At 71.9% G+C, this 226,042-nt stretch carries 209 protein-coding genes, 3 rRNA genes and 7 pseudogenes (2 of these 219 only partly in view); 83 read left to right on the top strand and 136 right to left on the bottom strand.

What is annotated here, in order from left to right; all coding sequences use genetic code 11:
* The 14 genes in view from nuoN to BJ961_RS02940 are tightly spaced (at most 12 nt apart) and all read right to left on the bottom strand, a layout consistent with a single transcriptional unit that may run on beyond the window.
* Positions 1-943 carry the 5' portion of an NADH-quinone oxidoreductase subunit NuoN gene (gene nuoN, locus BJ961_RS03005; protein ID WP_271319767.1) on the bottom strand. 716 nt of this gene lie to the left of the window's left edge, so the window shows 943 of its 1,659 coding nt (coding positions 1-943); it begins with the start codon at positions 941-943; the stop codon falls past the left edge of the window.
* Entirely contained in the window at positions 940-2,511 is a 1,572-nt protein-coding gene (locus BJ961_RS03000) for an NADH-quinone oxidoreductase subunit M (RefSeq protein WP_271319766.1), read from the bottom strand. The genes nuoN and BJ961_RS03000 overlap by 4 nt, the downstream gene beginning before the upstream one ends.
* Positions 2,512-2,516: 5 nt before the next feature.
* The gene (nuoL, locus tag BJ961_RS02995) at positions 2,517-4,481 is read right to left on the bottom strand and encodes an NADH-quinone oxidoreductase subunit L (protein WP_271319765.1); all 1,965 of its coding nucleotides are present in this window, start codon (positions 4,479-4,481) and stop codon (positions 2,517-2,519) included.
* 9 nt (positions 4,482-4,490) lie between these two features.
* A complete protein-coding gene (gene nuoK, locus BJ961_RS02990) occupies positions 4,491-4,790 on the bottom strand; it encodes an NADH-quinone oxidoreductase subunit NuoK (RefSeq protein WP_059299944.1) in 300 nt (99 codons plus the stop codon).
* On the bottom strand, positions 4,787-5,668 hold the full coding sequence (locus tag BJ961_RS02985; protein WP_271319764.1) for an NADH-quinone oxidoreductase subunit J: 882 nt from the start codon (positions 5,666-5,668) through the stop codon (positions 4,787-4,789). The genes nuoK and BJ961_RS02985 overlap by 4 nt, the downstream gene beginning before the upstream one ends.
* Entirely contained in the window at positions 5,665-6,306 is a 642-nt protein-coding gene (gene nuoI, locus BJ961_RS02980; RefSeq protein WP_271319763.1) for an NADH-quinone oxidoreductase subunit NuoI, read from the bottom strand. Before nuoI ends, BJ961_RS02985 begins: the two co-directional genes overlap by 4 nt.
* Positions 6,299-7,687 carry an NADH-quinone oxidoreductase subunit NuoH gene (gene nuoH / locus BJ961_RS02975; protein ID WP_271319762.1) on the bottom strand — a complete coding sequence of 463 codons (1,389 nt, stop codon included), beginning with the start codon at positions 7,685-7,687 and terminating at the stop codon, positions 6,299-6,301. Before nuoH ends, nuoI begins: the two co-directional genes overlap by 8 nt.
* On the bottom strand, positions 7,684-10,215 hold the full coding sequence (locus BJ961_RS02970; protein ID WP_271319761.1) for an NADH-quinone oxidoreductase subunit G: 2,532 nt from the start codon (positions 10,213-10,215) through the stop codon (positions 7,684-7,686). The genes nuoH and BJ961_RS02970 overlap by 4 nt, the downstream gene beginning before the upstream one ends.
* Entirely contained in the window at positions 10,212-11,561 is a 1,350-nt protein-coding gene (gene nuoF, locus BJ961_RS02965) for an NADH-quinone oxidoreductase subunit NuoF (RefSeq protein ID WP_271319760.1), read from the bottom strand. Before nuoF ends, BJ961_RS02970 begins: the two co-directional genes overlap by 4 nt.
* Positions 11,558-12,430: an NADH-quinone oxidoreductase subunit NuoE gene (gene nuoE, locus BJ961_RS02960; RefSeq protein ID WP_271319759.1), complete on the bottom strand. Its 873-nt coding sequence runs from the start codon at positions 12,428-12,430 to the stop codon at positions 11,558-11,560. The genes nuoF and nuoE overlap by 4 nt, the downstream gene beginning before the upstream one ends.
* A complete protein-coding gene (locus tag BJ961_RS02955; protein WP_271319758.1) occupies positions 12,427-13,749 on the bottom strand; it encodes an NADH-quinone oxidoreductase subunit D in 1,323 nt (440 codons plus the stop codon). The genes nuoE and BJ961_RS02955 overlap by 4 nt, the downstream gene beginning before the upstream one ends.
* A complete protein-coding gene (locus BJ961_RS02950; protein WP_271319757.1) occupies positions 13,746-14,501 on the bottom strand; it encodes an NADH-quinone oxidoreductase subunit C in 756 nt (251 codons plus the stop codon). Before BJ961_RS02950 ends, BJ961_RS02955 begins: the two co-directional genes overlap by 4 nt.
* On the bottom strand, positions 14,498-15,052 hold the full coding sequence (locus BJ961_RS02945; protein ID WP_007387566.1) for a NuoB/complex I 20 kDa subunit family protein: 555 nt from the start codon (positions 15,050-15,052) through the stop codon (positions 14,498-14,500). Before BJ961_RS02945 ends, BJ961_RS02950 begins: the two co-directional genes overlap by 4 nt.
* A 12-nt stretch (positions 15,053-15,064) precedes the next feature.
* On the bottom strand, positions 15,065-15,424 hold the full coding sequence (locus tag BJ961_RS02940) for an NADH-quinone oxidoreductase subunit A (protein WP_003974383.1): 360 nt from the start codon (positions 15,422-15,424) through the stop codon (positions 15,065-15,067).
* 815 nt (positions 15,425-16,239) lie between these two features.
* Here BJ961_RS02940 and BJ961_RS02935 point away from each other — a divergent pair.
* Positions 16,240-17,103, top strand: coding sequence for a C40 family peptidase (locus BJ961_RS02935; protein ID WP_271319756.1), 864 nt, complete (start codon positions 16,240-16,242; stop codon positions 17,101-17,103).
* Positions 17,104-17,236: 133 nt separating this feature from the next.
* On the top strand, positions 17,237-17,863 hold the full coding sequence (def, locus tag BJ961_RS02930; RefSeq protein ID WP_271319755.1) for a peptide deformylase: 627 nt from the start codon (positions 17,237-17,239) through the stop codon (positions 17,861-17,863).
* A 40-nt stretch (positions 17,864-17,903) separates the two neighbouring features.
* On the opposite strand, the gene BJ961_RS02925 is transcribed toward def, so the two are convergent.
* Complete coding sequence (locus BJ961_RS02925; protein WP_271319754.1) at positions 17,904-19,196, bottom strand: geranylgeranyl reductase family protein; 1,293 nt, start codon at positions 19,194-19,196, stop codon at positions 17,904-17,906.
* A gap of 97 nt (positions 19,197-19,293) precedes the next feature.
* On the opposite strand from BJ961_RS02925, the gene BJ961_RS02920 reads away from it, so the two are divergent.
* Both BJ961_RS02920 and BJ961_RS02915 read left to right on the top strand, forming a co-directional pair.
* The gene (locus BJ961_RS02920) at positions 19,294-19,857 is read left to right on the top strand and encodes a GNAT family N-acetyltransferase (RefSeq protein ID WP_271319753.1); all 564 of its coding nucleotides are present in this window, start codon (positions 19,294-19,296) and stop codon (positions 19,855-19,857) included.
* Positions 19,858-19,915: 58 nt separating this feature from the next.
* Positions 19,916-20,263 carry a PASTA domain-containing protein gene (locus BJ961_RS02915; RefSeq protein ID WP_271319752.1) on the top strand — a complete coding sequence of 116 codons (348 nt, stop codon included), beginning with the start codon at positions 19,916-19,918 and terminating at the stop codon, positions 20,261-20,263.
* 165 nt (positions 20,264-20,428) lie between these two features.
* Here BJ961_RS02915 and BJ961_RS02910 read toward each other — a convergent pair whose 3' ends face one another.
* The 7 genes from BJ961_RS02910 to BJ961_RS02880 form a co-directional block, all read right to left on the bottom strand.
* Positions 20,429-21,124 carry a demethylmenaquinone methyltransferase gene (locus tag BJ961_RS02910; RefSeq protein ID WP_271319751.1) on the bottom strand — a complete coding sequence of 232 codons (696 nt, stop codon included), beginning with the start codon at positions 21,122-21,124 and terminating at the stop codon, positions 20,429-20,431.
* 31 nt (positions 21,125-21,155) lie between these two features.
* Entirely contained in the window at positions 21,156-21,359 is a 204-nt protein-coding gene (locus tag BJ961_RS02905) for a DUF397 domain-containing protein (RefSeq protein ID WP_271319750.1), read from the bottom strand.
* Positions 21,319-22,167, bottom strand: a complete 849-nt coding sequence (locus BJ961_RS02900; protein ID WP_271319749.1) for a helix-turn-helix domain-containing protein — start codon at positions 22,165-22,167, stop codon at positions 21,319-21,321. Before BJ961_RS02900 ends, BJ961_RS02905 begins: the two co-directional genes overlap by 41 nt.
* A 77-nt stretch (positions 22,168-22,244) precedes the next feature.
* Positions 22,245-22,757 (bottom strand): imidazolonepropionase-like domain-containing protein, encoded by a 513-nt coding sequence (locus BJ961_RS02895; protein ID WP_271319748.1) that lies wholly within the window; start codon positions 22,755-22,757, stop codon positions 22,245-22,247.
* Between the two features lie 7 nt (positions 22,758-22,764).
* Positions 22,765-23,964: a cyclic dehypoxanthinyl futalosine synthase gene (mqnC, locus tag BJ961_RS02890; protein ID WP_271319747.1), complete on the bottom strand. Its 1,200-nt coding sequence runs from the start codon at positions 23,962-23,964 to the stop codon at positions 22,765-22,767.
* Between the two features lie 78 nt (positions 23,965-24,042).
* A complete protein-coding gene (locus BJ961_RS02885) occupies positions 24,043-24,801 on the bottom strand; it encodes a prepilin peptidase (RefSeq protein ID WP_271319746.1) in 759 nt (252 codons plus the stop codon).
* 532 nt (positions 24,802-25,333) lie between these two features.
* Positions 25,334-26,182 carry a menaquinone biosynthetic enzyme MqnA/MqnD family protein gene (locus BJ961_RS02880; RefSeq protein WP_271319745.1) on the bottom strand — a complete coding sequence of 283 codons (849 nt, stop codon included), beginning with the start codon at positions 26,180-26,182 and terminating at the stop codon, positions 25,334-25,336.
* Between the two features lie 291 nt (positions 26,183-26,473).
* On the opposite strand from BJ961_RS02880, the gene BJ961_RS02875 reads away from it, so the two are divergent.
* Both BJ961_RS02875 and BJ961_RS02870 read left to right on the top strand, forming a co-directional pair.
* Positions 26,474-26,677 carry a cold-shock protein gene (locus tag BJ961_RS02875; protein ID WP_003992177.1) on the top strand — a complete coding sequence of 68 codons (204 nt, stop codon included), beginning with the start codon at positions 26,474-26,476 and terminating at the stop codon, positions 26,675-26,677.
* Between the two features lie 95 nt (positions 26,678-26,772).
* A complete protein-coding gene (locus BJ961_RS02870) occupies positions 26,773-27,444 on the top strand; it encodes a class I SAM-dependent methyltransferase (RefSeq protein WP_271319744.1) in 672 nt (223 codons plus the stop codon).
* Between the two features lie 26 nt (positions 27,445-27,470).
* Here the strand turns inward: BJ961_RS02870 and BJ961_RS02865 are convergent, their stop codons facing one another.
* Both BJ961_RS02865 and BJ961_RS02860 read right to left on the bottom strand, forming a co-directional pair.
* Positions 27,471-29,399, bottom strand: a complete 1,929-nt coding sequence (locus tag BJ961_RS02865) for an AMP-dependent synthetase/ligase (RefSeq protein ID WP_271319743.1) — start codon at positions 29,397-29,399, stop codon at positions 27,471-27,473.
* A 223-nt stretch (positions 29,400-29,622) separates the two neighbouring features.
* Entirely contained in the window at positions 29,623-30,909 is a 1,287-nt protein-coding gene (locus tag BJ961_RS02860) for an acetyl-CoA C-acetyltransferase (RefSeq protein WP_271319742.1), read from the bottom strand.
* Positions 30,910-31,071: 162 nt separating this feature from the next.
* On the opposite strand from BJ961_RS02860, the gene BJ961_RS02855 reads away from it, so the two are divergent.
* Both BJ961_RS02855 and BJ961_RS02850 read left to right on the top strand, forming a co-directional pair.
* On the top strand, positions 31,072-32,364 hold the full coding sequence (locus BJ961_RS02855; RefSeq protein ID WP_271319741.1) for a 3-oxoacyl-ACP reductase: 1,293 nt from the start codon (positions 31,072-31,074) through the stop codon (positions 32,362-32,364).
* The gene (locus tag BJ961_RS02850; protein ID WP_271319740.1) at positions 32,364-33,257 is read left to right on the top strand and encodes a MaoC/PaaZ C-terminal domain-containing protein; all 894 of its coding nucleotides are present in this window, start codon (positions 32,364-32,366) and stop codon (positions 33,255-33,257) included. The genes BJ961_RS02855 and BJ961_RS02850 overlap by 1 nt, the downstream gene beginning before the upstream one ends.
* Here BJ961_RS02850 and BJ961_RS02845 read toward each other — a convergent pair.
* The 11 genes from BJ961_RS02845 to BJ961_RS02800 form a co-directional block, all read right to left on the bottom strand.
* Entirely contained in the window at positions 33,242-33,985 is a 744-nt protein-coding gene (locus BJ961_RS02845) for a TetR/AcrR family transcriptional regulator (RefSeq protein ID WP_271319739.1), read from the bottom strand. The two genes, BJ961_RS02850 and BJ961_RS02845, sit on opposite strands and share 16 nt — an antisense overlap.
* A 71-nt stretch (positions 33,986-34,056) precedes the next feature.
* The gene (locus BJ961_RS02840) at positions 34,057-35,388 is read right to left on the bottom strand and encodes a dicarboxylate/amino acid:cation symporter (RefSeq protein WP_271319738.1); all 1,332 of its coding nucleotides are present in this window, start codon (positions 35,386-35,388) and stop codon (positions 34,057-34,059) included.
* Between the two features lie 73 nt (positions 35,389-35,461).
* Entirely contained in the window at positions 35,462-35,563 is a 102-nt protein-coding gene (locus BJ961_RS35955) for a putative leader peptide (RefSeq protein WP_309546884.1), read from the bottom strand.
* Positions 35,564-35,703: 140 nt separating this feature from the next.
* Positions 35,704-36,012, bottom strand: coding sequence for a DUF4229 domain-containing protein (locus tag BJ961_RS02835; protein ID WP_271319737.1), 309 nt, complete (start codon positions 36,010-36,012; stop codon positions 35,704-35,706).
* 82 nt (positions 36,013-36,094) lie between these two features.
* Complete coding sequence (locus tag BJ961_RS02830) at positions 36,095-36,619, bottom strand: GNAT family N-acetyltransferase (RefSeq protein WP_271319736.1); 525 nt, start codon at positions 36,617-36,619, stop codon at positions 36,095-36,097.
* A gap of 16 nt (positions 36,620-36,635) precedes the next feature.
* Positions 36,636-37,277 carry a UdgX family uracil-DNA binding protein gene (locus tag BJ961_RS02825; protein ID WP_271319735.1) on the bottom strand — a complete coding sequence of 214 codons (642 nt, stop codon included), beginning with the start codon at positions 37,275-37,277 and terminating at the stop codon, positions 36,636-36,638.
* Positions 37,278-37,456: 179 nt separating this feature from the next.
* On the bottom strand, positions 37,457-38,620 hold the full coding sequence (gene mqnE, locus BJ961_RS02820; protein ID WP_271319734.1) for an aminofutalosine synthase MqnE: 1,164 nt from the start codon (positions 38,618-38,620) through the stop codon (positions 37,457-37,459).
* 44 nt (positions 38,621-38,664) lie between these two features.
* Positions 38,665-39,123, bottom strand: coding sequence for an Lrp/AsnC family transcriptional regulator (locus BJ961_RS02815; protein WP_007443788.1), 459 nt, complete (start codon positions 39,121-39,123; stop codon positions 38,665-38,667).
* 78 nt (positions 39,124-39,201) lie between these two features.
* Entirely contained in the window at positions 39,202-39,852 is a 651-nt protein-coding gene (locus tag BJ961_RS02810) for a UbiX family flavin prenyltransferase (protein ID WP_271416947.1), read from the bottom strand.
* A 55-nt stretch (positions 39,853-39,907) separates the two neighbouring features.
* Positions 39,908-40,813, bottom strand: coding sequence for a menaquinone biosynthesis prenyltransferase MqnP (mqnP, locus tag BJ961_RS02805; protein WP_271319733.1), 906 nt, complete (start codon positions 40,811-40,813; stop codon positions 39,908-39,910).
* Positions 40,810-42,267, bottom strand: a complete 1,458-nt coding sequence (locus BJ961_RS02800; RefSeq protein ID WP_271319732.1) for a menaquinone biosynthesis decarboxylase — start codon at positions 42,265-42,267, stop codon at positions 40,810-40,812. Before BJ961_RS02800 ends, mqnP begins: the two co-directional genes overlap by 4 nt.
* Before the next feature lie 87 nt (positions 42,268-42,354).
* Between BJ961_RS02800 and BJ961_RS02795 the strand changes: the two genes are divergently transcribed.
* Positions 42,355-42,681 carry a PLD nuclease N-terminal domain-containing protein gene (locus BJ961_RS02795; RefSeq protein ID WP_271416946.1) on the top strand — a complete coding sequence of 109 codons (327 nt, stop codon included), beginning with the start codon at positions 42,355-42,357 and terminating at the stop codon, positions 42,679-42,681.
* Between the two features lie 9 nt (positions 42,682-42,690).
* On the opposite strand, the gene BJ961_RS02790 is transcribed toward BJ961_RS02795, so the two are convergent.
* Entirely contained in the window at positions 42,691-43,098 is a 408-nt protein-coding gene (locus BJ961_RS02790; protein WP_271319731.1) for a VOC family protein, read from the bottom strand.
* Between the two features lie 92 nt (positions 43,099-43,190).
* Here BJ961_RS02790 and BJ961_RS02785 point away from each other — a divergent pair, with 92 nt between their 5' ends.
* Positions 43,191-44,186 carry a helix-turn-helix transcriptional regulator gene (locus BJ961_RS02785; RefSeq protein ID WP_271319730.1) on the top strand — a complete coding sequence of 332 codons (996 nt, stop codon included), beginning with the start codon at positions 43,191-43,193 and terminating at the stop codon, positions 44,184-44,186.
* A gap of 42 nt (positions 44,187-44,228) precedes the next feature.
* Here BJ961_RS02785 and BJ961_RS02780 read toward each other — a convergent pair whose 3' ends face one another.
* Both BJ961_RS02780 and BJ961_RS02775 read right to left on the bottom strand, forming a co-directional pair.
* Positions 44,229-44,591 carry a DoxX family protein gene (locus tag BJ961_RS02780; protein WP_271319729.1) on the bottom strand — a complete coding sequence of 121 codons (363 nt, stop codon included), beginning with the start codon at positions 44,589-44,591 and terminating at the stop codon, positions 44,229-44,231.
* Positions 44,588-45,103, bottom strand: coding sequence for a cupin domain-containing protein (locus tag BJ961_RS02775; protein WP_271319728.1), 516 nt, complete (start codon positions 45,101-45,103; stop codon positions 44,588-44,590). The genes BJ961_RS02780 and BJ961_RS02775 overlap by 4 nt, the downstream gene beginning before the upstream one ends.
* An 80-nt stretch (positions 45,104-45,183) precedes the next feature.
* Here BJ961_RS02775 and BJ961_RS02770 point away from each other — a divergent pair, with 80 nt between their 5' ends.
* Complete coding sequence (locus BJ961_RS02770) at positions 45,184-46,068, top strand: LysR family transcriptional regulator (RefSeq protein WP_271319727.1); 885 nt, start codon at positions 45,184-45,186, stop codon at positions 46,066-46,068.
* Here the strand turns inward: BJ961_RS02770 and BJ961_RS02765 are convergent.
* Complete coding sequence (locus BJ961_RS02765) at positions 46,065-48,008, bottom strand: serine/threonine-protein kinase (RefSeq protein ID WP_271319726.1); 1,944 nt, start codon at positions 48,006-48,008, stop codon at positions 46,065-46,067. The two genes, BJ961_RS02770 and BJ961_RS02765, sit on opposite strands and share 4 nt — an antisense overlap.
* Positions 48,009-48,205: 197 nt before the next feature.
* On the opposite strand from BJ961_RS02765, the gene BJ961_RS02760 reads away from it, so the two are divergent.
* Together BJ961_RS02760 and BJ961_RS02755 are read left to right on the top strand one after the other, a co-directional pair.
* Positions 48,206-48,808 carry a TetR/AcrR family transcriptional regulator gene (locus BJ961_RS02760; protein WP_271319725.1) on the top strand — a complete coding sequence of 201 codons (603 nt, stop codon included), beginning with the start codon at positions 48,206-48,208 and terminating at the stop codon, positions 48,806-48,808.
* Positions 48,809-48,984: 176 nt separating this feature from the next.
* The gene (locus BJ961_RS02755; RefSeq protein WP_271319724.1) at positions 48,985-49,890 is read left to right on the top strand and encodes an alpha/beta fold hydrolase; all 906 of its coding nucleotides are present in this window, start codon (positions 48,985-48,987) and stop codon (positions 49,888-49,890) included.
* On the opposite strand, the gene BJ961_RS02750 is transcribed toward BJ961_RS02755, so the two are convergent.
* A complete protein-coding gene (locus tag BJ961_RS02750) occupies positions 49,887-50,555 on the bottom strand; it encodes an O-methyltransferase (RefSeq protein ID WP_271319723.1) in 669 nt (222 codons plus the stop codon). The two genes, BJ961_RS02755 and BJ961_RS02750, sit on opposite strands and share 4 nt — an antisense overlap.
* A gap of 281 nt (positions 50,556-50,836) precedes the next feature.
* Between BJ961_RS02750 and BJ961_RS02745 the strand changes: the two genes are divergently transcribed.
* Positions 50,837-52,264 (top strand): condensation domain-containing protein, encoded by a 1,428-nt coding sequence (locus BJ961_RS02745; protein WP_271319722.1) that lies wholly within the window; start codon positions 50,837-50,839, stop codon positions 52,262-52,264.
* Between the two features lie 107 nt (positions 52,265-52,371).
* The gene (locus tag BJ961_RS02740) at positions 52,372-53,337 is read left to right on the top strand and encodes an SDR family NAD(P)-dependent oxidoreductase (RefSeq protein WP_271319721.1); all 966 of its coding nucleotides are present in this window, start codon (positions 52,372-52,374) and stop codon (positions 53,335-53,337) included.
* Between the two features lie 18 nt (positions 53,338-53,355).
* Here the strand turns inward: BJ961_RS02740 and ccsB are convergent, their stop codons facing one another.
* The 7 genes from ccsB to hemL form a co-directional block, all read right to left on the bottom strand.
* The gene (gene ccsB / locus BJ961_RS02735; RefSeq protein ID WP_271319720.1) at positions 53,356-54,492 is read right to left on the bottom strand and encodes a c-type cytochrome biogenesis protein CcsB; all 1,137 of its coding nucleotides are present in this window, start codon (positions 54,490-54,492) and stop codon (positions 53,356-53,358) included.
* Positions 54,489-56,246 (bottom strand): cytochrome c biogenesis protein ResB, encoded by a 1,758-nt coding sequence (gene resB / locus BJ961_RS02730; protein ID WP_271319719.1) that lies wholly within the window; start codon positions 56,244-56,246, stop codon positions 54,489-54,491. The genes ccsB and resB overlap by 4 nt, the downstream gene beginning before the upstream one ends.
* A 3-nt stretch (positions 56,247-56,249) precedes the next feature.
* Positions 56,250-57,023 (bottom strand): cytochrome c biogenesis CcdA family protein, encoded by a 774-nt coding sequence (locus BJ961_RS02725; RefSeq protein ID WP_271319718.1) that lies wholly within the window; start codon positions 57,021-57,023, stop codon positions 56,250-56,252.
* Position 57,024: 1 nt separating this feature from the next.
* The gene (locus BJ961_RS02720; protein WP_271319717.1) at positions 57,025-57,684 is read right to left on the bottom strand and encodes a TlpA family protein disulfide reductase; all 660 of its coding nucleotides are present in this window, start codon (positions 57,682-57,684) and stop codon (positions 57,025-57,027) included.
* A gap of 66 nt (positions 57,685-57,750) precedes the next feature.
* Entirely contained in the window at positions 57,751-59,070 is a 1,320-nt protein-coding gene (locus tag BJ961_RS02715; RefSeq protein WP_271319716.1) for a polysaccharide deacetylase family protein, read from the bottom strand.
* 195 nt (positions 59,071-59,265) lie between these two features.
* The gene (locus tag BJ961_RS02710; RefSeq protein ID WP_271319715.1) at positions 59,266-59,955 is read right to left on the bottom strand and encodes a histidine phosphatase family protein; all 690 of its coding nucleotides are present in this window, start codon (positions 59,953-59,955) and stop codon (positions 59,266-59,268) included.
* Positions 59,952-61,268, bottom strand: coding sequence for a glutamate-1-semialdehyde 2,1-aminomutase (gene hemL, locus BJ961_RS02705; protein ID WP_271319714.1), 1,317 nt, complete (start codon positions 61,266-61,268; stop codon positions 59,952-59,954). Before hemL ends, BJ961_RS02710 begins: the two co-directional genes overlap by 4 nt.
* A 541-nt stretch (positions 61,269-61,809) precedes the next feature.
* Here hemL and BJ961_RS02700 point away from each other — a divergent pair.
* Positions 61,810-62,247 (top strand): hypothetical protein, encoded by a 438-nt coding sequence (locus tag BJ961_RS02700; RefSeq protein ID WP_003974483.1) that lies wholly within the window; start codon positions 61,810-61,812, stop codon positions 62,245-62,247.
* A gap of 50 nt (positions 62,248-62,297) precedes the next feature.
* Positions 62,298-62,786, top strand: coding sequence for a hypothetical protein (locus BJ961_RS02695; RefSeq protein ID WP_271319713.1), 489 nt, complete (start codon positions 62,298-62,300; stop codon positions 62,784-62,786).
* Positions 62,787-62,860: 74 nt separating this feature from the next.
* Here the strand turns inward: BJ961_RS02695 and BJ961_RS02690 are convergent.
* The 3 genes and pseudogenes from BJ961_RS02690 to BJ961_RS02680 all read right to left on the bottom strand — a co-directional run.
* Positions 62,861-63,160, bottom strand: a pseudogene (locus BJ961_RS02690) (flavoprotein); the annotation flags it as partial.
* A 53-nt stretch (positions 63,161-63,213) separates the two neighbouring features.
* Complete coding sequence (locus BJ961_RS02685) at positions 63,214-63,444, bottom strand: DUF397 domain-containing protein (RefSeq protein WP_271319712.1); 231 nt, start codon at positions 63,442-63,444, stop codon at positions 63,214-63,216.
* Positions 63,441-64,322: a helix-turn-helix domain-containing protein gene (locus BJ961_RS02680; RefSeq protein WP_271319711.1), complete on the bottom strand. Its 882-nt coding sequence runs from the start codon at positions 64,320-64,322 to the stop codon at positions 63,441-63,443. The genes BJ961_RS02685 and BJ961_RS02680 overlap by 4 nt, the downstream gene beginning before the upstream one ends.
* Positions 64,323-64,505: 183 nt before the next feature.
* Between BJ961_RS02680 and BJ961_RS02675 the strand changes: the two genes are divergently transcribed.
* Together BJ961_RS02675 and BJ961_RS02670 are read left to right on the top strand one after the other, a co-directional pair.
* Entirely contained in the window at positions 64,506-65,828 is a 1,323-nt protein-coding gene (locus BJ961_RS02675; RefSeq protein ID WP_271319710.1) for a hypothetical protein, read from the top strand.
* A 19-nt stretch (positions 65,829-65,847) separates the two neighbouring features.
* A complete protein-coding gene (locus tag BJ961_RS02670) occupies positions 65,848-66,564 on the top strand; it encodes a 2'-5' RNA ligase family protein (RefSeq protein WP_271319709.1) in 717 nt (238 codons plus the stop codon).
* On the opposite strand, the gene BJ961_RS02665 is transcribed toward BJ961_RS02670, so the two are convergent.
* On the bottom strand, positions 66,542-66,982 hold the full coding sequence (locus tag BJ961_RS02665) for an ATP-binding protein (RefSeq protein ID WP_271319708.1): 441 nt from the start codon (positions 66,980-66,982) through the stop codon (positions 66,542-66,544). The genes BJ961_RS02670 and BJ961_RS02665 overlap by 23 nt on opposite strands.
* A 285-nt stretch (positions 66,983-67,267) precedes the next feature.
* On the opposite strand from BJ961_RS02665, the gene BJ961_RS02660 reads away from it, so the two are divergent.
* From BJ961_RS02660 to BJ961_RS02625, 8 genes and pseudogenes are all read left to right on the top strand, one after another.
* Positions 67,268-67,696, top strand: coding sequence for a DUF6415 family natural product biosynthesis protein (locus BJ961_RS02660; protein WP_271319707.1), 429 nt, complete (start codon positions 67,268-67,270; stop codon positions 67,694-67,696).
* Positions 67,693-68,397, top strand: a complete 705-nt coding sequence (locus BJ961_RS02655; RefSeq protein WP_271319706.1) for a hypothetical protein — start codon at positions 67,693-67,695, stop codon at positions 68,395-68,397. The genes BJ961_RS02660 and BJ961_RS02655 overlap by 4 nt, the downstream gene beginning before the upstream one ends.
* A gap of 143 nt (positions 68,398-68,540) precedes the next feature.
* On the top strand, positions 68,541-69,659 hold the full coding sequence (locus BJ961_RS02650) for a radical SAM protein (RefSeq protein ID WP_271319705.1): 1,119 nt from the start codon (positions 68,541-68,543) through the stop codon (positions 69,657-69,659).
* Positions 69,656-69,868 carry a hypothetical protein gene (locus BJ961_RS02645; RefSeq protein WP_271319704.1) on the top strand — a complete coding sequence of 71 codons (213 nt, stop codon included), beginning with the start codon at positions 69,656-69,658 and terminating at the stop codon, positions 69,866-69,868. The genes BJ961_RS02650 and BJ961_RS02645 overlap by 4 nt, the downstream gene beginning before the upstream one ends.
* Before the next feature lie 84 nt (positions 69,869-69,952).
* The gene (locus tag BJ961_RS02640) at positions 69,953-70,762 is read left to right on the top strand and encodes a protein kinase family protein (protein ID WP_271416945.1); all 810 of its coding nucleotides are present in this window, start codon (positions 69,953-69,955) and stop codon (positions 70,760-70,762) included.
* A 183-nt stretch (positions 70,763-70,945) separates the two neighbouring features.
* Positions 70,946-71,254: pseudogene (locus BJ961_RS02635) on the top strand (FAD-dependent oxidoreductase); the annotation flags it as partial.
* Positions 71,255-71,315: 61 nt separating this feature from the next.
* On the top strand, positions 71,316-72,128 hold the full coding sequence (locus tag BJ961_RS02630; RefSeq protein ID WP_271319703.1) for a hypothetical protein: 813 nt from the start codon (positions 71,316-71,318) through the stop codon (positions 72,126-72,128).
* Between the two features lie 104 nt (positions 72,129-72,232).
* The gene (locus BJ961_RS02625) at positions 72,233-73,252 is read left to right on the top strand and encodes a hypothetical protein (protein ID WP_271319702.1); all 1,020 of its coding nucleotides are present in this window, start codon (positions 72,233-72,235) and stop codon (positions 73,250-73,252) included.
* A gap of 317 nt (positions 73,253-73,569) precedes the next feature.
* Here the strand turns inward: BJ961_RS02625 and BJ961_RS02620 are convergent, their stop codons facing one another.
* Entirely contained in the window at positions 73,570-73,944 is a 375-nt protein-coding gene (locus BJ961_RS02620; protein WP_271319701.1) for a MerR family transcriptional regulator, read from the bottom strand.
* Positions 73,945-74,011: 67 nt separating this feature from the next.
* Here BJ961_RS02620 and BJ961_RS02615 point away from each other — a divergent pair, with 67 nt between their 5' ends.
* Positions 74,012-74,347 carry an EthD domain-containing protein gene (locus BJ961_RS02615; RefSeq protein ID WP_271319700.1) on the top strand — a complete coding sequence of 112 codons (336 nt, stop codon included), beginning with the start codon at positions 74,012-74,014 and terminating at the stop codon, positions 74,345-74,347.
* A 113-nt stretch (positions 74,348-74,460) separates the two neighbouring features.
* Here the strand turns inward: BJ961_RS02615 and BJ961_RS02610 are convergent, their stop codons facing one another.
* Positions 74,461-74,907 (bottom strand): DUF1772 domain-containing protein, encoded by a 447-nt coding sequence (locus tag BJ961_RS02610; RefSeq protein WP_271319699.1) that lies wholly within the window; start codon positions 74,905-74,907, stop codon positions 74,461-74,463.
* 96 nt (positions 74,908-75,003) lie between these two features.
* On the opposite strand from BJ961_RS02610, the gene BJ961_RS02605 reads away from it, so the two are divergent.
* Positions 75,004-75,582: a TetR/AcrR family transcriptional regulator gene (locus tag BJ961_RS02605; RefSeq protein WP_271319698.1), complete on the top strand. Its 579-nt coding sequence runs from the start codon at positions 75,004-75,006 to the stop codon at positions 75,580-75,582.
* A 255-nt stretch (positions 75,583-75,837) separates the two neighbouring features.
* Here BJ961_RS02605 and BJ961_RS02600 read toward each other — a convergent pair whose 3' ends face one another.
* From BJ961_RS02600 to BJ961_RS02565, 8 genes are all read right to left on the bottom strand, one after another.
* A complete protein-coding gene (locus BJ961_RS02600) occupies positions 75,838-76,152 on the bottom strand; it encodes a DMT family transporter (protein WP_271319697.1) in 315 nt (104 codons plus the stop codon).
* Positions 76,153-76,312: 160 nt separating this feature from the next.
* A complete protein-coding gene (locus BJ961_RS02595) occupies positions 76,313-77,734 on the bottom strand; it encodes an NADH-quinone oxidoreductase subunit N (RefSeq protein ID WP_271319696.1) in 1,422 nt (473 codons plus the stop codon).
* The gene (locus BJ961_RS02590) at positions 77,731-79,236 is read right to left on the bottom strand and encodes a complex I subunit 4 family protein (protein WP_271319695.1); all 1,506 of its coding nucleotides are present in this window, start codon (positions 79,234-79,236) and stop codon (positions 77,731-77,733) included. The genes BJ961_RS02595 and BJ961_RS02590 overlap by 4 nt, the downstream gene beginning before the upstream one ends.
* A 5-nt stretch (positions 79,237-79,241) precedes the next feature.
* Positions 79,242-81,113: an NADH-quinone oxidoreductase subunit 5 family protein gene (locus BJ961_RS02585; RefSeq protein WP_271319694.1), complete on the bottom strand. Its 1,872-nt coding sequence runs from the start codon at positions 81,111-81,113 to the stop codon at positions 79,242-79,244.
* A complete protein-coding gene (locus BJ961_RS02580) occupies positions 81,110-81,415 on the bottom strand; it encodes an NADH-quinone oxidoreductase subunit NuoK (protein ID WP_271319693.1) in 306 nt (101 codons plus the stop codon). The genes BJ961_RS02585 and BJ961_RS02580 overlap by 4 nt, the downstream gene beginning before the upstream one ends.
* Positions 81,412-81,981 (bottom strand): NADH-quinone oxidoreductase subunit J family protein, encoded by a 570-nt coding sequence (locus BJ961_RS02575; RefSeq protein WP_271319692.1) that lies wholly within the window; start codon positions 81,979-81,981, stop codon positions 81,412-81,414. Before BJ961_RS02575 ends, BJ961_RS02580 begins: the two co-directional genes overlap by 4 nt.
* A 14-nt stretch (positions 81,982-81,995) precedes the next feature.
* A complete protein-coding gene (locus tag BJ961_RS02570) occupies positions 81,996-82,925 on the bottom strand; it encodes an NADH-quinone oxidoreductase subunit H (RefSeq protein ID WP_271319691.1) in 930 nt (309 codons plus the stop codon).
* Positions 82,918-83,733, bottom strand: coding sequence for a hypothetical protein (locus BJ961_RS02565; RefSeq protein WP_271319690.1), 816 nt, complete (start codon positions 83,731-83,733; stop codon positions 82,918-82,920). Before BJ961_RS02565 ends, BJ961_RS02570 begins: the two co-directional genes overlap by 8 nt.
* A 6-nt stretch (positions 83,734-83,739) precedes the next feature.
* Between BJ961_RS02565 and BJ961_RS02560 the strand changes: the two genes are divergently transcribed.
* On the top strand, positions 83,740-84,552 hold the full coding sequence (locus BJ961_RS02560) for a hypothetical protein (protein WP_271319689.1): 813 nt from the start codon (positions 83,740-83,742) through the stop codon (positions 84,550-84,552).
* On the opposite strand, the gene BJ961_RS02555 is transcribed toward BJ961_RS02560, so the two are convergent.
* Positions 84,516-84,866, bottom strand: a complete 351-nt coding sequence (locus BJ961_RS02555; protein ID WP_271319688.1) for an NADH-quinone oxidoreductase subunit A — start codon at positions 84,864-84,866, stop codon at positions 84,516-84,518. The two genes, BJ961_RS02560 and BJ961_RS02555, sit on opposite strands and share 37 nt — an antisense overlap.
* Before the next feature lie 267 nt (positions 84,867-85,133).
* Here BJ961_RS02555 and BJ961_RS02550 point away from each other — a divergent pair, with 267 nt between their 5' ends.
* Together BJ961_RS02550 and BJ961_RS02545 are read left to right on the top strand one after the other, a co-directional pair.
* Entirely contained in the window at positions 85,134-85,535 is a 402-nt protein-coding gene (locus tag BJ961_RS02550) for a DUF6153 family protein (RefSeq protein WP_271319687.1), read from the top strand.
* A 118-nt stretch (positions 85,536-85,653) separates the two neighbouring features.
* Positions 85,654-86,325, top strand: a complete 672-nt coding sequence (locus tag BJ961_RS02545) for a DUF305 domain-containing protein (protein WP_271319686.1) — start codon at positions 85,654-85,656, stop codon at positions 86,323-86,325.
* Positions 86,326-86,400: 75 nt separating this feature from the next.
* Here the strand turns inward: BJ961_RS02545 and BJ961_RS02540 are convergent, their stop codons facing one another.
* A complete protein-coding gene (locus BJ961_RS02540) occupies positions 86,401-88,662 on the bottom strand; it encodes a heavy metal translocating P-type ATPase (protein ID WP_271319685.1) in 2,262 nt (753 codons plus the stop codon).
* Positions 88,663-88,767: 105 nt separating this feature from the next.
* Positions 88,768-89,052, bottom strand: a complete 285-nt coding sequence (locus tag BJ961_RS02535; RefSeq protein ID WP_271319684.1) for a heavy-metal-associated domain-containing protein — start codon at positions 89,050-89,052, stop codon at positions 88,768-88,770.
* Between the two features lie 250 nt (positions 89,053-89,302).
* On the opposite strand from BJ961_RS02535, the gene BJ961_RS02530 reads away from it, so the two are divergent.
* Entirely contained in the window at positions 89,303-90,130 is an 828-nt protein-coding gene (locus BJ961_RS02530) for an alpha/beta fold hydrolase (protein ID WP_271319683.1), read from the top strand.
* A gap of 82 nt (positions 90,131-90,212) precedes the next feature.
* Positions 90,213-90,875, top strand: a complete 663-nt coding sequence (locus BJ961_RS02525) for a precorrin-8X methylmutase (protein ID WP_271319682.1) — start codon at positions 90,213-90,215, stop codon at positions 90,873-90,875.
* Here the strand turns inward: BJ961_RS02525 and BJ961_RS02520 are convergent.
* The 4 genes from BJ961_RS02520 to BJ961_RS02505 form a co-directional block, all read right to left on the bottom strand.
* The gene (locus tag BJ961_RS02520; protein WP_271319681.1) at positions 90,847-91,650 is read right to left on the bottom strand and encodes a cobalt-precorrin-6A reductase; all 804 of its coding nucleotides are present in this window, start codon (positions 91,648-91,650) and stop codon (positions 90,847-90,849) included. The two genes, BJ961_RS02525 and BJ961_RS02520, sit on opposite strands and share 29 nt — an antisense overlap.
* Positions 91,651-91,756: 106 nt before the next feature.
* Positions 91,757-96,934 (bottom strand): DNA repair ATPase, encoded by a 5,178-nt coding sequence (locus BJ961_RS02515; protein ID WP_271319680.1) that lies wholly within the window; start codon positions 96,932-96,934, stop codon positions 91,757-91,759.
* 98 nt (positions 96,935-97,032) lie between these two features.
* The gene (locus BJ961_RS02510) at positions 97,033-99,066 is read right to left on the bottom strand and encodes an SPFH domain-containing protein (protein ID WP_271319679.1); all 2,034 of its coding nucleotides are present in this window, start codon (positions 99,064-99,066) and stop codon (positions 97,033-97,035) included.
* Between the two features lie 170 nt (positions 99,067-99,236).
* Positions 99,237-99,428: a hypothetical protein gene (locus BJ961_RS02505; RefSeq protein WP_271319678.1), complete on the bottom strand. Its 192-nt coding sequence runs from the start codon at positions 99,426-99,428 to the stop codon at positions 99,237-99,239.
* A gap of 356 nt (positions 99,429-99,784) precedes the next feature.
* Here BJ961_RS02505 and BJ961_RS02500 point away from each other — a divergent pair, with 356 nt between their 5' ends.
* From BJ961_RS02500 to BJ961_RS02485, 4 genes are all read left to right on the top strand, one after another.
* On the top strand, positions 99,785-100,513 hold the full coding sequence (locus BJ961_RS02500) for a hypothetical protein (protein ID WP_271319677.1): 729 nt from the start codon (positions 99,785-99,787) through the stop codon (positions 100,511-100,513).
* Positions 100,514-100,519: 6 nt separating this feature from the next.
* Positions 100,520-102,121: a hypothetical protein gene (locus tag BJ961_RS02495; protein WP_271319676.1), complete on the top strand. Its 1,602-nt coding sequence runs from the start codon at positions 100,520-100,522 to the stop codon at positions 102,119-102,121.
* Positions 102,118-102,858 carry a nucleotide-binding protein gene (locus BJ961_RS02490; RefSeq protein ID WP_271319675.1) on the top strand — a complete coding sequence of 247 codons (741 nt, stop codon included), beginning with the start codon at positions 102,118-102,120 and terminating at the stop codon, positions 102,856-102,858. Before BJ961_RS02495 ends, BJ961_RS02490 begins: the two co-directional genes overlap by 4 nt.
* 214 nt (positions 102,859-103,072) lie before the next feature.
* Positions 103,073-104,440, top strand: a complete 1,368-nt coding sequence (locus BJ961_RS02485) for a macro domain-containing protein (protein ID WP_271319674.1) — start codon at positions 103,073-103,075, stop codon at positions 104,438-104,440.
* Positions 104,441-104,450: 10 nt separating this feature from the next.
* Here BJ961_RS02485 and BJ961_RS02480 read toward each other — a convergent pair.
* From BJ961_RS02480 to BJ961_RS02455, 6 genes and pseudogenes are all read right to left on the bottom strand, one after another.
* Positions 104,451-105,002, bottom strand: a pseudogene (locus BJ961_RS02480) (GntR family transcriptional regulator); the annotation flags it as partial.
* A gap of 158 nt (positions 105,003-105,160) precedes the next feature.
* Positions 105,161-106,606 (bottom strand): sensor histidine kinase, encoded by a 1,446-nt coding sequence (locus tag BJ961_RS02475; protein ID WP_271319673.1) that lies wholly within the window; start codon positions 106,604-106,606, stop codon positions 105,161-105,163.
* A complete protein-coding gene (locus BJ961_RS02470; protein WP_271319672.1) occupies positions 106,607-107,341 on the bottom strand; it encodes a response regulator transcription factor in 735 nt (244 codons plus the stop codon).
* A 73-nt stretch (positions 107,342-107,414) separates the two neighbouring features.
* A complete protein-coding gene (locus BJ961_RS02465; protein WP_271319671.1) occupies positions 107,415-107,942 on the bottom strand; it encodes a hypothetical protein in 528 nt (175 codons plus the stop codon).
* Positions 107,943-108,030: 88 nt separating this feature from the next.
* A complete protein-coding gene (locus BJ961_RS02460; protein WP_271319670.1) occupies positions 108,031-108,687 on the bottom strand; it encodes a CE1759 family FMN reductase in 657 nt (218 codons plus the stop codon).
* A complete protein-coding gene (locus tag BJ961_RS02455) occupies positions 108,684-109,796 on the bottom strand; it encodes an LLM class flavin-dependent oxidoreductase (protein ID WP_271319669.1) in 1,113 nt (370 codons plus the stop codon). Before BJ961_RS02455 ends, BJ961_RS02460 begins: the two co-directional genes overlap by 4 nt.
* 154 nt (positions 109,797-109,950) lie before the next feature.
* Here BJ961_RS02455 and BJ961_RS02450 point away from each other — a divergent pair, with 154 nt between their 5' ends.
* The 3 genes from BJ961_RS02450 to BJ961_RS02440 all read left to right on the top strand — a co-directional run bounded on the left by BJ961_RS02450 (position 109,951) and on the right by BJ961_RS02440 (position 112,108).
* On the top strand, positions 109,951-110,289 hold the full coding sequence (locus BJ961_RS02450) for a YnfA family protein (RefSeq protein ID WP_271319668.1): 339 nt from the start codon (positions 109,951-109,953) through the stop codon (positions 110,287-110,289).
* A gap of 43 nt (positions 110,290-110,332) precedes the next feature.
* The gene (locus BJ961_RS02445; protein WP_271319667.1) at positions 110,333-111,115 is read left to right on the top strand and encodes an SDR family NAD(P)-dependent oxidoreductase; all 783 of its coding nucleotides are present in this window, start codon (positions 110,333-110,335) and stop codon (positions 111,113-111,115) included.
* A 159-nt stretch (positions 111,116-111,274) separates the two neighbouring features.
* Entirely contained in the window at positions 111,275-112,108 is an 834-nt protein-coding gene (locus tag BJ961_RS02440) for an LAGLIDADG family homing endonuclease (protein ID WP_271319666.1), read from the top strand.
* 40 nt (positions 112,109-112,148) lie between these two features.
* Here the strand turns inward: BJ961_RS02440 and BJ961_RS02435 are convergent, their stop codons facing one another.
* Positions 112,149-113,342 carry an RtcB family protein gene (locus BJ961_RS02435; RefSeq protein ID WP_271319665.1) on the bottom strand — a complete coding sequence of 398 codons (1,194 nt, stop codon included), beginning with the start codon at positions 113,340-113,342 and terminating at the stop codon, positions 112,149-112,151.
* 216 nt (positions 113,343-113,558) lie between these two features.
* Between BJ961_RS02435 and BJ961_RS02430 the strand changes: the two genes are divergently transcribed.
* The 3 genes from BJ961_RS02430 (at position 113,559) to BJ961_RS02420 (ending at position 116,871) form a co-directional block, all read left to right on the top strand.
* Positions 113,559-114,446, top strand: a complete 888-nt coding sequence (locus BJ961_RS02430; protein ID WP_271319664.1) for a DUF3558 domain-containing protein — start codon at positions 113,559-113,561, stop codon at positions 114,444-114,446.
* A gap of 131 nt (positions 114,447-114,577) precedes the next feature.
* A complete protein-coding gene (locus BJ961_RS02425; RefSeq protein ID WP_271319663.1) occupies positions 114,578-115,429 on the top strand; it encodes a DUF3558 family protein in 852 nt (283 codons plus the stop codon).
* A gap of 89 nt (positions 115,430-115,518) precedes the next feature.
* Complete coding sequence (locus BJ961_RS02420; RefSeq protein WP_271319662.1) at positions 115,519-116,871, top strand: DUF2637 domain-containing protein; 1,353 nt, start codon at positions 115,519-115,521, stop codon at positions 116,869-116,871.
* Positions 116,872-116,930: 59 nt separating this feature from the next.
* Here BJ961_RS02420 and lysS read toward each other — a convergent pair whose 3' ends face one another.
* Positions 116,931-118,667: a lysine--tRNA ligase gene (gene lysS, locus BJ961_RS02415; protein ID WP_271319661.1), complete on the bottom strand. Its 1,737-nt coding sequence runs from the start codon at positions 118,665-118,667 to the stop codon at positions 116,931-116,933.
* Positions 118,668-118,849: 182 nt separating this feature from the next.
* On the opposite strand from lysS, the gene argS reads away from it, so the two are divergent.
* Positions 118,850-120,613, top strand: a complete 1,764-nt coding sequence (argS, locus tag BJ961_RS02410; protein ID WP_271319660.1) for an arginine--tRNA ligase — start codon at positions 118,850-118,852, stop codon at positions 120,611-120,613.
* 31 nt (positions 120,614-120,644) lie between these two features.
* Here argS and BJ961_RS02405 read toward each other — a convergent pair whose 3' ends face one another.
* Entirely contained in the window at positions 120,645-121,880 is a 1,236-nt protein-coding gene (locus BJ961_RS02405) for an aminotransferase-like domain-containing protein (RefSeq protein WP_271319659.1), read from the bottom strand.
* Positions 121,881-121,965: 85 nt separating this feature from the next.
* Positions 121,966-123,414 carry a helix-turn-helix domain-containing protein gene (locus BJ961_RS02400; RefSeq protein WP_271319658.1) on the bottom strand — a complete coding sequence of 483 codons (1,449 nt, stop codon included), beginning with the start codon at positions 123,412-123,414 and terminating at the stop codon, positions 121,966-121,968.
* 211 nt (positions 123,415-123,625) lie between these two features.
* Here BJ961_RS02400 and BJ961_RS02395 point away from each other — a divergent pair, with 211 nt between their 5' ends.
* Positions 123,626-124,396, top strand: coding sequence for a DUF4232 domain-containing protein (locus tag BJ961_RS02395; protein WP_271319657.1), 771 nt, complete (start codon positions 123,626-123,628; stop codon positions 124,394-124,396).
* A 55-nt stretch (positions 124,397-124,451) separates the two neighbouring features.
* Here BJ961_RS02395 and hemB read toward each other — a convergent pair whose 3' ends face one another.
* Positions 124,452-125,444 (bottom strand): porphobilinogen synthase, encoded by a 993-nt coding sequence (gene hemB / locus BJ961_RS02390; RefSeq protein ID WP_271319656.1) that lies wholly within the window; start codon positions 125,442-125,444, stop codon positions 124,452-124,454.
* Positions 125,445-125,560: 116 nt separating this feature from the next.
* Here hemB and BJ961_RS02385 point away from each other — a divergent pair, with 116 nt between their 5' ends.
* Positions 125,561-126,028, top strand: coding sequence for a MarR family winged helix-turn-helix transcriptional regulator (locus BJ961_RS02385; RefSeq protein WP_271319655.1), 468 nt, complete (start codon positions 125,561-125,563; stop codon positions 126,026-126,028).
* Positions 126,029-126,109: 81 nt separating this feature from the next.
* Positions 126,110-126,520 (top strand): SRPBCC family protein, encoded by a 411-nt coding sequence (locus tag BJ961_RS02380; protein WP_271319654.1) that lies wholly within the window; start codon positions 126,110-126,112, stop codon positions 126,518-126,520.
* Here BJ961_RS02380 and BJ961_RS02375 read toward each other — a convergent pair.
* Together BJ961_RS02375 and BJ961_RS02370 are read right to left on the bottom strand one after the other, a co-directional pair.
* The gene (locus BJ961_RS02375) at positions 126,517-127,440 is read right to left on the bottom strand and encodes a nitroreductase/quinone reductase family protein (protein ID WP_271319653.1); all 924 of its coding nucleotides are present in this window, start codon (positions 127,438-127,440) and stop codon (positions 126,517-126,519) included. The genes BJ961_RS02380 and BJ961_RS02375 overlap by 4 nt on opposite strands.
* 296 nt (positions 127,441-127,736) lie before the next feature.
* Positions 127,737-128,693, bottom strand: coding sequence for an NAD(P)-dependent alcohol dehydrogenase (locus tag BJ961_RS02370; protein ID WP_271319652.1), 957 nt, complete (start codon positions 128,691-128,693; stop codon positions 127,737-127,739).
* Between the two features lie 116 nt (positions 128,694-128,809).
* Between BJ961_RS02370 and BJ961_RS02365 the strand changes: the two genes are divergently transcribed.
* A complete protein-coding gene (locus BJ961_RS02365; protein ID WP_271319651.1) occupies positions 128,810-129,517 on the top strand; it encodes a TetR/AcrR family transcriptional regulator in 708 nt (235 codons plus the stop codon).
* Between the two features lie 258 nt (positions 129,518-129,775).
* Here BJ961_RS02365 and BJ961_RS02360 read toward each other — a convergent pair whose 3' ends face one another.
* The 5 genes from BJ961_RS02360 to BJ961_RS02340 all read right to left on the bottom strand — a co-directional run bounded on the left by BJ961_RS02360 (position 129,776) and on the right by BJ961_RS02340 (position 135,503).
* A complete protein-coding gene (locus tag BJ961_RS02360) occupies positions 129,776-131,473 on the bottom strand; it encodes a bifunctional uroporphyrinogen-III C-methyltransferase/uroporphyrinogen-III synthase (protein ID WP_271319650.1) in 1,698 nt (565 codons plus the stop codon).
* Complete coding sequence (gene hemC / locus BJ961_RS02355; protein WP_271319649.1) at positions 131,470-132,429, bottom strand: hydroxymethylbilane synthase; 960 nt, start codon at positions 132,427-132,429, stop codon at positions 131,470-131,472. The genes BJ961_RS02360 and hemC overlap by 4 nt, the downstream gene beginning before the upstream one ends.
* Positions 132,426-134,150 carry a glutamyl-tRNA reductase gene (locus tag BJ961_RS02350; RefSeq protein WP_271319648.1) on the bottom strand — a complete coding sequence of 575 codons (1,725 nt, stop codon included), beginning with the start codon at positions 134,148-134,150 and terminating at the stop codon, positions 132,426-132,428. Before BJ961_RS02350 ends, hemC begins: the two co-directional genes overlap by 4 nt.
* Positions 134,147-134,926 carry a redox-sensing transcriptional repressor Rex gene (locus tag BJ961_RS02345; protein ID WP_271319647.1) on the bottom strand — a complete coding sequence of 260 codons (780 nt, stop codon included), beginning with the start codon at positions 134,924-134,926 and terminating at the stop codon, positions 134,147-134,149. The genes BJ961_RS02350 and BJ961_RS02345 overlap by 4 nt, the downstream gene beginning before the upstream one ends.
* A gap of 274 nt (positions 134,927-135,200) precedes the next feature.
* Positions 135,201-135,503, bottom strand: a complete 303-nt coding sequence (locus BJ961_RS02340) for a glutaredoxin family protein (protein WP_271319646.1) — start codon at positions 135,501-135,503, stop codon at positions 135,201-135,203.
* A 114-nt stretch (positions 135,504-135,617) separates the two neighbouring features.
* Between BJ961_RS02340 and BJ961_RS02335 the strand changes: the two genes are divergently transcribed.
* The 3 genes from BJ961_RS02335 (at position 135,618) to BJ961_RS02325 (ending at position 139,178) form a co-directional block, all read left to right on the top strand.
* Entirely contained in the window at positions 135,618-136,559 is a 942-nt protein-coding gene (locus BJ961_RS02335; RefSeq protein ID WP_271319645.1) for an HAD family hydrolase, read from the top strand.
* A gap of 312 nt (positions 136,560-136,871) precedes the next feature.
* Positions 136,872-137,666, top strand: coding sequence for an ECF subfamily RNA polymerase sigma factor, BldN family (locus tag BJ961_RS02330; RefSeq protein WP_271319644.1), 795 nt, complete (start codon positions 136,872-136,874; stop codon positions 137,664-137,666).
* Between the two features lie 264 nt (positions 137,667-137,930).
* Positions 137,931-139,178: a DUF5667 domain-containing protein gene (locus tag BJ961_RS02325; protein WP_271319643.1), complete on the top strand. Its 1,248-nt coding sequence runs from the start codon at positions 137,931-137,933 to the stop codon at positions 139,176-139,178.
* Positions 139,179-139,420: 242 nt separating this feature from the next.
* On the opposite strand, the gene BJ961_RS02320 is transcribed toward BJ961_RS02325, so the two are convergent.
* From BJ961_RS02320 to BJ961_RS02290, 7 genes are all read right to left on the bottom strand, one after another.
* Positions 139,421-140,482: a lysophospholipid acyltransferase family protein gene (locus BJ961_RS02320; protein WP_271319642.1), complete on the bottom strand. Its 1,062-nt coding sequence runs from the start codon at positions 140,480-140,482 to the stop codon at positions 139,421-139,423.
* A 14-nt stretch (positions 140,483-140,496) separates the two neighbouring features.
* Positions 140,497-141,558, bottom strand: a complete 1,062-nt coding sequence (locus BJ961_RS02315) for an NAD-dependent epimerase/dehydratase family protein (RefSeq protein ID WP_271319641.1) — start codon at positions 141,556-141,558, stop codon at positions 140,497-140,499.
* Positions 141,559-141,749: 191 nt separating this feature from the next.
* Positions 141,750-141,848 carry a 30S ribosomal protein bS22 gene (locus tag BJ961_RS02310; protein ID WP_003948845.1) on the bottom strand — a complete coding sequence of 33 codons (99 nt, stop codon included), beginning with the start codon at positions 141,846-141,848 and terminating at the stop codon, positions 141,750-141,752.
* A 109-nt stretch (positions 141,849-141,957) separates the two neighbouring features.
* Positions 141,958-142,170, bottom strand: coding sequence for a helix-turn-helix domain-containing protein (locus tag BJ961_RS02305; protein WP_004984898.1), 213 nt, complete (start codon positions 142,168-142,170; stop codon positions 141,958-141,960).
* Positions 142,171-142,299: 129 nt separating this feature from the next.
* Complete coding sequence (locus BJ961_RS02300; protein ID WP_271319640.1) at positions 142,300-143,115, bottom strand: phosphatase; 816 nt, start codon at positions 143,113-143,115, stop codon at positions 142,300-142,302.
* Between the two features lie 102 nt (positions 143,116-143,217).
* On the bottom strand, positions 143,218-144,390 hold the full coding sequence (locus BJ961_RS02295) for an acetoin utilization protein AcuC (RefSeq protein WP_271319639.1): 1,173 nt from the start codon (positions 144,388-144,390) through the stop codon (positions 143,218-143,220).
* On the bottom strand, positions 144,341-145,585 hold the full coding sequence (locus BJ961_RS02290; protein WP_271319638.1) for an MFS transporter: 1,245 nt from the start codon (positions 145,583-145,585) through the stop codon (positions 144,341-144,343). The genes BJ961_RS02295 and BJ961_RS02290 overlap by 50 nt, the downstream gene beginning before the upstream one ends.
* Before the next feature lie 84 nt (positions 145,586-145,669).
* Between BJ961_RS02290 and BJ961_RS35950 the strand changes: the two genes are divergently transcribed.
* Positions 145,670-145,822: a hypothetical protein gene (locus BJ961_RS35950; protein ID WP_328658727.1), complete on the top strand. Its 153-nt coding sequence runs from the start codon at positions 145,670-145,672 to the stop codon at positions 145,820-145,822.
* Here the strand turns inward: BJ961_RS35950 and BJ961_RS02280 are convergent.
* The 4 genes from BJ961_RS02280 to BJ961_RS02265 all read right to left on the bottom strand — a co-directional run bounded on the left by BJ961_RS02280 (position 145,812) and on the right by BJ961_RS02265 (position 151,666).
* Positions 145,812-146,459: an HAD family hydrolase gene (locus tag BJ961_RS02280; RefSeq protein WP_271319637.1), complete on the bottom strand. Its 648-nt coding sequence runs from the start codon at positions 146,457-146,459 to the stop codon at positions 145,812-145,814. The genes BJ961_RS35950 and BJ961_RS02280 overlap by 11 nt on opposite strands.
* Positions 146,460-146,522: 63 nt before the next feature.
* Positions 146,523-146,639 (bottom strand): 5S ribosomal RNA (rrf, locus tag BJ961_RS02275).
* A gap of 84 nt (positions 146,640-146,723) precedes the next feature.
* Positions 146,724-149,844: ribosomal RNA gene (locus BJ961_RS02270) — 23S ribosomal RNA — on the bottom strand.
* 295 nt (positions 149,845-150,139) lie between these two features.
* Positions 150,140-151,666: ribosomal RNA gene (locus BJ961_RS02265) — 16S ribosomal RNA — on the bottom strand.
* Together the 16S, 23S and 5S rRNA genes form the textbook arrangement of a ribosomal RNA operon.
* A gap of 833 nt (positions 151,667-152,499) precedes the next feature.
* Between BJ961_RS02265 and trpS the strand changes: the two genes are divergently transcribed.
* A complete protein-coding gene (gene trpS / locus BJ961_RS02260) occupies positions 152,500-153,510 on the top strand; it encodes a tryptophan--tRNA ligase (RefSeq protein ID WP_271319636.1) in 1,011 nt (336 codons plus the stop codon).
* On the opposite strand, the pseudogene BJ961_RS02255 reads toward trpS, so the two are convergent.
* From BJ961_RS02255 to BJ961_RS02220, 8 genes and pseudogenes are all read right to left on the bottom strand, one after another.
* A pseudogene (locus BJ961_RS02255) lies at positions 153,465-153,602 on the bottom strand (AraC family transcriptional regulator); the annotation flags it as partial. The gene trpS and the pseudogene BJ961_RS02255 sit on opposite strands and share 46 nt — an antisense overlap.
* 48 nt (positions 153,603-153,650) lie before the next feature.
* Positions 153,651-154,463 carry a pyrroline-5-carboxylate reductase gene (proC, locus tag BJ961_RS02250; RefSeq protein WP_271319635.1) on the bottom strand — a complete coding sequence of 271 codons (813 nt, stop codon included), beginning with the start codon at positions 154,461-154,463 and terminating at the stop codon, positions 153,651-153,653.
* A gap of 202 nt (positions 154,464-154,665) precedes the next feature.
* Positions 154,666-155,484: an ABC transporter permease gene (locus BJ961_RS02245; protein ID WP_271319634.1), complete on the bottom strand. Its 819-nt coding sequence runs from the start codon at positions 155,482-155,484 to the stop codon at positions 154,666-154,668.
* Complete coding sequence (locus BJ961_RS02240) at positions 155,481-156,311, bottom strand: ABC transporter ATP-binding protein (protein ID WP_271319633.1); 831 nt, start codon at positions 156,309-156,311, stop codon at positions 155,481-155,483. The genes BJ961_RS02245 and BJ961_RS02240 overlap by 4 nt, the downstream gene beginning before the upstream one ends.
* Positions 156,312-156,343: 32 nt before the next feature.
* A complete protein-coding gene (locus BJ961_RS02235; RefSeq protein WP_271319632.1) occupies positions 156,344-157,180 on the bottom strand; it encodes a class I SAM-dependent methyltransferase in 837 nt (278 codons plus the stop codon).
* Positions 157,181-157,882: 702 nt separating this feature from the next.
* Complete coding sequence (locus tag BJ961_RS02230) at positions 157,883-158,386, bottom strand: EamA/RhaT family transporter (RefSeq protein WP_271319631.1); 504 nt, start codon at positions 158,384-158,386, stop codon at positions 157,883-157,885.
* Positions 158,387-158,427: 41 nt separating this feature from the next.
* Positions 158,428-159,117: a DUF4232 domain-containing protein gene (locus BJ961_RS02225; RefSeq protein ID WP_271319630.1), complete on the bottom strand. Its 690-nt coding sequence runs from the start codon at positions 159,115-159,117 to the stop codon at positions 158,428-158,430.
* A 119-nt stretch (positions 159,118-159,236) separates the two neighbouring features.
* Positions 159,237-159,566, bottom strand: coding sequence for an SH3 domain-containing protein (locus tag BJ961_RS02220; protein WP_271319629.1), 330 nt, complete (start codon positions 159,564-159,566; stop codon positions 159,237-159,239).
* 183 nt (positions 159,567-159,749) lie between these two features.
* Here BJ961_RS02220 and BJ961_RS02215 point away from each other — a divergent pair, with 183 nt between their 5' ends.
* A complete protein-coding gene (locus BJ961_RS02215) occupies positions 159,750-161,912 on the top strand; it encodes a serine/threonine-protein kinase (protein ID WP_271319628.1) in 2,163 nt (720 codons plus the stop codon).
* A 28-nt stretch (positions 161,913-161,940) separates the two neighbouring features.
* Here the strand turns inward: BJ961_RS02215 and ilvD are convergent, their stop codons facing one another.
* The 4 genes from ilvD to BJ961_RS02195 form a co-directional block, all read right to left on the bottom strand.
* On the bottom strand, positions 161,941-163,794 hold the full coding sequence (gene ilvD / locus BJ961_RS02210; protein ID WP_271319627.1) for a dihydroxy-acid dehydratase: 1,854 nt from the start codon (positions 163,792-163,794) through the stop codon (positions 161,941-161,943).
* Between the two features lie 141 nt (positions 163,795-163,935).
* The gene (locus BJ961_RS02205; RefSeq protein ID WP_271319626.1) at positions 163,936-164,547 is read right to left on the bottom strand and encodes a TetR/AcrR family transcriptional regulator; all 612 of its coding nucleotides are present in this window, start codon (positions 164,545-164,547) and stop codon (positions 163,936-163,938) included.
* Positions 164,544-165,401 carry a sugar phosphate isomerase/epimerase family protein gene (locus BJ961_RS02200; RefSeq protein WP_271319625.1) on the bottom strand — a complete coding sequence of 286 codons (858 nt, stop codon included), beginning with the start codon at positions 165,399-165,401 and terminating at the stop codon, positions 164,544-164,546. Before BJ961_RS02200 ends, BJ961_RS02205 begins: the two co-directional genes overlap by 4 nt.
* Positions 165,402-165,530: 129 nt before the next feature.
* Positions 165,531-166,463, bottom strand: a complete 933-nt coding sequence (locus tag BJ961_RS02195; protein ID WP_271319624.1) for a Ppx/GppA phosphatase family protein — start codon at positions 166,461-166,463, stop codon at positions 165,531-165,533.
* 71 nt (positions 166,464-166,534) lie between these two features.
* Between BJ961_RS02195 and BJ961_RS02190 the strand changes: the two genes are divergently transcribed.
* Positions 166,535-167,347: a hypothetical protein gene (locus BJ961_RS02190; RefSeq protein WP_271319623.1), complete on the top strand. Its 813-nt coding sequence runs from the start codon at positions 166,535-166,537 to the stop codon at positions 167,345-167,347.
* Between the two features lie 30 nt (positions 167,348-167,377).
* Here the strand turns inward: BJ961_RS02190 and BJ961_RS02185 are convergent.
* A pseudogene (locus tag BJ961_RS02185) lies at positions 167,378-169,133 on the bottom strand (BACON domain-containing protein).
* A gap of 211 nt (positions 169,134-169,344) precedes the next feature.
* Here BJ961_RS02185 and radA point away from each other — a divergent pair.
* Together radA and disA are read left to right on the top strand one after the other, a co-directional pair.
* Entirely contained in the window at positions 169,345-170,754 is a 1,410-nt protein-coding gene (gene radA / locus BJ961_RS02180; protein WP_271319622.1) for a DNA repair protein RadA, read from the top strand.
* An 81-nt stretch (positions 170,755-170,835) separates the two neighbouring features.
* Positions 170,836-171,960: a DNA integrity scanning diadenylate cyclase DisA gene (gene disA, locus BJ961_RS02175; protein ID WP_271319621.1), complete on the top strand. Its 1,125-nt coding sequence runs from the start codon at positions 170,836-170,838 to the stop codon at positions 171,958-171,960.
* 75 nt (positions 171,961-172,035) lie between these two features.
* Here disA and BJ961_RS02170 read toward each other — a convergent pair whose 3' ends face one another.
* Positions 172,036-172,890 (bottom strand): hypothetical protein, encoded by an 855-nt coding sequence (locus BJ961_RS02170; RefSeq protein WP_271319620.1) that lies wholly within the window; start codon positions 172,888-172,890, stop codon positions 172,036-172,038.
* Between the two features lie 174 nt (positions 172,891-173,064).
* Between BJ961_RS02170 and BJ961_RS02165 the strand changes: the two genes are divergently transcribed.
* The gene (locus BJ961_RS02165) at positions 173,065-173,727 is read left to right on the top strand and encodes a phosphatase PAP2 family protein (RefSeq protein WP_271319619.1); all 663 of its coding nucleotides are present in this window, start codon (positions 173,065-173,067) and stop codon (positions 173,725-173,727) included.
* A gap of 99 nt (positions 173,728-173,826) precedes the next feature.
* Here the strand turns inward: BJ961_RS02165 and BJ961_RS02160 are convergent, their stop codons facing one another.
* Positions 173,827-174,498, bottom strand: a complete 672-nt coding sequence (locus tag BJ961_RS02160; protein WP_271319618.1) for a response regulator transcription factor — start codon at positions 174,496-174,498, stop codon at positions 173,827-173,829.
* The gene (locus BJ961_RS02155) at positions 174,495-176,111 is read right to left on the bottom strand and encodes a sensor histidine kinase (RefSeq protein ID WP_271319617.1); all 1,617 of its coding nucleotides are present in this window, start codon (positions 176,109-176,111) and stop codon (positions 174,495-174,497) included. Before BJ961_RS02155 ends, BJ961_RS02160 begins: the two co-directional genes overlap by 4 nt.
* Positions 176,112-176,651: 540 nt before the next feature.
* Here BJ961_RS02155 and BJ961_RS02150 point away from each other — a divergent pair.
* The 5 genes from BJ961_RS02150 (at position 176,652) to cseC (ending at position 181,463) form a co-directional block, all read left to right on the top strand.
* Positions 176,652-177,611 (top strand): HhH-GPD family protein, encoded by a 960-nt coding sequence (locus BJ961_RS02150; protein WP_271319616.1) that lies wholly within the window; start codon positions 176,652-176,654, stop codon positions 177,609-177,611.
* A gap of 284 nt (positions 177,612-177,895) precedes the next feature.
* A complete protein-coding gene (locus BJ961_RS02145) occupies positions 177,896-178,429 on the top strand; it encodes a SigE family RNA polymerase sigma factor (protein ID WP_271319615.1) in 534 nt (177 codons plus the stop codon).
* Entirely contained in the window at positions 178,417-179,094 is a 678-nt protein-coding gene (locus BJ961_RS02140; protein ID WP_271319614.1) for a hypothetical protein, read from the top strand. Before BJ961_RS02145 ends, BJ961_RS02140 begins: the two co-directional genes overlap by 13 nt.
* Before the next feature lie 118 nt (positions 179,095-179,212).
* Positions 179,213-179,917: a two-component system response regulator CseB gene (gene cseB, locus BJ961_RS02135; protein ID WP_271319613.1), complete on the top strand. Its 705-nt coding sequence runs from the start codon at positions 179,213-179,215 to the stop codon at positions 179,915-179,917.
* 16 nt (positions 179,918-179,933) lie between these two features.
* Positions 179,934-181,463, top strand: a complete 1,530-nt coding sequence (gene cseC, locus BJ961_RS02130; protein WP_271319612.1) for a two-component system sensor histidine kinase CseC — start codon at positions 179,934-179,936, stop codon at positions 181,461-181,463.
* 15 nt (positions 181,464-181,478) lie between these two features.
* Here the strand turns inward: cseC and BJ961_RS02125 are convergent, their stop codons facing one another.
* On the bottom strand, positions 181,479-182,174 hold the full coding sequence (locus BJ961_RS02125) for a maltokinase N-terminal cap-like domain-containing protein (RefSeq protein WP_271319611.1): 696 nt from the start codon (positions 182,172-182,174) through the stop codon (positions 181,479-181,481).
* 117 nt (positions 182,175-182,291) lie between these two features.
* Here BJ961_RS02125 and BJ961_RS02120 point away from each other — a divergent pair, with 117 nt between their 5' ends.
* Positions 182,292-182,750, top strand: a complete 459-nt coding sequence (locus BJ961_RS02120) for a hypothetical protein (protein ID WP_271319610.1) — start codon at positions 182,292-182,294, stop codon at positions 182,748-182,750.
* Positions 182,751-182,815: 65 nt separating this feature from the next.
* Here the strand turns inward: BJ961_RS02120 and BJ961_RS02115 are convergent, their stop codons facing one another.
* Positions 182,816-183,079 (bottom strand): DUF397 domain-containing protein, encoded by a 264-nt coding sequence (locus BJ961_RS02115; RefSeq protein WP_271319609.1) that lies wholly within the window; start codon positions 183,077-183,079, stop codon positions 182,816-182,818.
* A complete protein-coding gene (locus tag BJ961_RS02110) occupies positions 183,045-183,887 on the bottom strand; it encodes a helix-turn-helix domain-containing protein (RefSeq protein WP_271319608.1) in 843 nt (280 codons plus the stop codon). The genes BJ961_RS02115 and BJ961_RS02110 overlap by 35 nt, the downstream gene beginning before the upstream one ends.
* A gap of 176 nt (positions 183,888-184,063) precedes the next feature.
* On the opposite strand from BJ961_RS02110, the gene BJ961_RS02105 reads away from it, so the two are divergent.
* Positions 184,064-184,426, top strand: a complete 363-nt coding sequence (locus tag BJ961_RS02105) for an ATP-binding protein (RefSeq protein ID WP_271416944.1) — start codon at positions 184,064-184,066, stop codon at positions 184,424-184,426.
* A 94-nt stretch (positions 184,427-184,520) separates the two neighbouring features.
* Here BJ961_RS02105 and BJ961_RS02100 read toward each other — a convergent pair whose 3' ends face one another.
* Positions 184,521-186,119 (bottom strand): MDR family MFS transporter, encoded by a 1,599-nt coding sequence (locus tag BJ961_RS02100; RefSeq protein ID WP_271319607.1) that lies wholly within the window; start codon positions 186,117-186,119, stop codon positions 184,521-184,523.
* Between the two features lie 148 nt (positions 186,120-186,267).
* On the opposite strand from BJ961_RS02100, the gene BJ961_RS02095 reads away from it, so the two are divergent.
* Positions 186,268-186,867: a TetR/AcrR family transcriptional regulator gene (locus BJ961_RS02095; RefSeq protein ID WP_271319606.1), complete on the top strand. Its 600-nt coding sequence runs from the start codon at positions 186,268-186,270 to the stop codon at positions 186,865-186,867.
* Between the two features lie 49 nt (positions 186,868-186,916).
* Here BJ961_RS02095 and BJ961_RS02090 read toward each other — a convergent pair whose 3' ends face one another.
* Positions 186,917-187,585 carry a M23 family metallopeptidase gene (locus BJ961_RS02090; RefSeq protein WP_271319605.1) on the bottom strand — a complete coding sequence of 223 codons (669 nt, stop codon included), beginning with the start codon at positions 187,583-187,585 and terminating at the stop codon, positions 186,917-186,919.
* A 399-nt stretch (positions 187,586-187,984) separates the two neighbouring features.
* On the opposite strand from BJ961_RS02090, the gene BJ961_RS02085 reads away from it, so the two are divergent.
* The 3 genes from BJ961_RS02085 (at position 187,985) to BJ961_RS02075 (ending at position 193,977) form a co-directional block, all read left to right on the top strand.
* Positions 187,985-190,573 (top strand): NACHT domain-containing protein, encoded by a 2,589-nt coding sequence (locus tag BJ961_RS02085; protein ID WP_271319604.1) that lies wholly within the window; start codon positions 187,985-187,987, stop codon positions 190,571-190,573.
* A gap of 9 nt (positions 190,574-190,582) precedes the next feature.
* The gene (locus tag BJ961_RS02080; protein WP_271319603.1) at positions 190,583-193,162 is read left to right on the top strand and encodes an NACHT domain-containing protein; all 2,580 of its coding nucleotides are present in this window, start codon (positions 190,583-190,585) and stop codon (positions 193,160-193,162) included.
* A gap of 131 nt (positions 193,163-193,293) precedes the next feature.
* Positions 193,294-193,977 carry an HAD family acid phosphatase gene (locus tag BJ961_RS02075; protein WP_271319602.1) on the top strand — a complete coding sequence of 228 codons (684 nt, stop codon included), beginning with the start codon at positions 193,294-193,296 and terminating at the stop codon, positions 193,975-193,977.
* A 73-nt stretch (positions 193,978-194,050) separates the two neighbouring features.
* Here the strand turns inward: BJ961_RS02075 and BJ961_RS02070 are convergent, their stop codons facing one another.
* Complete coding sequence (locus BJ961_RS02070) at positions 194,051-196,579, bottom strand: ATP-dependent Clp protease ATP-binding subunit (protein WP_271319601.1); 2,529 nt, start codon at positions 196,577-196,579, stop codon at positions 194,051-194,053.
* Positions 196,580-197,020: 441 nt separating this feature from the next.
* Between BJ961_RS02070 and BJ961_RS02065 the strand changes: the two genes are divergently transcribed.
* Positions 197,021-197,848 (top strand): SCO3374 family protein, encoded by an 828-nt coding sequence (locus tag BJ961_RS02065; RefSeq protein WP_271319600.1) that lies wholly within the window; start codon positions 197,021-197,023, stop codon positions 197,846-197,848.
* Here the strand turns inward: BJ961_RS02065 and BJ961_RS02060 are convergent.
* The 5 genes and pseudogenes from BJ961_RS02060 to BJ961_RS02040 all read right to left on the bottom strand — a co-directional run bounded on the left by BJ961_RS02060 (position 197,787) and on the right by BJ961_RS02040 (position 200,306).
* Complete coding sequence (locus tag BJ961_RS02060) at positions 197,787-198,122, bottom strand: histone-like nucleoid-structuring protein Lsr2 (protein WP_271319599.1); 336 nt, start codon at positions 198,120-198,122, stop codon at positions 197,787-197,789. The two genes, BJ961_RS02065 and BJ961_RS02060, sit on opposite strands and share 62 nt — an antisense overlap.
* Before the next feature lie 266 nt (positions 198,123-198,388).
* Entirely contained in the window at positions 198,389-198,898 is a 510-nt protein-coding gene (locus BJ961_RS02055) for an amino-acid N-acetyltransferase (protein ID WP_271319598.1), read from the bottom strand.
* 9 nt (positions 198,899-198,907) lie between these two features.
* Positions 198,908-199,306: a BlaI/MecI/CopY family transcriptional regulator gene (locus BJ961_RS02050; RefSeq protein ID WP_271416943.1), complete on the bottom strand. Its 399-nt coding sequence runs from the start codon at positions 199,304-199,306 to the stop codon at positions 198,908-198,910.
* 174 nt (positions 199,307-199,480) lie between these two features.
* The gene (locus tag BJ961_RS02045; protein ID WP_271319597.1) at positions 199,481-199,660 is read right to left on the bottom strand and encodes a hypothetical protein; all 180 of its coding nucleotides are present in this window, start codon (positions 199,658-199,660) and stop codon (positions 199,481-199,483) included.
* 23 nt (positions 199,661-199,683) lie between these two features.
* Positions 199,684-200,306, bottom strand: a pseudogene (locus BJ961_RS02040) (hypothetical protein).
* 70 nt (positions 200,307-200,376) lie between these two features.
* Between BJ961_RS02040 and BJ961_RS02035 the strand changes: the two are divergent.
* Entirely contained in the window at positions 200,377-200,826 is a 450-nt protein-coding gene (locus tag BJ961_RS02035; RefSeq protein ID WP_271319596.1) for a hypothetical protein, read from the top strand.
* A gap of 221 nt (positions 200,827-201,047) precedes the next feature.
* Here BJ961_RS02035 and BJ961_RS02030 read toward each other — a convergent pair whose 3' ends face one another.
* The 5 genes from BJ961_RS02030 to BJ961_RS02010 are packed head-to-tail and all read right to left on the bottom strand — an operon-like array spanning position 201,048 to position 206,593.
* Complete coding sequence (locus BJ961_RS02030) at positions 201,048-201,845, bottom strand: type III pantothenate kinase (protein ID WP_271319595.1); 798 nt, start codon at positions 201,843-201,845, stop codon at positions 201,048-201,050.
* 5 nt (positions 201,846-201,850) lie between these two features.
* Positions 201,851-202,840, bottom strand: coding sequence for a carboxylating nicotinate-nucleotide diphosphorylase (gene nadC / locus BJ961_RS02025; RefSeq protein WP_271416942.1), 990 nt, complete (start codon positions 202,838-202,840; stop codon positions 201,851-201,853).
* A gap of 5 nt (positions 202,841-202,845) precedes the next feature.
* Positions 202,846-204,579: an L-aspartate oxidase gene (locus BJ961_RS02020; RefSeq protein WP_271319594.1), complete on the bottom strand. Its 1,734-nt coding sequence runs from the start codon at positions 204,577-204,579 to the stop codon at positions 202,846-202,848.
* Complete coding sequence (gene panC / locus BJ961_RS02015; protein WP_271319593.1) at positions 204,576-205,586, bottom strand: pantoate--beta-alanine ligase; 1,011 nt, start codon at positions 205,584-205,586, stop codon at positions 204,576-204,578. The genes BJ961_RS02020 and panC overlap by 4 nt, the downstream gene beginning before the upstream one ends.
* The gene (locus BJ961_RS02010) at positions 205,583-206,593 is read right to left on the bottom strand and encodes a Rossmann-like and DUF2520 domain-containing protein (protein ID WP_271319592.1); all 1,011 of its coding nucleotides are present in this window, start codon (positions 206,591-206,593) and stop codon (positions 205,583-205,585) included. The genes panC and BJ961_RS02010 overlap by 4 nt, the downstream gene beginning before the upstream one ends.
* A 196-nt stretch (positions 206,594-206,789) precedes the next feature.
* Between BJ961_RS02010 and BJ961_RS02005 the strand changes: the two genes are divergently transcribed.
* Entirely contained in the window at positions 206,790-208,037 is a 1,248-nt protein-coding gene (locus BJ961_RS02005) for a threonine aldolase family protein (protein ID WP_271319591.1), read from the top strand.
* 424 nt (positions 208,038-208,461) lie between these two features.
* A pseudogene (locus tag BJ961_RS02000) lies at positions 208,462-209,567 on the top strand (DUF5937 family protein).
* Between the two features lie 39 nt (positions 209,568-209,606).
* On the opposite strand, the gene BJ961_RS01995 reads toward BJ961_RS02000, so the two are convergent.
* Both BJ961_RS01995 and BJ961_RS01990 read right to left on the bottom strand, forming a co-directional pair.
* Complete coding sequence (locus BJ961_RS01995; protein WP_271319590.1) at positions 209,607-210,281, bottom strand: response regulator; 675 nt, start codon at positions 210,279-210,281, stop codon at positions 209,607-209,609.
* Between the two features lie 56 nt (positions 210,282-210,337).
* The gene (locus BJ961_RS01990; protein WP_271319589.1) at positions 210,338-211,543 is read right to left on the bottom strand and encodes a sensor histidine kinase; all 1,206 of its coding nucleotides are present in this window, start codon (positions 211,541-211,543) and stop codon (positions 210,338-210,340) included.
* Between the two features lie 118 nt (positions 211,544-211,661).
* Between BJ961_RS01990 and BJ961_RS01985 the strand changes: the two genes are divergently transcribed.
* The gene (locus BJ961_RS01985) at positions 211,662-213,029 is read left to right on the top strand and encodes an SAM-dependent methyltransferase (RefSeq protein ID WP_271319588.1); all 1,368 of its coding nucleotides are present in this window, start codon (positions 211,662-211,664) and stop codon (positions 213,027-213,029) included.
* Here BJ961_RS01985 and BJ961_RS01980 read toward each other — a convergent pair.
* Positions 212,994-214,145, bottom strand: a complete 1,152-nt coding sequence (locus BJ961_RS01980) for an NADH-quinone oxidoreductase subunit D (RefSeq protein WP_271319587.1) — start codon at positions 214,143-214,145, stop codon at positions 212,994-212,996. The genes BJ961_RS01985 and BJ961_RS01980 overlap by 36 nt on opposite strands.
* 31 nt (positions 214,146-214,176) lie before the next feature.
* Between BJ961_RS01980 and BJ961_RS01975 the strand changes: the two genes are divergently transcribed.
* A complete protein-coding gene (locus BJ961_RS01975; RefSeq protein ID WP_271319586.1) occupies positions 214,177-214,698 on the top strand; it encodes a PH domain-containing protein in 522 nt (173 codons plus the stop codon).
* Between the two features lie 418 nt (positions 214,699-215,116).
* A complete protein-coding gene (locus BJ961_RS01970; protein ID WP_271416941.1) occupies positions 215,117-216,391 on the top strand; it encodes a PH domain-containing protein in 1,275 nt (424 codons plus the stop codon).
* A gap of 50 nt (positions 216,392-216,441) precedes the next feature.
* Here BJ961_RS01970 and BJ961_RS01965 read toward each other — a convergent pair whose 3' ends face one another.
* Together BJ961_RS01965 and BJ961_RS01960 are read right to left on the bottom strand one after the other, a co-directional pair.
* On the bottom strand, positions 216,442-217,668 hold the full coding sequence (locus tag BJ961_RS01965) for a hypothetical protein (protein ID WP_271319585.1): 1,227 nt from the start codon (positions 217,666-217,668) through the stop codon (positions 216,442-216,444).
* 124 nt (positions 217,669-217,792) lie between these two features.
* Positions 217,793-218,923 (bottom strand): alpha/beta hydrolase, encoded by a 1,131-nt coding sequence (locus BJ961_RS01960; protein ID WP_271319584.1) that lies wholly within the window; start codon positions 218,921-218,923, stop codon positions 217,793-217,795.
* A 228-nt stretch (positions 218,924-219,151) separates the two neighbouring features.
* Here BJ961_RS01960 and BJ961_RS01955 point away from each other — a divergent pair, with 228 nt between their 5' ends.
* The 6 genes from BJ961_RS01955 (at position 219,152) to BJ961_RS01930 (ending at position 224,424) form a co-directional block, all read left to right on the top strand.
* Complete coding sequence (locus tag BJ961_RS01955; RefSeq protein ID WP_271319583.1) at positions 219,152-220,957, top strand: phosphatidylglycerol lysyltransferase domain-containing protein; 1,806 nt, start codon at positions 219,152-219,154, stop codon at positions 220,955-220,957.
* Between the two features lie 345 nt (positions 220,958-221,302).
* Complete coding sequence (gene folP, locus BJ961_RS01950) at positions 221,303-222,169, top strand: dihydropteroate synthase (protein ID WP_271319582.1); 867 nt, start codon at positions 221,303-221,305, stop codon at positions 222,167-222,169.
* Positions 222,166-222,669, top strand: a complete 504-nt coding sequence (locus BJ961_RS01945; protein WP_271319581.1) for a nuclear transport factor 2 family protein — start codon at positions 222,166-222,168, stop codon at positions 222,667-222,669. The genes folP and BJ961_RS01945 overlap by 4 nt, the downstream gene beginning before the upstream one ends.
* Before the next feature lie 237 nt (positions 222,670-222,906).
* Positions 222,907-223,266: a dihydroneopterin aldolase gene (gene folB, locus BJ961_RS01940; protein WP_271319580.1), complete on the top strand. Its 360-nt coding sequence runs from the start codon at positions 222,907-222,909 to the stop codon at positions 223,264-223,266.
* Entirely contained in the window at positions 223,263-223,874 is a 612-nt protein-coding gene (gene folK, locus BJ961_RS01935; protein ID WP_271319579.1) for a 2-amino-4-hydroxy-6-hydroxymethyldihydropteridine diphosphokinase, read from the top strand. Before folB ends, folK begins: the two co-directional genes overlap by 4 nt.
* A gap of 61 nt (positions 223,875-223,935) precedes the next feature.
* Positions 223,936-224,424, top strand: a complete 489-nt coding sequence (locus BJ961_RS01930; RefSeq protein ID WP_271319578.1) for a DUF3180 domain-containing protein — start codon at positions 223,936-223,938, stop codon at positions 224,422-224,424.
* A gap of 13 nt (positions 224,425-224,437) precedes the next feature.
* Here the strand turns inward: BJ961_RS01930 and folE are convergent, their stop codons facing one another.
* Entirely contained in the window at positions 224,438-225,043 is a 606-nt protein-coding gene (gene folE / locus BJ961_RS01925; RefSeq protein ID WP_271319577.1) for a GTP cyclohydrolase I FolE, read from the bottom strand.
* Positions 225,044-225,180: 137 nt separating this feature from the next.
* Positions 225,181-226,042, bottom strand: the end of a protein-coding gene (gene ftsH, locus BJ961_RS01920) for an ATP-dependent zinc metalloprotease FtsH (RefSeq protein ID WP_271319576.1). 1,178 nt of this gene lie beyond the right edge of the window; the window shows 862 of its 2,040 coding nt (coding positions 1,179-2,040); the start codon falls outside the window, past its right edge; the stop codon is at positions 225,181-225,183.

Here is a 226,042-nt window from a genome sequence, read left to right as displayed (position 1 = left end):
CCATGAAGCCGGTCACCGGCGTCGGCGCACCCTGGTACACGTCCGGCGTCCACATGTGGAACGGCACCGCGCCCACCTTGAACAGCAGGCCCATGACGATCAGCGCGGAGCCGACGAGCAGCAGGGCGTCGTTGCCCATGGTGTCGGCGAGCGCCGGGGTGATGTTCTGCACCGTGCCGTCGACGACCTGGGCGATCGTGCCGTACGACATCGAGCCCGCGTAGCCGTAGAGCAGGGCGATGCCGAACAGGGTGAACGCGGAGGCGAACGCGCCGAGCAGGAAGTACTTGACCGCCGCCTCCTGCGACATGAGCCGCTTGCGGCGGGCCAGCGCGCACAGCAGGTACAGCGGGAGGGAGAAGACCTCCAGGGCCACGAAGAGCGTCAGCAGGTCGTTGGCCGCCGGGAAGACCAGCATGCCGACGACGGCGAAGAGCAGGAGCGGGAACACCTCCGTGGTGGTGAAGCCCGCCTTGACCGCCTTCTGCTCGCTCTCGCTGCCGGGTACGGCGGCCGCCTGCGCGGCGAAGGAGTCGACGCGGTTGCCGTGCAGCTCCGGGTCGAGGCGCCGCTCGGCGAAGGTGAAGAGGCCGACCAGGCTGGTCAGCAGGATGGTGCCCTGCAGGAACAGGGCCGGTCCGTCGACGGCGACGGCGCCCATCGCCGTGATGCCGGCCTTGGTCGTGCCGTACCCGCGCGCCGCGAGCGCGACGACCGCCGCGAACGCCGCGATCAGGGCGACGACGGACACGAACATCTGGGCGTAGTAGCGGGACCGGCGCGGCACGAAGGCCTCGACCAGGATTCCGATGATCGCCGCGCCCATGACGATCAGGACGGGCGACAGCTGCCCGTACTCGATCTTCGGGGCGTCGATCTTGGCGATCGGGTCGGCCGCCGTCGCCGCCGTTGTCCACAGGCTGTGGACGGCTGTTGCGCTCACTTGGCCGCCTCCACCTCAGGCTGGGGGTCCGTCTTGTGTACGTCGGACATGGTCTGCTCCACCGCCGGGTTGACGATGTCCGTCACGGGCTTCGGGAAGACGCCCAGGAAGATCAGCAGCGCCACCAGCGGTGCCACGACCACCAGCTCGCGCACCCGCAGGTCGGGCATCCCGGTCACCTCGGCCTTCACCGGGCCCGTCATCGTCCGCTGGTAGAGGACGAGGGTGTAGAGCGCGGCGAGGACGATGCCGAGGGTGGCGATGATGCCGATCACCGGATAGCGCGTGAACGTGCCGACCAGGACCAGGAACTCGCTGACGAAGGGTGCGAGTCCCGGCAGGGACAGGGTCGCCAGGCCGCCGATCAGGAAGGTGCCGGCCAGGATCGGGGCGACCTTCTGCACACCGCCGAAGTCGGCGATGAGCCGCGAGCCGCGCCGCGAGATCAGGAACCCGGCGATCAGCATCAGCACGGCGGTCGAGATGCCGTGGTTGACCATGTACAGCGTGGCGCCGGACTGGCCCTGGCTGGTCATCGCGAAGATGCCCATGACGATGAAGCCGAAGTGCGAGATCGACGCGTAGGCGATCAGCCGCTTGATGTCGCGCTGGCCGACCGCGAGCAGCGCGCCGTAGATGATGCTGATGACCGCCAGGACCAGGATGACCGGCGTCGCCCACTTGCTGGCCTCCGGGAAGAGCTGGAGGCAGAAGCGGAGCATCGCGAAGGTGCCGACCTTGTCGACGACCGCCGTGATGAGCACGGCGACCGGCGCGGTCGACTCCCCCATGGCGTTGGGCAGCCAGGTGTGCAGCGGGAACAGCGGCGCCTTCACCGCGAAGGCGAAGAAGAAGCCGAGGAAGAGCCAGCGCTCGGTGCTGGTCGCCATGTCCAGCGAGCCGTTGGCCCGCGCCTCGGCGATCTCCGTGAGGGAGAAGTTCCCGGCGACCACGTAGAGGCCGATCACCGCGGCCAGCATGATCAGGCCGCCGGCCAGGTTGTAGAGGAGGAACTTCACGGCCGCGTACGACCGCTGCGTCGCCGCCGTCTTCTCGCCGTGCTCGTGGGCCCGGTCTCCGAAGCCGCCGATCAGGAAGTACAGCGGGATCAGCATGGCTTCGAAGAAGATGTAGAAGAGGAAGACGTCGGTGGCCTCGAACGAGATGATCACCATCGCCTCGACGGCCAGGATCAGGGCGAAGAAGCCCTGTGTCGGCCGCCACCGGCTGCTGCCGGTCTCCAGCGGGTCGGCGTCGTGCCAGCCCGCGAGGATGATGAACGGGATCAGCAGGGCGGTCAGCGCGATCAGCGCCACCGCGATGCCGTCCACGCCCAGTTCGTACCGGACACCGAAGTCCGCGATCCAGGAGTGGGACTCGGTGAGCTGGTAGCGGTCGCCGCCGGGGTCGAAGCGGACCAGCACCGTGATCGCCAGCGCGAGCGTGGCCAGCGAGACCAGCAGCGCCAGCCACTTGGCCGCGGTGCGTTTCGCGGCCGGCACGGCTGCCGTGGCGATCGCCCCGACGGCCGGGAGGGCCGCCGTGACTGTCAGCAGGGGAAAGGACATCGGTATCAGACCGCCCTCATCAGCAGGGTCGCGGCGACGAGGAGTGCCGCACCGCCGAACATCGAGACCGCGTACGAGCGCGCGAAGCCGTTCTGCAGCTTGCGCATCCGCCCGGACAGGCCGCCGACCGAGGCCGCCGTGCCGTTGACGACTCCGTCGACCAGGGTGTGGTCGACGTAGACCAGGGAGCGCGTGAGGTGCTCGCCGCCGCGGACCAGGACGACGTGGTTGAAGTCGTCCTGGAGCAGGTCGCGCCGCGCGGCCCGGGTGAGCAGCGACCCGCGCGGGGCGACGGCCGGCACCGGGCGGCGCCCGTACTGCGCCCAGGCGAGCGCGACGCCGACGACCATGCAGGCCACGGTCGCCCCGGTGACGACGCCGGCGCTGATCGGCGCGTCCCCGTGGTCGTGCCCCGTGATGGGCTCCAGCCAGTGCAGGAAGCGGTCGCCGATGCTGAAGAAGGCACCGCCCGCGACCGATCCGACGGCCAGCACGATCATCGGGATCGTCATGAGCCCCGGCGACTCGTGCGGGTGCGGCGGCTCGTACGTGCCGCGTGTCTCGGCGGCGGGCTCCACGTCCGGCTTCGCGGGCGACGGCGTCGGTGCGTTGCGCCAGCGCTCCTCGCCGAAGAACGTCATCAGCATCACGCGCGTCATGTAGTACGCGGTGATGGCCGCGCCCAGCAGGGCGCAGGCGCCGAGGATCCAGCCCTCGGTGCCGCCCTTGGCGAACGCAGCCTCGATGATCTTGTCCTTGGAGAAGAAGCCGGACAGCCCGGGGAAGCCGATGATGGCGAGGTAGCCGAGGCCGAAGGTGACGAAGGTGACCGGCATGTACTTGCGCAGTCCGCCGTAGCGGCGCATGTCGACCTCGTCGTTCATGCCGTGCATGACGGAGCCGGCGCCGAGGAACAGCCCGGCCTTGAAGAAGCCGTGGGTGACCAGGTGCATGATCGCGAAGACGTACCCGATCGGGCCGAGACCGGCCGCCAGCACCATGTAGCCGATCTGCGACATCGTCGAACCGGCCAGCGCCTTCTTGATGTCGTCCTTGGCGCAACCGACGATCGCACCGAAGAGCAGCGTGACCGCGCCGACGATGGTGACCACCAACTGCGCGTCGGGGGCGCCGTTGAAGATCGCTCCGGAACGGACGATCAGGTACACGCCCGCGGTCACCATGGTCGCGGCGTGGATGAGGGCCGAGACCGGGGTCGGGCCCTCCATCGCGTCACCGAGCCAGGACTGCAGCGGCACCTGGGCGGACTTGCCGCAGGCGGCGAGCAGCAGCATCAGGGCGATCGCGGTGAGCTTGCCCTCGTCCGCCCCGCTCGCGAGTCCGGCCTCCCCGTGGCCGCCGAGCACCGGCCCGAAGGCGAAGGTGCCGAACCACAGGAACATCAGCATGATGCCGATGGACAGGCCCATGTCGCCGACGCGGTTGACCAGGAAGGCCTTCTTCGCGGCGGTGGCGGCGCTGGGCTTGTGCTGCCAGAAGCCGATCAGCAGGTAGGAGGCGAGTCCGACGCCCTCCCAGCCGACGTACAGCAGCAGGTAGTTGTCGGCGAGGACGAGGATCAGCATCGCCGCGAGGAACAGGTTCAGGTAGCCGAAGAAGCGGCGGCGCCGCTCGTCGTGCTCCATGTACGCGACCGAGTACAGGTGGATGAGCGAGCCGACGCCGGTGATCAGCAGGACGAACGTCATCGAGAGCTGGTCGAGCCGGAAGGCGACGTCGGCCTGGAATCCCTCGACCGGGATCCAGCTGAACAGGTGCTGCGTCAGGGTGCGGTCCTCGGCGCCGCTGCCGAGCAGGTCGGCGAAGAGGACGACGCCGATCACGAAGGACACGGCGGCCAGCAGCGTGCCGATCCAGTGGCCGACGCGGTCCAGCCGGCGTCCGCCGCACAGCAGGACGACCGCTCCGAGCAGGGGCGCCGCCACCAGCAGCGCAATCAGGTTCTCCACTTCAGCCCCTCACAGCTTCATCAGGCTGGCGTCGTCGACCGAGGCCGAGTGGCGGGAACGGAACAGGGACACGATGATCGCGAGACCGACCACGACCTCCGCGGCGGCGACGACCATCGTGAAGAACGCGATGATCTGGCCGTCCAGGTTTCCGTGCATCCGGGAGAACGCGACGAACGCGAGGTTGCAGGCGTTGAGCATCAGCTCGATGCACATGAAGACCACGATCGCGTTGCGCCGGACCAGCACGCCGGTGGCGCCGATCGTGAACAGCAGGGCCGCGAGGTACAGGTAGTTGACCGGATTCACTTCGACGCCTCCTCGGACCGCCTGGAGTCGGACCGCTCGGAGTCCGCCGGACCGGCCGGACCGGACGGCCCGCGCTCCAGCCGCTCCCCGGCCCGCTGCTCCAGGGCCTTCAGGTCGCCCAGTGCCTCCATCGACACGTCGCGGATCTGGCCCCGCTCGCGCAGCGTCTTGCTGACGGTCAGCTCGGAGGGGGTGCCGTCGGGCAGCAGACCCGCGATGTCGACCGCGTTGTGCCGGGCGTACACGCCGGGCGCGGGCAACGGCGGCAGGTACTTGCCGTCGCGGACGCGCTGCTCGGACAGCTCGCGCTGGGTCCTGGCGCGCTCGGTGCGCTCGCGGTGGGTGAGCACCATGGCGCCCACGGCGGCCGTGATGAGCAGCGCGCCGGTGATCTCGAAGGCGAAGACGTACTTGGTGAAGATGAGGGACGCGATGCCCTCCACGTTGCCGTTCGCGTTGGCCTGGCCGAGGCCGGTGGACTCCGTGAGGGAGGCGTTGCCGATGCCGGCGATCAGCAGGATGCCGAAGCCGAGCCCGGACAGCAGGGCCAGCCAGCGCTGGCCCTTGATGGTCTCCTTCAGGGAGTCCGCCGCGGTGACGCCGACGAGCATCACCACGAACAGGAACAGCATCATGATCGCGCCGGTGTAGACGACGATCTGCACGATGCCGAGGAAGTAGGCGCCGTTGGCGAGGTAGAACACCGCCAGCACGATCATGGTCCCGGCGAGGCAGAGCGCGCTGTGCACGGCCCTTCTCATGAAGACGGTGCACAGGGCGCCGATCACCGCGACGGTGCCGAGGATCCAGAACTGGACGGCCTCCCCGGTGGAGGTGCCGGCGGCGAGGGTCGCTGCGGCGGCGAGCTGGGCGCTCATCGGCGGATCACCTCCTCCGACGCCGGCTCGGTCCCGCCGAAGGTCGAGTCGCCCTCCTGGACGACCTCCCCCTCGGAGTGGGTGGCCTGCTGGACCGTGCCGGGCGCGGCCTCGGTGACCAGGCCCCGGTAGTAGTCCTGCTCGTCCGTGCCCGGGTAGATGGCGTGGGGCGAGTCGACCATGCCCTCCTCCAGGCCGGCGAGCAGCTGGTCCTTGGTGAAGATGAGGTTGGCACGGCTGGAGTCGGCCAGCTCGAACTCGTTGGTCATCGTCAGCGCGCGCGTGGGGCACGCCTCGATGCACAGTCCGCACAGGATGCAGCGGGCGTAGTTGATCTGGTAGACGCGGCCGTACCGCTCGCCCGGCGAGTAGCGCTCCTCGTCGGTGTTGTCCGCGCCCTCCACGTAGATGGCGTCGGCGGGACAGGCCCAGGCGCACAACTCGCAGCCGACGCACTTCTCCAGGCCGTCCGGATGGCGGTTGAGCTGGTGCCGTCCGTGGAAGCGTGGAGCGGTGGTCTTCTGCTGCTCCGGGTACTGCTCGGTCAGCCGCTTCTTGAACATGGCCTTGAAGGTCACGCCGAAGCCGGCCACGGGGTTCATGAAACCGGGGTCGGTCCCCTTCGGTTCCTCAGCCATCGGACGCCTCCTTTCCATCCGTAGATCCGCCCGCAGGTCCGTCACTGTGAGTATCGGGCCCACCACTGACAATCAGCTCCCGCTCCCGGCGGGAACGGCGCCTGGGCACCGGCGGCACCTCCTGTCCGGGCATCGGCGGCACCGGGAAGCCGCCGGCCATCGGGTCGAAGGCGGCCCTGTCCTCGGCCGGCTCCTCGGCGTCCCGGTCGCCCTTGCCGCCCTTGTCGCGGTACATGTCCACGAGGAAGGACAGCAGCAGGAGGACGAGGACGCCGCCGCCGATGTAGAGGGCGATGTCGCTGAAGCCGTAGTTCTCGTTCCTGAGGGCCCGCACCGTCGCGACCAGCATCAGCCAGACCAGGGAGACCGGGATGAGGACCTTCCAGCCGAGCTTCATCAACTGGTCGTAGCGGACCCGGGGGAGGGTGCCGCGCAGCCAGATGAAGAAGAACAGCAGCAGTTGGACCTTGACCACGAACCAGAGCAGCGGCCACCAGCCGTGGTTGGCGCCCTCCCAGAAGGTGCTGATCGGCCAGGGGGCCCGCCAGCCGCCGAGGAACAGCGTGGTGGCGACCGCGGAGACCGTCACCATGTTCACGTACTCGGCGAGCATGAACATCGCGAACTTGATCGACGAGTACTCGGTGTTGAAGCCGCCCACCAGGTCGCCCTCGGACTCGGGCATGTCGAAGGGGGCGCGGTTGGTCTCGCCGACCATCGTGACGATGTAGAGGATGAAGGAGACCGGCAGCAGCACGATGTACCAGCGGTCGTTCTGCTGGGCGACGATCTCCGAGGTGGACATCGACCCGGAGTAGAGGAAGACCGAGGCGAACGCGGCGCCCATCGCGATCTCGTAGGAGATCATCTGCGCGCAGGAGCGCAGTCCGCCGAGCAGCGGGTACGTCGATCCGGAACTCCAGCCGGCGAGCACGATGCCGTAGATGCCGACCGAGGCGACGGCCAGGATGAACAGCATGGCGATCGGCAGGTCGGTCAGCTGCATGGCGGTGCGGTGGCCGAAGATCGAGACTTCGTTGCCGGCCGGCCCGAAGGGGATCACGGCGATCGCCATGAAGGCCGGGATGGCCGCCACGACCGGTGCGAGGACGTACACCGCCTTGTCGGCGCGCTTGACGATGACGTCTTCCTTGAGCATCAGCTTGATGCCGTCGGCGAGCGACTGGAGCATGCCCCAGGGGCCGTGCCGGTTCGGGCCGATGCGCAGCTGCATCCAGGCGACGACCTTGCGCTCCCACACGATGGAGAACAGCACGGTCACCATCAGGAAGGCGAAGCAGAACACCGCCTTGACGACGACCAGCCACCAGGGATCGGTGCCGAACATCGAGAGGTCTTCAGCGGCGAGGTACGGGCTCATGCCTCCACCTCCTTGGGGGCGACGCCCGCGGGCGTGGCCGGACCGATGCGGACGAGGGTTCCGGGCAGTACCCCGGCGTCGGAGGCGACGCCGGTGCCGGCGGAGTTCAGCGGGAGCCAGACCACCCGGTCGGGCATCTCGGTGACCCGCAGCGGGAGTTCGACGACTCCGGCGGGGCCGGTCACGGCGAGGAGGTCGCCGTCCTTGACGCCCGCCTCGGCGGCCGTGGCGGCCGACACGCGCGCGCGTGCGGCGTGCCGGGTGCCGGCGAGCGCCTCGTCGCCCTGCTGGAGCAGGCCCTGGTCGAGGAGCAGCCGGTGTCCGGCCAGTACGGCCTCTCCGGCGGCCGGGCGCGGCAGCGCGTTCGCCGTCTGCAGCGGCTCACCGGCCCGCGGCCCGTCCCAGGCGCCGAGCCGGTCGATCTCCGCGCGCGTGGTGCGCAGATCGGGCAGGCCGAGGTGGACGTCCATGGCGTCGGCCAGCATCTGCAGGACGCGCGCGTCGGCGGGCGCGAGGCGCCGGGTCATCTGGTCGGGCTTGAGCGCGGCCTCGAAGAAACGGAGCCTGCCTTCCCAGTTGAGGAAGGTGCCGGGCTTCTCGGCGACCGCGGCGACGGGCAGGACGACGTCGGCGCGTTCGGTGACCTCGCTGGGCCGCAGCTCCAGCGACACCACGAACCCGGCCTCGTCGAGTGCCGCACGCGCGCGCGTGGGGTCGGGCAGGTCGGCGACCTCCACGCCCGCCACGAGGAGCGCCTGGAGTTCGCCCCGGGCCGCGGCCTCGACGATCTCGCCGGTGTCGCGGCCGTAGCGGTGCGGAAGGTCGGCCAGGCCCCACAGGGCGGCGACCTCCTCACGTGCGCGCGGGTCGGTCGCCGGACGCCCGCCGGGCAGCAGCGACGGCAGCGCGCCCGCCTCGATCGCGCCGCGCTCCCCGGCCCGGCGCGGGATCCACACCAGCCGGGCGCCGGTCGCCGCCGAGGTCCGTACGGCGGAGGTGAGCCCGCCGGCCACGGACGCCAGCCGCTCGCCGACGACGATCACGGCGCCCTCGGCCCGCAACGCCTCGGCCGCCCGGCCACCGCCCTCCTCCAGGCCGACGCCGCTCGCGAGGGCGTCCAGCCACTCGGTCTCGGTGCCGGGAGCGGCGGGGAGCAGCGTGCCGCCCGCCTTCTCCAGACCCCGCGTGGCGTGCGTGGCCAGCGAGAAGACCTTCTGTCCGTGCCCCCGCCACGCCTTGCGCAGCCTGAGGAAGACGCCGGGGGCCTCCTCCTCGGCCTCGAAGCCGACCAGCAGCACGGCGGGCGCCTTCTCCAGCGCCGTGTACGTGACGCCGGAACCTCCCCCGGACTCCGTCCGGGCGGTGCCCCCGAGGTCATGGCCGCGTCCGGCGACGTGGGCGGCCAGGAAGTCGGCCTCCTCGGCGCTGTGCACGCGCGCGCGGAAGTCGATGTCGTTGGTGTCGAGCGCCACGCGCGCGAACTTGCTGTACGCGTAGGCGTCCTCGACGGTGAGCCGCCCGCCGGTCAGGACACCGGTGCGGCCCCGTGAGGCGAGCAGTCCCTGCGCGGCGATCTGCAGCGCCTCCGGCCAGGAGGCGGGCTCCAGGTCGCCCTCCGGGTTGCGCACCAGGGGCGTGGTGAGCCGGTCCCGCTGCTGCGCGTACCGGAACCCGAAGCGCCCCTTGTCACACATCCACTCCTCGTTGACCTCGGGCTCGTTGGCCGCGAGGCGCCGCATGACCTTGCCGCGCCGGTGGTCGGTGCGGGTCGCGCAGCCGCCGGAGCAGTGCTCGCACACGGACGGCGAGGAGATCAGGTCGAAGGGCCGGGAGCGGAACCGGTAGGCCGCCGAGGTGAGCGCGCCGACCGGGCAGATCTGGATGGTGTTGCCGGAGAAGTACGACTCGAAGGGGTCGCCCTCGCCGGTGCCGACCTGCTGGAGCGCGCCCCGTTCGATCAGCTCGATCATCGGGTCGCCCGCGACCTGGTTGGAGAACCGGGTGCAGCGGGCGCACAGCACGCAGCGCTCGCGGTCGAGCAGGACCTGCGTGGAGATCGGCACGGGCTTCTCGTAGGTCCGCTTCCTGCCGTCGAAGCGGGAGTCGGCCTGGCCGTGCGACATGGCCTGGTTCTGCAGGGGGCACTCGCCGCCCTTGTCGCAGACCGGGCAGTCCAGCGGGTGGTTGATGAGCAGCAGCTCCATCACACCGTGCTGGGCCTTCTCGGCGACGGGCGAGGTGAGCTGCGTCTTCACCACCATGCCGTCGGTGCAGGTGATGGTGCAGGACGCCATGGGCTTGCGCTGGCCCTCGACCTCGACGATGCACTGGCGGCAGGCGCCGGCCGGGTCGAGGAGGGGGTGGTCGCAGAACCGGGGGATCTCGATGCCGAGCTGTTCGGCGGCCCGGATGACCAGGGTGCCCTTGGGCACGCTGATCTCGGCGCCGTCGATCGTCAGCGTGACGAGATCCTCCGGCGGGACCGCCGCCGCTCCCCCTCCCGAGGGAGTATTGGTGGTCACGGTCATGCCTTCACCTCCGTGCGGTCGGCCCAGGCCGTCGACTTGGCCGGGTCGAAGGGGCAGCCGCGGCCCGTGATGTGCTCCTCGTACTCCTCGCGGAAGTACTTGAGCGAGGAGAAGATCGGCGAGGCGGCACCGTCGCCGAGGGCGCAGAAGGACTTGCCGTTGATGTTGTCGGCGATGTCGTTCAGCTTGTCGAGGTCGGACATCTGTCCCTTGCCGGCCTCGATGTCGCGCAGTAGCTGGACGAGCCAGTAGGTGCCCTCGCGGCAGGGTGTGCACTTGCCGCAGGACTCGTGGGCGTAGAACTCGGTCCAGCGGGTGACGGCGCGCACGACGCAGGTCGTCTCGTCGAAGCACTGGAGCGCCTTCGTGCCGAGCATGGAACCGGCGGCGCCCACTCCTTCGTAGTCGAGGGGGACGTCGAGGTGCTCGTCGGTGAACATCGGCGTCGAGGAGCCGCCGGGTGTCCAGAACTTGAGGCGGTGGCCGGGGCGCATGCCGCCGCTCATGTCGAGGAGCTGGCGCAGCGTGATGCCGAGCGGGGCCTCGTACTGGCCGGGGCCCGCGACGTGGCCGCTGAGCGAGTAGAGCGTGAAGCCCGGGGACTTCTCGCTGCCCATCGACCTGAACCAGTCCTTGCCCTTGTTCAGGATCGCGGGAACCGAAGCGATGGATTCGACGTTGTTCACCACAGTCGGGCACGCGTAGAGGCCCGCGACGGCGGGGAAGGGGGGACGGAGCCGCGGTTGACCCCGGCGGCCTTCGAGCGAGTCGAGCAGTGCGGTCTCCTCACCGCAGATGTACGCGCCCGCGCCCGCGTGCACGGTGAGGGTGAGGTCGAGTCCGCTGCCCAGGATGTTCTCGCCGAGGAAGCCGGCCGCGTGGGCCTCGCGCACGGCCTCATGCAACCGCCGCAGTACGGGGACGACTTCACCACGCAGGTAGATGAAGGCATGCGAAGACCTGATGGCGTAACACGCGATGACGATGCCCTCGATGAGGCTGTGCGGGTTCGCGAAGAGGAGCGGGATGTCCTTGCAGGTCCCCGGCTCCGACTCGTCGGCGTTGACAACCAGATAGTGAGGCTTGCCGTCCCCCTGGGGAATGAACTGCCACTTCATCCCCGTCGGGAAGCCGGCACCGCCGCGTCCCCGCAGACCGGACTCCTTGACGTACGCGATCAGGTCGTCCGGCGCCATCGCCAGCGCCTTGCGGAGCCCCTCGTACCCCTCGTGCCTCCGGTAGACGTCGAGAGTCCAGGACTCGTCCTCGTCCCAGAAGGCCGACAGCACGGGTGCGAGCAGCTTCTCCGGGCTGCTGCCCTTGATCTCGGCGGCCACGGTCATCACTCCCCCTCCTCGGCGGTGGGCCCTGCCGGGTTGGAAGGGTCGGATGCCGATGTGTCCTGCGGCGCGTCGTGCGAGCTGAGGTGTTCCGTCGGGGACGGGTCGTGCACGGTCCGGTCCTGCGGCGCGTCGTGCGGTCCGCCGTCCCGCGGGTGCACGACGCGCGCGGCGGACGCCTCGCCCTTGGCCAGCTTCAGCCCGGCCAGGGAGGCGGGACCCGCGCTGCCGCCGGCCGCGACGGCGCCGTCCCGCTCGTCGGGGAAGCCCGCCAGGATCCGGGCGGTCTCCTTGAAGGTGCACATCGGTGCCCCGCGCGTGGGTGTCACCGCGCGTCCCGCGCGCAGGTCGTCCACGAGGGCGCGGACGCTCGCCGGGGTCTGGTTGTCGAAGAACTCCCAGTTGACCATCACGACCGGTGCGAAGTCGCAGGCCGCGTTGCACTCGATGTGCTCCAGGGTGACCTTGCCGTCCTCGGTGGTCTCGCCGTTGCCGACGCCCAGGTGGTCCTGGAGGGACTCGAAGATGGCGTCGCCGCCCATGACCGCGCACAGCGTGTTGGTGCAGACGCCGACCTGGTAGTCGCCGCTCAGCCCGCGCCGGTACATGGTGTAGAAGGTGGCGACCGCGGTGACCTCGGCGGTGGTGAGGCCGAGGATGTCCGCGCAGAACCGCATCCCGGTGCGCGTGACGTGTCCCTCCTCCGACTGCACGAGGTGCAGCAGCGGCAGGAGGGCGGACCGGGAGTCCGGGTAGCGTGCGACGACCTCGCGCGCGTCGGTCTCCAGCCGGGCCCGGACGTCGTCCGGGTAGGCGGGCGCGGGCAGTTCCGGCATGCCCAGGCTGACGCCCCGCTCCGAAGAAGAGGTGGTCACCGGTCGACGCCTCCCATCACGGGGTCGATGGACGCCACGGCGACGATGACGTCGGCGACCTGGCCGCCCTCGCACATCGCCGCCATGGCCTGCAGGTTGGTGAAGGACGGGTCGCGGAAGTGGACCCGGAAGGGGCGGGTGCCGCCGTCGGAGACGACGTGCACCCCCAGCTCGCCCTTGGGCGACTCGACCGCCACGTAGGTCTGGCCCGGCGGTACCCGGAAGCCCTCGGTGACCAGCTTGAAGTGGTGGATCAGGGCCTCCATGGAGGTGCCCATGATCTTCTTGATGTGGTCGAGGGAGTTGCCCAGTCCGTCCGGTCCCAGGGCGAGCTGGGCGGGCCAGGCGATCTTCTTGTCGGCGACCATGACCGGGCCGGGCTCCAGCCGGTCCAGGCACTGCTCGACGATGCGCAGCGACTGGCGCATCTCCTCCAGCCGGATCAGGAAGCGGCCGTAGGAGTCGCAGGTCTCGGAGGTCGGGACGTCGAAGTCGTAGGTCTCGTATCCGCAGTACGGCTGGGTCTTGCGCAGGTCGTGCGGGAGACCGGTGGACCTGAGGATCGGGCCGGTGGCGCCGAGGGCCATGCAGCCGGCCAGGTCGAGGTAGCCGACGTCCTGCATGCGGGCCTTGAAGATGGGGTTCCCGGTGAAGAGCTTGTCGTACTCCGGGAGGTTCTTCTTCATCTTCTTCACGAGCTCGCGCATCTGGTCCACCGCGCCGGGCGGCAGGTCCTGGGCGAGTCCGCCCGGGCGCACGAACGCGTGGTTCATCCGCAGGCCGGTGATCAGCTCGAAGACGTCGAGAATCAGTTCACGATCGCGGAATCCGTAGATCATGACCGTGGTGGCGCCCAGCTCCATGCCGCCGGTGGCGACGCACACCAGGTGCGAGGAGAGCCGGTTCAGTTCCATCAGCAGGACCCGGATGACCGAGGCGCGGTCCGGGATCTGGTCCTCGATGCCGAGGAGCTTCTCGACGCCCAGGCAGTACGCCGTCTCGTTGAAGAACGGCGTCAGGTAGTCCATGCGCGTCACGAACGTGGTGCCCTGCGTCCAGTTCCGGTACTCGAGGTTCTTCTCGATGCCGGTGTGCAGGTAGCCGATGCCGCAGCGGGCCTCGGTGACCGTCTCGCCGTCGATCTCCAGGATGAGGCGCAGGACACCGTGGGTGGACGGGTGCTGGGGGCCCATGTTGACGACGATGCGCTCGTCGTCGGCGCGGGCCGCGGACTGGACGACCTCGTCCCAGTCACCGCCGGTGACCGTGTAGACGGTGCCTTCGGTGGTCTCCCTGGGGGAGGCGTGGGAAGTGCTCACGAGTACGACCTCCGCTGGTCCGGAGCCGGGATCTGGGCGCCCTTGTACTCGACGGGGATGCCGCCGAGGGGGTAGTCCTTGCGCTGCGGAAAGCCCTGCCAGTCGTCCGGCATCATGATCCGCGTCAGGGCCGGGTGACCGTCGAAGGCGATGCCGAAGAAGTCGTACGTCTCGCGCTCGTGCCAGTCGTTCGTCGGGTAGACGGGGACCAGCGACGGGATGTGCGGGTCGCCGTCGGGGGCGCTGACTTCGAGGCGGATCAGCCGGTTGTGGGTGATCGAGCGCAGGTGGTAGACCGCGTGCAGTTCACGGCCCTTGTCGTGCGGGTAGTGGACGCCGCTGACGCCGGTGCACAGCTCGAAGCGCAGGGCCGGGTCGTCGCGCAGGGTGCGGGCGACGCGGACCAGGTGTTCGCGTTCGATGTGGAAGGTCAGCTCGTCGCGGTCGACGACCGTCTTCCCGATGGCGTTGTCGGGCAGGAGCCCCTGCTCCTCCAGCGCGCCCTCGAGTTCGTCGGCGACCTCGTCGAACCACCCCCCGTAGGGCCGGCTCGCCGGTCCGGGGAGCCGGACGGAGCGGACCAGGCCGCCGTACCCGGAGGTGTCGCCGCCGTTGTTGGCGCCGAACATGCCCCGCTGGACGCGGATCTCCTCGCCGCCCTGGCCGCGCTGGCCCGGGAGGTTCTCCGCGGACAGGTCCTTCTCGGGGTTCACCCCGTTCGCGTCACCCGCGGTGTTGTTCGCGTCGCTCACCGCAGCAGCCCCTTCATCTCGATCGTGGGCAGGGCCTTGAGCGCCGCCTCCTCCGCCTCGCGGGCCGCTTCCTCGGCGTTCACCCCGAGCTTGGAGCTCTGGATCTTCTGGTGGAGCTTGAGGATGGCGTCCAGCAGCATCTCGGGCCGCGGCGGGCAGCCGGGGAGATAGATGTCGACCGGGACGACGTGGTCGACGCCCTGGACGATGGCGTAGTTGTTGAACATGCCGCCCGAGGAGGCGCAGACCCCCATGGAGATCACCCATTTCGGGTTGGGCATCTGGTCGTAGACCTGCCGCAGCACCGGCGCCATCTTCTGGCTGACCCGGCCCGCGACGATCATCAGGTCCGCCTGCCTCGGCGAGCCCCGGAAGACCTCCATGCCGAACCGCGCCATGTCGTAGCGGCCCGCGCCGGTGGTCATCATCTCGATGGCACAGCAGGCGAGGCCGAACGTGGCGGGGAAGACGGACGACTTGCGCACCCAGCCCGCGGCCTGCTCGACGGTGGTCAGCAGGAAGCCGCTCGGCAGTTTTTCTTCGAGTCCCATGTCAAAGGCCCCTCAGTCCCATTCCAGGCCGCCGCGCCGCCATACGTACGCGTACGCGACGAAGACGGTGAGCACGAAGAGCAGCATCTCCACGAGCCCGAAGATCCCCAGGGCGTCGAAGGTGACGGCCCAGGGGTAGAGGAAGACGATCTCGATATCGAAGATGATGAAGAGCATCGCCGTCAGGTAGTACTTGATGGGGAAGCGCCCGCCGCCGGCCGGCGTGGGGGTCGGCTCGATGCCGCACTCGTAGGCCTCGAGCTTCGCCCGGTTGTACCGCTTCGGACCGATCAGCGTGGCCATCACCACGGAGAAGATCGCAAAGCCTGCCCCGAGGGCTCCCAGTACGAGGATGGGCGCATACGCGTTCACCGCTCCTCGCTCCTCTCAGTCGGCACTGACTGCATGGGGGTCCCCCCTGGTCGAGCGGAGCCGAGACCTGGGGGAGGTTGCACTGGACTCACGGCCGCCCCAACAGCCCCACGAGCCACGCCCGTCCCGACGAAGATCGCGAACATGTGAAGCAGGTCACAAGCCCAACTGCCTCGCATCCTATGCCCGACGCTCTGTGATCTGCGACACGGGGTATTGCACAAGCTTTGTGATCTCCACCACCTGACGAACGATCATGAAGTCGGATGAGCGGTGATCTTCACACAGGAAGCGTTCACCTGATCACCAGAGGTGACATTTTCGCTCGTCGTCGCTGGCCAGAGGGCAGGAGGCAGGGGCGTCTCAATATCAAGATGCTTCCCTTGCATGCAAATTGGCCTTGGACGCGAACCCTTGATAGAGGACGCGTTCACACATCGGGGGGAGGGCCGCGGGGCGATGTGGACACGTGCGCGCGTTCACGAGCGCGGGCGGGCGGCCCCGCGGAGTCGGCGGTGCCGCCTCGCACGCGACGGACGCGACCGCCGGGGTAACCGTTCCGTGACCTGCGCCACATTCATGAGAGGCGTCTGAGAACCGGGCTTGGCCAAGTACTCCAACAAGTGGTAAGCGCGGGGCAATTCGGGCGTAACGATCAAAGACCGTGATCACAGGCCGGTTACGGCCCGCCCGCTATGTCCGTTACGGCGTCAATAAAGAGCGACACGCCCGGGATTCGGCGGCCTGATTGAACAACTGTGGCGCAGCACACGTTTCTTGAAGGTATGGAGGAGCTACTGATACCGGTTGTCCCTATGTCCCACACCGCTCACATACGCAGCCACCGGAAGCCCCGCCGCAGCGCGTCGACGATCGCGATGCGGGCCGGAGTTGCCGGTGGCGTCCTCAGCACCCTGGCAGTGGCCGGTGCGTCGGGGTCGGCCAACGCGGCCGAACCGGTGACGCAGACCCTTGAACTGCCCACCCTGACGGCTGACCTGGCCGCTCAGGTCGCCCAGTCCGCGGACGTCACGCAGCAGGCGGCCGCGAGCTACCAGTTGCAGGCCGAGCGCGACGCGGCGGCCGAGTCGGCCGCGAAGCAGGCCAAGACGGACCTCGCCGAGGCCAAGAAGAAGGCCGCGGAGGCCAAGAAGAAGGCCGAGGAGGCCGAGCGCAAGGAAGCCGCCGAGCGCGCCTCCCGCAGCGCCGAGCGCGTCACCCTGAGCGCCTCCTCGGACACCGGCTCCTCCACCGGCACGGGCACGAGCACCGGCACGGGCACGAGCACCGGCACGGGCACGAGCGTCGGCTCGTCCACGGCCACCGGTTCGGCCGCGGCCGTCGTCGCCTTCGCTCAGGCCCAGGTCGGCAAGGCGTACGTCTCCGGTGCCACCGGCCCGTCCGCCTACGACTGCTCCGGTCTGGTGCAGGCCGCCTTCAAGCAGGTCGGCATCAGCCTCCCGCGGGTCTCCCAGGCCCAGTCGACCGCCGGCACCCAGGTCGGGCTGGGCAACCTCCAGCCGGGCGACATCCTGTACTGGGGCGGCGCGGGCAGCGCCTACCACGTCGGTGTCTACGTGGGCGACGGCATGTTCGTCGGCGCGCAGAACTCCTCCACCGGCGTCGTCGAGAGGCCGCTGTCGTACGACCCGCCGAGCGGTGCGGTGCGCGTGCTGTAGACCGCACCCCACTCGTACGCGCGAAAGGGCCGCAGCCGCTCGGGGGCTGCGGCCCTTCGGCCTCTCCTGGCATGCTCGGCGCGGGCCGGTCCCCACCGGTCCGTCCACGAGTGGAAGAAGGAGAGAGAACGTCATGCCGAGTGTGTTCGTACAGGGGCGGCCCACCGCCTCCTACCCCCCGTTCGCGCCCGAGGCCGTGCGCGGAGCGGTACGGCGCGTCACCGAGGTCGGCGAGGAGGTGCTGCACCGGCCGTGCCGGGACGTCACCGAGTTCGGGCCCGATCTCGCCGCGCTCATCGACGACATGTTCCGCACGATGTACGTCGCGGAGGGGGCCGGGCTGGCGGCCAATCAGGTCGGTGTCGACCTGCGCCTGTTCGTCTACGACTGCCCCGACGACGAAGGTGTCCGACATGTCGGGCACGTCGTCAACCCGGTGCTGGACCCCCTCGACCCGGCCGCGCGCCGGCTGCTGGACGAGGGCGAGGGGTGTCTGTCGGTGCCGGGCGCGGTCATGGCCGTACCGCGGCCCGACCGGGCCGTCGTGCGGGGCCGGGACAAGGACGGCGCTCCGCTCGTCGTCGAGGGCACCGGCTACTTCGCGCGCTGCCTCGCCCACGAGACGGACCACGTGAACGGGCACGTGTACCTGGACCGGCTCTCGGGCCGGGAGCGGAAGGCGGCGCTGCGGCAGTCGGCGGACCGGCGCGAGGCGGTCTTCGCGCGCCGGGCCGCCAACGCGGCGGCCTTCACCGCCTGAACGGCCCCACGGCCCGGCCGCCGTCGGCCGGGCCGTGGGCTCAGGCCTTCGGCGCGACCTTGCTCAGTCCGTTGATGATGCGGTCCATCGCGTCGCCGCCCGTCGGGTCCGTCAGGTTGGCGAGCATCTTCAGGGTGAACTTCATCAGGATCGGGTGGGTGAGGCCGCGCTGGGTCGCGATCTGCATGACCTTCGGGTTGCCGATGAGCTTCACGAAGGCCCGGCCCAGCGTGTAGTAGCCGCCGTAGGTGTCCTTGAGGACGCGCGGGTAGCGGTGGAGGGCGATCTCGCGCTGGCTCGGCGTGGCCCGCGCGTGGGCCTGGACGATGACGTCGGCGGCGATCTGGCCGGACTCCATGGCGTAGGCGATGCCCTCGCCGTTGAAGGGGTTCACCAGGCCGCCGGCGTCGCCGACCAGCAGCAGGCCCTTGGTGTAGTGCGGCTGGCGGTTGAAGGCCATGGGCAGGGCGGCGCCGCGGATCGGGCCGGTCATGTTGTCGGGGGTGTAGCCCCAGTCCTCGGGCATGGACGCGCACCAGGCCTTGAGGATCTCGCGCCAGTCCAGCTCCTTGAAGGCGGCGGAGGTGTTGAGGACGCCGAGGCCGACGTTCGAGGTGCCGTCGCCCATGCCGAAGATCCAGCCGTAGCCGGGCAGCAGGCGGTCCTGGGCGCCGCGCCGGTCCCACAGTTCCAGCCAGGACTCGAGGTAGTCGTCGTCGTGGCGGGGCGAGGTGAAGTACGTGCGGACGGCGACGCCCATGGGGCGGTCCTCGCGGCGGTGCAGGCCCATCGCGAGGGACAGGCGGGTGGAGTTGCCGTCGGCGGCCACGACGAGCGGCGCGTGGAAGGCGACCTCGCGCTTGTCCTCGCCCAGCTTGGCCTTCACCCCGGTGATGCGGCCCGTGCGGTCGTCCACGATCGGGGCGCCGACGTTGCAGCGCTCGTACAGCCGGGCGCCGGCCTTCTGGGCCTGCCGGGCGAGCTGCTCGTCGAAGTCGTCGCGCTTGCGGACGAGTCCGTAGTCGGGGAAGGAGGCGAGGTCCGGCCAGTCCAGCTGGAGGCGGGAGCCGCCGCCGATGATGCGCAGGCCCTTGTTGCGCAGCCAGCCGGCCTCCTCGGAGATGTCGATGCCCATGGCGACGAGCTGTTTGACCGCACGCGGGGTGAGGCCGTCGCCGCAGACCTTCTCCCTGGGGAACGCGGTCTTCTCCAGAAGCAGGACGTCGAGTCCCGACTTGGCCAGGTGGTACGCGGTGGTGGAGCCGGCCGGCCCCGCGCCCACGACGATCACGTCGGCGGTGTTCCCGGTGAGCGGCTCGGTCTCGACGGTCACGGCGGGATCTCCCCAAGTTCGGAATCTGCGTGCCGACCGGCACTGGACATGGGCAGTCTATTCAGCGTCACCGACCACCCGGCTGAAGGGCTGCCCCGTGAAGCGACCTCTTCCCGTTGTACGGCTGCGCGTCCCCACCGACGAGGACGCCGTGGCCTGGCACCGGATCTTCGACGACCCGGAGGTCATGGAGTTCCACGGCGGGAGGTCGGCGGAGCTGTCCGTGTACGAGGAGCTGACCGCCCGCCAGCGCCGGCACGAGGCGGAGCGCGGCTTCTGCCTGTGGACCATGGTGGACGAGTCCGGGCGGGTCATCGGCTTCACCGGTGCCCAGCCGTGGCCCGGGGACTGGGGCCCCCGGGGCGAGATCGAGATCGGCTGGCGGCTCGGGCGGGGGTACTGGGGCAAGGGGTACGTCACCGCGGCGGCCCGGGAGACCCTCCGGCGGGTCCGGTCGGCCGGTGTGGCGGACGTGGTCGCGATGGTCGACGCGCGCAACGCCCGGTCCATCGCGGTCACCGGGCGGCTGGGCATGCGGCTCGCCGAGGTCTTCACGGTCCCGGGTTCCGAGCGGCAGGGGCACTGCTACCGCCTCGCCCTGCACCGGCCGCGAGGACACCGGATGACGCAGGGTGACCAAGTGTCACAGTCGGCTACTTGACGCTTCCGGGTGCTGTCCGGCGGCGCTACTGTGCCGGGTACCGCTGGGGGTGACGCCCGTGCGCCTGCCGTCCGAGGAACCCGATGTCCGCGTACCGCGACTGGTCGGCCTGATGGCCGTGGACGCATACGACGCCGCTCACGTGCGGGGCCTGTCCCTGCACGCGCCGGACCGGCCCGATCTCCGGGCCGCCGCCGTCGACCACGTCGTACGCCAGTATCCGCGGCCCGGCGCGCGGGTGCCGCGGGAGTCGACGGTGTACGTGTGGTTCGACTTCGGGGAGGGCGAGGGCGGCGGGGGCATCCGTGAGCCGCGCGTGCCGCGGCCGCCGTCGGGCGGGCTCCGCCGGGAGCTTCCGGAACCGGGCGAACCACCGCCCCGCCACGCCGTCCTCAGCCTGCCGTGACGTTCCCCGGGGGTGCCGCGCCGTGCCCGGCCGCGAGCCCTCGCGTGCGGCCGCGCCCGGCTCGCTCCGGAGGCAGCAGGCGGGGCCGCGCTCGGCCCGTCCCGGAGGCGGCCCCGGCGGGCGTCCCCGCTCAACCCGGCCGCGGGACCCCGCCCGCGGTCGTGCTCAGCTCGCCTTGAACCCGCGGTGCAGTGTCACCACGCCGCCCGTCAGGTTCCGCCACGCCACCCGCGACCAGCCGGCCCTGCCCAGCCGCTCGGCGAGCGCCGCCTGGTCGGGCCAGGCGCGGATGGACTCGGCGAGGTACACGTACGCGTCGGGGTTGGACGACACCGCACGGGCCACCGGCGGCAGCGCGCGCATCAGGTACTCGGTGTAGACGGTGCGGAACGGCGCCCAGGTCGGGTGCGAGAACTCGCAGATGACGACCCGCCCGCCGGGCCGCGTCACCCGGTGCATCTCGCGCAGCGCCGCGTCCGTGTCCTGGACGTTGCGCAGCCCGAAGGAGATGGTGACGGCGTCGAAGACGTCGTCCTTGAACGGCAGCCGCGTCGCGTCGCCCGCGGTGAACGGCAGCCAGGAGTGCCGTTCCTTGCCGACCTGGAGCATGCCCTGGGAGAAGTCGCACGGCACGACGTAGGCGCCGGTGCGGGCGAAGGGCAGCGAGGAGGTCGCCGTACCGGCCGCGAGGTCCAGGATCTTCTGCGCGGGACGGGCGTCGACGGCCCGGGCGACCGCCTTGCGCCACGCCCGGTCCTGGCCGAGCGAGAGCACGGCGTTGGTCAGGTCGTACCGTTCCGCGACGTGGTCGAACATCGAGGCGACTTCGTGCGGCTGCTTGTTCAGGGAAGCGCGGGTCACGGGCCCATTGTTGCAGCCGCCCGGGCGGGACCTACAGCTCGCCCCGCGCCGCCGCCCCGACGAACCGCGCGAACGCCTCCGGCGCGACGGAGAAGTGGCCTCCGGTGGGGTTCTTGCTGTCGCGCATCGCGACGTGGGCCGCGAGGTCGGCGTACTCGACGCAGTTCCCGCCGGTGTCACTGCTGTACGACGACTTACGCCAAAGCGAGTCCGCCGGGGTCGGCCTGGTGCCCATAACGCTCCTCCATCACTCTGGCGATCAGCTCGGCCGACTCCTCCACGGAGAGAGCGGCCGCCTGCATGAGAGCGTAACGGAGTGAACCCTCCTTGACTGCTTGAGGATTGGCCGTCATGTGGCCCTGGACGAAGTCCTCGGTGTAGACGATGTCCGGGTCACCGTCGAAGCGCAGCATCGTGTACGAGCCCGGCAGCCCCGCGTGGGCACCTGCTTCGAACGGCAGGATCTGCACGCGCAGCCACTCGCGGTCCCGCAACTCCAGCAGATGAGCCAGTTGCCCGCGCATGACGTCGCGGCCACCGACCTGCTGACGGAGTACCGCCTCCGACAGCACCACCCACATCAGGGGCGGATTCTCCTTGTCCAGGATGCGCTGGCGCTCCAGCCGGGCCGCGACCAGACCGTCGAGGTCGTTGTCCTCCCGCACCGCCAGCGCCGCGCGCGCGTACTCGGGCGTCTGCAGCAGCCCGTACACCACCTGCGCTTCGAACGCGGAGATGTAACTCGCCTTCGCCTCCATCTCCGCATACGGCTGGAACCAGGACGGCAACTGGCTGCGCAGGACCAGGCCGACCAGCCGCGAGAACACTCCGTCCGTGTTCAGCGCGGCGTCCACGCGGGCCGAGAAGTCGCGGGTCGGGACCTTGAGCGTCGTCTCGATCTGACCGACCAGGGAGCCGGTGCAGAAGACGATGCGCCCCAGGTCGGCCAGGCGGAGGCCGGCCGCCTCCCGCTGGCGGCGCAGCTCGGCGCCGTAGTAGTCCAAGGGCGACGCGCTGGGGTCGAGTTGCCTGATGTGAGCCATGGGCGGACACCCCTCTCTCCGTAGCCGAGAGTAAGCGCACCGTGTTCGTCCCGTACCGCCGACCGTGGAAGTCGTATTTATGCCCGGCGGTGCACCAGTCGCCCGCCCACCACCGTGGCCAGGCAGCTGCCGTCGGCGGCCAGGACGGCGAAGTCCGCGCGGGCGCCCGGGGAGAGGGTCGGGGCGGCGGTGTCGACCAGGACGCCGGACCGCCGCACGGCGGTCAGCACCGGGGGCCGGGTGAAGGGACCGGCGACCGCCGTGACGCCCCGGGCCAGCATCCGCTGGAGGCCGCGCCGGGCGCTGGCGCTCCACCGGGCGTCCGGCATCCCGGCAGGGCCCACGGGCAGGGGTTCGGTGCCCCACTCGTCGGCCTCGCGCGGGTCGGGCCAGTACAGGGTTTCCAGCAGCCGGACGGCGCCGGGCTCGTGCCGTCCGGTGGCGAGGGTCCCGCCCGCCCACTCGCGGACGCGGGCGTGGTCGTCGTGGGCGGCGCGCAGTGCGGCGTACGGGCCGAGGCCCGCGATGCGGGCGCCCTCGACGGCGACGCACCGGGAGTCGTCCGCCAGCGGCCGGTGGATCGTCAGCACGGCGGCGTCAGTTGGGCGCGAGCAGCTTCAGCTCGGGGTGGGCCGTGCCGCCCTCGATGGCCGTGGAGGAGATGTGCGAGACGACGCGCTCGTCGACCGGGTCGTTCGCCGGGTCGTCGTGGACGACGAGGTGCTCGTACGTCGTGGCCCGCTGGGCGGGGACCCGGCCCGCCTTGCGGATCAGGTCGATGATCTCCAGCCGGTTGGACCGGTGCTTGGCGCCCGCGGAGGAGACGACGTTCTCCTCCAGCATGATCGAGCCGAGGTCGTCGGCGCCGTAGTGCAGGGAGAGCTGGCCGACCTCCTTGCCGGTCGTCAGCCAGGAGCCCTGGATGTGGGCGACGTTGTCGAGGAACACGCGGGCGATGGCGATCATCCGCAGGTACTCGAAGAGCGTGGCCTGGGTGCGGCCCTTCAGGTGGTTGTTCTCGGGCTGGTAGGTGTACGGGATGAAGGCGCGGAAGCCGCCGGTGCGGTCCTGGACGTCCCGGATCATCCGCAGGTGCTCGATGCGTTCGGCGTTGGTCTCGCCGGTGCCCATGAGCATGGTGGACGTCGACTCGACGCCCAGCCCGTGTGCGATCTCCATGATCTCCAGCCAGCGCTCGCCGGACTCCTTCAGCGGAGCGATGGCCTTGCGCGGCCGCTCGGGCAGCAACTCGGCCCCGGCCCCGGCGAAGGAGTCGAGCCCGGCCGTGTGGATCCGCTGGATCGCCTCCTCCACCGAGACCTTCGAGATCCGGGCCATGTGCTCGACCTCGCTCGCCCCCAGGCTGTGGATGACGAGCTGCGGGAACTCCTTCTTGATGGCGGCGAAGTGCTCCTCGTAGTACTCGACGCCGTAGTCCGGGTGGTGGCCGCCCTGGAACATGATCTGGGTGCCGCCCAGCTCGACCGTCTCCGCGCAGCGGCGCAGGATGTCGTCGAGGTCACGGCTCCAGCCCTTCCTGGTGTCCTTGGGGGCCGCGTAGAAGGCGCAGAACTTGCACGCCGTGACGCACACGTTGGTGTAGTTGATGTTGCGCTCGATGATGTACGTGGCGATGTGCTCGGTGCCGGCGTACTTGCGCCTGCGTACGGCGTCGGCGGCGGCGCCCAGCGCGTGCAGCGGCGCGTCGCGGTACAGGTCGAGCGCCTCTTCGGGGGTGATCCGCCCACCGGCGGCGGCGCGGTCGAGGATGGGCTGAAGGTCGGCCTTCTCGGTCACCGGCGTCCCTTTCGCAAGGTTCGTAAGGGTTGTGGACAGACCTGCCCAGCGTACGCCAGGCGTTTTGCCCGCTCGTGCTCAGGCCGCGTACGCCCCGGCCAGGACGCCGAGAAGGGCGCCCGCGATCAGGAACGGCCCGAACGGGATGGCCGTCCTGCGGTCCGCGCGCCGGGCGACGAGGAGGGCTCCGCCGTAGAGCGCCCCCAGCAGGAAACCGGCGAAGGTGCCCAGCATCAGGGTGGGCCAGCCGTACCAGCCGAGGACGGCACCGGCGGTCAGGGCCAGCTTCACGTCGCCGAAGCCCATGCCGGCCGGGTTGATGAGGTACAGCGCGAGGTAGCCGGCGCCGAGGGCGAGGGCGCCCAGCAGGGCGGTGGTCCACTCCCCGGCGTGCTCGGGCACCAGCGCGGTGAGGCCGAGCAGGGCGAGCGCGGCGCCGGCGAGCGGGAGGGTGAGCGGGTCGGGCAGCCGCCGCACCCTCAGGTCGACGACGGCCAGCAGCACTCCGACCGGCGCGAGCAGCAGCCAGACGGCCAGCTCGGGCCGGGTCCCGGTGGCGGCGGCGAGGGCGGCGCAGACCAGCGCGGTGAGGGTGGCGAGCGCGGCGGCCCGGGGTCCGTAGAAGACCGCACCGGCCTCGTTCCCCTCGCCCGCCCCGCAGGGTGCGCATCGCGCGCGGCCGAGCCAGCCCCGGACGGGGTGCCCGCCGCCCGGACACCTCTCCCGCCACGCCTCTCCCGACGGGGCGGAGAACCGGTAGGCCGCGCGGGGCAGCAGGGTCCCCACCGCCGCGCCCCAGAACGCGGCGACGAGGACGACAAGGAGGTCGATGTCCATCAGGAGGTCCACCCGGCCGCCGGGATCAGCCCTGCCCTTCCCGGATCAAGTCCTCCTCGCGGCCTTCCTCGCGGACCTTCTCGGCCACCGGATTGGTGAAGAAGCAGCGGATCTCCGACATCGGTTCCCCTCCAGATCTCCTTGGCCCGGGGGCGTCCGGACACGATTCGACGAGCTGCCCGAACACCGCCGCACTCTCGGCGTCGGCGGTCCGCAGGGGGAAGCCGACGGCTCCAGTATGGCGGCGGCCCTGTCCCCCCGGTCCGCCGCACGGCGCCCGCCCGGCTGCCCGACCTTCGACAGCCGTGCCTCGGGGCGCCCGCCCGCTCGCTCCGCGAGGCCTAGTCGAGGTCGTCGCCGACCGGTGTGAACGTGCGCGACGCAGAGGGCGAGCCTGCCGGGCGAGGAGCCGGCGCCCCGCCCGGCACCCCTCTCGGCACCCCGCTCACCGAACCGCTCGGCGCCCGCTCGGGCGTCCCTCCCCCCGTACGCCGGCACCTGCCGGCAGGGTAGTGGGCCGCCGCCGTGCGGATCAGGGCTGGAGCAGTTCGACCTTCACGTCCGCGGGGAAGCCCGTGGTGGGGCCCACCCTGCGGGCGAACTCGGTGACCGCCTCCAGCTGCGGGCCGCCGAAGCGGAAGTCGAGGGTGGTGAAGTACTTCGCGAGGGTCTCCTCGTCGAAGGCCTCCCAGCGGGCCGCCTGCTCCGCGACCTTCTCCACCTCCTCCAGGGAGACGTCGCGGGAGGCGAGGAAGGCCTCGTGCACCTTGCGGGCGATGACCGGCTCGCGCTCCACGTAGTCCCGCCGCGCCGCCCACACCGCGAAGACGAACGGCAGGCCCGTCCACTCCTTCCACAGCGCGCCCAGGTCGTGCACCTGAAGGCCGTAGCGCGGGCCGTCGATCATGTTGGCGCGCAGGGCCGCGTCGCCGATCAGGACGGCCGCGTCGGCCTCCTGCATCATCAGGCTCAGGTCCGGCGGGCAGGTGTAGTAGTCCGGCTGGACCCCGAAGCGCTCCGCCAGGAGCAGCTGGGCGAGGCGTACGGAGGTGCGCGAGGTCGAGCCCAGCGCGACCCGGGCGCCGTCGAGCCGCTCCAGCGGAACCTGCGAGACGATCACGCAGGACATCACGGGGCCGTCGCAGCCGACGGCGATGTCGGGGAAGGCGACCAGGTCGTCGGCGTTCTTGAGGAATTCGACCAGGGTGACGGGACCGATGTCGAGATCGCCGCGCACCAGCTGCTCGCTGAGCTTCTCCGGGGTGTCCTTCGTCAGCTCGAAGTCGAGGAGCGTGCCTGTTCTCGCGAGCCCCCAGTAGAGGGGCAGGCAGTTCAGGAACTGGATGTGGCCGACGCGCGGCCGGGTGCGAGAATTGTCCACCTCGCGAGGCTAGCCCTCCCCCCGCATCCGCCCCTCGCCGACCCCCGGCGTCAGCCGAACGGCGCAGGTGTTCAAACGTCCGGGTGAAGTGATCTTGACCTCTGTTGCGCTCGGGGGCCTGCGTGCTAGGCTCACAGCAAGTTGCAGTTTGGTTTCCCTTGCAGTACAGAGCCTGCGGAGCATGTGACCGCGGGCTCTCGTCGTTCTCAGACATATGCAGTTGTGCAGAATTCCAGTCTTCACACTTGCTGGTTCTGGAGCAGGGCAACCCTTTGGGCCCAAGGAGGGCTTATGGCTACCGGAACCGTGAAGTGGTTCAACGCCGAAAAGGGCTTTGGATTCATCGCCCAGGAAGGCGGCGGCCCCGACGTCTTCGTCCACTACTCCGCGATCAACGCGAGCGGTTTCCGCTCCCTCGAGGAGAACCAGCAGGTGTCCTTCGACGTCACGCAGGGCCCCAAGGGCCCGCAGGCGGAGAATGTCACTCCTGTCTGATTGACAGCAGTACCCAAGGAGCCCCGCGCCGGTGTCGGCGACGGGGCTCCTGCCCTTTTCGGCCGACTGTCGGTGGCCGCCGCTAGGGTCCCGCCATGACTGACGCGCCCCGCACCGACGACACCCGCACCGATCCCGCCTTCGTGGCCACCACCCGGACCTTCTACGACGCCGTCGCCGAGGACTACCACGCCCGCTTCCGCACCGTGCTCGACGACGCCCCGCTGGACCGGGCGCTGATGGGCGCCTTCGCCGAGCTGGTGGGGCCCGAGGGGCAGGTGGCCGACCTCGGCTGCGGGCCCGGCCGGGTCACCGCGCACCTGGCCTCGCTGGGCCTGCGGGTCTTCGGCCTCGACCTCTCCGCGTCCATGCTCGCGATCGCGCGTCGCGAGAACCCGGGGCTGCGCTTCGAGCAGGGGTCCATGCTGGAGCTGGACCTGCCCGACGGCGCGCTCGCGGGGGCGGTCTCCTGGTACTCGTCGATCCACACGCCGTGGGAGCGGCTGCCGGACCTCTTCGGCGAGGTGCGGCGCGTACTGGCCCCGGGCGGGCACCTGCTGCTCGGGTTCCAGGTCGGTGACGAGCCCAACCACCACGACCGCCCGTGGGGCCACCCGGTCGCCCTGGACTTCGAACGGCGGCGCCCGGAGCCGATGGCGGAGCTGCTGGAGCACGCCGGGTTCACGGTGCTGTCCCGGACGGTGCGGATCACCGAGGGGACCACCGTCGCCCGGGTCCCGCAGGCGTTCCTCATCGCCCGCCGCTGAGCCGCCCCCGCGTCTCCCCGTACGCCCTACGTCTCGTACAGGCCCTCCACCGCCCCCGCGAAGTCCCGCATGATCACCTCGCGCCGCAGTTTCATCGAGGGGGTCAGATGGCCCTCCCACTCGGTGAAGTCCCTGGGCAGGACGGCGAAGCGGCGGATGGACTCCGGGCGGGAGACCAGCTTGTTGGCCTCGTCGACGGCGCGTTGGAGCACCGCGTGGACCTCCTCGTCGTCGGTCAGCAGCTCGGGGGGCACCGGGTGCTTGCCGTTCATGCGGCGCCAGTGGGTGAGGCCGTCGGCGTCGAGGGTGAAGAGGGCACAGACGTAGGGGCGGCGGTCGCCCAGGACGATGCACTGGGAGATCAGGGGGTGGGAGCGCAGCCAGTTCTCCAGCGGGGCCGGGGCGACGCTCTTGCCGCCCGCGGTGATCAGCAGCTCCTTCTTGCGGCCGGTGATCGTCAGGTAGCCCTCGTCGTCCAGGCTGCCGATGTCCCCGGTGGCGAACCAGCCCTCGGGGGCGGCCTGGACGACGCCGCCGGCCTGCGGGTCCCAGTAGCCGTGCAGGACCTGGTCGCCGGCGACGAGGACCTCGCCGTCGGCGGCGATCCGGATGCGGGTGCCGGGCAGCGGCCAGCCGACCGTGCCCAGGCGCGGCTTGAGCGGGGGCGTGACGGTGGCCGCGGCCGTGGTCTCGGTGAGGCCGTAGCCCTCGAAGATCTCGATGCCCGCTCCGGCGTAGAAGGCGGCCAGGCGGCGGCCGAGCGGGGAGCCGCCGCAGATGGCGTACTTGACCCGGCCGCCCATGGCGGCCCGGATCTTCCGGTAGACCAGCGGGTCGTAGAAGGAGCGGGCCGTCTTCAGGCCCCGGCCGGGGCCGCCGCCGGTGCCGGTCTGGCGGGCCTCCTTGGCCTCGCCGTAGCGCACCGCCACCGAGACGGCGCGGTCGAAGGCCGGGGCCCGGCCGCCGGACTCGGCCTTGGCGCGGGCGGTGTTGAAGACCTTCTCCAGCATGTACGGGATGGTCAGCAGGCAGGTCGGGCGGAAGGCGGCCAGGTCCGGGAGCAGGTCCTGGGGCTTCAGGCTCGGCGCGTGGCCGAGGCGGACCCTGGCGCGGACGCAGGCCACGGCGACCATGCGGCCGAAGACGTGCGACATGGGGAGGAAGAGCAGGATCGAGGGCTCCTCGCCGGTCTCCGCCTTGAAGACCGGGTAGAGCAGCTCGATCGCGTTGTCGACCTCGGCGAAGAAGTTGCCGTGGGTGAGCACGCAGCCCTTGGGGCGGCCGGTGGTGCCGGAGGTGTAGATCAGGGTGGCCAGGGTGCTCGGGCCGAGCATGCCGCGGCGCACCTCCACCTCCGCGTCGGGCACCCGCGCGCCCAGCTCGGCCAGCCGCTCCACGTGTCCCTTCTCCATGACCCACAGGTGGGCGAGGTCGGGTATGCGGTCCAGTTCGGGGCCGAGGGCGGCGGCCTGCGCGGTGGTCTCGGTGACCAGGGTGACGGCGCCGGAGTCCTGGAGGATCCAGCGGGTCTGGAAGAGCGATGAGGTGGGGTAGACCGGGACGGTGACCAGTCCCGCCGCCCACGCGGCGAAGTCCAGCAGCGTCCACTCGTACGTCGTCCGCGCCATGATCGCGATGCGGTCGCCCGGCAGCAGACCCTCGGCGATCATGCCCTTGGCCACCGCCCGCACCTGCCCGGCGAACTCGGCCGCCGTCACGTCGGACCAGTCTCCGTCCGGCGACCTGCGGCTGAGGACGACCTGGCCCGGGACCGCCGCCGCGTTGTCGAACGGCAGGTCGGCGAGCGAGCCGCGGCGCACCGGGGGCGCGAACGGCGGTACGTACGCCTCCCGTACGGTCCCGTCCAGCATCCGCGTCTCGGGCGCCACCAGGGTGGGGCCGGGCGAGTCGGCGTAGGCGGCGGACGCGGCGAAGGAGGGAAGGGGGGTGGACACGGGCGGCTCCTGGGACGTGCGGCAAAGACCCTGCGTCTGCTGTCGCTGCTCTGCTGCATGACGTACGTGCCTCGCGCGCCGAGGCGTTCATCGCCGGTTCCGCGGACAGGGGCTGCCGACGGTCAGTTCCGGGATCGTACGGCGCCCACGTGGGGGGTTGGTGCGTGTTCGGGGTCGGTCCCGCGCCGGAAGTGTGCAGTCCTGGGAGTTACCTGAAGGTACGTCACGTTCGTTCCAGTATCGCCGTGACGCCCTGCCCGCCCGCCGCGCAGACGGAGATCAGCCCGCGCCCCGGTCCCTCCCGCTCGGCGAGCAGCGTGGCCAGGGTCGCCACGATGCGGGCGCCGGTGGCGGCGAAGGGATGGCCGGTGGCGAGGGAGGAGCCTGCCACGTTCAGGCGGGACCGGTCCACCGGGGCCAGGCCGCGCTTCTCCCAGGCGGCCAGCGTGGCCAGGACCTGGGAGGCGAACGCCTCGTGGATCTCGACGAGGTCGAAGTCCCCGATCCCCAGCCCGGCCCGCTCCAGCATCCGCGGCACCGCGTACGCCGGGGCCATCAGCAGCCCGTCCTCGCCGCCGGCCACGTCCCCGCCGGCGAAGTCCACGGCCGCCGTCTCGTACGCCGTGAGGTACGCGAGGGGTTCGACGCCTCGCGCCCGGGCCCACTCCTCGCTCGCCAGCAGGACCGTCGCGGCGCCGTCCGTCAGGGGCGTGGAGTTGCCCGCCGTCATGGTGGGGCCGGGTGCGTCGAGGCCGAACACCGGCTTCAGCGCGGCGAGTTTCCCGACCGTCGAGCCGGGGCGCAGGTTCTGGTCGCGGTCCAGGCCCCTGAAGGGGACCACCAGGTCCCGGAAGAGGCCGCGTTCGTACGCCGCCGCCAGCCGCTGATGGCTCGTGGCGGCCAACGCGTCCTGTTCTTCGCGGGGGATGCCCCAGGCGCGTGCGGTCACCGCGGCGTGCTCGCCCATCGAGAGGCCGGTGCGCGGTTCGGCGTTGCGGGGGATGTCGGGGACGAGGTGCCCCGGGCGGATTCCGGCCAGGGCCTTCGCCCGTCCGCCGAGGCTCTTGGCCCGGCGGGCCTCCAGGAGGATGCGGCGCAGGCGGTCGTTGACGCCGAGCGGGGCGTCGCTCGCCGTGTCCGCGCCGCCCGCGACCGCCGACTCGGTCTGGCCGAGGGCGATCTTGTTGGCGGCGGCGATCACGGCCTGGAGTCCGGTGCCGCAGGCCTGCTGGACGTCGTAGGCGGGGGTGCGCGGGTCGAGGGCCGAGCCGAGGACCGTCTCGCGGGCGAGGTTGAAGTCACGGCTGTGCTTGAGCACCGCCCCGGCCACGAACTCGCCGACCGCGCCGGGCTCCTGGAGTCCGTACCGCTCGACCAGGCCGTCGAGGGCCGCGGTGAGCATCTCCTGGTTGGAGGCGGTGGCGTACGGCCCGTCGGAACGGGCGAAGGGGACGCGCGTGCCGCCGAGGACCGCTACGCGGCGCGTGGGCCGCGGTGCCAGAGGGCTCATCTCGACCTGCTCCTCACCCGTGACATAGGATTACCTCCGGTAACCTTACTCCAGAGTAAGCAGTTGTGGGCGTCGCGGGCACGACCGCCGGCCTCTGGACACTCCCCCACGCTCGAACACGCTCGCGCGGGGGGACCCCCATCAGCCGCCTGGGAGACAGACATGGCCGACCGCTATCTCAGCTTCACCGGCACCGCGCCCGGCCGTTTCCTCACCCGCCGGCTGGGCCTGCCGCAGCCCGCGGAACTCCGGCGCGACACCCTCGACGGGGGCCTGCTCCACCTCACCGCCGGCAAGACGGACCTCGGCCTCGCCCCCGTCCTGGCCCGCACGGGCCTCACCCGGGACGAGGACGGCCGCCCCGCCGCCGTCGTCCTCGACGCCACCGGCGTACGGGACGTCGACGCGCTCGCCGGGGTGCACGCCGCCCTGCACCCCGTCGTACGGTCCGTCGCGGCGAGCGGCCGCGTGGTCGTGCTCGGCGCCCCCCTCGACCCGGCCGACCACCACCAGGCCGCCGTCCAGCAGGCGTTGGAGGGCTTCACCCGCTCGCTGGGCAAGGAGATCGGACGCGGCAGGACCGTCAACCTCGTACGCCTCACCGACCCCTGCGCCGCCGAGTCCACCCTGCGCTTCCTCCTCTCCCCCGCCTCCGCCTACGTCAGCGGCCAGGTGATCGAGGTCGGGGCCGCGGGCGGCGGCACGGAACCCGACGACTGGGCGCTGCCCCTGGCCGGGCGCACCGCCCTGGTCACCGGCGCCGCACGGGGCATCGGCGCGGCGGTCGCCGAGACACTGGCCGGGCAGGGCGCCCAGGTCGTCGTCCTGGACGTACCGCAGGCCGAGGACGAGGCACGCCGGGCCGCCGAACGCCTCGGGGGCACCGCCCTCGCGCTCGACATCACGGCCCCGGACGCGGGTGAGCGCATCGCCGCCGCGCTGCCCGGCGGACTCGACGTCCTCATCCACAACGCGGGCGTCACCCGCGACCGGCGCCTGGTCAACATGCCCGCCGAACGCTGGAGTTCCGTGCTCGACGTCAACCTCGCGAGCGTCCTGCGCACCACCGACGCGCTGCTCGCGGCGGGCGCGGTCAACCGGGGCGGCCGGATCGTGGCGACCGCCTCCATCGCGGGGCTGGCGGGCAACGCGGGACAGACCAACTACGGTGCGAGCAAGGCGGGCATCGTCGGCCTGGTCCGTGCCCTCGCGCCCCGCGCGCGCGACGCGCACGGGGTGACGGTGAACGCGGTGGCGCCGGGCTTCATCGAGACGAAGATGACGGCGGCGGTCCCGCTGTTCATCCGTGAGGCCGGCCGCCGCATGAACTCCCTCGGCCAGGGCGGCCTGCCCGTCGACGTCGCCCGGACCACCGCCTGGCTCGCGCACCCGGCCTCCGGCGCCGTCAACGGCCAGGTCGTACGGGTCTGCGGCCAGAGCCTGCTGGGGGCGTGATGACCACGGCCCCGACGACCAGCACCCTGCCCGGCGTCCCCGCCCTCGCGCCGCTCCTCGTCCGCGGCGCACTGCTGTCGCCGCTCAGGCGCCCCCGCCCGGACGCGGACTTCCCCCGCACCCGGCTCGTCCTGCCCGGCCTGCGCGTCGACCTCGCGCGGCTGGCGGCGTACGAGCGGGTGTGCGGCTTCCCGACCGGCGCGGACGCGCTTCCGCCGACGTATCCGCACGTGCTGGGCTTCCCGATGGCCATGCGCCTGATGAGCGGCCGGGGCTTCCCGCTGCCGCTGCTCGGGCTCGTCCACACGTCCCTCGCCATCACCCGGCGGGCCGCCGTGCCCGCGAGCGCCGTGTACGAACTCACCACGTACGTCGAGGGACTCGCCCCGCACCGGCGCGGCACCGAGGCGTCGGTGGTCACGGAGCTGCGCGCCGGGACGGACCTCGTGTGGGAGTCCCGCAGCACGTACCTCGCCCGGCACCGCACGACCGCCCGGCCGCCCGCCGAGGAGGCCCCCTCCGCGGGCCGGGAGCCCCTGCCCGCCCGCGCCGAGTGGCGGCTGGCCGGTGACATCGGGCGGCGCTACGGCGCGGCCTCCGGGGACCGCAACCCGATCCACCTGCACCCGCTCACCGCCCGCCTGTTCGGCTTCCCGCGGGCCATCGCGCACGGCATGTGGACCGTCGCCCGGTGCCTCGCCGAGCACGGGACACCGGACGCGGCCGTGGTGCGGGCGGAGTTCCGGGCGCCGGTACCGCTGCCGGGGACGGTGACGTACGGGGCCGAGGCGGGCGGCGAAGGGGGCGGCGCGGGCGGCCGGTTCGAGCTGCGCGGCGGCGAACAGCGGCGGCTGCACCTGTCCGGCGAGGTCCGCCCCTACCCGGCGGCCTGAACCACGGCCTGTGGCGCCGACTCCGGCCCGGATTCGGGTTCCGACTCCGGCCCGGATTCGGGTTCCGACTCCGGCCCGGGTTCGGGTTCCTCCGGCGGGGACCACGGCCGCCCCGCCATCAGGTCGCCCAGTCCGGCCCAGGCGAAGTTCATCAGGGTCGCCGCCGCCTGCTTCGCGGTGACGCCCTCGGTGGCGCCCGCCCAGTCCGCGAGCGACTCGGCGGCGCCGACCAGCGCCTCGGCGAGCCCCGCGACCTCGCCCTCGGGCAGGTGCGGGTCCTGGTGCGCGTCCCGTGCCGCGGCGGCGATCAGCTGCGTCACGAACGCGACGATGTCCTCGCGCATCACCGCCACCTCGGCGGCGAACCGCTCGCCGTGCGTACGGGCGTGCACGTGCAGCACCCGCCAGGCGTCCGGATGGTGCGCGGTGTGGCTGAAGAACGCGCGCAGCCCCGACCAGAGTTGCCCGTCCGCGGACAGCCCCGGAAGCACGCCGGCCCGCACCGCCTCGGTGAGGGCGCGGGCCTCGCGGCGGACGCAGGCGCTGAAGAGGTCGTCCTTCGAGTTCAGGTACAGGTACACCAGCGGCTTGGACACGCCCGCCAGTTCGGCGATCTCGTCCATCGACGCCGCCATGTACCCGCGCCGGCCGAAGACGCTCACGGCGGCGTCCAGCATCTGCTGCTCACGGACCGCACGCGGCATCCGCTTGGTCTTCCCTGCACCCATGCGCATCAGCGTACGGTCCGTGCGGTGTCGATCGGGGCGTCGGCGCGACGCCGACGCCCCGATCGCGCAGGTCAGGCGGCGACCGGAACCGGCTCCGACTCCTGCTTCTCCCGCTCCGGCTCGTCGATCGGCGAGGCGTGCGCCTCGTCGTACGCCTTGCGGTCGAGCAGTCCCTCACGGGCCGAGACGATCACCGGTACGAGAGCCTGGCCCGCGACGTTCGTGGCCGTCCTCATCATGTCCAGGATCGGGTCGATGGCGAGGAGGAGGCCGACGCCCTCCATGGGCAGGCCCAGGGTGGACAGGGTCAGGGTGAGCATGACCGTGGCGCCGGTGAGGCCGGCGGTGGCGGCGGAGCCGACCACCGAGACGAAGGCGATCAGGAGGTAGTCGCCGACGCCGAGCTGGATGTCGAAGATCTGCGCGACGAAGATCGCGGCGATCGCCGGGTAGATCGCGGCGCAGCCGTCCATCTTGGTCGTCGCGCCGAACGGCACGGCGAAGGACGCGTACTCCTTCGGGACGCCGAGGCGCTCGGTGACCTTCTGGGTGAGCGGCATGGTGCCGACGGAGGAGCGGGAGACGAAGGCCAGCTGGATCGCGGGCCAGGCACCCTTGAAGAACTGCAGCGGGCTGGCCTTGGCGACGGTGGCGAGCAGCGTCGGGTACACCACGAACATGACGATCGCGCAGCCGACGTAGATGTCGGCGGTGAAGGTGGCGTACTTGCCGATGAGGTCCCAGCCGTAGGTGGCGATGGCCTTGCCGATGAGGCCGACGGTGCCGAGCGGGGCGAGGCGGATGACCCACCACAGGGCCTTCTGGAGGAGTTCGAGGACCGACTCGCTCAGGTTCAGGATCGGCTGGGCCTTCTCGCCGAGCTGGAGGGCGGCGATACCGGCGACGGCGGCCATGAAGACGATCTGCAGGACGTTCAGCTCGGTGAACGGCGTGATGACGTCGGTCGGCACGATGCCGGTCAGGAAGTCGATCCAGGAACCGGTGTGTTCGGGCTTGGCGCCGTCGGCCGCGGTGAGGCCGGTGCCGGCGCCGGGGTTGGTGACGAGGCCGATGACGAGGCCGATGGCCACCGCGATCAGCGACGTGATCATGAACCAGAGGAGGGTGCGGGACGCCAGGCGGGCCGCGTTGTTGACCTTCCGCAGGTTGGTGATCGAGACGAGGATGGCGAAGAAGACCAGCGGTGCGACGGCCAGCTTCAGCAGGCCGATGAAGGTGTCACCGACCTTCTCCAGGGTGGTGACCAGCCACGATATGTCCTGGCTGCGGGCCAGCCAGCCCAGCAGGACACCGAGGACGAGACCGGCGAGTATCTGGGCCCAGAAGGGCACCTTGAGGTACTTCGTGACCGAGGACACGGAAGACGCTGAGGACACGGACATGCTCCGTAGGGGGGACGGGACGCGGGAAGGGACGCGCTGAGCTGACGTGGGAACGACCGGATGAGGGGGAACGTCAGGGGCGACAGTTCGCGGACGCGCACCGACAGAGGTCCACGTGCAGGCGCGCCACGAGCGCGAGGCGCTGCGGTGTGGTGGGCGCGGCTGCTTGCTTCATGGACACGACTTTAACACCCGTGCTTTGAGACACTCAAAGACATACTTTGAGAGGTGGGAGTGCACTACTGCCCGTACAACGCAAAGCGCCCCGGTTTCCGTTGAATTCGGAAACCGGGGCGTGCGGGTAGGTGACGGACGTTACGAGGTCTGGCCCTGCGCCCCGCGTGCCCGTGCGGCGTCGTCGGCGCCGTCCTCCTGGCCGCGGTTGGCCTCCAGGTTGGCCTTCATGCGGTCCACCCTGCCCACGACCTGCACCGACGCCCGGTCGCGCTCCTTGCGCAGGGCGACGTAGCTGATGGGGGCGGAGAGCAGCAGGGAGAGCAGGAGGATCCACATGCCGTTGGAGTCGCCGAGGCCGCGCGGGAACACTCCGGCGTACACGAGCCCCCAGACGACCACGAGGCAGCCTACGAAGATCCCGAGGCGCATCAGTGTGTAGCGGAGCATCTCAATCCACTCTTCCGTTTCTGGCACAAAGAGGCACTGTCCAGTGAAACATGCCGGGCCGCCGGCCCCGCAGGGGGGTCGCTCAGGTCAGCGGCAGCAGCATGAAGACGTCGTCCCGGTCGTCGCCGGGGGCGACCCGGATGGCGCCAGGCACCCGGCCGACCTCCTTGTAGCCGCAGGACTCGTAGAACCGCTCCAGGCCCAGTCCGCCCCGGCAGGTGAGCCGGATCGCCTCGGTGCCGTCGCAGGTGCGGGCGGCGTCCGCGGCGGCGGCCATCAGGTCCCGGCCGTAGCCACGCCCCTGATGGCGCGGGTGGACCATGACCGTGTAGAGCCACAGCCAGTGCCGCATCAGCCGGTGCGTGTTGAGGGCGAGGAACGCGGTGGCGGCCACCCGCCCCTCCTCGTCGTGGCCGACGAGCAGCCGGGTGCGGCCCTCGGCCATGCCCACCATGTGCTTGACCAGCTCGGGGCGGATGTCCTCCCGCGTCACCGGCGGCACGAAGCCCACGGAGCCGCCCGCGTTGGAGACGTCGGTCCACAGGTCGAGGACGCCGTCGCGGAGGGCGGGGGTGACAGCCGGTTCGAAAGTGAAAGTAAGGGACACCGGACCATGGTAGCCATTACGTGAGGGCGTGTGCGGCCACTTCCAGGTCCGACACCAGTCCCCGGTACGCCGCCTCCCGGTCGTCGGCTCGCAGCACCGCCGACGGGTGCAGGGTCGGGACCAGTCGTTCGGGGCGCCCGTGGATCTCCTCCTCCAGTACCGTGCCGCGCGCCCGGGTGACCCGGAACGACGAGCCGAGCAGCGCCTTGCCGGCGGTGGCGCCCAGCAGCACGATCAGCTCGGGTTCGACGCGGTCCAGCTCGGCGGCCAGCCAGGGGCCGCAGGCGGTCGTCTCCCGCAGGGTGGGCGCCTTGTGGATACGGCGCTTGCGGGGTTCGGCCCGGGTGAACTTGAAGTGCTTGACGGCGTTGGTGACGTACGCGTCCGCGGGGTCGATGCCGGCGTCCGTCAGCGCCCGGTCGAGGAGCTTGCCGGCCGGGCCGACGAAGGGTTTGCCCTGCCGGTCCTCCTGGTCGCCGGGCTGTTCGCCGACGAGCATGACGCGGGCGGACGCCTGGCCGGCGCCGAAGACGGTCTGGGTGGCGTCGCGGTGCAAGGGGCAGCCCCGGCATCCGGCTGCCGCCTCGCGCAGGGCGGGAAGGCCGCCGCGCCTTGGAACGAAAGGTTCTGCGGTGTAAGCGTCCTCGGTACCGGCCATGCGGTGCGGGTACCCGCCGGGGGCGGTTCGGATCCGTGCCGGGTGCGGGTGGGTGGGTGGTTGCTCGCGCAGTTCCCCGCGCCCCTTTCAGGGGCGTCCAGTGCACGTGCCCCGAAAGGGGCGCGGGGAACTGCGCGGCCGGCCCCCACCGGCCGGCAGTCGGAGAACTACCGCGAGATTCACACCCGCATCGGCTGCGGCGCCTCCCGGCGCCCCGGGTCGGCCCCCTCGTACTCCCGGAGGATCTCGTACCGCGTGTTCCGCTCGACCGGCCGGAAGCCCGCGTCGCGGATGAGGTCCAGCAGGTCCTCGCGCGTCAGCTTGTTCGGCGTGCCGAAGTCGTCCGCGTCGTGCGTGATCTTGTACTCGACGACCGAGCCGTCCATGTCGTCGGCGCCGTGCTGGAGGGCCAGCTGGGCGGTCTGGACGCCGTGCATGACCCAGAAGACCTTGACGTGCGGGACGTTGTCGAAGAGGAGGCGGGAGACCGCGAAGGTCTTCAGGGCCTCCGCGCCGGTCGCCATCTGCGTCCGCGCCTGGAGGCGGTTCCTGACCTTGCCGTCCTTCATGTCCACGAAGTCGTGCTGGTAGCGCAGCGGGATGAAGACCTGGAAGCCGCCGGTCTCGTCCTGGAGTTCACGCAGGCGCAGCACGTGGTCCACGCGGTGGCGGGGCTCCTCGATGTGGCCGTAGAGCATGGTGCACGGGGTCTTCAGGCCCTTCTCGTGGGCCAGGCGGTGGATGCGGGACCAGTCCTCCCAGTGGGTGCGGTGGTCGACGATGTGCTGCCGCACCTCCCAGTCGAAGATCTCGGCGCCGCCGCCGGTGAGGGACTCCAGACCGGCGTCGATCAGCTCGTCCAGGATGTCGGAGGCGGACAACCCGGAGATGGTCTCGAAGTGGTGGATCTCGGTGGCCGTGAACGCCTTCAGCGAGACGTCCGGCAGCGCGGCCTTCAGTTCGCGCAGCGAGCGCGGGTAGTAGCGCCACGGCAGGTTGGGGTGCAGGCCGTTGACGATGTGCAGCTCGGTGAGGTTCTCGCCCTCCATCGCCTTGGCGAGCTTCACCGCCTCCTCGATGCGCATCGTGTACGCGTCCTTCTCCCCCGGCTTGCGCTGGAAGGAGCAGTACGCGCAGGACGCGGTGCACACGTTGGTCATGTTGAGGTGGCGGTTGACGTTGAAGTGGACGACGTCGCCGTTCTTCCGCGTCCGCACCTCGTGCGCGAGGCCGCCGAGCCAGGCGAGATCGTCCGACTCGTACAGCGCGATGCCGTCCTCGCGGGTCAGCCGCTCACCGGAGCGGACCTTCTGCTCCAGCTCCCGCTTGAGCCCGGCGTCCATGCGATACCTCTTTCTGAGACAGACGGGTCAACCGTACGCCCCGGTTACTGGACCTCTTCGGGCAGCTCGCCCACCCGGTTCTCCCACTTGGTGGAGAGAACGATGGTGGTACGGGTCCGGGACACGCCCTTGGTGCCCGACAGCCGCCGGATGATGCTCTCCAGGCCGTCCACGTCGGCGGCGCGGACCTTGAGCATGTAGGAGTCGTCACCGGCGATGAACCAGCAGTCCTCGATCTCCCGCAGCTCCTTGAGGCGCTGCGCCACGTCCTCGTGGTCGGCGGCGTCGGAGAGCGAGACACCGATCAGGGCGGTGACGCCGAGACCGAGCGAGGCGGCGTCGACGGTGGCCCGGTAGCCGGTGATGACACCGGCCGCCTCCAGCCGGTTGATGCGGTCGGTGACGCTGGGTCCGGAGAGTCCGACGAGCCGCCCCAGCTCCGCGTAGGAGGCCCGGCCGTTCTCTCTCAGGGCCTGGATGAGCTGCCTGTCCACCGCGTCCATGCGATCGAAGCCTTCCACTGAAGAATTCTGAAGATGTGGGTAACAAACGTGTGGGGGGAGGTCGTACCGCGGCGCCGCTCAGCCGGTGGGGCGGGCCCCGCCGAGGTCGCCGCGCCAGCGGCGGTACAGGTCGTGCCCGACGCCCGCCGCGTCGAGGACGCGTCCGGCGACGAAGTCCACCAGGTCCTGGATGTGCGTCGCCCCCGCGTAGAAGGCCGGGGAGGCGGGCACCACGGCCGCGCCCGCGTCGTCCAGGGTCACCAGGTGCCGCAGCGTCCGGCCGTCCAGCGGGGTCTCCCGTACGGCCACGACGAGCCTGCGCCGCTCCTTGAGGGTCACGCTCGCGGTGCGCTGGAGCAGGTCCTTGGACAGCCCGAGCGCGACACCGGCGACGCAGGCCGTGGACGCGGGCACGATCAGCATGCCCTTCGTCGGGTACGACCCCGAGGACGGCCCGGCCGCGAGGTCGCCCGCGCTCCAGTGCCGTACACCGGAGACGTCCGGGTCGAACGTGTCCGGTTTTCCGTCGGCTCCGCGGGCCAGCCACTCTCGCAGGTCGTGCTGCCAGTGGGCGTCGCGGAAGGAGATGCCGGTCTCGTCGAGCAGGGTGAGCCGCGAGGCCCGGCTGACCACCAGGTCGACGCTCTCGTCGGCGGCGAGCAGCGCGCGCAGCACGGCGGCGGCGTACGGGGTGCCGGACGCCCCGGACACCCCCACGATCCAAGGCACGCGCTGCGTCTGTCCTGGCTTCATGATGCCGAGCCTAGTCGCAGGCTCAGGGTTTTCAGACCGTGAGGCCCCGCACGAGCAGATCCAGCAGCGCGCACACGAAGAGTGCGATGCCGATGAAGCCGTTGACCGAGAAGAACGCCCTGTTGAGGCGGGTCAGGTCGGTGGGGCGGACGATGGTGTGCTCGTAGAGGAAGGCGCCCGCGACGATCAGCAGGCCGAGCCAGAAGAAGACGCCGGCGTCGGTGGCGACGGCGTACCAGGCGAACAGGGCCGTGGTGAGCGTGTGGCAGGCGCGGGCGCCCCAGATCGCGGCCGGGACGCCGAAGCGGGCCGGGACGGACTTCACGCCGACCTGCCGGTCGGTCTCGACGTCCTGGCAGGCGTAGATCAGGTCGAAGCCGCCGATCCAGATGCCGACCGCGAGGCCCAGGATCACGGCCTCCCAGGACCACTCGCCGGTGATCGCCAGCCAGCCGCCGATGGGCCCCATGGCCTGCGCGAGGCCGAGGATGGCCTGCGGGAAGTTCGTGAACCGCTTGCCGTACGGGTAGACCACCATCGGGATCACCGCGACGGGCGCGAGGGCCAGGCAGAGCGGGTTGAGCAGGGCGGCGGCGCCGAGGAACACGACGAGGGCGATCAGCGCGCCGGTCCAGGCGTGCTTGACCGACATGGCGCCGGTGACCAGTTCGCGGTGGGCGGTGCGGGGGTTGCGGGCGTCGATCTCGCGGTCGATGATCCGGTTGACCGCCATCGCGAAGGTGCGCAGGCCCACCATGGCGACGGTGACCAGGAGCAGCCGGCCCCAGTGGATGTTCTCGTCCCACAGGAACATCGCGGTCAGCGCGGCGATGTAGGCGAAGGGCAGCGCGAACACCGAGTGCTCGATCATCACCAGGCGCAGGAACGCCTTGGTGCGCCCCGGCTGCTGCGGCAGGGCGGCGGAAGCCGACGTCACAGTCCGTACTCCTTCCAGCGGCGGTCGACCTTCGCCGCCGTATCCGGGTCGGACAGCACCATGTCCGGCCAGCCCCCGTCGCGGGTGTACCCCTCCTCGGGCAGCTTCCTCGTGGCGTCGATGCCCGCCTTGCCGCCCCAGAACTGCTGGTAGGAGGCGTGGTCGAGGTGGTCGACCGGGCCTTCGACGACGGTGAGGTCACGGCCGTAGTCGGTGTTGCCCAGCGCCCGCCAGGCGACCTCGTGCAGGTCGTGGACGTCGCAGTCGGAGTCGACGACCACGATCAGCTTGGTCAGGGACATCATGTGGGCGCCCCAGATGGCGTGCATCACCTTCTGGGCGTGCTTGGGGTACTTCTTGTCGATCGAGACGATCGCGCAGTTGTGGAAGCCGCCGGCCTCGGGGAGGTGGTAGTCCACGATGTCCGGGACGATGATCTTGAGGAGCGGGAGGAAGAAGCGCTCCGTGGCCTTCCCCAGCGGTCCGTCCTCCGTCGGGGGGCGGCCGACCACGATCGACTGGAGCAGCGGGCGCCTGCGCGTCGTCACGCAGTCGATCTTCAGGGCGGGGAAGGGCTCCTGCGGGGTGTAGAAGCCGGTGTGGTCGCCGAAGGGGCCCTCGGGGAGCATCTCGCCGGGCTCCAGCCAGCCCTCGATGACCACCTCCGCGTGCGCGGGGACCTGGAGTGGGACCGTCTTGCAGTCGACCATCTCGATGCGCTTGCCCTGGAGGAACCCGGCGAAGAGGTACTCGTCGATGTCGCCGGGGAGCGGGGCGGTGGAGGCGTAGGTCACGGCGGGCGGGCAGCCGAAGGCGATGGCGACCGGCAGGCGCTCACCGCGGCGGGCGGCGACCTGGTAGTGGTTGCGGCTGTCCTTGTGGATCTGCCAGTGCATGCCGATGGTGCGCTTGTCGTGGCGCTGGAGCCGGTACAGGCCGAGGTTGCGGATGCCCGTCTCCGGGTCCTTGGTGTGGGTCAGGCCCAGGTTGAAGAAGGAGCCGCCGTCGTCCGGCCAGGTGAAGAGGGCGGGGAGGCGCTCCAGGTCCACGTCGTCGCCGGTGAGGACGGTCTCCTGGACGGGCGCGCTGCCCGGCTTCACCTTCCTCGGCGGTACGTGCGTCATCGTGCCGAGCTTCCCGAACGCCTCGCGCATGCCCACGAAGCCCTGGGGCAGCTCGGGGCGGAGCAGGCCGCCGATCTTGTCCGAGATGTCGCTGTACGCCTTGAGACCGAGGGCCTTGAGCAGGCGGCGGTCGGTGCCGAAGACGTTCATCGCCAGCGGCAGGTCGGAGCCCTTCACGTTCTCGAAGAGCAACGCGGGGCCGCCGGCCTTGTTCACCCGGTCGACGATCTCCCCGACCTCCAGGTACGGGTCCACCTCGGCCTTGATGCGCTTGAGGTCGCCCTCGCGCTCCAGCGCCCTGAGCAGGGAGCGAAGATCGTCGTAAGCCATGCCGTCCAGTATCCCCGAGCGGCTACCCTTGCCCTGTACCTGGGGGCCATGACGCGTCCCCACCCCTCGCTTGAGCTGGAGAAGCCCATGCTCCGGGTGCTGATGTTCCTCGTGCCACTGGCCCTGAGCGTCTACGCGTTCATCGACTGCATCAGCACGAAGGACGCGGACATCCGCCACATGCCCAAGCCACTGTGGGCGATCCTCGTGCTGCTCTTCCCGCTGGTCGGCTCGATCTCCTGGATCATCGCCGGCAAGAAGCGGCAGCCCGCCGGCTCCTCGCCCCGGCAGGGCGGCGGCGGGCGGCGGCAGTGGGTGGCTCCCGACGACAACCCCGACTTCCTGAAGTCCCTGGGCAAGGACGACGAAGAGGACAAGGACGACGAGGACCGCAGCGGCGGCCGGCGCGACTGAGGGCCGGCGTCAGCGGGGCAGGCCGGCGAACTTCTCGACGGCGGCCGGGGTGACCGGGGTAAAGAGGTTGACCAGGTTGCCGTCGGGGTCGCGGAACAGGAGGGCGCGGTTGCCCCAGGGCATGGTCGTGGGTTCCTTGACGAACTCCGCGACGAAGCCGGTCAGGTTCCGGTGCACGGCGTCCACGTCGTCGACGAGGAACTCGATGATGACGCTGCGGTTGTCGGCCGGGTGGGCCGAGCCGGGGGCGAAGAGCGGCACCGTGCGGGTACCGCCGATCGCGAGGGTGCCCGACGGGGTGGTCAGTTCCGCGAAGTCCTCGGTGGACCACGTCGCCCGCACGCCGGTGACGCGCTCGTAGAACTCGACGAGGCGGGCTACGTCGTCCGTGATGACGCGGACGGAAACGAGGTTCATGGTGTCTCCTGGGGCCGATCCGGTGCTTGCCACCCCACGCTAGGAGGTATACCGGTCACTTTCCGGCCGGTATCGGCGGCAGACTTGGGCGCATGTCCCGTCCCGTGTCCCGTGTGCTCGCCCTGCTCGAACTGCTCCAGACGGGCGGCGTCCGGACCGTGGCCGAACTCGCCGACCGGCTCGACGTGGGCGAGCGCACGGTGCGCCGCTACGTCGATCACCTCGTCGACCTCGACATCCCCGTGGAGTCGGTGCGCGGCCGCTACGGCGGCTACCGGCTCGCCCCGGGCCACCGGATGCCGCCGCTCATGCTGACCGACGACGAGGCGCTCGCCGTCCTGCTGGGCCTGGTCGCCGGGCGGCGGACGGGGCTCACGTCGGCGGCCGGCACGGCGGGCGAGACGGCGGCGGCGAAGGTGCGGCGGGTGCTGCCGAAGCGCCTGCGCCACCGGATGGACGCCGTACTCGGCTCCGTCACCTTCACGTCCGCGCCCACCGAGTCGGCCGCCCCCGAGGCCGCCGTGCTCCTTCCGATCGCCGACGCGGTGCGGCATCACCGGCCGGTGTCGGTCCGGTACACCGGCGGCCGCGACGGGGGCGGGGCAGGCGAACGCACCCTGTACCCGTACGGGCTCGTCGCCCACGCGGGCCGGTGGTACGTGACGGGCAGGGACCTGTCGGTCGGCGCGGAGCGGACGTTCCGGCTGGACCGCGTCGCCGACGCGAGGATCCTGCCGGGCTCCTTCGAGCCGCCGCCCGGACCCGACCCGGCGGAGCGCGTGCTGACGACGCTGGCCACGGCTCCGTACCGGCACGAGGTGACGGTACGGGTCCGGGGGGCCGCCGGGGAGGTCCGCGCCCGGCTGCCGCGCGGCGTGGCGGTCGTGGCCGAGGAGCCTTCCCGGGGCGGCGCCGAGCCCTGGTGCCGGGTGGAGATGCGCGCCGAACGCCTCGACTGGCTGCCGGGCGTGCTCGCCGGCGTGGACCGCCCCTTCGTCGTCGAGCGGCCGGACGAGCTGCGCGGTCTGGTCGAGGACCTCGCGCGCCGGCTCCTGGACGCGGCCCGTGCCACCCCGCCGCGCGACTGACGACGGGACACCGGCGGCGGGCCCCGGGCGGCCGGCGCCGGGTCAGGGCCGGGCCGCGGCGAGCCAGACGGTGACGGCCGCGGTGGCCAGGAGGGTGAGGTTGAGGGCCACCCGGCGGTCCCCGAGGCGCAGATGGACACCCGTCGCGCCGATCTGCAGGACGACGAACCCGACGGCCGCCGCCGTGGCCGACCAGGGCGCGACGCCGGTCAGCGGGGGCAGGACGAGTCCGGCCGCGCCGAGCACCTCGACCACCCCGACGGCGCGGACGGCGGGCATCGGCACGCTGTCCACCCAGGCCATCATCGGCCGCAGCCGCTCACGGCTGCGCACCGCCTTCACCGCGCCCGAGTAGAGGGAGAAGGCGGCGAGGAGTCCGGCGACGATCCAGTACGCGGCGTTCACGACCCGGCTCCCCGCGGGCGGGCGAAGTCGGTGGCGGGCTCGGTGGCGTAGCGGCGCATGGTGCGGACGCCGTCCTCCGGGGTGGGGGTCCGGCCGTCGGCGTACAGGTCCCGCAGGTCGTGGAAGTAGCGGACGTACAGGTCCGGGGTGAACGTGCTGAGCATGACGGCCGGTTCGCCGGTGGTGTTGGCGAAGGTGTGCGGGGCGCCGGGCGGGACCATGACGAGCGTGCCGGCGCCCGCGTCGATGTCCTCCTCCCCGACGGTGAACCGCACGGTGCCGGAGACGACGTAGAAGCCCTCGTCGTGCCGGGCGTGGCGGTGCTGGGGCGGTCCGGGGGTGTGCGGGGCGAGGACGGACTCGGCCATGCCGAGGCGGTGGCCGGTGTGGGTGCCGTCCTCCAGGACGCGCATGCGGGTGGTGCCCAGGAGGATCGTCTCGCCGTCGTCCGGGCCGACCACGGACACGGCGGGATCCGTGCCCGGCTTGCTGTGCTGCGGTTCGTCGGTCATGACCCGATTCCACCGCCGGGGCGCCGGGAGCGTCCAAGACCTGTTCCGCACGCTCGATACCGTCCGGGTATCGTCGCAGGATGGACCGGTTGGAGCTGCGTGCGCTGCGCTACTTCGTGGCGGTCGCCGAGGAGCTCCACTTCGGGCGGGCGGCGGTGCGGCTGCACATGAGCCAGCCGCCGCTGAGCCGGGCGGTCAGGGCGCTGGAGTCGGAACTCGGCGCGACGCTGTTCCACCGGACCTCCGCGGGCGTCACGCTCACCGCGGCGGGGGCGGTGCTGCTCGACGAGGCGCGTGCCCTGCTCGACCGCGCCGACCGGGTCCGCACCCGCGTCGCCGCCGCGGCCGGTACCGCGAGCCTCACCGTCGGCATCCTCGGCGACAGCACCGACCCGGACGTGGTGCGGCTGGCCGACGCCTACCGCGGGCGGCACCCGCACGTCGAGGTCACCGTCCGCGAGACCGACCTGACCGACCCCACCTGCGGACTGCACGCCGGACTGGTCGACGTGGCGCTCACCCGCGGCCCCTTCGACCCGACCGGCCTGACCACGCACGAGCTGCGCGCCGACCCGGTGGGGGCGCTGCTGCGGGCCGACGACCCGCTGGCCGGCCGCGCGTGCCTGGCACCGGCCGAGCTGGCCGACCGCCGCTGGTTCCGCTTCCCGGCGGGCACGGACCCCCGGTGGCAGGCGTACTGGAGCGGCGGGGAGCCGCGGCGCGGGCCGGTGGTGCGCACCGTACGGGAGTGCCGGCAGGCCGTCCTGTGGAACGGCACGGTCGGCATGACCCTCGTCGGCCACGTGCCCGCGGAGGGGCTCGCCGTGGTGCCGCTGACCGGCCTGCCGCCGAGCCCCCTGCTGGTGGCCTGGCACCGGGCCGACCCGAACCCGCTGATCCGCTCGTTCGTCCGGATCGCGATCGGCGCGTACGGCGGCCGCCCCCGGTTCCGCGGGCCCCGCTAGGTCCGCGTCCAGCGTTGTGACGCCGTCCCGGAGGAGCAGGTCTGCGCCCTGACGTCGCCGTCGCCGGCGAGGGCCAGGCATCCGTCGTTGAAGACGCTGCTCAGCAGCCCGCCCGAGCCGGTGCGCCACAGCTGCGAGGACCCGAAACCCGTGCCGCAGCTCCCGACCTCCGGGATCTGGCCGAAGAAGACCGCCGTCAGGCACTGGCCCGAGGAGGTGTTGACGATGTTCACGGCGCCGTCGGACGCGCTCCTGAAAGACCAGGTGGCCGACGCCGACGCGCAGGACCCCGTGTCCGCCCACCCGTTGGCGGACAGGACCAGGCACTTGCCGTTCCCGCCGTTCTTGAGCGCGAACGTGCCCGGCGCGGGGGCGCCGGTGTCCCCGGAGCCGGAACCCGAGCCGGACCCGGACCCGGAACCAGACCCGGACCCCGAACCGGACCCGGACGACGAACCGGCGGACACGGACGAACCGCCGGCGCCGTTCGCCCCGGACCCAGCGCCCGAGCCGCCCGAGCCGCCGGAGCCTCCGCCGCCACCCGATCCCCCGGCTCCCCCGGACCCGGCGTCCGAGCCGGAGCCGGCCGCACCGGCCGCGGCCCCCGCACCGGGCCGGACCGCTCCCGCGCCGCCCTCGTCGCCGGTGTCGGCGTCGTCCTTCCCGCCCTTGCCGTCCGTCGGCGACCCCGAGGGGCTCGGTGTCGGCCGTCCGGTCGCCGACGCCGAGGGCGTTCCCGTCGGGGCGGCGGGCGCGGAGGCGGACAGGGAGGGCGGTGCGGTGTCCGCCTCCGCCTTGTCGTGGGAGCCGTAGGGCATGAGCTGGACGGCGAGCGTCGCCCCCGTCGCCAGCACGACCGGGACGACACCGAGGAGGACGCGGGTACGGCGCCGGTCCGCACGCCGTTTCGGTTCCCGGCCCGGGGCGGTCGCGGACCCGGGTCCGGAAGCGGGCTCGCTCCCGGACCCGGGCTCCGGGTCGGACTCGGGTTCGGCTTCGGGTTCGGGCAGGTCCGCCGCGTCCGGCAACGTCCGGGCGAACGCCGCCCGTTCGGCCAGCAGCGCGGTGACGGACTCCGGCCACAGCGGCGCCTCGAAGGGGCCGTGCCGTTCGGCGGTCCTGACCAGGTCCGCCGCGCTCGGCCGGCCCTCGTAGTCCTTGTCCAGGCAGGCCGTGACCACCTCGGCGAGGTCCGGGTCCAGCCGGTTCACGGCGTCGAGGTCCGGTTCCTCGTGCACGATGCGGTAGAGCACGGCGGGCGCCGACTCGTCGCCGAAGGGCGGTCGCCCGTTCGCCGCGTAGGCGAGCACCGAGCCGAGCGCGAAGACGTCGACGGCGCCGTCCGAACCGCGCGCCCCCGAGGCCTGTTCGGGCGACATGTAGGCGGGCGTGCCCACCACCATGCCGGTCCTGGTCACCTGGCTCTGCTCGGCGGCCCGGGCCACCCCGAAGTCGATGAGCGTCAGACCGTCCAGGGTCAGCATCACGTTGGACGGCTTGAGGTCCCGGTGCACCATGTCCAGCGCGTGCACCGCCGCCAGCCCCTTGGCGGCCTCCCGCAGGACGAGCCACAGGGCGTCGGCGGGCAGCGGGCCGCCGTGCGCCTCCAGCGCCTCGGCCAGGGTGAGCCCCGGGACGTAGGCGGTGGCGAACCACGGCGGCCGGGCGTCCCGGTCCCCCGCGAGCAGCGGCGCGGTGGCGTCCTCGGGCAGCCGCGCGAGGTTGTCCAGCTCGTGCCCGAACCGGCGCAGGAAGTCCCTGTCCTCGGCGACGATCGAGGGCAGGAGCTGCTTGACGGCCGCGTACCGGCCCTCGTGGACGCCGAGGTAGACGCGGCCCATGCCGCCGGCGCCCAGGCGTCCGACCAGCGGGATCGGTCCGATCCGGCGCGGGTCCTCGTCCTCCAGTGGCTCGGCACCGCTGCCGTTCAGTTCCCACACGTCTGCCTCGTCCCCCCGTTGTCCCGACGGCCCGGGACCCGCGGCCCGCCCGCTCCCCTCCGGATTCCGGGCGGACGCGCGCGTCCCGCGGGAGACAGTGTGAGCCAGACGGACCTAGAATTGGAAGAAGCTTCTAGAAATTTGTTCTAGAAGAGAGAATCGGGCAACACCCCGAAGAACGACGGAAGCGCCTACCCATGAGCCCCAAACAGCACCGCGGCGAGGTCACCTCGGACCTCCTCCTGGACGCCGCGCTCCGCCTCTACACGGAGTCGGGCGAGCAGGGCGTCACCGTCACCGCCGTCACCCGGACCAGCGGGGTCAGCCTCGGCAGCCTCTACCACCACTTCGGCAGCCTCGACGGCCTGCTCACGGCCCTGACCGAGCGCTGGACCGGACGGCTCCTCGGCCACCTGGTCACCGCGCTGACCGGTACCGACACCGCCCGCGAGGGGGTGCGGGCCGTGGTCGGCGCCTACCTCGCCTTCGTCCGCGACCACCCCGGCGCGGCGCTCCTCGTCCACTCCCCCAGCGCCGACCGCCGCCTGATGGCGCGGGGCCAGGACATCCGCGACGCACAGGAACCGTCCGTCTCGGCGATGGCCCGGTGGATCCAGCCCCGTATCGAAGCGGGCGAAGTGGCCCCGCTGCCCTTGCCGTTGCTGGAAACCCTGGTCCTGGGTCCGGTCGTCGCCGTGGCCCGGCGCCGGCTCTCCGGGATCCGGGACGTCGACCTGGACGAGGCCGCGCGGGTGCTGCCGGAGCGGATCTGGCGGTCGATCAGCGCGGACGGGGCGTAGGGCCGTCGGGCCTGTCCCCCGGGGGAGCTACGGACAGGTGTCCACCGCGGGGTGACGATCGTGGACCGCGGGATCCATAGAGTTCTCATCAGTCGCCGCCGAACACAACGGGCCGACCGAGAGAGATCCCCCCACCACCGCGTCCCTACCCCACCCTTGTCTGCTGGAGGCCCCCCATGTTCCGCACCCTCGCCAAGGCGACCGCCGCGATCGCCGTCGTCTGCACCGTGGCCGGCGCGGGACTCGTCCTCCACGAGGAGTACGGCGAGGACGGCTCCGACGCGAAGGACACCGCCGCCTCCGCGGGGGCCTCGTTCACCGGTACGAAGAAGATCGACGTCGACGGCCACACGGTCAACGTCTCCTGCTCCGGCCAGTCGGACGCGGACCAGCCCCTGGTGATGCTGATGGCCGGCGGCGGCGAGGGCCTGGACAACATGGCGGCGTTGCAGAAGTCGCTGAGCAGGACGGACCGGGTCTGCTCCTACGACCGCCTCGGCGAGGGCAAGAGCGACAAGCCCGCCCCCGACGCCCTGCAGACCGTCAACGACACCGGAGTACTGCTCACCAAGCTCCTCGACCGTCTCGCGGGCGACCGCCCCGTCGTCCTGGCAGGCCACTCCCTGGGCGGCTACATCGCCGCCCGCTACACCCCCGAGCACACCGACCGCGTCAAGGGCCTGGTCCTCCTCGACGCCACCATCCCTCATCTCACCCGCGACATGAACCGCACCATCCCCTCCGACGCCACCGGCATGGCGCCCCAGGTCCGGGACGGCGCCCTCGCGGCCAACAAGGGCCAGAACCCGGAGCGGTTCGTCATCGCCGACGGACCGGTCCACTCCGCCGGGGACATCCCCGTCGAGATCCTCAAGCACGAGTCCCAGTACGCCGAGGTCCCCGAGTACGGGCCCGCCCTGGAGACGATGTGGGCCAAGGGCCAGCAGGAGTGGGCGCAGCTCTCCACCGACGCCGAGCTCACCACCGCCAAGGGCAGCGGCCACTACATCCACACCGACCGCCCCGACCTCGCCCTCGATGCCGTCAAGAAGGTCACCCACCGCGCGGCGCAGGCCGGTTAGGACCCGCCCCCTCGAACCGGCCCTGGGCCGTGGCTTCCCCCGCCACGGCCCAGGGCCTCGACCCGTTCCGCCGCGTACCGCGTGCCGACGACCACGCTGAGGTCCGGGGCGAGGCGGAGTTCGGTGGAGTGCAGGGAGGGGTGGTTCAGCCAGTGCAGGCGGGCATGGTCGGGGGTGCCGTCGTGGCGGGGCGGCCAGGTGGTGGCGGGGGTGAAGTCGTCGACCACCAGGGTGCCGCCGGGGGTGAGGAGACGGACGGGGTCCGCGGCGCCGTCGCCCTTGGCCTGGCCGCCGCCGTCGAGTACCAGCAGGTCGTACGGGCCGTGTTCCGCTACGCGCCGCCAGTCGCCGTGGAGGATCTCGACGCGCGGGTGGTCGCGGAAGACCTCGCGGGCGGTGCGGGCCCGCTCGGGATCCCGTTCGACGCTGGTGAGCCGGGTTCCCGGGGGTGCGCCGGAGGCGAGCCAGGCCAGTCCCACGCCGCAGCCGGTTCCCGTCTCGGCGATGGAGTGGGCCGCGCCGGCGGCGAGTACCCGGAGCAGGCGGCCCTGTTCGGGACGGCACGAGAAGGCGAAGCCGTGCGCGCGGGCCGCCGCCACGGCCCGTACGACCAGCGGCGGCAGCGTGGCGTCGTCCCGGTGGGCATCGGTCCCCTGAAGCGACATGCCCCGCATTATGGCCGCCGGGCCGCGCGGGACCCCCTCTGTCCCTGCGACCGTGAGCACTTGGCGGTCAACTGTCCTCGGCCCGCTCAACTGAGCGCCACGATGACAGTTGACGCCCGATTGTTCGCGCTTTGTGAGGACACCCCCCTCCCGCAGCCGGGGGCGTATCGGCGTTCGAGAGGCCATCCGTTTCGTTGAACAGTGCCGACACACCAGGTGCGCGGTCGCGGAGACGGCATTCCCTTGGTCGGGTCTGTTACACCTGCGAACGGAGACCCCTCGTGCGAATGACCGACATCCAGCGCTGCGAGATCCGGCCCGGGCGCCTCGTCGAGTGGACGCTCAGTCCACGGACGCTCGACATCGCGGCGGAGCTGCCCGAGGACACGCGGCCGCCCGCGTACATCCAGGAGTCGCACCTCCGCACCGCCCGGTCGGTGCGCGAGGACGGGCTGTTCGTGCCGACCTGGCTCGGCGCGGCCTTCGACATCCCGGGCCCGGTCGACCTCGACGTGCTCCAGGAGGCGCTGCGCGCCTGGACCCTGCGGCACGAGACGCTGCGCAGCGGCTTCCGGTGGGGCGGCGCGGACGGGGAGGAGGTGCGGCGCTTCACACTCGCTCCGGACGCCGTGTCCCTGCACCGCGAGGACGTCGGTCACTTCCCGGACGCGACGGACCTCGCCCGCCACCTCCAGGACCGGTTCGACCGGGTCGCGGACGCGCTGCGCTGGCCCAACCTCATCTACACGGCCGTCGTCCGCGACGACGGCGTCAGCGTCTACATGGCCTTCGACCACAGCAACGTCGACGCCTACTCCATCTACCGCATCCCCGCCGAGGTCTGCGAGTTGTACGCCGCCGGTGCGGCGGGCCGGACCGTGCCGCAGCCGCGGGTCGGCTCCTACGTCGACTTCTGCGAGGCCGAACGGGCGGACGCGGACCGGATCGACGGCGGCCACGACATCGTCTCCCGCTGGCGGGAGTTCATCCGGCGCTGTGACGGACGGCTGCCGTCCTTCCCCGTCGACCTCGGTGTGGAGCCGGGCGGACCGCTGCCCGAACAGCGGTTGCTGCGCGAGCCGTTGGTGGACGCGGCGGACGCCGCCGCCTTCGAGGCGTACTGCCGCCCCTTCGGCGGCAGCCTCGTCGGTGTGCTGGCCGCGACCGCCCTGATCGTCCACGAGATCGGCGGCGAGTCCGTCTACCGCACGGTCGTGCCGTTCCACACCCGTTCGCGCTCCCAGTGGTCGGAGTCCGTCGGCTGGTACGTCGGCGGCGCACCGATCGAGGTCCCGGTGGACCGGGCGCAGGACTTCCGCAGCGCCCTCGCCGCCGTCCGCGCCGAACTCCAGGCCAACCGGCGGCTGTCCCGGATGCCGATCGACCGGGTGCTGCGCCTGCTCGGCACGGACTTCCGGCCGACCTCGCCCGACCTGTACTCGATCGTGTCGTACGTCGACGCGCGCGGCGTCCCCGGCTCCGGTCACTGGCCGGACCAGACGGCGTACGCGCTGCTGCGGGTCTCGTACGGCGACCAGGTGTGCGCGTGGGTCACCCGGCTGCCGGAGGGCCTGTGGTTCGCGAGCCGGTACCCGGACACCGACGTGGCGCACAAGAACCTGCGGCTCTACGTGGAGCGGCTGCGGGACGTCGTGACGGGCGTCGCCCGGCCCGGGCAGGGCGGGAGCGGTGATCTGTCGGCGGTGTAGGGGGCCTGTCGGCGTCCTGTCGGCCACACCTGTGATCTTGGCGGAGTCGGCGTCACCGTCCGGGTGCGCCGCCCGAGCACAGCCCGAGCGCAGAGGAGCCCGCCGTCATGTCTTCCACACCCCCGAACCGTCCGTGGGACGTTCGCCGACTGCCCGCCGCCGCGGACCGGACCTTCCTGGTCACCGGGGGCAACGCCGGGATCGGCTACTTCGTCGCGGAGCAGCTGGCCGCCACCGGCGCCGTCGTGGTGCTCGGCAGCCGGGACCCCCGGAAGGCCGAAGCCGCCGCGGAGTCGATCGGCACCCGGGTGCCCGGCGCCCGGGTCAGGCACCTGCGGCTGGACCTCGCCGACCTGGCGTCGCTCCGGCCCGCGGTGGAACGGCTGGACGTGGAGCGCCTCGACGCCGTGGTCCACAACGCGGGCGTCGCGCTGGACGACCCGCCCCGGCGGGAGACCGGTGCGGGGCACGAGCTGATGTTCGGGACCAACCACCTCGGTCACTTCGCGCTGACCCGGTGGCTGGCCCCACTGCTGTCCGCCGCGCCGGCCGCCCGGATCGTGACCGTGGGGAGCTTCGCGGCGCGGTCGGAACGGCTCGACCCGGACGACCTGGAGTCCGCCCGGGACTACCGGCCCAAGCGCGCCTACGGGCGGTCCAAGCTCGCGCAGATGGTCTTCGGCTTCGCACTCGACCGGCGGCTGCGTGCCGCCGGGAGCAGCGTGTCGAGCGTGGTGGCGCACCCCGGGGGCGCGCTCGACTCCCTCACCCCGGCCCGTCCGCCGGTCCACACCACGACCGCGGGCCGGCGGCTGCGCGGCCTGCCCGCCGCGCTGCTGGTGCAGGGCAAGGAGGCGGGCGCGTGGCCGGTCGTACGGGCGGTCCTGGACCCGCGGGTGGAGGGCGGGCAGTTGTGGGGGCCGCGGTTCTTCGGGCTGCGCGGTGCTCCGCGGCCCGAACCGGTCCCGGCCCACATGTCCGACGCCGGTACGGCCGCCCGTCTGTGGGCCGCCTCCTGCGACCTGACCGGCGTGGAACCCCACCTGGGGCTCCTGCCGGCCGGCCGGACGTGACGGACCCGGTTCAGGAACTCAGAAACCGACGGACTGGAGGGCGCCCAGGCCCACGTCCGCGTAGGAGTGCTTGCCGGAGACGAAGATGTTGACGCCGTAGTAGTTGAACAGCCAGCAGCCGAAGGCGACCAGGGCCAGGTAGGCGGCCTTGCGGCCCTTCCAGCCGGCGGTGGCGCGGGCGTGCAGGTAGCAGGCGTAGGCGACCCAGGTGATGAAGGACCAGGTCTCCTTGGGGTCCCAGCCCCAGTAGCGGCCCCAGGCGTCGCCCGCCCAGATCGCGCCCGCGATGATCGTGAACGTCCACAGCGGGAAGACGGCGGCGTTGACGCGGTAGGCGAACTTGTCGAGGGAGGCGGCGGCGGGCAGCCGGTCCAGGACCGAGTCGGCGAAGCGGCCGGGCTTGCCGCCGGAGGCGAGCTTGTTCTCGTAGCTGTCCTTGAAGAGGTACAGGATGGTGGAGACCGCGCCGACGTAGAAGACCGCGCCGCAGAAGATCGCCGTGGAGACGTGGATGTACAGCCAGTACGAGTGCAGCGCCGGGACGAGCTGGTCGCTGGCGGTGTAGAGGACCGTGACGGCGAGGCCGAGGTCGAGCAGGACCGTGGTGATCAGGGGCAGGCCCAGCCAGCGGACGTTCTTCTTCAGGACGAGCAGTGCGAGGTACACGCCGACGGCGACCGTCGTGAACGTGATGTTGAACTCGTACATGTTGCCCCACGGCGCCCGCTCCACCGACAGGGCGCGGGTGAGGACGCCGCCCGCCTCGACGGCGAAGGCGAGGAGGGTGAGCGAGATGGCGATCCGCCCGTACAGGTCGCCCTGCTCGGTGCCGCCGTGCGCGCCGGGCCCGTCGGGCACGTCGCGGGAGCCGGACGCGGCGCGTACGACGACCGCGGGGCGCTCCAGCACCGCGGTGCCGCCCCCCTTGCTGACGGTGACGGCCGGACCGGCCTTGGCCTCCTTCGCGCCGCTCGTGGCGGTGAGCGCGGCGGCGGTACGGCCGACCTTGCTGCGGCTGCCGAAGAGCCACTCGGCGATGTACGCGAAGAAGGCCAGTGTGTAGACGGCCATCGATGAGTAGATCAGCGTGTTGCTGACGTTCGCGAGGTTCTCGTTGGTCGCGGCGGCCAACTCGGTTGCGGCGGCGAGAGTCACTTCTCAGCCCCTTCGGCAGGTACGACGTGGGTGTCGGGGGAATCGGGGGTGTCGTCGTTCTCGGACGCGTCGGGGGCGGTGGGGGCATCGGGGCCGGCGGGGGCCCGGTCGTACAGGGCTCCGGCGAGGTCACCGAGTTCCTCGGGGACCTTCGCGGACTCGCTGCGGCCGAGGCCCGCCATCTCCACGACGGTGACGCCGTCGGCGCCCCGCACGGCCCGTACCCAGACGCGGCGGCGCTGGATGAACAGGGAGCCGGCCAGGCCGAGGATGGCGACGACGGCACCGCCGAGCGCCCAGCCGCTCGCGGGCTGCCGCGTGACCTGGAAGCCGGCCCACTCCTGGATGCCGTCGAAGGTGACCGAGCCGGCGCCGTTCGGGAGGGTCATGGTGTCGCCGACCTTGAGCTGCTTCTTGAACAGCTTGCCGTCGGAGCCCTTGAACTCCTCCAGGTTGGTCTTGTCGAGCTGGTAGATGCTCTGCGCGAAGCCCGCGTCGACGCCGAGGTCGCCGTGGTAGGCGGAGAGCGCGAGCATCGGGTTGATCAGCGCCGGGAAGGTGGAGAGCATCGTGCTGCCCTCGCCGCCGTAGGTGGGCAGGAAGAACGCGTTGAAGCCGAGCTGTTCCTTCTCGCCCTTGGCGTTGCGGTAGCCGTCCATGACCTTGACGGCGCCGGAGGAGGTGACGTTGGAGTCCAGCGGCAGCAGGGCCGTGGCCTCCTTGTCCATCACGACGTTGCCCTTGGCGTCCTTGACGGTGAGGATCGGGGCGTAGCCGTGGCTGACGAGGTAGACCTTGGAGCCGTCGATGCTCAGCGGCTTGTTGACCTCGACGGTCTTCGTCTTCTCGGCGCCGTAGGCGCCCTCCCGGTAGGTGACGCGGGCCTCGTAGACGCGCGGGGTGCCGCGGTTGGGGCCGGTGGCCTCGTAGGTGCCGCGGAAGTCCTTCAGGGAGAAGCTGAAGGGCGACAGGTCGTGGTCCGGGTCGAAGAGGTTGCCGGACTTGAAGTCGTCGTACTGGGTGAGGGTGTTGGAGAAGCCGCTGCCTTCCAGGACCAGCTTGTTGCCCTCGTACTTGAACAGCTGGCCCCAGGCGAAGGCGATCAGCATCACGATCAGCGCGACGTGGAAGGCGAGGTTGCCGACCTCCCGGAGGTAGCCCTTCTCGGCCGCGACGGCGTCGCCGACGGCGTCCGCGCGGAAGCGGCGCTTCTTCAGCAGCGTCCGCGCGGCCTCGCGGACCTCCTCGGGTTCGGCGCCGGTGCGCCAGGTGGTGTAGGCGGGCAGCCGGTCCAGGCGCCGGGGGGCGCGGGGCGGGCGGCCGCGGAGCTGGCCGACGAACTGCCAGGTGCGCGGGACGATGCAGCCGATGAGGGAGACGAACAGCAGGATGTAGATCGCGGAGAACCACACCGAGCTGTAGACGTGGAAGAGGCCGAGCTTGTCGTAGACCGGGCCCAGGAGGTCGTGGGCCTCGCGGAACTCCTCGACCTTCATGGCGTCGACGCCGTCCTGCGGGATCAGCGACCCCGGGATCGCGCCCAGCGACAGCAGCAGGAGCAGCAGCAGCGCGACCCGCATCGAGGTGAGCTGGCGCCAGAACCAGCGGACCCAGCCGACCACGCCGAGCGAGGGAAGGCTCGGGGCCTCCTCCTTGGGGGCGGTGGACAGCTGGGAGCCCGCGGCGCCGAGGTCCTGGTCGTCGCCGTCGGCCTGCGGCTGCGTGCCGGGGGTGGTGTTCGAGGTGGTGCTCATCGGTCAGATCCCCACAATGAAGCCGTTGGACCAGGTCTGCATGGACTGCATGATGCTGTCCCACACGCCGGTCAGCAGCAGCAGGCCGGTCGCGATCATCATGACGCCGCCGATGCGCATCACCCAGACATAGTGCCGCTTGACCCAGCCGAAGGCGCCGAGCGCCTTGCGGAAGGCGACGGCGGCCAGGACGAAGGGGACGCCGAGGCCGAGACAGTAGGCGACGGTGAGTACGGCCCCGCGGCCGGCGGTTCCCTGGTCGGCGGAGAGCGCCAGCACGGAGGCGAGGGTCGGGCCGATGCAGGGGGTCCAGCCGATGCCGAACAGCGCGCCGAGTATCGGGGCGCCGACCAGGCCGTTCACGGGCTTCTTGTGGAAGCGGAACTCGCGCTGGGTGAGCCAGGGCATCAGGCCCATGAAGAAGACGCCCATGACGATCATGAACGCGCCCAGGACGTCGGTCAGCACGCCCCGGCTCTCCTGGAGCGTCTGACCGAAGTAGCCGAAGAGCGCGCCGCTGGAGACGAAGACGGCGGTGAAGCCGAGGACGAAGAGTGAGGCGCCGGCGACCATGCGTCCGCGCCGGGCCTCGCCGAGGTCGGTGCCGGTGACTCCGGTCACGTAGGAGAGGTAGCCGGGGACGAGAGGCAGGACGCAGGGGGAGAAGAAGGAGACGAGGCCGCCGAGCAGGGCGATGGGCAGGGCGACGAGCAGGGCGCCGTTGAGCACCGTGCCGTTGTAGCCCGCCTCCTCGGCGAGGGTGATCACCGCGGACACGTCACTTCTCCGACGTGCCGGAGTCGGCGGATCCGTCGGCGAGGTACGGGTCGAGCATCTTGCGCAGCTTCTCCTCGCTGAGTGCCTGGAGGGTGCGCGCGGCGACCTTGCCGTCCCGGTCGATGACGAGCGTCGAGGGGATCGCCTGCGGGTTCAGGGTGCCCTTCTCGAAGCGGAGCAGCAGCCGGCCCGCCGGGTCGTACAGGCTCGGGTAGGTGATCCCGTAGTCCTTCTCGAAGGCACGGGCCGGGCCGGTGGAGGTGTCGCGGGTGTTGATGCCGACGAACTGGACGCCCTGGTCCTTGGTGTCGTTGTAGACCTTCTCCAGGTTCTTGGCCTCGGCGCGGCAGGGTCCGCACCAGGAGCCCCAGATGTTGAGGACGACGATCTTGCCCTGGTAGTCGGCGACGTCGACCTGCCCGCCGTCGACGGTCTCACCGGACAGGTCGGGGGCGTCGGCGCGCTCCCCCTTCTTCGCGGTGGCGATGCCGTCCGGGCCGGTGATGAAGCCCGTCTGGCCGCCGCCGCCCGAGGTGCCGCCGGAGCTGCACGCGGAGACGAGCAGTGCCGCGGCGACGGCGCCGACGGCGAGGACGGCACGGCGTCGGGCGCGGGCGACGGTGCGGATCGAGCGCAGGGGGGCGCGGCTGGCGGCACTCATGTGAAAAGTTTCGCATGTCCGTTCCGGGGATCTTGCGCACCCCCCTCACGGGCGGAAACCCGCATATCAGGCGGTGTTCGCGGACGCTCCCGAAGTCCCCGCGGACGCCCCGGAGGAGGCCGGTGCCTCCTTGAGGAAGGCGTTCCAGCCACCGGCCGGCTGCTGCCCGACCTCGACGGTGCGCAGCTTGGCGAGCACCTCCGGCTTCTGCACGTCCAGCCAGTCGGTGAACTGGCGGAAGGAGACGAGCCGGATGTCCCCGCCCTTCTCCTTCTCCCGCGCGATGTGCTTGAGGGCGTTCTCGACGGCGTCCATGTAGATGCCGCCGTTCCACTCCTCGAAGTGGTTGCCGACGAAGAAGGGGGCCCGGTTCGACTCGTACGCCCGCTTGAAGCCGGATATGTACGCGTTCGTGGCCTGTTCGCGCCAGCCCGGGTAGTTGTGCGCGGGGGCCTTGGTGGAGTTGACCGACTGGTTGGCGAGGATGTTGTAGTCCATCGAGAGGACCTCGAAGGAGTGGCCGGGGAACGGTATCTGCTGCAGCGGCAGGTCCCAGACGCCGTCCTTCTTCACCGGCCACACCTGGCGGCCGCCGGGCGAGGAGGCGTCGTAGCGCCAGCCCAGCTTTCGGGCGGTGGGCAGCAGCTTGTCCTGGCCGAGCAGGCAGGGTGTGCGGCCGCCGACGAGTTCCTTGTCGTAGTCGAAGGGCAGGGACGGCAGGTCGGTCCAGCCGCTGTTGGTCCGCCACTCCTTCACGAAGGACTTCGCCTGGTCGATCTCGCTGCGCCACTGCGCGGACGTCCAGTTGCCGACGCTGCCGCCGCCCCCGCAGAAGTGGCCGTTGAAGTGCGTGCCGATCTCGTGCCCGTCGAGCCAGGCCCGGCGGACGTTGGTGAGCGTCGCCTTGATGTGCTCGTCGGTGAGGTAGCCGATGTCGGAGGCGCCGCGCGGGTTGTTCGGCGGGTCGTAGAGGCGCTTCTTCGACTCGGGCAGCAGGTACAGGCCCGAGAGGAAGAACGTCATGTGCGCGTCGTGCTCCTGGGCGAGGTCCAGGAAGCGCGGGAAGAGCCCGTTGCCGACCTCGCCGGCGCCGTCCCAGGAGAAGACGACGAACTGCGGCGGCGTCTGGCCGGGTTCCAGCGGCACGGGGGCGTCCGGCTGGTGCGGCTGCTTGCCGGTGTACGACGTGGAGCCGTCACCGATGGGCTTCGCCGGGGCCTTGCCGCTGCCGGAGGGCGACGGCTTTCCGGAGTCGCCGGCCTGGTGCGAGCCGCTCGGCGAGGAGTCGGAACCGGTGCCGCAGCCCGCGAGTCCGACCGCCGCCGCGGCCCCCGCGCCGAGTCCGAGCATCCCCCTGCGGGTGAGAGTGCGGTTGGTAGTGCGCATCGCAACCTCGTTCGTCGCGTCCTTGGGTGGTCACTAGGTGAGAGGACGCGACGAACGAGCGGGTTCCGGAAATTTGTGCGGGTTCGGTAACAGGCGGCACTGCCGGTCGGGCCGTACCACCGTCGTACCTCGGTACGACGGTCGGACCGGCAGGCCGCCCGTCGGACCGGTACGACGGTCGGACCGGTACGGCCGTCAGGCCCCGTACGCCTTCCCCTGCCCCTTCACGGGCTTGGCGCCCGCGAGGAGGTGGGCCGGGACGAGGTCGCGGGCGGGCTCGGTGTAGCCGACGGAGACGATCCGGTCACCCCGGTAGGTGAACGTCGTCAGGGACGCCAGCGTGCACTGCCGCTTGCGCGGGTCGTGCCACAGCCGCCGCCGCTCGACGTAGGACCGCAGGATCCAGATCGGCAGCTGGTGGCTGACGACCACGGCCTCGTGGCCGCGGGCCCGGTCCCGGGCGGCGTCCAGCGCGCCCTTCATCCGCACGACCTGGTCGACGTACGGCTCGCCCCAGGACGGCTTGAACGGGTTGACCACGTGCTTCCAGTTGGCGGGCCGGCGCAGCGCGCCGTCGCCGATGCCGAAGGTCTTGCCCTGGAAGACGTTGTCGGCCTCGATGAGCCGCGCGTCGGTGTCCAGGTCGAGGCCGTGCGTCTTGGCGATCGGTGTCGCCGTCTCCTGCGCCCGCTCCAGCGGGGACGCCACGACGTACGTCACGTCGCGCGGGGCGAGGTGCTCGGCGACCCGGTCGGCCATGCGCCGGCCCAGGTCGGAGAGGTGGTAGCCGGGGAGCCGTCCGTAGAGGACACCGGTGGGGTTCTCGACCTCGCCGTGCCGCATGACGTGGACGACGGTCAGCTCGTCGCTGTTCTCGTGGCTCATGCCGTCGCCTCCGCCGCCGCGCGGGCCGCCGCCGGGAGGGCGTCGGCGATGCGCTGGACGGCCCGCTCGTCGTGGGCGGTGGACACGAACCAGGACTCGAAGGAGGACGGCGGCAGGTAGACGCCGTTCGAGAGGAGGGAGTGGAAGAAGGCGGTGTAGCGGAAGGACTCCTGCGCCTTGGCGTCCTCGTAGTCGACGACCGGCCGGTCGGTGAAGAACACGGAGAACATGTTGGAGGCGCTCTGCACCGTGTGCGCGACGCCCTCCTTGGCGAGCGCCTCGGTCACCAGCCCCTGGATCCGCGCGGACACGGCGTCGACGGTCTCGTACGCCGCGTCGTCGAGGAGCCGCAGCTGGGCGAGCCCGGCGGCGGTGGCGACCGGGTTCCCGGAGAGGGTGCCGGCCTGGTAGACGGGACCGGCCGGGGCCAGGTGGGCCATGACGTCGGCGCGTCCACCGAAGGCGGCCGCGGGGAACCCGCCCCCCATCACCTTCCCGAAGGTCATCAGGTCGGGGACGACCCCCTCCACCCCGTACCACCCGGCGCGGCTGGTCCGGAACCCGGTCATGACCTCGTCGGAGACGAACAGCGCGCCGTTGGCGGCACAGGCGTCCTTGAGTCCCTGGTTGAAGCCGGGCAGCGGCGGTACGACGCCCATGTTGCCGGGCGACGCCTCGGTGATCACGCAGGCGATCTCGCCGGGGTGGGCGGCGAAGGCGGCGTGCACGGCCTCCAGGTCGTTGTACGGCAGCACGATCGTGTCGCTCGCCTGGGCGCCGGTGACGCCGGGGGTGTCGGGCAGCGCGAACGTGGCGACGCCGGAACCGGCGGCGGCGAGCAGGGAGTCGACGTGACCGTGGTAGCACCCGGCGAACTTGATCACCTTGGTGCGCCGCGTGAACCCGCGCGCGAGCCGGATGGCGGACATGGTCGCCTCGGTCCCGCTCGACACGAGCCGGACCTCCTCCAGCGGCGCGACCCGCTCCACCATCGCCTCGGCGAGCGCGACCTCGCCCTCGGCGGGAGTGCCGAAGGACGTACCGCGCGCGACGGCCTCCTGCACGGCGGCGATCACCTCGGGGTGCGCGTGCCCGAGGATCATCGGACCCCAGGAGCAGACGAGGTCGACGTACTCCCGCCCGTCCGCGTCCGTCAGGTACGGACCGGTGCCGGACACCATGAACCGGGGCGTGCCGCCGACGGCGCGGAAGGCGCGCACCGGGGAGTTCACGCCGCCGGGCGTGACGGCCGCGGCGCGGTCGAACAGAGCCTGCGAGGCCGGTGCTTCGTATGGATATGCCAGTTCGCTCATGACCTGCGACTTCTCCGACCTTCTCGACCTTCTCCGACGTATCGGACTCTGCTCGACCCCTTGCTCAGCCCTTGCCCGGCCCTTACTCGGCCCGCGCCCGGTCTCTGGTTGCCCAGGGTGACCTCACAAGGGTAGACAACCGCCCCGATCGCCGTGCCGTCTGCCAGACTGGAGCCCATCCACGCAGCTCACCAGGGCGGCGCGGACGGGGCTGCCGACCGTCCAGCGGACATATGAACGGACATATGTTTCACCGCACGTTTCGGCGAGCGGCCGTGGGGGAGGTCACTGACACGATGATCGGGTTGCGCGGCGGGGGCCACGCGTCCTAGAAAAGCAGTCGGGTGGAGATATGCATCGCGGTGGCGGACTGGGCGAGGGGACCGACGACCTGGGTCCTCGACGTGCCCGGCGGGGAAGGCACCGGCGCGAGGCGGAGGAAGCGTCCGAAGCACGTCAGACACGCGGCACACCGAGCGAGCCCGACCGGCTCGACCGGCGGACCGACCGGCTGGGGGCGGGGAGCAGGAATGGTGGTCGGGTGGGGGTGACCTACAAGTACTTCGGAGCGCCCGACGGCGCGACCGCGGCCCGCGTCCCGATCTCCATGCGCCCCGAGGAACTGGGCGGCGACGAGCTCGGGATGAACGGCATGTTCACCAAGATCAAGCCCGAGACCATGGCCGCGATGGTCCTCACCGGCATCGAGGGCGTCCCCCTGCACAAGGTGCCCCCACTCGAACTCGTCGTCCTGCACCCCGACTACGCGGTCGTGAAACTCCCGATGACCGTCGTCGACCCCCTGCGCGGCATCGGCGAGGAGGCGGTCGGCGCGGCCGCCTTCATCTGGTCCACGGTCCCGGACCGGGGCGGCCCGCGGGACGCGTTCAACGTGTACCAGCTGCTGCACGAGTGGCAGGACTTCAGCCACCGACTGCATGAGGCGGGGCATCAGCCGTACTGCCTGGTGTGGCCCTGAGCTGGGGTTTCGTAGGGGTCGGGCGGGGTCTTCGGGCCTCGCCCGTACCCGTGTCCCGCCTCAAGGACAGCCGCTTCGACGGCTATCCGCGGTGTCCCCTCCCTCATGAACGGGACGCCACCGTCGATGCGGTGATCACCTCGTACCTCAAGGGCCCCGCACCGGTCAGGCAACGGGCGATCGACGACCTGGACACGCGGAGCGCGTCCGTGCTCAGCGTGTACGGACAGCGCATGGCCTCGGCCGCGGTCCGTGCCGGGTCCGTGGAGACGCTGCGCCGCGGCCTCGTCGCCGTCGGCATGACGCAAACACGCCTCGGCGACGCCCGCGAGAACCTGTACCCGCTCGCAGCCCTCAACGACGCCGCGTCCCTGCTCGGCACATCACTCCGGAGCCTGATCACCGATGTGTCGGACCCGCTGCTGTCTTCAGCGGTAGACACGTTGCGCGCGTTTGATCAACGTCAGGAGCAGGACGAGTCGTTGGAGGCCATGGGCCTGAGACGGCTCGGCGACGGCCAGACCCTTCTCTACTCCTGATCTGCTTCACCGAGGCGCACGCAGGGCACCACCACACGGAGAAGGCCGATCACGACGGCCTGGGCGGAGTTCAGGTCCGAGATCCATGCGGCCCACTTGTTGACGGTGTTGAAGGTCACCGGGGCGACCGCGACCGCATCCGCAGGCCGGCTCGGGCGTGGCTCGCCCGGTGACCGCCAGGCCGAGCGGATGGGGCGGCCGGTCTGTGCCTCGACCCCCTCCGCATCGAGGAAGCCGAGTCCTTGCGGGGTGGCTACGACGCCGACATCCCAGTGCCGCTCGTGCGCTGTCGTCATCAGCCGGCCGACGTCGGCTGCGACTCCAGCCGCGCAGACCACAATCTGGAGGAACCGCTTGTCGGACTGATCGCTCACGCGGGTGCTCCTGGTTGGCGGCTGAAAGGGCGCATGTGCGGCTCAGCAGCAACTCAGCCGATGCAGGTCTCGCCGTCGGTGTAGTGGTCCAGCAGATCGCCCAAGGCGGAACGGCTGAAGATCACAGGGGCGAGGTCGGGGGCCTTGGAATCGCGCACCGCCGCGTACGCACCGAGGTCGGCGATCTCGACGCAGTCGTTGGCGCCTCCGCTGTAGGAGCTCCTGCGCCAGTGCGCGTCGTGCAGTTCATCGGCGCGGGAGCGGCAAGGTGGAATCGTGCTCAAGGTTCGAGCTCCTCGGATGAGCGGATGAGGCGGTCAAGGGTCTCGGCCGGGCTGAAGGCGGAGGCCCTGAGCTGGTCGAAGGTGTCCGTGTAGTTCTGGATGTCGCTTTGGGACCCCAGATACACGGAGTTGTTGGGGTTCTCCAGCCAGACCAGCGGGGCTGTGGGCTGAGGGAAGGCGAGGATGACGAAGGGGCCGTACAGGCCCGGATGGGCGCCGAGGGTGAATGGGAGAATCTGGATGGTGACGTTCGGTTGTTCGCCGACCTGGACCAGGCGCGCGAACTGCTGGCGCATCACGGTGGGTGAGCCGATGACACGGTGGAGGACTGCTTCGTCCAGGACGGCCCGGAGTTCGGCGGGGTGCTCACCGGACAGGCGGCTTTCCTGGCGTTCCATGCGCACCTTGACCAGAGCGTCCACCTGATCGGCACCGAGATCAGGACGCATCTGGGCGATCACGGCGCGAGCGTAGTCCTCCGTCTGAAGCAGACCGGGAACGAGCAGGGGCTGGTAGTTGGCCAGCGCGATAGCCCCTGCCTCCAGGGCGAGGTAACCGTCGTAGCGGGTCGGGGTGAGAACCGCGGAGTACTTGCGCCACCAGGGCTTCTGCTGTTCCTTGTCGGCCCGCACCAGGTCCAGGATGTCGTCACGCAGCTCGCTGTCAGTGACGGCGTAGCAGTCGAGGAGCGCCCGGACCAGGACCGGAGTGGTGCCGCGTTCACCGGTCTCGATCCGACTGAGAGACCCCTGGTTGACCTCGATCTGCTCCGACACCTCGGTGAGGGTGAGGCCCGACGCCTCCCGTAACTCGCGCAGTCTCGCGGCGAGCTGGCGTCGGTAAACCGACTGAGGGGCCAGCTTCCTCTTCAGTGCCATGCAGGCAGTCTGTCCATCCACCCGTTGGCGGACAACCCGAATGGGCCAACTTGGCCAGACATATTGCCTAGTTGTTCCCTTCCTCGGCACTCTTGCGTAGGACATCCCGTACGTCGCAAGGTTCGGCGTGCGTGCCTTTCGCCGAGGAGCCCCCGGTTCCGCCGACGTGTTGGGAGGTGTTCCATGCCCCGGAACACGCTGCTGCGGCAGTTACTCGAAGAGCGCCATCTCACGACTTACACGGCTTTCGAGGTGCAGTTCTCCCGCGCGGCCCGGAACCTGGCCCAAGAAACAGGTGACGCCCGGCTGGCCTCGGTCGCGGTCTCTTCGCGGCAGTTCGACCGGTGGCTGAGTGGGGAGCTGAAGCAGCTTCCCCGCCCCGACACGTGCCGGATTCTGGAGGAGTTGCTGGGCAAGGCTGCCCGCGACCTGTTCGCTTCGGCGTCAGCTTGTCCGCCGACCGCCCCAGAGCCACCACAGGCGGACGTTCCGCCCTCTAGCCCGGTCGGCCCGACCGGCCACGATGACAACCCGGCGGCGATCGTCGCCCGAGCCCGCCAGTTGGCCTGCGGCAACGTCGACCAGACCACTCTGTCCTTTCTCGCCTCCCGGATCGAGGTGATCACCGAGCGGTACGAGAGGGACGGACCGGACGGCCTGTGGGGACAGGCGAAGAGCCTGCGCGGCATGGGACACACCCTGCTTGCCGGTCAGCAAACTCCGTCCGCACGCAGGGAGCTGTTCCGGATCACCGCACGCGCCGGCGGGCTGCTCGGCTACATGGCGGTGAACACCGGCGCGTTCCCGCTGGCCGAGGCCTACTGCGCCGAAGCGCTGGAACTGAGCCGGGCGATTGGCGATCTCGACACCGAGATGTGGGCCTGCGGCACCCAGTCCTTTGCGGCGTACTACGCAGGCCGTTATGGCGAGGCCGACGCTCGGGCCGCCGACGCGGTTGACCGGGCGCCGAACCACCCGCAGGCCATCCGGCTTCTGGTCAACGGCCGGGCCAGGGCGCTCGGCAAGCTCCGTGACCGGGACCAAGCCGAGCGAGCCATCGGCCGGGCGCTGGAGCTCTCCGACCGGCATGACGTGACTCCCGGCCTGACCTCATGCATCTCCTTCTTGCCCTATGGGCGGGCCCGCACCCTGGCCAATGCGCTGACCGCCCGTGTCGCTCTGCAGGACACCGGGCACGTGCTGCGGGAGGCCGAGGACCTCGACGACCTGGTCGAGAAGTCCGGCTCTGCGTGGAGCCGCTCGCTGGTCCGCCTCGACGTGGCCACCGCGGTGCTTCAACAGCGAGCACCGGACGTGGAGCACGCCATGTCCCTCGGGCAACAGGCGATCGCTCTGGCCAGTCCGCTGCCGATCAGCTCGGTACGCCAACGCTCCCGGGACCTGTACGAGCGAGCAGCCCCTTGGCGTTCTCGGCCGGCGGTGCGCGAGTATGGCGAACAGCTCCGCGCCTGGGGCCGTCAGCTCCCGTCTGTCGAGGCGGGATGATCACGAAGGAGTTCGCCGGGTGCCTTGGCCGCACATCCAGCTCAGCGCCGATCCCGCGGCCTTCCCTGCCCACCCGCCGGCCGACCTGAGTGACCCGCCGGTGATCGCGGCGCACGACCAGGCCGCCTTCGACGCCGTGGAGACCATGGTCGATCACTGGGACCGGCCCGGCTGGACGTCACAGACCCGGGCGTACTACTGGATGCTCACCTTCCCCGACAACCCAGCGCTGGCCGACCTCGCTCTTCACTGCCAGCAGCACCTCGCGCCGCTCGGCCTGGATCAGGTCCCCGACGACGGGTTGCACATCACGCTCACACGGGTCGGTTCCACCGCAGCGCTGCCGCCGAGCTGTCTCGATGACGTCATCAGCGCGGCGGCCCCGCTACTCCCGGCGGCCTTCCGCCTGCGTGCGGTCCCGCTCGCGGGTTCTCGGGGGGCCGTACGCCTGACGGTCGCCCCTTGGGGCCCGGTACTGGCGTTGCACGCGGCCCTCAGCGAGTCCATGGCTTCGCTGGGGCTGGCTCCCCGCAAGCCGACCGCGCTGTTCCGCCCGCACCTGAGCCTGGCCTACAACAACCGGCCACGCCCCGCTGCCCCGGTCATCGAGGCCGTCACCCCGCTTCGCGGGCTTGCGTCAGTTGATCTGGACGTTCGTGAGGTGCAGTTGGTGGAGCTGCGACGCGAGGACCGCGTCTATCGGTGGGACGTCGTCAAGAGCCTGCCGCTCGGCTGACCGCCGCTTTCCCGCGCGGCAGGACGGCCACGACCGCCTTGCCGACGGCGGTGGTCTCCACGTACCACCGCCGTGCCAGCGCCTGCACCAGCCACAGCCCCCGGCCGGACTCGGCAAGCGGATCGGCAGCCGTCTCCGACAGGTGTACACCACCGTCGGGCTCCGGGTCGTGAACCGCGACAACGACCTGGTCCCCGTCAATCACGATAGTCAGACAGTCGGGGCCGGCCGTCGTGTGTCGCACTGCGTTACCCACCAGCTCGGATACGACCAGCACCGCGTCGTCCACGCAAGGCACGACACCGGCCAGCACTGTACGAGTGTGGTCACGGGCGGAGGCAAGCGGCTCGCGCCGACCGGCCAGGGCCACCCAGTGCGTGGGACAACTGCGGACTGCCAGGCGGGAGTCGTTCAGCATCGCGGTCGCTCTTCCGGTCGTACGAACGGGTGTGACCCACAGGTTCCGCTTGTCTCCAGCGCGTCTCCACGCCGTCCGACCGACGCTTCTCCGCCGTCCAGACGGCGGGAAAAGGGCGTAGCGACGGCGTGGAAACGCCACTACCGCAACGGGAGCCTCGAAGCCGACGGTCGGCCCTCTCCAGGGCGTCCGGATCGCCGACTTCGCGTAGAGGAGATCACCGTGCCCGCCCCCCGTACGAGCTACCCACCGGCTCCGCCTCGCTGTGCCAGAGGAGTCGGGGCGATGACGGCCACCACCCTCCGCCCCGGTTGGTCCCATCCCGTGCGAGCCGCCGTACCGCCCTTCACCGAGGCCGGCTTGAGAAGGGTGCTGGAGAAGGTGCAGCGCTGGGCCCCGTATGTCGACGGCTTGCTGCTCGATGACGTGGCAGCCGTCCTGGACGACTACACGCCCACCGAACACGAGGTCGACGAGCACGCGCAGCGCCTTCGTGGTCATCTGATGCGACTCGTCCACCTCGCCGTGTTCTCCAAGGTGGCCGAGCAGGACGGGCAGGTGGCCGACCTCATCGAGCACGGGCGCGCCATCAGGGACCGAGGAAGGACCCACCGACCACCGTCGTGCCGTCGGACACCCCGGCGTATGGCGTGGACGCTCGACGAACTCCTCGAACGCCTGGTGGCCCACCGATGTCTTACGAAGGCACCGTGACCTTCCCGCCCCTCCGCCTCACGTACAACCCGCGGGCAGTCGAGCGGAGCGGCAAGGACCTTTCCCTGGTCCCGTACATCACCCAGAGGGGCGGAGAGGACGCGGCGCCGGACAACCTCGTCATCACGTATCACCCCTCCGGCCCGCGGCTCTACTACGCGGACGAAGACCCACGGGACCGAGACCCGCGAGGCGTGCTCTGGGCCCGGTGCGGGTGGAACCCCGTCGACGCCGACGGCCGGATCACCGGTGAGCCGCAGTGGAAGCTGATGCACCCCCACCGACAGATGGTGTGCATGCAGACGCTCGCCTGCCAGGTCTGCACACGTCCCGCCCGCACACCCCTCGGCTTCATCTTCCTCGCCGGCCCCCGGGATCACGATCCAAGTCAGCCGAGCACCCTCACCAATCAGCCTCCGGTGTGCCGCAAGCACACCCGTGCCACCGCGAGGCTTTGTCCGCACCTGGAGGACGACCCGACGGTGTTCCTGGCCAGGAGTGCACCCCTGTACGGCGTGCACGGCACTCTGTACGGCCGGGACGCGGGCGGTGTGAAGGTCGTCGCGCAGCCGGATGCGCCCTTGCCGTACGGCCATCCGAACCTCGGGACGTTCCTCGCCTCGCAGTTGGTTCGCCGCCTCCAGTCGTTCCGCGTCATCGGGCTCGACGAGCTGCTCAACTCCCTGGCCACTGCCTCGTAGATCCCCGCGTCGGGGCGCTCCAGCCTCACCGGCCGACCAGCCGAAGGACAGGGAGCCGGTGAGCTGAGCGGGTCCGAGGTGTTCCCCCGACTCCACCTCTGCACGGACCCGCCCCACCCCCTGCCATACGACATGGAGGCAACGTGCACCAACTGATCGCGAGTCCGTTCCTGAGCCGGTACCTCCTCCTCCGGCCCGGTCACGCCAGGGGAGTGGCCATCCCCGAGTCCCGCTACGACGCATTGCACACGGCGGTCACGGAGGACCGGTCGGCCCCGGCCTGGCTCGCCGAAGCGACCACGGCCGCATGGCAGATGCCCATGCCCACCGGGCCCCTGCGGGACATCCTTCTGGTCCGCGAACGCTCCACCTACGGGTACGCGAAGGCGTCATGGGAGATCAACCTCGGCTGTGACCACGACTGCGGCTTCTGCTACCTCGGCGAGAAGCGGTTCGAGGGCCTGGACTGGGGCGGCAAAACGCGCCTGCTCACCATGCTGCGCGATGCCGGCGTCCTGTGGCTTCAGATCACCGGCGGCGAGGCACTGATCGACCCGCAGTTCGCCGCCGCGTACGAATACGCCACCGGACTCGGGATGATGATCCAGGTCTCGACGAACGGCAGCCAGCTCCACAGAGTGAGGATGCAGGAGCTGTTCGCCCGCCTGCGGCCCTACCGCCTGACGGTGAGCCTCTACGGGGCGACCGGGGAGACCTACGACGCCGTCACCCGCAACCGCGGCGCCTTCGACCGCTTCAGCCGCGGCCTGGACGCCTCCCGCGCGGCGGGCCTGCCCGTGCGCATCAACATCATCGTCGCCGAGGAGAACGCGCACGAGGTGGACGACACGGTCCGCCTGGTGGAAGACCGCTGGGGCTTCCCGTACCAGGTCTTCACGAACATGTCCCCGACGATCGGCGGGGAGGCGAAGCCGCTCGCCTCACAGGCCCAGAAGTACGTCCGCGCCCGCCGTGTCTTCACCGGCTGCAACGCCGGCCACACCTTCTTCCACGTCGGCCCGCACGGCATCGCCTCGGTCTGCAAGATCGGCCGCGACCCCAGCGTGAACCTCATGACGGAGGGCCTGACCGCCCTCCCCCGACTCGGCGGCATCGCCGAGTCCCTCCAGCTCCGCACCGGTGGATGCTCCGGCTGCTCGAAGGTCGGCACCTGCAGGACATGCCGACCGCTGGCCAAGCTCCACCAGGAGGCGGGGGACAACCGATCGCTCTACTGCCAACACGGAGGTTACGGAGCATGACTCCCACCAGCACCACCCTGACCAGGCCGGCACCGGTCCCTGTCACCATCGGCCAGCGGCCGCCCACAGAGGCCACCGGCACCCTGCCTGTGCCCGTCTCCACGACCCCGATCCCCGAGGGCACGTTCCAGCTCATCGACGACCTGGACGTCGACGTCGCTGAGTCCGCCGGGTGCAGCTGCTCGGCCGGCGACGACCAGCCCTACTAGACCGGGGTACGCTCCGGCGCGCTGCCCCGGCCGTACGCTGGCCGGGGCAGCCCATCGCCTTCTCCGAGGAACCGCGCCGTGTCCATGATCCGCCGCCACTTCCACGACCTTCCCGTGGAGGCACGCCAGGCCATCGCCGACAAGGCGGGCTCCGTCCACGCCACCCGCACCGCCGACGGAGGGCTGAACTCAGGCATCGCCGCGTTCCTCGACACTGATCACGGCCCGGTCTTCGTCAAGGGCATCCCCACCGACCACCGACAGGCCCCGGCCCAGCGTCGAGAGGCCGCGATCAACCCACACCTCCCCCGCGCCTGCCCCCGCCTGTACTGGCACATTGAGGTGGCCGGCTGGGACCTCCTCGGGTACGAGGCCCTCCCGGGACGGCACGCCGACTACAGCCCGGGCTCCCCAGACCTGCCCCTCGTTGCTGCCGCTCTTGCGGAACTCCAGGAGACCACCGCTCCCACGGACGTTCCCATCAAGGCCGCCGAACAGCGCTGGGCCGCCTACGCCCCGCCCGGAACCGCCGCCCTCTTCTCCGGCGACACCCTCCTACACACCGACCTCGCCCCGCACAACGTGCTCGTGGACGACCGCGCCCACATCATCGACTGGGCCTGGCCCACACGCGGCGCAGCCTGGATCGACCCCGCCATCCTCATCCTGCGGCTCCTCGAAGCCGGACACACTTTCGTTGAGGCGGACGCCTTCGCATGCCGTTTCTCCTCCTGGCGCACCGCACAAGCGGAGGCCAAGGAGGCGTTCGCCGCCGCCAACGCAGCGGCGTGGAAGGAGATCACCCACGCCGATGCCGCGCCCTGGAAGACTTCGATGGCTGACCACGCGGTCGCCTTCCATGCCCACCTGCATGCCGCGCCCGGCAACAGGTAGAGCGGGAAAGCCGCGGCCCGAAGGAGACCAGCGACGCCATCTCCCGCTCGGAGCGCCCATGACGCCTCGGGAGCCAGGCGGGTCCTCTACTCGCTCTTCGCCTGGTTGTCGCTGTCAGGACTGGTCCAGGCCGCAGTCGAAGCGGCGATCATGGAGATGGCGACCAGGAACACAAAAAGGTGGCACGACCCGCGCACGAAGCTGTTCAAGGGCCAGCTGGACTTGGACGACAACGGCTACATCACGGTTGTCTCGCCCTCCACCCGCACGAGCATCCCGGGCGTGTTCGCCGCTGGCGACGTCGTCGACCACACTTACCGCCAGGCGATCACCGCCGCAGCGAGCGGCTGCCAGGCCGCACTGGACGCGGAGCGGCATTTTGCCGCCCACCACGACGACAGCGCCAAGGCCGCGTTTCGACGTTCCGGCCTGAATACTCGGGTTGTTGGGGCGGCCAACTCATGCATCAGGACGTTCCGATGGTCGGCTTGACAATTCAGCAGATTACGTAAATACCGCGCACTAGTATGACTCTCACGTCTACCCTCAAGCCGTGACAACTACCACTGAGGAAGATCGCTACCTCAGACGGATCCTCGCCTTGCTGGACAGCGCCAGGCCGTTCGAGAGCCTCACCCAATCCGACTCGCGGCAATGGCAGGTCCAGCCCGGCAGCGCCCTCGCTGGGGACGATACCAAGACCGATCCCTATCAGGTGTCGCACAGCGTCTGGAACGCGCTGAGCGTGGCCGTCGACCACCTACACTGCTTCCGCTCCACGTTCGCGGACGACGTGCAGGACAAGTCGGTCTCGATCACACTCCACACCCATGGTCAATATTCGCTCCTGCGCGGGGCCTTCGAGAACAGCGCCCGCGCGGTATGGATGCTGGGGCCCGCCCAGCGCCTGATGCGGGTGCAGCGGCGGCTGTGCATGCAGGCCGGTGAGCACAAGAACTCAGACCGCATGAGAGCGCTGCTGCAGCAACAGCCCAAACGCCCACTAGATGTGCGGATGCAACAGCTGACGGACCTCGTCATCAGGGCGGGGACGGACCCGGCCGATGCGAAGAAGGTTCTCAGGCCAGTGCCGTACTCGGAGGTCGTGCGAGAAGCGGGTGCTCTCATGCCCATGGGTGCCGCCGAGGCGGAAGCCGTGTGGAGTAGCTGCAGCTCGCTGGCACACGGCGACCTTTACGGCACGCTCAGCGTCCTGGAACGCAACATCGTGGGCACCCAGGGGCTCGTGAATCTTGCGCAGGTCACCAGCTCCCCCATGGTGCTGTTCTGGGCCGCGGACCGCACTGTCGCAATGATGCGGCGAGGTTTCGGTCTCTTCGAAGAACGCGCTACCTGCCACCGCTGACTGCAACTTCTGACGGTGACCACATCGCTTCGGCGCCCTCAGCCGACTGGCCGCTCATCACACGTTCAAGAGGCACTGTCAGTGCCGAGGGAGACACTAAAGCCATGGGTACTGATCGTGAGTTCAGAATGGCCGACGGCGCGGAGCTTGTGGGCCGCCAAAACGAATCGTTCGAAATGCTGGTGAGTATCCCCCTCGACGACAGCGGGTTCGTAGGCCGACAGTGCCCGGACTGTTCGTTGGTCTTCCGCATGGATGCCGAGCACTACAAGGCACTACCTGATGACCTCACTTTGTGGTGCGTCTACTGCGGGCACCACACGGAGCACTCAGAATTCATCACCGAACAACAGCGCGACCGCGTCATGCGAGCTGCGGGTGACTTCGCTATGCAGACGGTGAGCCAAGAATTGGCCAAAGCGTTCGGCGGGATGTCCCGCGACACGCGCGGTAGCAGCTTCTCTCTTTCTTACAAGTCCCGCCCCTTCTGCCCTCGCCCGCTTCCAGAAATCGACGAGGAGCAACTCGTCCGCGTGCGCACCTGTGCCGGCTGCCAAAACGACTATGCAGTGTTCGGAGAACACCGGTACTGCCCCGTGTGCGGGCAACTCCCGGCAGCGTCGATCGCCTTCGATGCCCTCCAGGCGGATACCGCCCGGCTGAACGCGCTGGAGACCCTGCCCTCTGACACGAAGGCCCTCCTCCGCGAGCAGGGAGTCTTCACGCGCAACTGGGTCGACACCGTCGAGAACGTGGTCGGAGTCGTGGAAGCTCTGGCTTCATCCCTCTTCCGCTCGGCCGTGCCCAACGCAGACAGCCTCCTGAACGGCAAAGGGGCCATCTTCCAACGCCTCGACCATATGACCGACCTCATCGTCGCAGCAGGCTTCGCCGACCTACGGACGAACCTTGGCACGCAGACGTGGCAGCGCCTCCTCGAAACCTGGGCCGCCCGACACGTCTTCACCCACAACGACGGCATCGTGGACGAGAAGTACCTGACTCGGGTGCCGGGGTCATCCACACGGATCGGCCAGCGCCTCGTGCTCACCGACACTACGTGCCGTCGAGCTCTGGACGATGCCAAGGCCCTGTGCGAATGCCTCATCGACGTGCTTCGTTAGGCGCCCGCGAGGGCACATCCAGGGCACATGAGCCTGGGAAAGGGCGTTGACCCGTGAGAACTACCGAAAGCAGTTTCCGCAGGTCAACGCACGTTTCACCGAGAAGCACCAGGTCAGCGACCCGCTGCGTTCAATCGCTGCACGAGTGGCAGGACTTCAGCCACCGGCTGCATGAGGCGGGGCACCAGCCGTACTGCCTGGTGTGGCCCTGATCCGGCGCCCTCCCGACGAGGAGCGGGGCCCCGGGGCCTCGCCCGTCGGACTGCACGTCGCGGGCAGCTTCCCCTGGTCCGCTCGCTGATCCGGACGTCCCCGGGTCACGGACCGTCTCCCGCCGACCGTGCCAGGTACGCCTGGTTGTCCTCGACGAGCTGGTCCAGCGCGTCCCTGGCGGCGGCGAGGCCGTCGATGGCCTCGGACAGCCGGGCCCGCTCGCGGCCCAGGATGTCCAGTGCCTGCCGCGCCCTGTCCTCGGTCGGCTCGGACATGCAGGGCGCCATCTCGGCAATGGTGCCGCTGGGCACGCCGGCTGCCAGGAACGCCTGTATGAGACGCACCCGCTGGACGTGCTCGTCCTCGTAATGGCGCTGTCCGCTGGGTGAGCGGGAGCTGACGAGCAGGCCCTGTTCCTCGTAGTAGCGCAGCGACCGGCGGCTGGCTCCCGTCCGGGCGGACAGTTCACCGATCCGCATGCCGAGCTCCTCCCATGCCGCTGACTCACTTGCCCCTGACACTGATGTGAGCTTTTAGGTTAACTCCATGCTGAAGCTCATCTTCATGATCAACCGCGTCGAGGGAATGTCGTACGACCACTTCGTCGAGCACCACCGGAACCGGCACGCGCCGCTGTTCACCTCCATCCCGGAGGCGGAGCGCTACGTGCGCAAGTACACCGTGTCCCACCCGGTCCCCGCCGAGAACTACCCGCCCCGCGCCTACGACGGTCTGACGGAGATCTGGTTCGAGAACCGGGAGGACCACGACGCCTTCTTCGCCTCCGAGAACTACCGGACGCTGGTCAACCCCGACGAGGCACGCTTCATCGACATGGACTCGGTGGCGGTGATGGTCACCGAGGAGAGGGAGGTCATCTGACGGACCGACTCGGCTGACGGACACCGACCCGGCTCTTACGGCTGCACCCCTCATCCCCCGTTGTCCGCGGCCGGTATCGCCATCATCCCGTTTCGCCGAGGAGGGTGCCGGGCTCAGACGAGGGCGGTGACCAGGAGGGTGAAGGCGGCGACGATGACGGCGACGCGGGCGTAGTGGTAGCGGTCCCAGCGGTTCATCTGCTCCTTCCAGTCCGCGGGCCGGTTCTCGGGGGTCCACGTCTTGCCCCGGTTGTTGATCGGGACGAGCAGCAGGATCGACATGATCACGCTGACGATCAGCAGCCCGGCGGCGACGACGACGAGTCGGACGCCGGGGTGGCCCCATTCGGCGACGGCCCAGACGGCGCTGAGGGCGAGCGAGCCGATGTACCAGAACGGCATGAGGGCGCCGAGCATCCGGCCCCCGTGGGCGCGGGCGAGCTGGCCGCTGTCCTCGGGAAGGGCGTTGAAGATCCGGTTCATGACGAAGGCGACGGAGAACTCCACCCCCACCATCAGGCCGACGGCCACGGTGGTGAACACCTCGAGTGCGTTGAGCATGATGACCCTTCCAGAGATCCGATCTAGCGGCGCTAGCTGGCAATGCAACGCTAGTACTACTGCCGCTCGATTGTCTAGCGGTGCTAGGATGGAGTCATGTCGGTACAGGAACGCAAGCAGCGCGAACGGGCGGAACGCGAGCGCCTCATCGTGGCGACGGCCCGTGAACTCGCCGAGCAGCAGGGCTGGGACGCGGTCACCACCCGCCGGCTCGCCGAGCGCATCGAGTACAGCCAGCCCGTCCTCTACAGCCACTTCCGCGGCAAGCGGGAGATCATCGGCGCCGTCGCCCTGGAGGGCGCCGCCGAGATGGCCGCGGCGGTGCGTACCGCGACCTCGGCCGCGGACGGCCCACGCGAGCGGGTCGCCGCGCTCGCCCGCGCCTACCTCGACTTCGCCGCACGCAACCCGGCGGTGTACGACGCCCTGTTCCAGCTCGACGGCGGCCTGGCGTACGCGCGGGAGGACACCCCCGAGCCGCTGAAGGACGCCTTCGCCGCCCTGCTGGAGAGCCTCGCCGAGGTCGCCGGGGAGGGGGTCCACCCGGCGCTGTTCACCGAGGTGTTCTGGGCGTCCCTGCACGGGATCGCGACCCTGACCCGGGCGGGACGGCTGCTGCCGGACGACGCCGCGCAGCGGGTGGAGCTGCTGGTGGACCGGCTCGCCGTGGTCTGACCCACCGCCCCGGCGGGCCCGCGGCCGGGGCCCGGAACGCCGGTGCGGGTCAGCCCCGCACCGCGGCCGGGCACGCGTCGTACAGGTCCACGACGTCGCCCTCGCCGTCGTTCGCGACCCACGTCATCGACGCGGCGTCCAGACACCCGAACGCCGTCGCGATCACCGCGCGGGCCCTCGCGTCCGTCCGCCCACGACAGGCCGGTCCGCGCCCGGCGCCACCGGCCCGGACGCCCCTCCTCGCACCCGCCGGCGTCAGTCCAGGACCTTGAGGCCGATGACGCAGCCCACGATGCCCGCCAGCATGAGCAGTTTGAGCGCGGTAGCCGACTCGGCGCCGGTGACCATGGCGTACGTGACCGTCAGCACGGCTCCGATGCCCACCCACACGGCGTACCCGGTGCCCACCGGCAGCGTGCGCAGCGCATAGGCCAGGCCGATCATGCTGGCGGCCAGTCCGGCGAGGAAGACCAGCGTCGGCACGAGCCGGGAGAAGTTCTCGGACTTGCCGAGCGCGGTGGCCCACACGGCCTCCATCGCTCCGGAGACGATCAGGACGATCCATGCCACGGGCTGTGCCTTCGGTTCGACGGGACGACTGGACGATTGGACGACTGGACGGCGGACTGGCAGGCCGGCCGGTCAGTCGGTGGTGGTGGTGCCGCCGGGGAACCGTACCGTCCCGCCCCGGCGAAGCGGCCCGCGCGCCGACGACGACCCGCGCGCCGCTTCACCGCAGCAGCGGACCCTCGGCGACGGTCAGGACGCCCTGGCCGGCGATGCCGAGCGTGAGGGAGAGGGCGGCCGCCGTGTGGGCGGTGCCCGGGGACCAGCGGGCCGGGCCGGTGTGCCGGTCGGCGGGCGCGGGGGTGGTGGGGAGGAACAGGGGGCCGAGCCAGCGCAGGTAGTAGAAGAGGGAGGCCACGGTGTTGGCGACGGCGAGGGCGGCGAGCCAGGTGTAGCCGCCGTCGACGGTCGCGCTGAAGATTTCCAGCTTGCCGAGGAAGACGCCGGTGGGCGGCGTGCCGACCAGACCCAGCAGGCAGACGACGAGTACGGCCGCGAGGCCGGGGCGGCGGCGGGCGAGGCCGCGGTAGTCGGCGAGGGTGCGGGCCCGGGGAAGTGCCGTGACGACGGCGAAGGCGCCGAGGTTGGTGGCGGCGTAGGCGGCCAGGTAGAGCAGCAGGGCCTGTTGGGCCAGGTCGCTGCGGGTGGCGACCGCCAGGGCCATGAGGAGGTAGCCGACCTGGCTGATGGTGGAGTAGGCGAGCAGACGGGTGACGGAGGTCTGGAAGAACGCCGCCAGGTTGCCCAGGGTCATGGTGACCGCGGCGAGGATCGCGAGGAGCAGCGACCAGTTGACGTCGCTGTCGGCGAGGGCCTGGTGCAGCAGTCGGTAGCCGGCGATCAGGGCACCGACTTTGGGCAGGGTGGTGACGTAGGCGGCGACGGGCGCCGGGGCCCCGTCGGTCACGTCGGGCACCCAGAAGTGGGCCGGTACCGCCCCGGACTTGAAGAGCAGGCCGGCGAGGACGCCGACGAGTCCGACGGCGACGAGTCCGTAGGGGGCGGAGGGCAGGGCCGTGGCGAGGTCGCCGTAGTGGGTGGCGTGACCGGCGGCGTAGAGGAGCGTGGTGCCGGCGAGCATGGTGATGCCGAGCAGGGCGCCCATCAGGTAGTACTTCAGGGCGGCTTCGGTGCCGGGGGCGTCCTTCGCGAACCCGGCGAGCGCGTAGGCGGGGACGCCGGCCAGCAGGTAGGCGGCGAACAGCATCAGCAGGTCGTTCGCGCCGAGGAGGGCGAGGGTGCCGGCGCCGGTCAGCAGGAGCAGCACCCAGTACTCGGTCTCGCGCTTGTGGCCCCGTACGGTCTCCACCGACATGCCGGTGATCAGCAGCAGGGCGGCGAGGACGACGAGGCGGCCGGTGCCGGTGGCGGTGTCGACGGCGAACGCGGCGGCGAAGACGGTCTGTTCGCGGCCGGTGGCCATGGTGACGGCGGTGGCCGCCAGGCCGGTCGCGCAGGCGGCGGCCGCGAGCACGGCCACGACCCACTGGCGTCGGCGGGGCAGCCAGGAACCGGCCAGGAGGCCGATGACGGCGGCGCCGAGGAGGGCGAGTTCGGGGACGAGGGCGGTCAAATTCTCGTTCACCGCGCGACCAGGCCCGTCAGGGTGCGGCCGGCCGGTTCGATGACGTCCAGCAGCCAGCGTGGTGCGACGCCGATGACGAGGGCCACCGCGAGCAGCGGCACCGTGGACAGTGCCTCGGTCCTTCGCAGGTCGCGGATGCCGCCGGTGGGGACCGTCTCGGGCAGGCGCGGGGCGCCGAGGAACATGCGCCGCAGCGCGGTCAGGAACAGGGCGGCGGTGATCAGGATGCCGGTCACGGCGACGGCGGTGGCGATCGCGTGGGAGGCCAGGCTGCCGGTGAAGATCTGGAACTCGGCGATGAAGCCGGAGAAGCCGGGGATACCGAGACTGGCGAACGCGGCGACCGCGGTGACCGCCGCGAAACGCGGGGTGTGCGCGGCCAGGCCGGAGTACGCGTCCATCGTGTAGGTGCGTCCGCGGTCGTGGAGCACACCGGCGAGCAGGAACAGGGCGGCCGTGATCAGGCCGTGGCTGACCATCTGGGTGACCGCTCCGGTCACCGCCAGGGTGCGCGCCTGTGCGTCGCTGCCCGCGAGTGTCCCGGCGGCGCCGACGGCCAGGACGACGTAGCCCATGTGGTTGACCGACGTGTAGGCGATCATGCGTTTGAAGTCCGTCTGCGCCAGCGCCACCAGCGCCCCGTAGACGACGGACACGGCGCCGACGATCACGATGACGAGCGCGTAGTGGCGCCAACTGCCGGGCAGCAGCGGCATGGCGATGCGGACGAACCCGTAGGTGCCCATCTTCAGCAGCACCCCGGCGAGGATCGCCGAGCCGGCGGCGGGAGCGTCGGTGTGGGCGGGCGGCAGCCAGGTGTGGAAGGGCACGGTCGGGGTCTTGACCGCGAGACCGAGGCCGACGGCCAGCAGGACCAGGCCCGCGTACGGGCCGCGTCCGGCGAGCGGGTTCGCGCGGGTGAGGTCGACGATGTCGAAGGTGTGCGGGTCGGCCGCCAGGTAGAGGCCGATGAAGCCGAGCAGGAGGGCGAGCGAGCCGACGAAGGTGTAGAGGAAGAACTTCAGCGCCGCCGCCCGGGCGCGTTCGCCGTGTCCCCAGCCCGCGATGACGAAGAACATGCCGACGATCGACAGGTCGAAGAAGACGAAGAACAGGATGAGGTCGAGGGCGACGAACAGGCCGGTGCTGACGGTCTGCAGGAACAGGAAGAGGCAGACGTAGGAGCGTACGCGCCGCGTCTCGCGCAGGGAGTGGACGGCGACGGCCAGGAACAGCAGGCAGGTCAGGGCGACCAGAGGCAGGGACAGGCCGTCGACGCCCACGTGGTAGCCGACTCCCGCGCCGGGGATCCAGCGCGCCCGCTGCTCGTACTGCGTCCCGCCGTCGGTGTCGTAGCCGGCCCACAGGCCGACGACCAGGGCCAGGTCCACGGCGGCGGTGGCGATCCACACCCATACGTACGTCCGCTCGGGGAGCGTGCGCGGCAGGAGCGGCAGTACCGCGCACACCAGCAGCGGCAGGAACGTGACGACGCTCAGCACAGGGGTCACCTCACCCACAGGACGATCAGTACGAGCACGGTGAAGCCGACGGCGGCCTGGGCGTAGTACTGGTGCAGCAGACCGGTCTGCGGGCGGCGTGCCCACCTGCCGAGGTCCCGCGCGCCCGCGGCGACCGCCCGGACCGCGCCGTCGATGCCGCCGTCGTCCAGACGGCGTGCCAGCCGGGACACCGCGAGGCCGCCGCGGGCGGTCCGCCGTACGGCGCCGTCGACGACCCGGTCGTCGAAGACGGCCAGCATCCGCGCCAGGCCCAGCACCGGGCGGACCACGACGAGTCGCGCGGCCCGCTCCAGGTACAGCCACGCGTGGGCCACTCGGACGGCGGCGCCTGGTGCGGGTGCCGGGCGGCACGTCCACCGCCAGGACAGGGCGGCGGCGGCGCACGCGACGCAGGCGGACAGGAGGAGTTCCCACGGTTCGGGGGCGGGTGCGCCGTCGGCGCCGACCAGCCCTCTCAGCCAGGACGCCGGTCCCGGCAGGGCCAGCACGCCCAGTACGGCCGCCGCGAGGGTGAGGGCGAGGAGGGGGGCGGGTGTCGTGCGGGCGACGCGCCGGGTGCCTTGTACCTCTGTGTCGTATCCGGATGCGGCGTCGGCCGGGAGGGGGCGGGTGACGTACCGGACGGCCTTGACGCTGTACACGGCGGCGACGGCCGCCGCCGCGAGACCCACCGCGTACAACGCGGTCGACTCGGCGCGGGCGGCGGCGAGGACCTCGTCCTTGGCCGCCCACAGGGACAGCGGCGGCAGCCCCGCGAGGGTGAGCGCGCCCACCGTGAAGGCCGCGCCGACCAGGGGGTGGGCGCGGGCCGCGCCGCGCAGGGCGGGCAGTTGCCTGGTGCCCAGCGCGGTCAGCCAGGCGCCCGCGGCGAGGAACAGGGCCGACTTGGTGGCGGCGTGGGCGACGAGTTGCGTGGTGCCCGCGGTGACGCCGCCGCTGCCCGCGGCCAGCACCATGAAGCCGATCTGCGCCGAGGTGGAGGCCGCGAGGAGCTGCTTGAGGTCCCGCTGGGCCACCGCGACCAGCCCCAGGGCCAGGGCGGTGGCCGCGCCGGTCCAGGCGACCACGGGCCCCGCCCAGGCCGTGGCGTCCAGCAGCGGCACGAGGCGCAGCAGCAGGTACGCGCCCGCGGCGACCATGGTCGCCGAGTGCAGCAGCGCGGAGACGGAACTCGGTCCCTGCATGGCGCGCGACAGCCAGAACGAGAACGGCAGTTGCGCGGACTTGCCGAGGGCGGCCACCACCACACCCGCGGTGACCAGGTGCAGCCAGGGCGCGGCCGCGTGCGGCAGGGCGTCCAGGCGCAGCGAGCCGACGCCGCCGGCCACGGCGGCGCCCGCTGCCAGATACAGGCCGAGGTCGGCGGCGCGGGTGGTGAGGAACGCGACGTCGGCTGCCGCCGCCCGCTCCGGCCGCCGCCACCAGTAGCCGATCAGCGCCCAACTCGTCGCGCCCATCACCTCCCAGGCCATCAGCAGCAGCGGGAGGGTGGTCGCCGTGACGGTGACGAGCATGGCGCCGGCGAAGAGCAGCATGAGCCCGAAGAACCGGCCCCTGTCGTCGTGGGCGGCGAACTCGCCCGCGGCGAAGGCCAGCACGGCGACGGTCACCGCGGCGACGGTGACCACCATCACCGCGGACAGGCCGTCCACCGCCAGCCCCGCCTCCATCCCGGCGAACAGCGGCGCGCTCGCCTCCGGCCGGGTGAGCGCGGCGGCGACGGCCGCACCGAGCGTGGCGACGGCGACCGCCACACCGGTGGCCGGGACCAGGCCGCCCCGGCGGGGTCCCGTCAGGGCGAGCACCGCTCCCCCGCCGAGCGGGAGGGCGACGAGCAGCCAGAGCAGCGCGCTCATCCCTTCAGGTCCTCGGCCATGTCGGTCGTGTCGACCCGGCGGTTGCGGTAGATCGCGGTGGTGACGGCGAAGCCCATGGCCATCTCCACGGCCATCGCGACCACGGCCGCCACGATCACCACCTGGCCGCTGCCGGCGGCGGGGGCGAGGAAGTACCAGAAGTCGGCGGCGGCGACGACGACGCCGCCGATCATCAGCTCGATGCCCATCATGATCATGACGATGGACTGCTGGGAGAGGGCACCGAACAGGCCCGTCGAGAACAGGCCGGCGGCGAGGACCAGCAGGAGTTCGAACGTCATCGGCCCACTCCCCCGCCGGTCGGGTCGTTCGCGGGCCGCTGGTCGAGGTCGTCCCCGAAGCGGTCGTAGCGTCCGCGTCGGGTGGCGAGGACGGTGGCGCCCACCATGGTGGCCAGCAGCACGAACCCGAGGGTGACCATGGTGAGCATCTGGTCGCCCATCAACGACATCCCGACCTGGAACGTGGTGTCCCCGGGCCGCACCCCGGTGCGGTCGGGCCAGGGGACCAGGAAGACCCCGGCGACCAGGGCGGCGAACACGACGGCGCTGATGACCAGTGAGCCCCGCTTGTTGTGCAGCATCGACATCGGCATCAGACCGGCCGGATTCATCATGTACGCGATCATGAACACCGCCATGATCAGCATCTCCATGACCATCATCAGCACGATCACCACACCGAGGTACGGCAGCCGCAGCACGGTCACCACGCCGCCGACGCACACCAGGGAGCCCAGGAGCGCGCAGGTGACCCGCGCCATGGAGTTCAGGGTGAACACCAGGACCCCGCCGGCCAGGGCGAGCACGCCCAGCGCCCACAGCAGCACCGTGTCCGTCGTACCCATGACGTGCTCCTTTCCTAACGGCTCAGACTGACCAGGGCCGGCACCAGGGCCTGGAGGACCGACAGCGGCAGGAGCACCACCCAGGCCAGTTCGACGTAACGGTCGGCGCGGACCATGGGCAGCCGCCGCGACGTCCACACCAGCACCGCCAGCACCAGCAGCGTCTTGACCAGCGACCAGGCCCAGGGCGGCAGGCCCGGACCGGCGCCCCCGCCCAGGAACAGCGGCACCGCCATCGCGGCCCCGGCCGCCAGCCACAGCCACCGCCCTGCGTGCAGCAGCAGCCGGTCGACCCCGCTCGTCTCCCCCAGTACGCCGTCGGCGATGTCCCGCCCGGCCGGATACGCGAACGGGCCCAGGAAGCTGAAGGCCAGGACCCCCGCCAGGTAGAGGAGGAAGGCGAACGGCATCCACACCGCGTACCACAGGCCGTGCTGGGCGGCGGCGATGTCGGTCACCCGCAGCGACCGGGCACCCGTGGCGGCCGAGATCAGCGCGAACATCAGCGGCAGTTCGTAGGCCAAACCCTGGGCGAGGAAGCGGTAGCCGCCGACCAGCGGGAACACGGAGTTCGGGCCCCAGCCCGCCAGCCACAGCCCGGCCCAGGTCAGCACCTCCATGGCGTTGAACCACACCACCCCGACCGACAGGTCGGCGACGACGCGGTCGCCGAACGGGACGACCAGCGTGGACAGGACGGCCGCCACCGGGACGGTGATCACGCCCGCCCGCCACAGCAGCCGGTCCGGCGCCGGCAACCGCCGGGGCTGCGCCAGCAACGCCCGCGGTACGGCGAGCAGCGGCCGCGCGACGGTGCCGACGGTGACGGGACGGCCCGCCGCCCGGGCGTCCAGTGCCGCGTCGGCCGCCACGGCCAGCACCGCGAAGCCCAGCAGCATCGCCGGGGCGGCCACCAGCGCCCACCACGTCCCCGCCTCAGCCACGAGCCGCCTCCGGCCGGTACGCGGCCAGTTCGTCCGGATCCGGGTCGAGTCCGGCGACGACGAGACGGGCCGCGCCCCACTCGACGCCCGCCAGCAGGCGGGGAAGCAGCCGCGCCAGGGCCCTCGACGGCGGGCGCCCGGCGTCCCACCGGCCCCGCGGACTCTCCAGCGCCGCCGGGTCGAGGGGGGCGGGGTCCTCCAACCGCCGTACGTCGTACAGGACCTCGGTGAGCCACTGCCGGTAGCGGGCCGGTACGTCCCCTCCCGTCGCTCGTGCGGCGGGGCCGGTGACGCCGGCGGCCCGGGCGTCGGCCGCGCCGAGCACACCGATGCCTCGCGTCAGCCAGTACAGGGTGCGCGACCGCCCGACCCGCCGGGCGAAGCGCTCTACCCGGGGCCGGAGCGCCGAGCCGGGCGCCTCCGCCAGCAGGTCGTCGCGCAGTCGCCGGGCCGTCACCGCCTCGGCGGGCCAGCCCGCCACCGACAGCAGTCGGCCCAGGCTGTCCAGGTGTGCCGCCGCCCGCCGCCGGGATGCCTCCCCCACGCCCACGGGCTCGCCCGCCGCGGCCCGGACCCACGGCCGGCTCCAGAAGGGACCAGGATCGGGCCCGAGACCGGCCGGTCCGCCCGCGGGTGGCTCGTCGAGGTCGGCCCGTTGGACGACGTCGCCCTGGAGCACCACGCGGAGGGTCAGCCCGGCGGGCCAGTCGGCCAGGAACGGGCCCAGCGGCACGTGCAGGCGGTCCAGCGTGAGACCGTCGCGGTCCTCCCCCTGCCCGGCCATCGCGAGGCCGCCGGGCATCTCCATGCCACCGTGAGCGTGACCGGCGTGCGCGGCGTGACCGGCGTGTGCGTCTCCGGCGTGACCGGCTTGGTCGCCGTCGCCACCCCCGCCGCTCCCGTGGCCCGCACCATCGTGGGCCGCGCCGTCGTGGCCTACGCCGTCATGGCCTACGCCGTCATGGGCCGCGGCGTCATGGGCCGCGTCGTCGTGCCCCGCGTCGTCGTGCCCCGCGCCGTCATGGGCCGCGTCGTCGTGCCCCGCGTCGTCGTGCCCCGCGCCGTCATGGGCCGCGCCATCGTGGCCTACGCCGTCGTGGCCTACGCCGTCGTGGCCCGCACCGTCATGCCCCGCACCGTCACGGCCCGCACCGTCACGGCCCGCACCGTCATGCCCCGCGCCATCGTGCCCCGCGCCGTCATGGCCCGCGCCGTCATGGCCCGCTTGCTCCGTGCCGGCGGCCCGTACCTTCGGGGCGGCGTCGTGATGCCACGGGTGCCCGCCGTCCTCCGGAGTGCCCAGCCGGGCGCGGCCGTCGTCGAGGGCCGATGCCACCTCGTCGGCCGCCGCCGCCCGCACGCGGACCCGCGGCCTCGGCATGTCCTGCCACAACCGGTCCAGCGCCGGACGCGACCGCGGGCAGTCGGGGCCCGCCACCAGCATCAGGTCGGCCCCGGCCGGGGTCGACGCCGACGGCCAGTCCCGCGACCGCAACTCCTTCTCGGCGGCCAGCCGCACCGGCGTACCGCCCGGCGTGGTCACCAGCAGGACGCGTGGCCGGGCAGCCGCCGCGCGGGCCAGGACGGCGGTCAGACCCACCGGAGCGCTCCTTCCCGCCACGCGTAGACCACGCCCGTGAGCAGGACGGCGAGGAAGACGAACATCTCGATCACCGCACCGGGCCCCATCGCGGAGACCACCAGCGTCCACGGGTACATGAAGACCATCTCCATGTCGAAGGCGAGGAAGAGCATCGTCACCGTGTACCAGCGCAGGTGAAAGCGGCTGACCGCGTGTTCCGTCGGCTCCAGTCCCGACCCGAACGGCTGCGCGGGCAGCGGACCGGACGAGACGCGCAGCGCCCGGGCCGCCCCGTACACCCCGGCCACCCCCAGCAGGGCCACGCCCAGCAGGGACAGCGCGGCGGTGAAGCCGCTCACCGGACACCACCGCCCGGGAGGTCCGTCCCACACCCCGCCATCTGCCGCTCCGTTTCCGTCGCACCGAAGGGCTCTGGTACCCCCCGGAGGCATCCGCAGTCCCGAAGGGCACGAGCCGCGCCGCAGCGCGGGACCGAAACGGCAGTCGACGCGCTCGTCACCCGGCGTCGAGTGCTACGGCCACGCTGCCCGACGCCGGAGCACCGCGCGAGGCGGCCGGGTCCATCGGTGCCGGCGGGCGGGTCGAGGGGCCGTACGATCGGGGGCGTGACCACTGGCACCCGATCAAGCAGCCGCCCGGCCGGGCGGCTGTTCGTGCTGCTGGTGATGGCGGTGCTGGCCGGTGTGCTGGGCATGCACGGCCTCGTCTCCGGGGCGACTCCCCCGGCCGGGGCAGGCTCCGGCCACGCGAGGGTGACGGCCTCGGCGGACGGTGTTCCGCACGCGGACGCGGGATGTTTCCACACCGACGGCGGATCGAGTCACCTCGACCATGCCGACGGGACGTGTGCGGCTGCCGGTGTCGGTACGGCGTACACGCCGCCCGCGCTGACCGGCACCGTGCTGGACGCTCCCGCCGCTCCCGCCCCCGCGGTGACGTCCTCGGGCACCGCGCAGGACGGCCGGTCCCCGCCCGACCTCTCCGAACTGCAGCTCCTGCGGATATAGAGCGGCCCGCCCGACACCCCGCGGCCGGTGTTCCCGGTGACGGGTGTCGCGCTTCCGCACGCCCTGACATCCCTTCCCACCGCGCGCCGCGAACGGCGCGTCAAGGAGTTGCACCACCATGATCCGCAAGCGTTCCCTCATCCGTCGTACCGCCGCCGCGACCGCGGCGGGCGCGGCGGCACTCGTCCTGGCCGCCTGCGGCGGCAACGGCGACGGCGACGGCTCGTCCGGACACGGCGGCCACGCCGCCACCTCCTCCCCGTCCGCCCCGGCATCGGCGTCGGCGTCGGCTTCGGCTTCGCAGGGGCAGCACAACGCCGCCGACGTCGCCTTCGCGAAGGGGATGATCCCCCACCACCGGCAGGCCGTGGAGATGGCCGGCCTCGCGCCCGACCGTGCCGGGTCGGCCGAGGTGAAGAAGCTCGCCGCGGACATCGAGAAGGCGCAGGGCCCGGAGATCAGGACGCTCTCCGGCTGGCTCACCTCCTGGGGCGAGGAGGTGCCCGCCGAGGGCGCCATGGACCACTCCATGCACGACATGGGCGGCACAGGCGGCATGGACGGCATGATGACCGCCGAGGAGATGACCGGGCTCGAAGACGCCTCGGGCAAGGCGTTCGACACCGCCTTCCTGGAGCTGATGGTCAAGCACCACGAGGGCGCGGTCGACATGGCGAGGACCGAGCGGGCCGACGGCGCCCACGGGCCGGCCAGGAAGATGGCCGGCGAGATCATCGACTCGCAGAGCGCGGAGATCGAGCAGATGAACGAACTGCTCGGCAAGGGCTGACCGCGGCACGCCGATGCGGGGCGGTCGCCGAGGGCGTCCGCCCCGCATCGGGGGGAACCGGTGCCGTGCCCGGTGTCAGCCGACGGCCTTGAAGCCCCGCAGGCGCAGGCTGTTGGCGACGACGAAGACGGAGGAGAAGGCCATGGCCGCTCCGGCGATCATCGGGTTGAGGAGTCCGGCCGCGGCGAGCGGCAGGGCGGCCACGTTGTAGGCGAAGGCCCAGAAGAGGTTGGACTTGATGGTGCCGAGGGTCCGGCGGGCCAGTCGGATGGCGTCGGCCGCGGCGCGCAGGTCGCCCCGGACGAGGGTGAGGTCGCCGGCCTCGATGGCGGCGTCGGTGCCGGTGCCCATGGCCAGCCCCAGGTCGGCCTGGGCGAGCGCGGCGGCGTCGTTGACACCGTCGCCGACCATCGCCACCGAACGGCCCTCGCCCTGGAGGCGCTTGACGACGTCGACCTTGTCCTCCGGCATGACCTCGGCGATGACGTGCTCGGCGTCGATGCCGACCTCGCGGGCGACGGAGGCGGCCACCGCCTTGTTGTCCCCGGTCAGCAGCACCGGGGTCAGGCCCAGGCCCCGCAGCCGGGTGATCGCCTCGGGGCTGGTCTCCTTCACCGCGTCGGCGACCTCCAGGACCGCCCGGGCCTCGCCGTCCCAGGCGACGGTGATCGCGGTGCGGCCCGCCGCCTCGGCTTCGGCCTTGGCCCGCGCCAGGTCGGCGGGCAGTTCCATGGCCCACTCGGCGAGCAGCTTCTCGCGGCCCACGAGGACGGCGTGGCCGTCGACGACGCCCTGGACGCCGAGTCCGGCGACGTTTGCGAAGTCCTCGGGGGCGGGCAGAGTGCCGCCCAGCCGCCGCAGTGCGCCGTCGGCCACGGCACGGGCGATCGGGTGCTCGGAGGCGTGCTCCAGCGCCCCGGCCAGCCGCAGTACGTCGGTCTCGTCGGTGCCGCGGGCGGTGTGGACGGCGAGCAGCGTCATGCGGCCGGTGGTGACGGTGCCGGTCTTGTCGAGGACGATGGTGTCGACCTTGCGGGTGGACTCCAGGACCTCGGGGCCCTTGATGAGGATGCCGAGCTGGGCGCCGCGCCCGGTGCCGACCATCAGCGCGGTCGGCGTGGCCAGGCCCAGGGCGCAGGGGCAGGCGATGATCAGTACGGCGACGGCGGCGGTGAACGCGGCGGTCGGTCCGGAGCCGTTGCCGAGCCAGTAGCCGAGGGTGGCCAGTGCCAGGACGATGACGACGGGCACGAAGACACCGGAGATGCGGTCGGCGAGGCGCTGGGCGGCGGCCTTGCCGTTCTGCGCGTCCTCGACCAGCTTCGCCATCCGCGCGAGCTGGGTGTCGGCGCCGACCCGTGTCGCCTCGACCACGAGCCGGCCGCCCGCGTTCAGGGTCGCGCCGGTGACGCCGTCGCCCACGCCGACCTCGACGGGGACGGACTCGCCGGTGAGCATCGACGCGTCGACGGCCGAGGTGCCCTCGACGACCGTGCCGTCGGTGGCGATCTTCTCGCCGGGGCGGACCAGGAAGCGGTCCCCGGCCTTCAGCTCGCCGACCGGGACGCTCTCCTCGCGTCCCGCGCGCAGCACGGTCACGTCCTTGGCGCCCAGCTCCAGCAGCGCCTTGAGCGCGGCACCGGCCTTGCGCTTGGAGCGTGCCTCGAAGTAGCGGCCGGCGAGGATGAAGGCGGTCACCCCGGCCGCGGCCTCCAGGTAGATGTTCCCGGAGCCGTCACCGCGGGCGATGGTCAGTTCGAAGGGGTGGGTCATGCCGGGCATGCCCGCGGTGCCGAGGAACAGCGCCCACAGCGACCACAGGAACGCCGCCGACGTACCGACCGAGACCAGGGTGTCCATGGTGGCCGCGCCGTGCCGGGCGTTGGTGTACGCGGCCTTGTGGAAGGGCCAGCCCGCGTACGTCACCACGGGCGCCGCCAGGGTCAGCGACAGCCACTGCCAGTACTCGAACTGCAGCGCCGGCACCATGGCCATCGCGATGACGGGGACCGCCAGCGCCACGGCCGTCACCAGCCGCTGCCTGAGCGGCCGCAGGGTGTCGGCGGGTTCGGCGTCCTCCGTGCCGCCGGCGGGCCGGGCGCGCTCCGGCTCGGGGGCGCGGGCCGTGTACCCGGTCGCCTCGACCGTGGCGATCAGCTCCGGGACGGACACGTGACCGTCATGGCTGACCCTGGCCTTCTCCGTCGCGTAGTTGACGGTGGCGGTGACGCCCTCCATCCGGTTGAGCTTCTTCTCGATCCGGGCGGCGCACGAGGCGCAGGTCATGCCGCCGATGGCGAGTTCCACCTCGGCTGTGTCGGGGACCGTGGTAGCCATCACTACTCCTCGGGCTGGTCGGGGCAAGGGGGACGTTCGGGGATCGGGGAGGGGGCCGGGAGGGGGCCGGGCCCGCGGGCGGGCCCGGCCGGTCGGGTGCGGCCCTCAGGCCGCGCGGCCGGTGAGTTCGTAGCCGGCCTCGTCGACGACCTCGGCCAGCAGCGCGTCGTCGGCCTCGGCCGCCGTGGTGACCGTGACCTGGCCGGCCTCGAGGTCGACGTCGACCGACAGGACCCCGTCCACGGCGCCGATCTCCTTGGTGAGCGTGTCCCTGCAGTGCTCGCAGGTCATCCCGGAGACGTCGTAGACGGTGGTGACGCCCTCGGTGGTCGTGGCGGTGGGGGTGGCGGTGCTGGTCGAGCAGCTGCCGTCGGGGGTGCAGCAGGACATGGTTCCTCCAGAACGGGGCCGGTGGCCGGTACCGATGGTCGGGTACCCCCCTGGGGTACCTTCACTCCCCAGATATACCCCCTCGGGGTATCGATGGCAACCCATGTGCCACCCGCAGCCCGCGCACGGAGCGTGACGCTCCGAGTGGTCCCTCCCGGGCGGCCGGGTGATGCTGCGGAAGGGGACACGGGGGCGGCCGGCCTCGCAGGGGCGTTCCGGCGGCCCGTCGCAGCCATCGAAAGGACTCGGTATGCCTGTCTGCACCACCCGCGACGGCACGGACATCTTCTTCAAGGACTGGGGCAGGGGCCGCCCCGTGGTGTTCATCCACGGCTGGCCACTCAGCGGCGACGCCTGGCAGGACCAGCTCAAGGCGGTGGCCGACGCCGGGTTCCGCGGCATCGCCCACGACCGCCGCGGCCACGGGCGCTCCACACCCTCCTGGGACGGGTACGACTTCGACACCTTCGCCGACGACCTCAACGACCTGCTCACCCACCTCGACCTGCGGGACGTCACCCTGGTCGCGCACTCCATGGGAGGCGGCGAGCTGGCCCGTTACGTCGGCCGGCACGGCACCGGGCGGCTGCGTTCGGCGGTGCTGCTGTCCGCCGTGACGCCGGTCATGGCCCGGTCCGACAGCAACCCCGAGGGCGTTCCGGACGAGGTGTTCGACTCGATCAAGTCCGGCATCCTCGCCGAGCGTTCGCAGTTCTGGAAGGACACCGCGGAGGGCTTCTTCTCCACGAACCGGTCCGGCAACAAGGTCACGCAGGGCAACAAGGACGCCTTCTGGTACATGGCGATGGCGCAGACCATCGAGGGCGGCGTGCGCTGCGTGGACGCCTTCGCCTACACGGACTTCACGGACGATCTCAAGAAGTTCGACATCCCGACGCTGGTGGTGCACGGCGACGACGACCAGATCGTCCCCCTCGACGCCACGGGCCGGAAGGCCGCCGAGATCATCCGGGACGCCGAACTCAAGGTGTACGAGGGCGGCTCGCACGGCATCGCGATGGTGCCGGGCGACAAGGAGCGGTTCCACCGCGACCTGCTGGAGTTCCTGCGCCGGTGACGGCCGCACGGCGGGCGGGGAGCGGTCGGTATGCTCGCCGCCGCGGCCGTCGGGGCCGACCGAGAGCAGCGGGAAGAGCACTGTGACCACGCACGACCACGACCACGCGTACGACCACGCCTACGCCTACGAGAAGGACGGCGCGGCCATCTACCGCCAGTCCTTCGCCACCATCCGCGCCGAGGCCGACCTCTCCGGTCTGCCCGCGGACGTCGGCCGGGTCGCGGTCCGGATGATCCACGCCTGCGGCATGGTCGACCTCGTCCGCGACCTGTCCTGGTCCCCGGGCGTCGTGGCCCGCGCCCGGGAGGCCCTGCTGGCGGGGGCGCCCGTCCTGTGCGACGTACGGATGGTGGCCAGCGGGGTGACGCGCAAGCGGCTGCCGGCGGACAACGAGGTCCTGTGCACCCTGTCCGACCCCGCCGTCCCCGGCCTGGCGGCCGAACTCGGCACCACGCGCAGCGCCGCCGCGGTGGAGTTGTGGCGGGACCGGCTGGAGGGGGCCGTCGTCGCCGTCGGCAACGCGCCCACCGCGCTGTTCCGGCTCCTGGAGATGATCGGGCAGGGGGCGCCCCGTCCGGCCGCCGTCATCGGCGTGCCCGTCGGCTTCGTCGGCGCCGCCGAGTCCAAGGACGCCCTCGCCGCGCATCCCTCGGGCGTGGAGCACCTGGTCGTACGGGGCCGTCGCGGGGGCAGCGCCATGGCCGCCGCCGCGATCAACGCGATCGCCTCCGAGGAGGAGTGAGCGGGGCCGCTCGGCGCGGGGCGGCGTGACCCGCGTACACCTCCCCAACGCGCCGTGCCGCCTCGTCGGGCGTGGCCACCACCGGTACGCCCCCGGGCACCGGCGGTCTGCGCACCACGACCACGGGCAGCCCCGCCTCCCGGGCGGCCGTCAGCTTCGGTGCGGTGGCCGCTCCCCCGCTGTCCTTGGTGACCAGGACGTCGATCCGGTGCCGGCGCAGCAGTTCCCGCTCCCCGGCGAGGGTGAAGGGGCCGCGGTCGAGCAGTACCTCCGTGCGGGGCGGGCAGGGCACCTCGGGCGCCTCGACCGACCGGACGAGGAACCAGGGGTCGGCCAGGTCCGCGAAGGCGGCGAGGCCGGTGCGGCCGGTGGTCAGGAAGATCCGCCGGCCCAGGGCGGGCAGCAGCGCGGCGGCCTCCGCCAGGGAACCGGCCTCGTGCCAGACGTCCCCCTCGACCGGCGCCCAGCCGGGCCGGCGCAGCGCGAGAAGCGGGACCCGGGCGTCGGCGGCGGCCCGTGCGGCGTGGAAGCCGACCGTGCCGGCGAAGGGGTGCGTGGCGTCGACCAGCAGGCCGACGGTGTGCTCGCGGAGCCAGCGGGCGAGTCCTTCGGCTCCGCCGAAGCCGCCGACGCGCACCCCGCCGGGCGGCGTCCGGGGGGTGGCGACGCGTCCCGCCAGGGAGGTCGTCACGCGCAGTCCCGACAGCGGTTCGGCCGCCAGCAGTTCGGCGAGACGGCGGGCCTCGGTGGTGCCGCCGAGGATCAGCACGTGCACGGCCGCTCCGCTCCCTTCGTCCGGCACTGCTCCCCACGTGCGGTGCCGTTCCCTCTCGTACCGCACCGCTCCCGCTCGCGGGAGCCCGTCCGGGCAGCGTACGGCGTCAGTGCTCCGTTCCACCGGCCGCGTGCCGGGCGTGGGGGCCGGCGAGCAGGTGCCGGGGGTCGGTGGCGCGGGTGATGGCCGACTCCACGGCGGCGACCCGGTCAGCGAGGAGGCCCAGGGCGGCGACGGCGCGGGTGAGCGGGTCGTCGTCGGGGCCGCCGAGGGTGCGGGTGCGGACGTGGGCGGTGCGCACCTCGGCCCAGCGGTCGGCCTCCTCGGGGGTGAGCGTGCCGCGCAGTTCGGCGAGCTTGAGGAGGTTGGCCTCGGCTCCGTGGGTGAGGGTCTGGGCCTCGGCGGTGTAGTGGTCGTCGAGGACGGCGGCGCGTTCGGCGTCGTTCATGACGGGCCGGATGCGCTGGGCGATCTTGTTCATGTTGCGGTAGGAGCCCTGGAGCCGGAAGGCGGGTTCCGTGCGGGTGTCGTCCGTCCGGGCCGCGGAGGCGATGTAGGCGGCGTTGACGGCCAGGACCGTCTCGCGGGCCGCCACGAGGTGGCGCAGGACGGCCAGGACGCGCTCCAGCTCGGCCGGCGGGTAGGCGTGGGCGAGGCGGTCGGCCCGCGCGGTGGGGTCCCCGGCGGCGAGGCGGACGAGCAGTTCCAGGTCGGCCCGCTCGCGCCCGGCGAGCGGGGCCAGGACCGGGTTCGCGGTGAGCGCGTTCTCCAGGAAGCTCAGCGCGAAGGCCTCCTCCTTGCCGGTCAGGACGTCGCCCAGGTTCCAGACGTCGGCCCGGTTGGCGAGCATGTCGGGGACCTGGAAGCGGGCGCCGGACTCCGTGTAGGGGTTGCCGGCCATGCAGACGGCGAAGCGCTTGCCGCGCAGGTCGTAGGTGCGGGGGCGGCCGTCCCACACGCCGTCGACGCGGCGGGTGGCGTCGCACAGCGGGATGAACTTCTGGAGGAGTTCGGGGGACGTGTGCTGGATGTCGTCCAGGTAGAGGAGGGTGTTGTTCGCGGCCGCCAGCGCGAAGTTGATCTTCTCGATCTCCTGGCGTGCGGTGGCGTTCGGGGCGTCGGCCGGGTCGAGCGAGGTGACCGCGTGGCCGAGCGCGGGGCCGCTGATCTTCACCAGCATCAGGCCGAGGCGGTCGGCGACGTACTCGACGAGGGTCGTCTTGCCGTAGCCGGGCGGGGACAGGAGCAGCAGGAGGCCGCCGGTGTCGGTGCGCTTGGTGCCGCCCGTGGTCCCGAGCTGCTTGGCGAGGCTGTCGCCGACCAGCGGCAGGTAGACCTCGTCCACGAGCCGGTTGCGGACGAAGGCGGACATGACGCGCGGACGGTGGTCGTCCAGGCGCAGGCGTGCGCGTTCGGCGCCGACCAGGGCCGTACGGCGCCGCTGGTAGGCGCGGAAGGCGGGGACGTCCTGGGCCGCGAAGCGGGCGGTGCGGGCGAGGAACTCGTCGAGGCGCAGTGCCAGCCGGCCCCCCTGGATCCGCGGGTGGGTGCCCAGGAGGCCCTCGGCGGTGGCCGTCGGCGGGGCGTCGCCGTCGTAGCGGGGCAGGTCCGGGCAGAGTTCGGCGGCGACCGCCTCGGCCAGGTCCCCCGGGGTGAGGTCGGTGCCGGTGGCGGCGGCGTACGACGTGATCCACGCCTGGACGAGCTGACGGCGGGCGGCCAGGTCGTCGAGCGCGGCCAGGTCCTCGTCGTAGGCCGGGGTGCCCACCGTGCGGCGGAACTTCTCGAGGAGCGTGCGCGTGCCCTCTCCGAGGACGAAGCCGTCGGGGCCGGTGGTCAGTTCGTCGAAGAGGTAGGAGGCGGCGGCGCGGGCGGTGTCCGCACCGGAGGCGTACGGCTCCGCCGGGGAGCCGGTCGTCCCGGTCACCGGGCCGGCCGCCCCCGTCGCCATCGCCTCCACCTCCGCCTCCGCCGCGGAACCGGTCGAGCCGGGCCTCCCGACGGCGGCCCGCCGCGCGCCTGCCGCGGCTTCCGCCACCCACGCCGCCGAACCGGGCGTCCCTGCCACCGCGTTCGCGGCCCCGGCCGCTGGGGCGGACCCCGGCCGCAGGGCGACGGCCTCCGCCAGCTCCTCCTCCAGGTCGCCGATCGCACCGGAGAGGCCGAAGGTGTCCCGGGCGCGGGCCAGGGAGCGGGCGCGTCGGGTCCACGTCTCGCGGGCCCGCGGTGTGGTGCCGTGGGTCCAGAAGAGCTGGGCGGCGGCGCGGGCGGCCGGCTCGTGGACGAGTGTCCCGGCCTTCTCGTACAGGGGCAGCAGCGCGGTCAGGACGACCGTCGCGTCGTGGTCGTGCACGCCCCGCTCGTAGCCCTCGTCGTACGCCTCCCGGGCGGCCTCGCGGACGAGGGCGGGCAGGTCGTCGGCGGTGGCGAGGGCGTGCGCGCCGTGCCGGTGCAGCAGGCGGGCGGCGAGGTGTTCGGCGCGGTAGACGCCGGGGGACTCGGAGGGCAGGGTGCGGTCCCAGTAGGCGCTGGTGGCCGCGAAGCCGGGGTCGGTGACCGGGGCGCGGTAGTCCGTGCCGGTGAGGGCGAAGGCGAGTCCGTCGCCGTCGGGGACGAGGGTGAGGTCCAGGGGCTGGGTGTTGACGGCGAAGCGGTGGGCGCCCAGGCGCAGGGTGCGGCCGTCGTCGGCGTACAGGTCGGTGCGGTCGCGCAGGGCGCGGGCGGCCTCCTGGCGGGCCGACTTGAGGCGCCCGTCCAGTTCCTCCGCGCGGACGCTGTCGCCGAGGGCGCGCAGTTCGTCGGCGGTGCGGCGGACCTTGGCCGGCATGGGGTCGGAGGCGAAGTAGGTGCTGACCGCGTCGGCGTCGGCGAGCGTGGCGCACCGCCGGGTGATCGTCTCCAGGACGCGGGCGGCGGAGGCGGCGAGCTGTTCGGCGCGGCGGGCGCGGGTGTCGGAGAGGGACTGCTTGCGGGCGGCGAGCGCGTCGTAGATCTCGGTGCGCTTGTCGGCGAGTTCGGTCAGGAAGCCGTCGAACTCCGCGAAGCGGGACTCCAGGTCCTCCAGGCGGGCCAGCAGCCGCGCCAGTTGGTCGTCGCAGCGCTCGGGGGTGTCGGCGGCGGCGAGCGCGGCGGTGACGGCCTGGCCGAGCAGGGCCGTCTCGGCGGTGAACTCGGCGCGGCCCTCGTGGTCGAGGAGGGTGCGGCGGCGGGCGTCGAGAGTGGCGCGGGCCCGGTTGACGCCGCCGAGGACGGCGGCGACGCGCTCCAGCAGGGCGGTGCGGACGGTGGCGTCGCCCATGTCGAGTTCGGCGACGACGTCGGTGACCGTGCGCAGCCCGTCGGCGAGTTCGTCGAGCCGGGCGGCGACGGGTCCGGCCTCGGCGACGGTGGCGACGGCCTGCGCGTCGGCGACGAGCGTCTCGACGTCCGCGCGCTGGGCGTCGAAGGCGTCCTCGCGGGCGAGGAAGGCCACGGCCCGCTGCCCCAGCTCGGCCAGGGACGCCTCGGCCTCCGCGGCGAGGGCGTCGATGCCGGGGACGTCGGCGTACCGCAGCTCCTTGACGTTCAGCAGGTGCCCGTGGGCGTGCCGCAGTTCGGTCAGGCCCCGCACCCAGGCGGCGGCCTCCTTGGGGGCCTCGCCGCGCAGCCGCCGGACCACCGCCGTGATCCGCTCGGCGGCCTCGTCGCGGGCCTCGGCCGCCCGCCGGGTCAGGTCCCGTACCGTCTCGAACTCGGCCAGGACCTGCTCGGCCGTCTCCCGTACCGCCCCCAGGGCGCCGGCCAGGTCGCCCAGATCCTCCTCGCCCAGCCAGTGGTGGCCGTCGGCGGCGCGCACGCAGTCCGCGGCCAGCGCCCGGTAGCCCTCGGCGGTGGTGATGCCCTCGCCGACGGCGCCCGCGACGGTCAGGCAGGCGGAGATGCCGCGCACGAGGTCGGCGTTGCCCACCCGGGCCAGCGGCCCGCTCCCGGTGGGCGCGGCGGCGGCGTGGGTGTCGGAGACGTAGGGCGAGTGCCACAGCTGCACCGGGTGCACCTGGGCCGGTTCGTCGCCGTCCGCGCGCAGCACCGCGAAGGTGCCGTCGCCGGACAGGGCCCAGCCCCGGCAGGGCAGCGGGTTGGCGACCTCCTTGCGGATGGTGTTGTACGACAGCAGCAGGCCCCGGCTCTCGCCGCGCGCGTGGAAGGCGTACAGCACGTCCTCGCCGTTGGGCGAGCGCACCTCCCGTTCGAACTCCAGCCCCGACGCGTCGAGTTCGTACGCCTTGTGGACGCCGGTGGCCAGGCAGTAGCCGCCGGGGAAGACGATGCCCTGGTCGTCGGGCAGGCGGCGGCAGGCCAGGCCGATGCCGTCCAGGCGGACCACCGACCTGGTGCGGGTGTTGAAGACCAGGTGGCGGTCGGTGTCCTCCTTGTAGGGCCGTACCCGCAGCAGGATCAGGGCCCCGACCCGGGCGTGCGCGATGTCGGCGTCCGCCAGGGACTGCAGGGGTTCGTCGACGGGCTCGCTGTGGATGCCCTCGGCCGTCTCGGTGTCGTCGTCCAGCTTGACGGTGAGGGAGCCGCCCACGGCGCTGACGTGGAACTCGCCGCGCACGGAGACGTGCGGGTGGCGGCCCAGGACGTGGTCCTCGCGGGTGGCGGCGGTCCACTCGAAGTCGTGGGACGGGGGGAAGACGTCGTCGCGTTCGCCCCGCGCGTCGAGGAAGGCGGCCCGCCCGTCCTCGGTGAGCGTCCAGCGCAGGACGCGGATGTCGTCGGCCTTCTCGCCGGTGCGGAAGACGGCCAGCAGCCTGCCGTCGACGGGGCGCAGCCGCAGCAGCCGGGCCGCACGGTAGTAGCGGTGCAGGTCGGCGAACTCGCGGACGAAGGCGGGGTCGTCCAGCAGCCCGGGCACGGCCGACTCGGGCAGCGGGTTCAGGTCCCGGTCGTAGAGCGTGAAGACGTCCGCCACGGCCGCCGTCCGGGTGCCGTCGCCCGGCCGGCCGGTGGAGCCGAGGAGCAGGGCGTCGCCGACGGCGGCGATGTCGCAGGGCACGACCGGGTGCGGGGTGCGCAGCCGCTCGGTGGAGGCCAGTTCGAGCCGGGCCGACCCGAACTCCTCGACCCGGCGGGTGTTGAGGAGTCCGGCCCGGCGGGTCAGCTCGGCGGTCTGTGCGGCGAGACGGTCGCGCAGCACCTCGTACGCGCCGGCGTCGGCGCCGTCGTACGTGCCGTCCGCGGCCGCGGGGGCCGTGCCGGCGGTGTCGTGCGTACCCGTCGCAGCCGTCTCCGGAGCGGTGGCCATGAGCGGTCGGTCCTTCCAGGATGCGGGGTGCCGGAGCCGTCGACCCCCGTACGACGGTCCCGGCACCCGGTCTGTGGTGGCCGGTCTGTGGTGGCCGGTCAGACCCTGGCCGTGCCGTTGAGGGCGGTGAGCGGGGTGTCGGCCAGGCCCAGTTCGCCCGCGCGGTCCAGGAGGCGCTGCACCTGTCCGGCGTCCGTGCCGCCCGACTTCATCAGCTTCATCAGCAGCGCGGACACCGTCAGGTTCTGCACGTCGGCCGTGGAGAACGAGCCGAGCACCCGGGTCAGGTCGTCGGTGAAGCTCGACGAGCCGTCCAGCCAGGGTCCGGCGAGGGCCTGGGCCGTCTCGGAGTGCTGGACGAACCCGTCGACGCCCTTGCCGAGCGCGATGGACGACATGAGGCGGTCGAAGAAGACCGTGTCGCCGCCCACGATGTCGATGTCGGCGTTCTCCAGGCCGGTGGCGAGCACCGTCGCCTGGGCCTCGGCGACCTGCCGCTGCACGTCCAGGCCGGCCAGCCGGATGTCCTTCTCCGCCTCCAGGCGCAGCCGGTACTCCTCGTGGCCGCGCGAGGCGTCGTCCAGGGCGGCCATCGCCGCGGCCTTCTCGGTGAGTCCCGCGGCCTCCGCCTTCAGCCTGCCGCCGATGGCCTCCGCCTCGGCGACGGCCTTGGCCCGCGCCCCCTCGGCCTCGGCGCGCATCCGGGCCTCGGTCGCCCCGGCCTCGGCGCGGCCGGCCTTCTCGATGACCTCGGCCTCCTTGTCGCGGACCTGGACCGCGGCCAGCCCCTCCGCGGCGGCCTCGGCCTGGAGCCCCTCGGCCATCCGCAGCTTGGCCCGCGCCTCCAGGTCGGCGCTCTTCAACCGGGCCTCGGCCATGGTGAGTTCCTCGGCGGCGCGGTGGGTGGCCGCCGTCTCCGCGGCCTCGGCGGCCTTGATGTCCTTGACGAGCCGCTCCTGCGCCTGCGCCTCCGCGGCGATGATCACGGTCTGCCGGTCCCGCTCGGCCTCCTCCACGGCACGCAGCTTCTTGATGGACTCCTCCTGCTCGGCGACCGTGCGGTCCACGGCGACCCGCTCGCGGATGACCTCGGCGATGTCCCGCTTCTCCGCCTCGACCTCCTTCTCGGCGGCGATCCGCGTCAGCTCGGTCTCCCGCTCGCGGCCGATGGCCTCCAGCATGCGGTCCTTCTCGATGCGCTCGTTCTCCACGGCGATGACCCGCTCGCGGTTCTTCGCGGCGACCGCGACCTCACGGGCCTGGTTCTCCCGCTGCACACCGAGCTGCTCCTCCGTGCGCAGGAACGCCCCCTGCGCCCGCAGCCGCTCCTCCTCCACCACGCGTGCCGTCTCGGCCTCCTCGCGGGCCCGGGTGGTGTCGATCTCGCGCTTCTGCTTGATCTCGGCGTCCGCCTGCCGGCGCTCCAGCTCCAGTACGGCCTCGCGCGCGTCGACGTTCTGCCGGGTGATCTCCTTCTCCTCGGTGCGCCGCGCCTCGTTGGTGCGCACGTGCTCCACGGCCGTCAGCTCGGTGATCTTCCGGATGCCCTGGGCGTCGAGGACGTTCGCGGGGTCCAGCTGGGTCAGCGGCGTCTGCTCCAGGTAGTCGATCGCCGCGTCCTCGAGGTGGTACCCGCTGAGGTCGACGCCGATGACCTCGATGATCCGGTACCGCAGCTCCTCGCGCTTGGTGTAGAGGTCGGTGAAGTCCATCTGCTTGCCGACGGTCTTCAGCGCCTCGGAGAACTTCGCGTGGAACAGCTCCTGGAGGGTGTTCCGGTCGCTGGCGCGGACCGTGCCGACCGCCTGGGCGACCTTGACGACGTCCTCGACGGTCTTGTTGACCTTGACGAAGAACGAGATGCGGATGTCCGCGCGGATGTTGTCCCGGCAGATCAGCCCTTCCTTGCCGGCCCGCGTGATCTCGATGGTCTTCACCGAGATGTCCATCACCTCGGCCTTGTGCAGCACCGGCAGCACCACCTGACCGGTGAAGGTCACGTCCACCTTGCGCATCTTCGAGACGATCAGCGCCTTGCCCTGCTCCACCTTGCGGAAGAGGCGGGAGACGCCGAACAGCACGAGGGCGACGAGGAGCAAGCAGACGACGGCGAGGACACCGATGACTTCCATGGCATACGTCCTTAGACATGAGACGGCTGAGGCGGTGGCCGGTGGCTTCACGGGCCGGGCGCGACAGGCGTTGGCTGGTGGCGCGTTCGGGCGGGCGGGACCCGGGTCGGTCCTTCGGGCGGACTTCGGCCGAGCCGGGCGAGGGCCCGGGCCGGGGCGGGGTGCGGGTGTCAGACGGCGCGGACGCGGGCGGCGAGACCGGCGCGGACGGCGCGGCCTTCGCGTGCCCCGGCGTCGGCGCCGGTGGCGGTGGCGCATGCGGCGCATCCAGCGCGAGCGGCGCGTGCGATGCGTGCGGTGCGGCCGGGTTCGTCGGGGCGGAGCCGGTGGAGCGGGCGGACGAAGCAACTGTTCGCCGTCATCGTCCGCCCCCTTCCGCAGTGCTCCCCGTGGCCCCCATGATGCGTGACGGTGCCATCTATGCGCATTGCCGGTTCCCGGAAGCGTTCACCAGGTCTTCGATGCCGGTGATCCGCCAAGAGGGCACCGCCCGGGCCGGGTTCGGTCCGTGGCCACCCGGCGTTCCGTACGCTCCCGCACGGCGTGAGCCCCCTCGCCCCTCCATACCGGAAGCCGATCGGAAGCGCATCGGAACTCCAGAAATCTGGTTCCGGAAGCGCTGCCACTGGTCGGATCGGTCGACGCACATGGCACATCGGCCCACTCGGGGCGCGTGCCGTATCCGCTGAGCCGGATACCGGCGGCAATGAGGTGACAGATGAGCAGTACACGCGTTCCGCCCGGCGCCCGGGGTTCCTACCCCGCACCGGGGCTCGCACTCACGCCCGGCCACGTACGCAACCAGGCCCTGACCGTGATCGCGATCCCGTTCGTCCTCATAGTCGTGCTGGCCGTCGTCCTCGCGACGGCCGGCCCCGACGACGGTTCGCCCTCCACCGACGGGCTCTACGGCAGTGGGGCGCTTCCGGACTGGGGGGCCGGCGCGACGGACGACGCCACCTCGGACGACGGGTACGCCGACGACGGCACCGACCCGGACTCCGGCGGTCTCACCGGCGAGGACGCCTACCCCTGGGACACCGGGACGACCGACGAGGCGACCGACGGCACGTACGACGACACCTACGACGGCACCACGGACGACACGGCCACGGACGACACGGCCACCGAAGACGCCGAGGACCCCGCCACCGGCGCGGACGGGCCGGAGGCCACCGTCACGGCGTACTTCGAGGCCATCAACGACCAGGACTACGCGACCGCCTGGGAACTGGGCGGCAAGAACCTCGACCCGGACTACGACCACTTCGTCGCCGGGTTCGCGACGACCCAGCGGGACGAGATCACCGTGACCGGCACGTCCGGCGACGACGTGTCGATCACGATCGTGGCCTGGCAGACCGACGGCACCCAGACGACGTACGAGGGCACCTACACGGTCGGCGACGGCGTCATCACCTCGGCCGACATGCGGGAAGGGAACTGAGCCGCCATGACCACCCACGCCGCCCCGCCGCCCCCGGACGCGACGAGCAACGCCACCCGCCTGCTGTGCGCCGGCACCTACCTCGACCCCGTCTACCGCAAGGCGGTCATCCGGGAGCTGCTGACCCACCGCTACCGGGTGGTGGCCCCCTCCTACGGCTACGACGCCGCCCCCGTCCTCGCGCACGCCCTCGCCGCCCACAACCTGCGCCGCAACCAGCTGATCGCCCTGTGGACGGGCGCCGTCGTCGTCGCGCTGCTGCTCGCCGCGGGAGTGCTGGGCGGCTGGACGGCCGCCCTGTTCTTCTTCTGGCTCGCCTGGGCCACGATGTTCCTGCGCCGGCTCGCCATCCTCCAGACCCTCGCCGAGCACCTCGCGCCGCCCGCCGACGACCGCCGGGGCTTCGACGGCTCCCACCCGGTCACCTCGCGCCTCACCCCGGAACTGGTCGGCAAGATCAACCGGGAGCAGGCGTCGGACACGGTGTACTACGGCGGCTACAAGCCGTTCGTCGGCTCCGGCACCTCGATCCGCCGCTGGGCCAACGCGGAACTGCTGCTCGGCGCCCCCAAGTCCCGGGGCGGCGCGCTCGGCCAGGGTCTGCTCAACGGGCACGTCCCCGCCCAGCACGGGCCGGCCGACGGCACGAACGGCGCGGACGGGTCCCACGGCGCGGGCGAGAGCGGGCGGACGGAACGCAAGCCGATCGTCCCCTTCACCGTCGAGGACATCACCGCCCGCGTCAGCGAGCAGATGCTCGCGGAACTGCGGGACAAGCCCGCCCCGAGCGACCGCGTCCAACTGCTCTCCGTCGACCGGCGACGCTTCTCCAAGGCGGTGCGGACGGCCGAGGGCAGCGACCCCGTCGCCGTGCTCCTCGACGCACCCGGCCCCGACCTGACGGACGAGCACTGGCGCGAGGACTACGACGCCAGCCGCGAGTACCTGTGCGTCCGGATCGGAGCCTGGCGGCAGGAGCTGGTCACCTCGGTGTTCATCGGGTTCGACATCAAGGGCAGCACCCTGCACACCGAGTTCTACACCTACGTGCTCGGTCCCGTGCCGGAGGGCTTCCACCTCGCCGACCGGCTGCCCGCCACCCTCGACACCAAGCTGATGTGGCGCATCGCCTGGGACGTCACCCGCAGCGCCCCCGGCGAACTCCTGCGGCTGATCGCCAACCCGCTGCGCGAGCGGCTGCCCAGCCGCTTCGGCACCGACACCGTCCGCAAACTGGTCGGCCGGCCCGCCGACAACAGCGAGTTCAAGCTCGGCCGCTACGCGCTGACCTCCGTGGACTGCGGCGCCCTCACCAGCGTCCGCGAACTGGCGCCCGACAACGACTTCCACCACTTCTTCCAGGAGTCGGACGCGATCAAGTACGTCCAGATCATCGAGCGCCACCTGCTGCAGATCGTCGGCGACTTCCTGCGCGACCACGACGTGGACACCCGGGAGCACGAGGCGAACCAGACCAACATCCTCCAGCAGAACTTCGGCGCCAACAGCACCAACAACTTCGGCGGCAACCAGAGCGTCGGCAACACCAACACCACCCAGACCTTCGGCAACAACTCCGGCGTCACCAGGGAGGCACGGCAGGCATGAGCGGGCAGCAGTTCCACGGCAACAGCTTCGGCCGGGGCAGCACCAACAACTTCGGCGGCAACCAGAGCTCCGGCAACACCGACACCACCCAGACCTTCGGCGACAACTCCCCCGTCCACGCCCCCGCGCCCGCCCCCTCCTCCCCGCACGGACAGCCGTACGGCGACGGGTGGCGCCGGGACCCGGCCACGGTCACCGACCGGGCCCGGAGCGTCTTCGTCGTCCACGGCCGCGACGACCAGGTACGGCGCGAGATGTACGAGCTGCTGCGCCGCCTCGACCTGCGCCCCAAGGAGTGGGAGGACCTGGTCGCGGCGACCGGCCAAGCCTCGCCCTTCCTCGGCGACGTGGTCGCCGCCGCCCCCGCCCAGGCCCAGGCGGCGCTCGTCCTGCTCACCCCGGACGACATCGTCACCCTCCACCCGGACCTGCGCGGCCACCACGAACCCGAGTACGAGACCCGGCCCGTGTGCCAGCCGCGTCCCAACGTCCTGATCGAGCTGGGCATGGTGCTGATGGCCTACCCGGAGCGCACGCTGATCGTCGAGGTCGGCGGCGTACGGCCGATCGCCGACATCGCGGGCCGCAACATCATCCGCTTCGACGGCTCCCAGACGGCGCTCGGCAAAGTCGTGGAGCGACTGAAGCTGGCGGGCTGCACGGTCAACGACACCGGCTCCGACTGGCGCCACACCTACCCCTTCCAGCACCTGTCCGCCTACCACCGCCGGCCGTAGCCGTCCGGCGGATCCGGCGCCGATCGGGGGACCGGCGCAACCGGCCTCCGGGGTACGTCCCGTCACCGCGGGACGCGCCCCGGGGGCCGGCGCCGTCCCGGCCCCCGCGAACCGACCGAAACCCCAACTGACCCAAACGGACAATTGATACGCTGCCGAAACCTCCTCCGCGACCACCGGGCGGGAGAGGGCGAAGCGAGTGGAGACCACTTGTATGGCGCGTATCCGTGTGAGCGTCCTCGGCCCGGCCGGACTCGAAGTCGACGGCATGCCCGCCCGGTTGACCCCCCTGACGACACGCCTGCTGGTCCGCCTGGTGGCGGCGGACGGCGAGCCCGTACCGGTGCGCCGGCTCCACCGCGACGTGTGGGCGGTCGACGGCGAGCAGCCGCACGCCGCCGGGCGTCACCGCAACGAGGTGCAAAAGCGCGTCCTCGAACTGCGCCGCGCCCTCGACACCGCGCACCGCGGCGACGGCGCCCGCGTCCTGCGCACCGAGCAACTGCTGGCCGGCCCGGCACCCGAGACGGCGTACCGGCTGGTGCTCGCCCCCGACGAGCTGGACTGCGCGGAGTTCACCGACCTGGTCAACTCCGCGCTGCTCGCGGCCCCCGCGTCGGCCGCCGACCGGCTGGCCGCGGCGCTCGCCCTCGTCCGCGGCCGCCCCCTGGCCGAAGCGGGCGACGCGGAGTTCGCCCGGCCACTGGTCCGCAGGCTCACCGCACTGCACGAGACGGCCCGCCGCCAGCTGATCCGCAGCCGCATGGACCTGGGCCGCCACGACCTCGCCCTGCCGGTCGCCGAACTGATGGCCCGGGAGCGGCCGGACGACCAGGACGTCGCCGAACTGCTCGGCTCCCTGCGGACCCGGTTGCGCGAGCGGCACGGGCGCGAGCTGCTGCGCCAGCCGTTCCCCGGGGCCGGGGACCTCGTGGTGGTGCGCGGCGACCTGTTCGACCAGCAGGACGCCAATCTGGTCGTCGGCTTCACCGACACCTTCGACACCGCCACCGAGCAGGACCTGGTGATCAGCCGGGACAGCGTCCAGGGGCAGCTCGTGGAGCGGCTGTTCGGCGGCGAACGCAAGCTGCTGGACGACCGGATCCAGGCCGGGCTGAAGTCCTTCACGCCGCTGCGCACCGAACGGGTCCAGGACAAGCCGCGCGGCCGGCGCGTCCGCTACCCCCTGGGCACGACGGTCCCGCTGACGGTGGACGGGCGCAGGGTCTTCGCCGTGGCCTACTCCCGGCTCGGCAACGACCTCGTCGCCCGCTCCGCACCGGCCGACCTGCGGGCCGGCCTGGACGCCCTGTGGCCGGCCGTCGCCCGGTACGGCATGTACCGGCCGGTCGCGATCCCGCTGATCGGCTCCGGGCTGGCCCGGGTCGTGGAGCTGGACCGCACCCAGCTGCTGCTCATGATCGTGGAGAGCTTCGCCGCCCACTGCCGCCGCGAACCGGCGACCGCCCCGGAGCTGCGCGTCGTCATCCGCCCGGCCGACCTGGAGCGGACCGACCTGTCGGCGCTCGGCGCCTACCTGCGCACCGCACGGCCCTGTTCTCCCGAAGCCACGGCGAAGTGACGGGCGGCTCCTAGGAGTCCTGGTCCGCGTCGTCGGTCAGTGCGGCCGCGGTCGAGGTGAGGTGCTGGGCGAGGACCGCGGCCGCGGTGTCGGCGTCGCGGGCCAGGACCGCCTCCTCCAGCCTGCGGTGCTCCCTGGCGCCGTCCCGGCCGGGGTCACGGTGCGCCGACCAGCGGCGGGCCAGCTCACTCGCGGTCCACAACCGGTCGAAGGTCTCCAGCAGTGCCTGGTTGCCGCACCCCTCCAGCAGGGTGCGGTGGAAGGCCCGGTGCGCTTCGGCCCATGCGGCGGTGTAGTACTCGCCCTCCTCCGGCAGGTAGGCCGGAGTGCGCACCAGACGGTGGTGGGCGGCCCGCACGCGGGCCTCCCACTCGACGTCGCCCCGCTCGACGGACATGCGCAGCACGGCCGGTTCGACGGTCCGACGGGCTTCCGCGATCTCCTGCCAGCGGCGGTCCGAGAAGGACGGTACGGCGAAACCGCGGTTGGGCAGCCGGTCGGCGAGCCCCTCGCCGACCACCCGCACGAGCGCCTCACGCACCACGGCCAGGCTCACCCCTGCTCCCTGGCACCACTCGTCGCGCCGATCACCGACGCCTTCACCGCGGCCGGGACGTTCGAGGCCCTCTGAGAACCGCTTCCGGCCCCGCGGTACGAAGACGCGGACGCCCCTCGCGTACGGCCCTCGTCACGTACAGCCCTCCTCGCGTACGGCCCTCGTCACGTACGGCCCTCGTCGCCGTACCCCGTGTCGTCGCCCGCGGCCCCCGTGCCCACCGTGAAGCCGATCACCGACCCGCCCCCGTCCCGGCGGCGGGCGAACGGCGCTCCCCCGTGGGCCAGCGCCACCTCCCGCACGATGGACAGGCCGAGGCCCGAACCGGGCTGGGAGCGGGCGCCGGCCGCACGGTAGAAGCGGTCGAAGACCCGGGTCAGGTCGGTCTCGGAGATGCCGGGACCGCGGTCGAGGACCTCGACGCGGACCGGGCCCGGCAGGGCGGGACCGGCGACGGCGACCTCGATGGGCCGGGTGCCGCCGGGATCGAACTTCGCGGCGTTCTCGACCAGGTTGGAGATCGCCCGGGTCAGCAGGGCGGGCCGTCCCTCGGTCGTCGTCTCGCCGCAGGCCCGTACGGCGATCTCCCGCCCGGTGCGGCGCCGGGCCAGGGCCGCCACGTCGTGGGCGATCTGCGCCAGGTCGACCGGCTGCGGGTCCTCCCCGGCCCACTGGCCCGCCGCCAGCTCGACCAGTTCGTTGACCAGGTCGGTCAGCTCACGGGCCTCCTGCCCCAGGTCGGCGACGAGTTCCTCGCGGGCGCCGGGCGGGAGTTCGTCGATCCGGCGCAGCAGCGAGATGTTGGTGCGCAGCGAGGTCAGCGGTGTCCGCAGTTCGTGCCCCGCGTCCTGCACCAGGCGCCGCTGGTCCTCCTCCGACTGGGCGAGGCGGCCCAGCATCAGGTCGAAGGCGCGGCCGAGCCGGCCCACCTCGTCGGGCCCGGTGACCGGCACCTGGACGCCGAGCCTGCGGGTGCGGGCGACGTTCTCGGCGGCGGCGGTGAGCACCACCAGGCGCCGGGTGATGCGCCGGGCCAGCCACCAGCCGAACAGACCCGCGGCGACCACCACCGCCGCCATCAGCAGCACCGTCCGCCGCTGCAGGGCCCGCAGCAGGTCCTCGGTGTCGCTGAACTCCTGCGCGACCTGGACCGCGCCCCGGCCGTCGCCGAGGGAGACGGTCGCGACCCGGAACACGTCGTCGCCGACACCGACGTCGTCGTGCTGGACCACCCGCCCGGCAGCGGCGGCGCCCGCCGCCCGCCGGTCCTCGCCGGTGACGGGCAGCCGCGGGTCGGCCGGGTCGGAGACCTTCCCGTCCGGCCCGAGGACCTGGACGTCGGTGCGGGCCGGGCGCACGATGTCGTGGCCGGGCGCCGAGGAGGAGAAGTCGGCGGGGGACAGCCGCTGCCGGCGCACCTCGGCCCGCAGGTCCCGTACGGCCTGGTCGAAGACGGACGTCTGGTCTACCCGGACCAGCCGGGCCGCCGCGTTGTAGGAGAGCCCGCCGACGAGGACCGTGACGACGGCGGTGATCGTCGCGAACGACACCGCGAACGTCGTGCGCAGCGACAGCAGCCGGGGACGGTGCCCGGGCGGGGAGGCGCCCACTCAGTCCGCCCGCAGCACGTAACCCACGCCGCGCACGGTCTGGATCAGCTGCGGGGCGCCCGGCTGGTCGAGCTTGCGGCGCAGGTAGCCGACGTACACGGCCAGGTTCTTGGAGCCCGGCCCGAAGTCGTAGCCCCAGATGCGGTCGTAGATCGTGGAGTGGTCGAGCACGATGCCCGCGTTGCGGACCAGCAGTTCGAGCAGCTCGAACTCGGTGCGGGTCAGTTCCAGTGCGCGCCCGTCCCGCCAGACCCGGCGGGCCCCGGGGTCCATGCGCAGTCCGGCCGCCTCCAGGAAGCGGCCCTCCGGCTCCTCCGGTCCGGCGGCCCGCTCGGGGGCGTCGGCCGGGTCGGCGGAGGGCTCCCCCCGGTCGGTGCGGCGCAGCAGGGCGCGCAGCCGGGCGAAGACCTCCTCGACGTCGAAGGGCTTCACGACGTAGTCGTCGGCGCCCGCGTCCAGCCCGGCGATGCGGTCGGCGGTCTCCACCAGCGCTGTCAGCATCAGGATCGGGGTGGAGTCGCCCTCGGCGCGCAGCACCCGGCAGACCTGGAGGCCGTCGATGCCCGGCATCATCACGTCGAGCACGAGGACGTCCGGCCGGCCGCGGTGGGCCTGGGCCAGCGCCTCGACGCCGTCCGCGACCGCGGTGACCCGGTACCCCTCCAGGGTGAGGGCGCGCTCCAGGGCGTGGCGGATGGCGCGGTCGTCTTCGGCGAGCAGAACAGTCCGGGGCACGCGCCCAGTCTGCCAAGGCGGACGGCGCGGCGACCGGACGGACGGGCTTCTTACCCAGATCTCACCGTGCGGGTCACCCTGATCCCACCCGTCGGGCGGCACCGTCCGGCCAGACGACGTCGACGGGCGTGCCCGCCGCCCGCGCCCGCAGGACCATGTCGGCGGTGCCGCCGGTCCGACCGCCGGGCGGTTCGCCGTTCCACACGGCCACCAGTCGGTCGGCGCGTTCGAGGAGCACGGCGTTGGCGGCCTCGTACGCGCGTCGGCCGGCCTTCTCGTGGGGCAGTACGACGACCTCGTCGGCGGCCCGGACGAGCCGGTCGAAGAGGGGGGCGTCGTCCGGCCGGACCTCGCTCTCGCGGTAGTCCCGCGAGGGCACGACGACGGTCAGCCGCCCGCCGGCGGCCAGGACCGCCTCGGCGAACAGGGAGTCGGCGCCCTTGGCGATGCAGGAGATCCCGACGAGGTCCCGCCCGGGGTTCTTGCCGCGGTCCCCGCCCGGGTCCAGGTACCGCTGGAGGAGTTCGTCCAGGGCGGCGCGGACCGCGGGGACGCTGTCCTCGGTCAGATCCATGTGCCCGGTCACCGCGAGGGCCGTCACGGTCTCCCCCCTCGGTCGGTGGCCTTGCGACAGCCCCGGATCCTATCCCGGCCGCCCCGGGCGGGCCCGTGCCCGCCCGGGTCCGCCGCTAGGGCGCCGGGCTCGGGCCGGGGACGCTCAGGGCGGCGAGCCGCTCCTCGAAGGGCGTGACCTGCTCGAAGGAGTCCCGCTTGGGCAGCGGACGGTCCGACCGCTGCGACCGCCCCGACAGTCCCGCCATCAGCGCCGCCAGCTCGGTCGCGGCCCGCCCGATCCGGGCGTCCAGCCCTTCGGCTCCCCAGTCCTCCGAGGCGGCGTACACCCCGGTGGGGACGACGACCGCCTTCAGGTAGGCGAAGAGCGGCCGCAGCGCGTGCTCCAGCACCAGGGAGTGCCGGGCGGTGCCGCCGGTCGCGGCGATCAGCACCGGCTTCCCGGCGAGGGCGTCCGCGTCGGTGACACCCAGCGCGTCGAAGAACGACTTGAACAGCCCGCTGTACGACGCCGAGAACACCGGCGTGACGACGATCAGGCCGTCGGCCGCCGCCACCGCCTCGAACGCGTCGGCGAGCGCCCGTGCGGGGAACCCGTTGGTGAAGGTGTGCGCGATCTCCACGGCGAGGTCGCGCAGCTCGATCACCCGGACGTCGGCCGGGGCGGGCTCGGGCGCGGTGGCGGCCGGGGCGGCGACGGCGGCCAGCCGGTCGGCGAGCAGCCGGGTGGACGACGGGACGCTCAGCCCCGCGGAGACGACGACGAGGTTCATGCGCGCGCTCCTTCCTTCTCCTGGTCCTCCTGGCCGGCGGTCTTCGCGGCCAGCAGGGACGCGTGGGTCGGCGCGTCCGGCACGTTCGCCGGACGGTCCTTGGCGAACTCCTCGCGCAGCACCGGCACGACCTCCTCGCCGAGCAGGTCGAGCTGCTCCAGGACGGTCTTCAGGGGCAGCCCGGCGTGGTCCATCAGGAACAGCTGGCGCTGGTAGTGGCCGGCGTAGTCGCGGAAGGCGAGCGTCTTCTCGATCACCTGCTGCGGCGAGCCGACGGTGAGCGGTGTCTGCGCGGTGAAGTCCTCCAGCGACGGCCCGTGTCCGTACACCGGCGCCTCGTCGAAGTACGGCCGGAACTCGCGGACCGCGTCCTGGCTGTTCTTCCGCATGAACACCTGGCCGCCGAGGCCGACGATCGCCTGCTCGGGCGTGCCGTGCCCGTAGTGGGCGTAGCGGGCCCGGTACAGCTCGATCATGCGCTTGGTGTGGTCGGCGGGCCAGAAGATGTTGTTGTGGAAGAAGCCGTCGCCGTAGTACGCGGCCTGCTCGGCGATCTCCGGGGAGCGGATGGAGCCGTGCCAGACGAAGGGCGCGACGCCGTCCAGCGGACGCGGGGTGGACGTGAAGCCCTGGAGCGGGGTGCGGAACTTGCCCTCCCAGTTGACCACGTCCTCGCGCCACAGGCGGTGCAGCAGGTTGTAGTTCTCGACGGCGAGGTTGATGCCCTCGCGGATGTCCTTGCCGAACCAGGGGTAGACCGGGCCGGTGTTGCCGCGCCCCATCATCAGGTCCGTCCGGCCGTCGGCCAGGTGCTGGAGCATCGCGAAGTCCTCGGCGATCTTCACCGGGTCGTTCGTGGTGATCAGGGTGGTGGAGGTGGACAGCACCAGCCGCTCGGTGCGGGCCGCGATGTAGCCGAGCATGGTCGTCGGCGACGAGGGCACGAAGGGCGGGTTGTGGTGCTCGCCGGTCGCGAAGACGTCGAGCCCGACCTCCTCCGCCTTGAGCGCGATGGCGACCATGGCCTTGATGCGCTCACGCTCGGTCGGCGTGCGCCCCGTGGTCGGGTCGGGCGTGACGTCGCCGACGCTGAAGATGCCGAACTGCATGATCGCTCAACCTCCGAGTTGTTGACGGTTCAACTATACCTGGGGAACGGAGCTCCCCCGGCCGTTATTCCGCAGGTCCGCCGCCCGGCGTGGACGGCCCGACGAGTACCCGGGCGGGCGGCCCCGGACCCGTCCGGCGTGCGAAGCTGCCCGCATGCTGGTCCTCCGCTCCGCCGCCCTCTTCGTCGTCGCCGCCCTGTTCGAGATCGGGGGCGCCTGGCTCGTCTGGCAGGGCGTGCGCGAGCAACGCGGCTGGCTGTGGGCGGCGGGCGGGGTCCTCGCCCTCGGCGCCTACGGCTTCGTCGCCACCTTCCAGCCCGACGCCCACTTCGGCCGCATCCTCGCCGCGTACGGCGGGATCTTCGTCGCCGGCTCCCTCCTGTGGGGCATGGCCGCCGACGGCTACCGCCCCGACCGCTGGGACGTCACGGGGGCGCTGGTCTGCCTCGCCGGGATGGCCGTGATCATGTGGGCACCGCGCAACGGCGGCTGACTACCCTGGTCGGCGACCCGCACTACCGACCGAGGAGCAGTCCATGGCCACCGCAGCCGCCGCCCCGTCCGCCGCTTCCCGTATCGCCGTCGTCACCGGCGCGAGCAGCGGCATCGGCGCCGCCACGGCCCGGCAGCTCGCGGCGGCCGGGTACCGCGTCGTCCTCACCGCCCGCCGCAAGGACCGCATCGAGGCGCTGGCGCAGGAGATCGAGGCGGCCGGCCACAAGGCCACGGCGTACCCCCTGGACGTCACCGACCGCGAGGCGGTCGACGAGTTCGCGAGCGCGTTCAGGACGGTCGGCGTCCTGGTCAACAACGCGGGCGGCGCGCTCGGCGCCGACCCGGTGGCCACCGGCGACCCGGACGACTGGCGCCGCATGTACGAGACGAACGTCATCGGCACCCTCCACCTCACTCAGGCCCTGCTCCCCAAGCTGGAGGCGAGCGGCGACGGCACGGTCGTGGTCGTCTCCTCGACCGCGGGCCTGTCCACCTACGAGGGCGGCGCCGGCTACGTCGCCGCCAAGCACGGGGAGCACGTCCTCGCCGAGACCCTCCGCCTGGAGATCGTCGGCCGCCCGGTCCGCGTCGTCGAGATCGCGCCCGGCATGGTCAAGACCGACGAGTTCGCCCTGACCCGCTTCGGCGGCGACCGGGACAAGGCTGCCAAGGTCTACCAGGGCGTCGCCGCCCCCCTCACCGCCGACGACGTCGCCGACACCATCACCTGGGCGATCACCCGCCCCGCCCACGTCAACATCGACCTCCTGGTCGTCCGCCCCCGCGCCCAGGCGTCGAACACGAAGGTGCACCGGGAGGGCTGATGCCAGTGGGTAACTCACAGGGATGAAGCGGGTTCGATTACCCGAACGGCCGTTGCACTGGCGACCTAGGCTCACGCCACAACATCCAGACATGACGGCTCTCGGCCGGGATGCCGGTCCCGACCGAGAGCCCGACCAGCACGGAAGTAGGGCTTCCCTGTGGCTGAACACGAGCCTAACGGTCATCAGTTCATGGACCTGAGGGTCCCCGAGTACGCGTACATGTTGGGTTTTCTTCAGGCGGACGGACACCTGGAACGTGGAGCCGGGAAGAAGGGCAAGTTGTCCGTCGAACTCAATGCTCGAGACATCGGTCTCCTGCGCGAGTTCCAGAATCTGACGCCGTACTACAGCAGCGTCACCGAACGCACCAGGTCCACGAACTTCGCCGAGTCCCACAACTCGGCAACCTGGACCCTTTGCTCCCTCGAGGCAAGGACCGTACTCAACGACCTCGGCCTGCCCTACGGCCGCAAATCCAAGACGATCGCCCCACCACGCGGTGAATTCTCACACCACGACTACCTCCGAGGCGTTATCGACGCCGACGGGTCGGTGGGTTACACCGGAAAGGGCTTCCCCTTCGTCTCCCTCACCACGGCCAGCACTGCCATCGGCCGCTTTCTCTGCGACTACGGGAAGCAGGTGGCCGGCGTACAGCGCACGATCAAGCGCAACGAACGAGACGGCATCTACAACGTCCTCTACGCCATGGAGGCGGCCCAGCGTCTGGCAGCGGGCCTGTACTACCCCGGCTGCCTGTCCCTGAAGCGCAAGCACACCGTCGCCGACTCACTCTCCGCGTGGGTGCGGCCGGCCCGGATGAGGTCCGCTCACACCCGACGACGCTGGACCGCGGCGGAAGACCGGATCCTCCTGAAGCTCAACAGTCCGACGGCGGCCGCCGAAGCCCTCGACAGGACTCCGCAGAGCTGCAACCTCCGCATGTGGCGCCTCCGCTCCGACCAAGTGCCCATGCCCAGCGAACAGTGATCGGATGAGAGGCTCCCGGTTGGCCCGGGGGCCTCTCATCTCAGCCCTTCACACATACGACCTGCTTCAACTTCGCCACGACCTCGACGAGATCGCGCTGCTGCTCCATTACCTGGTCGATGTTCTTGTAAGCGCCCGGAATCTCGTCCAGCACTCCGGAGTCCTTCCGGCACTCGACACCGCGCGTCTGCTCCTCCAGGTCTCGTACGGTGTAACGCCGCTTCGCAGCACTACGACTCATACGCCGACCTGCACCGTGCGAGGCGGAGTTGAATGCCTTCTCGTTCCCGAGCCCTCGCACAATGTAAGAGCTGGTGCCCATGGAGCCGGGAATGATGCCGTACTCGCCGGAGCCTGCACGGATCGCCCCCTTACGCGTGACCAGCAGGTCCATCCCCTCGTACTGCTCCTCGGCCACGTAATTGTGATGGCAGGAGACCTCCTGTTCGAAGATCGGCTTCGCCTTCTTGAACTCCTTGCGGACCACGTCCTTGAAGAGCGCCATCATCAGCGTACGGTTGTACTTCGCGTACTCCTGCGCCCAGAACAGGTCGTTGCGGTACGCCGCCATCTGTGGGGTGTCCGCGACGAACACGGCGAGGTCGCGGTCGACCAGACCCTGGTTGTGCGGGAGCTTCTGGGCGATGCCGATGTGGTGTTCGGCAAGTTCCTTGCCAATGTTCCGCGAGCCTGAGTGCAGCATGAGCCAGACCGAACCCGACTGATCAAGGCAAAATTCGATCATGTGATTGCCGGATCCGAGCGTTCCCATCTGCTTCCCGGCCCGCTCATGACGGAATTTGACCGCTTCCGCGACCCCGTCGAACCGCCCCCAGAAGTCGTCCCACCCGGCCGTGGCCAGCCCGTGGAAGCGCCCCGGCTCGACCGGGCTGTCGTGCATACCCCGCCCCACCGGAATCGCCTGCTCGATCTTCGAGCGCAGCCGGGACAGGTCGCCCGGCAGGTCGTTCGCCGTCAGGGACGTCTTCACCGCCGACATGCCGCAGCCGATGTCGACGCCCACCGCCGCCGGGCACACCGCGCCCCGCATCGCGATCACGGACCCGACCGTCGCGCCCTTGCCGTAGTGCACGTCCGGCATGACCGCCAGGCCCTTGATCCACGGCAGGGTCGCGACGTTGCGCAGCTGCTGGAGCGCGCCCTCCTCAACCGTCGCCGGGTCCGTCCACATCCGGATCGGCACCTTCGCGCCCGGCATCTCCACGTACGACATATCGCCTCATTCCCCCGGAAAACAAACAGAAGTCTCCTCGCGCGGAGCCGGCGCCCAGGGGCGGCCGAAGGGACGACCGACCGGCGTTCACGGCAGCGCGTGCGGTACACATTGTCTGCTGGGGACGCCCCCGTGCGGCAAGCGAATAACCAGCGGGGACACTGGTGTCCCGTACCCTCCCCAACCACATGCCACCCCGGCGAGAGGAGCCGCACCGTGCAGCGGAAGGCCTATGTACCCGGCGTCGCCGCCCTCCTGGCGGCGGTGCTGGCCGGCTGCACCGGCGGCGCGGACGGCGGCGCCACGGCGGACGACTCGAACCCGGGCCGGCCCGGTGTCACCACCGAGGCCGCCGAGCCCGGCAAGTACCGCACCCTCCCCGAGCCGTGCGGCGTGGTCGGCGACAAGTCCCTCGCCGCGCTCCTGCCCGGCATCGAGGAGATCGCCGACGACGAGCAGCGCGAGAAGGCGTACGCGGGCGAGCCGACGCTCGCCTACGACACCGACCGCAAGGTCGGCTGCCGTTGGAAGGTGGAGTCGGCGCAGGCCACCGACCACCTCCTCGTCGACTTCGAGCGGGTGGTGTCGTACGACGGCTCCGTGAGCGACGACAGCCAGGCCGAGCAGCTCTTCGCACGGCAGGTGGACGCGGCCGACCTGCCCGAACCGGTCGTCTCGGAGTCCGAGACCGCCTCGGGCACCCCCTCGGGCTCCTCCTCGGGCTCCCCCTCCGGCTCCCCCGCGTCCGGCACGCCGTCCGCCGGCCCGAGCGGCACGCCCTCCGCCCCCGCCACCGGCCCCTCGTCGTCGGCCACCGGCCCCTCGTCCTCGTCGAGCGCGTCCTCCGACACCGCGCCGGCCGAACTCCAGCCGCGGCTCCTCGACGGCCTGGGCGACGAGGCGTTCGTGGACGACGCGCTGAGCAGCTCCGGTTCGACGGCGCAGCGGCGCACGGTGACTGTGGCGTTCCGCACGTCGAACGTCGTGGTGCGGGTCGAGTACGCGGAGCAGTCGGCGACGCTCGGAGTCGTGCCGGACAGCGAGGAAATGCAGGACATGGCGCGGAAACTGGCTTCACAGCTGGCGGGTTCGCTCAGCGGCTGAGCCCCGTCGCGGCCCTTGCGCGCGCGTGCGGGGTGCGCCCGGAGCGGGACCGCACGATTTCTTCACCGCGTACGGTGGCCCCTCGGACCCGTTCCGAACGCAGGAACACGAGTGCCATGAGTGAAGGAACCATGCAGCGACGAGCCCAGCGTGACCAGCGAGACCAGCAGGCGAAGCGAGCGAAGCCACTCACCCGCGTCCTTGTCGGCGCGGCCGCCGTACCCGTGATGCTGGTGGCAGCCGGCTGCTCCTCGGACTCCGGCTCCGGCGACGGCAAGGACAAGGCCGCCGAGGAGTCCGCCGCGTCCGCGTCCGCGAGCCCGTCCCCGACGGTGCGGCCGGCGGCGTTCGGCAAGCTTCCGGAGCCGTGCTCGGTACTGGCGAAGAAGACGCTGGAAGACCTGGTGCCGAAGGCCGAATCCGGCAAGGAGGGCACGTCGAACGACACGGGCACGCGCGCGAGTTGCTCCTGGGACAGCCTCTCCGACAACGGTGTGAAGGGCTCCCAGTTCCGCTGGCTGAGCGTGTCGATGCTGCGCTTCGAGTCGGACGTGACGCGTGGTGCGGGGGACAAGCTGGCGGGTGACTACTTCGCGAAGCAACTGCGGGACGCCCAGAGCGCCGAGGGTGCCAAGAGCGTGAAGACCGCGGCGGTCGGCGGCACGGGCGACCAGGCGTCGGTGGTGAGCTACGACCTGAAGAAGAAGGAAGGCACCTTCAAGCAGCAGACGGTCGTGGCGCGCGCCGAGAACGTCGTCGTCACCGTCGACTACAACGGCGCGGGTCTGGCCGGCGACAAGACGCCGGACGCCGACGACCTGGTGAAGGACGCGCAGAAGGCGGCCAAGGAGGTGGTGGCCGCGGTGACGAAGGCCAACGGCGCGGCAGGCGGCGGCCCGTCGAGCGGCGCTCCGTCGCCCTCCGGGACGTCCTCGAAGGCGCCCTCGGGCTCGGCGTCCGCGTCGCCCTCGAAGTCGGGCTGACGGCCTCTTCGACCCCACCGGCCACCCGTCCCCCGTACACATGTGCCACTCTGTTGCGCGCAACAACAGGCAATGGGAGGGGAGTACGGGTGGCCGCGCCACTTCAGCTGACACGGACGCATCGTGTACTCATCGGCATGGTCGTCTTCGGTGCCGTCGTCATCGCGGGGATCGGTTTCGCGGGTTCGTACGCGGCGGTGCGTGAGCTGGCCCTGAAGAAGGGCTTCGGGAACTTCAGTTACGTCTTCCCGATCGGCATCGACGCGGGCATCTGCGTGCTGCTGGCCCTGGACCTGCTGCTCACCTGGATCCGCATCCCCTTCCCGCTGCTGCGGCAGACGGCCTGGCTGCTGACGGCGGCGACGATCGCGTTCAACGGCGCGGCGGCGTGGCCGGACCCGCTGGGCGTGGGCATGCACGGGGTGATCCCGATCCTGTTCGTGGTGTCGGTGGAGGCCGCCCGGCACGCGATCGGCCGGATCGCCGACATCACCGCGGACAAGCACATGGAGGGCGTCCGCCTCACCCGGTGGCTGCTCTCGCCGGTGCCGACGTTCCTGCTGTGGCGCCGCATGAAGCTGTGGGAGCTGCGCTCCTACGAGCAGGTCATCAAGCTGGAGCAGGAGCGCCTCGTCTACCAGGCCCGGCTGCGGTCCCGTTTCGGCCGCGCCTGGCGCCGCAAGGCGCCCGTGGAGTCCCTGATGCCGCTGCGGCTGGCCCGCTACGGCGTGCCCCTGGCGCAGACCGCCCCGTCGGGTCTGGCGGCGGCGGGCATCGAGCCCGCCCTGCTGCCGCCGGCGCCCCGGCCGCAGCAGCCGGACCCGCAGGCGGCGCCCGCGGGCGAGCAGCGCCCCGAGCTGGTCAAGGGGCCCGGGGCGGACCGGCCCCGGCACCCGGACCGGCCGGCGCCCGCGGACCAGTCGCCGCCCGCGGACCGGGCGCAGCACGTCGGCCTGCCGCCGAACGGCGCCGCGGTGGAGGGCGCCGGGGCGGAGGGCGGCCCCGAGCAGAGCCCCTGGTTCAACACCCGCCAGGTCGCCTACCAGGGCGGCTACGACCCCACCTACGACCCGGCCGAGCAGTACGCCCAGTGGTACGAGGAGCAGCAGCGGGCCGACCAGTACCGGGACCAGTACGAGGAGGAGCCCCCGCTCCAGGAGCCCTCGCCGGAGGAGACCGGGAGCTTCCCGATACCGGTGGTCCCGGGCCGCACCCGCGAGCTGGGCGAGGGCGCCGGCACGGCCGAGCCGCCGCCGACGGAGGAGGACTACTACACGGTCTTCCGGAAGTCGATCGACGGCAGCTACCCCACGGTCGCCCAGTTCCGGGGCGACGTGGAGGCGACCTTCACGATGCCGCTGGCTCCGCGTGAGGCCGATCGCATGGTGAAGGCGTTCACCGAGCGCCACATGCGTGAGCTCCAGGAAGAGCACATCGCGTAGGAGTGACCAACGACGAAGGGGGCGCCCGGCGAACACCGGGCGCCCCCTCCGCGTACCGCTTACTCCCCGAGCAGGGTCCGCACCCGGTCCTGCCCCACCGCGAGGAGCAGCGTGGGCAGGCGCGGGCCGGTGTCGCGGCCGACGAGCAGGTGGTAGAGGAGCGCGAAGAACGTCCGCTGGGCGGTCTTGATCTCCGGCGGCAGCTCCTTGGGCGTGGCGTCGGCGGGGAAGCCCGCCTGGACCTTGGGGACGCCGTAGACGTGGTGGGTGAGCCCGTCCAGGGACCAGTGGTCGGCCAGCCCGTCGAGCAGCAGCCGCAGCGACTGCCGGCTCGGCTCGTCGAGGGACTTCAGCAGCTCGGCGTCGGGCTCCGCGCGGACGACGGTGCGCTGGTCGGCGGGGACGTGGGTGTTGATCCACGCCTCGGCCTTGTCGTAGCGCGGCCGGGCCTGGTCCAGCGCCGCGATCGGGTTCGCCGGGTCCAGCTCGCCGAGGATGCGCAGCGCCTGGTCCTCGTGGCCGGCGGTGATGTCGGCCACGGAGGCGAGCGTGCGGTAGGGCAGCGGCCGGGGCGTACGGGGCAGCTCACCGGCGGCCGTGCGGACGGCGCGGGAGTGGGCGGCCACATCGGCGGGGAGGGCCGAGCCGTCGGCGACCTTGGCGTCGAGGCGGTCCCACTCGTCGTACAGCCGCTGGATCTCCTGGTCGAAGGCGATCTTGAAGGACTGGTTGGGGCGGCGGCGGGCGTACAGCCAGCGCAGCAGCTGCGGTTCCATGATCCGGAGCGCGTCGGACGGGGTGGGTACGCCGCCCTTCGACGACGACATCTTGGCCATGCCGCTGATGCCGACGAAGGCGTACATCGGCCCGATGGGCTGCTCGCCGCCGAAGATCCCGACGATCTGCCCGCCGACCTGGAACGACGACCCGGGCGAGGAGTGGTCCACGCCGCTGGGCTCGAAGACGACGCCCTCGTAGGCCCAGCGCATGGGCCAGTCGACCTTCCAGACCAGCTTGCCGCGGTTGAACTCGCTCAGCCGCACGGTCTCGGAGAAGCCGCAGGCGGTGCAGGCGTAGGTCAGCTCGGTCGAGTCGTCGTCGTAGGCGGTGACCGTCGTCAGGTCCTTCTCGCAGTTGCCGCAGTACGGCTTGTACGGGAAGTACCCGGCGGAGCCGGAGCCGCCGTCGTCCTCGGCGGCGGCACCGGAGCCCTCGGCGGCCTCCAGCTCGGCCTCGTCGACGGGCTTCTGCGACTTCTTCGCGGGCGCCTTCTTCGTCCGGTACTGGTCGAGGATGGCGTCGATGTCCCGCCGGTGCTTCATGGCGTGCAGGATCTGCTCGCGGTAGACGCCCGAGGTGTACTGGGCGGTCTGGCTGATCCCGTCGAACTCGACGCCCATCTCGGCGAGCGAGGCGGTCATCGCGGCCTTGAAGTGCTCGGCCCAGTTGGCGTGCGGGGAGCCCTTCGGCGCCGGGACGGAGGTCAGGGGCTTGCCGATGTGCTCGGCCCAGGTCTCGTCCACCCCGGGGACACCGGCCGGCACCTTGCGGTAGCGGTCGTAGTCGTCCCAGGAGATCAGGTGCCGCACCTCGTGGCCGCGGCGGCGGATCTCGTCGGCGACCAGGTGCGGGGTCATGACCTCGCGCAGGTTGCCCAGGTGGATGGGGCCGGAGGGGGAGAGTCCGGAGGCGACGACGACGCGGGGTTTGTCCGGGGCGGCACGACGCTCCGACTCGGCGACGACCTCGTCCGCGAAACGGGAGACCCAGTCGGTGGTCTCTGTGCTCTGAGCCACGTCGGCACGTCCTCTTTCCTGAAACTTCGCTGGAACTGCTCCGGAGACAGCCGATGCGGTCGCACGGCTGACCGCCCCATTCTCCCAGCCCGGCCCGCATCCGCGAAAACCGCTTTTCACCGCGTGGGATACTCGGCTTCTGTACTCCTTCCACGAACCCGAGCAGAACGGCGAACCCTTCCATGGCCTCGGTCACGTCCCTCACCGACTCCGTCCAGCAGCAGCTCGCGTCCGCCCTCACGGCCACCCGGCCGGAGGCCGCCGGCGCCGACCCGCTGCTGCGACGTAGCGACCGGGCGGACTACCAGGCCAACGGCATCCTCGCGCTGGCCAAGAAGGCCAAGGCGAACCCGCGGGAGCTGGCGACCGAGGTCGTCGCGCACCTCACCACCGGCGACGAGCTGATCAAGGACGTCGAGGTCTCCGGGCCCGGCTTCCTGAACATCACCGTCGCCGACCGGGCGATCACCGAGAACCTCGCCGCGCGGCTCGCGGACGGCGAGCGCCTCGGCGTGCCGCCGAAGGAGAACGCGGGCGTCACGGTCGTCGACTACGCCCAGCCGAACGTGGCGAAGGAGATGCACGTCGGCCACCTGCGCTCCGCGGTCATCGGCGACGCCCTGCGCGGCATGCTCGACTTCACCGGCGAGAAGACGATCGGCCGGCACCACATCGGCGACTGGGGCACCCAGTTCGGCATGCTCATCCAGTACCTGTTCGAGCACCCCGGCGAGCTGGCCCCGGCCGACGACGTCGACGGCGAGCAGGCCATGTCGAACCTGAACCGGGTGTACAAGGCGTCGCGCGCGGTCTTCGACGCGGACGAGGAGTTCAAGGAGCGGGCGCGCAAGCGGGTCGTCGCCCTCCAGTCCGGCGACAAGGAGACGCTCGAGCTGTGGCAGCAGTTCGTGGACGAGTCGAAGGTCTACTTCTACTCCGTCTTCGAGAAGCTCGACATGGAGATCCGCGACGAGGAGATCGTCGGCGAGTCCGCGTACAACGACGGCATGCCGGAGACCGCCCGCATCCTGGAGGAGACGGGCGTCGCGGTGCGCTCCGAGGGCGCGCTCGTGGTGTTCTTCGACGAGATCCGCGGCAAGGACGACCAGCCGGTGCCGCTGATCGTGCAGAAGGCCGACGGCGGCTTCGGCTACGCGGCCTCCGACCTGACCGCGATCCGCGACCGCGTCCAGGACCTGCACGCCAGCACGCTGCTGTACGTCGTCGACGTACGCCAGTCGCTGCACTTCAGGATGGTCTTCGAGACCGCCCGCCGGGCCGGCTGGCTCGGCGAGGAGGTCACCGCGCACAACATGGCCTACGGCACGGTGCTCGGCGCGGACGGCAAGCCCTTCAAGACCCGCGCGGGTGAGACCGTGCGCCTGGAGGACCTGCTGGACGAGGCGGTGGAGCGGGCCGCGGAGGTCGTCCGGGACAAGGCACGGGACCTCACCGAGGACGAGATCCAGGAGCGGGCCGCGCAGGTCGGCATCGGCGCCGTGAAGTACGCGGACCTGTCGACGTCGCCGAGCCGCGACTACAAGTTCGACCTGGACCAGATGGTCTCGCTCAACGGCGACACCAGCGTGTACCTCCAGTACGCCTACGCCCGGATCCAGTCCATCCTGCGCAAGGCCGGCGAGACCGGTCCCGCGGCCCACCCGGAGCTGGACCTGCACGAGGCGGAGCGCGCGCTGGGCCTGCACCTGGACGCGTTCGGGGACACGGTCTTCGAGGCGGCCGCGGAGTACGCCCCGCACAAGCTGGCCGCGTACCTGTACCAGCTGGCGTCGCTGTTCACGTCGTTCTACGACAAGTGCCCGGTGATCAAGCCGGCGCCGCCGCGGGAGGTGGCGGAGAACCGCCTCCTCCTGTGCGACGTCACGGCCCGCACCCTCCACCGGGGCATGGCGCTGCTGGGCATCCGGACGCCCGAGCGGCTCTGACCGACGCCGGGCGCCGGCCCCCGCCGGCGGATCAGACGCCCAGCCCCTTCGCCAGCCTCCGCAGCCCCTCGGCGATCTCGTCCGGCGTCTGGGTGACGAAGCAGAGTCGCAGCGTCGCGCGGTCGGGTTCGCCCGCGTGGAAGGGGGCGCCGGGGACGTAGGCCACGTCGTGCCGGACCACCTCGGGGAGCAGGGCCGTGGTGTCGTACCCCTCGGGCAGCCGGGCCCACAGGAACATGCCGCCCTCGGGGCGGGTCCACCGGGATCCCGCCGGGAGCGCGTCGGCCAGCCCGGCGAGCATGGCGTCCCGGCGTGCGCCGTACGCGGCGGCGACGCGGGCGACGTGGGCGTCCAGGTCCCGGTCGGCGAGGTAGCGGGCGGCGGCGAGCTGGTTGACGGTCGGGGTGTGCAGGTCGGCGGCCTGCTTGGCGACCGTGCAGGCCCGGCGCAGCGCGTCGGGCGCCCGCAGCCAGCCCAGGCGCAGGCCGGGTGCCATGACCTTGGAGAAGGAGCCCAGCAGCACGGTCCGGTCCGCGGCCCCCTCGTAGGAGGCGATCCACGGCACCCGCTCGCCCTCGAAGCGCAGCTCCCCGTACGGGTCGTCCTCCACGATCCACAGCCCGCACCGTCCGGCGACCTCGGCGACGGCGGCGCGGCGGGCGGCGGGCAGGGTGCGGCCGGTGGGGTTGGAGAAGGTGGGGACCGTGTAGAGCAGTTTGGGGCGCTCGCGCACCACCAGCTCCTCCAGCGCCCCGGGGTCGATCCCGTCCTCGTCCCCGGGCACGGCCACCACCCGGGCGCCCGCGAGGCCGAAGGCCTGGAGTGCGGCCAGGTAGCAGGGGCGCTCGACGAGCACGGTGTCGCCGGGTTCGAGCAGCGCGGTGGCCAGCAGCGACAGGGCCTGCTGCGAACCGGTGGTGACGAGGAGGTCGTCGGCGCCGGTGGGCAGCCCGCGCGCCGAGGTGCGGGCGGCGAGCGCGGACCGCAGCCTGGGCTCGCCCTCGGTCGTGGAGTACTGGAGGGCCCGTGCGGGCGTCTCGGCGAGGACGTCCCGGTAGGCGGCGGCGATGCCGTCGGCGTCGAACAGCTCGGGGGCCGGCAGCCCGCCCGCGAAGTTGATCACCTCGGGGCGGGCGGTGACGGCGAGGATGTCCCGTACGGGCGAACCGCCGATCGACCGGGCCCGCGCCGCCAGCGGCGGCGGAGAGGCGACGGCGGCGGTCGCAGCGGTGGCGGTGGCGGCGGACGGGGTCTCGGTCAGGGTCATGCGCGCAGCGTAGAGAAGTACGTGCCGCCTACAGGCGACTTTCCGCGATCCGGACAACCGTGCGACTGCCGGGTGCCGGTCCGCCTCACTCGCCCTCGACCAACTCCCAGGCGTTGCTGCCGAGCGGGTACGCGTAGTAGGAGTCGTCCCGGGAGGCGCTGGTGCGGAACGGCGTGCCGTGGTCGTCGACGCGCATGATGCCGTGCCGCCCGCCGCTGGACCACTCCAGCTCCAGGTACCAGCTGACGTCGTGTCCGCTGGTGTGCGCGTTGACGAAGAAGACCTCGGGGTCGTCCTGGGTGACGCTGTACGGGAAGTCCCGCTGGCCCCCGATCGGCGTCGCCAGCGGGGTGCCCAGGTCGAGCGAGACGTCGAAGGCCTTGGTGTCCACCTGGCCGCCGCAGCCGTTGCCCATCACGTACTGGTTCCAGTCCAGCGGCGGCCCGCTGCTCACCACCCGGACGTGCAGATCGTTCAGGACGACCGTCTCGGCGCCGGTGCCCTGCACGGTGAGGACGGCCATCTGCCGGTTCGCGGAGACCGCCTTGAGGGGGACGGCCCAGCCCACGGCGCCCTGCAGCGGCGGAGGTTCCGGCACGTTCTTGGGACTGCGGTCGACCAGGAAGGCGTGGTCGCAGGGCACGTCCCAGTGGTACGGACTGACCGACACGGTGAACAGGGGGCCGTCGGCGGGTGCCGCACGGCCCGGCGCGGCGGCGGCCGGAGGCGACGGCGGCGCGGAGGGGGACCGGGACGCGGAGGCGGAGGCGGACGGCGAGGGGGACGTGGAGGCGCTCGCGCTCGGGGACACCGCCCCGGAGGCGGTCCGCGACACCGGCACGGACGACTGCGCGACGGCACCGGCCGGCCCGCGCTGCCCGTCGCCGTCCGGGGAGGACACGAGGTTGGCCACGAGGGCCACGGCGGCCCCCACGGCGACGACACCGCTCGCGGCGTACAGCGCGACGCGCGGCACCCGGCGGCGGGGCCGGGCGGACCGGCCGAGCACGATCGCGGGCCCCGGTTCCGGCTCCGACTCCGACTCCGCGTCCGGCGTGCCGGGCTCGACCGGCGACAGGGGCGTGGCGGGCGACGGAGACGACGGAGACTGAGCGGACGGAGCGGCTGGAGCGGCTGGAGCGGACGACCGAGGCGGGTCGGCCACGGCGGGCGGGGCGCTCCCCTCCGCCGAGATCTCCCCCTCCCCCGAGGTCTCCCGCTCGGGCGAGGTCTCCCGCTCGTCCGCCCCCGGTTCCTCGACCGTTCCCGCCTCCTCGCCCCCGTCCTTCTTCACGCCGCGCAGCGCGTCCGCACGGATCCAGCGGCGGTGGAGTTCGAGCAACTCCTCGGGGGTCGCCCGGCATACGCGGGCGAGGCGTTCCACGGGGGCGAACTCGACCGGGACCACCTCACCGCTGACGTACCGGTGCAGGGTCGAGCCGCTCATGTGCAGTCTCTTGCCGAGTGCTCCGTAGCTGAGCCCGGACCGCTCCTTCAACTCCCGCAGCAGTTCCGCGAAGTCGTCCCCCGCCACCGTTTCTCCCTCTCCTCGCATCCCCGTACCCCATCCCAGAGGGACATTGTTCCCGCAGGTCAGAGCGTTCCAGGCGTCCCATCATCCCGCATGTTCCCCCGTCACTGGCGGCCGGGACGGACACCGCCGCAAGCTGTGGTCATCAAAGCAGCCGCTCCCGGTGAACGGTCGGGCGACTCACCCCACTGGCTCATTTCGAAGGAGAACTCCCATGTCCGCACGCACCACCCGCACCCGCCTGTTCGCCGCCACCACGGTCGCGCTGGCCGCACTCTCCCTGACGGCCTGCGAGGGCGACGAACTCACGGGCTCCCCGGCGCCCGCCTCCTCCACGTCGGCGGACGGGAACGCCACCCAGGCGCCGGCCGGCGCGAAGGACGACACCGGCGACGCTGGTTCAAAGGGTTCGACCGGATCCACCGGCTCGAACGGCTCCTCCGGCTCGAACGGCTCGAACGCTTCCGCCGGCAACGGCGACACGTCGAACTCCGGCAGCGGCGGCTCCGGTTCCGCCGCCGACAAGGGCTCCGGCAAGGGCTCCGAGAAGGGCTCGGACAACGGCTCCGACTCGGGCCTGCCCGGGAAGTGCTCCGCGTCCGACGTACGCATCACCGCGGCGAACGCGCCCCGCCCCCTCAACCACCTGCTGCTGACCGCCACCAACACCGGTTCGAAGACCTGCGCGCTGCCCCCGTACCCGACGCCCCGCTTCGGCGAGGCCCAGGCGGTGCCGCCGGTCGCCGAGTCCAGCAAGCCGCAGTCGCTGACGACGCTGGCCCCCGGCGAGTCCGGCTACGCCGGCGTACGGCTGTCCTCCGGCGACGGCAGCGGCGAGGGCGGCTACGACACGAACACCCTCACCATCCCCTTCGAGGACGGCTCCATCGCCAGGGTCAAGCTGCCCTCCGGCGGCGTGTACGTCGACAGCACCCTGACGGTCACCTACTGGCAGACCAGCGCCGCCAACGCGCTCGAGTACTGAAGGGGACGGGGTCCGCGGACCCGCACCCCCTGTGCGACGGGCCGGCACAGGTCGCTCAGCGCAGCGTGCGAGCGACCTCGGTCGCCCAGTACGTCAGGATGTTGCTCGCGCCGGCCCGCTTGATCCCGGTGAGGGTCTCCAGGATGGCCCGGTCCCGTTCGATCCAGCCCTTCTCGGCGGCGGCCTCGATCATCGAGTACTCGCCGGAGATCTGGTAGGCGGCGACGGGCACGTCCGAGGCCTCGGCGACCTTGGCGAGGATGTCGAGGTAGGGCCCGGCCGGCTTGACCATCACCATGTCGGCGCCCTCCTCCAGGTCCAGCGCCAGTTCCCGCATCGACTCGCGCACGTTGGCGCCGTCCTGCTGGTAGGTCTTCCGGTCCCCCTTGAGCGAGGAACCGACGGCCTCGCGGAAGGGCCCGTAGAAGGCGGAGGCGTACTTGGCGGTGTACGCGAGGATCGCGACGTCCTCCCGGCCGATCTGGTCGAGGGCATCGCGGACGACGCCGATCTGGCCGTCCATCATCCCGCTGGGCCCGACGACATGGGCGCCCGCGTCGGCCTGGACCTGCGCCATCTCGGCGTACCGCTCGAGCGTGGCGTCGTTGTCGACGCGGCCCTGGTCGTCGAGGACCCCGCAGTGCCCGTGGTCGGTGAACTCGTCGAGACAGAGGTCGGACATGACGAGCAGTTCGTCCCCCACCTCGGCCCGCACGTCGCGCAGCGCGACCTGGAGGATCCCGTCCGGATCGGTGCCCGCCGTCCCGAGGGCGTCCTTGTTCTCCTCCTCCGGCACCCCGAAGAGCATGATCCCGGAGATCCCGGCCTCCACCGCCTCGGCGGCCGCCTTCTTCAGGGTGTCCCGCGTGTGCTGGACGACGCCGGGCATCGCCGCGATCGGCACCGGCTCGCGCACGCCCTCGCGGACGAAGGCGGGAAGGATGAAGTCGGCGGGGTGCAGCCGGGTCTCGGCGACCATCCGACGCATCACGGGGGTGGTCCGCAGCCGCCGGGGCCGGGTGCCGGGGAAGGATCCGTACGTCGTCATACCACCTACGCTACGCCCGCCCCGCCCGTGCCTTTGCCGACGGGAAGTCGGACCGGACCGGACCGCCGCGGACAACGCTTGACCTCAACCGGACTTCAGCTTCTACGGTCGGCGCCATGGACTACTCGCACAGCGACACGGAACTCATCCGCCAGCCCATCGGCTACTGGTCCTGGGCGGCGTACAAGGCCGTCGTCACCCGCACCCGGGCGGCCCTCGCCGAACTCGGCACGACCCAGCCACAGTGGTGGGTCCTCGCCCAGGTGGCCCGCGCGGACACCCCGAAGACCCGCGCCGAGGTGTCCGGCCTCCTGCGGAACTACCTCGACGCGGGCCCGGAGGCGATGGAGTCGGAGATCGACGCGACGATCGGGGCGGGCTGGATCGTCCAGGCCGGCGACACCCCCGACGGCCGCCTGACCCTCACCCCCGAGGGGAGGACGTTCTTCGAGCGGGCCGCCGCCGTCCAGGGCGACCTGTGGACGGAACGCCACGCCGGGATCTCCGACGAGGAGTACCTGACGACGATGAAGGTGCTCCAGCGCTTCATCCACAACACGGGCGGCCGCGCCTGGCACCACTAGGGGTGCGCGCGGCGTCCGGCGGACACGCGCTGTCCGATGCGTTCAAGACGGCGGTGACGGCGACTCGCTACCGTCACCGCCATGAACAGCACCGGCAAGGAGTCCCGCCACCTCGGCATCCACATCGACCGCAGCGCGGCCGACGTCTACGCCTACGCCTCGGATCCGGCCAACCTGCCCGCGTGGGCCCACGGCCTCGGCGCGACCATCGAGAAGGTCGCGGACACCTGGATCGCGGACTCCTCTCCGCTGGGCCGGGTCACGGTCGCCTTCACCCCGGACAACGACCTGGGCGTACTCGACCACCGCGTCACGCTCCCCTCGGGGGAGACCGTCCACAACCCGGTCCGCGTCATCGCCGACGGCACCGGGAGCGAGGTGGTGTTCACCCTCCGCCGACAGCCGGGGACGACCGACGCCGACTTCGAGCGCGACGCCGGCCTGGTCGCCGCCGACCTGGCCCGGCTCAAGGGGCTGCTGGAGTCCGACTAAGGCGCGGTCGTCGCGCCGGTCGGCCCGGGCAGTCCGGGCGGCGGCCACGGCACGTCGGCCAGCAGGGGGAGCAGCACCTCCTCCTCGTAGTCGAAGTGCGCGTCGAGCCGCGCGGACATCTCCTCCAGCGCGGCCCGGAAACGTCGCGGCTCGGCGACCGCGATACCCGCCAGCAGGTCCGCCAGCTCGCCCTGGATGCGGGCGACCGTGCGGTGTTCGTCGGCGAGCCGGTCGAAGACGTCGGTCAGGTGGGGGTGGTGGCGGGCGATTCCGGGGAACAGGTGCCCGTCCTCGCTGACGTGGTGGAATTCCAGCGCCTGGCAGAAGGCGAGGCAGCGCTGCCGGATCTGCAGCCCGAGCCCCGGCGGCCTACCGGCCTCCCCCGGGGCCGCGAAGTGGGCCTCGGTCTCGGCCCGCACCTGCCGCACCTGCCCCCGCAGCCAGGTGTGCACCTCCAGGAGCTTGTCGGCGAGGGTGCGCACCTCTCGGGGCCGCCCCTCCCACTTCTCGGGCTCGGCCCGCTCCAGCACCACGACCGGCAGCGGCCTGCTGGTGCGGGCCTGGTAGTCGCCGTAGCCGGGCACCGCCCGTACGACGTGCGCGAACAGCTCCTCGCGCCGGGCACCTTCGGCGGGCACCGCCAGCGCCTCGAAGCTGGACGTGCCCACCTCCACCCGGACGACGGGACGGGCGAGCAGGTTGTGGTACCAGCCGGGGTGCCGCGGCCCACCGAGGTTGGAGCCGACCACGACCAGGGCCTTCCCGTGGCGGACGTACCCGAGCGGAGTGGTCCGCGAGGCACCCGACCTGGCGCCGGTGGTGGTCAGCAGAAGCAGGTCGCCGCCCTCGAAGGGGCCGCCGACCTTCCCCTCGTGGGCGCGGAACTCGTCGATGACGGACTGGTGGAACGACGTGGGCATACGGTTCTGTGTCTCCAGGACGGCAGCCGGGGCAACGGCAACCGCACGTGCCGCGGCGTGCGAGGAAGGAAGGGCGAGCACGAGACCGACGCGCGGAAACGCTGCGTCGGAAAACTCGGAATCAGGGCGAATCAGGGCGCGGAGTATGAACGCATCACGTACCCCTTGATCGAAGGGCGCTCGCCCGGTCGCCGGTCGGCCCACTGCTCTTTGACCGGCGCCACGCGGCACCACCCTCATTACACGCACCGGCCCGCCGCCTGTCAACGCCCGCCCGGGTGCCGCCCGTTGTCCGCCTACGCGACCCGCACGACGTGCTTGCCCCGGACGCCTCCGGCCTCCAGGGCCCGGTGGGCGTCGGCGACACGGTCGAGCGGGTGGACGGTGTCGACGACGGGGACGACGTCACCCCGTTCGGCGAGCCGGCCGGCCTCGGCGAGCAGCGCGCTGTCGGGGTTGCCGCTGAAGGCGCGGATGCGTCCCTTCCCGTGCACGACGGAGCCGAGCACGGTGCCGATCCCCGCGAGCGGCCGGTCGAAGTCGACGGTGACGGCGACCATGCGCCCGCCCGGCGCGAGCAACCCGCGCACCCGTGACTGCTCGGTCCCGACGGTGTCCAGGACGACGTCGAAGCGGCCGAGGGTGGACAGCGGAGTCCTCCGGTGGTCCCGTACGTCCTCAGCGCCGAGCCCCCGCACGAAGTCGAGGTTCCCACCGCCCGCGAGCGCGACGACATGCGCCCCGAGCAGCCTGCCCACCTGCACGGCGACGCTGCCCACGCCCCCGCTCCCGCCCCGTACGAGTAGCCGCTCGCCGGGTTGCAGGGCGGCCTTGTCCCGCAGCGCGGTCACGGCCGTGGTCGCCCCGGCGAGCAGCGAGACGGCCTCCTCCGGGGTGAGGTTGTCCGGCGCGGGCGCGATCCGCCGGGGGCTGACGGCGACGTACTCGGCCATGCTGCCGGTACGGCGCCCCAGCAGCCCCCACACCCGCTCCCCCTCCCGCACCCCGCGCACCGCGGCCCCGACCCCGGCGACCTCTCCCGCGAAGTCGATGCCGCAGCCCTTGGGGAAGGCCCGGCCGGTCACCAGGCGCACCTTTCCGGTCCGGTCGTGCAGGTCGCCGCCGTTGACCGCGGCGGCACGCACCCGTACCAGCACCTCGTCGGGGCCGATGACCGGCACCGGCAGCCGCCCGACGTACAGCACCTCGGGAGGCCCGTAGCGGTCGAAGAGGACCGCCTTCATCTCACCCATGTCTCGTGAACCCCATCGCGCTCGGGAAGTGCGGAGGCGAGGCCCGCGTCCGCTGCTACGCTCACGCTAGACACCTAAGTGGACGGCATCCTCCACTTACCCCGGAAGTGAGAAACATGCCTGACCAGCCCTCTCACCAACCCGCAGACCACGCCGCCGAGGCCCCTCCCCCGGACGCCCTGCGCGCCGACGCCCGCCGCAACCGCGAACGCGTCCTGGAGGCCGCACGCGAGGTCTTCGCCGCCCAGGGTGTCGACGCCCCGATGAGCGCGGTCGCCCGCCGGGCGGGCGTCGGCGTGGCCACCCTCTACCGCCGCTTCCCCACCCGCTCCGCGCTCGTCACCGCCGCCTTCGAGGACCAGCTCGCCGTGTGCGCGACGGCGTTCGAGGAGGCCATGGCCGACCCCAGCCCGGGCCACGGTCTGTACACCCTGCTGGAGAGGGTGTGCACCACGCTGGTCACCGACCGCGGCTTCGAGACGGTGTTCATGGCCGACTTCCCCGAGGCCCTGGACTACGACCGCGAGCGCGCCTGCGCCGAGGAGGGCCTGTCCCACCTGATCCGGCGTGCCCGCGACGCGGGCCAGCTCCGCGAGGACTTCGCCCCCGCCGACGTCCCCCTGCTCCTCCTCGCGGTGGGCGGCCTGGCGGGCCAACCCCCCGAAACCGCCCTCCCCGCCGCCCGCCGCCTCCTCACCTACCTCTTCCAGTCCTTCCAGGCCCACCCGCCGTCCCAACCGGGCCCCCTGCCACCGGCCCCGCCGCTGGACCTGTCGGGCCTGAACCGCCCGGGGCCGGCACCGACGTCCACCGTGCGTCCATGAGCAAGGCGCCCGGTGACGACCGCGGCATGCCTGAAAGACGTGAGCACCAGCGTGCCTACTGTCATCGCCCCGCTCATGTGAGCGGGACGATGACAACACCGCCTGAAGTGTTCACGTGCGGAGGACAAGGCCCCGTACCCCGGCGGGCGTGCCGGCAGCCACCCGAGGACTGACCGGCCGCCGACGAGGACGACAACGGGGCGCCCCCGAAACCAGGGGACGCCCCATCTCACCTCAGGACCTCAGGACCTCAGGACCTCAGGTCGAAGACCGCCGTCTCCGCGCCCCGGGCCTCCGCTCGCTCGGCCGGGTCACCGGGTCCCCCGCCTCCAGGGCCGCCGCGCGACGCCGCAGACCGAAGTCGGCCAGGGCCTCCGCCAGCTTGTGGACGGACGGTTCGGGAGCCATGACGTCGACGCGCAGCCCGTGTTCCTCGGCCGTCTTGGCCGTCGCCGGACCGATGCACGCGATCACCGTGACGTTGTGCGGCTTGCCCGCGATGCCGACCAGGTTGCGGACCGTGGACGACGAGGTGAAGAGCACCGCGTCGAAGCCGCCGCCCTTGATCGCCTCCCGGGTCGTGGCCGGGGGCGGCGAGGCGCGCACCGTGCGGTAGGCAGTGACGTCGTCGACCTCCCAGCCCAGCTCGATCAGACCGGCGACCAGGGTCTCCGTGGCGATGTCGGCGCGCGGGAGGAAGACGCGGTCGATCGGGTCGAAGACCGGGTCGTAGGGCGGCCAGTCCTCCAGGAGGCCCGCGGCCGACTGCTCACCGCTCGGGACCAGGTCCGGCTTCACACCGAAGGCGATGAGGGCGTTGGCCGTCTGCTCGCCGACCGCCGCGACCTTGATGCCGGCGAAGGCGCGGGCGTCGAGGCCGTACTCCTCGAACTTCTCGCGGACCGCCTTCACCGCGTTGACCGACGTGAACGCGATCCACTCGTAGCGGCCCGTCACCAGGCCCTTGACCGCCCGCTCCATCTGCTGCGGGGTGCGGGGCGGCTCCACCGCGATGGTCGGAACCTCGTGCGGTACCGCGCCGTAGGACCTGAGCTGGTCGGAGAGCGACGCCGCCTGCTCCTTCGTACGCGGGACGAGCACCTTCCAGCCGAACAGCGGCTTGGACTCGAACCACGACAGCTGGTCGCGCCGGGCGGACGCGGAACGCTCGCCGACCACGGCTATCACCGGGCGGCCGCCGTCCGGGGACGGCAGCACCTTCGCCTGCTTCAGGGTCTGCGCGACCGTGCCGAGCGTGGCGGACCAGGTGCGCTGCCGGGTCGTCGTACCGGCGATCGTGACCGTCAGCGGAGTGTCCGGCTTGCGGCCCGCCGACACCAGCTCGCCGGCGGCCGCGGCCACCGAGTCCAGCGTCGTCGACACGACCACCGTGCCGTCGGAGGCGCCCACCTCGGTCCAGCAGCGGTCCGACGCCGTACGGGCGTCCACGAACCGCACGTCGGCACCCTCCGCGTCACGCAGCGGCACACCGGCGTACGCGGGCACACCCACGGCGTTCGCGATACCGGGGACGACCTCGAAGGGCACCCCGGCCGCGGCGCAGGCCAGCATCTCCTCGGCGGCGTACGTGTCGAGCCCGGGGTCCCCGGTCGCCGCACGCACCACCCGCCTGCCGCCCCGTGCGGCCTCCATGACAAGATGTGCGGCATCCCGCACGGCGGGGACACCGACGGCCGTTGACGCACCGTCAACTACCGTCAGCTGGGGCGTGCCTGTGCCCGGATCCGACGGATCGGCATCCGTGTGCACTTCCGACACACCCTGCCTCGCGTGCGTACGCACGACGTCGAGCACCTCGTGCTCGGCGACGAGGACGTCCGCGTGGGACAGCGCCTCCACGGCGCGCAGAGTCAGCAGTCCCGGATCTCCGGGTCCGGCACCGAGGAAGGTGACGTGCCCGTGTTCCGGACCGGCGGGAAAGGCGGTGGGGCTCAATGTGCTCGCTCCCCCATCAGACCGGCCGCGCCCTGGGCGAGCATCTCGGTGGCGATGTCGCGACCGAATGCCAGCGCCGCCTCGTGCGTCTCGGGCACGGGACCGGTGGTGGACAGCTGCACCAGCGTCGAGCCGTCGGTCGTGCCGACGACGCCGCGCAGGCGCATTTCCTTGACAGTCTGCCCGTCGGTCAGAAGGTCGGCCAACGCCCCCACAGGTGCGCTGCAGCCGGCCTCCAGGGCGGCGAGCAGTGACCGCTCGGCCGTTACGGCGACCCGCGTGAACGGGTCGTCGAGCTCGGCGAGCGCGGCGATCAACTCCGCGTTGTCCGCGGTGCATTCGATCGCCAGTGCCCCCTGGCCGGGGGCCGGCAGAACCGTGTCGACCGACAGGAAGTCGGTCACCTCGTCGATGCGTCCCACCCGGTTGAGTCCGGCGGCGGCCAGCACGACCGCGTCCAGCTCGCCGCTGCGGACGTATCCGATGCGCGTGTCGACGTTGCCCCGGATCGGGACCGTCTCGATCTCCATGCCGTGCGTGCGGGCGTACGCGTTCAGCTGCGCCATGCGGCGCGGCGCCCCCGTACCGATGCGCGCGCCGCGCGGCAGGTCGGTCAGCTTGCGCGCGTCCCGGGCGACGACCACGTCGCGCGGGTCCTCGCGCAGCGGCACGGCCGCCACGACCAGGCCCTCGTGCTCCGCGGTGGGGAGGTCCTTGAGCGAGTGAACCGCGAAGTCCACCTCCCCCCGCAGCAGTGCGTCGCGCAGCGCGGCGACGAACACGCCCGTGCCGCCGATCTGCGCCAGGTGCTCGCGCGACGTGTCGCCGAACGTGGTGATCTCGACCAGCTCAACGGGCCGACCGGTCACCTGGCTCACGGCGTCCGCCACCTGCCCGGACTGGGCCATGGCGAGCTTGCTTCGCCTGGTCCCCAGCCTCAGTGCCTTCTCAGTCATGCCGGCCCTCGGTTCTTCTCAGTGGTGCTGTTCCCGGCGCGGGAGACGGAGGCCACCGTCTCCTGGTCGAGGTCGAACAGGGTGCGCAGCGCGTCCGCGTACCCGGCACCGCCGGGTTCGGCGGCGAGCTGCTTGACCCGCACCGTCGGCGCGTGCAGCAGCTTGTCGACCACACGCTTGACGGTCTGGGTGATCTCGGCGCGGTGCTTGTCGTCGAGCCCCGGCAGTCGTCCCTCGAGGCGCGCGATCTCACCGGCCACGACATCCGCGGCCATGCTGCGCAGCGCGACCACGGTGGGCGTGATGTGCGCGGCCCGCTGGGCGGCGCCGAAGGCCGCGACCTCGTCGGCGACGATCCGGCGCACCATGTCGACGTCGGCTGCCATCGGTGCGTCGGCCGAGGCGTCGGCGAGCGACTCGATGTCCACCAGGCGCACCCCGGCCAGCCGGTGCACGGCGGCGTCGACGTCGCGCGGCATGGCGAGGTCGAGGAGGAAGAGCACGGGCTGCGGACGCGGCACCTCGACGACCGGCTCCGGGCGGCGGCGCTCGGGGATGCGGCCGACGCGCGTCGCGGTCGCGGCGAGGGCGCCGATCAGCTCGGCGTCCGCCTCCGGCCCCGGCCGGCCCGCCTCGCGCGGCCGGTCCACCGCCGTACCGCCCGCGGCCCAGGCCCCGTGCTGCTCCAGCGTCGCCGCGTCCATGCCGGCCACGGCGGCCTCGCCCATGACGGAGAAGCCGGAGGGTACGGAGGACAGGTCCAGGGGGCAGTTCTCGTCGGCGCCCGCGGCACCCGCGTTCGGCAGTGGCGTTCCGGCACCCCGGCGCTCGTCCCGTACGTCGACGGCACCGGGCTCGGGGGCGGGAGCGGGGGCGCCGGTACGGCCCTGCACCGAGGCCGCCACCGCGTCGGCCGTGAGGACCAGCCCGGTCGCGCCCGTGCAGGAAACGGCCACGTCGGCACGTGTCAGCTCGCCCGGCACCGAGTCCATCGGTACCGCGCGGGCCAGCACGTCCGTGTCGTCGCCCTCGGAGAGGATCCGTGCGAGGCGCTCGGCGCGCTCGAAGGTGCGGTTGGCGACCACGATCTCGGCGACTCCGGCCCGCGCCAGCGTCGCGGCGGCCAGCGAGGACATCGAACCGGCGCCGATGACCAGGGCCTTCTTGCCCCGCGCCCACTGCTGGACGTCGGCTCCGGCGGACAGCTGCTCCAGGCCGAAGGTGACCAGGGACTGCCCGGCGCGGTCGATGCCGGTCTCGTGGTGGGCGCGCTTGCCGACCCGCAGCGCCTGCTGGAACAGGTCGTTCAGCAGCCGTCCGGCGGTGTGCAGGTCCTGGGCGCGGGCCAGGGAGTCCTTTATCTGGCCGAGGATCTGCCCCTCGCCTACCACCATCGAGTCGAGTCCGCAGGCCACCGAGAACAGATGGTGGACGGCCCGGTCCTCGTAGTGCACGTAGAGGTAGGGAGTGAGTTCCTCCAGGCCGACGCCGCTGTGCTGGGCGAGCAGCGTGGACAGCTCGGCGACACCGGCGTGGAACTTGTCCACGTCGGCGTACAGCTCGATGCGGTTGCAGGTGGCCAGGAGCGCGGCCTCGGCGGCCGGTTCGGCGGCGACCGTGTCCTGGACCAGCTTGAGCTGCGCGTCCACGGTGAGCGAGGCCCGCTCCAGCACGCTGACGGGGGCGCTGCGGTGGCTCAGCCCGACGACGAGGAGACTCATGCCGGCATCACGGCGGGTACGTCCCCGTCGGGTCCCTTGTCGGCGGAGCCGGTGGAGTGCTGCTGCTTGCGGGCGGCGACGGGCGGTACGGCGACGGTGTCGGCCGCGGCCTCCTCGCCCGCCTTGCGCTGCTCGTGGAAGGCGAGGATCTGCAGCTCGATGGAGAGGTCGACCTTGCGCACGTCGACGCCCTCGGGGACGTTCAGCACGGTCGGCGCGAAGTTCAGGATGGAGGTGACACCGGCGGCCACAAGACGGTCGCACACCTGCTGGGCGGCACCGGCGGGCGTCGCGATCACACCGATCGAGACACCGTCGTCCTGGATGATCTTCTCCAGCTCGTCGGTGTGCTGCACCGGGATGCCCGCCACGGGCTTTCCGGCCATCCCGGGATCGGCGTCTATGAGCGCGGCGACCCGGAAACCACGGGAGGCGAACCCGCCGTAGTTGGCGAGCGCGGCACCGAGGTTGCCGATTCCTACGATCACAACCGGCCAGTCCTGGGTCAGGCCGAGTTCACGGGAGATCTGGTAGACGAGATACTCGACGTCGTAGCCCACGCCCCGGGTCCCGTAGGAGCCGAGGTAGGAGAAGTCCTTGCGCAGCTTCGCGGAGTTGACTCCCGCCGCGGCCGCCAGCTCCTCGGAGGAGACCGTGGGCACCGAGCGCTCGGAGAGCGCGGTGAGCGCGCGGAGGTACAGCGGAAGACGGGCGACGGTGGCCTCGGGAATCCCTCGGCTGCGGGTCGCCGGTCGGTGTGTTCGGCCAGTTGCCACGGTGCTCCTGCGGGTAGAGCGGGGCTGTAGGCGGTCATACGTCCCTACATGACCGCCCCGTCGAATGCAGGCTATGTCTTTGTGAACGCGTGCACAAAGATGGTGTCCGATTTGCCCGGCCAACGTGACCGGGGTCACGCGCCCCCGGCGCACGGAACGGGAACCGGCGCATACGCACTCTCGTTCCTCACTCATTGGGGGCAAAGCCGTACACGCTCCTCACGATCAACGCCCCCGAGACCTGGTCACCATCGATCCTAAGCGACCATACGGACTACTTGTACTGATCGGTCAGTGCCTTGCGCAGCCGTTCCTCGTTCACACGCCAGAAGGTGTGCTGCCGGCCGTCGACCAGCACGACCGGAATCTGCTCCCAGTACTGGTCGTGAAGCCCGCGGTCCTCGGTGATGTCCTTCCCCTCCCAGGGGACGCCGAGTTCGGCGCAGACCTTCTCGACGACGCGCTGTGCGTCATCACACAGGTGGCAGCCGGGTTTGCGGATGAGGGTGACGAGATGGTTCTCGGAGTGCTCAGGGGGCTGGGGCTGCGCGGGTTTCCGGTGGAAGAGCGGGCTCATGCGGGCCATTCTCGCGCGCGCGGGCGGTTCCTCAACGGTACGGTCACCCGGAGTTCACAGCCCGCGAACCTCTCGGCTCCGAAGCATCCGAACAGACTGGCTATGCTCACGGGCATGGCCGCTCTTCGATGGCTCACCCCCCGTAGGCGCTCCGCCACGGCGCGGAGCGTGTTGGCAGGCGAGGCCTCGGCGGAGGCGGCGCGCAAGTCCGCGGAGGCCGCCGAGGCCGCACAGCAGACCGCTCCTGACGCCGACGTCGCGGAGCCGGAGTTCCCGGTCCACGGCGACGAGCGGGCAGCCGCCTTCTTCGACCTCGACAACACCGTGATGCAGGGCGCCGCGATCTTCCACTTCGGCCGGGGCCTGTACAAGCGGAAGTTCTTCGAGACCCGCGACCTCGCCCGCTTCGCCTGGCAGCAGGCGTGGTTCCGGCTCGCCGGGTTCGAGGACCCGGAGCACATGCAGGACGCCCGCGACTCCGCGCTCTCCATCGTCAAGGGCCACCGCGTCTCCGAGCTGAAGTCCATCGGCGAGGAGATCTACGACGAGTACATGGCCGAGCGGATCTGGCCCGGCACCCGCGCCCTCGCCCAGGCCCACCTGGACGCCGGGCAGAAGGTCTGGCTGGTCACGGCGGCCCCGGTGGAGATCGCCCAGGTGATCGCCCGCCGCCTCGGCCTGACCGGGGCGCTCGGTACGGTGGCCGAGTCGATCGGCGGCGTCTACACGGGCAAGCTGGTCGGCGAACCGCTGCACGGCCCCGCGAAGGCCGAGGCGGTCCGCGCACTGGCCGCAGCCGAGTCCCTGGACCTGTCCCGCTGCGCCGCCTACAGCGACTCCCACAACGACATCCCTATGCTGTCGCTGGTCGGACACCCCTACGCCATCAACCCCGACTCCAAGCTGCGCAAGCACGCACGCGAGCTGGAGTGGCGGCTGCGCGACTACCGCACCGGCCGCAAGGCGGCCAGGGTCGGCATCCCCGCGGCCGCGGGCGTCGGTGCCGTGGCGGGCGGCACCGCGGCGGCCATCGCGCTGCACCGCCGCCGCCGCTGACCCCATCCGGACGACGTACCCCCGGGACGGGCTCTCCAGTCCCCCTCAGCCGCACTTGCCCACATCGGCCACAACACGCTCTGTAGCAACAAGGAATCCGAACCGTTCCGGTCACCAAGCGATCAATCTGACGCACCTGACCGGGCGTCAATCGGGCACAGAAGCGACGTAATCGATGATTTGAGCAACTGGGCGTAGCAGTGCCTGCACGAAGCGTTATTCTCCTCAGACGCATTCCGGTACCCCACCTTCGCTACGACGGGTGAATGGTTCCGTACTGCACGTGATGGAAGTCCTGCCTCTGGGAGTCCCGTGTACCCACACGTCGGGGTTGACGCCTCGGGCCTGGCTACGCTGCGCGCAACGGTCAAATCAGCCCATGACCTGTTGCGCGGCTTCGTCCCCACCGCGTATGCCGTCCCCGCCCTCGCCGCGGCCGCCGTGCCCGCCGGTCCGTGCTACGCGCTGGCCGAAGGAAGCGCCGCCGTCGGCAGACGAGCCCGGTCGTCCTCGTCCGGGGCCGCCGCCACCACCCACCGCCGCCCCGCGGCGGACAGCGACAGCGCCCGCATGATGGAGCTGGTCGAGCGGGCCCAGGCCGGCGAGGCCGACGCCTTCGGCCGGCTCTACGACCAGTACAGCGACACCGTGTACCGCTACATCTACTACCGCGTGGGCGGCAAGGCCACCGCCGAGGACCTCACCAGCGAGACCTTCCTGCGGGCCCTGCGGCGCATCGGCACCTTCACCTGGCAGGGCCGCGACTTCGGCGCCTGGCTGGTGACCATCGCCCGCAACCTGGTCGCCGACCACTTCAAGTCCAGCCGCTTCCGCCTCGAGGTCACCACCGGCGAGATGCTCGACGCCAACGAGGTCGAGCGGTCCCCCGAGGACTCCGTCCTCGAGTCGCTCTCCAACGCCGCCCTGCTGGACGCCGTACGCCGGCTCAACCCGCAGCAGCAGGAGTGCGTGACCCTGCGCTTCCTCCAGGGCCTCTCGGTCGCCGAGACCGCCCGCGTCATGGGCAAGAACGAGGGGGCCATCAAGACGCTCCAGTACCGGGCCGTACGCACCCTCGCCCGACTGCTCCCGGACGACGCGCGCTGACCCCTGCGGTGCCCCCGAGGCACCGCGCCCCAGCAGAACTCTCCGCATCCCCCAATTCACCGTCGGTGAAAGTCCGTTGAGTCCACGGCCGGATCATCCACCGTCCGTAACCCAAGTGCCGCGCCGCTCGTTGTGCGGGATGCAGGCTCCCTGTGGTCACTCCCTGGCCGACTCCGATCACCCGATCGGATGGTTTCGATCAGGGCGTGCAACCCTCAGGACCCCCTGGGGAGTCGACCGTGATGACGAGAGGAGGTGCCGCCAGTGATCGCGAACGTATCGGCACACCGGCGGGCGAACGCCTTCGCCCAGGCTCTGGAGGACCAGTCCGATCCCGGGCCGGCGGCCGAGCAGTCCGGAGGACCGGCGACCGCCGGGGCCACCGCGGAACCGACCGAGCAGGGTCGTCTGGTGACCCTCGCCCAAGGTCTGGAGACGCTGCCCCGGCCCGAGCTGGATCCCGAGGTCAAGGTCGTCCAGCGGGCCCAGCTCGTGGCCGCCTTCGAGGCCATGCTGCAGGAGGGCACCGCGAACGGCGGGGCGGCGGACACTTCGGTACCCGAGCAGCGCCGGGCGCGCGGCACCCACCGGGCGGCTCCGCTGAGCAGGCTCCGGCCCCGTTCGCGGCTGGCCAAGGGCCTCACCGCGGGCGGACTGAGCGTGAGCGTGGCCGCCGGAGCCTTCGGCGGAGTCGCCGCCGCCAGTTCGGACGCCCTGCCCGGGGACTCGCTCTACGGCCTCAAGCGCGGCATAGAGGACTTCCGCCTCGGCCTCGCCGACGGGGAGGACGAGCGGGGCCGGGCCTACCTGGACCTCGCCTCGACCCGGCTGAGTGAGGCACGCCGGCTGATGGAGCGCGGCCGCAGCGGCCCCCTCGACCACGAGTCCCTCGGCGAGGTCCGCCGCGCACTGTCCGGCATGCGGCACGACGCCTCCGAGGGCCACCGCCTGCTCAGCGCGGCCTACGCCCACGACCCGGACTCGCTGGCCCCCATGCAGGCGCTCTCCGCCTTCTCCCAGTCCCACCGGGAGACCTGGGGGGCCCTGCGGGAGCGGCTGCCCGTGCAGCTCGGGGACGTCAGTGAGCAGGTGTCGTCGGTGTTCGACGCCATAGACGACGACGTGGCCCCGCTGCGGTCCATGCTGCCGCAGCCGCCCACCCAGGACGAGGACAGCGGTGACGGCGGCCGGCCGGGCGGCTCCGGTTCCGCCACCACCCGCGCCCCCGGCTCGGGTCACTCGTCGGCACCCAGCACCGGCGACGACGGCACCTCCGAGCGCGGGCGCACCGACACCGGCCGCCCCAGCGAGTCCGCCGACTCCGGCCGGGAGAACGACGGCCTGCTCGGCGACGGCACCGGCGGCCTGCTCGACCCGCCGAAGGACGACAGCGGCCCCACCTCCCCGCCGACGGGAGGCGCCACCCCGCCCGTGGAGCCCGACGTCACCCTCCCGCCCCTCCTCCCGGGTCTCCTGCCCGGCCTGGGCATCGAGGCGGACGACGCGGACTGAGCCGGCTCGCGTACGGCGGTGGGGTGCCCTGCGAAACCCGGGGCACCCCACCGCCGTACGACGACGTCCGTCGGCGGAATTCCCACCGTCGGCGGGCCCCTCAGAAGAACACCGACCGCCGCTGCACCAGCAGTTTGGCCCCCCTGTCTGCTGCCCTCGCACCGCTCCGCGGGCTTCGGCCAGCTGCGCCGGACTTCGTCCGCCGGCTCATCGCACCCGCCTCGCCGTCCACGCACCGCGCCTCAGAAGAACACCGACCGCCGCTGCACCAGCAGTTTGTAGAGCGTGTGCTGGATCTGTTCTCTCACCTGGTCGGTCAGGTTGAACATCAGCACCGGGTCCTCGGCGGCCTCCGGCGCGTAGCCGTCCGTCGGGATGGGCTCGCCGAACTGGATCGTCCACTTGGTCGGCAGGGGCACCGCACCCAGCGGCCCGAGCCACGGGAAGGTCGGTGTGAGCGGGAAGTACGGGAAGCCCAGCAGTCGCGCCAGGGTCTTCGAGTTGCCGATCATCGGGTAGATCTCCTCCGCCCCGACGATCGAGCACGGGATGATCGGCGCCCCCTGCCGCAGGGCCGTGGACACGAAGCCGCCCCGCCCGAACCGCTGGAGTTTGTAGCGCTCGCCGAACGGCTTGCCGATGCCCTTGAAGCCCTCCGGCATCACACCGACCAGCTCGCCCTGACCGAGCAGCCGTTCGGCGTCCTCCGCGCAGGCCAGCGTGTGACCGAGCTTGCGCGCCAGTTCGTTGACCACCGGCAGCACGAACACCAGGTCCGCCGCCAGCAGCCGCAGGTGCCGGTCGGCCGGATGGTGGTCGTGGACGGCGACCTGCATCATCAGCCCGTCCAGCGGCAGCGTCCCGGAGTGGTTGGCGACGATCAGCGCACCGCCCTCGGCGGGGATGTTCTCCACGCCCTTCACCTCGACCCGGAAGTACTTCTCGTACACCGGGCGCAGCAGGGACATCAGCACCTGGTCGGTCAGCTCGGCGTCGTAGCCGAAGTCGTCGACGTCGTAGTCCCCGGTGAGCCGCCGGCGCAGGAAGGACAGGCCGCCCGCGACGCGCCGCTCCAGGCCGCCGTCCCCGCGACCGTCCTCGGCGCCGTCCACGTCGCCGTGGTCCCCGGCCGGGCGCTGCGGTCCGGGCGACTCCCCGCCCTCCGGGTCGTCGTCCCGCGGGGCGGCTCCGCGCACGGGCAGCGGCTGCACGTCGCCCGCCCGGGCCGGCCGGGCCGGGCCGCCCTTGCGCCGGCTCCCCCGCGACCGGTCGTCGTCGAACGGAATGACCTTGGCGTCCGCCATCGTTGCTGCGCTCCTCAGTTGGCGCTCTGCGTCGGGAGGTGGCCGCTGTCCCCCAGGGACAGCTCCGCGATCCGGTCGACGGCCCCCGCGAGGGCCTCGGGCGGCAGCAGCCCGGCACCGCGGCCGCGCGCGAAGTCCGCGAACGCCGCCGCCGTCGAGTACGTCGGCCAAAACCCCAGCGTCTCGCGCATCTGCGTGGTGTCCACCACCCGGCCGTGGGTGAGCAGCCGGATCTGCTCGGGGGAGAAGTCCGTCATGCCCAGCGTACGCACGAGCGAACCCGCCCAGGTGACCGCCGGCAGCAGCAGCGGCACCGTGGGGCGGCCCAGTCGGCGCGAGCACTGGGAGAGCAGCAGGACACCGTCACCGGCGATGTTGAAGGTGCCGCTGTTCAGCGTCCCCCGGCGCGGCTCGTCCGCGCAGACCCGCAGCACCTCGATCACGTCGTCCTCGTGCACGAACTGCAGCCGCGGGTCGTAGCCGAACACCGTCGGCAGCACCGGCAGCCCCAAGTAGGAGGCGAGCGGCGTGTCCGCGGCCGGGCCGAGGATGTTGGCGAACCGCAGCACGGTCACCGACACGTCGGGCCGCCGGCGCGCGAAGCCCCGCACGTACCCCTCGACCTCGACCGCGTCCTTGGCGAAGCCGCCGCTGGGCAGGGATTTGGGCGCGGTGGTCTCGGTGCAGACGGCCGGGTCGCGCGGCGCGGACCCGTAGACGTTGGTGCTGGACTTCACCACCAGCCGCCGCACCGTCGGCGACTTCTGGCAGGCGCCGAGCAGCTGCATCGTGCCGATGACGTTGGTCTCCTTGACCGACGTGCGGCTGCCGCTGCCCAGCGGTGTGCCCGTGACGTCCAGGTGGACGACGGTGTCCGCGCGGGTCTCGGCGAGCACCCGCCCGATGGCCGACTGCCGGATGTCCGCCTGGACGAAGTCCGCGCCGCCCAGATGGTGCTCCGGCGCGACGACGTCCACGCCGACGACCCGCTCCACGTCGGGATCACGCTGGACGCGCCGGACGAACCGGCCCCCCAGCGGGCGGGCCACTCCGGTCACGAGCACGACCTTGCCCAAGATCAGCGCCTTCCTTCCGCCTGCTTCGTAGCCTGCCGCGTTCCCCGCCTGCAGGCCAACTTAGCCGGTGGGTGTCGCACCGTGACGACCGCCGGACGCGGCCCGTGACGAAAAACGGCGGCCGTATACGACTGTGGCCCCCCACCGGATGCGGTGGGGGGCCACAGACCACGCTGACGGCGCAGCGTCGCTTACTTCTTGTTGCGACGCTGAACGCGCGTGCGCTTCAGCAGCTTGCGGTGCTTCTTCTTGGCCATCCGCTTGCGCCGCTTCTTGATAACAGAGCCCACGACTATCCTCGCTCACTTCTCATCACTCGGTTGGTGAGCGCCATGGGCCCACACGACCTACGAGGGGCCAGCCTACCGGTCCGAGCGCCGAGGTCGTAATCGAGGGCCGTCAGGCCGTTTCCACCCCCACGTAGCTCTCGCGGAGGTACTCGTGAACCGCTTGCTCCGGGACGCGGAACGACCGTCCCACCCGGATCGCGGGCAGATGACCGCTGTGCACCAACCGGTACACGGTCATCTTGGACACGCGCATCACCGAGGCGACCTCCGCCACGGTAAGGAACTGAACCTCGTTCAGAGGCCTTTCGCCAGCTGCAGCCATGACACACCTGAACCTTCCGCACTCGACGGCCACCGGCTTCCCCTTCCGGTGACTCTTCGTCGCTGCGTGCTCACTCCCCAATGTAGGGGCGGGTGATGCGAATGGGGAAGAGGTGCACCCATCGCTTCCCTACCGTGACAGACACGCCCGATTGAGTACGTAGCGGGTAAGCGGTCGGTAGTACTCGGGTCGCACGGCGTCATCAAGTGGAACGGCGACGGACACGAGCCCCTCGGCCTCCCCGACGAAGGGCGCCGGATCGTCCGTGTCGGCCGGGCCGATCGCCTCGAACCCCAGCTGACCTGCTCCGCAGACCCAGCCGTGATCCCCGATCACCAACTCGGGAAGCGGCCCGCCCGTCTCGGCCGCGGCGGCCAGCACGGTCCGAACCGGCAGCGGCGAGTGCGTGTGCACGCCGGGCTCACCACCGGCGTGCCCGGCGGCGGGCTCCCGCACCGACGCGACTCCGCGGACGTAGTCGAGGACGAGCGTGCGTAGACCGAACCGGGTCGTTATGTCGACAGAGCGACCCTGCGCGGGGGTGAGGACAGTACATCCCGCCGCCGACAGCGCCTCGGCCAAGGCGACGTAGAAGCCGAGCAGTCGATGCGGATGCCCGGTGCCCAGGAGCACCGGGGCGCGACGTTCCGCGACCGCCGCGAGCCGATCGGCGAAGGCGTCCAGGGCCGCGAGGGTCCGGTCGGGATCGATCACGTCCTGGCCCGAGGTGTCACGCGGATCGGCCGACACCCCGCACCTGTCCGCCATCAGCCCGAGCAGCTCCCGCTGCCCCCACTCGCCTCCCGGGTCGATCCCGATCAGCACCCGGGGGTCCCGCGCGGCGAACAGCCGGTAGCTCCGCAGGCTCACCTCCCGAGAGGTCGCCACCACCCCGGCCAGCCGGACGTCCAGAAGATGAGCCCGAAGAGCTCCGCGGGTCAGCACCCGACCGATGCTGCCGGGTCTTCATGCGGGGCGAACGGGAAACGGGAGATCTCCGCACGGTCGGCGTAACAGGCCCCGCGACGCCGGGCCGGGCACCCGCCCCTACGCCAGCAGCCCCCGCAACGGGAACGCCGCCCGCCGTGCCGCCCGCACCGCCTGGTCCAGCCGGTCCGCGGGGTCGTACCCCGCCTCCCACGAGGCCCAGGACACCGGCCACCGCCCGTCGGTCATCCGCTGCGGCCCCAGCTGCCGGGTCCGCGCGAACACCTCCTGCCGCCACCCTTCCGGAATCACCGTCTCCGGCTCCACCGGCCGGCCCGCGGCGATCCCCACCAGGTGCGTCCAGGACCGCGGCACCACCTCCACCACGGCGTACCCCCCGCCCCCGAGGGCCACCCAGCGCCCCCCGGCGTACTCGTGCGCCAGCTCGTGGCAGGCCACCTGCACCGCCCGCTGCGCGTCCAGCGACACCGCCAGGTGCGCCAGCGGATCCTCGAAGTGCGTGTCGGCGCCGTGCTGCGTCACCAGCACCTGCGGCCGGAACTCCGCGAGGACCTCCGGCACCACCGCGTGGAACGCCCGCAGCCACCCCTCGTCCCCGGTCCCCGCCGGCAGCGCGACGTTCACCGCGGAGCCCTCGGCGCAGTCCGCGCCGGTCTCCTCCGGCCAGCCGGTCTGCGGGAACAGCGTCCGCGGATGCTCGTGCAGCGACACCGTCAGAACCCGCGGGTCCTCCCAGAACGCCGCCTGCACCCCGTCCCCGTGGTGCACGTCCACATCGACGTACGCGACCCGCTCGGCCCCCAGCTCGAGGAGCCGCGCGATCGCCAGCGCCGCGTCGTTGTACACGCAGAACCCGGACGCCGCGCCCGGCATCGCGTGGTGCAGCCCGCCCGCGAAGTTCACCGCGTGCAGGACGTCGCCGCGCCACACCGCCTCCGCGGCCCCGACGGACTGCCCGGCGATCAGCGCGGACACCTCGTGCATGCCCGCGAAGGCCGGGTCGTCGACGGTACCGAGCCCGTACGAGCCGTCGGCCGCGCCCGGATCGGCCGACGCCGCCTTCACCGCGTCGATGTAGTCCTCCCGGTGGACGAGTCGCAGCGTCGACTCCCCGGCCGGCCGCGCCGCGACGACCTCCACCTCCCGGTCGAGCCCGAGGGCGCCGACCAGACTCCGGGTCAGGGCGAGCCGTACCGGGTCCATCGGATGCTCCGGCCCGAAGTCATAGCCCGTTACTGCCTCGTCCCACATCAGCTGTGCGCGGCCGCTCATGCCCGCCACCGTATCGGTCCGGGCGTTCCCCGAACGACCTGGCGTACACGACCGTCACCAGCACCAACACCATCGGCACGAGCATCGCCCCGCGATAGCTCCAGGCGTCCCCGAGCGCCCCCACCAGGGGCGAACCGATCAGGAAACCCACGTAGTTGAAGATGTTGAGCCGCGCCACCGCCGCGTCCGAGGCCCCCGGCCCGCCGCCCCGCTCGGCCGCCAGCCGGCCCGCCGCGGCGAACGTCTGCGGCACCAGCACGCACAACCCCACCCCCAGCAGGGTGAACCCGAGCATCCCCACCCAGGCCCCCGGCGCCGACGCCACCACGGCGAACCCGCCCGCCGCGACGACGGCCCCGCCCCGCACCACCGCGACGGCCCCGAACCGCCGCACCCCGAAGTCCCCGACGGCCCGCCCCACCAGCGTGGTCACCATGTACACGTTGTACGGCACAGTGGCCAGCTGCTCCGAACTCCCCAGCACGTCCTGGAGATACTTCGCACTCCAGTTGGAGACGGTCGAGTCCCCGATGTACGCGAACGTCATCACCAGGCACAGCGGCAACAGCACCTTGAACCCGACACCGCCCCCGGCCCGGCCCCCGCCCTGCTCCGCGCTCTTCCCCGGGTCACCGCCGCCCCCGTCGACGTACCACCGGCTCCCCACCAGCGCCGCAGGCAGCAGCACCACGACCACCGGCAGATACGACACCCACAGCGCCAGGTCCCAGTGCGCCCCCGCCCACGCCAGCGATGCCCCCAGAATCCCCCCGAGGCTGTACGTCGCGTGGAACCCGAGCATGATGCTGCGCCCGTACGCCCGTTGCAGGCTCACCCCGAGCATGTTCATCGAGGCGTCCAGGGCACCGACGGCCAGCCCGAAGACGGCCAGCGCGACCGCCAGCACCGCCATCCGGTCCCCCGCACCCACCCCGAGCAGCGCCAGCAGTACCACCGGCTGGGACCAGCGCAGCAGCCGGCTCGGCCGCACCCGCCGCACCAGACGCTCGCTCACCACACTCCCGACACCGGCCAGGATCGGCACGGCGGCGAGGAAGACGGGCAGCAGCGCGTCGGAGACGCCGTACCGGTCCTGGATGGCCGGGATACGCGTCACCAGCAGTGCGAAGGCGACCCCCTGGGCGAAGAAACCGAACGCGAGCGAGGCCCTACCGCGCCGCAGCACATCAGTCATGGCGGCGAGCGTAGGGCCCCGGCTTACCCGTGGGTAGATCCAGCCAAAGGTGAATTCTTCTCAGCTTCGAGGACCGGTGTGCCCGTGGAGGCGCTCTCGGGCGCGCGGGCCGACGCGGCGGCGGCCCCGATCATGTGGACCATGGGCCCGGCTCCCAGCGCACCGCTGACCACGAACGCGCACACCAACGTCACGATCATGACGACCGTCCCGAGCCCGACCGCTGTCAGCGTATGAGCAGGTCGGCCAACTCCCCCATGTCCGCGAAGAGTCGGGTGGCACCGGCGAGCTTCGCGGGCGGCGTCATGGCGGTGAACCCGTACACGTCCATCCCGGCGGCGACCGCGGCCCGGACGCCGAGCGGACTGTCCTCGATCACGGCACACCGTTGCGGCGCCACGCCCATCCGCTCCGCAGCGTGCAGGAACAGGTCCGGTGCCGGCTTCCCCCGCCCCACGTCCTGGGAGCTGAAGATCCGTCCGTCGTCGAACCACCGGTCGAGCCCGGTCTTCCGGTGCCCCACCCGGATCCGCTCGTGGCTCCCGGAGGAGGCCACGCAGTACGCCACCCCGTCCGCGGCGAGCTTCTCCAGCACGCCGACGGCCCCCTGAACGGGCTCCAGTTCACGCTCGAAGGCGGCGAAGACCCGCTCGTGGAAGACGTCGTCGAAGTCGTCGGGCAGCCGCCGCCCCGTCCGCTCCAGGACGAGATCGTGGACGCGGTGCATCGCGCCGCCCATGTAGTCCCTGAGGGAGTCCTCGTAGGACGTCGGGTGCCCCAGCTCGGTGAGACAACCGGCGAGCAGCCGATTGGAGATCGGCTCACTGTCGACGAGAACACCGTCATTGTCGAAGATAACCAGGTCGTAGCGCATACAGAGACCCTAAACGCAGAAGACCCCGCACCGTTCCCGGTGCGGGGTCTTCTCGCAATGATTGTTCGGCGGCGTCCTACTCTCCCACAGGGTCCCCCCTGCAGTACCATCGGCGCTGTAAGGCTTAGCTTCCGGGTTCGAAATGTAACCGGGCGTTTCCCCTACGCTATGACCACCGAAACACTATGAAACATACAACCGCACCACGCTGTGGACGTGGGGTTGTTCGTGGTTTCAGAACCAACACAGTGGACGCGAGCAACTGAGGACAAGCCCTCGGCCTATTAGTACCGGTCACCTCCACACCTCACGGTGCTTCCAGATCCGGCCTATCAACCCAGTCGTCTACTGGGAGCCTTAACCCCTCAAGGGGGTGGGAGTCCTCATCTCGAAGCAGGCTTCCCGCTTAGATGCTTTCAGCGGTTATCCCTCCCGAACGTAGCCAACCAGCCATGCCCTTGGCAGGACAACTGGCACACCAGAGGTTCGTCCGTCCCGGTCCTCTCGTACTAGGGACAGCCCTTCTCAAGACTCCTACGCGCACAGCGGATAGGGACCGAACTGTCTCACGACGTTCTAAACCCAGCTCGCGTACCGCTTTAATGGGCGAACAGCCCAACCCTTGGGACCGACTCCAGCCCCAGGATGCGACGAGCCGACATCGAGGTGCCAAACCATCCCGTCGATATGGACTCTTGGGGAAGATCAGCCTGTTATCCCCGGGGTACCTTTTATCCGTTGAGCGACGGCGCTTCCACAAGCCACCGCCGGATCACTAGTCCCGACTTTCGTCCCTGCTCGACCCGTCGGTCTCACAGTCAAGCTCCCTTGTGCACTTACACTCAACACCTGATTGCCAACCAGGCTGAGGGAACCTTTGGGCGCCTCCGTTACTCTTTAGGAGGCAACCGCCCCAGTTAAACTACCCATCAGACACTGTCCCTGATCCGGATCACGGACCCAGGTTAGACATCCAGCACGACCAGACTGGTATTTCAACGACGACTCCACCCACACTGGCGTGCGAGCTTCAAAGTCTCCCAGCTATCCTACACAAGCCGAACCGAACACCAATATCAAACTGTAGTAAAGGTCCCGGGGTCTTTCCGTCCTGCTGCGCGAAACGAGCATCTTTACTCGTAGTGCAATTTCACCGGGCCTATGGTTGAGACAGTCGAGAAGTCGTTACGCCATTCGTGCAGGTCGGAACTTACCCGACAAGGAATTTCGCTACCTTAGGATGGTTATAGTTACCACCGCCGTTTACTGGCGCTTAAGTTCTCAGCTTCGCCACACCGAAATGTGACTAACCGGTCCCCTTAACGTTCCAGCACCGGGCAGGCGTCAGTCCGTATACATCGCCTTACGGCTTCGCACGGACCTGTGTTTTTAGTAAACAGTCGCTTCTCGCTGGTCTCTGCGGCCACCCCCAGCTCAGAGTGTAAAACTCGTCACCAGGTGTGGCCCCCCTTCTCCCGAAGTTACGGGGGCATTTTGCCGAGTTCCTTAACCATAGTTCACCCGAACGCCTCGGTATTCTCTACCTGACCACCTGAGTCGGTTTAGGGTACGGGCCGCCATGAAACTCGCTAGAGGCTTTTCTCGACAGCATAGGATCATCCACTTCACCACAATCGGCTCGGCATCAGGTCTCAGCCACATGTACGACGGATTTACCTATCGCACGGCCTACACCCTTACCCCGGGACAACCACCGCCCGGGATGGACTACCTTCCTGCGTCACCCCATCACTCACCTACTAACCGCTTGGTTCGGCGGCTCCACCACTCCCCTCAACTCCGAAGAGATCAGGGCGGCTTCACGGCCTTAGCATCACGATGCTCGATGTTTGACGCTTCACAGCGGGTACCGGAATATCAACCGGTTATCCATCGACTACGCCTGTCGGCCTCGCCTTAGGTCCCGACTTACCCTGGGCAGATCAGCTTGACCCAGGAACCCTTAGTCAATCGGCGCAAACGTTTCTCACGTTTGTATCGCTACTCATGCCTGCATTCTCACTCGTGAACCGTCCACAACTCGCTTCCGCGGCTGCTTCACCCGGCACACGACGCTCCCCTACCCATCACAGCCGGCGTTGGCCGTATTGCTGCAATGACACGACTTCGGCGGTACGCTTGAGCCCCGCTACATTGTCGGCGCGGAATCACTAGACCAGTGAGCTATTACGCACTCTTTCAAGGGTGGCTGCTTCTAAGCCAACCTCCTGGTTGTCTGTGCGACTCCACATCCTTTCCCACTTAGCGTACGCTTAGGGGCCTTAGTCGATGCTCTGGGCTGTTTCCCTCTCGACCATGGAGCTTATCCCCCACAGTCTCACTGCCGCGCTCTCACTTACCGGCATTCGGAGTTTGGCTAAGGTCAGTAACCCGGTAGGGCCCATCGCCTATCCAGTGCTCTACCTCCGGCAAGAAACACACGACGCTGCACCTAAATGCATTTCGGGGAGAACCAGCTATCACGGAGTTTGATTGGCCTTTCACCCCTAACCACAGGTCATCCCCCAGGTTTTCAACCCTGGTGGGTTCGGTCCTCCACGACCTCTTACAGCCGCTTCAACCTGCCCATGGCTAGATCACTCCGCTTCGGGTCTTGAGCGTGCTACTGAAACGCCCTGTTCGGACTCGCTTTCGCTACGGCTTCCCCACCCGGGTTAACCTCGCAACACACCGCAAACTCGCAGGCTCATTCTTCAAAAGGCACGCAGTCACGACGCAAGGACAAGTCCTTGCGCGACGCTCCCACGGCTTGTAGGCACACGGTTTCAGGTACTATTTCACTCCGCTCCCGCGGTACTTTTCACCATTCCCTCACGGTACTATCCGCTATCGGTCACCAGGGAATATTTAGGCTTAGCGGGTGGTCCCGCCAGATTCACACGGGATTTCTCGGGCCCCGTGCTACTTGGGTGTCTCTCAAACGAGCCGCTAATGTTTCGACTACGGGGGTCTTACCCTCTACGCCGGACCTTTCGCATGTCCTTCGCCTACATCAACGGTTTCTGACTCGTCCTGTTGCCGGCAGACAACAGAAGAGAGATCCCACAACCCCGCACACGCAACCCCTGCCGGGTCTCACACGTATACGGTTTGGCCTCATCCGGTTTCGCTCGCCACTACTCCCGGAATCACGGTTGTTTTCTCTTCCTGCGGGTACTGAGATGTTTCACTTCCCCGCGTTCCCTCCACTTGCCCTATGTGTTCAGGCAAGGGTGACAGCCCATGACGACTGCCGGGTTTCCCCATTCGGACACCCCCGGATCAAAGCCTGGTTGACGACTCCCCGGGGCCTATCGTGGCCTCCCACGTCCTTCATCGGTTCCTGGTGCCAAGGCATCCACCGTGCGCCCTTAAAAACTTGGCCACAGATGCTCGCGTCCACTGTGCAGTTCTCAAACAACGACCAACCACCCGTCACAACCCGCTTCCGCAGATTTTTACCGGGGCCGGCAACTGAAGGAAGATCATTCCCTCAGACACCCAACAGCGTGCCCGACACGTTCAGTCAAGACCCTGCGTTCCACGCCGAAGCAGTACTAGCAGTCCTCATCCCGATCGTGCCGAATAGTCAACGTTCCACCCATGAGCAACCAGTGCGAGACATTCGCCCGCATACTGGCCTCTGACCAGCCCGAAGACCGGTAAGAAGTGCTCCTTAGAAAGGAGGTGATCCAGCCGCACCTTCCGGTACGGCTACCTTGTTACGACTTCGTCCCAATCGCCAGTCCCACCTTCGACAGCTCCCTCCCACAAGGGGTTGGGCCACCGGCTTCGGGTGTTACCGACTTTCGTGACGTGACGGGCGGTGTGTACAAGGCCCGGGAACGTATTCACCGCAGCAATGCTGATCTGCGATTACTAGCGACTCCGACTTCATGGGGTCGAGTTGCAGACCCCAATCCGAACTGAGACCGGCTTTTTGAGATTCGCTCCACCTTGCGGTATCGCAGCTCATTGTACCGGCCATTGTAGCACGTGTGCAGCCCAAGACATAAGGGGCATGATGACTTGACGTCGTCCCCACCTTCCTCCGAGTTGACCCCGGCGGTCTCCCGTGAGTCCCCAACACCCCGAAGGGCTTGCTGGCAACACGGGACAAGGGTTGCGCTCGTTGCGGGACTTAACCCAACATCTCACGACACGAGCTGACGACAGCCATGCACCACCTGTACACCGACCACAAGGGGGGCACCATCTCTGATGCTTTCCGGTGTATGTCAAGCCTTGGTAAGGTTCTTCGCGTTGCGTCGAATTAAGCCACATGCTCCGCCGCTTGTGCGGGCCCCCGTCAATTCCTTTGAGTTTTAGCCTTGCGGCCGTACTCCCCAGGCGGGGCACTTAATGCGTTAGCTGCGGCACGGACAACGTGGAATGTTGCCCACACCTAGTGCCCACCGTTTACGGCGTGGACTACCAGGGTATCTAATCCTGTTCGCTCCCCACGCTTTCGCTCCTCAGCGTCAGTATCGGCCCAGAGATCCGCCTTCGCCACCGGTGTTCCTCCTGATATCTGCGCATTTCACCGCTACACCAGGAATTCCGATCTCCCCTACCGAACTCTAGCCTGCCCGTATCGACTGCAGACCCGGGGTTAAGCCCCGGGCTTTCACAACCGACGTGACAAGCCGCCTACGAGCTCTTTACGCCCAATAATTCCGGACAACGCTTGCGCCCTACGTATTACCGCGGCTGCTGGCACGTAGTTAGCCGGCGCTTCTTCTGCAGGTACCGTCACTTTCGCTTCTTCCCTGCTGAAAGAGGTTTACAACCCGAAGGCCGTCATCCCTCACGCGGCGTCGCTGCATCAGGCTTTCGCCCATTGTGCAATATTCCCCACTGCTGCCTCCCGTAGGAGTCTGGGCCGTGTCTCAGTCCCAGTGTGGCCGGTCGCCCTCTCAGGCCGGCTACCCGTCGTCGCCTTGGTGAGCCATTACCTCACCAACAAGCTGATAGGCCGCGGGCTCATCCTGCACCGCCGGAGCTTTCGAACCTCGCAGATGCCCGCGAGGATCAGTATCCGGTATTAGACCCCGTTTCCAGGGCTTGTCCCAGAGTGCAGGGCAGATTGCCCACGTGTTACTCACCCGTTCGCCACTAATCCCCACCGAAGTGGTTCATCGTTCGACTTGCATGTGTTAAGCACGCCGCCAGCGTTCGTCCTGAGCCAGGATCAAACTCTCCGTGAATGTTTACCCGTGATCGGGTGACACCACGAGAGCGGAACAGTCGGAGGAATAATCCGACCGTTCACAGCGTCCTCGCTGTGTGTTACTTCAAAGGAACCTCGTCCCAGCCGAATGGCCGGAGACGGGGTATCAACATATCTGGCGTTGACTTTTGGCACGCTGTTGAGTTCTCAAGGAACGGACGCTTCCTTTGTACTCACCCTCTCGGGCTTTCCTCCGGGCGCTTCCCTTCGGTCTTGCGTTTCCGACTCTATCAGATCTTTCCGATCCGATTTCCTCGGTGCTTTCCAGGTTCCCGCTTTCGCGTTTCCCTTTCCGGCGGTTCCGACTCTATCAGATCCTTTCGGGCCCTGATTCCCCGTCAGAAGGGGTTGTCTCCGCGGCCGTTCGGGCCGTTTCAACGAGGTGAGACTCTAGCGGATTCCCGGCTCCCGAGCTAATCGGGGGCCGCGTCCTTTCGAACGTGGATTCCTCATTCCGTAAATACGTGCACCGGCACTTCGACGACGCCGACCATGCGACTGCTCGTCGAGGAGTGGTGGGTACTTGCGGAATCGCTGTCCGGGGACCGACCGGGGTCGGCGCTCACGTCGGACAACTCGGAGAACACTAGGAGTGCGGGACAGGCGTGTCAACTCCCGGGCGGTGCGGTCCCCGCGGGAGTACCGTGGAGGGCGTGATGACGCGTACGTGTACCGGGCTCTGGTGGGCCGCCTGACGGCGGCCGTACACACGTATGCACTCGACGGCCGCCGCTTCGGCGGCCGTTCTCGTATCTCCCTCCAGGAGGGGCGGCCGGCGGGTGGCGGCGGCCCTGACCAGGAGGTGGAGAGATGACACGGGTCTTCAGTGGGGTCAAGCCGACAGGGCACCTGACGCTGGGGAACTACCTGGGAGCCATGCGGCGGTGGGCCGCGGTGGACCAGTACCGGTCGGACGCGTTGTTCTGCGTGGTCGACCTGCACGCGCTGACCGTGGACCACGATCCGGCGCGGGTGCGCAGACTCAGCCGGCAGGGCGCGTCGCTGCTGCTGGCGGCGGGGCTGGACCCCGAGGTGTGCACCGTGTTCGTGCAGAGCCACGTCGACGAGCACGCGCGGCTGTCGTACGTACTGGAGTGCGTCGCGACGGACGGCGAGATGCGGCGGATGATCCAGTACAAGGAGAAGGCCGCGCGGGAGCGGGAGCGCGGTGGGAGCGTGCGGTTGTCGCTGCTGACGTACCCCGTGCTGATGGCGGCGGACATCCTGGCGTACGGGACGGACGAAGTGCCGGTCGGGGACGACCAGACGCAGCACGTCGAGCTGGCGCGGGATCTCGCGGTGCGGTTCAACCAGCGGTACGGGCACACGTTCGTGGTGCCGCGGGCGACGAGTCCGGCGGTGGCGGCGCGGGTCATGAATCTCCAGGAGCCCGCGTCGAAGATGGGCAAGAGCGACGACGTGGGACCGGGCATCGTCTACCTGCTGGACGAGCCGGACGTGGTGCGGAAGAAGATCGTGCGGGCCGTGACCGACAGCGGGCGTGACGTCGTGTACGACCGGGCGGAGCGGCCGGGGCTCGCGAACCTGCTGGAGATCCTCGCGGCCTGCACCGGCGGGGACCCGGAGGAGCTGGCGGGCGAGTACGACTCGTACGGCGCGCTGAAGAAGGACACCGCGGAGGCGGTCGTCGAGGTGCTGAGGCCCGTGCAGGAGCGGCACAAGGAGCTGTGCGCCGATCCCGGGTACGTGGACGGAGTGCTCCTGGAGGGGGCCGGGAGGGCCCGGGCGATGGCACGGCCGACCGTGGACGCGGCCTACCGGGCGATCGGGTTGCTGCCCCCGGTGAACGCGGTCCGGTAGGCGCGGGGACTGGTGGCGGGGCGCGCTGCGAAGTGCTGGCGCATCGTGGCCTCGCTGCCGAACCCCGGCCGTCGGGCGACCTCGGGTATGGGCGGTGCGTTCGGGAGTGCGGTCGGTGCCCGGTCGTGCTTCGCGGGCTGTCAGTCCTTGGTGCCGGAGGCCAGTTCGCGGCTGCGGTCGCGGGCGGCTTCCAGGGCGGCGATGAGGGCGGCGCGGACGCCGTGGTTCTCCAGTTCGCGGATGGCGTTGATGGTGGTGCCGGCGGGGGACGTCACGTTCTCGCGGAGCCTGACCGGGTGTTCGCCGCTGTCGCGGAGCATCTTCGCGGCGCCGATCGCGGACTGGACGATCAGGTCGTGGGCCTTGTCGCGGGGCAGGCCGAGGAGGATGCCGGCATCGGTCATGGCTTCGACCAGGTAGAAGAAGTACGCCGGTCCGGAGCCGGAGAGGGCGGTGCAGGCGTCCTGCTGGGACTCGGGGACGCGGAGGGTCTTGCCGACGGCGCCGAAGATCTCGTCGGCGTGGGCGAGGTGGGCCTCCGTGGCGTGGGTGCCGGCGGAGACGACGGACATGGCCTCGTCGACGAGGGCCGGGGTGTTCGTCATGACGCGGACGACCGGGGTGCCGGGGGCGAGGCGTTCCTCGAAGAAGGAGGTGGGGACGCCGGCCGCGCCGCTGATGATCAGGCGGTCGGCGGGGACGTGCGGGGCGAGTTCGTCGAGGAGGGTGCCCATGTCCTGCGGCTTGACCGTGAGGATCAGGGTGTCGGCGTTCTTGGCGGCCTCGGCGTTGGTGACCGGGGTGACGCCGTGGCGGGCGCGGAGTTCGTCGGCCCGTTCCGGGCGGCGAGCGGTGACCAGGAGGTCGGCGGGGGCCCAGCCGGCGCCGATCATGCCGCTGAGCAGGGCTTCGCCGATCTTGCCGGTGCCGAGGACGGCGACTTTCTGGGTCATGGGTTCGGTGCCCTTCGGTGCCCTGGCTGTTCTTGGGTCGTCGTGCGTCGAGCGTCGTGCGTCGTGCGTCGTGCGTGGTCCGTCGTTGTCATCCTCGCATTCGGGAGAGTGGGTGGAGCGTCGCGTCCAGTCCGCGGGACGGTGGGGTGCCGGTGGGAGTCCTTCGCCCCGCCCCCCTTCCCCTTCCTGTCCCTGGGGGCTGTTATGCCGTCCGGCGTTTCAGCGTCGCCGCGCCCAGGGCCAGGACCAGGAGTGCGCAGCCCGCGACGATCAGGGCGTCGCGGACGAAGGCGGTGGTCATGTCGGTGTGGCGCAGGACCTCGTTCATGCCGTCGACCGCGTAGGACATGGGCAGGACGTCGGAGACGGCCTCCAGGGCCGGGTGCATGTGGTCGCGCGGGGTGAAGAGGCCGCAGAGGAGGAGTTGGGGGAAGATCACGGCCGGCATGAACTGGACCGCCTGGAATTCCGAGGCCGCGAAGGCCGAGACGAAGAGGCCGAGCGCGGTGCCCAGGAGCGCGTCGAGCAGGGCGACCAGGAGGAGCAGCCAGGGGCTGCCCGTCACGTCCAGGCCCAGGAACCAGACCGCGAGGCCGGTGGCGAGGGCGGACTGGATGATGGCGAGGGCTCCGAAGGCCAGGGCGTAGCCCGCGATGAGGTCGCCCTTGCCCAGGGGCATGGCAAGCAGGCGTTCGAGGGTGCCGGAGGTGCGCTCGCGCAGTGTCGCGATGGACGTGACCAGGAACATCGTGATCAGCGGGAAGATGCCGAGGAGCGAGGCGCCGATGTTGTCGAAGGTGTGCGGGCTGCCGTCGAAGACGTAGCGCAGCAGGAAGAGCATCACGCAGGGGACCAGCACCAGCAGGGCGATGCTGCGGGGGTCGTGGCTGAGCTGGCGGAGTACGCGGGTCGCGGTGGCCGTGGTGCGGGAGAGGCTCAGGGGGCGGGTGGGGGCCGGGGCGAGGCCGGGCATCGGGGTGGCCGGGGGTGTGGGGGACGCGGGAGGTGTGGGGCTGCTCATCGGGTGGTCTCCTTCGTGCGGGCAGCCGCCTGCGTCCTCGCCTCGTCGACCAGGTGGAGGAACGCCTCCTCGACGGTTTCGGAGCCGGTGCGGGTGCGCAGGGCGTCGGGGGTGTCGTCGGCGAGGACCTCGCCCTCGCGCATCAGGAGCAGCTGGTGGCAGCGCTCGGCCTCGTCCATGACGTGGGAGGAGACGAGGAGGGTGGTTCCGCGGTCGGCGGCCAGGGAGTGGAAGAGGGTCCACAGGTCGCGGCGGAGTACGGGGTCCAGGCCGACCGTCGGCTCGTCGAGGACGAGCAGCTCGGGGGCGCCCAGGAGGGCCACGGCGAGGGAGACACGGCTGCGCTGACCGCCGGAGAGGTTGCCGGCCAGGGAGTCGGCGTGGGTGGTGAGGTCGACGTCGGCGATGGCGCGGGCGACGTTCTCGCCGCGGTGACCGGCGGCGGAGCGGCCCGGGGCCAGGATCCCGGCGAAGTAGTCGAGGTTCTGGCGGACGGTGAGGTCGGCGTAGACGGACGGGGCCTGGGTGACGTAGCCGACGCGGGTGCGCAGGGCCGGGTGGCCGGCGGGGCGGCCGAGGACGTTCAGGGTGCCGGCGACCTTGGCCTGGGTTCCGGCGATCGCCCGCATGAGGGTCGACTTGCCGCAGCCGGAGGGGCCGAGGAGGCCGGTGATGCGGCCGCGCGGGACGGTGAAGGCGAGGCCGCGCAGGACGGTGCGGGGACCGCGGACGACGGTGAGGTCGTCGGCGTGGACGGCGGGTGGAGTGGGCTCGCCCTCTTGCCCTCCGGGCGGCCGGGAGGTGGGGTACCCCGAGTAATTCATCATGTGATGAATACTCCTCCCGGCCCCCCGTGCCGTCAAGCGGTCGGGAGGTGGGGCGGCGGTGTCGGGGTCGTCCCGAGGAGGAGATGGACGTCGTACGTCTCCTCGACGACGCCGTCCGGGAAGACGCCCAGCAGGTGGCGGCGCTCCTGGGCCAGGAAGGCGGCGGCGCGTTCCTCGGTGTCGGTCAGGAAGACCGAGTGGCTGCCGAGGTTGGCCAGGTGGGTGTCGAGGGGGACGCGGCGGCTCCAGCGGATCTCGCGCTGGACGAAGGTGAGGCTGCCGGTGGGGTCGGCCAAGCGGGCGTCGATGTCGCGCTTCTCGGCGGAGAGGTTCTGGCCCGCGAAGTGCCGGTCCACGCGCCGGGCGGACTCCGCGATCCACGGCACGTCGAGGGCGTCGGTGTTCCACCACAGCGCCAGCGCGCCGCCCGGACGCAGCACGCGCAGCGCCTCCGGGACCGCGCGGGCGGGGTCGGTCCAGTGCCAGGCCTGGGCGTAGGTGAGGAGGTCGGCGCTGTGGCCGGCGAGGGGGAGGGCGTTGCCGTTGCCGCGCACCACCGGCACGCCGGGCAGACTCCGGTGGAACTCGGCGGCCATGCCGGCGCCGGGTTCCACCGCGATGACGTCCGCGCCCCGCTCGTGCAGGCGGGCCGTGGCGAGGCCCGTCCCGGCGCCGACGTCCACGACACGGGATCCCTTGAGGGGGCGTCCGGTCAGCTCCTCCAGCGCGTCGAAGAGGGCGGGCGGGTAGGAGGGGCGGTTGGCGGCGTACTGGGCCGCGGCGGCGTTGAAGGAGTGGGCACGGGCGGTGTGGGTCGCCTTGGCGGGGGGCGGGGTGGCCGAGTCGTCCGGGGTCAAGGGTGTCGTCATACGGCCATGGTGGCCGGGCGGGTCGGCGGGGCGCCGGGGATTTCGGCGGGCGCGGTGGACGGCACCAGGAGGTGGGGACGGGGGTCGGCGGGCTGCGGGTGCGGGGGCGTGCGAGGCACAGGACTGAGGCCGGGGAGTCCCGGAGCCGAGGAAGCTCCGGAGCCGAGGGGTCGGAAGCCCGGGAGTCCGGAAGCCTCGGGAACCAAGGAGCCGCGAGCCCGGGGACCGGCGAACCCGCGAGCCCGGAAGCCGGAACCCCGGAGGTCAGAAGCCGAGGAGCCCGAAGCCGAGAAACTGCGAGCCCAGAGTCCGGGAGCCGAGGAGCAGCGACCCGGGACCAGAAGCCGCAGGCCGCAGGCCGCAGGCCGGAAACCCGGGAGCCGGGAGCCGGAAACCCGGGGCCGGAAGCCGCGAGCCGGGGGCGGGAAGCCCAGGCACCCGGAATCCGGAAGCCCGGGGGCCGGAAGCCGGAAGCCGGAACCCGAGGAGCCGCGAGCCGGAAGCCGGAACCCGAGGAGCCGAGGGCCCGGAACCCGAGCATCCGGAGGCCGGGACCGGAAGCCGGAAGCCGAGGACCGGAGGCCGGAGGCCGGAAGCCGGGGCCGGAGGCCGGAAGCCGAGGACCCGAGAGCCCAGAAGTCGGAAGCCGGAGCCCGGAGGCCGCGAGCCCGGGAGTCGGGGAGTCGGGACCCGGAGGGAGGGCTAGCGTTGGCGGCGTTTCTTTGAGGGGTTGCCCGAGCGGCGGGTGGTGCGCTTCTCGTACTCCTCGCGGGCCTTCTCGTACTCGTCGCGGTGCAGTTTCTCGCCCGGGGCCTCGGTGAAGGTGCGGAAGAAGTAGGCGAGGAGGGAGCCGACGAAGCCGATGGCGAGCAGGCCGCGCATGGAGGCCTGGCGGTCGGGGTCGGGGCGGCCGCTGAAGCCGGACCAGGTGTGGCGGAAGGCCAGGGCGCTGCAGATCGCGAACATCACAATCATCAGCAGCGAGACGAAGCTGCCGATGTCGGCGATCTGGAGGCCCTGGTAGGCGACGCGCAGCACGAAGCAGGCGGCGGCCGCCGCGGCGAGGGAGCCGACGGCGAGGCCGGCCCGGCGGACGGTGTAGCCGTTGTCGTGGTCCACCCAGGTCGTCCCGTAGAACCGGAGGGGCTCGGGGCGGGGGCCCGCGTGGGTGTCCAGGATGCCGTTCTTACCGTTCTCTGCGCTCACGGGTCGATTATGGCGTGCGCCCCCCGGAGCGTGCGGCGCGCTCAGCCGCCCTGTCCGGCGCTGCCCATCGGGCCGACCCGCACCGGGGTGCCGGAGCCGTCCGTGACGGGCAGCGAGGCACCGCCCGGCCAGTCGAGGGGGACGGACTTGGTCTCGTTCGGCGGGGTCACCACCAGGCCCGTGATGCGGACGCCGGAGCCGCCCGTGTCGTTGACGGGGTAGGTGATGCCGAAGGTCACGTTCTCCCCGTCCTGGAGGACGACCGGGGAGGCCTCCTCGCCGGTGCGCTCCGCGGACACGGTTCCCGCGTTGGTCTTCAGGTCGACGCCCGCGTAGCCGGTGAGGGTGCAGGCCCGGCCGCCGCCGTTCTTCAGGTCGACCGCGACGGTGCCCTCGGTGTCGCCGCCGACCGTGGCGTCCGTCGCCGTGATCTCCAGCTCGTCGGTGCGGCACTTGGCGGCCCGGCCGTCCTCGCCGCCCCCGCCGTTGCTCCCGCTGCTCCCGCCGGCCCCGTCGGGGCTCTTCCCGGCGGAGTCCGATCCGCCGCCTTCCTGGCCCGAGCCGGCCGACCCCGTCCCGGCCGACGCCGAGCCGCCGTCCGCGGAGGAGGGGCCGGAGGCGGCCGGCGGGGCGGCGTTCTGCCCCGAGCCGTCGTCGTCGTTCTGGCAGGCGGTGAGCGAGAGACCGGCGACGACGGCCAGGGCCACGATGGTGAGCTTGCGAACGCGCATGGTTCCTACCTCGGTGTCGGCGGGCGTTTCTGATCACCAGGACCCGCCCGGCCCGGCACCCGTTCCCCCCGGCAGCCTCCTGATACGGCCCCGGGACAGCCCCGTTACAAGGTCAGGGATCAGCAGCGCGGCGCCACGTACCCGTCGCTGCCGGTGCGGATGTACGCGTCGGAGACGTACTGGCCGCTGCCGATGTTGTCCCAGATGTTCGAGGTGCCGTAGGGGCCCGACACCCACTGCCCCGGACTCTGGCAGTTGATCGCGACCTTGGCGCCCTCGGACAGGACCCGCACCAGGGAGTAGCCGGTGCCCGGGCCGCTGCGGACGTTCAGGCGGTAGCCGGGCGCGACCGGGTAGGAGCGCAGGGCCGCGGTCGCGGTGATCGTCTCCCCCGCGCTCGCCGTGCCGTCCTCGCCGTCGCCGATGCCGGTGACCTGGTCGACAGACATGCAGAAACCTCCCCCGTTGAACCCCACGACTGTCGTGGGGCAGCGTTGATACCCCAAGAACAAGCCATGAAACACCAGTTCGCAACTCGCGCGCGGAGGTCGGCAGGCCGCCTCTGTCCCGTACGCCCCATCGACTAGGCTCCGAGCATCGCTCGCGCGAACGAACAGCACGGGGGTGGTTCCATGGCGCCGCAGCGGGATGCCGGAGCGGACGCGGAAGCGGAACTTCCGGAGTACGCCGGTCACTACCGGTTGGAGTCCCGTCTGGGCTCGGGCGGCATGGGCGTCGTGCATCTGGCCCGCAGCACCTCCGGGATGCGCGTCGCGGTGAAGGTCGTACACGCGCCGTATGCCAGGGACCCCGAGTTCAGAGGGCGTTTCCGGCAGGAGGTGGCCGCGGCCCGGCGGGTGAGCGGGGCCTTCACGGCGCCGGTCGTGGACGCCGATCCGGAGGCCGGGCGGCCCTGGATGGCCACGCTGTTCATTCCCGGTCCCACGCTCTCCGAGCAGGTGAAGCGGAACGGGCCGATGGACGAGCCGCAGCTGCGCAGGCTGATGGCCGGGCTCGCCGAGGCGCTGCGCGACATCCACCGGGTCGGCGTCGTCCACCGGGACCTCAAACCGAGCAACGTGCTGCTCGCCGAGGACGGCCCGAAGGTCATCGACTTCGGCATTTCCCGGCCGAAAGACAGCGAACTGCGGACCGAGACCGGGAAGTTGATCGGGACACCGCCGTTCATGGCACCGGAGCAGTTCCGGCGGCCCCGGGAAGTGGGCCCCGCGGCCGACGTGTTCGCCCTCGGCTCGCTGCTGGTGCACGCGGCGACCGGGCGCGGGCCCTTCGACTCCGACAGTCCGTACGTCGTCGCGTACCAGGTCGTGCACGACGAGCCCGACCTGACCGGCGTACCCGAGTCGCTCGCGCCGCTGGTCCTGCGGTGCCTCGCCAAGGAGCCCGAGGACCGGCCGACGCCCGACGAGTTGATGCGGGAGCTGCGGTCGGTGGCGGCGGCCTACGACACGCAGGTGTTCGTACCGGCACCGCGGGAGGAACGGGCCGAGACCCCGCGGGCACCCGCCGGGCCGTCCGAGCCTTCCGAGGCGCCCGAGCTTTCCGAGGCGTCCGAGGCGACCGGGCGGTCCGGGCCGGCCGGGCGGTTCGTGCGGCGGCTGGGGAAGCGGTCGGGGATCGTCGCCGGGGCGCTGTGTCTCGCCGTGGCCGGGGGCCTGGTGGCCGTGCAGGCGTTCGACGGGACCGAGCCCGCGGGTACGCCCACCGCGCAGAGTGCGTCGGGCGGGTTCGGGGCGTGGGAGGCGGTGCCCTCGGCGGAGGGCGGCGGGATGCCGCAGTGCTCGTACGCGGCCCGGCGGCTGCTGTGCGCGCAGCCCGGTCTGGTCTTCGCGGTCGACCCGGCCGACGGGAGCACGCTGTGGCGGCACCCCGTCGAGGAGGCCGTGCGGAGCGAACCGCCGGTCGTGTCGGGCGGGCTCGTGCAGCCCGAGGTCGGACTGCTGGGCCCGCTGGAGGCCCTCGACCCCGCGACGGGCGAGCCCGAGTGGCAGCAGGACATGCCCGCGTACGAGGGACTGCGCACCGTCGGCGACATGATGCTGCTGACCCGCTCCGACGGGACGGTCACCGGCGTGGACAGCGCCACGGGGCGGACGACGTGGACGCGCCGGATCCCCGGGCAGCCGGTGCCGTACTTCACCTCGTTCGCCGGGGAGCGGCGGCCTGCGGCGTACACCGCGGACCAGAGCGCGGACGGGCGGCGGACCCGGGTCACCGCGGTGGATCCGGCGAGCGGGGAGGTGCGCTGGGACGCGGACCTGGCGGGCACGCTGACGCCCGTGGGAGCGGCGGACGGGTCCGTGTTCCTCGTCGCCGAGGGGATGACCTACAACGACGTGAAGGCCGTGGTCCGCTACACGCCCGCCACCGGGGCGACCCGCCGGGTGACGCTGCCGATCCCGGTCGAGCAGGCGTCGGCGTCGACGGGCGTGCGCGGGGACACCGTGTTCCTCATGGGCGCGGGCGGCTCGCTGGTCGCCGTCGACATGGCGGCGGGGAAGCAGGCGTGGCGGCTGGAGACGGGGGTGAGCCGGGGCTCGGTGCCCGTCTCCGACGGGCGGCACGTGTACGTCACCGCGCCCGACGGGCGGCTGCTGGGTGTCGACGCCCGCAGGGGCAAGCTGCTCGGGCAGACCCGGCCCCGGCTCGGCGCCGACTCCGACACGGTGCCCGCGTCGCTGCCGGCGCCGCTGGTCGCGGGCGGGCACGTGTACGCCGGGGCGCCGGACGGGACGGTGTTCGGGGTGGCGGGTCGGGACCCGGGGGCCTGGTAGGCCGCCACCCCGGGTCCCCGGGCGGGTGTCAGCCCAGCTTGCTCACGTCTCGGACCGCGCCCTTGTCGGCGCTGGTGGCCATCGCGGCGTACGCCTTCAGGGCCGCGGAGACCTTGCGCTCGCGGTTCTTCGGGGCGTACACGCCGTTCAGGGCCTGCTCGCGGCGGGACAGTTCGGCGTCGTCCACGAGCAGCTCGATGGAGCGGTTCGGGATGTCGATGCGGATGCGGTCGCCGTCCTCGACGAGGGCGATCGTGCCGCCCGCCGCCGCCTCGGGCGAGGCGTGGCCGATGGACAGGCCCGAGGTGCCGCCGGAGAAACGGCCGTCGGTGACCAGGGCGCACGCCTTGCCGAGGCCGCGGCCCTTCAGGTACGAGGTCGGGTAGAGCATCTCCTGCATGCCGGGGCCGCCCTTGGGGCCCTCGTAGCGGATGACGACGACGTCGCCCTCCTTCACCTGCTGGGTGAGGATCTTCTGGACGGCCTCCTCCTGCGACTCGCAGACGACCGCCGGGCCCTCGAAGGTCCAGATGGACTCGTCGACGCCCGCCGTCTTGACCACGCAGCCGTCGACGGCGAGGTTGCCGCGCAGGACCGCGAGGCCGCCGTCCTCGGAGTAGGCGTGCTCGACGGAGCGGATGCAGCCGCCCTCGGCGTCCTCGTCCAGGGAGTCCCAGCGCTCGGACTGGGAGAAGGCCTCGGCGGAGCGGACGCAGCCGGGCGCCGCGTGCCACAGCTCGACGGCCTCCTTGGAGGGGGAGCCGCCGCGCACGTCCCAGGTCTTCAGCCAGTCGGCCAGGGACGGGCTGTGGACGGAGTGGACGTCCTCGTTGAGCAGGCCGCCGCGGTGCAGTTCGCCGAGGAGGGCCGGGATGCCGCCCGCGCGGTGCACGTCCTCCATGTAGTACGTGCGGTCCTTGGCGACGTTGGGCGCGACCTTGGCCAGGCAGGGGACGTGGCGCGAGAGGGCGTCCATCTCGGCGAGGCCGTAGGAGACCTCGGCCTCCTGGGCGGCGGCCAGCAGGTGCAGGATCGTGTTGGTGGAGCCGCCCATCGCGATGTCCAGCGCCATGGCGTTGCCGAAGGCCGCGGGGGTGGCGATGTTGCGGGGCAGGACCGAGTCGTCGTCCTGCTCGTAGTAGCGGCGGGTCAGGTCGAGGACCGTGCGGGCGGCGTTCTCGTAGAGCGCCTTGCGGGCGGTGTGGGTGGCCAGGACCGAGCCGTTGCCGGGCAGGGAGAGCCCGATCGCCTCGGTCAGGCAGTTCATCGAGTTGGCGGTGAACATGCCGGAACAGGAGCCGCAGGTGGGGCAGGCGTTCTCCTCGATGCGGAGGATGTCCTCGTCGGAGATCTTGTCGTTGACCGCCTCCGACATCGCGTCGACCAGGTCGAGGGTGCGCACCGTGCCGTCGACCAGGGTGGCGCGGCCGGACTCCATCGGGCCGCCGGAGACGAAGACCGTGGGGATGTTCAGGCGCAGCGCCGCGTTGAGCATGCCCGGGGTGATCTTGTCGCAGTTGGAGATGCAGATCAGGGCGTCGGCGCAGTGGGCCTCGACCATGTACTCCACGCTGTCCGCGATCAGGTCGCGGGAGGGCAGGCTGTAGAGCATGCCGCCGTGGCCCATCGCGATGCCGTCGTCCACGGCGATCGTGTTGAACTCGCGCGGGATGCCGCCGGCCGCGGTGACCGCCTCGCTGACGATCCGGCCGACGGGGGCCAGGTGCGTGTGGCCCGGCACGAACTCCGTGAAGCTGTTGGCGACGGCGATGACCGGCTTCCGCCCGATGTCCGCGCCGGGTACACCGGAGGCACGCATAAGGGCGCGGGCGCCCGCCATGTTGCGGCCGTGGGTGACTGTGCGGGACCTCAGTTCGGGCATCGTCGCTCGCTCCTTCGGAGGGTTATGACTGCCGTCGAGCGTACGCCGGTCATCCAGGGGTCGGGACAGGGTGTCCGGAATGCGGGACGCACGTCTCGCCGCACAGCGTCGGCGGGTGCCCTCGGGGGCCGGTGAAGGGCGTCACGGGCCGGTGAGGTGTCCCTGGACGACCGGTGCCAGACGGGCGACGATCTGCTCCGGGTCCGCCGAGGCCAGCGGCTCCACCCTGATCACGTAGCGGAGCATCGCGCACCCCACCAGCTGCGCCGCCGCCAGCTCGACGCGCAGCTCCGCGTCGGGCAGGTTCAGCTGGGCGGCGACCCGGCGCAGCAGCCGGCCGACGATCAGCCGGCGGAAGACGGTGGCGGCGGTCTCGTTGTTCACCGCCGAGCGGAGGATGGCCAGCAGGGGGGCGCGGGTGGCGGGGTTCTCCCAGACGCCGAGGACGAAGCGGGTCAGGCGCTCGCCGACCGCGTCCAGAGGGCCCTCGGCGATCGTCTCGGGGGCATCCATGGCGGGGGCGAAGGCGACCTCGACGGCCGCCTCGAAGACCTGCTCCTTGGTGCCGAAGTAGTGGTGCACCAGCGCCGGGTCGACGCCCGCCGCCTTGGCGATGCCGCGGACGGAGGTCTTCTCGTAGCCGCGCTCGGAGAACTCCTCGCGGGCGGTGGCGAGGATGCGGTCGCGGGTGCCGGCGGATTCCGTACCGCGGGGGCGGCCGCGGCGGCGGGTGGTCCCGCCGGCGTCGCTCACCGGCGGTCCGTCCGTGCCGCCCGGCCTCCCGCGAGCGGGGACGCCGACCGCGTCAGGTGCTCGCGGGTGAAGGCCAGCGCCTCGGCGAGGTCGGCCTCACGTTCGGCGCCGGACATCGCGCGCCTGGTGTTGACCTCGATGACGACGTGCCCGTCGAAGCCGGTGTGCGCGAGGTGTTCCAGCACCTCGGCGCAGGGCTGGTTGCCGCGGCCGGGGACGAGGTGCTCGTCCTTGGCGGAGCCCTTGCCGTCGGCCAGGTGGACGTGGCCGAGGCGGTCACCCATGCGGTCGAGCATGTCGAGGGCGTCGGTGCGGGAGGTGGCGGCGTGACTGAGGTCGATCGTGAAGTGCCGGTAGTCGTCCTTGGTCACGTCCCAGTCGGGGGCGTACGCCTGCATCTCGCGGTCGCGGTAGCGCCAGGGGTACATGTTCTCGACGGCGAAGCGGACGTCCGTCTCGTTCGCCATCCGCCAGACGCCGTCGACGAAGTCCCGCGCGTACTGGCGCTGCCAGCGGAACGGGGGATGCACCACCACGGCGGACGCGCCGAGCTTCTCGGCGGCGGCGCGGGCGCGCTGGAGCTTGACCCAGGGGTCGGTGGACCAGACGCGCTGGGTGATGAGCAGACACGGTGCGTGCACGGCGAGTATCGGCATGCGGTGGTAGTCGCTGAGTCTGCGCAGCGCGTCGATGTCCTGGCTGACCGGGTCCGTCCAGACCATCACCTCGACGCCGTCGTAACCGAGGCGTGCGGCGATCTCGAAGGCCGTCGCCGTCGACTCCGGGTAGACGGAAGCCGTCGACAGGGCGACCTTCGCGTCCGCGATGCGGGTCACGTCCCTGGGATTTGCCACGGGGGTCAGGGTACGGGGTGCCGGCCGGCAGCCGCGGGGTGCCTGATCGCCGTTGTGGTGAGTGCCATAGCGGCGGCTGCGGGTGTGTCGTGGTTGCTCGCGCCGTTCCCCGCGCCCCTTTGGGGCGCGTTATTCCTGGCCCATGTGATCCAGGCGCCGTAGGATCACGCCCTCTCTGAGCGCCCACGGGCAGATCTCCAGGCTCTCGACGTGGAAGAGGTCCATCGCGGCCTCGGCCACCAGGGCGCCGGCCAGGAGCTGGTTCGCGCGGCCCTCGGAGACGCCGGGGAGTTCGGCGCGCTCGGCGCTGGTCATGGCGCCCAGGCGGGGCACCCATGCCTCCAGGGAGGCGCGTTTCAGCTCGCGCTGGACGTAGAGGCCCTCCGCGGAGCGGGCGGCGCCGGTGATGCGGGCCAGCTGCCGGAAGGTCTTGGAGGTGGCGACCACGTGGTCGGGGGCGCCGAAGCGGCTGAACTCGCCGACGGTGCGGGCGATCTCGGTGCGGACGTGGCGGCGCAGCGCCCTGACGTCGTCCGGGTGGGGCGGGTCGTCGGGCAGCCGGGCGGCGGTCAGCCGGCCCGCGCCGAGCGGCAGCGACACGGCGGCGTCGGGCTCCTCGTCGATGCCGTAGGCGATCTCCAGGGAGCCGCCGCCGATGTCGAGGACCAGCAGGCGGCCCGCCGACCAGCCGAACCAGCGGCGGACGGCGAGGAAGGTCAGCCGGGCCTCCTCGGCGCCGCTGAGGACCGTCAGCTCGACGCCGGTCTCCTGGCGCACGCGCGCGAGGACGTCGTCGGCGTTGCTCGCCTCGCGCACGGCCGAGGTGGCGAACGGCAGGAGGTCCTCGACGCCCTTGTCCTCGGCGGCCTGGAGCGCCTCCCGGACGACCGCGACGAGCCGGTCGACGCCGTCGGGGCCGATCGCCCCGTCCTCGTCGAGGAGCTGGGCGAGGCGCAGTTCCGCCTTGTGCGAGTGGGCGGGCAGCGGGCGGGCGCCGGGGTGGGCGTCCACCACCAGCAGATGCACCGTGTTCGAACCCACGTCGAGGACACCGAGTCTCATGTACGGAACGCTACTGCCGACGGGGCGTGCGGCGGTGCCGTCCTGCGGCTCCGACGACTTACCCTGGAGCCGTGCCAAAGACGAAAAAGGCGAAGGACGAAAAGTCGGCCAAGAGCGGCAAGCAGCACAAAGCGGGCGACGAGAAGGGTCTCGACTTCGCGCGCGCCTGGGTGGAGTTCCCGGATCCGGCGGACGACGAGCAGGTCTTCCGGTGTGATCTGACATGGCTGACCTCCCGCTGGAACTGCATCTTCGGCAGCGGCTGCCAGGGCATCCAGGCGGGCCGCGCGGACGACGGCTGCTGCTCGCTGGGCGCGCACTTCTCCGACGAGGACGACGAGAAGCGGGTCGCCGGTCACGTGGCGAGGCTCACGCCGGACATCTGGCAGCACCACGCCGAGGGCACGCGGGACGGCTGGGTCTCCGAGGACGACGAGGGCTCCCGGCAGACCCGGCCCTTCCAGGGCTCGTGCATCTTCCAGAACCGGCCGGGGTTCGCCGGGGGCGCGGGCTGCTCGCTGCACATCCTGGCGCTGAAGGAGGGCCGGGAACCGCTGGAGACCAAGCCGGACGTCTGCTGGCAGCTGCCGGTGCGGCGGACCTACGAGTGGATCGACCGGCCCGACGACACGCGGGTGCTGCAGGTGTCGATCGGCGAGTACGACCGGCGCGGCTGGGGTCCGGGCGGTCACGACCTGCACTGGTGGTGCACCTCGGCGACCTCGGCGCACGGCGCGGGCGACCCGGTGTACGTGTCCTACCGGCCGGAGCTGATCGAGCTGATGGGCAAGGCGGGCTACGACCGGCTGGTCGAGCTGTGCGAGGAGCGGCTGGCGTCCCGGTTGCCGCTGCTGGCACCGCATCCGGCGGACCCCGCGCGCTGAGACCGGTCCCGCGGCCCGTCGTACCGGCCCCTACGGGGCGGTCGGGCTCGGGGTGCCGCTGTCGGTCGGCGGCGGTGACGAGCCGCCCGGCCCGCCGCCCGTTCCGCCGGTCGGGGACGGCTCGGTGGGCGTCGGGTCCGGGCCGGGCGACGTGGGCGGCGGGTCGTCGGTGGGCGTGGGGTCGGGCGACTGCGGCGTGGACGGGGACGGGTCCGGGCCGGGGTGGGACGGGGACGACGTGTCGTCGGGCGGGCCGGGGCGCGGGCCCGGGTGGGACGGGGCGGGCGCGGTGCCGTATCCCTCGATGGACACGGCGGCGCCCGCGGGCGCGACGGCCACCCGTGCGCTCCAGTGGCCCGACGGCTCGCGCAGGTGGTCGACGTACACCCTGACGGTCGCGGCCTCGCCGGGACGCAGGGTGCCCGAGGACTGGCTCAGGTAGAGCCAGGAGGCGCCGACGGACGCGGACCAGCTCACCGGGGCGTCACCGGTCGCCGTCAGGGTGATCAGCGTGGTGTCGCCGCGGTGGCCGGCCGTCACCTCCAGCCGGCCGGTGCCCTTCCCGCCCGCGTCGGCGACTCCGACGACCTCCACGGAGACGTCGGCCCCGCCGTTCTTGCCGAAGCCGGCGCCCGGGGTGGTGGTCGCGTTTCCGGCGTTCTCGTAGCCGTGTCCGCCGCCCGCCGGCCCGCCCCCCGGGCCGTCGGGGTCCTGGGCCTCGCTGGCGCTGGCCGCGCGGCCGTCCTCGCCCTCGACGACGGGGGTGCCGCGGTAGGCCGCCCACAGGGCGAGCACGGGGGCCGCGACGACGGTGGCGACGACGGTGGTGGTGACGGCGCGGGCGCGCAGGCGGTCCCGGCGGGCCGCGCGGTCCTTGGGGTCCATCGGGAAGCCGCGCCGGTCGAAGCGGGGGCGGCGGCCCGCGCGCGCGGGCCGTGGGCCGGGGCGAGGTGCAGCGCGCTGCGGGGGCCGCCAGGACGGGCAGTTCGGCGGGGGTGACGCTGGTGCCCGGCCAGCGGCCGGGGATCGCGCGCTCGGCGGTGCGGCGGCAGCGCGGGCAGTCGTCGACGTGCCGGACCAGCTCGCGGCGCAGGGCGCTGCTCAGGACGTAGCGGTTGTCGCCGGTCAGGCGGGCGACGCCCGCACAGGTGCCGGTCTCGACGACGGCCAGGGCGGCGCGGGTGCGCTCCACCTCGCAGGCGGCGGAGGCGAGCAGTTCCCGGGTGGCGGCGAGGTCGGTGCCGAGGACGGCGGCGACCTCGTGCGGGGCGAGGTGGTGGCGCACGGCCAGTTCGAGGGCCTCGCGCTGCTCGGGGGTGGTGCCGGCGGCCTCCGGCCAGGCGAGGCGGGCCAGTTCGCGGCGGTGGCGCCGCTGTGCCTCCTCGTCGGCGGGGGCGGCGGCGGGCGCGTGGGGTGCGGGGCGGCCCGCCGCGTGGCTGCTCGGACGTTTCTGCTTGGCCTCGGCCAGCTTCCGCAGACAGGCCCAGCGGGCCAGCGCGTACAGCCAGGCCCTGCGGTCGGCGGCGGATCCGGGGCCGCGGTGGCCGCGGCGCTCGGCGAGCGCGAGGACGTCGCCCAGGGCGGCCGTGGCGGCGTCGTGGTCGCAGAGCACGGACAGGCAGTACGTGAACAGGCCGTCCAGATACGCCTCGTACGCGGCGTACCGCGCGGGCGGACGCGGCGCCGGGGGCTGCGCCAGTGCCCTCGCCGCGGTGCGGTCGCGCGCTTCCCGGTGCGCCCGGTGTGCGCCGGTCGTGCGGGTCGTGGTCTCCGGACTGCTCCTCATCACCCGGCGACCGTAGGGGGCTATGGGTGGCGCGAACTGGCGCGTTGGACACTTTTAATCCGTACGGGTGAAACGATCCCTCATAAGGGGACAGGAAGCTGTTGTTCCGTGGCCGGGGCGGGGTGGCGGTCGTCCGTTCGGGGTGCCCGAGGGGGTGCGCGCGGGGGCCGCGGGAGGCGTCGTTGTCAGTGGGGGCGGTTACGGTTCGTGCATGGCTGCCCGTACGAAGTCCGCCAAGGAACGGCCGTCCTACCGCTGCACCGAGTGCGGCTGGCAGACGGCCAAGTGGCTCGGCCGCTGCCCCGAATGCCAGGCATGGGGCACGGTCGAGGAGTACGGCACGCCCGCCGTGCGTACGACCACTCCGGGGCGTGTGACCACGTCCGCCGTGCCGATCGGGCAGGTCGACGTGCGGCAGGCGACCGCCCGCTCCACCGGCGTGCCCGAGCTGGACCGGGTGCTCGGCGGCGGCCTGGTGCCCGGTGCCGTGGTGCTCGTCGCGGGCGAGCCCGGCGTCGGCAAGTCCACGCTGCTGCTCGACGTGGCGGCCAAGTCCGCGAGCGACGAGCACCGGACGTTGTACGTCACGGGTGAGGAGTCGGCGAGCCAGGTGCGGCTGCGGGCCGACCGGATCCACGCCATCGACGACCACCTGTACCTGGCCGCCGAGACCGATCTCGCGGCGGTGCTCGGGCACCTGGACGCGGTGAAGCCGTCGCTGCTGATCCTCGACTCCGTGCAGACGGTGGCCTCGCCCGAGATCGACGGCGCCCCCGGCGGCATGGCGCAGGTGCGGGAGGTGGCGGGCGCGCTGATCCGGGCCTCCAAGGAGCGCGGGATGTCCACGCTGCTGGTGGGCCACGTCACCAAGGACGGGGCCATCGCCGGGCCGCGGCTCCTCGAGCACCTCGTGGACGTCGTGCTGCACTTCGAGGGCGACCGGCACGCGCGCCTGAGGCTGGTGCGGGGCGTCAAGAACCGGTACGGCACCACCGACGAGGTCGGCTGCTTCGAGTTGCACGACGAGGGCATCACCGGGCTCGCCGACCCCAGCGGGCTGTTCCTCACCCGGCGTGCCGAGCCCGTGCCCGGCACCTGTCTGACCGTCACCCTGGAGGGCCGCCGCCCGCTGGTGGCCGAGGTGCAGGCGCTGACCGTCGACTCGCAGATCCCCTCCCCCCGGCGCACGACCTCCGGCCTGGAGACGTCGCGGGTGTCGATGATGCTGGCGGTGCTGGAGCAGCGCGGGCGGATCAGCGCCCTGGGCAAGAGGGACATCTACAGCGCGACGGTCGGCGGGGTGAAGCTCTCCGAGCCGGCCGCCGACCTCGCCGTCGCGCTGGCGCTGGCCAGTGCGGCGAGTGACACTCCGCTGCCCAAGAACCTCGTCGCGATCGGCGAGGTCGGCCTCGCCGGCGAGGTGAGACGGGTCACGGGCGTGCAGCGCAGGCTCTCCGAAGCACACCGGCTGGGCTTCACACACGCCCTGGTACCGGCCGATCCCGGCAGGGTCCCCGACGGCATGAAGGTCCTGGAAGTCGCGGACATGGGGGACGCCCTGCGGGTGCTCCCCCGCTCGCGTCGTCGAGAGGCCACCCGGGAGGCGGAGGACCGCCGGTAGACTTTGCCCTGGTCTCGCCCGTCCGTACGACCGAATGTACGACACGGGAGCGCCAGAAGAACCTGCGACCGGAGGAGTGCAGTGGCAGCCAACGACCGGGCAGCAGCTCCCGGAAAGTCCGGTGGGAGTGCCGGTGCCGATGGCCTGATGCGCGCCTCGCTCAGCGCCGTGGCGCCCGGGACGTCCCTGCGGGACGGCCTGGAGCGGGTCCTGCGCGGCAACACCGGCGGTCTGATGGTGCTGGGCTCCGACAAGACCGTCGAGTCGATGTGCACGGGCGGCTTCGTGCTGGACGTGGAGTTCACCGCGACCCGGCTGCGCGAGCTGTGCAAGCTGGACGGCGGCATCGTGCTGTCCTCGGACCTGTCGAAGATCCTGCGGGCGGGGGTGCAGCTCCTGCCGGATCCGACGATCCCCACGGAGGAGACCGGCACCCGGCACCGCACCGCGGACCGCGTCAGCAAGCAGGTCGGCTTCCCCGTCGTCTCCGTGTCGCAGTCGATGCGGCTGATCGCGCTGTACGTGGACGGCCAGCGGCGCGTGCTGGAGGACTCGGCGGCGATCCTGTCCCGGGCCAACCAGGCACTGGCGACGCTGGAGCGGTACAAGCTGCGGCTCGACGAGGTCGCCGGCACCCTCTCGGCGCTGGAGATCGAGGACCTGGTGACGGTGCGGGACGTCTCGGCGGTCGCGCAGCGGCTGGAGATGGTGCGCCGGATCGCCACCGAGATCGCCGAGTACGTGGTGGAACTGGGGACGGACGGACGGCTGCTGGCCCTGCAGTTGGACGAGCTGATCGCCGGTGTGGAGCCCGAGCGCGAGCTGGTCGTGCGGGACTACGTGCCCGAGCCGACAGCGAAGCGGTCCCGTACGGTCGACGAGGCGCTGGCCGAGCTGGACAAGCTCAGCCACGCCGAGCTGCTGGAACTGTCGACGGTGGCCCGGGCCCTGGGCTACACCGGGTCGCCCGAGACGCTGGACTCGGCGGTGTCGCCGCGCGGGTTCCGGCTGCTGGCGAAGGTGCCCCGGCTGCCCGGCGCGATCATCGACCGGCTGGTGGAGCACTTCGGCGGTCTGCAGAAGCTGCTCGCGGCGAGTGTGGACGACCTCCAGACGGTGGACGGGGTCGGCGAGGCGCGGGCGCGCAGCGTGCGGGAGGGGCTGTCGCGGCTGGCCGAGTCGTCGATCCTGGAGCGCTACGTCTGACCCGGCGCGGCCGGACCGGCCGGGCCCGCGCCGTCGGTCGCGCGGGCCCCGTCGACCGCTCCCGGGCGGGAACGGTCAGTCGTTCTTGAGCACGAACGACGTGCGTACCTTCTCGAACCCGGCCGCCTTGGCCTCCACCAGGTAGGTGTCCGCCTTGGCCGAGCCCGCCGGCGGCGTCCCGCACTCGGGGGCGCTCGGCTTGCGGTCCCACTTCACGGTGTAGGTGATGCCGCTGCCGGCGGCCACCCGGTAGCGGAGGCTGCCCGCGCCCTTGACGCAGTCGTCGGAGGCCCAGTAGGCGTCGTCGCCGCTGGCCGGGGTGATCGTGAACACCGCGTTCTTCGGGCCGAGATCGACCTCGCAGTCGGCAGCGGAGGTGTTCCGCGCGGTCAGTTCGAAGGCGGGGGTCTGTCCGGGCGAGTAGCTGTTGCGGACGCTGCGCAGGCTGAACTTCACCGATCCCGGCGTGCAGTTGGGCAGGGTCGACCCGGCCGGCAGCGCGTCCCCCGCGCCGACACCGGTCACCGCGCCGCCCGCGGAACCACCGCCACCGCCGGAGCCCGATCCGTCACCACCGGACTCACCGCCGCCCGAGCCCGACCCGCCGCCCGAGCCCGCGCCGGAGCCGTCGCCACCGCCCGAACCCGTGCCCGATCCGGAGCCGCTGGAGTCCCCGCCTCCCGACTCGTCGCGCCCGCCCGGCGCCTGACTGATCGCCGGGCCGGAACCCGAGGGGCCCGGAGTGATCGACGGGGCCGGGTTCTTGCCGTCGGCACCGTCCTCGCGGCCGTTGCCGCCGCCCCCGCCGCCGGAGATCACGACCCACGCGATCAACAACGCCAACAGGGCGAAAACAGACAGCAGTACAGCCCTCCGTCGCCAGTAAATGGAGGAGGGAAGCGGCCCGACCGGATTGCGCAGAGATCCCACGGCGCAAACTGTACGAGAGATCGGCGCGTTCCCTTGTCCTACCCGCCGTTCAGGCCCACAACTTTTACGGATCATCATTCCGCAGACCGTCCCGGACCCCTGCCGATCGTCAGGTGTCACGGGTGCCGATCGCTGGGTGTGACCGTTTCGGGCGCTCGCCTACCGTCCGTGAGCATGACTTTGGGAGACTTCGCAGACGACGGGCTGTACCGCGACATCACCGGCTTCGCCCAGGACACCCCGGCATGGGTCCGGCACACGGCGGAGGTGTGGACGGAGGCGGGCATCCTGGTGTTCGGGGCGCTGTTCGTCGCCGCCTGGTGGCGCTCGCGCCGCGGTGACACCCGGGCGTTCGCTATCGCGGTCCTTGCACCTGTGGCCACGGCTGTGGCGTACGTGTGCAGCGAGCTGCTCAAGTCCGGCTTCACGGAGGAGCGTCCGTGCCGGGCGGTCGCCGGTGCGGTCCCGTCGCTGGCCGAGTGTCCGCCGACCGGCGACTGGTCCTTCCCGAGCAACCACGCGACGATCGCAGGCGCTTCCGCCGTCGCCCTGGTCCTGGTCCGGCGGGCGATCGTGTGGCTGACGGTGCCGCTCGCCCTGCTGATGGCCTTCTCGCGGGTCTTCGTCGGCGTGCACTACCCGCACGACGTCGCCGCCGGGCTGCTGCTCGGCGCCCTGGTCGCCGCCGCGGCCGTACGTCTGGGCGTCCGCCCGGCGACGCGGCTGGCCGGGGCGCTGCGGGGTTCGACGGCGCCCGCGGTGCGGTGGCTGACCGGGCCCGGTCCGGCCGCCGCGGCGCCGCCGGCCGCGTACGCCGCCTCGCACCGGCGTCGTTGACGTGTTCCGGCGGCGGATTCCGGCGACGTGTGCCTGGTGACACGCGTCCGGCGGCGTGCGTCCGGCGGCGTGCGTCCGGCGTGGATTCTCGGTGGGGGGTCAGGTGTCCGTCCCGACGAGTCCCGCCTCGTACGCCACGATCGCCGCCTGGACCCGGTTGCGTACCTCCAGCCGGTCCAGGACCGCGCTCACGTACGCCTTCACGGTGCCCTCGACCAGGTGGAGGCGGGCGGCGATCTCCGGGTTGGACAGGCCGGCGCCGACGAGGCCGAGGACCTCGCGCTCCCGGGGGCTGAGCCGTGCCACACGGGTGCGGGCGCGGTCCTCGCGGGCCAGGCGGCCGCCACCGGCGCCCCTGCCGAGGTCCTCGACGACGTACCGGGCGACCTTGGGGGACAGGAACGCGGCGCCCTGGGCGACGGCCCGCACACCGGCCATCAGTTCATAGGGGTCACCGGACTTGAGCAGGAAGCCGGTGGCGCCGGCGGACAGGGCGCGGGCGACATAGCTCTGCTCGGAGAAGGTGGTGAGCATGGCGACGGCGGTGCCGGGTGCGGTCCGCACGATCTCCCGCGCCGCCGCGAGTCCGTCCAGGCGGGGCATGCGGATGTCCAGCAGGGCCACGTCGGGGCGGTGCGCGTGGGTCAGTTCGACCGCCTCGCGGCCGTCACCGGCCTCGGCGACGACCTCGCTCTCGCCGCCGCTCGCCAGGATGGCGCGCACCCCGGCGCGCACCATCGTCTCGTCGTCGGCCAGCAGTACCCGGATCACGGCGCGTGCTCCTCGGATGTCTCGTGGGATGTCACGTGGGATGTCTCGTGGGATGTCTCGTGGGATGTCGCGTCGGGTCGTCCGGCGCCGGGGACGACGTCCTTGGCGACCAGCTCGCCCCGGGCGTCGAAGCAGAGCCGGAAGTGGTCGACGGAGACGAGGAGTTCGCCGCTCGCCCGGTAGTACCGGCAGTCGGCGCCCTTGGGTGGCGCCGGGGCGCGGTCGGTCGGCGGATCGTGGGCCTCGCGCTCCGGCAGGGCGGCGGCGATCGCGTCGTACGGCGTGCCCGGGCGCAGTTCGGCGTACGCGCCCGGGGTGAGTACCGACCGCGTCTCGGTGAACGCGTACCAGCCGAACGCCGCGCCGACCAGGACGGCTCCCGCACCGGCCGCGGCCCCCAGCCCCAGCGCGACGCGGCGGCGGGCGTGCGCGAAGGGCGCCGAGGAGGCGGGCGGGGAGCTGGGGACGGCGTGGGCGGCGTGGGCGGCGCCCCACTGGGCGGGGACGTACGCCCGGACGCGGAAGCCGTCCTCGTGCGGGCCCGCGCGGAAGTCGCCGCCGACCGCGGTCACGGCGGCGCGCAGCCCCAGCAGCCCCGAGCCTCCCGACGAGGGGGCGGCGGGCTCGGCGGACCGGTCGTTGGTGACGGTGACGGCGGTGCCGGACGCCTGGGCGCGGACCGCGACGACGACGGGGGCGCCCGGCGCGTGCCGGGCCGCGTTGGTGAGCGCCTCGCGCACGATCCGGTGGAGCAGGCGTGCGGCGATGCCGGCGGGTTCCGGGGCGGGCGCCGAGGCGGGCTGGGGTTCCCAGCGGACGGGGAGTCCCGACTCGGCGGCCCGGGCGACGAGTTCCTCGACGCTCTCGTCCGCCGGGGCGAGCGGGGCGGGCTCGTCGTCCTCGCGCAGTACGCCGATGATGCGGTGCAGGTGGTCGGTGGCGTCCGCGGCGGCGGCGCGCAGAGCGGCCGCGGCGGCACGGTGGTCGGCGGCGAGGCCGGGGGCGACCTGGAGGGCGGCGGCGCGCAGCGCGAGCAGGCTCAGTTCGTGGCCGAGGGAGTCGTGCATGTCCTGGGCGATACGGGCCCGTTCGCGGAGCCTGGCCCGTTCCTCGGCGTGCCGTTGCCGGTCCTCCAGTCGGGCCGCCCTGAGCCAGCCGGCCTCGGCGAGGGTGCGGCTCTGCCGCCAGTAGCGTCCGATCAGCCAGGGGAAGACGCTGCCGAAGAGCAGCGTGCCGCTCAGGACCAGCGTCTCGGGCACCGGGTCGGCGCCGGTCAGCCCGATCCGGGCGACGCCGACGACACCGGTGCCGACGAAGCCGGCCACCGCGGGGTGCGGGCGCCGCGCGCGCAGGCCGAGGAGCAGGGCGAGGACGCCGAGGGCGGGGCCGTAGGACACGCTGAACAGAGCCGGGGCGGCGGCCAGGCTCAGGCCCGCGGTCAGCGCGTACGCGGCGAGCGGCCGCCGTCGGGCGAGCGCGACGGCCACGCCGAGCACCGCCAGACCGGCCGACTGCTGCCAGAGGGCACGCGGCTCGTTCATCCCGACCAGGTCCGCGGTGACCGAGGGCAGCGCGACGGCCCCCCAGAACAGCACGCCCCTGCCCAGCGGCACGAACCGGGCGAGCCGGACGCCGGGTGCGGGGTCGCGGGCGGGGTGTACGCCGGGGCGCGGCGCGCGCCGGACGCGACGTTCCCGGCGCGGCCTGCGTCGGGACCGGGATCGGCGGGGCCGGCGGCACCGGTGGGGCGTGCGCCGGGCGCGGGATCGTCGGTGCGGGGTCCCCCGAAGGCGTCGTCGCGGGCGGGGTCCGGTTCGGTGGCGGGCCTGTTCCGGCCGGCCGCGTGGGCCGCTCCGGCACCGCCGCCGGATCCCGCCCGCGCGCGGGGCGTCGCGTCCCCGTCCGAGGTCGCCGGTCCGCCCGGCGCCGGCGGGGCGAGGGGGGTGTTCCTGCCGGGTCCGGTGTCGTTGCCCGGGCGGGTGGCCTTCATGGCGGCGACGCTACAAGCGGTGGGCGGGGCGGCGCCCCTGCCGATCGTCAGGTGTCGATCGGCAGGGGGCGTGTGTCAGGGGGCGTGCGTCCGGTGGCGTGTGGTCGCCACCGGGTGGCGGTGCGCCCGTGCGGTGGTCCCGCCGTGGCAGGATCGGAGGGTCATGACTGCGCCCACGAAGCCCTCGCCCCACGGCCCCTCCGACCCGGCCGCACCGTCGTCCGCGACCGCACCGTCCGCGACCGCCTCCGGTGTGCCGCTGCACTCCCCCGTCATCGACTGGTTCGACGAGCACGCCCGCGACCTGCCCTGGCGGCGCCCGGAAGCCGGGGCCTGGGGCGTGATGGTCAGTGAGTTCATGCTCCAGCAGACGCCGGTGAGCCGCGTCCAGCCGGTCTACGAGCAGTGGCTGGCCCGCTGGCCCCGCCCCGCCGACCTCGCCAAGGAGGCGCCCGGCGAGGCCGTCCGCGCCTGGGGCCGGCTCGGCTACCCGCGCCGCGCCCTGCGGCTGCACGGCGCCGCCGCGGCCATAACGGAACGGCACGGCGGCGACGTACCGGCCGACCACGCCCAGCTGCTCGCGCTGCCCGGCATCGGCGAGTACACGGCCGCCGCGGTCGCCTCCTTCGCCTACGGCCAGCGGCACGCCGTGCTGGACACCAACGTCCGCCGGGTGTTCGCCCGTGCGGTGACCGGCGTCCAGTACCCGCCGAACGCCACCACCGCCGCCGAGCGGAAGCTGGCGCGGGCGCTGCTGCCCGAGGAGGAGGCGAGCGCCGCCCGCTGGGCCGCCGCCTCCATGGAGCTCGGCGCCCTGGTCTGCACGGCGAAGAACGAGTCGTGCCACCGCTGCCCCATCGCGGCCCGGTGCGCGTGGCGGCTGGCCGGCAAGCCCGCGCACGAGGGGCCGCCGCGGCGCGGCCAGACGTACGCGGGCACCGACCGGCAGGTGCGCGGACGGCTGCTCGCGGTACTGCGGGAGACGACCGGGCCGGTGCCGCAGGCCGCCCTCGACCAGGTGTGGCAGGAGCCGGTCCAGCGCGCCCGCGCCCTGGACGGTCTCGTGGCCGACGGTCTGGTGGAGCCGCTGGCGGACGGCATGTACCGGCTGCCGCTGAGCTGACGCACAGCCCGGTGACACGGTGGCGGGTGCCTGTGTGACAGCACCCCCAACGGGCAAATCACCGCATGCCGCCATGAAGTGGGCTGCCGACCTGCCCGGCTTCTCCTTTCGTTACACAACCGACGGACAGCCGAGTGTTTGCCGCAGGCTGCTTCGCACAGCGCCGTGACAACGCTTCCCTACCTTCGTTTGCGTGCCCATCGGGCACGGCACGACTACGGACCACAGCCAGTGGGCCGGCGGAATGACCACCGTCGGCATACGGGGATCGGAAGGCGGTTGACATGGGCGAGGTGCTCGAGTTCGAGGAGTACGTCCGCACCCGGCAGGACGCGCTGCTGCGCAGCGCCCGGCGCCTGGTCCCCGACCCCGTCGACGCCCAGGACCTGCTGCAGACCGCGCTGGCACGGACGTACGGCCGCTGGGAGACCATCGAGGACAAGCGCCTCGCGGACGCCTACCTGCGCCGGGTGATGATCAACACCCGGACCGAGTGGTGGCGGGCGCGGAAGCTGGAGGAGGTGCCGACCGAGCAGCTCCCCGAGTCCCCCATGGAGGACGCCACCGAGCAGCACGCGGACCGCGCCCTGCTGATGGACGTCCTGAAGGTGCTCGCCCCGAAGCAGCGCAGCGTCGTCGTGCTGCGACACTGGGAGCAGATGTCGACGGAGGAGACCGCCGCCGCCCTCGGCATGTCGGCGGGAACGGTCAAGAGCACGCTGCACAGGGCGCTCGCCCGGCTCCGCGAGGAGCTGGTCGCCCGCGATCTGGACGCACGGGCGCTGGAGCGTGAGGAGCGGGAGCGTTGCGCGGCCTGACCGACGGTCGGACACCCGGGGGGACCCGGCGTACCACGCAGGCGGCGAGTACGGCGGTGGCCGTGTTCGTCGCCCTCGGCGTTTCCCTGTCCGGCTGCGGAACCGGTGGGACCGGTGCCCGGGACGAGGGTCCGGCGCACGCCGACGCGGTGGGCGGCGCCGCCTCCCCGCGCCCCACGCCCGCGGCACGGGCGTCCCCGTCGAAGAGTCCCGGCCGGGTGGACGCGGTGCGGCTCGTGAAGGCCGACCCCAAGGTGTCGCCGGAGGTCAAGCGCGAGCTGAAGCCGTGCGTCGCCGACGAGTACCCCGTCGACGTGTCGTACGGGCAGCTCACCGACGGCTCGGCGGACGACGTCGTCGTCAACGTGCTGACGTGCGGTGACGCGGTGGGTGTGGGCAGTTACGTGTACCGCGAGCAGGACGGCGCGTACCAGAATGTGTTCAAGGCCGAGGAGCCCCCGGTCTACGCGGAGATCGACAGGGGCGACCTGGTGGTGACCAAGCAGGTGTACGAGAAGGGCGACCCGGTGTCCAGTCCGTCCGACGACAACGTGATCACGTACCGCTGGGCGTCGGGCCGGTTCACCGAGGAGTACCGCACCCACAACGACTACAGCAACGCCGTGGGCAACGCGCCCAGCCCGGTACCGGAACCGGACAGCTGACCGCCCGTCGTGCCCGCCGACGTGAACCGATCGGGCGGCCCGCGCCGATGACCGAGTGAAGGCCGTGATCCTGCGGCCCGTTCGACCCGACCACACAACGAGGACTGAGAACACCGGGATGGCAGATCAGACCCACGTCCTGTTCGTCGAGGACGACGATGTCATCCGCGAGGCCACCCAGCTCGCACTGGAGCGGGACGGCTTCGCGGTCACCGCGATGCCCGACGGGCTGTCCGGCCTGGAGTCCTTCCGGGCCGACCGGCCCGACATCGCCCTCCTCGACGTCATGCTGCCCGGCCTCGACGGCGTCAGCCTGTGCCGTCGCATCCGGGACGAGTCCACGGTGCCGGTGATCATGCTGTCGGCGCGGGCCGATTCCATCGACGTCGTCCTGGGTCTGGAGGCGGGCGCCGACGACTACGTCACCAAGCCGTTCGACGGGGCGGTGCTGGTCGCCCGGATCCGGGCGGTGCTGCGCCGCTTCGGCCACGCGGGCGGCGGCGACCGGGCGGAGGGCGCGGGCGCCTCGGACAGCGGCGGTGTGCTCACCTTCGGCGAGCTGGAGGTGGACACCGACGGCATGGAGGTGCGGCGGGCCGGGCGGCCGGTGGCGCTCACCCCGACCGAGATGCGGCTGCTGCTGGAGTTCTCCTCCGCTCCGGGCACCGTGCTCTCGCGCGACAAACTCCTGGAGCGCGTGTGGGACTACGGCTGGGGCGGTGACACCCGCGTCGTCGACGTGCACGTGCAGCGACTGCGCACCAAGATCGGCCAGGACCGGATCGAGACGGTCCGCGGCTTCGGCTACAAGTTGAAGGCCTGAGCGGGGATACAGGGATATGCGGGGGTTCTTCCGAGACCGGACCGCCTCGCCTCCGGCAGGCCCGGACGACCGCACGGGGCCGGGCGTGCGTTCCGGACCGAGGGTGCGGCCGCCCACCACCGAGGTGCGCGACATCGGGGCGGGCGCGGGCGATGTCCGGGTGCGCGGCACGGGCGGCCTGCGCGGTGTCCGCACGCGCGGTATCCGTACCGGGCTGCGCTGGAAGCTGAGCGCGGCCATCGCGCTGGTCGGTGCGCTGGTGGCGGTCGCGCTGAGCCTGGTGGTGCACAACGCGGCCCGGGTGTCGATGCTGGACAACGCCCGTGACCTCGCGGACGACCGGGTCCTGATCGCGCAGCGCAACTACGAGCTGTCCGGGCGGCAGAACTTCCCGAACGCCAAGATCGACGACCCTCGGCTGCCGGCGGAGCTGCGCCGCAAGGTCGACGCCGGGCGGCGGGCCACCTACGTCTCCGAGCGGCCGAACGGGGTGACGGACATCTGGGCGGCCGTGCCGCTCAAGGACGGGCACGTGATGTCGCTGCACTCCGGTTTCACCGACCGCAGCGCGGACATCCTCAACGACCTGGACCAGGCCCTGGTCATCGGCTCCATCGCGGTCGTCCTCGGCGGCAGCGCGCTCGGCGTGCTCATCGGCGGTCAGCTGTCGCGCAGGCTGCGCAAGGCGGCCGCCGCCGCGAACCGGGTCGCGGGCGGTGAGCCGGACGTCCGGGTGCGGGACGCGATCGGCGGTGTCGTCCGGGACGAGACGGACGACGTGGCCAGGGCCGTGGACGCGATGGCGGACGCGCTGCAGCAGCGGATCGAGGCGGAGCGCCGGGTCACCGCGGACATCGCGCACGAGTTGCGCACCCCGGTCACCGGTCTGCTGACGGCCGCGGAGCTGCTGCCGCCGGGGCGGCCGACCGAGCTGGTCCTGGACCGGGCGAAGGCGATGCGCACGCTGGTCGAGGACGTTCTGGAGGTGGCCCGGCTGGACGGGGCCTCGGAGCGGGCCGAGTTGCAGGACATCATGCTGGGCGGCTTCGTGGCGCGGCGGGTAGCGGCCAGGGACCCGGCCGTCGAGGTGCGGGTGATCCACGAGTCGGAGGTCACCACCGATCCGCGGCGCCTGGAGCGCGTGCTGTTCAACCTGCTCGCCAACGCGGCCCGGCACGGCCGCTCGCCGGTCGAGGTCAGCGTCGAGGGCCGGGTGATCCGGGTCCGCGACCACGGGCCGGGCTTCCCCGAGGACCTTCTGGCGGAGGGGCCGAGCCGGTTCCGTACCGGCAGCGCGGACCGGGCCGGCCGCGGACACGGGCTCGGCCTGACCATCGCGGCCGGCCAGGCCCGGGTGCTGGGCGCCCGGCTCACCTTCCGCAACGTACGCCCGGCCGGGGCGCCCGCCGACGTACCGGCCGAGGGCGCGGTCGCCGTCCTGTGGCTCCCGGAGCACGCGCCGACGAACACGGGCAGCCACCCGATGCTGCCGGACCGGGTACCCGGCGGGACGTCGCCGTCCCCGGAGGCGTTCCCGAAGCGTTGACGCCCGAGTGCCCGCTCAGACCGCGGAGGGGGCGGGGGGTGCGCCCGGGTACAGGACGGCGAACAGGCCCCGGACCGGGGTGCCGCCCTGTGCACGCCACGGGCCGGAGACCTGACCGATCGCTCCCTGCGGGAGGGATGCCGGGCCGTCCGGTGCGGGCCGCAGGATCCGGTGCAGCCGGAGAACCCCGCCGTGCGGGAAGGCCAGCGCGGTGCCCTCCGCGTCGTCGGTGACGGTGGCGTCGGTGGTGTCGGTGAAGGGCACCGTGGAGATCGAGCCCGCACCGGTGCAGGAGCGGGTCACCTCCCGGTCGGGGGTGTCGCTGGTGTTCTGGTCCTGGGCCTGGGCCCGGCCCTCGACAAGGGCGAGCAGCTCGGCGACCAGCACCGGGTCGTGGCAGCCGTCGTAGGCCCAGCGCCGCCCCAGTACCCCGTGCTCCATGGTGCCGACGAGGGCGTGTTCCATCCCGTCGAGCGGTGCCCCGCGGTAGCTGAGCGGGACCAGGTAGGTGGCGGGGTGCGGGCCGCCGACGTCGGTGACCGCGATGAACTCGATCCCCACCTCGCCCTGCGGGTCGTCCAGCCGGAACCCACCGGCCTTGGCCAGCTCCGCCCCGCCCGCGCCACCGCGGTACCACGGGCGGGAGGGAAGCCAGGAGGTGAGCAGCTCCAGCTTGGACGGTACGAGTGCGGTCCGGTGAACAACGGCCATGACGGATGGTCTCCCGGTCGATCGGATGCGGGCCCGGCACAGCCTGCCACGGTCCTGGCGGGCAGAAGGCGCGGTTCGCCGGTGGCCGAGTAGCGGGCGCCCGTAGCCTGAGACGCCATGGGGATACGCATCGATGCAGAGGTCGGTTACCCGGTCAACGACGAGGTGGAGCGGGTGCTCGGCCTGGCCGAGGCGGTCGGTGAGCCCGTCACGGTCACCTTCATGTGGGAAGGGGGCCGCCCGTCGCAGCGGGCGGTGCTGGTGCCCTCGGCCACGCTGGCGCTCTGGGAGCACTGGGCGCCCGCCGCCTACCCGGCGGGGGAGGAGGCCGCTTCGGAGGAGCCGGAGTTGGCCCACCCCGAGGAGTTCGGCGCGTTCACGCTCTTCCGGCGGCGGGTGGGTGGACGTACGGCGGTGGTGCGTGACGGTGTCGTGGTCGCGGAGTTGCTCGACCCCGGCGAGGCGCACTGGCTGGAGGAGAAGGCCCGCAACGTCCGCCAGGGCTTCATGGACCCGAAGCAGAAGGCGGCGTTCGAGGAGTTCCTGGCCCGGCAGGCGGAGCGGGGTGGGGAGTAGAAGCGTGAGCAGGTGGGGGTGGTTTGTCATCGGGCTGCTCGGATGAGCGGCCCGATGACGGATTGCTACTTCAGTCCTTGGATGAAGGAGTACCAGGCGGGGGCGGGGACGGTGAGGATCGGACCGGCCGGGTTCTTGCTGTCCCGGACGGGAACCGAGCCGACGGCACACTCCACACCGACTTCGACGCAGTCACCGCCGGTGCTTCCGCTGTACGAGGAGGTGCGCCAGGCGGCGCCGCCGCTGACGGTGCACTCCACGCAATCGCCCCCATTGGGGCCGCTGTAGCTGGACTTACGCCACTGGGTCTCGCTGGGTCCGGTCTGCATAGCGTTCCTCCATTACGCGGGCGATCAGCGCCGCCGAGTCCTTCACGGAGAGGGCGTCCGCTTGCAAGTGAGCGTAATTGAGGCTCGCCTCTTTGATGGTCTCCGGGTTGGCCGTCATGTGGCCGGACATCATGTCCTCCGTGTAGAAGACGTCCGGGTGGTCCTCGAAGCGCAGGATGTTGAAAGCCCCCGCAAGGCCGGGGTGTTCACCGCTGGACAGCGGCAACACCTGGATACGCATCCAGCGGTGACTGGTGAACTTCAACAGGTGTCCCAGTTGGCGCCTCATCACGTCGTCGCCGCCGACCGGCCGGTGGAGTACCGCCTCGTCCAGGATCACCAAGGCCACGGGGGGCCTCTCCCAGTCGAGGATGCGCTGGCGTTCCATTCGCGCGGCAAGCAGGCTGTCGAGTTGCCCCGGCCTGCCCGTGGCCAGAACCGCCCGCGCGTACTCCTCCGTCTGCAGCAGCCCGTAGACCAACTGCGCCTGGTACGTCGAGATGTACGCCGCCTTCGCCTCCATCTCCGCGTACGGCTGGAACCACGTGGGCAGTTGGCTGCGCAGCACCAGGCCGATCAGCCGGGAGAACAACCCGTCCGTGCCCAGCGCGGCGTCCACCCGCTCGGAGAAGTCCCGCGTCGGGACCTTCTTCGTGGTCTCGATCTGGCCGATCAGCGAACCGGTGCAGAAGATGACGTCGCCGAGCTGGCCCTGCCTGAGGCCGTGGGCCTCGCGCTGGCGGCGCAGTTCCCAGCCGTAGTAGTCGAGTGGGGACGCGGTCGGGTCGAGGGACTGGATGTTGGCCACTGCGGCACCTCACTCCGGGACTGCGGGAACTGCGGGGACTGCGGACGGCAACACCTCGCGGCGTTCGTCTCCGTGCGTATTCGAGCGTACGCAGTGCGTCGCACCCTTGTGGCGTGAATCACGCAACCGGTCCGCGGGCGGCGGACGTCGAGAGCCAGTACCACGCCGAGTTCGCCATGGGCGCGCACTCGGCCCGCCATCTGCGCCGCGTGCTGCGGCTGTACCTCGTCCGCTCCGGTCTGGCCGGCGTCGCCGACGCCGCCGAGCTGGCGCTCACGGAGCTGGTCGCCAACGTCGTACGGCACGTGCCCGGCCGCCGCTGCCGCGTGTGCTTCCTGCTCCAGCCGGGCGGCGTGCGGGTGGAGGTCGCCGACGGCTGTCCGGAGCTGCCGGTCGCGGCGGGTGCCGACCCGCTCGGTGAGGGCGGGCGCGGGCTCGTGATCGTCGCGGCGGTGGCCGACCGGTGGGGTGTCACGCCGTACGCCGACGGGCGGGGCAAGACGGTGTGGTTCGAGTGCGTCGGCGAAGCGGCTCCGTGACGCCCGACCGCGGCCACGGGCCCGGCCGCGACGAGGCCCCCGGGCGGACGGAACCACCCGGGGGCCTGGTCAGGGGGCCGAGGGGCCCCCGGGGTCAGACCGCCTCGGTCACCGGCGCCTTCGCCGCGGCCGTGTCGTCGCCGTCGGCCGGGCCCCCGTCCGGCTTCGGGCCCGCGCCCTTGAGCGGGACCTCCTTGACGAAGACCGCCGCGACCAGCGCGACGACGGCCACCACGGAACCGAGCAGGAACGCACCGTGGGTGCCGGAGGACACCGCGTGCTGGTAGGCCTCGCGGGCCGCCGCCGGCAGCTGCTTCAGCGCGTCCGCGGTCAGTGTCGCCGACTGCTCCGTCACCTTGGAGCCCGTGGCCCCGGCCTTCTCCGCCATGACGTCCTGGACGCGGTGGTTGAACAGCGCGCCCATGATCGCGACGCCGAAGGAGGAGCCGAGGGTGCGGAAGAGGGTGGTGGACGAGGACGCGACGCCCATGTCCTTCATCTCCACGCTGTTCTGCGCCACCAGCATGGTGATCTGCATCAGGCAGCCCATGCCGAGGCCGACGACGGCCATGTACACGCCGGAGGTGAAGCGGGTGGTGTCGGTGTCCATGGTGGACAGCAGGAACAGGCCGACCGTCATCAGCGCGCCGCCCGCCACCGGGAAGACCTTGTAGCGGCCGGTGCTGGTGGTGATCCGCCCCGCGACCATCGACGTGACGAGCATCGCACCCAGCATCGGCAGGAGCAGCAGCCCGGAGTTGGTGGCGGACGCGCCCTGCACCGACTGCTGGTACAGCGGCAGGAAGAGCGTGGCGCCGAACATCACGAAGCCGACGATGAAGCCGATGACGGACATCAGCGTGAAGTTGCGGCTGCGGAAGATGTGCAGCGGCATGATCGGCTCGGCGGCCCTGGTCTGCCAGAACACGAACCCGACCAGCGCGGCGACGCCGATGCCGATCAGCTCCATGATCCGCGCGGAGGTCCAGGCGTACTCGGTGCCGCCCCAGGTGGTGACGAGCACGATGGCGGTGATGCCGACGGTCAGCAGCGCGGCACCCGGATAGTCGATCCGGGCCTGGCTGCGCTTCTTCGGCAGGTGCAGCACGACGCTGATGGCGATCAGGGCGATCGCGCCGAGCGGCAGGTTGATGTAGAAGGACCAGCGCCAGCCCCAGTTGTCGGTGATGGTGCCGCCGACCAGCGGTCCGCCGATCATCGCGAGCGCCATGACGCCGGCGATCATGCCCTGGTACTTGCCGCGCTCCCTGGGCGGTATCAGGTCGCCGATGATGGCCATGACGCCGACCATCAGACCACCGGCGCCCAGGCCCTGGACGGCGCGGAAGCCGATGAGCTGGCCCATGTCCTGGGCCATGCCGCTGAGCGCCGAGCCGATCAGGAAGATCACGATCGACGTCATGAAGACGCCCTTGCGCCCGTACATGTCGCCGAGCTTGCCCCACAGCGGGGTGGAGGCCGCGGTGGCGAGGGTGTAGGCGGTGACGACCCAGGAGAGGTGCTCCAGTCCGCCCAGCTCGCCCACGATCGTCGGCATCGCGGTGCCGATGATCATGTTGTCGAGCATCGCGAGCATCATCGCGATCATGAGGGCGAGCAGGACGACCCGCACGTTCCTCGGTTGCTTCCCGGTTCCGGCTTCGCCGGTCACCGCCTCCGTGGTGTCCGCCATCTCTCCTACTCCCCCAGCTACCGCTGTTTCCGCTTCCCACTTACTTGCCGACCGGCAAGTTGACTACACTCGGGAAGGTAGACGCGTAACTAGCCGGGCGTCAAGTAAGTTTTTCGGAAAGTGCGCGGGGCAGGAGGTGCGTAGGAGGATGGGCGGCACAATGAACGGCACCAAGCAGCAGCGACGCCGCGGGGACACCCGCCAGCGCATCCAGGACGTGGCACTCGAGCTCTTCGCGGAGCAGGGGTACGAGAAGACCTCGCTGCGCGAGATCGCCGAGCGCCTGGACGTGACCAAGGCCGCGCTCTACTACCACTTCAAGACCAAGGAAGAGATCCTCGTCAGCATCTTCGAGGATCTCTCGCGGCCGCTGGGCGAACTGATCGACTGGGGGCGCGAGCAGCCGCACACCCTGGAGACGAAGCAGGAGATCATCCGCCGCTACAGCGAGGCGCTGGCGGGCGCGGCGCCGTTGTTCCGCTTCATGCAGGAGAACCAGGCGACGGTGCGCGACCTGCGCATCGGCGAGCTGTTCAAGACCCGCATGTTCGGCCTGCGCGACATCCTCATCGACCCCGAAGCGGACCTGGTCGACCAGGTCCGCTGTGTGAGTGCGCTCTTCACGCTGCACGCCGGGATGTTCGTGCTGCGCGACCTCGAAGGCGACCCCGAGGAACAGCGCGCTGCCGTTCTCGAGGTCGCCACCGATCTTGTGACCCAGGCCCACCGGGGAGCGGCGGGCGGGTAGCCCCCGCCGCCCGGGCGGTGTCGGGGGCGAGGGGCGGTCCGTGCGGTCCTTAGACCGTCACGCCCTTGGACTTCAGGAAGGCGACCGGGTCGACGGCGGAGCCGTAGTTCGGGGTCGTGCGGATCTCGAAGTGCAGGTGGGGACCGCTGGAGTTGCCGGTGTTGCCGGACTTGGCGATCGACTGGCCGGTCTTCACGACCTGGCCGATCTTCACGTTGATCTTCGACAGGTGGGCGTACTGGGAGTACGTGCCGTTGCCGTGCTTGACGACGATCGCGTTGCCGTAGGCGGGGCCGTCACCGGCGCCGTTGCCGCCGGCCTTGACGACGGTGCCGCCGTGGGCCGCGACGACGTTGGTGCCGATCGGCACGGCGAAGTCCTGGCCGCTGTGCTTGTGCGCCCACATGCCGCCGTTCTGGGCGAAGCTGGCGCTCAGCGAGTACTTCTTGACCGGGTCCACCCAGGAGGCGGCCTTCTTCTTGTCGGTCGCCTTCTTCGTGCTCGCGGCGGCCTTCTCGGCCTTCGCCGCCTTGGCCTGCGCCGCGGCCTGGGCCTCTACGGCGCTCGCGGCGGTGGTGGTACCGGTCGCCGCCGGGGTGCCGGTGGCGGCCGCGACCCCGGCTCCCAGTGCGACCGAGGCTCCGAGGCCGGCGGCCATCACCGCGGCGCGGGTGCGAAGGGTCGTACGGGAAGAACGGGACGTGACACGCGGAAACATTCGAACCTCATGGGGACGGGAACAGAGGGATGCCCCTCCGGCGGGACGCACAAGGCGCTCGTCGGGCGGGCTCCACCTTGGTAACCCGGCGACCCCAAACCGCACAAAGGTGTGACCTACGACGGTATTTAGTACTTCAGCGGGCAACTTCCCCAGCACCGACAGAGCAGCCATTTAGGACAAAACCAGCTCAGAGGCCCGGAAACACCCCACCACCGCCTAGCAGTATGTCCGTTTTCTTAGTTCTTGCGGCGTCGACTATTCCCCGTAGTACAGGCCGAATCCCCTGTGCGGCACATCACCGGGGGCCATGGTCGAAGGGGCGGTGGATGTGACGGGGGCTACTCCGGTCCGGGCTAACCCGCCCCCCGTACAAGGGGGTTCACCTAGGCTCGGAACATGGTCGACGTCACAGCACTCGGGGCCCGTGTCGCGTCCAGCGCGGTCATGCCCCTCCTCCGTCGGCTCTTCGTCCGGGACGGGCCGGGAGCGGGGCTGGTGGACCGGCCGGTGCGGATATCGGCACTGGTGTCGTTCCGGGGCGAGAAGCGGAGCGTCACGCCCGAGGACGTCGACAGGATCGCCGGGGAGCTGGTCCGCAGGGCGCTGGCCGCCGCCGGGCCCGGCGAGGAGCCCGTCGACGCCGCCGAGGCCGCGGCCGTCAAGGACGCCCTGGCCCGCACCCTCGCCCGGCTCGGCGACATCACCACCGAGGACTACGAGGCCGTCGGGCTCGGCCCCGAGCGCTTCGCCCGCGAGCTGGCCGCGGGCGTGCCGCTGGCCCCGTACGGGCTCGGCGAGGGCGGCACGCTGCTGTACGAGCGGCTGCTGCACACGGCCTCGCTGCACATCCTGAACTTCCTCACCCAGCGCTCCACCTACGTCGCCCGCCAGCAGACCGTCCAGACCCGGCAGCTGGCCCGGCTGGTCCAGGCCGTCGACGTCCTGCTGGAACGGCTGCCGTCCCAGTCGGCCGAGGACGCCGGGTTCGAGGAGCGGTACGCGGACCACGTCACCGCCCGGTACGGCACGCTCACCATCTACGGGCTGGACGCCGGGACCCGGGAGTGGCCGCTGGACACGGCGTACCTGAGCCTGGAGGCGACCCGGCCGCAGGCGGGACGCGGTGGCCGGGGCCCGGAGTACCCGACCGTGGCCGCCGAGCAGGTCCTCGCCGGTCACGACCAGGTGTTCCTGCGCGGCGTCGCCGGTTCCGGCAAGACCACCCTCGTGCAGTGGCTGGCGGTCACCGCGTCGAGCCGCGTCTACGACCACGGGCTGCCCCACCTGATCGGGCGGGTGCCGTTCGTGCTGCCGATGCGCCGGATCGTGCGGCCGGGCGCCGAGCTGCCCTTCCCCGGCGACTTCCTGCGCGCGGTCGGCTGCCCCGTCGCCGGGGAGCAGCCGCCGGGGTGGGTGGAGCGGGTGCTGCGGGCCCGGCGCGGAGTGCTGCTGGTCGACGGCATCGACGAGATCGCCGGGGACCGCCGCGCCGCCGCCCGACGCTGGCTGCGCGAGCTGGTGCGGGCCTTCCCCGGGAACCTGTGGCTGGTCACCTCGCGCCCCTCCGCCGTACCCGAGGAATGGCTGGCCGCCGAGGGCTTCAGCGAACTCGTCCTCGCCCCGATGGGCCGCTCCGGCGTCGCCACCTTCGTACGACGCTGGCACCGCGCGGCCGAGGTGGACCGGTCCGTCGGCGAGTCCCTGCTGGCCTCCGTGCGCGGCACCTCGGAGCTGAGCGGGCTGGCCACCAACCCGCTCATGTGCGGCATGCTGTGCGCCCTGCACCGCGATCGGCGCGGCTTCCTGCCCCAGGACCGCAGGTCGCTCTACGAGGCCGCCCTGACGATGCTCCTGGAGCGCCGGGACCGGGAGCGGGAGCTGCACGGCTTCGACGGGGTGCGCCTCGCGTACGCCACGCAGGTGCAGCTGCTGCAGAAGCTGGCGTGGTGGCTGATCCGCAACAGCCGGCACGAGATGGACCGGGACGAGGCGCTCGGCATCGTGCACCGGGCCCTGCCCGCGCTGAACCTGCACGGGGCCGGTGAGGAGGAGGTCTACCGGGCGCTGCTGCTGCGCTCCGGACTGCTGCGCGAGCCCGCCGACGGCCGGGTGGACTTCCTGCACCGCACCTTCCAGGACTACCTCGGCGCCCGGCTGGCCGTGCAGGAGATGGACTTCGACCTACTGGTCAACCACGCCGACACGGACCAGTGGGAGGACGTGATCCTGCTCGCCCTCGCCCATGCCCGGCCCAAGGAGGCGGAGCACATGCTGCGCCGGCTCACGGAACGGGACACCCCACGCGGGACGCTGCTGGCGGCGGCCGGGCTGCGGTACGCCGCCGAGGTGGAGCCGACCGTGCGGGGACGCGTGGAGGACGGGCTGGCCACCCATGTCCCACCGGCCACCTTCGAGGCGGCGCGGGAGGTGGCGCGGGCCGGTGGCGATCTGGTGCTGGCGCTGCTGCCGGGGCCGGAGGACGGCATCGACGACAGCACCGCGGCCAGGGTGGTGCACACGGCGGTCAGCGTGGGCAGCGAGGCGGCGCTGATGTTCCTGTCCCGGTTCCGGGAGCACACCGGCGCCGATGTGCAGGAGTTCCTCGCCGCGTCCTGGAACCGCTTCGACGACCGGGAACAGTACGCCCGGGAGATCCTCGCGCACCTGCCCCGGCAGCGGGCGGTCGAGGTGTCCACGACCGACGACCTCCGCACGCTGCGCTCGCTCGGCGGCTGGCGGCACATCTTCGTCCGCGGCGCGTACCGGGTGGACGACCTGACGGAGCTGATCGTCCCGGAGCGCCTCACACACCTCACGCTGGAGGCCCCGCACCCCGTCGAAGGGCTGGCCTGGCTCACGGCCTTCCCCGGTCTGCGCAAGGTGTCCGTGCTCACGGACCTGGACGAGGCCGTGATCCGGCAGGTGCCGGACGGGGTGGAGCTCCAGGGCCCGACCGCCTCTCTGTCCTCCGAGCCCCAGGGGTAACCCACATCCATGGATGCCGTCGTCCGCACCCCCTCCCGTCTCGCCGCCCCCCTCGTCCACCGGCTCTTCCGCGACCCCGCCCGGCCGCCCGTGTTCTCCGAGCCGGTCCCCGGCTTCGTCACCTGGCGCGGCGCCAGGGCCACCGCCACCCCGGACGACGTCCACCGCACCGCCGCCGACCTGGTGCACCTCGCCGCGGAGCGGCACACCGCGCCCACCGGCGAACTGGCCCCCGTCGTCGACGTCCTGGCCCGCACCCTGCTCGCGATCGCCGAGGTCGACGTCACCGACGCCGACGCCGTACGACTGGGCCCGCAGGACTACGCGCGGCGGCTGCGGGGCGCCGTGCAGGGCGCCGACCGGGAACTGTCGCCGGACGCGGCCTGGTTCCACGACGCGCTCCTCGTCTCGGTGTGCCTGCACGTCCTGCACCACCTGGTGCGGCGCTCCGCCTACCTCCAGCGGCAACTGCCGGGGCGGGCGAGCCGGATCGCCCAGCTGGTCGACCTGGGCGACGCGGAGGCGGCGGCACGGGGGACCGAACGGCCGCAGGCGGACGTGGCGTTCGAGGCCGAGTACACCGAGTGGGTGGCCCGGCGGCACGGCTGGCTGACCATCGTCGGCGTGGACTTCCCCAACGCGCCCGACCGTTGGCCGCTGGAGGAGACCTACCTGAGCCTGGAGGCGGAGGAGCGCAGCGGCGGCGTGACCGGCGAGGAGGACGAGCAGCGCACCGTGCTGCTCGCGGACCGCGCCCTGGAGGACCACGACCGGGTGCTGCTGCGCGGCGGCGCCGGTTCGGGCAAGACGACCCTGGTGCAGTGGCTGGCCGTGGCCGCCGCCCGCGAGGGCGCCCGGATCCCCTTCGTCCTGCCCGTACGCCGCTTCGCCCGCGAGGGCTTCCCCGCCCCGGACGACTTCCTGCACGCGGTCCGGCACCCGCTCGCCGCCCGGGCGCCGGAGGGGTGGGTGGTGCGCACCCTGCTCTCGGGCCGGGCGCTGCTGCTGGTCGACGGCATCGACGAGGCGCCGGAGAAGACCCGCGGCGAGCTGCGCGATCGGCTGCGCCGGCTGCTGCGCGTCTTCTCCGGCAACGGCTGCCTGGTCACCTCCCGGCCCTCCGCCGTCTCCGACGGCTGGCTCTCGGGGGGCGGGCTGGCCGAGGAGGACTTCGTCGAACTGTCCCTGGCGCCCATGTCGCGGGACCGGGTGACGCGGTTCATCCGGGACTGGCACGCGGCGGCCCGCCTCGACGAGCAGAGCCGCTCCCCCGGGCCGCGGGAGCGGGAGCGCAGCACCCTGGACGAGTACGAGCAGCGGCTGCTGCACTCCGTACGCATCTACCGCGAACTGCGCCAGCTCGCCACCAACCCCCTGATGTGCGGCCTGATATGCGCCCTCAACCGCGACCGCGCCGGTTCCCTGCCCAGCGGCCGCAAGGAGCTGTACGACGCCGCCCTGGAGATGCTGCTCCAGCGCCGCGACCCCGAACGGGACGTGCTGTACGCCGACGACGTCCGGCTCCAGCAGAGCACCCGCGAGCGACTGTTGCAGAAGCTGGCCCACGCCATGCTGGAGGAGGACGCCTCCGAGCTGACCCGGGAACGGGCGGTCGGCATCCTGGACGCCGCGCTGCCCGCGATGCCCGCCGCCCGCGCGCAGGGCGACGGCGCGAAGATCTTCCGGCATCTGCTGCACCGCACGGGGCTGCTGCGCGAACGGTCGGGCGAGTCCGTCGACTTCGTCCACCGCACCTTCCAGGACTACCTGGCCGCCAAGGAGATCGTGGCCCGCGGCCGGTTCCCCACGCTGGTGGACCACGCCCACCAGTCCGAGTGGGAGGAGGTCATCCGCATGGCCGCCGCCCACGCCCGGCCCGAGGAGTGCGCCCAGTTCCTCGAACGGCTGCTGGCGCCCGCGCCCGGACTGCGCCGCCCCCAGGTCAACCACCGCCGGCTGATGGCCGCCGCCTGCCTGGACCACGTCACCGAACTCGACCCGGCCGTCCAGCAACTGGTCCACGACCGCACGAAGAACCTGGTCCGCCCCACGACCGAGCCGGCCGCCCGGGGGCTCGGCTGGGTCGGCCCCATCGTCCTGGAACTGCTGCCCGACCCGGGCCAGGTCCCCGACGACCGGCAGGCCCTGCTGCTCGCCATCACCGCGACGCGGGTCGAGGACGACGCGGCCATCGACTACCTGGTCCGGCTGCGCTCCCGTGGCGCGCTGCCCGTGCGTACCGAACTGGCCCGGGGCTGGCGGCACTTCGACACCGAGCGGTACGCCCAGGAGATCATCGCCCACCTGGACCCGGACGGCCTCTACTTCCCGGTCTCCGACACCGCCGAACTGGCGGCGCTGCGCGAACTCGGCGGGCGGCCGCGCATCCAGGTGGCCGGGGTGATGCGGGCCGAGGAACTGCTGGCGGGACTGCTCCCCGAGCAGCTGACCCACCTGTGGCTCAACGCGGAGCTGCCCGACACGGACCTGTCCTGGCTGTCCGGCTTCCCCCGGCTGCGGGCGCTGCGGGTCAACCCCCGCCTGCCGCGGGTGCGGAACGTGCCGAACGGGGTGGAGATCACGGCGTAGGCGCAGGTCAGACGGCCGACTACTCCTCGGTAACCCAATCGTTGCCGTCCGGCCACTTGTTGGGGCGAGCATGCACGCGACAACTTTGTGCCGTCAGGCATCCGCGCAGGCATGAGAGGACCCCGCCCCCCATGACCGACCAGACCGGACAGACCGGACAGACCGGACCGACCCGGGGCCCCCGGTGGCGTGCCGCGGGCACGGCCGCCGTCGTCGCGACGGCGCTCACCACGGCCCTCACCGCGACGGTCACGCCGTCCTCCGCCGCCCCGGCCGCGACGCCGTCCGCACCGGTGACGGCGGTCGCCGCCGCCGCGGAGGACGTCGGCTACGACACCTGGCAGCGGGACTGCCGGGCCGTGATGGACGCGGCGCTGCCCTACCTGAAGGAACGCATCGCCCACTCCGCTCCCGGCGAGAAGCAGGCGATCGTCCTCGACGTCGACAACACGTCCCTGGAGACCGACTTCGGCTTCAGCTACCCCCAGCCCGCCAACCGGCCGGTCCTGGAGGCCGCCGAGTACGCCCAGGAGCACGGCGTCGCCCTGTTCTTCGTGACCGCCCGCCCGGGCATCATCGAGGCGCCCACCGAGTGGAACCTCGCCCACGCCGGGTACGAGTCCTCCGGGCTGTACGTCCGCGGGTTCCTCGACCTGTTCAAGGACGTCGCCGCGTACAAGAGCGAACAGCGCGCCGCGATCGAGTCCAAGGGCTACACGATCATCGCGAACATCGGCAACAGCGCCACCGACCTGTCGGGCGGCCACGCCGAGAGGACCTTCAAGCTGCCGGACTACGACGGGCAGTTGTCCTGACGCCTGACACGGAAAGGGGCTGCTCCGGGACCGAAGTCCCGGAGCAGCCCCTTTCCTGGCTCACCCCGGAGGGCTACGCCTCCTTGCTCAGGTTCGGGCCCGCGCCGCCGCCGGCCGCCTGCTCGATCGGCGGGACGTCGGGGAGGGTCGACTTCTCCTCACCCCGGAAGGTGAAGGTCGCCGTGTCGCCCTCGCCCTCGGTGTCCACGACCACGATGTGACCGGGGCGCAGCTCGCCGAAGAGGATCTTCTCCGACAGCGAGTCCTCGACCTCGCGCTGGATCGTGCGGCGCAGCGGCCGCGCGCCCAGCACCGGGTCGTAGCCCCGCTTGGACAGCAGCTCCTTGGCGGACTGGGAGAGCTCGATGCCCATGTCCCGGTCCTTGAGGCGCTCGTCCACCTTGTCGATCATCAGGTCGACGATCTTCAGGATGTCGTCCTGGCTGAGCTGCGGGAAGACGACCACGTCGTCGACACGGTTGAGGAACTCGGGCCGGAAGTGCTGCTTCAGCTCGTCCTGGACCTTGTTCTTCATGCGCTCGTAGTTGGACTTGGTGTCACCCGCGGCGGCGAAGCCGAGGTTGAAGCCCTTGGAGATGTCCCGGGTGCCGAGGTTGGTCGTCATGATGATGACCGTGTTCTTGAAGTCCACGACCCGGCCCTGGGAGTCGGTCAGGCGACCGTCCTCCAGGATCTGGAGAAGGCTGTTGAAGATGTCCGGGTGGGCCTTCTCGACCTCGTCGAAGAGGACGACCGAGAACGGCTTGCGGCGGACCTTCTCCGTCAGCTGGCCGCCCTCCTCGTAGCCCACGTAGCCGGGGGGCGAACCGAAGAGACGCGAGACCGTGTGCTTCTCGCTGAACTCCGACATGTCGAGGGAGATCAGCGCGTCCTCGTCACCGAAGAGGAACTCGGCGAGGGCCTTGGACAGCTCGGTCTTACCGACACCGGACGGGCCGGCGAAGATGAACGAGCCACCGGGACGCTTCGGGTCCTTCAGGCCGGCACGGGTACGGCGGATCGCCTTGGAGAGCGCCTTGACGGCGTCCTTCTGGCCGATGACCCGCTTGTGGAGCTCGTCCTCCATGCGCAGCAGGCGGGACGACTCCTCCTCGGTGAGCTTGAAGACCGGGATGCCCGTCGCCGTGGCGAGGACCTCGGCGATCAGGTCGCCGTCGACCTCGGCGACGACGTCCATGTCGCCGGCCTTCCACTCCTTCTCGCGCTTGGCCTTCGCGGCGAGGAGCTGCTTCTCCTTGTCGCGCAGGGAGGCGGCCTTCTCGAAGTCCTGCGAGTCGATCGCGGACTCCTTGTCCCGGCGGACACCGGCGATCTTCTCGTCGAACTCGCGCAGGTCCGGCGGCGCGGTCATCCGGCGGATGCGCATCCGGGAGCCGGCCTCGTCGATCAGGTCGATCGCCTTGTCCGGCAGGAAGCGGTCCGAGATGTAGCGGTCGGCGAGCGTCGCCGCCTGGACGAGGGCCTCGTCCGTGATGGAGACGCGGTGGTGGGCCTCGTAGCGGTCGCGCAGGCCCTTGAGGATCTCGATCGTGTGCGGCAGCGACGGCTCCGCGACCTGGATCGGCTGGAAGCGGCGCTCGAGGGCCGCGTCCTTCTCCAGGTGCTTGCGGTACTCGTCCAGCGTGGTCGCACCGATGGTCTGCAGCTCACCGCGGGCCAGCATCGGCTTGAGGATCGACGCGGCGTCGATGGCGCCCTCGGCGGCACCCGCACCGACCAGCGTGTGCAGCTCGTCGATGAACAGGATGATGTCGCCGCGGGTGCGGATCTCCTTGAGGACCTTCTTCAGGCGCTCCTCGAAGTCACCGCGGTAGCGGGAGCCGGCGACCAGCGCGCCGAGGTCCAGGGTGTAGAGGTGCTTGTCCTTGAGGGTCTCGGGCACCTCGCCCTTGACGATGGCCTGCGCGAGGCCCTCGACGACGGCGGTCTTGCCGACGCCGGGCTCACCGATCAGCACCGGGTTGTTCTTGGTGCGGCGGGACAGCACCTGCATGACCCGCTCGATCTCCTTCTCGCGCCCGATGACCGGGTCGAGCTTGGACTCACGAGCGGCCTGGGTGAGGTTCCGGCCGAACTGGTCGAGGACCAGGGACGTGGAAGGCGTGCCCTCCGCAGGACCGCCGGCGGTGGCGGTCTCCTTGCCCTGGTAACCGGAGAGCAGCTGGATGACCTGCTGCCGCACCCGGTTGAGGTCGGCGCCCAGCTTGACCAGGACCTGGGCGGCGACGCCCTCGCCCTCACGGATCAGGCCGAGCAGGATGTGCTCCGTGCCGATGTAGTTGTGGCCCAGCTGGAGGGCCTCGCGGAGCGACAGCTCCAGAACCTTCTTGGCACGGGGGGTGAAGGGGATGTGACCCGACGGGGCCTGCTGGCCCTGCCCGATGATCTCCTCCACCTGCTGGCGGACCGCCTCGAGCGAAATCCCGAGGCTCTCAAGGGCCTTGGCGGCGACACCCTCACCCTCGTGGATCAGGCCCAGGAGGATGTGCTCGGTGCCGATGTAGTTGTGGTTGAGCATCCGGGCTTCTTCCTGAGCCAGGACGACAACCCGCCGCGCGCGGTCGGTGAACCTCTCGAACATCGTTAATCGCTCCTCAGAGCGGTCAGGCAGTGGGGGGAACTTCCCCTCCCTGTCCTTCCGCAGCTTAGTCCCGCAAGCGGGGACCGCTCATTCCAACTGCCGACACCGTCGATGGCCTCCTGACCCCTGACGCCGACATCTGCCACAACCCGATGGTGCGAGACGATGTTCCCGCAGGCCAGGCACTTACCCCACTCGCCAGTACGCCGATGGCGAACGCGAGACGGCCCGGACTGCGTGTCGCCCCCTCCCACTAGGGATGTCTTACCCGCGAGGACTGACACTCCATGCCGCGCGCACCGGTTCCCTCCGCTACGGGCGAACAACCTTGCGCCACCCCGCACCCCCGCACGCCCCCTCCGCCCGGCGCTTCCCAGCACTCTGCGCAGTCACTGCCGTACCCAGCGTAACCCGGACGCCTTTCCGACCGTTGCGCTTGGCATGGTTGGCGCCCCGCCCCCGGTCCCCGTCGCTCCCGCGGCGCCTGTCGCTCCCGCGCCCCCTGCCGTGCCGCTGCCCCGGCGGGCCCCCGCGAACGGCGGCCCGGAGTGGGAGCGGGTGCGGGGGTGGTACGAGAGCGTGCTCGGCTGGCCGACGGCCCCCGGGCCCGGTGAGCCGGTACGGCTGCGCGCGGGCGTCCGTTTCGACGTCCTGGACGTCCCGGCCGAGGCCGGGCACGCGACGCTGGAACGGCTCCGGCGGAGTGCGCGGTCGCAGCGGGGCCGGGACTCCGGGCGGGGCCGGGAGTCCCGGCGGCCCCAGGGGCCCGCGTCGTCCGGGTCGGTCGCGTCGGTCGCAGCGGGGCCGGGGTTTCCGGTGGCCGTTCGAGGAGAGCGGATGCTGCTGCTCGTGGCGGCGGGCGGCGCGGAGGAACTGCCGGGGCTGCTGGAGTGGCTGGAGTGGGGTTCGCTGGCGCTCGACCTGACGGCGGTCGGAGCGGGCGGTCTCATGGACGCGCCCCTCGCCCCGGAGCCCGGCTCGACCGGCCTGCCGCCGCGTCCCCCGGACCGCGACGGCCTGCGGGGGGCCGCCGTCTGGCTGCGCCCCCCGGAGCCCGGGTGCGAGGTCGAGTCCTCGCTTCCGGCGCTGTCGGCCCTCGGGACGACCGGGGCCGTCCCCGATCTCGCACGGCTGGTCCACACGCTCGCCACGCAGTGCCACCGAGTCCGGCTCGTCTCCGGCGCGGCCGGTGACGCGGATCGGGTGATCAGCCGTTGGCCTGCTCGTACGCTTCGCGGACCTTCGCGGGAACACGGCCGCGGTCGTTGACCTCGTAACCGTTCTCCTTCGCCCAGGCGCGGATCGCCGCGGTGTCCTGGCTGCCACCGGAAGCGGCGCGGGCCTTTCCGCGTCCGCCCGAGGCACGGCCTCCGGTACGACGGCCACCCTTCAGGTACGGATCGAGAAGACCGCGGAGCTTGTCCGCGTTGGCGGTGGTGAGATCGATCTCGTAGGTCTTGCCGTCCAGTGCGAACGTCACGGTCTCGTCTGCCTCGCCGCCGTCGAGGTCATCGACAAGAAGGACCTGAACCTTCTGTGCCACCGGATTTCCTTTCATCGATATCTTGAGGGCCGGAGGTCCGCCGGCGTCCGCCGTATCGCCGTCCCTTGTTATATGCAGTACTGCACTACGCCGGAAAGCAAACCGCTTTTGCCGGAAAAACACAAACCCCCGGTGGAGACCGGTAGCCCCTCTCCGGGCCGGAAACATGCGCGTTTCGGACATAGGGAACCCGCGGCGGGTGCTTCGGTGGAATAAACCTGGCGAAGGGCCGCGAAGGTCTGCGGATGCCTACCGCTGCCCGCGGATCACAGATGCAGAAGCATCCGGCTGTTGCCCAAGGTGTTCGGTTTCACTCGTTCGAGGCCCAGGAACTCGGCGACACCCTCGTCATAGGAACGCAGCAGCTCCGCGTAGACATCGGCGTCGACCGGTGTCTCCCCGATCTCGACGAAGCCGTGCTTGCCGAAGAAGTCGACTTCGAAGGTCAGACAGAAAACGCGGCGAACGCCGAGCGCGCGTGCCGTGTCCAGCAACTTCTCCAGCAACTGATGGCCGACGCCCGCGCCCTTCTGGCCGGGCTTCACCGCGAGAGTCCGCACTTCCGCGAGGTCTTCCCACATCACGTGCAGGGCGCCGCAGCCGACGACCTCGGCGTTGTCCTCCCGTTCCGCGACCCAGAACTCCTGGATGCTCTCGTAAAGCGTCACCATCGCTTTGTCGAGCAGGATGCGGTCACGGACGTACGTGTCGAGGAGCCGGCGTACGTCCGGGACATCCCTGGTGCGGGCCCGCCGGACGCTGATGGCATTTGACATGTGGGGACGCTATCGCTCCCCGCCGTCCGGTACCGCGCCGGGGCCCGGCGCGGGGGTTTCCGGCCCCCGCACGATACGGATGGCGTCTCCGAGTGCCTGGCGCTGTTCCTCGCTCATCATGCCGAAGAAGGCGATGAGGGCGGCCGTGGGGTTGTCGCTCTGGGACCAGGCGTCGTTCATGAGGGCGGCCGCGTAGGCGGCGCGGGTGGAGACCGCCTCATATCGATAGGCCCGGCCTTCCGCTTCGCGGCGCACCCAGCCCTTCTGATGGAGATTGTCCAAAACGGTCATCACGGTGGTGTACGCGATGGACCGTTCCTGTTGCAGGTCTTCCAGGACTTCTCGAACGGTCATGGGGCGGTTCCACTTCCACACCCTCGTCATGACCGCGTCTTCGAGTTCTCCCAAGGGGCGAGGCACGCTTCGAACGATAGTGGGAGATCCGGGCGATCGCGTGCCGGACGTGCGGTTCTGCTGGCAAACGGGCACAAAAGGGGCGTACGGCTCCTTGGGAGGGGAGCCGTACGCGGGGTCGTGCGGCCAGGCGCTGTGCGTCAGGCGTTGTGCGTCAGGCGTTGTGCGTCAGGCCTTGGTGTGCGGGGCCGACTGCCGGGCGCCCTCGGCGCGGGCGAGGGCGGCGTCGACGACCGCGTCCTCCTTGGCCTTGTTGGCGCCGCCCTGGGTCTTCACGATCACCCTGATCACACCGATGAAGAACACGGCCATGACGACCGGGGGCAGGAGCGCGGAGACGTAGTCCATGGGACCAGGGTAGCCAGGCGCCGTCAGCCGGCGGCGAGGTGGTGCCCGGTGCCCGGGGCGGGCGGGGCCGGCGGGGCGGGCTTGCGGCGGGGGAAGACCTCGCCGGGGGTGGGGACGGGGCGCTTGGGCGCGGCCGGGGCGGGCTGGGGGCCGGCTTCTGGGCGGGCTTGCGCGCGGGCTCCTTGTCGGACTGCCGGCCGCCGGGGAGGGCGTGGAGGCGGGTGCGTGCGGCGGGGAGCGTGACCGTGGCGGTGGTGGACGTCGTGAGCGTCCTGGGCGTCGCGGGGCCGCAGCGGGTCAGCAGGGCGGCCGCGGCGGGGTTGCCGCGCAGGGCACCCAGGGCGGCGAGGTCGTCCGCGCCGGGGCGGTGGCCCGCGCCCAGTGCCTCGTCCAGGAGCGCGAGGTAGCCGGTGGCGGTGCCGGGGAGGGCGGCTCGGTACCGGGCGAGGTCGGCCACCAGGAAGGCGCGCAGCCGGGCGCTCTCCCGCATCGCCTCGTCGAGCGAGTCTGCGAGGCGAAGGCAGTCCTGGGCCTCCTCCGCCGAGACGGGGCTGGGGTTCAGGGCGAGGGCGAGGGCTCGCCGGAGCACGCGCAGCTCCTGAGCACCGAACGCCATGCCGCCGCGGGATCCGTAGGGCGTGGGCATGCGGCGACGATACGCGCTAATCAGACAAACTCGGCATAGGGGGCATGGGTGTGGCGTGGGGGCCACTCGGATGCGGGGGCCTGCGGCGGCTGTGCGGGTGGTGGGGGTGCGGGTGGTGGGGGTGCGGGTGGTGGGGGTGCGGGTGGTGGGGGTGCGGGTGGTGGGGGTGCGGGTGGTGGGGGTGCGGGTGGTGGGGGTGCGGGTGGTGGGGGTGCGGGTGGTGGGGGTGCGGGTGGTGGGGGTGCGGGTGGTGGGGGTGCGGGTGGTGGGGGTGCGGGTGGTGGGGGTGCGGGTGGTGGGGGTGCGGGTGGTGGGGGTGCGGGTGGTGGGGGTGCGGGTGGTGGGGGTGCGGGTGGTGGGGGTGCGGGTGGTGGGGGTGCGGGTGGTGCCTGCGGCGCCTGTGCGGGTTCGGTGGGGGTGCGGTAGCGCGGTGCGGCCGGTGGGGGGTCGGGGCCGGGACGGGGGTGTCCGTCCTCGGAACGGCGCGGAATCGGTCGGCCACAGAAGCGGGTGGCGTTGACGCGCCAACCGCTGCGGGCGGACACCCCCCGACCCGTCCCCTTCCCGCCGTACGCGGCTGACCCTCGCCCCTCTCCGGTGCCGCCTCGCGCCGTACGCGGCTGACCGACGCACACCCCTCGGTGCCGCTTCCCGCCGTACGCGGCTTTCCGGCGACTCCTCTTCGGGGGCGCTTCCCGCCGTACGCGGCTCTCCCGTCGCTGGTTCGGGGGGCTGGAGCGCCTACATGCGGGACACGTTGCGCTCGTACACCAGCCGCAGGCCCATCAGTGTCAGCCACGGTTCGTGCTCGTCGATGACCGAGGACTCGCCCAGCACCATCGGCGCCAGTCCGCCCGTCGCGATGACCGTGACGTCGTCCGGGTCGTCGGCCAGTTCGCGGGCCATGCGGTTGACGACGCCGTCGACCTGGCCGGCGAAGCCGTACACGATGCCGGACTGCATCGCCTCGACCGTGTTCTTGCCGATCACGCTGCGGGGGCGGGCCACCTCGATCTTGCGGAGCTGGGCGCCCTTGACGCCGAGTGCGTCGACCGAGATCTCGATGCCGGGGGCGATGACGCCGCCGATGTACTCCCCGCGCGCGCTGACCGCGTCGAACGTCGTCGCCGTGCCGAAGTCCACGACGATCGCCGGACCGCCGTACAGCTCGACCGCGGCGACCGCGTTGATGATGCGGTCGGCGCCGACCTCCTTGGGGTGGTCGGTGAGGATCGGGACGCCCGTCTTGACGCCCGGTTCGACGAGGACCGCGGGGACGTCGCCGTAGTAGCGGCGGGTGACCTCGCGGAGTTCGTGGAGGACCGAGGGGACCGTCGCGCAGATGGCGATGCCGTCGATGCCGTCGCCCAGTTCCTCGCCGAGGAGCGGGTGCATGCCCATCAGGCCCTGGAGGAGTACCGCCAGTTCGTCGGCCGTGCGGCGCGGGTCCGTGGAGATGCGCCAGTGCTCGACGATGTCCTCGCCGTCGAAGAGGCCCAGGACGGTGTGCGTGTTGCCTACGTCGATCGTCAGCAGCATGGGTTCTACTCCGCCGCTCGCAGGTCCAGGCCGATGTCCAGGATCGGGGAGCTGTGGGTGAGGGCGCCCACGGCCAGGTAGTCGACGCCCGTGTCGGCGTACGCCTTGGCGTTGGCGAGGGTGAGGCGGCCCGAGGCCTCCAGGGCGGCCCGGCCGGCGACCAGGGCCACCGCCTCCTCGCACTCGTCGGGGGTGAAGTTGTCCAGCAGGATCAGGTCGGCGCCCGCGTCCACGACCTCGCGCAGTTGGTGCAGGGTGTCGACCTCGACCTCGATGGGCAGGTCCGGGAAGCGTTCGCGTACGGCGTTGAAGGCCTCGGCTACGCCGCCCGCGGCGACCACGTGGTTGTCTTTGACCAGGGCCGCGTCCGAGAGGGACATGCGGTGGTTGACGCCGCTGCCGCAGCGGACCGCGAACTTCTCCAGGCCGCGCAGCCCCGGTGTCGTCTTGCGGGTGTCGCGGACCTTGGTCTTCGTGCCGTCCAGGACGTCCGCCCACGCGCGCGTGGCCGTCGCGATGCCCGACATGCGGCACAGGAGGTTCAGGGCGCTGCGCTCGGCGGTCAGGATGTCGCGGGTGCGGGTGGTGACGGAGAGGAGCTTCTGGCCCTCCTGGACGCGGTCGCCGTCCTCTACGTGGCGCTCCACCTCGAACTCGTCCGTGCAGACGATGGACAGCACCGCCTCGGCGACCCGGAGGCCGGCCACGACGCCCGCCTCGCGCGCGGTGAAGTCGGCCGTGGCCACGGCGTCCTCGGGGATGGTCGCGACGGTCGTCACGTCCACGCCGCCCGCCAGGTCCTCCTGGATGGCGACGTTCGCGATGTCCTCGACCTCGACGGGGTCGAGTCCGGAGTCCAGCAGGAGGGCGGCGAGGGCGGGGTCGAGGCCGCACTCCATGTAGGTCTCTTCTTCGCTGTCCGCGCCGCAGGCGCAGCCGTCGCCGCAGCCTCCGCCGGAGGCGAGGGGGAGTTCGGTGGGGTCGGAGGGGTTCACTGCTGTCACTGCTCCTGGGGACGGTGCGTCGGCTGGGCGCCGTGGACGGTCGGGGGGAATTCTGACGTGTCCGTGGTGTGCACGGCGAGGGAACGGTCCGGGTTCAGGCGTACGACGAGGTGGCGGCGCCACACCGTGTCGTCGCGGTCGGCGTGGTCCTCGCGCCAGTGGCAGCCGCGGGTCTCCTCGCGCCGTGCCGCCGCGGCGACCAGGACGCGGGCCACGCACAGGAGGTTGGTGGCCTCCCAGGTGTCGACGCCCGGCTCGGAGGTCTTGCCGTTCTCGTGCAGGGCCTCGCGGGCCTCGGTGTGGAGGGCGTGCAGCCGGTCCGCCGCGCGGGTGAGGGAGGCGGCCGAGCGCAGCACTCCGGCACCCTCGGTCATGATCCGCTGGATGCTGCGGCGGGCCTCGGGCGGGAGGAGGGGGTGCTCCGGGTTCGGCGGGTGCGGGAGAGGGGCGGGCACGCGCGCGTGGAGGGTGCCCGCGGTGTGGCCCGCCGCGACGTCGGCCGCGATGCGTTCGGCGTAGACCAGGCCCTCCAGGAGGGAGTTGGACGCCAGGCGGTTGGCGCCGTGCACGCCGGTGCAGGCGACCTCGCCGCACGCGTACAGGCCCGGGACCGTCGTACGGCCGTGCGGATCGGTGCGGACGCCGCCGGAGGCGTAGTGGGCGGCCGGGGCGACGGGGATCGGCTCGGTGACCGGGTCGATGCCGTGGGCGCGGCAGGCGGCGAGGATCGTGGGGAAGCGGCGCTCCCACATGTCGGCGCCGAAGTGGCGGGCGTCCAGGTACATGTGCTCGGCGCCCTGCTCCTGCATGCGGCGCGTGATGGCCTTGGCGACGATGTCGCGGGGGGCGAGTTCCGCGAGTTCGTGCTGCCCGAGCATGAAGCGCACGCCGTCCGCGTCCACCAGGTGGGCGCCCTCGCCGCGTACCGCCTCGGAGACCAGGGGCTGCTGGCCCTCGGCGTCCGCGCCCAGGAAGAGGACCGTGGGGTGGAACTGGACGAATTCGAGGTCGCTCGCCTCGGCGCCCGCGCGCAGGGCCAGGGCCACGCCGTCGCCCGTGGAGACGGAGGGGTTGGTCGTGGCGGAGAAGACCTGGCCCATGCCGCCGGTCGCCAGGACCACCGCGGGGGCGTGGACCGCTCCCACGCCGTCGTGCTGGCCCTCGCCCATGACGTGCAGGGTGACGCCCGCGGTGCGGCCCTCGGCGTCCGTGAGGAGGTCCAGGACCAGGGCGTTCTCGACCGTGCGGAGGCCACGCGCGCGTACCGCCTCGACCAGGGCGCGGGAGATCTCCGCGCCCGTGGCGTCGCCGCCCGCGTGGGCGATGCGGCTGCGGTGGTGGCCGCCCTCGCGGGTGAGCGCCAGGCCGCCCGCGGTGGACTCGTCGAAGTGCGCGCCGGTCGCGATGAGGCGGCGTACGGCGTCGGGGCCCTCGGTGACCAGGGTGCGGACCGCTTCCTCGTCGCACAGGCCGACACCGGCGACCAGGGTGTCGTCCAGGTGCTGCTCGGGGGTGTCGCCCTCGCCGAGGGCCGCGGCGATGCCGCCCTGGGCCCAGCGGGTGGAGCCGTCGTCGAGGCGGGCCTTGGTGACGACGACCGTGCGCAGCCCGGCGGCCTCGCAGCGCAGGGCCGCGGTGAGGCCCGCGACGCCGGAGCCGACGACGACCACGTCCGCGGTGAGGGCCCAGCCGGGTGCGGGGGCGTGCAGTCGTATGCCTGTGCTGGTCACGAGGCGGCTCCGCGGGTTCCGAAGGTGAGGTGGACGTTGTCGATCAGCCGGGTCGCGCCGACCCGGGCGGCGACGGCGAGCACCGCCTCCCCGGTGTGGTCGTCGCCGATCTCGGTGAAGTCGGACGGGTCGACCAGGGCGAGGTAGTCCAGCTCCAGCGGCGGGGTGGCGCGGGCGGCGTCGTCCAGGACCAGGCGGGCGGCGGCCCGGACCGCGGTGGCCACGCCGGGGGCGGAGGTGGCGACGGCGTGGGCGTCGGCCGCCGCGCGGGACTCGCCCAGGGCGCCCAGCGCCTCGGCACGGGCCCGGGTGGCAGGCACTTCGCGGGCCCGCGCGCACAGCGCCTCCTGGGCCGCGTGCCGGTCCAGCCCGGCGAAGAGCGCCTGGGAGAGGGCGAGGGCGGTGCGGCGTTCCGCCGTCGAGAGGTAGCGGTTGCGGCTGGACAGGGCCAGGCCGTCCTCCTCGCGCACGGTGGGGACCCCGATGATCTCGACGCCGAAGTTCAGGTCGCGGACCATGCGGCGGATCAGCGCGAGCTGCTGGGCGTCCTTCTGGCCGTACAGGGCGAGGTCGGGGCGGGTCAGGTGGAGCAGCTTGGCGACGACGGTGAGCATGCCGTCGAAGTGGCCGGGGCGGGAGGCGCCCTCCAGGCGTTCGCCCATGGGACCGGCGGTGATGCGCACCTGGGGTTCGCCGCCCGGGTAGACCTCGTCGGCGGAGGGCGCGAAGACGGCGTCGGCGCCCGCCCGGCCGGCGATCTCCAGGTCGGCGTCGAGGGTGCGCGGGTAGCGGTCGAGGTCCTCGCCGGCGCCGAACTGGAGCGGGTTCACGAAGACGGTGACGACGACCTCGCCGTCCGGTCCGGCGAGGTCGCGCGCCGTGCGGATCAGGGTGGCGTGGCCGTCGTGCAGGGCGCCCATGGTCATCACGACGGCGCGGCGGCCGTGGCGCACGCGCGCGTGCAGTTCGCCGGCGGTGCGCAGGAGGGCGGGCGGGGCGGTGGTCATCGGGCGTCTCCCTCGGTGCCGTCGGTGCCGTCGGTGCCGTCCGGGCCCTCGGGGCGTTCGGGGCGTTCGGGGCGTTCGGGGCCGGGGGCTCCGTGGGTGCGCTGGGTTCCGTCGGCGAGTACGCCGAGCAGGTCCTCGGCGAGTGAGGCCTTCAGCAGCCCGTGGTCCAGTGCGCGGTCGGCGGTCGCGCGGGCCATCGCCAGGTAGCCGGCGAGGGCCTGGGGGGCGTGGGCGCGCAGCTCCACGATGTGCGCGGCGACCGTGCCCGCGTCCCCGCGCGCGACGGGGCCGGTGAGGGCCGCGTCGCCGGAGCGCAGGGCGTTGTCGAGGGAGGCGCCGAGGAGCGGGCCGAGCATCCGGTCGGGGGCCGTCACGCCTGCCGTGCGCAGCAGCTCCATGGACTGCGCGACCAGGGTGATCAGGTGGTTGGAGCCCAGCGCGAGCGCCGCGTGGTACAGCGGACGCATGTCCTCGGCGATCCACTCCGGCTCGCCGCCCATCTCGATGACCAGGGCCTCGGCGGCCAGCCGCAGCTCCTCGGGCGCGGTGACGCCGAACGAGCAGCCGGCCAGTCGCTGGACGTCCACCGGGGTGCCGGTGAAGGTCATCGCCGGGTGCAGGGCCAGCGGCAGGGCGCCGGCGCGCAGGGCCGGGTCCAGGACCCTCGCGCCGTACCGCCCGGAGGTGTGCACCAGCAGTTGGCCGGGGCGCACCGCACCGGTCTCGGCGAGTCCGGTCACCAGGCCGGGCAGGGCGTCGTCGGGGACCGTCAGCAGGACCAGCTCGGCGTGCCGGAGGACCTCGGCGGGTGTCATGAGCGGCACGTCGGGGAGCAGGTCGGCGGCACGCCTCCTGGAGGCTTCGGAGACCCCGGAGACGGCCACCGGGCGGTGCCCGGCGAGTTGCAGGGACGCGGCCAGCGCGGGGCCCACCCGTCCGGCGCCGACGACGCCTACGGTGAGCCGCGCGGGGCGGTCCTTGGGGTCTGGCTGTGGGGTTGTGTTCACGCGACGGCGGCCTTCCCGTTCCAGTCCGCTCGGGGTACCGGACGATTTCTCGTCATGTTAACGCGATCGGTCCGGGCGGCGTCCGGTTGTCCACAGGCTGTGGGTTTCCGCGCACCGCCGGAGCACACACCCCGCGCGCGTGCGGCGGTGGGGAATCCAGGTGCCCCGCAGCCGCCCGGCGCGGGATGATCCGGGCATGAGCGATGCGGCGGAACGGAACGGCACGGCGGGACGAACGGAACCGGAGGAGCGGGCGGAGCGGCCGGAGGCGGAGGAGCAGGCGGGCTCGGAGGAGCAGGGGGACTCGGAGGAGCAGCGGCGCAAGCGGCTGCGTGAGCGACGCGTGGCCGTCCATCGCGGTGCGCGGCGACTGCTCGCCCGCCCGGGTTTCATCACGACCCTGCGGGAGCGCGTCGCCCTGCTGGACGGGGCCGAGGAGCTGTACGACCTCGACGAACCGTCCGACATGTACGGCAACGGGATCGTGGAGGCGCTGGAGGACAGGACCGCCGCCCTGCTCGGCACGGAGGCCGCCGCCTTCTTCCCGACCGGCACCATGGCCCAGCAGGTGGCCCTGCGCTGCTGGGCCGGCCGTACCGGCAATCCGGTCGTCGCCCTGCACGGCCTCGCCCATCCGGAGGTGCACGAGCGCGACGCCTTCAGCCGGGTCAGCGGACTGCGCCCGGTACGGCTGACCGACGCGCCCCGGCCGCCGACCGCCGAGGAGGTGCGCGGTTTCGAGGAGCCGTTCGGCGCGCTGATGCTGGAACTGCCGCTCAGGGAGGCCGGTTACACGCTGCCCACCTGGGATGAGCTCACCGAGGTCGTGGAGGCCGCCCGGGAACGCGACGCGGTGGTGCACTTCGACGGGGCCCGGCTGTGGGAGTGCACCACGCACTTCGGCCGGCCCCTGACCGAGATCGCGGGCCTGGCGGACAGCGTGTACGTCTCGTTCTACAAGTCCCTCAAGGGCTACGGCGGTGCCGCCCTGGCCGGCCCCCGGGAGCTGGTCGAGGAGGCGAAGGCCTGGCGGCACCGGTACGGCGGCCAGCTGTTCCAGCAGTTCCCCACGGCGCTGTCGGCACTGGCCGGTCTGGAGCGCGAGCTGCCCCGGCTGCCCGCGTACGTGGCCCACGCGCGCGTGGTGGCCGCCGCACTGCGCGAGGGCTTCGCGGCGTCCGGGCTGCCGTGGGCGCGGGTGCATCCCGAGGTGCCGCACACCCACGAGTTCCAGGTCTGGCTGCCCTGCGACACCGACGCCGCGGGCGAGGCCGCGCTCCGTCAGGGCGAGGAGACCGGGACGATGCTCTTCTCCCGGCCCTGGGACGCGGGCGGCCCGGGGATCGCCGTCACCGAGGTCGGTGTGGAGGCGGCGGGCCTGGAGTGGACGGCCGACGACGTGCGGTCGGCCGTGGCCGACTTCGTGTCCCGGCTGGAGGTCTGAAGCCACGCCCGCCGCGGCTGGAGGTCTGAACCCACGCCCGCCGCGCGCGGGACCCCGGTCGGCGGGGGAGCACGGCCGCAGGGACCACCACCAGGGGCGCGGGGCCCGCGGTACGCGACCGTGTGCCGGGCGGGGGGCGGGCACGGGCTCGAACCGGTGGCGGCCGTGCCGCTCGCACACGGCCTGCCCGTCGACCGCTTCCCGCGCGGCCTGCCGGTCGACCGCTCCCGCACGGCCTGCCGGTCGTGGGTCCCGGGCGTCGGCGGCGCGGGCCCGCCGAGCTGACGGGCGGGGCCGGTGTCGAGAGTTCCGCCGCCGCGCCGCGCGGTCGCGGCCGCGTCGGTCGGCGCCGCGTGGTCGCGCCGATGAGCGGCGGCGGTCAATCGGCGGCGGCGTTGTCAGTGGCGGCGTGCACCATGGGGGCATGAGCGTGCGGATCGACATCACGGGGCTGCGGCCGGAGAGGATCGCCGTCGTGCCCTCGCCCCTGGCCGAGCTGGGCATGGCGCTGCACGCGCTGTCCGAGCCGGGGCACCACCCGGGGCTGCAGGGCTGGGCGACGGGCGTGACCGCCCGGCTGGACTCGCATCTGGCCGACCGGATGTGCGAGGCCGACTTCCTGTGGCGGACGACGTTCTCGGACCTGTTCATGCCGTTCGCGGGCGTGCCGGACCGCAGCACCCTGCCCGGCGCCACCCTCGCCGACGACCTGGACCTGCTCGACAAGCTGTCCGACGAGCAGTTCGTGGACGCGGCCCTGGAGTTCACCTGCGCGCTGCCGTACAGCACCGGCGGGGTCTCGGCGCTCGACGACCCCGAGGTGCGCCGCCGCGCGCTGGACCTGGCCGCCGCGCGGGGACCCCAGCAGCTGCGGTTCAGCGAGCGGCTGCTGGCCGACCCGCCGCCGATCAGGGGCTGGCTGCGGCAGTTCGCCCAGGACTGCGACGAGGCGTTCTTCGCCGAGACCTGGTCCCGGCTGCGCCACCAGCTCGCGGCGGACGCCCGCCACAAGACGGACCTGCTGCGGCACAAGGGCCTCGCGGAGGCGCTGGCCGCCGTGTCCCCGGCGCTGACGCTGGACGAGGACGCCGCCCGGATCACCGTCGACAAGCTGGGCGACGGCCGTTCGACGACGGCGGACGGCGGCCTGCTGCTGGTGCCGACCAGCCTGGGCCGGCCGCACCTGATGGTCCTGCACCGGCACGGCTGGCAGCCGGTACTGCACTACCCGGCCGGCTCCCCGAGCCGGCGCCGCCGCCCTCGGTGGAGCAGCTCACGATGCGGATGAACGCGCTCTCCCACCCCGTCCGGATGCGGATCTGCCGGTATCTGGCCCGCAGCGCGTACACCACGGGCGAGCTGGCGCAGGTGCACGACATGACGGCTCCCGAGATATCCCGGCACCTGGGCGTGCTGAAGAAGGCGGGCCTGATCACCACCCGCCGGCGCGGCCGGTACGTCCTGCACCAGCTGGACGTCACGGTGGTGGCCCGGCTCGGCAGCGACTTCCTGGAGGGGATCCTGCGCTAGCGCGGCCGGCCACCGACGCGGCGTCTCCGCCCGGGCCCGTCAGCCGTGTGCGCCGCCGGCCCGCACCAGCCCGGTCTCGTAGGCCAGGACCACCACCTGAACGCGGTCGCGCAGGCCCAGCTTGGTCAGGATGCGGCCCACGTGCGTCTTCACGGTCGCCTCGGACAGCACGAGCCGCGCCGCGATCTCCCCGTTGGACAGGCCCTGCGCCACCAGGCCCATCACCTCGCGCTCCCGCTCGGTGAGCCGCTGCAACTCCTTCTGCCGGGGTTCCTGACCGGTGGCCGGCAGCATCGGCGCGAACCGGTCCAGGAGCCGCCGGGTGGTGGAGGGGGCGACCACGGCGTCGCCGCTGTGCACGGAGCGGATCGCGGCGAGCAGTTCGCCGGGCGGCACGTCCTTGAGCATGAAGCCGGAGGCGCCCGCCTTCAGCGCCGAGAACGCGTACTCGTCGAGGTCGAACGTGGTCAGGATCAGCACCTTCGGCGCGTCCGGATCCACGCAGATCCGGCTGGTGGTCTCCACCCCGTCGAGCTTGGGCATGCGGACGTCCATCAGGACGACGTCCACGGCGGTCGCGCGCAGCACCTGGAGCGCCTCTACGCCGTCGCCCGCCTCCGCGACGACCTCCATGTCCGGCTGGGCCGCCAGCACCATCCGGAACCCGGTGCGCAGCAGCACCTGGTCGTCGACGAGCATTACGCGGATCGCCATCGGGTCCTCTTCTTCCTTACAGGTGTCAACGCGGCACGCGCGTACGGGAGGCATTGTCAGTGTGCCGGTTTCAGCGGCAGCAGCGCACTGATGCGGAATCCTCCGCCCGGACGCGGGCCCGCGTCCAGGGTTCCGCCGACCATGCCGATCCGCTCGCGCATGCCGATCAGGCCGTGGCCCTGGCCGTCGAAGCCGCCCTCCTCGTACAGCTCGTGCGGGGCGCCCTTGCCGTCGTCCTCGATGAGCAGCCCGAGCCCGTCGTCGAAGTAGACCAGGCGCACGCTGGCGCCCGCGTTCTCGCCGCCGTGCTTGCGGGTGTTGGTGAGCGCCTCCTGCACGATGCGGTACGCGGTCAGCTCCACGCCGCTGGGCAGTTGCCTGGGGGTGCCCTCGACCTTGAAGTCGACGGGCAGCCCGGAGGTGCGGCACTGCTCGACCAGGTCCTCGATCTGCTGGACGTCGGGCTGCGGAACGTACTCGCCGGCCTCCTTGTGCTCGCCGGTACGCAGCACGCCCAGCAGACGGCGCATCTCCGCGAGCGCCTGGCGGCCGGTGGAGGAGATGGTCTCCAGGGCCTTCTTCGCCTGGTCGGGGGCCGCGTCCAGGACGTAGGCGGCGCCGTCGGCCTGCACCACCATGACGGAGACGTTGTGCGCGACGACGTCGTGCAGCTCGCGCGCGATGCGGGCGCGCTCGGCGGCGACGGCGACCTTGGCCTGGGCCTCGCGCTCCTTCTCCAGCCGGGTCGCGCGCTCCTCCAGCTGCGCGAAGTAGGCGCGGCGGGTGCGGACGGAGTCGCCGAGCACCCAGGCGAGGACGAAGGGGACCGCCTGGAAGACCGTCACGGCGATGGTGGTCCCCATGCTCAGTTCGCTGTCGGACCAGCGCAGCTGGGCGAGGGGCGCCGCGCACAGGCCCGCGGCCAGGGCCGTCCGGGACGCCCAGCGGGCACCGGTCGCCGCCACGGTGTAGATGATCACCAGGAAGGCGAAGTCGGCGGGCATCGTCGAGACGTCGAAGGCCAGTTGCGCCACGCCGAGCGCGACGGCGAGCAGCAGCATCCGCTCCGGCATCCGCTGGCGCAGCGCCATCACGACGCCGAGCAGCACCACGACGGGGAGGATGAGCGCCAGATTGTCCGTCCCGTCGGCCCGCGTCCCCGGGTTCGCCGCGGAGACCACGGAAATCCCGAGCACGACGAGGGCCCAGAAGGAGTCGACCCCGGTCGGGTGTCTGCGGAGGAAATCGTAGAGGCGCTGCACGTGACCCAGCGTAGGGAAGCGGAATAGGTGCAGGGGTCAACCGGAGGGCCGATCCGCGTCCCCCACGCCTACTCCGCAAGGTGGAGGCTCCGCTCTCCTGTGCCCCTAGCCTGGGCCTGTGACACCAGGGACGGCAGGGGCCGAAGAGGCGCCGGAGGCACATGGGACGTGGCGCGGCTGGCGGGAGGCCACCCGGGAGGCCCTGTACGGGCCGGGCGGGTTCTACCGCGCGGCTCCCGAGGGACCGGCCGGGCACTTCCGGACGTCCGTGCACGCGTCGCCGCTGTTCGCCGGGGCCGTGGCGCGGCTGCTGTGCCGGGTCGACGAGGCGCTGGGGCGGCCCGGGACGCTGGACTTCGTGGACATGGCGGCCGGACGGGGCGAACTGGTCACCGGGGTGCTGGCGGCCCTGCCCGCCGACGTGGCCGCCCGCACGCGCGCGTACGCCGTCGAGGTCGCCGACCGCCCCGCCGGGCTGGACCCGCGGGTCCGGTGGCTCCCCGAGCCGCCCGACGGCGTCACCGGCCTGCTGTTCGCCAACGAGTGGCTGGACAACGTACCGGTGGACGTGGCGGAGGTGGACTCCGCGGGCGTGGCCCGCCGGGTGCTCGTCCGGGACGACGGGACCGAGCGGCTCGGGGAGCCGGTGGCCGGGGCGGAGGCCGAGTGGCTGGCCCGGTGGTGGCCGCTGCCCGGCGAGGAAGGGCTGCGGGCGGAGATCGGACTCCCCCGCGACACGGCCTGGGCCTCCGCCGTGTCGACGCTGGGCGGCGGAGGCGCCACGGAAGCCCGCGGGGGCAGCACGGAAGGCGGCAGAGGCGACGCGGAGGCAGGCAGGGACGGCCCAGGAGGCGGCAGAGGCAGCGCGGAGGCAGGCAGGAGCGGCGCGGAGGCAGGCAGAGGCAGCGCGGAAGCCGACAGGCGCGACACTGGAGCCGGCAGGCGCGACACCGCAGGCGGCAGGAACAGCGCAGAAGCCGACAGGCGCGACACCGCAGGCGACAGAGGCGACACGGAAGCAGGCAGGCGCGGCGCCGGAGGTGGCAGGGGCGGGCTCGCGGTGGCCGTCGACTACGCGCACACCCTGGCCACCCGCCCGCCCTTCGGGACGCTCACCGGCTTCCGGGAGGGGCGCGAGATCCGGCCGGTGCCCGACGGGTCGTGCGACATCACCGCGCATGTCGCCCTGGACGCGTGTGCGCAGGCCCACGCCGCGAGGTGCGCTCCGGCGTGCGCGCCCACGGACGCGCTCATGCGCCCCCAGCACGAGGTCCTGCGCGCCCTGGGCGTCACGGGCGCCCGTCCTCCGCTCTCGCTGGCCTCCACCGACCCGGCGGCGTACGTGCGCGCACTCGCGCGTGCCTCGCAGGCCGCGGAGCTGACCGCGCCGGGCGGCCTGGGCGACTTCGTGTGGCTGCTCCAGCCGGTGGGGCCCCTCGACCCCGCCGCGCTACTTGTCGATGTCCCCGACCACGAAGAACAGTGACCCCAGGATCGCCACCATGTCCGCGACCAGCGTCCCGGGCAGCAGCTCCGCCAGCGCCTGGATGTTGTTGTACGACGCCGAGCGCAGCTTCAGCCGGTACGGGGTCTTCTCGCCCTTGCTGACCAGGTAGTAGCCGTTGATGCCGAGCGGGTTCTCGGTCCAGGCGTACGTGTGGCCCTCGGGCGCCTTCAGCACCTTCGGGAGCCGCTGGTTGACCGGCCCGGGCGCCAGCTCGACCAGGCGGTCCAGGCAGGCGTCGGCGAGGTCGAGGGCGTTGTGCGTCTGCTCCAGCAGGCACTCGAAGCGGGCCAGGCAGTCGCCCTCGGTGCGGGTGACGACCCTGAGGGTGTCCCGGAGTTCGCCGTAGGCGAGGTAGGGCTCGTCGCGGCGCAGGTCGAAGTCGACTCCGGAGGCGCGGGCGATGGGCCCGCTGACGCCGTAGGCGTGCACGGCCTCGGCGGACAGGGCGCCGACGCCCCGCGTACGTCCCCGGAAGATCTCGTTGCCGAGCACCAGGTCGTCGAAGACGTCCATGCGCGAGCGCACGGCCGCGACGGCGGCACGCGCGCGCGTGGTCCAGCCCGCGGGGAGGTCCTCCTTGAGGCCGCCGACGCGGTTGAACATGTAGTGCATGCGCCCGCCGGAGACCTCCTCCATCACGTTCTGGAGGACCTCCCGCTCCCGGAAGGCGTAGAAGACCGGGGTGATGCCGCCCAGTTCCAGCGGGTACGACCCGAGGAACATCAGGTGGTTGAGCACCCGGTTCAGCTCGGCGAGGAGCGTGCGCGTCCACACCGCGCGCGTGGGGACCTCCATGCCGAGCATCCGCTCGACGGCGAGGACGACACCCAGCTCGTTGGAGAACGCCGACAGCCAGTCGTGACGGTTGGCGAGCATGATGATCTGACGGTAGTCACGGGCCTCGAACAGCTTCTCCGCGCCGCGGTGCATGTAGCCGATCACCGGCTCCGCGCTCATGATGCGCTCGCCGTCCAGGACCAGCCTGAGCCGCAGCACGCCGTGGGTGGACGGGTGCTGGGGACCGATGTTGAGCACCATGTCGGTGCTCTCCGCCGCACCGCCGACACCGACCGTGGTCTCCGTCGTAGGAGTCATGGACACAGTCTCCCCTACGTACGCTGGCCCCATGGAGACGGGGAGCCCTGACGACACGGGCACGGCGGGGGCGGCGGATCCGGCGCGGGACGAGCCGGTGTGGAGCGGTCTGCCACCGGGGCTGCTGCGCATGCGGCGGCTGTTGCTGGTGGTGTGGCTGGGCCTGCTGACGCTCGCCGCGGCCCTGCTGCCCGCGCTGTTCCTCGACCCCGTCTGGTCCGCCCTGGCCGTGCCGCCGCTGGTTCTGCTCGCCTGGGGCTGGGTGATGCTGGAGCGCAACTGGTGCTCCTGGCGGTACGCCGAGCGCGCCGACGACCTGCTGATCAGCCGGGGCGTGCTGTGGCGGGAGGAGACCGTCGTCCCGTACGGGCGCATGCAACTGGTCGAGGTGACCTCCGGACCGGTCGAACGGCACTTCGGCCTGGCCAGCGTGCAGCTGCACACGGCCGCCGCCGCGACCGACGCGACCATCCCCGGTCTCGACCCGGCCGAGGCGGAACGCCTCCGCGACCGCCTCACCGAGCTGGGCGAGGCCCGATCGGCGGGGCTGTGACCGGGCCCGGCGCCGGGTGGGACACCACCGACGGCGGTACGACGGACCGTGCGGGCGGCGTGACCGGGCCGACGGACCGGACGGACGCCCCCGGGAACGGCACCCCGAGGAGGCCCGAGCCCGGGCAGGCCACGTCCGGCCCCCCGCACCGCACCACGGACCCGACCGCCCGCACGACGGACACCGCCCCCGGCGCCACGGAGACCGCCCGTACGACGGACACCACGCCCGGCGCCACGGAGACCGGCCGCGGCACCACCGGCGCCGGTACCGACGGTGCACCGGGGACGGCGACGGGCGGCGACGCGAGCGGCCCCCGGCCGGCACCCCCGCCACGGGGCCCGCCACCGACAGCGCCCCCGACACCGCCCCCGGCACCCACGCGTCCCCTCCCGCCGGCGCGGTCGCCGAGCGGCGTCTGCACCCCGTCACGCCCCTGCGGCGGGCGTGGGCGCCGGTCGCCGTGCTCGTCGGCTGGGCGGTGCACGATCCGGACCAGGCCCAGCGCCAGCTGACGCGGCTGACCACGACCCACCTGCTGATCGGCCTCGCCGTCCTGATCCCCGCGGCCGCCCTCTACGGCTTCCTGACCTGGTGGTTCACCCACTTCGCGGTGACCGACACCGAGCTGCGCATCCGTACCGGACTGCTGTTCAGGCGCACCGCGCACATCCGCCTCGAACGCATCCAGGCCATCGACGTCACCCAGCCCCTGCTGGCCCGGGTCGCGGGGGTCGCCAAGCTGAAACTCGACGTCATAGGCACCGGCAAGAAGGACGAGCTGGCCTTCCTGGGCGCCGACGAGGCGCGTGCGCTGCGGGCGGAGCTGCTCGCGCGCGCGGCCGGTTTCGCGCCCGAGACCGCGCACGAGGTCGGCGAGGCCCCCGCCCGGCAACTGCTGCGGGTGCCGCCGGGCGTCCTCGCCGTCTCCCTCCTGCTGACCGGCGCGACCTGGGGCACCCTGCTCGCCGCCGCCGTCGTGCCGACGCTGCTGTGGCTGGCCACCCACAACCTGTGGACGGTGCTGGCGACCGCCCTGCCGCTGGTGGGCGCCGCGGGTGCGAGCAGCGCGGGCCGGTTCGTCGCCGAGTACGACTGGACGGTGGCCGAGTCCCCCGACGGACTCCGCATCGACCACGGCCTGCTGGACCGCGCCCACGAGACGGTGCCGCCGGGCCGGGTGCAGACCGTGCGCCTCGTGGAGCCCCTGCTGTGGCGGCGCCGCCGCTGGGTGCGGGTGGAGCTGGACGTCGCCGGGTCGTCGAACTCCGTACTGCTGCCGGTCGCCCCGCGGGAGATCGCCGAGTCGGTCGTCGCGCGCGTGCTGCCCGGGGTGACCGTCCCGGCGGATCCCGAGCTGTCCCGCCCGCCGCGCCGCGCGGCGCGGTGCAGGCCGCTGTGGTGGCGCGGGTACGGGCTCGCGGTCACCGACGCGGTCTTCGCCGCCCGGTACGGACTGCTGCGCCGCACCCTGGCCCTCGTGCCGCACGCCAAGGTCCAGAGCGTCCGCCGGACGCAGGGCCCCTGGCGGCGTGCCCTGCGGCTGGCCGACGTACGGGTGGACACGGGGGCGAACAAGACCGTGACCGCGCGGCTGCGGGACGCGGACGAGGCGGCGGAGCTGCTGCGCGGCCAGGCCGAACGGTCCAGGACCGGACGCCGGGACGCGCCGCCGGACCGCTGGATGGCCTGACCGCGCCGACAACCGCCCCGGGGACCGCCCCGAGGACCGCTCCGCCGCGGTCAGGAGACCGCGCTGCGCAGCCCCTGCACGTCGATCTGCTCGGTCTCGTCGTGGGCCGTCAGGTCGATCACCTGGCTCACGCCCCGGGACTCCTCGCCGGCCGGCTTGAAGGCGGCCTCGGCCTCCGCCTTGTGCAGGGCGAGCGCCTCCTGGCCGACGACATCGGCGAGGTCCTCGTTCTGGACGTCCGCCAGGGCGGCGTCGGACGGGTCCGCCGCGTCGTCGGGGGCCTTCGTGCCGAAGAAGTCGAAGCCGCCCTCGACCATCGGACGCCGCGCCGGGGCGGCCGGTACGACGGCCACCGCGGTCGGCACCGTGAAGTGCCCGTCGGCCTGCCGGGTGGGCTGCGCGGGCCGCTCGTCGGACTGCGGGGTCGGGGAGGCGGCGGCGGTGCGCTCGTGTCCGTCGGCCGCCCCGGGCTGCCCCTGCGCCTCGTCCTCCCGCGCGGCCTCGGCCGGCGCCGCGCTCTCGCCGCCGCCCTTGCCGCCGCCGTCCCCGTCGTCGTCACCGCCGTCGGAGTCGGCCGGGGTGTCGTCCCGGTCGCCACCGGCCGGGGCGGGCGACGCGTCCTCCTGAAGGCGGGCCAGTGCCGCGTTCGCGCGCAGGAACAGCCGGGACCCCTCGGGCGAGAACGCGCCGGGAACCTCTTCGGCGCTCCCGCTCTCCTCACCCGGCTCCTCGCCGGCCGGAGGGGTCTCCTCGGCCGCCGGTTCCGGGGCGGGCGCGGGGGCAGGCGCGGACCGGGCCGCGGGCAGGGCGGGCGCCTGCGGCGCGGCCTCTATCTCGAGCAGCCGGCGGCCCTCCAGCGCGCTGGCGCGCTCGGTCTCCGCCGTGGCGTAGCGCCGCAGCAGGGAGGCGTGCTCGTTGCGCAGCCCCGCCAGCTCCGCGCGCTTGGCGCGCAGCCGGTGCTCCAGCTTCTGCCGCAGCTCGCGCGACTCCTCCAGGTCGGACTCCAGTTCGGCGACCCGTTCCTCGAAGCGCCACTCGTCACTCGCCCGCGCGCGCGTGAGGTCGGCCACCTGCCGGCCCGCCTGGACGTCCCAGTGCCGCATGACGACCGCGCCGACGACGGCCGTCACCGCGGCCGCGGCGGCCAGTACGCGCAGGACCGTGGTCTCGCTGACCAACCAGGGGCCGAAGGCGCAGATGACGGAGACGCCTGCGATCGCCGACGGAGGAAGCAGCCTGTGCAAAGGCGGGGAATGGCGGTGACGTCCACGTGGCATGGCCAGAAACTTACCGCGCGTAGGCGATTCTTGGCGCCCCGCCCCGTAAAAACACGTCCGTCTCCGACGCGTTCACACGGCTCCGGGAATCCACATCTGCGGTACGGGACGAATTACTTCAAGATCATTTCTGCGTTGCGTCCAGCCGCTCGTCCAGCCACTGCAGCGTCGCGGGAATCTCCCGCCGCCACGTATTGAAGTTGTGCCCGCCGCTTTCCAGGATGATCGACGAGACCCGCGTCGGCTTCTTGTCCTTCACCCGCTCGATGAACTTCAGCGTGTCCTTGTAGTTCGTCTCACCGGACTTGCTGCTGGTGACGAGCAGAGAAGTGTCGGGCGCGGGCAGGTTCTTGAGGCTCCACCACAGGTTGGCCCGGTTCTTCTGCTCCTTGTCGCCCTGGAAGAGATCGCCCGTGGTGGGGTCGCTCGGCGCGTCGTAGTACGGGGACAGCCCCGCCCCGGCGGCGTACGCCTCCGGGTGGTGCATGGCGAGCTTCAGCGCGCAGTACCCACCCGTCGAGTTGCCGACGACACCCCAGCTCCGCGGCCCCTTGCCGACCCGGTAGTGGCCGCTCACCGCCTCGGGGAGGTCCTTCGCGAAGAACGTCTCCGTCTGCGGCCCGCCCGGCACGTCCACGCACTCCGTGTCCCGCGGCGGCGCCACCGTGGGACGCAGCATGACCAGGATCATCGGCCGCATCCGTCCGGCCTTCGCCAGTTCCAGCGCGGTGCGCGGATAGCGGAGCTTGTCCACCAGCGCCTCGGCGGTGCCCGGATACCCCGTCAGGACGACGGTCGCGGGAAACGTACGGGCACGGTGCCGCGCCTGGAAGTACTCCGGCGGCAGATACACGTACGCGGGTGACCCGATCCCCGTCGTACGGCCGACGATCCGTATCTCCTCGACCCGGCCCGAGACGTCGGGCCGGGCCCCGCTCGCCCGGGTCACCCGCCGGTCGCCGACGACCCTCAGCGGCCCGCCGGCGGTGCCCGCCGAGTGGTCGACGACGACGCCCTGGCCGTTCTCCCGGCCGAACAGGTCGGCCCAACTGCCGTAGAACCCGAAGGACTGGTTGGCGACCAGTCCGACCGCGGCGAAGACCGCCACCTGGGTGGCGAACAGCAGACCCATCCGCCCGAGGACGGCCCGCACGCTCCGCCCGGCAAGCCGCGGCCACCACCACACCGTGCCGGCGAACAGCAGCACGCCCGCCCCCACCGCCAACGCGAGCACCTTGTCGCTCGTCAGACCCATGTCTTGCTACCTGCCCGCACTCTCCATGCGTCCGTCGGGCGCCCGCCGGAACCGCCCTCAGGGACCGTCCGTCCGGACCCCCTTCGGGCTTTCCGGTCGAGGGGAGTGAACCTCTCCCTCCAAGACACCGTCCTAGAGAGCGCAATGTCGCCGGATGCCCGAAACGGGCCCGGACCCACGGTCTCTCGCAGAACTACAGGTGCGATGTCTGTCAGGACAGATGAGGAAATGTCGGGCGCGGTTCCGGCAGGACCCAACCGCGTACGTCGCCTACCGCGCGGCCCCCGCCCGGAGAACGTACCGCTCCTCGTCGGCCGGGCCGGCGCGCTCGTCGGCCTGCTGGACATCACCGCCGGCGTCTTCCCCCGCTTCCGGCACAGCCGCATGCACGCCCTCGCCGAGGTCCTGCCCGGCGCCTTCGGCCCCTTCGCCGCGGCCCTCTCCCTCAGCGCGGGCGTCCTGCTCCTCCTGCTCGCGCACGGCCTCAAGCGCCGCAAACGCCGGGCCTGGCGAGCGGCCGTGGCGCTGCTCCCCCTCGGCGCGGTGGCCCAGTTCACCTACCGCCACTCCCTCCTCGGCGTACTGATCTCCCTGGTACTGCTCGCCCCGCTGCTGCGCCACCGCGACCAGTTCGCCGCCCTGCCCGACCCGCGCAGCCGCTGGCGGGCCCTGGCCAACTTCGTCCTCATGAGCGCCGGTTCCGTCCTGCTCGGCCTGCTCGTCGTCAACGCCCACCCGCACCGCATGCTCGGCGACCCGAGCCTGGCCGACCGCCTCACCCACGTCCTCTACGGCCTGTTCGGCGTCGAGGGCCCGGTCGACTACCGGGGCAACACGTCCTGGACGGTGGCCTTCTCCCTGGGCGCCCTCGGCCTGCTGACCGCCATCACCACCATCTACCTGGCCTTCCGCCCCGAACACCCCGCGGCCCGCCTCACCGAGGACGACGAGACGCGCCTGCGCGCCCTGCTCGCCCGGCACGGCGGCCGCGACTCCCTCGGCCACTTCGCGCTGCGCCGCGACAAGGCCGTCGTCTTCTCCCCCAGCGGCAAGGCCGCCGTCACCTACCGCGTCGTCTCCGGCGTGATGCTGGCCAGCGGCGACCCGATCGGCGACGTCGAGGCCTGGCCGGGCGCCATCGAACGCTTCATGGACGAGGCATGCGCCCACTCCTGGACGCCCGCCGTCATGGGCTGCTCCGAGACCGGCGGCGAGGTCTGGACCCGCGAGACCGGACTCGACGCGCTCGAACTCGGCGACGAGGCGGTGGTGGACGTCGCGGATTTCTCCCTCGCCGGCCGCGCGATGCGCAACGTGCGCCAGATGGTCAAGCGCATCGAGCGTGCCGGTTACGAGACTCGCGTACGGCGCGTCGCTGACCTCTCCGACGCCGAACTGGACCGCGTCCGCCGCGCCGCCGACGCGTGGCGCGGCACCGACACCGAGCGCGGCTTCTCCATGGCCCTGGGCCGCGTCGGCGACCCGGCCGACGGCGACTGCCTGATAGCGACGGCACACAAGCAGGACCCCGAACCGGGCGAGTACGGCGACCTGAAGGCCGTCCTCCACTTCGTGCCGTGGGGCGCGGACGGTGTCTCCCTGGACCTCATGCGCCGCGACCGGGCGGCCGACCCCGGAATGAACGAGCTCCTCATCGTCGCCGCGCTCCAGGCCGCGCCGAAACTCGGCATCGCGCGGATGTCCCTGAACTTCGCGATGTTCCGCGCGGCACTGGCACGCGGCGAGAAGATCGGCGCGGGTCCGGTCCTGCGCGCATGGCGGGGCCTGCTCGTCTTCCTCTCCCGCTGGTTCCAGATCGAGTCCCTGTACAAGTTCAACGCCAAGTTCCGCCCCCGGTGGGAACCCCGCTTCGTCGTCTACCGCCGCTCCGCCGACCTCCCCCGCATCGGCTTCGCCGCGATGCAGGCAGAGGGCTTCGTCACCCTCGCCGCCCCTCGCTTCCTGCGCCGCCGCACACCATCCCCCCGCCCCTGCGTCCACCACCTGCCGGAACAGAAGGCCCGGGCGGCATGAGGCGACCGGACCGGCGTACGACACCCGAGTGAGCCGCGTACGGCGGGAAGCGCCCCCGAAGAGGAGTCGCCGGAAAGCCGCGTACGGCGGGAAGCGGCACCGGCGAGGGGCGAGGGTCAGCCGCGTACGGCGGGAAGGGGACGGGGCGGGGGGTGTCCGCCCGCAGCGGTTGGCGCGTCAACGGAGCCCACTTCTGTGGCCAACCGCTTCCGCGCCGTTCCGAGGACGGACACCCCCGTCCCGGCCCCGACCCCCCACCCAGCCCAAGGCGCTACCCGCACCCCCACCGAACCCGCACCAGGCGCCGCAGGCATCACGCGCACCCCCACCACCTACGCTGAACCCATGAGCAAGCAGACGACCGCCCGCCGCCACCACCTCGCGGGACTGACCGCATGGGACCGCTGCGCGGTCATGGGAGTCGTCAACGTGACCCCCGACTCCTTCTCGGACGGCGGCCGCTTCTTCGACGTCACGGCCGCCATCAAGCACGGCCTCGACCTGGTGGCCGAGGGCGCCGACCTCGTGGACGTCGGCGGCGAGTCCACCCGCCCCGGCGCGACCCGTGTCGACGAGGACGAGGAACTCAGGCGCGTCGTCCCCGTCGTCCGCGGCCTGGCCTCCGAGGGCGTCACGATCTCCGTGGACACCATGCGCGCCTCCGTCGCCGAGCAGGCCCTCGCCGCAGGCGCCGCCCTGGTCAACGACGTCAGCGGCGGCCTCGCCGACCCCGGGATGATCCCGGTCGTCGCCGACGCGGGCGCCCCCTTCGTCGTCATGCACTGGCGCGGCCTCCTGGACGGCGGCAACGTGAAGGGCACCTACGCCGACGTCGTCACCGAGGTCGTCGACGAGCTCCACGCGCGCGTGGAAGCCGTCCTGGAGGGCGGCGTCGCACCCGACCGCATCGTCGTGGACCCCGGTCTCGGCTTCTCCAAGGACGCCGACCACGACCTCGTCCTCCTCGCCCACCTGGACCGTCTCCTCGCCCTCGGCCACCCCCTCCTCGTCGCCGCCTCCCGCAAGCGCTTCCTCGGCCGGGTCCTCGCCGGCCCGCAGGCCACCCCGCCCCCCGCGCGCGAGCGCGACGCCGCGACCGCCGCGGTCTCCGCCCTCGCGGCGCACGCGGGCGCCTGGGCCGTGCGCGTGCACGAGGTACGCGCCACGGCCGACGCCGTACGGGTCGCCCGCGCCGTCGAAGGAGCCCGGTGAGCGCGCCGCACCTCGACGTCGAGCAGGTCGAGGCCGCCAACACCGCGTTCTACGAGGCGCTGGAGGAGGGCGATTTCGAGAAGGTCTCCGAGTTCTGGCTCACCCCGTCCGACCTGGGGGTCGACGAGTCGTACCACGACCCGGCCGACGTCGGCGTGGTCTCCTGCGTGCACCCCGGCTGGCCGGTGCTCACCGGCCGCGGCGAGGTCCTCCGCTCGTACGCCCTGATCATGGCGAACACGGACTACATCCAGTTCTTCCTCACCGACGTGCACGTCTCCGTCACCGGCGACACCGCCCTGGTCACCTGCACCGAGAACATTCTCAGCGGCGGCCCCGCCCCCGACGGCGGCGAGGAACTCGGCCCGCTCGTCGGCCGGCTCGTGGTCGCCACCAACACGTTCCGGCGCACGCCGGCCGGCTGGAAGCTCTGGTCGCACCACGCCTCCCCGGTACTCGCCGAGACCGAGGACGAAGAGGGCGACGAGACCCCGCCCTGACCCGGCGGGGCAACAGAAGTGGTTGGAATCACGGACCGCCGGGTATGGGCGGCTACCAACCCGTGATCCACCGGGGCCGCCAGGGAGAACGCGGAGTGAAACCTGCCGCGCCCCACCCGGCCCCACACCCCCCGTGGCCCGGCACTGTCGGTGCCCGCGGGTAGATTCGACTGGATCCGGCGTGCCGCCCGCACGTGGTACGACCGGCCGAGACCGACGACTGCAGGAGTGATTCGCGTGGATCGTGTCGCGCTGCGCGGCCTGAAGGCCCGCGGGCACCACGGTGTGTTCCCCAAGGAGCGCGAGGACGGCCAGACCTTCCTCGTGGACATCGTCCTGGGGCTGGACACCCGGCCGGCCGCGGCCGACGACGACCTGACGAAGACCGTGCACTACGGCATCGTGGCCGAGGAGGTCGTGGCCGTCGTCGAGGGCGAGCCCGTCAACCTCGTCGAGACGCTCGCCGAGCGCATCGCCCAGGTGTGTCTGAAACACGAGGGGGTCGAGGAGGTCGAGGTCTGCGTCCACAAGCCGGACGCACCGATCACCGTCCCCTTCGACGACGTCACCGTCACCATCATCCGGAGCCGTGTATGAGCGCCCCCTTCGCCAAGGGTCCGAGCGACCCGACCGTACAGCCCGTGCCCGCCTCCGTCATCGAACAGGTCGACGCCGCGGACACCACCCTGTCCAACCCCAAGCGTGCCGTGATCGCCCTCGGCGCCAACCTCGGCAACCGGCTGGAGACCCTCCAGGGCGCCATCGACGCCCTGGAGGACACTCCGGGCGTCCGCGTCAAAGGGGTCTCCCCGGTGTACGAGACGGAGCCGTGGGGCGTCGACCCCGGCAGCCAGCCCTCGTACTTCAACGCGGTCGTGCTGCTGAAGACGACGCTGCCCCCGTCCTCGCTCCTGGAGCGCGCGCACGCGGTCGAGGAGGCCTTCCACCGCGTCCGCGACGAACGCTGGGGCCCGCGCACACTCGACGTCGACATCGTCGCCTACGCCGAGGTCGTCTCCGACGACCCGCAGCTCACCCTGCCCCACCCCCGTGCCCACGAGCGCGCCTTCGTGCTCGCCCCCTGGCTCGACGTGGAGCCCGAGGCCCTGCTGCCCGGCCAGGGCACGGTCGCGGACCTCCTGGAGTCCGTCACCCGTGACGGCGTCGCGCCCCGCGCCGACCTGGAACTCCGGCTGCCCGAGTAGTCGTTAAGGTCGACGAGGTCAGGACGACCACGCAGGGGAACCGAAGGGACACCGGGACACCGTGAAAGAGCTGCGCATCAGGGTGCTGGCCGGCGTGTTCGTCGTCGCCGGGGTCCTGTCCTGGGCCGGAGCCCGCCTGTGGAACTCGGTGGGCACCCTCCCGAGCGTCCCCCTGGCCGCGCCCGTCGTCCTGGCCCTGATCGCCGTGATCCTGCTGGCCACGGCCCTGTCGATCCGCGCCCGCCTGAAGGCGCAGCGGGAGCGGGTCCCCGGCGCCAAGGGCGTCGACCCGATGATGGCGGCCCGCGCGGTCGTCTTCGGCCAGGCCAGCGCCCTGGTGGCCGCCCTCGTCGCCGGCATGTACGGCGGCACGGGCGTCTTCCTGCTGGAGTACCTCGACGTCCCGGCCCGCCGCGACCAGGCCATCTACGCGGGCGCCTCGGTCGTGGCGGGCATCGCCGTCATAGCGGCCGCGGTCTTCATGGAGCGCGTCTGCAAGCTCCCGGAGGACGAGGACGACAACCACCCGGGCGCGGCGTCCGCGGCCTGATCCTTCGGCTCGCTCAGCGCGCCATGATCAGGCTCATCGCCTCGTTGCGTGTGGCGCCGTCGCGCAGCTGGCCGCGTACGGCCGAGGTGATGGTCTTCGCGCCGGGCTTGCGGATCCCTCGCATCGACATGCACATGTGCTCGCACTCGACCACGACGATCACTCCGCGCGGCTCCAGGATCTGCATCAGGGAGTCCGCGATCTGCGTCGTCAGACGTTCCTGCACCTGGGGGCGGCGGGCGTAGACGTCCACGAGGCGGGCCAGCTTGGACAGACCGGTGATCTTCCCGCTGGTGGACGGGATGTAGCCGACGTGCGCCACTCCGCGGAACGGCACCAGATGATGTTCACATGTCGAGAACACCTCGATGTCCTTCACCAGGACCATCTCGTCGTGTCCGAGGTCGAACGTCGTCGTCAGCACGTCCTCCGGCTGCTGCCACAGGCCGGCGAATATCTCCTTGTACGCCCGCGCCACGCGTGCCGGAGTCTCCCTCAGGCCCTCGCGGTCCGGGTCCTCGCCGACCGCGATGAGCAGCTCGCGTACGGCGTTCTCGGCCCGCTTCTCGTCGAACTCGCCGACGCGGCCCTCGCCGTCCAAGGTCACGGGATCGGTCATCTGATGCCTCGTTCCTGATCCGTCCTGCGTCGGCATACGGAAATGCCGCACCCCCCAAGGCTAGAACCTGGGGGGCGCGGCATACATTCCGGGCCTGGTGGGACACCGGGGGACGATCCGGAGACGATCGACCGGGGTCAGTTCTCCGGGCGGTCCTCCGGGGCTCGTTCCGGTGCCGGGGCGGGCTCCACCGTGGTGCTCTTGGTGGTGGAGATGGCCGCCGTCGCACCGTTCGCCCCGTTCGTCAGGGCGAGCTCCTTCGGGGAGAGCACCGGCGGACGGGTCGACGGCGTACGGCGGGAGGAACCGGTCCAGGCGGGCCGGGCCGGACGCTTGACGATCTGGGCGAAGACCTCGGCGATCTCCTCCTTGCCCAGCGTCTCCTTCTCCAGCAGCGCGAGGACGAGGTTGTCGAGGACGTCGCGGTTCTCGACCAGGATCTCCCAGGCCTCGTTGTGCGCGGTCTCGATGAGCTTCTTGACCTCTTCGTCCACCAGCGCGGCGATCTCTTCCGAGTAGTCGCGCTGGTGAGCCATCTCACGGCCGAGGAACGGCTCGCTGTTGTCGCCGCCGAACTTGATCGCGCCGAGACGCTCGGTCATGCCGTACTGCGTGACCATCGCGCGAGCCAGGCCGGTGGCCTTCTCGATGTCGTTGGCCGCACCCGTCGTCGGGTCGTGGAAGACCAGCTCCTCGGCGGCGCGGCCGCCCAGCATGTAGGCGAGCTGGTCGAGCATCTCGTTGCGGGTGGTCGAGTACTTGTCCTCGTCCGGGAGGACCATCGTGTAGCCGAGGGCCCGGCCTCTGGAGAGGATCGTGATCTTGTGGACCGGGTCGGAGTTCGGTGAGGCCGCCGCGACCAGGGCGTGACCGCCCTCGTGGTACGCGGTGATCTTCTTCTCCTTGTCCGACATGATCCGGGTCCGCTTCTGCGGGCCCGCGACCACACGGTCGATCGCCTCGTCCAGCATGTGGTTGTCGATCAGCTTCTGGTCGCTG

This window comes from Streptomyces lienomycini (assembly GCF_027947595.1).
GTDB classification, from domain to species: domain Bacteria; phylum Actinomycetota; class Actinomycetes; order Streptomycetales; family Streptomycetaceae; genus Streptomyces; species Streptomyces lienomycini.
The sequence above is the reverse complement of the archived record's forward strand: the minus strand, read 5'-3'. Positions and strand labels throughout refer to the sequence as shown.

Bases quoted from the DNA above. Each gene is read 5' to 3' on its own strand.
- BJ961_RS02445 (WP_271319667.1), top strand. From the start codon at position 110,333: ATGGCCACCGCAGCCGCCGCCCCGTCCGCCGCTTCCCGTATCGCCGTC.
- BJ961_RS02105 (WP_271416944.1), top strand. From the start codon at position 184,064: ATGGGCGCGCACTCGGCCCGCCATCTGCGCCGCGTGCTGCGGCTGTAC.
- BJ961_RS02045 (WP_271319597.1), bottom strand. From the start codon at position 199,660: ATGGACTACGTCTCCGCGCTCCTGCCCCCGGTCGTCATGGCCGTGTTC.
- folE (WP_271319577.1), bottom strand. From the start codon at position 225,043: ATGACCGATCCCGTGACCTTGGACGGCGAGGGCCGCGTCGGCGAGTTC.
- BJ961_RS02340 (WP_271319646.1), bottom strand. From the start codon at position 135,503: ATGAGCCCGCTCTTCCACCGGAAACCCGCGCAGCCCCAGCCCCCTGAG.
- BJ961_RS02870 (WP_271319744.1), top strand. From the start codon at position 26,773: ATGACTGACGCGCCCCGCACCGACGACACCCGCACCGATCCCGCCTTC.
- BJ961_RS02385 (WP_271319655.1), top strand. From the start codon at position 125,561: ATGGACTACTCGCACAGCGACACGGAACTCATCCGCCAGCCCATCGGC.
- BJ961_RS02215 (WP_271319628.1), top strand. From the start codon at position 159,750: ATGGCGCCGCAGCGGGATGCCGGAGCGGACGCGGAAGCGGAACTTCCG.
- BJ961_RS02395 (WP_271319657.1), top strand. From the start codon at position 123,626: ATGTCCGCACGCACCACCCGCACCCGCCTGTTCGCCGCCACCACGGTC.
- BJ961_RS01975 (WP_271319586.1), top strand. From the start codon at position 214,177: ATGGAGACGGGGAGCCCTGACGACACGGGCACGGCGGGGGCGGCGGAT.
- BJ961_RS02065 (WP_271319600.1), top strand. From the start codon at position 197,021: ATGGTTGGCGCCCCGCCCCCGGTCCCCGTCGCTCCCGCGGCGCCTGTC.
- BJ961_RS02100 (WP_271319607.1), bottom strand. From the start codon at position 186,119: ATGGCGGACACCACGGAGGCGGTGACCGGCGAAGCCGGAACCGGGAAG.
- panC (WP_271319593.1), bottom strand. From the start codon at position 205,586: ATGACCACCGCCCCGCCCGCCCTCCTGCGCACCGCCGGCGAACTGCAC.
- BJ961_RS02675 (WP_271319710.1), top strand. From the start codon at position 64,506: ATGCCCCGGAACACGCTGCTGCGGCAGTTACTCGAAGAGCGCCATCTC.
- folP (WP_271319582.1), top strand. From the start codon at position 221,303: ATGAGCAAGCAGACGACCGCCCGCCGCCACCACCTCGCGGGACTGACC.
- BJ961_RS02845 (WP_271319739.1), bottom strand. From the start codon at position 33,985: ATGGGTGCAGGGAAGACCAAGCGGATGCCGCGTGCGGTCCGTGAGCAG.
- BJ961_RS02585 (WP_271319694.1), bottom strand. From the start codon at position 81,113: ATGAGCGCGCTGCTCTGGCTGCTCGTCGCCCTCCCGCTCGGCGGGGGA.
- BJ961_RS02900 (WP_271319749.1), bottom strand. From the start codon at position 22,167: ATGGCTCACATCAGGCAACTCGACCCCAGCGCGTCGCCCTTGGACTAC.
- mqnE (WP_271319734.1), bottom strand. From the start codon at position 38,620: ATGGACGCCGGGCTCAAGCGGGAGCTGGAGCAGAAGGTCCGCTCCGGT.
- resB (WP_271319719.1), bottom strand. From the start codon at position 56,246: ATGAGCACCACCTCGAACACCACCCCCGGCACGCAGCCGCAGGCCGAC.
- BJ961_RS02545 (WP_271319686.1), top strand. From the start codon at position 85,654: ATGATCCGCAAGCGTTCCCTCATCCGTCGTACCGCCGCCGCGACCGCG.
- BJ961_RS02450 (WP_271319668.1), top strand. From the start codon at position 109,951: ATGCTGGTCCTCCGCTCCGCCGCCCTCTTCGTCGTCGCCGCCCTGTTC.
- BJ961_RS02080 (WP_271319603.1), top strand. From the start codon at position 190,583: ATGGATGCCGTCGTCCGCACCCCCTCCCGTCTCGCCGCCCCCCTCGTC.
- nuoI (WP_271319763.1), bottom strand. From the start codon at position 6,306: ATGGCTGAGGAACCGAAGGGGACCGACCCCGGTTTCATGAACCCCGTG.
- BJ961_RS01955 (WP_271319583.1), top strand. From the start codon at position 219,152: ATGTCGGGCGCGGTTCCGGCAGGACCCAACCGCGTACGTCGCCTACCG.
- BJ961_RS02875 (WP_003992177.1), top strand. From the start codon at position 26,474: ATGGCTACCGGAACCGTGAAGTGGTTCAACGCCGAAAAGGGCTTTGGA.
- BJ961_RS02125 (WP_271319611.1), bottom strand. From the start codon at position 182,174: ATGGCCGTTGTTCACCGGACCGCACTCGTACCGTCCAAGCTGGAGCTG.
- BJ961_RS02850 (WP_271319740.1), top strand. From the start codon at position 32,364: ATGACCACGGCCCCGACGACCAGCACCCTGCCCGGCGTCCCCGCCCTC.
- BJ961_RS02945 (WP_007387566.1), bottom strand. From the start codon at position 15,052: ATGGGACTCGAAGAAAAACTGCCGAGCGGCTTCCTGCTGACCACCGTC.
- BJ961_RS02645 (WP_271319704.1), top strand. From the start codon at position 69,656: ATGACTCCCACCAGCACCACCCTGACCAGGCCGGCACCGGTCCCTGTC.
- BJ961_RS02640 (WP_271416945.1), top strand. From the start codon at position 69,953: ATGATCCGCCGCCACTTCCACGACCTTCCCGTGGAGGCACGCCAGGCC.
- BJ961_RS02365 (WP_271319651.1), top strand. From the start codon at position 128,810: ATGCCTGACCAGCCCTCTCACCAACCCGCAGACCACGCCGCCGAGGCC.
- BJ961_RS02305 (WP_004984898.1), bottom strand. From the start codon at position 142,170: ATGGCTGCAGCTGGCGAAAGGCCTCTGAACGAGGTTCAGTTCCTTACC.
- folK (WP_271319579.1), top strand. From the start codon at position 223,263: ATGAGCGCCCCCTTCGCCAAGGGTCCGAGCGACCCGACCGTACAGCCC.
- BJ961_RS02860 (WP_271319742.1), bottom strand. From the start codon at position 30,909: ATGAGCCCTCTGGCACCGCGGCCCACGCGCCGCGTAGCGGTCCTCGGC.
- BJ961_RS02615 (WP_271319700.1), top strand. From the start codon at position 74,012: ATGCTGAAGCTCATCTTCATGATCAACCGCGTCGAGGGAATGTCGTAC.
- BJ961_RS02495 (WP_271319676.1), top strand. From the start codon at position 100,520: ATGACCACCCACGCCGCCCCGCCGCCCCCGGACGCGACGAGCAACGCC.
- BJ961_RS01980 (WP_271319587.1), bottom strand. From the start codon at position 214,145: ATGACTCCTACGACGGAGACCACGGTCGGTGTCGGCGGTGCGGCGGAG.
- BJ961_RS02835 (WP_271319737.1), bottom strand. From the start codon at position 36,012: ATGCTCCGCTACACACTGATGCGCCTCGGGATCTTCGTAGGCTGCCTC.
- BJ961_RS02715 (WP_271319716.1), bottom strand. From the start codon at position 59,070: ATGCGCACTACCAACCGCACTCTCACCCGCAGGGGGATGCTCGGACTC.
- BJ961_RS02740 (WP_271319721.1), top strand. From the start codon at position 52,372: ATGTCTTCCACACCCCCGAACCGTCCGTGGGACGTTCGCCGACTGCCC.
- BJ961_RS02800 (WP_271319732.1), bottom strand. From the start codon at position 42,267: ATGGCTTACGACGATCTTCGCTCCCTGCTCAGGGCGCTGGAGCGCGAG.
- cseC (WP_271319612.1), top strand. From the start codon at position 179,934: ATGCGGGGGTTCTTCCGAGACCGGACCGCCTCGCCTCCGGCAGGCCCG.
- BJ961_RS02720 (WP_271319717.1), bottom strand. From the start codon at position 57,684: ATGAGTGCCGCCAGCCGCGCCCCCCTGCGCTCGATCCGCACCGTCGCC.
- BJ961_RS02760 (WP_271319725.1), top strand. From the start codon at position 48,206: ATGAGCCCCAAACAGCACCGCGGCGAGGTCACCTCGGACCTCCTCCTG.
- BJ961_RS35955 (WP_309546884.1), bottom strand. From the start codon at position 35,563: ATGAAGCAAGCAGCCGCGCCCACCACACCGCAGCGCCTCGCGCTCGTG.
- BJ961_RS02540 (WP_271319685.1), bottom strand. From the start codon at position 88,662: ATGGCTACCACGGTCCCCGACACAGCCGAGGTGGAACTCGCCATCGGC.
- BJ961_RS02500 (WP_271319677.1), top strand. From the start codon at position 99,785: ATGAGCAGTACACGCGTTCCGCCCGGCGCCCGGGGTTCCTACCCCGCA.
- BJ961_RS02680 (WP_271319711.1), bottom strand. From the start codon at position 64,322: ATGGCACTGAAGAGGAAGCTGGCCCCTCAGTCGGTTTACCGACGCCAG.
- BJ961_RS02195 (WP_271319624.1), bottom strand. From the start codon at position 166,463: ATGAGACTCGGTGTCCTCGACGTGGGTTCGAACACGGTGCATCTGCTG.
- nuoH (WP_271319762.1), bottom strand. From the start codon at position 7,687: ATGAGCCCGTACCTCGCCGCTGAAGACCTCTCGATGTTCGGCACCGAT.
- BJ961_RS02580 (WP_271319693.1), bottom strand. From the start codon at position 81,415: ATGACGTTCGAACTCCTGCTGGTCCTCGCCGCCGGCCTGTTCTCGACG.
- BJ961_RS01965 (WP_271319585.1), bottom strand. From the start codon at position 217,668: ATGCCACGTGGACGTCACCGCCATTCCCCGCCTTTGCACAGGCTGCTT.
- BJ961_RS02490 (WP_271319675.1), top strand. From the start codon at position 102,118: ATGAGCGGGCAGCAGTTCCACGGCAACAGCTTCGGCCGGGGCAGCACC.
- BJ961_RS02485 (WP_271319674.1), top strand. From the start codon at position 103,073: ATGGCGCGTATCCGTGTGAGCGTCCTCGGCCCGGCCGGACTCGAAGTC.
- BJ961_RS02150 (WP_271319616.1), top strand. From the start codon at position 176,652: ATGACTGCGCCCACGAAGCCCTCGCCCCACGGCCCCTCCGACCCGGCC.
- BJ961_RS02565 (WP_271319690.1), bottom strand. From the start codon at position 83,733: ATGGAGATGCCCGGCGGCCTCGCGATGGCCGGGCAGGGGGAGGACCGC.
- BJ961_RS02070 (WP_271319601.1), bottom strand. From the start codon at position 196,579: ATGTTCGAGAGGTTCACCGACCGCGCGCGGCGGGTTGTCGTCCTGGCT.
- BJ961_RS02145 (WP_271319615.1), top strand. From the start codon at position 177,896: ATGGGCGAGGTGCTCGAGTTCGAGGAGTACGTCCGCACCCGGCAGGAC.
- BJ961_RS02660 (WP_271319707.1), top strand. From the start codon at position 67,268: ATGACGGCCACCACCCTCCGCCCCGGTTGGTCCCATCCCGTGCGAGCC.
- radA (WP_271319622.1), top strand. From the start codon at position 169,345: ATGGCTGCCCGTACGAAGTCCGCCAAGGAACGGCCGTCCTACCGCTGC.
- hemB (WP_271319656.1), bottom strand. From the start codon at position 125,444: ATGACGACGTACGGATCCTTCCCCGGCACCCGGCCCCGGCGGCTGCGG.
- BJ961_RS02375 (WP_271319653.1), bottom strand. From the start codon at position 127,440: ATGCCCACGTCGTTCCACCAGTCCGTCATCGACGAGTTCCGCGCCCAC.
- BJ961_RS02280 (WP_271319637.1), bottom strand. From the start codon at position 146,459: ATGCGCTACGACCTGGTTATCTTCGACAATGACGGTGTTCTCGTCGAC.
- BJ961_RS01995 (WP_271319590.1), bottom strand. From the start codon at position 210,281: ATGGCGATCCGCGTAATGCTCGTCGACGACCAGGTGCTGCTGCGCACC.
- BJ961_RS02515 (WP_271319680.1), bottom strand. From the start codon at position 96,934: ATGGCCACCGCTCCGGAGACGGCTGCGACGGGTACGCACGACACCGCC.
- BJ961_RS02225 (WP_271319630.1), bottom strand. From the start codon at position 159,117: ATGCGCGTTCGCAAGCTCACCATCGTGGCCCTGGCCGTCGTCGCCGGT.
- BJ961_RS02090 (WP_271319605.1), bottom strand. From the start codon at position 187,585: ATGTTTCCGCGTGTCACGTCCCGTTCTTCCCGTACGACCCTTCGCACC.
- BJ961_RS02435 (WP_271319665.1), bottom strand. From the start codon at position 113,342: ATGTCGTACGTGGAGATGCCGGGCGCGAAGGTGCCGATCCGGATGTGG.
- BJ961_RS02855 (WP_271319741.1), top strand. From the start codon at position 31,072: ATGGCCGACCGCTATCTCAGCTTCACCGGCACCGCGCCCGGCCGTTTC.
- BJ961_RS02795 (WP_271416946.1), top strand. From the start codon at position 42,355: ATGCTCCGGGTGCTGATGTTCCTCGTGCCACTGGCCCTGAGCGTCTAC.
- BJ961_RS02510 (WP_271319679.1), bottom strand. From the start codon at position 99,066: ATGGAAGTCATCGGTGTCCTCGCCGTCGTCTGCTTGCTCCTCGTCGCC.
- BJ961_RS02505 (WP_271319678.1), bottom strand. From the start codon at position 99,428: ATGACGGCGAACAGTTGCTTCGTCCGCCCGCTCCACCGGCTCCGCCCC.
- BJ961_RS02575 (WP_271319692.1), bottom strand. From the start codon at position 81,981: ATGGGTACGACGGACACGGTGCTGCTGTGGGCGCTGGGCGTGCTCGCC.
- BJ961_RS02075 (WP_271319602.1), top strand. From the start codon at position 193,294: ATGACCGACCAGACCGGACAGACCGGACAGACCGGACCGACCCGGGGC.
- BJ961_RS02115 (WP_271319609.1), bottom strand. From the start codon at position 183,079: ATGCAGACCGGACCCAGCGAGACCCAGTGGCGTAAGTCCAGCTACAGC.
- BJ961_RS02755 (WP_271319724.1), top strand. From the start codon at position 48,985: ATGTTCCGCACCCTCGCCAAGGCGACCGCCGCGATCGCCGTCGTCTGC.
- BJ961_RS02335 (WP_271319645.1), top strand. From the start codon at position 135,618: ATGGCCGCTCTTCGATGGCTCACCCCCCGTAGGCGCTCCGCCACGGCG.
- BJ961_RS02290 (WP_271319638.1), bottom strand. From the start codon at position 145,585: ATGACTGATGTGCTGCGGCGCGGTAGGGCCTCGCTCGCGTTCGGTTTC.
- BJ961_RS02240 (WP_271319633.1), bottom strand. From the start codon at position 156,311: ATGATGAATTACTCGGGGTACCCCACCTCCCGGCCGCCCGGAGGGCAA.
- BJ961_RS02605 (WP_271319698.1), top strand. From the start codon at position 75,004: ATGTCGGTACAGGAACGCAAGCAGCGCGAACGGGCGGAACGCGAGCGC.
- BJ961_RS02625 (WP_271319702.1), top strand. From the start codon at position 72,233: ATGGGTACTGATCGTGAGTTCAGAATGGCCGACGGCGCGGAGCTTGTG.
- proC (WP_271319635.1), bottom strand. From the start codon at position 154,463: ATGACCCAGAAAGTCGCCGTCCTCGGCACCGGCAAGATCGGCGAAGCC.
- BJ961_RS02085 (WP_271319604.1), top strand. From the start codon at position 187,985: ATGGTCGACGTCACAGCACTCGGGGCCCGTGTCGCGTCCAGCGCGGTC.
- BJ961_RS02425 (WP_271319663.1), top strand. From the start codon at position 114,578: ATGCAGCGACGAGCCCAGCGTGACCAGCGAGACCAGCAGGCGAAGCGA.
- BJ961_RS02535 (WP_271319684.1), bottom strand. From the start codon at position 89,052: ATGTCCTGCTGCACCCCCGACGGCAGCTGCTCGACCAGCACCGCCACC.
- BJ961_RS02220 (WP_271319629.1), bottom strand. From the start codon at position 159,566: ATGTCTGTCGACCAGGTCACCGGCATCGGCGACGGCGAGGACGGCACG.
- BJ961_RS02030 (WP_271319595.1), bottom strand. From the start codon at position 201,845: ATGCTGCTGACGATCGACGTAGGCAACACGCACACCGTCCTGGGCCTC.
- BJ961_RS02245 (WP_271319634.1), bottom strand. From the start codon at position 155,484: ATGAGCAGCCCCACACCTCCCGCGTCCCCCACACCCCCGGCCACCCCG.
- trpS (WP_271319636.1), top strand. From the start codon at position 152,500: ATGACACGGGTCTTCAGTGGGGTCAAGCCGACAGGGCACCTGACGCTG.
- cseB (WP_271319613.1), top strand. From the start codon at position 179,213: ATGGCAGATCAGACCCACGTCCTGTTCGTCGAGGACGACGATGTCATC.
- BJ961_RS02815 (WP_007443788.1), bottom strand. From the start codon at position 39,123: ATGGACGCGGTGGACAGGCAGCTCATCCAGGCCCTGAGAGAGAACGGC.
- BJ961_RS02985 (WP_271319764.1), bottom strand. From the start codon at position 5,668: ATGAGCGCCCAGCTCGCCGCCGCAGCGACCCTCGCCGCCGGCACCTCC.
- BJ961_RS02970 (WP_271319761.1), bottom strand. From the start codon at position 10,215: ATGACCGTGACCACCAATACTCCCTCGGGAGGGGGAGCGGCGGCGGTC.
- BJ961_RS02095 (WP_271319606.1), top strand. From the start codon at position 186,268: ATGGGCGGCACAATGAACGGCACCAAGCAGCAGCGACGCCGCGGGGAC.
- BJ961_RS02710 (WP_271319715.1), bottom strand. From the start codon at position 59,955: ATGAGCCACGAGAACAGCGACGAGCTGACCGTCGTCCACGTCATGCGG.
- BJ961_RS02320 (WP_271319642.1), bottom strand. From the start codon at position 140,482: ATGGCGGACGCCAAGGTCATTCCGTTCGACGACGACCGGTCGCGGGGG.
- BJ961_RS03000 (WP_271319766.1), bottom strand. From the start codon at position 2,511: ATGTCCTTTCCCCTGCTGACAGTCACGGCGGCCCTCCCGGCCGTCGGG.
- BJ961_RS02785 (WP_271319730.1), top strand. From the start codon at position 43,191: ATGTCCCGTCCCGTGTCCCGTGTGCTCGCCCTGCTCGAACTGCTCCAG.
- BJ961_RS02750 (WP_271319723.1), bottom strand. From the start codon at position 50,555: ATGTCGCTTCAGGGGACCGATGCCCACCGGGACGACGCCACGCTGCCG.
- def (WP_271319755.1), top strand. From the start codon at position 17,237: ATGCCGAGTGTGTTCGTACAGGGGCGGCCCACCGCCTCCTACCCCCCG.
- argS (WP_271319660.1), top strand. From the start codon at position 118,850: ATGGCCTCGGTCACGTCCCTCACCGACTCCGTCCAGCAGCAGCTCGCG.
- BJ961_RS02350 (WP_271319648.1), bottom strand. From the start codon at position 134,150: ATGAGTCTCCTCGTCGTCGGGCTGAGCCACCGCAGCGCCCCCGTCAGC.
- BJ961_RS02455 (WP_271319669.1), bottom strand. From the start codon at position 109,796: ATGCAGTTCGGCATCTTCAGCGTCGGCGACGTCACGCCCGACCCGACC.
- BJ961_RS02775 (WP_271319728.1), bottom strand. From the start codon at position 45,103: ATGACCGACGAACCGCAGCACAGCAAGCCGGGCACGGATCCCGCCGTG.
- ilvD (WP_271319627.1), bottom strand. From the start codon at position 163,794: ATGCCCGAACTGAGGTCCCGCACAGTCACCCACGGCCGCAACATGGCG.
- BJ961_RS01960 (WP_271319584.1), bottom strand. From the start codon at position 218,923: ATGGGTCTGACGAGCGACAAGGTGCTCGCGTTGGCGGTGGGGGCGGGC.
- BJ961_RS02620 (WP_271319701.1), bottom strand. From the start codon at position 73,944: ATGCGGATCGGTGAACTGTCCGCCCGGACGGGAGCCAGCCGCCGGTCG.
- hemC (WP_271319649.1), bottom strand. From the start codon at position 132,429: ATGACTGAGAAGGCACTGAGGCTGGGGACCAGGCGAAGCAAGCTCGCC.
- BJ961_RS02295 (WP_271319639.1), bottom strand. From the start codon at position 144,390: ATGAGCGGCCGCGCACAGCTGATGTGGGACGAGGCAGTAACGGGCTAT.
- BJ961_RS02840 (WP_271319738.1), bottom strand. From the start codon at position 35,388: ATGTCCGTGTCCTCAGCGTCTTCCGTGTCCTCGGTCACGAAGTACCTC.
- BJ961_RS02405 (WP_271319659.1), bottom strand. From the start codon at position 121,880: ATGACCCTGACCGAGACCCCGTCCGCCGCCACCGCCACCGCTGCGACC.
- BJ961_RS02885 (WP_271319746.1), bottom strand. From the start codon at position 24,801: ATGGACATCGACCTCCTTGTCGTCCTCGTCGCCGCGTTCTGGGGCGCG.
- BJ961_RS02370 (WP_271319652.1), bottom strand. From the start codon at position 128,693: ATGGGTGAGATGAAGGCGGTCCTCTTCGACCGCTACGGGCCTCCCGAG.
- BJ961_RS02235 (WP_271319632.1), bottom strand. From the start codon at position 157,180: ATGACGACACCCTTGACCCCGGACGACTCGGCCACCCCGCCCCCCGCC.
- BJ961_RS02165 (WP_271319619.1), top strand. From the start codon at position 173,065: ATGACTTTGGGAGACTTCGCAGACGACGGGCTGTACCGCGACATCACC.
- BJ961_RS02610 (WP_271319699.1), bottom strand. From the start codon at position 74,907: ATGCTCAACGCACTCGAGGTGTTCACCACCGTGGCCGTCGGCCTGATG.
- BJ961_RS02665 (WP_271319708.1), bottom strand. From the start codon at position 66,982: ATGCTGAACGACTCCCGCCTGGCAGTCCGCAGTTGTCCCACGCACTGG.
- hemL (WP_271319714.1), bottom strand. From the start codon at position 61,268: ATGAGCGAACTGGCATATCCATACGAAGCACCGGCCTCGCAGGCTCTG.
- BJ961_RS02530 (WP_271319683.1), top strand. From the start codon at position 89,303: ATGCCTGTCTGCACCACCCGCGACGGCACGGACATCTTCTTCAAGGAC.
- BJ961_RS02120 (WP_271319610.1), top strand. From the start codon at position 182,292: ATGGGGATACGCATCGATGCAGAGGTCGGTTACCCGGTCAACGACGAG.
- BJ961_RS02005 (WP_271319591.1), top strand. From the start codon at position 206,790: ATGAGCGATGCGGCGGAACGGAACGGCACGGCGGGACGAACGGAACCG.
- BJ961_RS02905 (WP_271319750.1), bottom strand. From the start codon at position 21,359: ATGGGCACCAGGCCGACCCCGGCGGACTCGCTTTGGCGTAAGTCGTCG.
- BJ961_RS02770 (WP_271319727.1), top strand. From the start codon at position 45,184: ATGGACCGGTTGGAGCTGCGTGCGCTGCGCTACTTCGTGGCGGTCGCC.
- BJ961_RS02790 (WP_271319731.1), bottom strand. From the start codon at position 43,098: ATGAACCTCGTTTCCGTCCGCGTCATCACGGACGACGTAGCCCGCCTC.
- BJ961_RS02380 (WP_271319654.1), top strand. From the start codon at position 126,110: ATGAACAGCACCGGCAAGGAGTCCCGCCACCTCGGCATCCACATCGAC.
- BJ961_RS02825 (WP_271319735.1), bottom strand. From the start codon at position 37,277: ATGGCCGGTACCGAGGACGCTTACACCGCAGAACCTTTCGTTCCAAGG.
- BJ961_RS02460 (WP_271319670.1), bottom strand. From the start codon at position 108,687: ATGAACCTCGTCGTCGTCTCCGCGGGGCTGAGCGTCCCGTCGTCCACC.
- BJ961_RS02055 (WP_271319598.1), bottom strand. From the start codon at position 198,898: ATGTCAAATGCCATCAGCGTCCGGCGGGCCCGCACCAGGGATGTCCCG.
- BJ961_RS02935 (WP_271319756.1), top strand. From the start codon at position 16,240: ATGTCCCACACCGCTCACATACGCAGCCACCGGAAGCCCCGCCGCAGC.
- BJ961_RS02035 (WP_271319596.1), top strand. From the start codon at position 200,377: ATGCGGGGGCCTGCGGCGGCTGTGCGGGTGGTGGGGGTGCGGGTGGTG.